The following is a 230,686-nucleotide window of genomic DNA, read 5'->3' on the forward strand; positions in this document are numbered from 1 at the left end:
CATCCGTTAACGTGATGCGCTCATTACCCAAGGCAATGGCACCGGGGCGACTGACTTGGCCCAGAACAACAACGTTTTGATTTTCCATGGTGGGTACGTGAAGCAAATCACCATCACGCAGTAACCGATTCTGTGTCATATCCCCTTGACGCATCATGGCGTAAAGCGATATCACCTCTTCGCCTCCATTGCGGCTTAGTTTTACGTTGCGCCAATCCGCATTATCACGCGCTCCACCTACTGCACTAATGGCATCAAGTATCGTCATCGGCGAAATAGTCAATGGCAGAGTACCGGGGGTTTCCACGGCGCCGCTGATATAAACTTTCTGAGAGTTAAAAGCCGCGATGCCTACCTCTACCTGAGGCTCGTTGATCACTTCGGAAAGTCGCCGTGCGATTAACTCACGCACCTCGTCAAGCGTCATACCCTCAACCCTCACGCGCCCCACGTAGGGATAGAACATCGTGCCATTGGGCCGTATCCGGTTACCGGTTTCCGCAGCGGAGCGTTCGGCGCCAGCTGGAATAGTCAATTCGGGATGGTCGTAGACAATCACGCTTAAAATATCCCCAGGCCCTACTCGATACTCATAACCTTGTACTTCTTGATTCAATGCCTGAGATGTTGCTTGCGTGGTAGGCGCTTGCGGGACATACAATGTATCTACAAACTCCGGCGTGATTGGCTGTACGTCCACTCGACCGTCCAGCGACTGGTCGAGCTCGCTGTCATCAATGTGTCCACCAGGGGCCATGGCGCAACCACTCAATGCCCCTAGAAGCATAAAAAACGTCAGATAGCGAACCAACCGCACTGGGCTTTTTCTAGTTTCTATACCTGCTATTGCTTTGAAATTAGTCATTTTTTGTTCCCTTTGTTTTGTGTCTTACCACGCTACCGCCCGGGGATAGTAAATGGCATTTCCCTGAGCCTTATTTGGAAACTCGTCTTGGCGGTTCAGTTTTCGAACCGCCATAAGAMATGAATGCCATGTACGGCAGACAAATATAAGGTTACATAAAAAAACAAAACAGATACTTTGATTTACTTAATTGATGAGGGTGAGATAGCTAACGCTATTTAGGCGTGCAGAAATGAGATTGGCGTTAGGGAAATGAGGAAACAACATCATGCCTAGCAGGTAGGTGACATTACCTTTTGTAATACTAATAAAAAATTTATATTTAAAATTAAGGAGTTGTAAAAAATAACATAAGAAGCAATCGCAAGTTACAAGCGCAGAACAATTGTAATACTCCAAAATGGGGAGAGGTCATAGTGACAGTGGAGACACAGAAAAAAGCCCCCCTTGAGGGGCACCCACTAGTCGGTCTTTGAATCAGTTCACGCCTTGTTAGGTTTCCACCGCTCCTTCAGCGCCGTCTTTAGGGGACGTGGAAGGCCAGACGCGATCCTTCGTTTAGCGGCGCGGAGAAGGCGTTTGGTGTAGCCGTGTTGTTCCTTTTTGGCGGAAGTGTTACTGGCCGCCGTATAGACTCGGTTATCTTCACAGCAATAAACGGCTTTCCCCGATATTTTGGCAATACTCGTAGCCTGGCTGGCACCACTTTCAATAAAGAAAGTGTAATCGGAGTTCTTGTAGAACAGGCCCTTATGCGTAGAGTGAACACCCTGGCGCTGACGCTCCTCCTTCGAAGGCAGATCCAGCATGACCAAGCGTTCATACTCAATGCCCTGCTGCTTAAGCCACGTCTCTGTCTGGCGACGGTATTTCTCGAGCCGGTTGGTTACCAAGCAGCCAATTCGACCTGCAGGCAGGAAAAGCAGCTCAGCGTTTTTCAAAAATGCAATGTACTGCGCTCCATCATCGTTCTGGTAAGCGGTAGGATCGACGCACAGCACACCATCGATATCGACACACGCTCGGGAAAGCATGACGGGGGTAAACAGGTTCCACTGGAAAGCCCGGGGTGATTCGAGAGTGTAAAAATGAATATCGACGTATTGCTTACCGTCCGGATCTGCATAGATCGCCAAGGTATCAATTAAGCAAGGGCAGTTGTCGGGGATAGCATCCCGTGCTTCCTGCGCAGTCTTCCCTGTTATGACACTATCATCGACTAGCAGCACTTTTTTCGCATCCCACGCAACGCCCGGCCCACTCTCAGCCTTTCTGCGCAAGCGGGTTTTCAGCGGTCGGTTGGCAATGAATTCTGGGAGCCCTACCACATCGATATGCAAGCCCAACGCAATCATGCTGGCCGGGATCATGCCGCTACGGGGGATACCCACCACCAAGTCGTAACCCTTTCCGTGAACTTTGAACAAGGACGCAGCGATGTCTTCACTTAAATCACCATAGGATTTATAATTCATTGTCTAACCTCTCCTTTTATCAGGATCGTCCAATAAATTTGTGTAGTCAGTAGCCATCTAGGAACGACTTTATAAATACTCAGCAGTGATAACCTTATGTGCGAGAACATACCGGTGTTTTCAGCCCAGGATACGTCACCTCCATATTCTTAATACGAAGCATCGTGACTAGGGTTGCACAGCCATCATAGATAATTGTATGTATCAACAAAACTGGCGATCACGACTCACTGTGCAACGGTAATGTTATTAAATGACATAATCGTGTCACTTAAATGATAGCTCAACAAACACTGCACAAATAACATTATGAGGTAGTATAAAATAAGTCCAAAAAATCGTATAAAGMAAAAAAAATAATACTAGCCACTAGCACTTAATCTTTAAAAAACTAAATAGCAAGATATATGAACTATTTTTTAAATAATAAATAAAAACTATCTTTGATATGCCCAATCGGTCATATCGCAAAAAGATATATAAGGTAAAGTAGATATAAAAAGTAAAAAAGAGACGAAGGCGATGTCTCTAGAGTTTCTTCGACCACGTGAGGGTCGCGTCTTTGAGTAACATATGAATATGTTCGAAAACTTCCATGGATTTTCGGTACGGATCGGGAATATTGCGTCCTTTGCCACTGTCTAGCCAACGACCTAGCAGTAGCGTCTTGCCCAAGGCTTGAGGTGCCTGCTGCCCAACGGCACGGCGCTGGCCCTCGGACATCACCAGTATAAGATCGGCTTCCTGTATCATTGTCGCGGTTAGTTGCCGTGCCTGGTGATTAGTAACATCCAAGCCATCGGCCTCGGCCAGTTGACGTGCAAACGATGCTACAGGTTCACCTTGTAAGGCGCCTAAGCCAGCGGAACTGATATGACGATCGGGTAGCTGCTGTTTAAGCAATGCTTCAGCGACGGGGCTACGACAGATATTACCGGTACACACCACTAAAATACGCTTGAACATGTCTTACTTATCTCCTAGGTAAGCAGAGGCGCACGTTTTCAAATGTGACACATTCAATGCTCCCACTGAATAGCAAGCAACCCAAGGGTTTCGTAGATCGCCCTTTCGGTCTTGCGTAGCTCACGCGCAGAGGGTAGCCAATAAGCTAGCGCTGAGCCCTCCGTTCGATCAGCCAAATAATGAGTAGGTGCAGCCACTGGGGCTAGGCCTGCCGCCTCGAAATGACGCATCGCGCGCGGCATATGCGACGCTGATGTCACCACCAATACTTGAGCACCTTCACCGAGTAGTGACTGCACCGCCTTGGCCTCTTCAGCCGTATCATTGGGCGACACGAGCGTCACGATACTCTCCGAGGGCACCCCCAATGCCTTGGCAGCTTCAGCGTAGCCATGAGCGATGGTCATTTCCGGATCTTTCCCTCCACCTGATACTACCAGCAGCAAGTCTGGACGCTGATGCCATAGCCGCAAGCCTTCCATCAGACGCAAGCCCGAACCTTCGCTGAACCTACCAGTGATCGACCAAGGGCGATCTGGCTGCCAACCACCCCCGAGTACTACCACTGCTTCGATGTCACTCTCTTCAGGCCATTTTTCCCAGGCGGCATATTTCGACTCTAACGGCCCCAGCAAGTTATCTGCCACTGGTGCCCAAGCTGCCAGCAATAGCAAAAGCATTGCCAACGTCATTATGCTGTCACCCAGGCGATGCCGACCCAGCTTTCGAATCGACCATCCGATTGTAAAAGTGACTGCCATCAGTGACATTGGCATCAGCAATATCGCCGTCAGGCTTTTTATTAGTGTATACATGGCGACCATCTTGCGGGACTTGCTCGGCAACGTGAACCCAAAGGAAAATCAGCCAGCTAGCATACACTGCTATACCTGCCGGATATGCAAAAAAAGAATAGCTTAAACCGAAACTCATAAAAGCGATTGGCAACAACATTCCAGCTACAGCATAAGAGCGCTGAATAGGGCTTTCAGCGCGCAAACCTGGAAAAAAAAGCCATAAGGGAATGAGATAGAGGCTCACTACTATAAGAAAACCTGGCAGCCCTCTTCTCACCCAGGCATCCAGCAGATCGTTATGTGCATGCCAGTAATTGCCTAGCTCAGGACTTAGCACGCCTTGTGCCTCTAGTCTTTGCATGGCGGGTAGATAACCCTGATGCCCGTAACCCATAAAAGGACGTTCATAAATCAGCCAGAATGCACCGCGATACATTTCTAAGCGAGCCCCGACGGAGCCATAGTCACCGCCTTCCATATAGCGATGCACCTCAGCCACCGCCTTATCCACGCGTTTTTCTACACCGCTATATGGCGTCGCATACACACCTATCATCACAGCTATTGCAGCACTCAGTGCCAGCCATCGCCAAATCGCTCGCCATCGACGCGCATATCCGCAATAAAACACCCATATCACTAGCGGCAATGCCAACCATCCGCCCCGCGTGCCAGAAAGTGCCGAGGCTAGGCCGCCTCCCATTGCGCCACTCAGCAAAAGCGCTACCCAAAAAAAACGTGTTGAACGCTTTTGCCAAGCCCAACCCAGCCCGGCCAAACATAACAGCGCCACCAACAGCGCAAGATTGCCGAAAAAGATCGAATGTAACGGCGGGTGCCCTGTGGCACGGGTTAAACCAACTACCCATTTTTGCCAGGCTGCCCATCCCCCCGTACCCAATCCACTCAACGCTAAACCAAACCACCACGCGGAAGGCCTTGGTGGTACAGAGCGGATTATTACAAAGGCCAATGCCGCAAGCCAGGCGGCACCCGCAAGCGGCATGGCTTTATTCAAACTTGAATGCCAAGCGCCAGCCGTTATTTCGACAATGCCTACGCCTAATAGCAATGCCAACAGAAGGCTATCCCCACGCCCCATTGTTTTTTTAAAAAAGCTATACTCTCGTCGTTCATCCCTGGTAATAATCGCCCATATGACGGCGCCCCCCAATCMAAGCCAATAGCCAAAGGGAGCCAATAGCGGTAACACAGTGATTGCTAAAGCCTGCATGCAGTGTTTGCCTTGTAGGTCACGGAAGTACGTATGCTTTATTGCCTCACCCGATCTCCGCTTCCTCTACCCATCACCGTTAGGAACAGGWAGCGAAAATACGTCGGCACCGCCATAGTCGCCATCATTTTCTGATCCGTTTCTGCCAGTAACTGAGGCGTAGACATATCAATATCGTTAAGTTGCGCCAGTCCGGTAATTCCCGGGCGAACATTGTATACACCACGCTCGGTACGCTCTTTGATCAACTCATCTTGCGTGTATAAGCACGGACGAGGCCCCACAAGGCTCATATCCCCCTTCAATACATTCCATAGCTGGGGTAACTCATCCAGCTTGGTACGGCGTAAGAAATGACCGAATTTGGTAATTGAGGAAGAGTCTGCAAGATGTGAAGCAACCCAAGCGGTATCAAGCTTCATGGTACGAAACTTGATCAATACAAACGGTTGGCCACGATATCCCACACGCTCTTGTAAAAATAGAGGGGAACCCGTGTCCCAGTAGCCGATTAGGGCTAATATAAACAGTAATGGCATACCTATGAGCAGGCCCGTGGCAGCAAATAGAATGTCAAAAAATCGTAATATTTTAGTCATGATGTCAAAGCCCACAGGGTTAAGTCACAAGCATTGCCATATAAAAATTAGGTCTTGGCAACGTCTAATTCCACAACAATATGCATTTTTTCGCCCAAACGAAGGAATTCAAAGAGTAGCGATATCGATGAGAAGTATATAAACAGACTGCCTATATAGCCATAACGGTTAACCTAATAACCTCAGAGAGCTTTACCATACTATTTTACTACCCTTGCTAACTAGAAATTAAGCAAAAAGTAACCAAGAGTACTTTTCACTAATATGCGTTATTTTATAAAAAACAAGGTATTATTGACAGAAGTCAGCTTTAAATACAATCGAACCATTAATACTAATTTATAAAGAAATCTAGAGTACATAGCTACTTTAGACAGTTACTTTTTAACTTATAGAATTGTCGGGGCAGAATTTCCAAGCCTGACGTTTACGGTAGAGTGTTGAAGGTGCAACTTCTAGCAACGACGCTGCGCGCTGAATATTTCCATTACATATTCTAATAGCATTTTCAATGGCCTTCTGCTCTACCTGCCACAGCGGTGTAACCGAATGAGGCCAAGCCTCGCCCTCATCTTGAGTGCATTTACTTAAATGCTTTTCTAAACTTTCCTCTAGATCCAACATTTCTAAAGTAAGCATAACACCATCGTGCATTATCACCGACCTTCTTATAACATTTTGAAGTTCTCTAACGTTTCCAGGCCACGAGTAATCAAGTAATGCTTTTTTAGCATTCGCCGAAAAATGCTGAAATTTTTTCTTCTCCTCGGACGAATAACGCTTCAACAGATTCTCTGCGATCTCGATGACATCGCGCCCTCTCTCCCGTAAAGGCAATAGCTTTACGGGCACTACATTCAAACGATAATAAAGATCTGATCGAAACAACCCCTTACTAACTTGCTCCAAAGGATTTACATTTGTTGCGCATACAATACGACAGTTTACTGTATGGGCAGTCGTCGACCCGACTGGCATAACTTGTCCCGTCTGAAGAAAACGAAGCAACTTACTTTGCATGGATAGGTCTAACTCAGAAATTTCATCGAGAAAAAGGGTTCCTCCATCCGCAGCTCTTGCATAGCCGATAGTGTCGCATGTGGCTCCGGTAAAGGTGCCTTTCAAATGACCGAAAAATTGAGATTCAAAAATATCAAACGGTATTGCCGCGCAATTAACAGCAATAAAAGGCTTGTCACACCTAGCACCCTTTTCATGCAGTACCGTAGCGCAAAGCTCTTTTCCAGTTCCACTCTCTCCAGTTAGAAAAACTGGAACATCAGATTTAGCCAAACGTTCAAGAGTCTCGTAGAGCGTGCACATCCCTGCTGAGCTTCCAGTAAAATATTGTTTATTTATGTTCTTATCATAGTGTTCAATACTCTTATTTCGGCAAATGTACTGATTCATTATTAACTCCTCTGATTCATCACCTATATAAACAAAGCCCTACCTTAGCATACACAATCAAATATAAAATGAATAAAAAAAATACGCTTTAAATGAGTCTATTTTTATAGCCAAAAAAAAACAAATCGAATACTTATTTTTAATTTTTTTAATATTAAAGTCATACTTATTATTGACTAAAGAAAGGTAGCCATTTTTACCATCTAAGCTAATATATTTTAATTTATTTTCTAATATTCTAAGGGATAAAAAAATAATACTCTGGGTGCTTAATCTACCCAACCTACAGATTTATCGCTTATAAATGCCGCATTTCAAAAAATTTATACTAAAACGAAATGCAAAATGAAAAAACAAAAAAAACACAGAAAGGAACCAAACAGATACCTTATTATAAATAAAGGTAAATTCAGCTTTTGGCATACGTCCTGCCTTGATAACACCAGGGAACAAGCCAGGGCACATTATAATGAAAATGTATAAGTACAGTTTTGCTTGCTGCTTAATAAGCATCATTAGTGGTTGCGCATCTATTGAGCCAAACGTAAATACCGTACATCCGCTTGCAGGGCCACCTGTAACATCGAACGATACGCCTTACTCGCAGTGCCTGACTGCTCTGCGTAATAGCTACGAGGCTAGCAATCTCCCCGTCATAGCAGTTGGGCAGATCAGCGATAAAACCGGTCAACGGACTTACTCCACCGTTACTGAAAGCAGCGCCTTGACTCAAGGCGTTTCAGAAATGCTGATTAGCGCCTTCTATAAGACCGGCAAGGTCAATCTAACTGAACGCTTGGACGTCAGGGTTCCTCTGGCAGAGCAACAACTATTCGAACAGAACGCACTGGCATTCGCACCAAAACCCATTGCGGTAATGCCGGCTAACTTTGTAATTTTAGGCGCTTTAACTGAGCTCAATTACAATATTTCCACTGGAGGTGCGCGCCTTTTCGTGAGCGGAATTGGAGCCGGTATTCGCACCGCCGTCATCAATGTCGGCCTGGATCTTCGCCTGGTCGATGTCAGGACATTCAGCACCTTATACGTATCGAGCCTGCAAAAGCAGGTCGTTGGCTATGAGGTGGAATCGGGCATCTATCGCTTCTTTGGCAACCAACTTATCGAGTTCGATACCGGCGCTGTGAGGAATGAACCGCTACAGCTCGGTGTTCGATCGGTCGTGGAGATGAGTGCTTTTCAGATCCTGACCGAAGGCCTGGGCCTCCCGCTCCCCGATGGCAAATCGTGTGAACCGGAAGCCGGGTATCCTGTAGTCGCTAACCATGAGGTAAGCCACAATGAAACTTAACAAACTCACCATATCTATCGGCGCAGCAAGCGCCCTGATGTTGGGCATCTCACAAGCGCAGGCTTTCGATCAGTCCCACTGGAAATGGGATCTAAACGTAAAGACTGATGTAGATCAGTACATCGATATTGATATTGATGCTCACGAGATTGACCCTGACGGTCTTACATTGGTCGAAATTGACCAAACTTTCAACGGGAGTGTGAACTCGGTCAGCACGGTAACGGATATCGATAATATGTCGAAACCCGACACTGATATCGAATTCGACTGGGAAGCTAAACTCCCTATTTTTGGCAAAGTCGAGGGAGATGCTAATTTACATATCGATAACTCGGATTGGGGGCTAGGAGAGCTAGGCGCGATTGAGAGCACCGCAACGGCGGTCGCCAATAACGGCAACCTTGTGACGGATGCAATGACTAACCTAGATGCCAGTCAGATTTGGAATGGCTCGGGAACCGTTACAGCTACATCTTACGTGGGGAACATCGACAACATGACAGTTGATAGCGCTGCAACGGCAGTCGCCAATAATCTGTCTGTGGATGTACAGCCTACCTATGGTTCAGACTCCATATTGTTGGCAAACATTGTACAAACAGGTACCGGTACAGTGTCAGCCTTCTCTACCGTAAACGATGTGGATCTAAGTGTCGCAGCTCCTAGCGGCTTCGAAGGCCCTCATATCAGCTCAGTTGCTACCGCAGTGGGCAACAACGTCAACGTTAGCGTGGGAAATCTAGGCAATTAGTAATTTTCAACATCAAGGATCCAGAGGGCTGGCTTCAGCCCTCTGGAGTAAAGGAGGCATCATGAAGCTTTACTCTTTTCGATTTGACTTAACTCTCTGCTGCTTTATGTTGGCCATGTTGTTAATGCCCACGCTCGCCATGGCCAGTGACGGCTCGCTAATCGGACCGAAACCTTATACTTTTCCGGCACGTAGCGCTCAGTCTGCCCTGATTCTCTATGAGAACAAGCGGAGCGGTAACCTAGGACAAGGCGTGGGTGCAACCACGATTTACAGCAATACGTCGATTTCAGCGAACAACTGGCAGCAGATCGAAATGACACTAGGAGACAATGCAGAAGCCGCACTAGACGTAGAGTCTAGTCAGAGCTCTGAGGGTAGCCAATCCACCACTAATTCGGATTTTCTTAATAGACGTGCAGAGACACAAGGCGAGGAAGAACTGCAAAACCAGGACTAGCTAATGAGCGAGACACGTATCAATAAATTGGTGTGATATGTCCAGCGCGGACCGTCTCATTTATGCCCCTAAACTTAATCATTAGTTCATTTTTAAAAATGAAGCAGTCAACCTATAAGGCTGACTGCTCCAGAACTAATTTAACCCACTTAGGCCATACAACAGCCTCTGAGGTCGGCAGCTATTTATCAGATGTAATACGCTAGCCTAACACTGGCGAATTGCTCCCCAGAACAGGGATCTGGCAGGCGCGCTTTATCAAGCAGCATGGCTTTCGTAACCTGCGACAACGCTTAGGCGATCAGAGCCACAGGCTCCATCCCCTTGTACTGAATCTTTTATTGCAGCCCAGCCCAGAACGCCTCTGCATAGGGGCTCAGCGGAGCGACAGGTCTGGTGAGGTGAATCTCCAGCGGGATATCCCAGCTCTGATCCAAAACACGATGCAGCCGCCCATCCGAGATCTCCTGCTCGGTAAGACTTCTGGGCAGCCAAGCGCCCCCTTTGTTCTCCAAAGCCATCGACATTAGAACCGCCGCTAAATGACTGCTAAAGCGCGGTTTCAGGTGCAATAACGCTTCTTTTCCTTGAAGCCTATGCGAAACGATACGCCCTAGCCCTGATTCTTCGGTGTAGGCAAGGTAAGGCAATGACTCAGGCGAGGCGTCGAACTGCGCTGATCCTCCAACTAAGGCAAGTAGAGTGTCGCGACCAATTTCTTTACTGACGAACTGATCAGCCGTTAAACGCGGGGGAACATCCGGGTGACGGTGGCAGAGTAAAAACTGTACTTGGCCATGCACCAACATTTGCTCGCAAGTGGCCATACTGTCGGAGTGCAACCGAACGGATTCGATGGGTGCGCCCTTTTCTGTGCTTCTGATCCAACGTGGAAAGAACGTAAACGACAGTGAATGGGTTGCCGCAAAGTGAAGTGTTTTAGCGGCCGTGCCTGCAACTTCTTGCGCCTCGGCTCTGATACGATAGAGCCTGCTAGCCGCATCTTGCGCGCTAGTCAGAATATGCTTGCCAGCTTCGGTCAACGTGGCGCCTTGGGGGGTGCGGATGAACAGATCTGCTCCAATCCAATTCTCCAATGAACGTATTCGTCGGCTGAATGCTGGCTGAGTGATGTGCCTAGCTTCTGCGGCACGGACGAAGCTGCCGTACTCGGCCAACGCTTCAAAATCTTCCAACCAAACGAGTTCCATAGGGCAATGCCGTCTCAGTATAGGGCGCGGCATTTATAGCATTGGGCGCGCCTCCTCGCCAACCTTACCATGGTCGCGTCAACCACAAGAGGAGCACGTCATGCGTATCGTAGAAATCCGAGAAAAAACTGTTTCTATTGCCTCACCTATCGCTAACGCCTACATCGATTTCTCCAAAATGACCTGCTCGGTCGTAGCTGTCATTACCGATGTCATTCGTGATGGAAAGCCTGTCATCGGCTATGGCTTCAATTCCAACGGCCGTTACGGCCAAGGCGCGTTGATGCGGGATCGTTTCCTGGATCGCATCAGCGAAGCGGATCCGGAATCGCTGATCGACCAAGAGAACGATAACCTCGATCCATTCGCCATCTGGAAGACCTTGATGACCAACGAGAAGCCGGGTGGCCATGGTGAGCGTTCGGTCGCTGTTGGCACCATTGATATGGCTGTCTGGGATGCTGTTGCCAAGATCGAAGGTAAGCCTTTATACCGCTTGCTGGCTGACCGTTATCGTGACGGCGTGGCCGATGACAAGGTCTGGGTTTATGCAGCGGGGGGTTATTACTATCCCGGTAAAGACCAATCCAGGCTCAAAGCTGAGATGCAGAGCTATCTGGATCGCGGCTATGACGTTGTAAAAATGAAGATCGGTGCCGTTCCTCTGGATGAAGACATTCGTCGCATTGAGGCCGTGCTAGAAGTCGTTGGTGACGGTCGCCGCCTGGCCGTTGATGCCAACGGTCGCTTCGATCTGAAAACAGCCATCGCTTACGCCGAGGCCATCAAGAAGTACAACCTGTTCTGGTACGAAGAGATCGGTGACCCACTCGACTATGCCTTGCAGGCCGAGATGGCGAATCACTACGAGCTACCGATGGCCACCGGTGAAAACCTGTTCTCCCACCAAGATGCCCGCAACCTGTTGCGTCACGGCGGTATGCGTCCTGATCGCGACTTCCTGCAGTTCGACTGCGCACTGTCCTACGGCCTGGTGGAATACATGCGCACTCTGGATGTAATGAAAGAACTTGGCTGGTCGTCGCGCCGCGTTGTACCGCACGGTGGTCACCAGATGTCGCTGAACATCGCTGCTGGATTGCACCTGGGCGGCAACGAGTCTTATCCGGATGTGTTCCAGCCATTCGGTGGTTTTGCTGATGGCATCAAGGTAGAGAACGGCTATGTCGCTTTACCTGATGTACCGGGCGTGGGCTTTGAAGCCAAGTCCGCACTGTACGCGGTCATGCGTGAACTCGGCGAAGGCTAAGTTATGTCTACGAATGCCCCGCCACGTGCGGGACATTCGTGCTTTTGGCATCAGCCCCTGATGCCAGCCACAATGCCCATAATAAGAATACCTGAGATGCGTCAGTGGAAACGTGCAAATCACGCTAGTACAGCCAGCTTTATGTACAAGTGCTGATCGACATAGCCATCGGCGCTGTGAACGGTACCAAGCTGCAGTCGTTTGCGGATGAAATGTCTAGCTAATCGTTATTGATCCAATGGATGGAGTAAGCTGGCTGCCTGAGGCGGCCAGCTTTGTGAAGGCGTTATTTAGCAGGTTCTCCAGGAAAAGGAATGAACTCAGCATCGTCTCCGGGGGGAAGACGAAAGCGACCATTCTCAAAATCTGCCTCTACCCAAGCCTGTTTGGCGGCCTCTAGCTTTTCTCGCGAAGAGGCAACGAAGTTCCAGGATATATAACGGGGGCCATTCAGCGTTTCACCGCCCAGTAGCATCAGCCGAGTTCCGGATTCGCCCGCTACCACCGTTATCGGGTCGCCTGGTCTGAACACCATCATGCAGCCAGCTTCAAAGGTTTCCCCTGCGATAATGACACTACCGGACATGACATAAATACCACGATCCTCATGGCCATCCGGCAAAGGAAGCTTTGCCCCTGGCTGCAGTATCGCATCTGCATAAAACATTTCAGAGAAGGTCTTTACTGGGGCCCGCTCTCCCCAGGCCGTGCCCAGGATCAAACGCACTTCCTTGCCCTCGCCTTCCAGCATCGGTAGTGACTCCTCGCTATGATGCTCAAAGCTGGCAGGCTGGTCTTCATAAGCTTCAGGGAGCGCTATCCACGTCTGTATCCCCAACACAGAGTGCTTGTTCTGACGAGTAATAGCACTGGTGCGCTCCGAATGGGTGACCCCATTACCAGCTACCATCCAATTAACCGCGCCAGGATGAATCATTTGGTTGGTGCCCAGGCTATCGCGGTGTTGGAACTCCCCTTGATATAGATACGTAACAGTGGCAAGCCCAATATGGGGATGTGGGCGAACATCAATGCCTTCGTCGTTAAGAAACTCAACGGGCCCCATCTGATCAAAAAAGATGAACGGCCCCACCATCTGCCGTTTTGGGGCAGGCAGTGCACGGCGCACCTCGAAACCACCTAAATCCCGAGCGCGTGGAACGATCAGTGTCTCTATATCATTCAAGCTACCGGCGGAGGGGCATTTTGGCTCTAAATCAGGCATCCAACTCATAGGTTTTCTCCAGAAGTGAGAGGTAGGAAAATGGAGTGCGCACCTTACAAGAGCACATCGTGCCACTCTGAGTGGCGTGCAAATTGTGCTTTTGCAAATGGGCATAACGGCATGATTTTCTTGCCCGAGGAGCGAACGTCTTCGACTGCTTTTGCGACTAACGCAACACCCACTTTTTGTCCGCGCATGGCATCAGGCACTTCAGTGCTATCAATGATGATCATCGAATCACCCGCTTTCGAATAGGTCATCTCTGCTTTAGCCCCATTGAGCTCAACTACATAGCGCCCCTTGGTATCACTGGTTTCATGCTCAATGGTAAAAGAAGCTTCAGGTGTACCAGACATTGCTTTCTCCTTATCGTATTACTCAGCAAACAACTCAGTATGTGTTTCTATAACTTAATAGTTATCAGGAGCCTTTTCTTTCAATAGCACTTAAGACCTGTACTTAAGACCTGTACTTAAAATTAGCACTAAGCTTAGTACTTAGCCCGCCGATTGCTGCGATGCAAGTTGGCTCGCCGGGTCCTTCAACAATTCTTTTGATGAACAACGCGCTGGTGCATGGCCCCAGCCGGGCCATCTTGATACTCACTGGAGATTTGGTGGCTATTGCCGGGCTCGCGGCTTGCTCACTCCTGGGAGTCGGGGCGTTGCTGGAGGCAAATCCAAATGTATTTATGGCTATCAAAGTTATCGGTGCTGTTTATCTTTTATGGCTAGGTATGCAGCAGTTTCTTATGGCACAAGCGATTCCTATGAGTAGCGGTCAGCCTACAACATTGCAAAGCATTCCCGTGCTTTGGCGACAATCGTTTATGGTTGGGCTCAGCAATCCCAAGGCGATTCTATTTTTCTCATCGCTATTGCCGCAATTTGTAAGTACCCAGCAAGACTCGCACATTTCTGCGTTGCTTCCTCTAATCCTGTTATTTGTGTTTATCAAACTGATCGTTTCGAGCGCTTACGCATTAGCCGCCCAAACAGTGGTCACGAAACTGGCGAAACCAGGTGCCGCCGTTTGGGGTAAGCGCGCGGCCGGAGGAGTGTTAATGGCTTTTGGGATCGTAATGGGCTTCACTGCTTTTTACTAAACACCCACGTGTTGGAAAAAAACCACTTCCAACACTGGAAATACCCTACGAAAGTTCAATCGCAAGTTTCCCCGAGTGCGCTGCTGGACGGGCGCTGCACAATAAAACCTTCCCCTCTGGTGGTGATATTCCTTCTGGGTAGGTCACTTCACCCGCTGTCATTGTGCAGGCGCATTCTCCACAGCTACCGCTGCGACATCCATAGGCAGGGTGAAGCCCTGCTTTTTCGGCGGTTTCTAACAGGCTTTCGCCCGGCTGCCATTGGGCAACCACGCATTGATGGGTAAAGCTAACGTCTATCGGTTGCTCGGCGACAGGCGCTGCGTATGCCTGCGTTAGCGCCGAAGGGCCGAACGCTTCCGTATGTATCTGCTCCGTCGAAAACCCAAGCTCTAGCGCCTCCTGATGGTAGCGCTGAACAAAAGCGGCGGGGCCACAAAGATACAGCTGCAACGCCGACAGCTGCTGATCAGCAACAACCTGTTTCAACGAAACCCGTCCAGCAATCCAACCATTAGGTGCAACCTCTGACCCCGTCACGTGACGCCGCAAATGCACTCCTCGTGCCTGGAGGTCGAGCAGCTCCCTGCCGAAAGGGGCCTCGGCAACATCGCGCACGCTCTGAATCAACGTCACTGGGCCACGACCTGCATCGGTTAACTCATGGGCTAGGCTTACTAAAGGCGTAATCCCGATACCACCACCCAGCAGCACCCAATGGGCACGCTTCGAGCCGCTGGCCGTCGCTGTAAACGAACCCGTTGGCTGACTGACGGCTAGCTCCGAACCCACCTTCAGCGCTTTATGTAAGTAACGCGAGCCTTCACCGTCTGCCTTGATACTGATGCGATAGCTTGCTTGGCTGCTACTGCCTGATAGCGTATAGCTACGCACAAGCGGGGTTCCATCCAAGCGCGGCACACGCAGCGTAATGAACTGCCCCGCGTTAAAGGGTGCCAGCGCTTCGCCCTGTAAATAGAAGGAACGAATCTCAGGCGTCTCCTGCACCACGTCCACCACCTGAACTCGCTGCTGAGTGGAAGGGGCAAGCATCTGCCAAGGCCCAAGAGGATCCGCTTCAACCGCTACTCCACTGGCATGGCTACGCCAGCGCATGATGCCCGGCCGCCACACGATATGTCTCGGCGTCAGGCACCAGTAACGCTCAGCACCGAGGTAATGCGCCCCCGCTGTTTCCTCATCCACAAGCCGCGCCTCGCCGGAGAGGTGCAGCATATCTCCACTGGCGAAATCAGGTATTACCAAGGCAGCGCGACCGCTAGCCAACACATTGCCCAGCGTGTTGAAGAAGCGGTTGCCCGAAAAGTCTGGCAAGATCAGGTCAGCCCCCTGACGACGAATAAAGCCTGCTCGCCCACCGCGATGGGAAGCATCCACCTGCAGGCCCTGTTCGGTATGCGCGTAGCTGCCTACGAAAGCCGTGAGTGCCCGATCAATATGCGCTAGCACCGGCTCAGGCAACTGATCAAGAATCGAGTCGCGCATGGTAAGCACGGTGCCCGGCTGAGGCAGCACCGACTTCATCGCTGACCAGTCATGAATGTACTGGGGGCAATTGCCAAAGGCATGAGTTACCTCTAAATGCCATTGGCCGTTTGAGCCTCGCAACAAGCCGTTTACCCGATTACGGCGGCGCGTGTGCAGCTCGATACCCAGCAGCCCCAGGCTGGCGCCGCTGCTAAGCAACGGAGCAAGGGGATCACCCGAGGGCGGCGCTGCGTTTAATTCGAGCCGACCTTCATCATGCGCATCAACAAACCCCGGCGCGCCCTCCAGGAGAGTCACCCAAGGCCAGCCCTCAGCATCCACCGCAGCTGCCGCCACAAACGGCAACTGAGGAAAGAAGTGCTGAAGCTGTGGTGTTAAGAAAGGCCGCATCACTTTGCTGCCAATCTCTGCCATTTGTTGCTCCGCCCCGACTAAGCGCTGTAGGGCGAGCTCGCCCGCATGCCATGGGCTATTGGTGTCGGCATCATTCACTCTCGACTCCTGACGGGAAGGTAACCCGCTCCGTGCTGAGACGTTTTTTAGGCTGGCTTAGCTATTTAGTGTGACTTAGCTAAGTAGCCCTACCTTGGTAACGCCCATTGGCACGAAGCCTTTCAGCGCTTCGATGCGCTTCAGCCAGGCGCGTATATGCGGGTAAGGTTCCAGCGATACATTGCCTTCCGGCGCGTGAGCGATGTAGCTGTAAAGAGAAACCTCAGCCAGGGTGGCTTGGTCGCCCGCCAGAAAGGGCTGCTGCGCCAAATGCGCATCAACAATTGCAAATAGCTCATGCGCATCGGCAATTAGCGGTGCAGGGTCGAAAGGGGCATTAAAGACGGTGACCAAGCGAGCCTTCATAGCAGAGTTCGCCAACGGGCCTGCCGCGACGGACAGCCAGCGCTGAACCTGGGCTTGTTTCAACGGGTCATTTGGCAGCCAGCGACCAGAACCATAGCGACGTTCGAGATAGACCAAAATGGCATTAGAATCCGACAGAATGACGCCTTGGTCATCCAACACCGGTACCTGAGCGAAGGCGTTCAGATTTAAGAAAGGCGGTGCCTTATGCTCGCCTGCAGCGAGATCGACATCGATAAAGGTGGCGGGCAAACCGAGCAGCGAAAGCATTAACTCGATGCGGTGGCAGTGGCCTGAAAGTGCGTGACGATGGACCTTAATAACTTTGGACATGATCGGCTCCTTAATTAGCATCTTCAAGAACAGGTGGGCTTCAGTGAAGGAAGCAACATCACCTATCCTGAGCCAAAACAGGAACGACAAGAATAACGATTTCAATCAATAGAAAATTGCGTGAGATGAAATAATCAATCTAACAACTGTGCCCGCAACCAGGGGGTCGCTAGCTCCAAAAAAGCCATCACGCTGGCGGGCGCCCTTAGGCCAAGAGCGTAGGTTAACGCCAGAGAATCAGCCGCTGGCCAAAGGGGTGCGAGGACGGGTTCAAGCAGGCCCTGGGCGCAAGCGCGACGCGCCTCTAATTGGTAGCAGCGCACGACGCCCGCGCCCTCAATGGCCGCCCGCAGTGCCCCGGTACTGGTGCTGATACTCAACCTAGGCTGAAAGCGAAGGGATTGGCCTTCGGCCAACCGCCAAACCGGTGCCTGCCCCGCTTCTGTGCAGTGAATTAGCGCGTGGCGAGCCAAACTTTGCAGGCTATCAGGCCGCCCTGCTTTGTTCAGATAACGGGAGCTGGCAAACAGGCCAATGCGCAGGTCACCAAGGGATCTGGCGTATACCGTTTCAGGCAGGGGCCCCTGCATTAGGCGGATGTGAGCAGGAGCCACTGCGTCTATCCGATGGGGATGCTCATCAGCGAGTAGGCAGACCTGCAACGCCGGATACGCCGCTTGCACCCTCAGCACTAACGGCAACAGTAGTGGCTCCATCAACGCCTGAGGCGCCTGCAAATGTAACGTGCCGCTGAGTTCAAGGTGCTCCTGGCGGGCGTTGGTTTCAGCGTCGGCCACGGCGTGAATCAGCGCGTCGGCATGTGCGTGTAATCGCTGGCCCGCTGGCGTCAATGAACTGCCTTTAGCTGAGCTAGTGACTAAAGCGACACCCAGGCGCTGCTCCTGCGCACGAAGCAGGCGATGAAGTTTAGCTGCCGAGAAGCTACTCGCGTCAGTTGCGGCCTGCACACTGCCGTATTTAGCAACGGCAGACAGCGCCATCAAGGCCTCAAAACGCAGCGGTGATTCTGGGGAGAGCGCCATGGTCAGGCACGATAGCCGAGTGCCGGGTCGGCTCGTAGCCGCTCGGCAAGCAAATCAACGAAGGTACGTACGCTGGCGGCGCGCCCACGGCCCGCCGTTACCCAAATATTGATGGGAATGGCCGGTGGCTCAAAACGCGTTAGCACTCGCCGCACTCTGCCTTCCACTTCGCTAGCAGCTACCTGATAGGACAACAGCCGAGTAAGTCCAGCGCCCGCCTCGACCGCCGTTAACGCCGCGTGAATGGCGCTGATGCGCAGCCGTGGCGATGGCGTCACCTCAATGCGTTTGCCCTTCTCCTCAAACCACCAATGGTTGCCGAAATGGCTGCCTTCAGCCACCACCGTGGGCAGCGCCTCCAACTCATGCGGGTGCTGCGGCTCGCCATGCTGTGCTAACCAGTCAGGGCTGGCGCAGACTACCTGCCGCACTTCGCCGACAGGCACGATTATGTGCTGGCAATCCTCGGGCACATGCCCGATACGCACCGCCACATCAATGCCCTCCTCCTGCAGGTTAACCGGCCGATCAATCAGTTCGGCGCGAACCTGCACGTCAGGGTAGTGTTCTAAGTAGTTAACGATCTGCAGCGTAACGAAGTACTCGCCGAACAGCACAGGCGCAGTCACGCTTAAAAGGCCACGTGGAGTGAGATAGCTGCCGGTAGCGGAGGCTTCGGCCTCAGAAAGTTGCGCAAGTACCTGCTGAGCATCCTCCAGATAACGACGTCCCGCCTCGGTCACACGCACCTGCCGCGTAGTGCGCTGTAATAACGCAACGCCCAAACGCGCTTCAAGTGCCGCCACCGCCCGCGTAACACGAGGAGGCGACAGCTCAAGCTGCCGCGCGGCGACCGAAAAGCTTTCCAGCTGCGCCACGGAAGCAAAAACACGCATCTCTTCGAATCTGTCCAAAGCAGCTCCACGATCAGCGGTAGAAATCACTCTCAACATTCTACACACCCACAGGGTGCCCAGGCAGTTGTTGCATTGGTCTTTTAATGTGGGCCTTACGGTTCAACCCAGTGTAGTAAAAACAAGAATGCCAGCGACGACCCAACGGTCAACACGTTGTGGTTTTAAGCGCTAGAAAATGTCTAGAGGTTTTTGACTCGGGCATGACGAAGCTTGCGGGGATACATAGCATTACTATTTTCGTAGTAATAGGACAAAGCAATAGCATATGCCAAGTTTTTGGAAAATATGCCGAGGGTGAGGGTATAGGTGAAACCTACAATAGAAATTGTCGTTTCCACTTCAACCTGACATAGCCGAAACGAAAAAACAGTAACTTACATCACGTTCTCCACCTCAAAATGACATAAACTTTCCACTTCTTAATGACATAAAGTAAAACGATCGTTCATTCTGGTTATAAAATTACGTTATTAAAATACATGGAATAATGCATGCTGTTCCACATGACCAAATATCTGTCATGGACTCAAACTGCCCCTATCAAATAGTAGTGCTAGTCCTCAGCTATTCCTGCGGCCTGTAAACGACTTCTAAGGCGCTGATTCTCCTCGATCAGGTCAGTCGCTAGAGCGGCAAGCTCGGGTACTGCCTCGAAATCCCGCTCCAACTGACACATTCGTCGAGCACGGGTTAGGTCATAACTGGTAAAACGCCAGCTCGCCACATAGGGTGAACCATCAGCCAATAGGCCACTCTCAATCCTCTCGATCACCCAATTGGTTTCTACCGAGCAAGCGCGCGCCAGCTCTTCAAGCGTTAATGTCGCCTCGTCGATTAGTTCGCCGTTAACACAATGCTGTTGCGCCATGTCTAAACTCCCTTCCGTTGGCGCGGATCAAAAGCGAGTTCTTGCGCCATAGTCTCATACAGTTCCCGTGCTTTATCTGTATTGGCCAGGGGTAGCACCACTTCAAGTTCTACATAAAGATCGCCAGGCTCCTGCCCAGGTATACCTCTGCCCTTAAGGCGCAATCGCCGACCCGTCTGTGACCCAGCTGGGATCTTAAGCTTCACTGTCCCTGAAGGGGTTGGGGTTTCGATGTTCGCTCCCAAAGCGGCTTCCCAAGGGGTGACCGGTACGGTTTGATGTACATCCCGCCCTTCGACCCGATATCTCGAATCCGGTGTGAAGTGAATTTCCAAGTAAAGGTCACCAGCCGGGCCACCTCCAACACCTGGGCTGCCCTGCCCTGTCAGACGGATATGCTGGCCCGCTTTGATGCCTTTAGGTATTAGTACGCTGAGAGTGTGTTCACGAGAAGTCACACGGTCATGCGCGTCGACCTGGGGCACTTGCAGGGTAATCTTACGAGTTGCGCCTAGGAAGGCATCCGCAAGGTCGATGATAACCTTGGCATGACGATCCTCACCGCGTATCTGATAGCCGCTCCCGGATTGCCCTGCTCGCCCACCTTGACCAAAAAGATTGGCGAAGAAGTCACTGAACTCGCCGAGGTCAGCCTTCTCAAAACCACGACCACTGAACTCGAAACCTGCATCCCAATCAGGGGGTGGATGGAAATCCTGTCCCGACTGATACTGCTGCGCCAGTTGGTCATAGGCGACGCGCTTCTCCGGGTCGTACAGCACCGCCTTGGCCTCATTGACCTCTTGCATACGCTGTTCGGCTTCAGGCTCCTTGCTGACATCAGGGTGAAACTTACGCGCCAGCTTGCGATAAGCTTTCTTGATCTCCTCGGCCGTCGCGGTCTTCGACACCCCAAGCACCTGGTAGTAATCCTTGAATTCCACTTATAAGAAGCTCCAAGAGAGGAGATTTTTTAGACATATTTTGAACATTTATACGTTTGCTATATTCGTGGATAGCATCCGGGTGGGTCTGTTCGTTATAGCACCTAGCAGCAAATTTAGCTGTCGATCACACTAAATATGAAGTGATGCACTTAGAGCTCGCAGCGTTTTCACCACTGCTTCGCTCATCACCGATTGCAAAGCCTATGCGCGGTATCGCACCGACAGCCGACTGTACACCGGTTAATCTTCTTACACTGGTTCATATTTTGTGTAAAAACACGGCATTCGGTTGAATTCTGAGAACCCTCAGGTAGCGGATTATGCATTTTCGACTCGACGGCATTGCTTGTCGAATACTGATCGTTGACTGGGAGTAAGGCATGTCGTTAAAAGGGCCACAGGGTGACTCAATGGTCGTTGAGCGGGTTGCCCTGCAATCAACAGAAGCTGACACATCAAAAAGCAGCATCACTCGGGCCGAGTCTATTCTCAACTCAATCAGTGATGCGCTTATCAGCACAGATCTTAAGGGCAATGTCGACTACCTGAACCTTACGGCAGAACTCATGACGGGGTGGAAACTGAATCAGGTTCAGGGAAAACCGATAGACACGGTAATGCCACTGATTCACAGCAATAGTTCTACGGTTTGTCAGAATCCGATCAATCTGGTTCTGCAGCACAACAAGCCGGTCAGCATGGTGCCCGGCACTATGCTAGTGCGACGTAACGGTAGCACAGTGGCGATTGACGATTCGGCAGCACCTATCAGAGACTCCAACGGTGAGATCAGCGGCGCGGTTATCGTATTTCATGATGTCACTGTGGCTCGTGACCTAGCCATTAATATGGCCCATCAGGCGCACCATGACGCCCTTACACAACTGCCTAACCGTGTATTGCTTTACGACCGCTTAGACCAAGCCATTAGCTTTGCCGAGAGACAAGGCAATTCGCTGGCCGTCATGTTCCTCGACTTAGACAACTTCAAGAACATCAACGATTCGCTTGGGCACGCTGTGGGTGACAGCCTTCTTCAATCAGTGGCGCAACGATTAACTGCGTCTGTCAGGCGCACAGACACAGTCAGTCGCATCGGTGGAGATGAGTTCGTCCTCCTGCTAACTGAATGCCACAATACCCAGAATGCTGCCATAACGGCACAGAAACTACTCACAGCAGTGGCTGCTCCGTATCAGATAGATCAGCACAATTTGCAGATGACTAGCAGCATTGGCATTAGCGTTTATCCCGCCGATGCCCTTAATGCAGAAGCCCTGATTAAGAACGCAGACACTGCGATGTACCGCGCCAAGCAAGCTGGACGTAATAACTACCATTTCTTCAGGCAGGACATGAATATTCGGGCACTTGAAAGGGAGTCTATCGAAAAAAGTCTGAGGCAGGCGCTAGAACTACAAGAATTCAAGGTGGATTATCAGCCTCTTATCAACCTGCAAACCGGAGCAATTATAGGGGCCGAAGCCTTGCTACGCTGGGAGCACCCTGAATGGGGGAAGACCCTGCCTGAGCGTTTTATGATCGTGGCTGAAGAGAGTAGTTTGATACTGCCCATTGGCCGCTGGATATTAAGGAAAGCCTGTTTGCAGGGCCGTCGCTGGCGTGACGAAGGTCTGGTGTTGAGTTCAATTGCAGTCAATATTTCAGAACGAGAGTTCTTCCACCCTGATTTTGTAGATGGCGTTGGCACTATTCTCAGCGAAACTGGCTTGGAACCAGGTTGGCTTCAGTTGGACATCACCGAGCGAGTATTGATGCAAGATGCCAATACCAGCACTGATATTCTCAACAAGCTCAAAGGACTAGGTGTGCAGCTAGCCGTGGATAATTTTGGCACGGGTTATTCTAGCCTGGGTGCTCTTTTGAAGTACCCCATTGATGTGCTGAAGATTGATAATTCGTTCATCCACACCATTAGCGCACGAAATGACGGCAGTAAAGTCGCCAGTGCTGTCATTGCAATGGCCGATAGCTTTGGCTACAAGGTAGTCGCAGAAGGGGTAGAAACCCCAGCACAGCTGGATTTTCTGCGTATCCAGAACTGTAACGAAGGGCAAGGCTATTTGTTTAGTGGCGGCATAGCGGGCGCAGACTTCACGAAGCTAGTCCGGGCAAATTCAGTCACTTGAACTGACCCCAAGAGTATTCGCCTTCAATCACATGCTGCCTGTGGCCATACTGGCCTTTTCATTCCCTCAGCTTTTTTCAAATTGCCAGCACCCTTAGCGATGCTCTTACCCAGCAATCACCTTACCTATGTGTTCGTTAGCGCACGGTGATTAGGACGCACTACAGGCACGATGTCAGTCGCCATGATTTTGTATATACCTCTGATTTAAGTGTACAGATTCCATGCGCGACAACTGACGGGGGTCAAAGGTGCCAGAAAGCCAAGCGGGTGGTAAGGCAGAAACGGACAATATCGGCACTGTTGTAACGGTTCGAGGCAGCGTCATTGATATCCGCTTTGAAGGGGCATTGCCCTCAATTCACAACCTGCTTCACGCGGGTGCAGGTGATCGGGTGGCTATCGAGGTACTGGCCCAGCGCGATGAGCATCACGTTCGAGGAATCGCCCTAACCCCAACGCAAGGCTTGGCCCGCGGAATGCCGGTAAAAGATAGCGGAGGACCGCTAAAGGTACCCATTGGCAAACCCATTTTGTCGCGCATGTTCGATGTTTTCGGCAACACGGTTGACCGCGGTGCACCGCTGGAAGGTGTGCAATGGCGCTCGGTTCACAATGAGCCGCCGCCATTAGTACGCCGTTTGACCCAATCCAAGGTATTTGAAACTGGCATCAAGGCGATCGATGTGCTCACGCCACTGGAGCGCGGTGGAAAAGCTGGCCTATTCGGTGGTGCTGGCGTCGGCAAAACGGTGTTGTTGACGGAAATGATCCATAACATGATCGGCCATCAACAGGGCGTCAGTATCTTCTGTGGGATCGGCGAGCGCTCACGTGAAGGCGAAGAGCTTCACCGTGAGATGGAAGCCGCCGGTGTGTTGCCCAACATGGTGATGATTTTCGCCCAGATGAACGAACCACCCGGTGCCCGCTTTCGAGTAGGGCATGCGGCGCTGACCATGGCGGAGTACTTCCGTGATGACGAGCATCGCGATGTACTGCTACTCATCGACAACATTTTCCGTTTTATCCAGGCGGGCTCGGAAGTGTCTGGGCTGATGGGCCAGATGCCCTCGCGCCTAGGGTACCAACCCACCATGAGTACTGAACTGGCGGCATTGGAAGAGCGGATCGCTAACACCGATAGCGGCGCTATCACCTCACTGCAGGCGGTTTACGTGCCAGCGGACGACTTTACCGATCCTGCCGCCGTACATACGTTTTCGCATCTGTCAGCGTCGATTGTCCTGTCACGCAAACGGGCGAGTGAAGGCCTTTTCCCAGCCATCGACCCGCTACAATCCAGCTCAAAAATGATCACACCCGGCATCGTTGGCGATTATCACTATGCGATAGCGCAAGCGATTCGGCGCACGCTGGCACAGTACGCTGAGTTAAAGGACATCATCGCGATGCTCGGGTTGGAGCAGTTGTCGCCGGAGGATCGCAAGGTCGTCGCTCGTGCCCGCAGGTTGGAGCGTTTTCTTACCCAACCCTTCTTCACCACGGAGCAGTTCACTAACCTAAGCGGCAAATTAGTTAGTCTGAAAGACGCCCTTGATGGCTGTGAACGTATTCTGGCCGACGAGTTCAAGGATATGCCCGAAAGCGCGCTCTACATGATCGGGGCAATCAGCGAGGCACAGGAAAAAGCCACTCTCAGCACCCAGGCAAAAGAACAACCATCTAAAGAGACCACGCATGCTGTTGATGACGCTTAAGGTGCTACTGCCCTTCGAGGTATTCATCAACGAAACCCGCGTCTCCAACATCGTGGTTGAAACCGTACAGGGATCCTTTGGCTTACTGCCACAGCGCCTGGACTGTGTGGCAGCGGTGGTACCGGGCATCCTGAGTTTTGAAGACAACACGAAAAACGAAGTTTTTGTGGCCTTGGATGCAGGGGTATTGGTTAAGACAGGTCGCGATGTCGTGATTTCAGTGCGACAAGCGCTGCGAGGGAAAGATTTGGCTCACCTTCACGAAGCGATCGAGCAGCAGTTTCTAATCCGTGATGCTCAAGAAGAGGCCATGCAAGCAGCGATGGCTAAGGTGGAAGCGGGCTTCATGCGACGGTTTGCTTCTATGAGTGAACGTTCATCATGAGTCAGGAACCGAAGCGTAAACCACTCACTTCAGCACCAGAAGCATTTTCACGACAGGTAGGCGTCAAGGCTGCCCGCAAACTCAAGGCGCGCCGAAACGGTACGCCCGGAGTCTGGTTCGGGCTGGGGATGATGGGTCTGGTCGGATGGTCGGTGGCCGTGCCCACGCTGCTGGGGGCTGCCCTAGGCCTATGGCTCGATCAACACTACCCCGGAGGCCGTTCATGGACGCTAGCGCTGCTGATGGGTGGGCTCACCATCGGCTGCCTCAATGCCTGGCATTGGGTATCGAAAGAGAACCAGTCGATACATCAGGAACAGGAGGACGATGATGTCTGAAAACATTAACTGGGTGTTAGGAGGGTTAGCACTGCTTGCTGGCTGCACGCTAGGCGCATTTTTCTTTGGCGGCCTCTGGTGGACGGTGCAGCGTGGTGCCGCATCAAAAAACCCGGCGCGGTGGTTCATCAGTAGTCTGATCCTACGCATCGGTATCGTACTGAGCGGCTTCTATCTCATTGGTGCCAGCCAACTACTCTATTTGGGCTTTTGCATGCTGGGGTTTCTGCTAGCGCGAACGGTTGTCTTGCGTATAACAAGTGGCCTCTATGCCGCCACCGTACCCGCAATGGCAAGCCCACCAGGAAACCCGCCATGCGCATGACCCCTGATACCTGGATCTTCTGGCAGTACGGTGTTTTTACGCTCAATGCCACCATTGTGTTCACCTGGGTATTGATGGCAGTGCTGACGCTAGGCGCTTTTTTAATCACTCGCCGCCTGACCACCGACCACGAACGCACAAGCTGGCAGAATCTGCTGGAGATCGTGGTGACTTCGATCATGGGTCAGATAAAAGATGTCGGCCTGAAAAATCCACATCACTACCTTGGTTTTCTTGGCACGCTATTTCTGTTCGTGGCCGCTGCGGCGCTTTCCACCATGATACCCGGCTTCGAGCCACCCACCGCATCGCTATCCACCACTGTTGCACTGGCGCTTTGTGTGCTGGTATCCGTCCCTCTGTTTGGTATTTCCAGCCAAGGGCTTTTGGGTTACCTGAAAACGTATATACAGCCAACACCGCTCATGCTGCCTTTTAACCTGATCAGTGAAGCGTCACGCACCATGGCACTGGCCGTGCGCTTATTCGGTAACATGATGAGTGGCGCTATGATCATCGCCATTCTTTTAGCCATCACGCCTTTTTTCTTTCCCATTGTGATGACGCTGTTGGGTTTGCTAACCGGCATGGTGCAAGCCTACATCTTCACCATCTTGGCAGCGGTGTACATTGCTGCAGCCACCCGCAGTAGTAAGGCGGTCAAGGCACTTCCACCGACGCCAGTAACATGAACCTCTGCCCTACCCCCAATCCACCACCACAAAGGTACACTTTATGGACGCTCTCACCTGGATCGCCGTCGCTTCCATCGTCATGGCAGGCTTGACCACGGGCTTCGGTACCATGGGGCCGGCTTTGGCCGAGGGCAGAGCGGTCGCCGTTGCGCTTACCTCATTGGCCCAGCAGCCCGATGCTTCTGCAACCATCACGCGCACGCTATTCGTCGGCTTGGCGATGATCGAATCCACCGCCATTTATTGTTTCGTGGTGTCGATGATTCTTATCTTTGCCAATCCCTTCTGGAATGCCGCACTGGCGGCGGCCAGTCAGGCAATAGGCGAATAAACCATGCTCATCGATTGGTTTACTGTCGGCGCCCAGGTGCTGAATTTCATTATTCTGGTGTGGTTGATGAAGCGCTTTCTTTACCAGCCGGTACTGAACGCCATTGCTGCGCGTGAGCAAAAGATTGCTGCCGCACTGGCGGACGCCGCCAATACCAAGGCAGAAGCGCACAAGCAAAAAAGCGACTTTAAGCAAAAAAATCTAGCGTTCGAGCAACAGCGTACAGATTTATTGCAGCAAGCCACGGATTCAGCAGCGGCGGAGGGTGAACGCCTGCGTACCGAGGCAACCCAGGCCGCCGATAAAGCGAGCGCAGCGCGCGCGAAGGCATTATCGACGGACACCCAACATCTGCATGCAGAGATCGTTCGCCAGACCCAGCAACAGGTCTTTGATATCGCACGCCGCGTGCTAAGCGACCTTGCAAACACTAGCCTGGAGCAACGAACAAGCGACGTCTTTATTCAGCGCTTACAAAACGCCGACGGCGAGACATTGGCATCACTAAGCAAGGCACTCACGGACACTTCCGAATCTAATCCCGCCCTACTGCGCAGCGCTTTCATACTCCCAGCAGCTCAGCAGATGGCCATCCAAACTGCACTGGAGAATAAGATCGGCCATTCCATTGCACTTAGGTTCGAGACCACCCCTGATCTGATAGCAGGCATTGAAATCAGTGTCCAAGGACAGAAACTGGCATGGAGTATTGCAGACTACTTGAGTGCCTTGTCCTCAATTCCGCCTACGGCGCACGCCAAGTCCGATGCGACGGAGGCTGCATGACCGCCGCAATATCCGACAAAACAAGCCTACAGCGCGCTGTCGAAAGCGCGTTCGCAGCTATCCAGCAGCGTTTGCAGACATTCGAACCGCAACTAACACTACGCGAGGTGGGCACGATCAACAGTGTCTCCACCGGCATTGCACGTGTCCATGGGCTACAGCAAGCCAGCTCCGAGGAGCTGCTGATATTTCCCGGCGGACTATTCGGTATCGCATTCAATCTCAATGAAGACAGCATTGATGTGGTACTGCTAGGTGACTACGCACACCTTCATGCGGGGCAAGAAGTTCAGCGTACCGGCCGGGTAATGGACGTGGCCGTGGGCGACGCCTTGCTGGGCAGAATGATCGACCCGCTTGGGCGACCATTGGATGGTCTGGGGCCGGTGATGACACATCAGCGGCTGCCCATCGAACGGCCCGCGACCGCCATCATGGATCGCGCCCCGGTGACAGAGCCGCTGCAGACCGGACTGAAAGTCATAGACGCGCTGATTCCAATTGGTCGCGGCCAGCGTGAACTGATCCTGGGTGACCGCCAGACGGGCAAGACGGCGATTGCCATCGACACTATTTTTAATCAGCGCGGTAAAGACGTTCTTTGTGTGTATTGCGCCATTGGTCAACGGGCGTCTGCGGTGGCGAAGGCAGTCGCTAACCTGCGCGAGAAAGAGGCGCTTTCCTACACCGTGGTCGTTGTCGCCGAAGGTAACGAGGCCCCTGGTTTGGCCTACATTGCGCCCTACGCCGCCACGAGTATCGCCGAGCACTTCATGGAACAGGGCCGCGACGTACTGATCGTTTACGACGACCTCACCCACCACGCCCGCGCCTACCGCGAATTGTCGCTGTTACTGCGTCGGCCACCGGGGCGAGAAGCCTTTCCCGGCGACATCTTCTATATCCATTCACGCATGCTCGAACGCGCCACCCGCTTAAACAAAGAGCGTGGGGGCGGTTCGTTGACCGCGCTGCCCATTATCGAAACCGAGGCACAAAATATCTCGGCCTACATTCCGACCAACCTGATTTCTATTACCGATGGGCAGATAGTGCTGTCGCCATCGCTGTTCGAACTCGGCATTTTACCGGCCATTGACGTGGGTCAGTCGGTATCGCGTGTGGGTGGCAAGGCACAGCGTGCGGCCTATCGCGCAGTGGCAGGCGACCTTAAGCTGGCCTATGCACAGTTTGAAGAACTTGAAACCTTTGCCCGTTTTGGCGCTCGCCTGGATGAAGATACGCGGCAATCCATCGAGCACGGGAAACGCATTCGCGCCTGCCTCGGCCAGGCCGAATTTTCGCCGGTATCCGTGCCCGCCCAGATCGCCATCCTGCTGGTATTGAACGCAGCCTTGTTTGACGCCGTTCCACTTAAGCACATGTCGGCAGCACAACACGCCGTGGAAGAGATGGCCAATGACCTGCCTGATGACCTTAGCAAACGTCTCACCGCAGGCGATAAGTTGACCGACACGGATCGTCTGCAGATCATCGAAGCAGCCCGTCTAGCMCTTGCAACTTTCCTGCCCCCAATTGATAACGCGCTACCACAAGCGACGACTGCTCATACTGAAATCAGTGCCCACCCATGAAAAGGCACAGCGTTAACAGTCCCTATAATAACGCCAATGAAGCGCAGCCTTAATGGCCACCACCCTCATTGCCCTACGCCGTCAGATTGATAGCGCCGGAGACCTCAAGTCCGTCGTCAGTACGATGAAGGCATCCGCCGCATCGGCCATTGGGCAGTATGAACGCTCAGTAGCAGCCTTGGCCGATTACGCACACACGGTCGAACTTGGGCTAGGTGTGTGTCTTCGCTCAGCCGAGCAGCGCGGTTTAAAGACGCAAACATTGCCACCACGAACCCATTCAAGTCGGCAGCACGTTGTAGTATTCGGCTCTGATCAAGGGCTGGTGGGACGATTCAACGAGGTGGCTGTCGACTATGCGGTGCAAGCACTGGCGAATACGGAAGCCAAGGTTTGGGCTGTTGGCGAGCGCGCGCATGCGCGTCTTGTCGATGCTGGCATTTCGCCCGAGGGCCTCTTTGCGGTTCCTGGATCGGTGGAACTGATCAGCCGATTGGTCGGCGATATTTTGCTAAACGTTCAAAGCTCAGACATCACAACGGAGGACGAAGGGCATTTTGCCACGCAAAGCACCGCGCTGACCCTCTTCTACAACCGGCCAAATGCTGCTGGCTATGCCCCAGTAAGCCAGCGCCTGCTGCCCCTGGATACTCAATGGCAGCATGGGCTCGCCAAGCAACCGTGGCCCACCCCCCAGATACCCGAAGTACTGGACATCTCTGCGCAGACACTGCGCGCCTTTATCCGCGAGCACCTCTTCGTCTCGCTGTTTCGCGCCAGCGCTGAGTCGTTAGCCAGTGAAAATGCTAGCCGACTGGCCGCTATGCAGCGCGCTGACCGCAATATCGCCGAGCTGCTGCAGTCACTGCACGCCCGCTTTCATCGCCTACGCCAAGCGGGCATCGACGAGGAGCTGTTCGACGTTATCTCCGGTTTCGACGCTTTAATGCCCAGCGACGGTACCAGCCTCAAGTCATGACGATGCTGCGTGCGTTGACGTACAGACAGGCTTAGATACTGGGAAGAGACTAAGCAGAGACTCCAGCCAACCTAAATCCCAGTCGCTGGCAGCAACCCGTACAGGTATCTGAGATGACTCAGCCACAGTCTGACGATTACCGCTCTACCAATGAACTCGCGCCCACAGACAATGAGCTAGGCCAAGCCTCGATCATCGCTGATGCTCTTCAGGCAAAGCTCAAGCGACAATGCCATCTACAGACTTCAGCGCGTGCGTTCACATGAAGAAGCCTAGCGCAGTTCACTCCGCAACATTCGCAGCAACTAGCGTCGATGACGTCACCACGCCCCACGTCCAAGCCAGTGCCGCCTCGCCTGCCAAATTGGGGCTCAGCCTGCTGGKGGCGCTTGTGGTCGGTTCGATCATCGGCAGCGGCATATTTGGGCTTCCGCAAAATATGGCCGCCGGTGCAGGTGCTGGCGCTATCCTGATCGGCTGGACCATTACCGGTATCGGTATGCTCCTGCTGGTAAGGGTTTATCAGATGCTCTCGATGCGCAAACCCGAACTGAACAATGGCGTTTATGCCTATGCCCGCGCGCTGTCAGGTGAATACGTGGGCTTCAACTCTGCCTGGGGCTACTGGGTAAGCGCCTGGATTGGCAATGTCGGTTATCTGGTGGCTGCCTTCAGTGCGCTTGGTTACTTCTTCCCTATATTTGGTGATGGCAACTCTCCGGCCGCCATCGCTGGCGCCTCCATCGTTTTGTGGGTCATACATCTATTGGTACTGCGCGGCATACAAGGTGCAGCAGTACTTAACGCGGTGATCACGTTAGCCAAGATAGTGCCTTTGCTGCTGTTCATTGCACTGGTAGCAATGGCCTTTGAGATAGACACTTTCCGTCTCGATTTCTGGGGAGACGCGGGTCTCGGTTCCGTGCTCGACCAGGTCAAGAGCACCATGCTGGTGACCGTCTGGGTGTTTATAGGCATCGAAGGTGCCAGCGTCTATTCGGCAAGAGCACGCAACCGTGAGGATGTAGGTCGCGCGACTATCATCGGCTTTCTAATTTGCCTGCTGTTGCTGATGGCGGTTTCGTTATTATCGTTGGGAGTGTTCAATCAACCGACACTGGCCGGTCTCAAAAACCCATCAATGGCGGGCGTGCTTGAAAATGCTGTTGGCACCTGGGGTGCCGTCCTGATCTACGTAGGTTTGATCGTCTCGGTGGGCGGTGGATTCCTGGCCTGGATGCTGCTCGCTGCTGAATCCCTGTTCACCCCTGCCGGTGGCGGCGTAATGCCAAAATGGCTGGGGCAGACAAATACAAAACACGTGCCTGCCAACGCCCTTTGGCTGACGAATGGCATGGTGCAGCTATTCCTGATACTGACGTTATTCTCCGAAGCTTCCTATTTGGCGCTGATCTCGCTATCTACCGCGATGATCCTGCTGCCCTACCTTTTCAGTGCCGCTTATGGCCTTTCACTGGCGTTGCGTGGTGAAGGTGTCAAGGCAGCAATCGGGCGTGCGGATGTTCCTGTTGCAGCGCTGGCCACAATGTACTGCTTGTGGCTGCTATACGCCGCCGGTTTCAAGTACTTGCTGCTGAGCGCCATGCTCTACGCGCCTGGCGTGCTGCTGTATGCCTGGGCCAAGCGCCAGCGCAAGGAACAAGTGTTTACTACTTGGGAGTGGCTAGTATTGGCGGCCTTGGTCGTACTGGCCAGCGTGGCAGCCACGCTKCTAGCCATGGGGCGACTCAGCCTGTGAACACGTACCCACTTTCACCCTCTCTCTGCTTGAACAGGAGAACGATGCGATGACGTCTCAAGGTGTACATTCTGAAGTTGGCCGTCTTCGCCGGGTACTGGTATGCCGGCCCGGCCTAGCGCAACAACGCCTGACGCCAGCTAATTGCCACGACTTATTGTTCGATGACGTTATCTGGGTTGAGCAGGCGCGCAATGACCACGACGCGTTCACCAATGCCATGGTGAGCCACGATGTCGAAGTACTGGAGTTGCATGATCTTCTGGCCACGACCATGGCCGACCCGATAGCCCGCACCTGGTTGCTAGATCGTAAATTAGGCCCAGGAACCGTTGATAGTGAGCTGGTCCAGGAGCTCCGCCCCTGGCTAGAAGAGCTGCCACCACAACGCTTGGCGGAACACCTGATCGGCGGTTTGGCACGCGCCGAACTGACGTTCGAACCAGCGGGCCTGTTGGCGAAATACGTTGCCGCAAACGATTTTCTGCTGCCGCCGCTACCCAACACGCTGTTCAGCCGTGACAGTAGTTGTTGGATCGGTAAGGGCGTGGTTCTGTGCCCAATGTACTGGCCCGCACGCCGGCAGGAAACACTGCTAACGGCAGCAGTGTATCGCTTCCATCCATTATTCGCCGGTCAGGTAACAACCTGGTGGGGTGACCCGGACGAAGAGCACGGCGGTGCGACAATGGAAGGGGGCGATGTGATGCCCCTAGGCAATGGCGTGGKGATGATAGGCATGGGTGAGCGTACGTCACCACAGGCCGTGAGCCAACTTGCCCGCAGCCTGTTTGCAAAGGGCGCGGCTACCCGCGTGCTGGCAGCACAGATACCAAAATCTCGCGGCGCCATGCATCTGGACACAGTATTTACCTTCTGCGACGTAGACTTAGTCACTAGCTTCCCAGAAATGGTCGATGAAATCCGTGTACACAGTCTCCGGCCGGGTGAAAAAGAAGGCAGTCTGGATGTACGTACTGAAACAAAGCCCTTCCTCGAAGTAGTCGCTGAGGCGCTGGGGTTGGCCAAGCTACGTTCGGTGGCTACTGGCGGGAATGCTTGGCAATCAGAGCGGGAACAGTGGGACGACGGCAACAACCTGCTGGCACTGTCGCCTGGGGTGGTGATGGGCTATGCCCGCAATACCCACACCAATACCTTGTTGCGTAAGGCAGGTGTGGAAGTTATCACAGTGCCAGGCTCCGAGCTGGGGCGTGGACGAGGCGGCAGCCACTGCATGTCCTGCCCGATTGAGCGCGACGCGCTCTGATCCTAACCCCTGATGAGACGATATCATGAGTTTTAATCTACACAATCGTAGCCTATTGGCGCTAAAGGACTTCACTCCAGATGAAATCCGTTTCCTTCTGGATCTGTCTGCCGAACTAAAGCGCTCTAAAGCGGTGGGCAATGAAGTGCCGCGCTTAAAGGGCAAAAATATCGTCCTGATCTTCGAGAAGCCATCAACCCGCACCCGCTGCGCCTTCGAAGTCGCGGTGCACGATCAGGGTGGTCACGTTACCTACCTCGATTCTGGCGCCTCGCAGCTAGGCCACAAGGAATCGCTGAAAGACACCGCACGAGTACTTGGGCGCTACTACGACGGCATCGAGTACCGCGGGTTTCACCAAAGCGTGGTTGAAGAGCTAGCGCAATATGCTGGAGTGCCTGTATGGAACGGCCTGACGGATGAAATGCATCCCACACAGATACTCGCCGATCTACTGACAATGCAGGAGTTCGGCGAGAAGCCACTGCACGAACTCAGTTTCTGCTATCTCGGAGACGCCAGTTTCAATATGGGCAGTTCGCTACTGGTCGGCGGCACCCTTATGGGCATGGACGTCCGCATCTGTTCGCCCGCAGAACTACAACCACCCGCCGAGCTGGTCGCCCAAATGCGCGAACTAGCCCGCGCCACCGGCGCACGCATCACACTGGAGACCGATCCATTGAAGGCGGTGACCGGCGCGGACTTTCTCTATACCGACGTCTGGGTCTCAATGGGTCAGGACGACGAGGTCTGGCAGAAACGCATCGACCAATTGCTGCCCTATCAGGTCAATACCGCACTGATGCAGGCAACTGGCAAACCCACCAGCCGATTCATGCACTGTCTGCCAGCCTTCCATAGCCTAGAAACTGAGGTGGGTCGCCAGGTCCATGAGAAATATGGCCTCAGCGAGATAGAAGTCACCGATGAGGTATTCGAATCAGACGCCTCGATTGTCTTCACCCAAGCCGAGAACCGTATGCACACCATCAAGGCCGTGCTGGTAGCGACCCTCGGATGAGACCTAACGGAGCCGAATCATGAGGATTGTCGTTGCGCTGGGCGGCAATGCACTCCTGCGCCGCGATCAACCACCCACGGCGGAAAACCAGTTGGAGAATATTCGTAGTGCAGCTTCTCAACTGGCGCGCGTGGCCGAAAAACACGATCTGGTGCTAACGCACGGAAATGGTCCGCAGGTCGGTCTATTGGCACTGCAGGCTGATGCCTATATAAAAGTGGATGCCTACCCGCTGGACGTATTGGGCGCCCAGACGGATGGCATGATCGGTTACCTGTTAGAGCAAGAGCTGGCTAATCGGCTACCTGCCACTCGGGAAGTGGCGACGCTGATAACCCGCGTAGAGGTCGACCCAAAGGACCCCGCCTTTAAACATCCAAGCAAGCCAATCGGCCCAGTCTACGAAAAGGTAGAATCTGAGCAAATAGCCATTGCCAAGGGCTGGAGTATGGCGCCGGATGGCAGTGCGTTTAGGCGCGTAGTTGCGTCCCCAAAACCAGTCCGGGTACTCGGAATACAAGCAATTCGCTGGTTGCTGGAACGTGGCGCTGTGGTCATAGCCGCTGGGGGCGGAGGCATACCAGTGGCACGCAACATGGGTACTAACGACCTCCAGGGCGTTGAGGCTGTGATCGATAAGGACCTATGCAGTAGCCTACTTGCACGTGAATTGCAGGCGGATCTGTTAGTCATCGCCACCGATGTATCAGCGGTTTTTCTAGATTGGGGAAAACCTACCCAGAACGCCCTCGAAAAAGTAACGCCCCAGAATTTAAGCCAATACGACTTCGCCGCGGGATCAATGGGACCAAAAGTCGAAGCAGCGCAAGCCTTTGTTCTCGCTACCGGTAAACGCGCGGTAATCGGCTCGCTAGAACAGATTGAGGGCATGCTCGAAGGAAGTGCCGGCACGCAGGTCTACTCTGCCAACGCAGGTAATGCTGATTAATGCAGTGCTCGCTTAATACTTGTTGGAATAGAGCCGCAATGCTTTAGCTATTCATTTATCTGCCTATCAGGCGCCAGAGAAACGTTCTCAATAATCATTTTTTTGGTGCTTACCTTTTTTTAAGCCTGCCATAAGTCACCTCATTTAGGATGATCCTTGTGCCAATCGACAAATATGTCTTGCACAGCCAACCATCATCGAAAAGAGGTATTACGTATGCGAACTCACATCACTAAGATTATAACGTCAGCTTTGTTACTGACGGCTAGCACGGCTGCGCTGGCCGAGACTCATTGTACTGATGCCCCCAGTGACGAATGGATCAGCCAAGCTGATATGCAGGAACGTATCAGCGAGATGGGTTACAAAATCAAAGAATTTAAGGTCACCGAGGGAAACTGCTACGAGATATACGGCTGGGACGAGCAGGAACGCCGGGTAGAGATCTATTTCAACCCCGTAGATGCCAGCATCGTGAAGCAGGAAGTCGAAGACTGATCAGGAGTTTACCATGGCCGATAATACCCGTATCCGTGTTTGGGATCCGTTGGTCAGGTTGGTACATTGGGCTTTGGTCGCTGGCGTAGGCGTTAACCTATGGGTAACCGAAGAAGGGGGCGATATACACCAATGGGTCGGTTATGCCTTGGTGGCATTAATCGTCGTACGCATCCTTTGGGGGTTTATCGGTCCCTGGAGCGCACGCTGGCGGAGCTTTTGGCCTACGGTGAGCCGACTTCAATGTGCGCTGCGCGGTCGCGACAGCAAGACAGTGCAAACCGGCATTACCCATACACCGCTGGGGGCCATCATGATGCTGGTGCTGCTTGGGCTAATCCTCGGTCTGGGACTTACTGGCTACATGATGGAAGAAACGGATCGTTTCTGGGGGGTTGGCTGGGTTGAAGAAACCCACGAACTCATGGCCAACGCGTTTCTTTTTCTAGTACCACTGCATGTATTGGGTGCTGTGGTAGGAAGCCTCAAGCAAGGCGATAATTTGATCGCTAGCATGTTGCATGGCTATCGCCGCCGCCCTACCTCTAACCCCAACGCTAAGGCTCACGATGTACAGTCTTAAAAGGTACTGTTAAGACGATACCATGATTGTGGCCACTCCTTAATTTTGCACGAGTGGCCTTTTAAGGCCTGCCTGACACAGCGCGATGGCTGCGCTATCTCTTATTTATGCCACGACGCCGAACAAGCGGCCTATGCCGAAGGTCAAGACCATCGCCAGTGCGCCCCAGAACATTACGCGCAACGAGGCTTTGAGTATCGGCGCGCCACCTACACGGGCAGCTGCCGCCCCCAGAAAGGCCAAAAACACTAGCGAGAAGAGCGCCACCAGAAGAATCAGCAAGGACGGCGGCGCCCACCAAGCGATCAGCAACGGCAACAGGGCGCCAGCCGTGAAGGTCACAGCCGATGAAAAGGCCGCCTGGAGTGGGCGAGCTTGGCTTGTCTCGGTAATGCCAATCTCATCTCTGGCGTGAGCGCCTAGCGCATCGCTTGCCATCAGCTGTTCAGCGACTTGAGTGGCCAGCGCCGGTGTTAACCCACGCGCTTCATAAATCGCTGCCAGCTCTTCCAGTTCAGCATCAAAATGCTCCATCAACGCTTGGCTTTCAAGCGCAAGATCCGCATGCTCGGTGTCAGACTGTGAGCTAACGGAGACGTATTCACCGGCGGCCATCGACATAGCCCCGGCCACTAGACCAGCAATACCCGCTAACATAATGTCGCTATGCGCGGTGCTCGCTGCCGCCACACCGAGGATCAGGCTGCTAGTCGAGACAAGGCCATCATTCGCGCCCATGACGGCTGCGCGCAGCCAACCTGAACGGTTAGATCGATGGTGTTCTGTATGTTGCATAGCTTCACCTCGTGATTAATCTCGCCTTTCTTTCCAAACTTAGCCTGATGCGTCGTCATCAGTTCTGCCTTTTCACAACAGCAGCGGCCCCGTTTGATCCAGATAGGTAGGATCAAAACCGACCAGCGTGGTCAACCCATGGTAATCATCAAAAGTCACCACACCATGGCGAAACGTCATCAGTCCTTTTTCGCGTAGTTGTCTAAGCAAACGGTTAACGTGAACCGCCGTCAGCCCTAATGCATCCGCCAAATGGTACTGCGTTAACGGGCAGTAATAGCCTTGTTTATTGCCCATCCCGACCAGTGTCAGTCGAGCGCCGAGTTCAAGTAGAAAATGCGCCATGCGCTCTATGGCACTTCGTCGACCGATATTCACCAGGTGTTCAACCACCATGGCCTCATCACGCGATGCTGCCCATAAAACCGCCGTAGCTAACCGCAGGTGTTGGGCAAAAATGTCCAATAAATCACTCACCAACACTTCAGATACTTCAATATCCGAGATGGCCTCAATACTGTGATCAGAGGTGTGAAGCAAGGCACTTCTCAGGCCTAGAAAATCGCCCGGGATTTGGAAATCGACGATCTGACGTGAGCCATCCAGCAGAATCTTATACGAGCAAACCCAGCCTGCGGCCAAAATGTAGGCTTTTTGGTCTGACTGGCCCTGATGGACGAGATCTCTTCCTGCTAACACGGCCTTACGCCGCTGGTGTAAACGCGAGATAACCGTAAGCTCGACCTCCGACAGAGCCACAAATGCCCCCAGTTTGCGAGCAAGCGGCGTCGTTTCAATCGCCGTCATAACGTTTCCCAATGGGAGAAAAAAAGCAGAAGTCCAAAGCGCTGACTGCTTTCGATTAGCTCAGCATAACGGGCTTTGTGCCAATCTGCTGCAACTCATATGTGAGACGCATTGATTTAACGCTCGCCACTTAACGGAATGGAGAAACTCAGATGTCACATCATGTATCAAAAGATAAGGAGTTCGCAGGGTTGGCCGCACTGGCTATCTGCGAATCGCTGTTGCTGGCCATCAACGATCACCAGCTATTATCGGAAAGCGAAATCATCGGTGTGCTCACGGATGCCGCCAACACCCATGAGAATGCAGTGGGCCTGGATGACGAGTCGGAGACACACGTAGGGGTGGCCGCGTTAATCAACGCCATCATCAGCGGCGGCAACTCGGTACGGCGGCTTTAAGACAACGGGTTGCTAAGCGTCAGCTCCCCCCCCCTTTGGGTCCTGGGCTGCCTTCTTCCGAGAGTCGAACATGCTGGCCCGGCTGGCCCACTTTCACMCCTTTAAGTATCCACAAATTGAGGGTGCGTGTTCGTAAGGCGACACGCCCCTGAACATCTACCTCAGGCATCTGTACGGCCCAGAGAGAGGCAAAAAACACCGACTTTTAACCGGAATAACTGATGCTGATCAGCTTGTCACATGCGTGCAAGGGCTATCCTCTTTACATCTAGCGGATGGAACAGTTTGGGTGAAATCGTTTGGAGGTAACGGCGATTGAATTCATAAAGGAGCAACGATGTTAAAACGTCCGGCAACCACGGATACCGATAGGACCGTTACCGAAAGCGACACAGCGGCCGAAGACAACGCGGTATCGACCTTTTATCAAACCATCGACCAGTCCGCCCACCGGGCAGTGGCGAAAGCAACGTCAGGGCTTGCCCCTTCGGTGCTGGCGGTAGCGTGGATCGATTGGGCAGTCCACCTGTCTGTTTCACCGGGAAAGCAGTTGCAGCTGATGTCCTCAGCGATGCGAAATGCGCAGACGCTGTGGACACAGGTACTCGCATCACCAATGCGCGGGCCTCAAATGTTGGCCTCCCAAGCATCAGGCGACGAGCCCGACACCTTGGACCGGCGATTTGCTGATCAACGCTGGCGGCAATACCCCTTTAACATTTTGTCGCAGGCGCACCGCCAATACTGGCAATGGTGGCAAGAGGCCATGACCGGGGTCCATGGTGTGGCCCCTGCGCATGAAGACCTCATGGCGTTTGTCACCGGCCTTATGATTGACACAGCCTCGCCGTCCAATTTCGCCTTTACCAATCCGCAAGTCATCGCCGCTACGGTGGAGGAGAAAGGACAAAACGTTGTACGTGGTGCCAAGCAACTGGCCGAGGATGTCTACCGCAAGACCGGCAAAGCACAGCCTGCGGGCCCGCAGCCCTTTGAAGTAGGGCGCAATCTTGCGGTTACCCCCGGCAAGGTCGTCTTTCGTAACGATTTGATAGAGTTAATTCAATACACACCCAGCACCGAGACGGTTCGCCCTGAACCGATTTTTATCGTGCCTGCCTGGATCATGAAGTACTACATTCTTGATTTGTCAAAGACGAATTCACTGGTTCAATTTTTGGTGGCCCAGGGCTTCACCGTGTTCATCGTCTCTTGGAAGAACCCCGACGCAGAAGACCGTGAACTGGGCATGGATGAGTATCGTCAGCTGGGCATTATGGAAGCCATCGATGCCGTTCAAGCGATCACCCATGCTCCCAAACTCCATGCCGTCGGGTATTGTTTAGGTGGAACGCTCCTGGCTATCGCGGCGGCAACGATGGCGCGCGACGGCGATGAGCGTTTCGCGACCGTCACTTTCCTGGCCGCTCAAATCGATTTCACCGAGGCGGGACCGTTGCGTCTGTTCATCAACGACGCCCAGGTGACCATGATTGAAGACATGATGTCCGAGACCGGCTATCTGTCATCGGATCAGATGGCCGGCGCCTTTGCCTTGTTGCGCGCTCGCGATTTGATCTGGGCCCCTGCCATTCAGCGTTATTTGCTGGGGTTGCAGGGCCACTCCTTCGACCTGATGGCGTGGAATGCGGACGCAACGCGTATGCCCTCCCGGATGCACTCAGAGTACCTACGCTGGCTGTTCCTGAACAATGACCTGGCCGAAGGTCGCTACCAGGTGGATAGCAAAGCGATTGCGGTTACCGACATTCGTGCCCCCATCTTTGCCGTTGGCACTGAAGACGATCATGTGGCGCCCTGGCGTTCCGTCTACAAACTTCACCTATTAGTGAATGCTGATGTGACCTTCGTGCTCACCAGTGGCGGGCACAATGCGGGGATTGTGTCGGAACCGGGTCATCACAACCGCCATTTCCGCATCGCCGACACCGATGCAGATGCCTCTTACCGTTCACCTGATACCTGGTGCTCAGATACCGAGACACAGGCGGGATCGTGGTGGCCTGCGTTCACTGATTGGCTTGAAAAACAGTCGGGCGATCCCATCGCGCCTCCCCCACTGGGTGCCCGCTCAGGCCGGTATGCGGCACTGTGCGATGCGCCTGGCACCTATGTGAAGCAAACATGACCGCCCTCCACAACGGCCTGGAAAACGATCGGAAAGACGAGGAGCTTCCAGCGCTTGCTCTTAAAGACAAGGTCGCGCTGGTGGTCGGTGTCGCCAACGAGCACTCCATCGCCACCGGCTGCGCGCAAGCGTTTCGCTTAGCGGGTGCCGACGTTGCGCTGACCTATGCCACTGAACAGGCAAAGCCCTTTGTGATGCCCGTGGCTGATGCCATCGGCGCGGCGTTGCTGCTGCCCATGGACGTAGACGTTGAGGGCGAAATGGAGGCGGTCTTTAGCGCCATTGCCCAGCGCTGGGGACGACTCGACATCCTGGTCCACTCCATCGCTTATTGTCCTGCCGGGGATCTGCATGGGCGCGTCACCGATTGTTCACGCGCTGGCTTTGCCCAGGCCATGGATATATCCGTCCACTCACTGATACGTATGGCGCGCCTGGCCGAGCCACTGATGGTACAGGGTGGCTCAATCCTGACCATGACCTACTACGGGGGTGAGAAGGTCATCGATCATTACAACATCATGGGGCCCGTCAAAGCGGCGCTGGAGGGCACCATGCGTTCGCTGGCCGTTGAGCTGGGCCCCAAACGAATTCGCGTCAACGCCATCTCGCCAGGGCCGCTTAACACCAGAGCAGGCTCTGGGATTGCGCACTTCGATGAGCTCATAGACGCAGCGCGGTTACGGGCGCCGGAACAAGCGCTGGTGACGATTGAGGATGTCGGCCATATGGCGGTAATGCTTTCCAGTGATAACGCACGCTGCGTGTCAGGCGATACCGCCTATGTAGATGGAGGTTTTCATGTCCGAGCTTGAGCATGTCGAGGCGACACCTACCTATATAGAGAACAAAACCTACGACGAGATTTCGATCGGGGACAGCGCACAACTGACCCGGAGGTTAAAAACGCAGGACATTGAACTCTTTGCGGTCATGTCAGGCGACGTTAACCCCGCCCACGTGGATTCTGAATACGCTAAAACCGATATGTTTCATGGGGTCATTGCCCATGGCATGTGGGGCGGTGCCTTGATCTCGGCGGTTCTGGGCACTCAGCTACCCGGCCCCGGTACCATTTTCCTGACACAGAGCCTGAACTTCCTAGCCCCGGTCGGCCTAGGCGATACGGTCAAAGTGAGAGTGGAAGTCACCGAGAAACACCCCAAAGGCCGCTTGACCCTCGCCTGCACGTGCTTCAACGAGCACAACACGCTGGTGATTAACGGCACCGCGGAAGTCATCGCACCGCGTGAAAAAGTGCGCCGCCCTCGGGTTGTGTTGCCCGAAGTACACCTGCACGTGCAAGGCGCACACTATGCCAAGCTGATCGCCGCAACGCATCACCTATCCCCCATCCGAACCGCTGTCGTTCACCCCTGCGATGAACTGTCGATCACTGGCGCGCTGGAAGCCGCTCGCCAGGGCATGATTGTGCCCATCCTGGTGGGGCCCACGGCCAAGATTCACGCAGCGGCCAAGGCTGCCGGGGAGAGCCTGGCTGGCATAGAAATCGTCGATGCGGCGCATAGTCATGCCGCCGCGGATGCCGCCGTGGCGCTTGTCCGGGCCTCGCACGTGGCCGCGCTCATGAAGGGGTCGCTGCATACTGACGAACTCATGAACGCGGTCGTGAACACCGACACGGGCCTGCGCACTGAACGACGAATGAGCCATGTCTATGTGCTGGATGCTCCGCCCTACCCCAAACCCCTTTTCATTACCGATGCGGCGATCAATATTTACCCTGATATCGCGACTAAGCGTGACATCGTGCAGAACGCTATCGATCTTGCGCATACCCTAGGCATCCCACAACCCAAGGTGGCGATATTATCTGCGGTCGAAACCGTCAACCCCCACATCACCTCAACGCTGGATGCTGCAGCGTTGTGCAAAATGGCCGATCGAGGGCAAATCACCGGCGGTTTGCTCGATGGTCCGCTGGCCTTCGACAACGCCATTTCTGCCTCGGCAGCGGCCACCAAAGGGATCGTGTCTGACGTGGCGGGTGATGCCGACATATTGGTCGCCCCTGATCTCGAAGCAGCGAACATGATGGCAAAGCAGCTGATCTATTTGGCCGGTGCTGATGCGGCGGGCATTGTGCTGGGCGCGCGCGTGCCGATTATTCTGACCAGCCGAGCAGATAGCCCGATGGCGCGACTGGCCTCATGTGCCCTGGCACAGTGCTTTATCAGCTACGGGAACAATGGCTCTAGCGGGGAGAAAACAGCGCCATGACAGACGCGATTCTGGTGGTGAACGCGGGCTCATCGAGCCTCAAGTTTGCCCTCTACCCAGAGAGTTCCAACCCTACAGCGGCCCTCTTGCGAGGCAAGATTACCGGCGTTGGCAGCCGCTGTGTGTTTTCAGCGCGTGATGGCGAAGGCCGAGCCCTACCGCCAAGCGAAGGGATGTCTGTCGACGCTGTGGCAGCGCTTGATGATCTGATCCCTACGCTGCTTGAGTGGCTAAAAAATCACCGTGGGGGTGTCAATATCCTCGCGGCCGGTCACCGCGTCGTGCATGGCGGGCGCCACCACACCGGCCCCGCCAGGGTGACTGAGGCCCTGCTTGATGAACTGACAACCCTCGAACCGCTGGCGCCGCTTCATCAAGTCCACAATGTAAAGGCGATTCGCGCCGTGGCCGCTGCTCTCCCCGGTCTGCCTCAGGTCGCCTGCTTTGACACCAGCTTTCACCGCACCCAAGACCGGCTTGCCCAGCTKTTCGCACTGCCGCGCGCACTGACCGATGCGGGGATTATTCGCTATGGCTTTCACGGCCTGTCCTACGACTACATTGCCAGCACACTGCCTCACCATCTCGGCGCCAGGGCGGATGGACGCGTTATCGTGGCTCACTTAGGCAATGGCGCCAGCATGTGTGCCATGCAGGCTCGCCGCAGCGTGGCCACTAGCATGGGCTTCACTGCGCTTGATGGGCTCATGATGGGCCAGCGCTGCGGCACCATTGACCCCGGCGTTCTCTTGCATCTGCTTGACTGTTTGGGGATGACCACTCAGGAGGTCGGGCACCTACTTTATGAAGCGTCGGGGCTGTTAGGCGTATCGGGTATCAGTAATGATATGGCGATACTGCAATCAAGCCCTGCTGTCGAAGCGCGCGAGGCCATCGAGTTGTTTTGCTATCGCGCGGCAGGCGAACTGGCCATGCTGGCAACGGCCATCAAGGGGCTCGATACCATCGTGTTCACCGCCGGTATTGGCGAGCACTCGGCACTGGTCCGTCGTCTTATCTGTCAGCAGCTCGAATGGATGGGGGTGGCGTTGGACACTGACGCCAACGAACGTGATGCCGTCCGCATCAGTTCGACGGCATCAAGCGTTGACGTGCTGGTCATTCCCACTGATGAAGAGATCGTGATGGCCGGTGCGACGCACCGGCTAACCACGGGAGTGCATGCCCCCTTCCCGTCTCATGGCGCTAGTCATCCGTCGCCTCAGATCCGCACCCAAGGCCAGCAAGCTAATCAACGATCTTGATGCTGGTTTTCTCCCACGTCACACTGACCGCCAGCCCATTGGGTGTGCGATTATTAAGCGTAAGGTGTGCGTTTTGGCGCTGAGCCAACTCCGAGACAATCGATAAACCCAATCCGCTACCGGTGGTGCCCTGGCCAGACGCGCGCCGAAAGCGCTCCGTGACTTTATCCAACAGTGCCTCGGGGAGCCCGGGGCCAGTGTCTCTCACCGTGAGTTGAGGCAACCCCTCCCAAAGCGCCAACTCTACCTCTACTTGACCGCCTTCTGGCGTATAGCGCAAGGCGTTATCCAGTAGATTACGGAAGAGAATTCCCACCTCGACTTCGTCGGCGCGAACCTCCAACCGGGTTAAGCCGGTTAGCCTCAAGTGCTGATCTCGCTCTTCAGCGAGTGGCCACAGCTCAGCTACCAGTTCAGCAATAATCGGATAGAGGTCGATAGTGGCCGGTGAGGTTGTGGCAACTTGATCCAATCGAGCCAAAATAAGCAGTTGCTCTACCACCCGCTGAAGCCGCTCAACCCCGACATAAGCCTTTTGTAATGATTGCTCGCCCCCTGCCTGCGCATTATCTAAGTGGATTCTCAGCGCTGCCAAGGGCGTGCGTAATTCATGGGCCGCATCTGCAGTGAAGCGCCGCTCACGTTCTAACGTTGCTTTCAACCGGGCGATAAAGTCGTTTAGCGATTGACGTAATCCATTAAGCTCTTGAGGAACCGAATTATCAATTTGACGCAGGTCGTGGGCGGAGCGGCCTTGTACCTGGCTGGAAAGCGCTTGGATGGGTGCAATACCCCAACGAATAATTCGACTCATCAGCCAAAGAAGGAGTGGCAGCAACAGGAGCATCGGCAACACGTTGTTCCAGGTGATGCGCTCCACCACTTCATCATGAAACGACCCTCGCAGCCCCATGCTGATCCAGGTATCGCTGGCAACATCGAACATGCTGAAAACCCGCCAACGATGGCCATCGTAGCTTTCCCAGCGAAAACCCTCCTCTAAAGGCGCGGGGAAAGGCCCTGCATCACTCCATTTGCCCCCTAATAGCCTGGGTGAGCCATCGGGATTCCAAAAACCCAGTACTAATTTAAGCTCTTCCTCGTGGTAAAGCTTGGGACCTGATACAGAGCTGCTCACGGGGACTGCGTTACCGTCGCGATATAGCTGGGCCGGATGTTCTGGTAGGCCCATGCGTGAAGCCAAGCGAGCATAGTCGTCAATGGTCGCGTTGGGATCGAGCTGGCCAGCCACAATCCGGCTGTGCAGACTGAGCTGTGTATCGAGAATTTCTTCTAACTCGTGATCGGTAATTAAGTAAGCCGCGGTAACCGCCACGCCCCCGGCGACAACCATGGTAATGGCTAGCGTGCGAAGAAGATAACGCCGTATCGATCTCATTGCGCCTGGCTATCCAGCCGGTAGCCAATCCCACGCACGTTAATAATCAGATGCTTTTCAAGCTTTTTACGCAGATGATGAATGTGAACTTCCACCGTGTTGGACTCTACCTCTTCGCCCCAGCCGTAAAGCAAATTTTCTAAACGAGGGCGAGATAGCACCCTGTCAGGGTGCCTAGCTAGCTCTAGCAATAAGGCATACTCGCGTCGGCCCAACTTTACGTCTTTGCCCCGCCAACTCACCGCATGGCGAGCCTCATCAATACTCAGTGCACCCAGCGTCAATATTTGTGAGGCACGCCCCTCTGCGCGTCGCATGACGACACGCAAACGGGCAAGTAGCTCCTGCAAATTGAAAGGCTTGAGCACATAGTCATCCGCCCCCGCATCTAAACCGCCAATACGGTCTTCCATCGCATCGCGGGCCGTCAAAATCAGAATAGGCAGAGTAGATTGCTGTCGGAGTAAATGCAGTACCTGCATACCGTCCATATCAGGCAGTCCAAGATCCAAAATAATCACGCTGAAGGTCTCGCTGCCGATAGCACTAATTGCCTCGCGGCCAAGCATAAACCAATCGACCGCGTAGCCCTCGCGCTCTAGCGCCGTCTTAATGCCATCCCCAAGCAAGGGGTCATCTTCTATGAGCAGTGCACGCATGCTGATTCCCTCAATCGACAAGCCGCTATCTTGGCTACCAAAACTTAAGCTTTTCTTAAATGCGGCAACTTACTTCCCAAAAAGCGACCTCATCTGAATTCAATCAACAAGCCTAACACTCTATTTTTGCRAAYCTCTTRCGCRGYTTAACTCTTCTTTAAGTTATTTAGGCTCAAGCTKCCTCTTTCGCCATGGGCAAAGCCAAAGCAGCGCCTTCAATGGCGGTCATTTTGAATCTGCCYTRTCGCTRCCRTGGGCAGRWCATTKTCWATTAAYTGAACAGAGCGCCAKAGTATGCACTTACTAACMCTYATTAGAACAAACTATTATTTAAAAATAATGGCCCGTTTTTTAGAAAAAAAATGAAGCGATATTTACTGGGAGGCATAAAGTATATCGTCAAAGCGCCTGAACCAGAAACCATTGACAGCCTTGTGGGCATAGAAAAAATCCTAATTATTCGCCCCAATTTTCGTCTAGGCAACGCGCTAATTAGTACCCCTGTCATCGATGCTTTTCGTGAACGTTTTCCTTGCGCGCGCATAGACTATTTAGCGACTGATAAAACATGGCCACTGTTGCAACAACGACCTGTTGATTATTTCTTTTTACTGTCTAGAAGCGCCATTCTTCGACCTTGGCAGTGTGTGACATTATTACGACGTTTACGAGCACAACGCTATGACCTGGCGGTACAAGTGAGCGGAGGATCAACGAGCGGCTTTATMGTGACCCGGTTAATAGGGGCRCGGTACAGCATGGGKTCRCGYAAAGGTCACCAGCGSTGGTACAGCATTGAGGCKGAAGGTAAGTCATCACAYGCCTAYGATGCCATCGTCAAYTTGACACGYCCGCTYGGYGTTGACTGCCGTAAYCGGCCATTGCTCCAGCCAACAGAGCAGGAACGCAATTAGGCAATGACGAAAATACAGCAGCTTGTCAGCCTTCATAGCGATCATCCATCAGATACAAATTTTATTGCCATCTTCGTTGGTGGGCATCAAAACAAACGTTGGCCGTTGGAATTTTGGTTAATGCTCATCGATGCCATGGAAGCCAGTAAAATACGCTATGTCGTATTTCTTGGACCGGAGGAGTTTAGGCTTCTAGCACCTATTGAGCGGCGTTTGATGTCATCACTTTATGGCAGCTTATGCCCACCACTTCCTATCCGCCAATTTGCCGCCGTTTTGGAACGTGCGCGGTTACTCGTGACGCCAGACTCGGGGCCTATGCACTTAGCGGCAGCACTCGATGTCGCCACCATTTCCCTAGTACGTCAGAAAAAATCACTCGCTTTCGTACCACGAGAAGCCTATGACACTATTCTGTGGCGCCCAGAAATCAGCACGGTAATAGAAGCCATACGCGCTAATCTTGATGGCCAAAACTCAACGGCTCCCGTTCAATCGGCCTCGGCAACAAACCAACTAACACAGTGGGTAACACCACCACCCAGTGCTGACCCTTTGTATTCTAGCTACTGAATTAAAGTGCATAACTGTTCGTTAAGTTTTGCACTTTATAGTGACCCTACTGTTACGTTATCGAGAGTACTGCCTTGCCTATTTCAACGACGTCAAAACCCAATGGCACGGGTGTTAAACGCATATTCCGCGCCTCTAGAAATGCAGCATCGGGTTTAAAAGCTTGCTGGATAAATGAATCTGCCTTTCGACAAGAGGTAATGCTCTGTCTCATCCTCTACCCTTTTGTATTTTTTGTTAATGTCACTTCTGTGGAAAAAGCATTGCTGTTTTCTTCACTCACACTTGTATTGATAGTGGAGCTCATTAACTCCGCCATAGAAAGCACCATTGACCGTATCGGACTAGAACATAACGAACTTAGCGGACGTGCTAAAGACATGGGGGCTGCCGCCGTCATGATGACCCTTTTTATGATGATGGGTGTGTGGCTATGCGTACTACTCTACTAAATGTTCTCAAACCCGTAGCATCCACATGGATTTTATTTCTAATCGCCATGTCAGTTTTCAGCATTTTAAATATAGATTTCACGTTAACTGACTTTATATACCGTCTTCAGGGAAATTTCTGGGCATGGAAAGATACCTTAATTACCCAAAAAATACTTCACAAAGGCGGCAAATGGCTAAGCTTGACGATGGGTTTAGCCACATTACTCCTATTGATACTAAGTACCATGGTGACGCATCTTAAAGCGTATCGCACGCCGCTTTTATATCTTTTTTCCGCAACGCTTATTTCAACGCTGCTTGTCGCAACAATTAAGCACTTGGTGAGCATGGAATGCCCTTGGGATTTAGATCGCTATGGTGGGGCACGAGACTTTATTGGCTTGCTCAACAACCGGCCTTCTTCAATACCAGCGTCCGCCTGCTTTCCCGCCGGGCATGCCAGCGCAGGCTATACGTGGATAGCCTTCTACTTCTTTTTTGCCGCCATACGGCCCAACTGGCGATGGGCAGGGCTTGCACTGGGTTTAGGGCTTGGCCTTACGTTTGGGATCACTCAACAGTTACGCGGGGCGCACTTTCTCTCTCACGACCTCTGGACCGTCATGATTTGTTGGACCGTAAGCTTTGTCCTTTCAAGATTTTTATTAACCCCCAGCGTTCATTAATCTTTTCGTACAGAGAGCCTTTCGATGCCCCCTTTACTATCATTGCCTTCAAAAATTGTTGGCACCGCTTGGCATTATCGCCCGACATTAAGCACGGAGCAGCTTGTCTTATGGGTCGTTGTCATATTCAGTGTTTTTTACAATATGCCTTTTTGGCAACAAGCCTTTGCTGGCTATGACCTTCTTGCCGTCCAGACATGGCTAACCTTTGCCAATATGTTTTTGGTGATGACCTGCCTTAACTATTTGGTCTTCATTAGCCTTGCTTTTCGAACGCTGGTAAAACCCTTATTAATCTTACTGTTTCTGATTGCCGCCTTCGTCAGTTACTTTACTAGCTATTACGGCACCTATTTTGATACTTCAATGTTAGACAACGTGCTTCAAACGGATACTAACGAAGCACAGGAACTTTTCACAGCTGGTTTACTGATTCATTTGGCCATCTTTTTTGGCTTGCCTACCGTCATGATTTGGCGCGTTAACATCACACCTTCATCCTGGAAGAAGGCAATATTGCGTCGCTTGGCTTATTGCCTTGCCAGCACTGTTATATTGCTGTTAGCGCTCTTTTTATCTTATCAAGAAGTGTCGTCACTCATGCGCAACAATAAAGAGCTTCGCTACTTGGTGACCCCAGGTAATTATATTGTTTCGATGGCGCAGGCGCTTTCCAGCCAACACGCTTCCGCGAATACGGTGCGTTCCCCAGTGGGTGAGGACGCCAGTATCAGTTCACAAGCGGGTGACAAACCCACACTGCTCGTCATCGTGGTGGGCGAAACGGTACGGGCGGCGAATTGGGGGTTAAATGGTTATGAACGCCAAACCACACCTAAACTTGCCCTGCAGCCTGACGTTATCAATTTTTCAGATGTTTCCTCATGCGGCACAAGCACTGCAGTTTCATTACCCTGCATGTTTTCATTACCAGGGCGTGCTGATTACGATAAATCTTATGCTCAGCAACATGAATCCTTGCTGGACGTATTAGCCCACGCCGGGTTAGAGGTCACCTGGCTTGATAACCAGTCAGGCTGTAAAGGTGTCTGCGACGGAGTGACAACAAAAGCGCTCTCGCCAGAGGAGTATGCGTCTTTGTGTCCAGAAGGGCGATGCTTGGATGAAGCACTGGTTCAAGCCTTGAACAAGCAAATTAGCGGTACCTCAGCTGATCAGGTGGTCGTGCTGCATCAGCTAGGCAACCATGGCCCCAGCTATTACCAACGTTACCCTGATGACTACGAACGTTTTGTTCCCTCTTGTACCACTGCGGATTTAGCCAAGTGCTCAAGTGATGCTATTACCAACAGCTACGACAATGCCATTCTGTATACCGACACTGTGTTGGATCAGGTGATTGAGATGTTAAAGCGTCAGGATGACTACGCAACTGCGATGATCTATCTCTCTGATCATGGTGAATCATTAGGCGAAAAGGGGTTTTATTTGCACGGCATTCCCTACGCCATTGCCCCAGACGAACAGACGCATGTGCCTATGGTTTGGTGGCTGTCCAGTTCATTCTCACAGCAGCAAGGGCTTAATACGGACTGCTTACGCCAAGTCGCTGATGAAACTGCCTCGCACGATAACTTATTTCACAGCGTGCTGGGTTTGCTTAACGTAGCAACGGACGTTTACCAGCAGGCAAAAGATATTAGCCAAACGTGCCGGAGTCTCACCAATTAATAAATGCTTAAGTGATCGTTAAGTATTCCATGGCAAGCTGCTATCCACTCTGCTCAACTATTCTGGTGTATGCACATGGTTTTATCGCATTTATTGGACTCCAGCCAAGTTTTTTGGAGACGGCTGCTACCCAAAAAAATGGCAACCTCGGAGGACTTGGTAGGCGGCATCAATACATCTATTCATTCTGCTGAATGGCCTACCATTAGAGCCAGCGTTGTTTTAGTCACTTTACTAACGCTTCTTCTATGGATGACGGGAATAGAAAAAATCGAGATTATCATCGCCTCACTAAGTGTAATGTCAGCTGGTATATCACAGTTGCTCAGTCGCTATTTTCTTACAATGTATTAAAAATAGTAGAAATTGAGTTAATAGAAACGCTTGACGCTTTAGGAGCTGCAGGAGTTGGAACCTTAATAGCTTTATAGCTTTATAGCTTTATATTTATTGAATTAACAAACTTAATATTTAATTTAGGAAATAGGCCTCTTATTTATGCCGCTAGGTAAAATTGAAGAATGAAAAAATGGCGGATGCATAAACCCTCTGCGAAGACTCAACAATTATTAAGTTATAATTTTTTGCGCTGCAAATTTATAGAGATTTTTGACACGAGAGTGGCAGACTTTGCGCCTATACATGACACCACACCATTTCGTAGGATTACTACAAAAATCGGTTATGTCACGACAAACCGCAAATTATGTCATTTTGGCTGGAATTTATGTCACAACAGACTGGAAACGACAAGAAATGGAGGCGGCCCCAAAAGCCACATCCCGGCACACGCAGCCACCACTACCGTTGCTCCCTTCCGGGCCTGGCGGGGTTCGCAGTTTAGCGTTGCGGGAGGACCTAAGGGGCCACCATAACGGCACACTCTGTGATTTATCCTACTGCTTACAGGCAGTAGCGAGTGTGCTGAGGTTGATGTGGTGGCTACGCCCTGATTTGAACAGGGGACCCCATCATTATGAGTGATGTGCTCTAACCAGCTGAGCTACGTAGCCTTTTCCTCATCAACGGGTGCAGATTATGCCTACCTTAATGACGAAAGGCAAGCCGGATTCCGGCTTGCCCTGCTAGTCAAAAAGCGTACCGAAATTGGCTTACTGAATAGCGGCGCGAACAGCCTCTGCTCCAGGCTCGCCATCGCGGGTTGTCMCACCTTCCAACCACTCATCCAGCACACCATCGTTGGCGTTCAAGTATTCCCGAGCGGCATCACGAGGGTCTTCACCATCATCCATGATCGCGCTCATCAATTGGTTTTCCATTTCCAGTGTAAACGTCATATTGCGTAATAACGCTCCCACATTGGGGCACTCATCCACGAAACCGGCACGGGTATTGGTATGCACCGTCGCGCCGCCTAAATCGGGGCCAAAATAGTCATCGGCATCAGAAAGATAGGCCATATCAAAGTTGGAGTTCATGGGGTGCGGCTCCCAACCTAAAAACACCATCCACTGCTCATTAGGCACCCGAGCGCGCAGTTCTGCCAACATGCCGGCTTCACTGGAATCGATCACCTGCCAATCGCCTAACCCGTAAGCATCGTCATCGATCATCTGCTCGATGAGCTCGTTGCCGTCGTTACCCGCTTCGATGCCGTGCACGCTGCTATCAAACTGATCTGCGTGCTCTGCTAAATCGTTAACCGACGTTACGCCTGCATCGTAAACATATTGAGGCACTGCCAGTGTGTACTTGGCCCCTTCCAGGTTGGCTACCAGACGTTCGACTTCACCGCGCTCGATGTAAGGATCACTAATGGAGGCCATGGAGGGCATCCAGTTACCCAGGAAGACATCGAAATCATTGTTGCGCATACCGGCGTAGGCAATCGGTACGGAAACTGTATCCACGCTCGGCTCGTAACCCAACCCCTCGAGGACTTCGCTGGCGAGCGCAGTGGTGGCGGTGATATCCGTCCAACCCACTTCGGCAAAGCGCACGCTGCTGCACTCATTGGCATAAGCCGCCGTTGGCAAACCCGCTGCCAGTAATAAAGCACCCGCGTAGCGTGAAGAAATTCTGCTCATCATCGTTGTCCCCTTAAAGCGATAAATATTGTCGACGTCTTTTTATTGATTGAACGTTCAATAAAAAAATGCCATCATGGTTAGGTAATCATGTCTACGCCCGGGTTTCAAGCATCGACCCGCGTCAGACATTCAACGAATTGGGAGAACATCTCTAGGAGAACACTGTGCCAAAGGTGGGAATGGAACCGATACGCCGCCAGCAGTTAATAAATGCGACCATGGCAGCCATTGATGAAGTCGGCCTAGCCGAAACCACCGTGATGCGCATTGCGCGTCATGCGGGCGTTTCAGCGGGCATTATCAGCCACTACTTTGGCGGTAAAGATGGCCTGCTGGAAGCGACCATGCGGCAAATCCTGACCGACCTAACCACGGCTGTTGCGGTGCGCCGCCATGCGTTAGAAGACGACTCTCCGCGCGCCCATATCGGTGCCATTATTGAAGGTAACTTTGACCGCACTCAGGTCACCGGCCCCGCCGCCAAGACCTGGTTAGCGTTCTGGGCCAGCAGCATGCACAAGCCGATGCTGCAACGGCTGCAAAACGTTAATGATCGACGCCTTTACAGCAATTTATGTCACCAGTTTCGACGTGTGATGCCTCGCTTAGAGGCCCGTAACGCCGCCCGCGGTCTGGCCGCCATGATTGATGGGCTATGGCTACGCGGCGCACTAACGCCAGAAGGCCTTGATGCTGAAGAAGCGCGCTTTCTTGCCCACACCCATCTCGATCAGCTTTTTGCTCACTATGGATGCCAACAACCCGCATCCAACACTTACAGCTAATTTTTATCTTATTTAAGGAGTCCTACATGGCCGCTCAAGATGTACAGCCACTCTATATTGATGGTCGCCAGGTAGACGCCACTTCAAGCGATACGTTTACCGTTACCAACCCTTTTGATGGCAGCCTGCTGGCCACTATCGGCCAAGCCAGTCAAGCCGATGTCGATTCAGCCGTCGCCGCAGCCCAGCGCGGCCAGCGCGAGTGGGCGGCGATGACCGGCATGGAGCGTTCACGCATCATGCTGCGCGCCGTTGCGCTATTAAGAGAGCGCAATGACGAACTTGCCGAACTGGAAACCCGCAACACCGGCAAACCGATCAGCGAAACCGCCAGTGTCGATATCGTGACCGGCGCGGATGCGTTGGAGTACTACGCAGGTTTAGCACCTGCTATTGAAGGCAGCCAGATTCCTCTGCGTGATAGCTCGTTTGTGTACACCCGCCGTGAGCCGCTGGGCGTGATCGGCGCGATTGGCGCCTGGAACTACCCCATTCAAATTGCCTGCTGGAAAGCTGCCCCCGCGCTGGCGGCAGGCAACGCGGTGGTGTTTAAGCCCAGCGAAGTGACCCCGCTTACCGTGATGAAACTGGCGGAAATATTCACAGAAGCCGGCCTGCCTAACGGCGTCTTTAACGTGGTACAGGGTGACGGCAGCGTGGGCGCCATGCTTACCGAGCATCCAGGCATCGCTAAAGTCTCGTTCACCGGCGAAGCGGGCACCGGTAAGAAAGTGATGGCCGCCGCCGCTAGCTCGACGTTAAAAGACGTCACCATGGAACTGGGCGGCAAATCGCCGCTCCTGGTCTTTGCAGATGCCGACCTTGATCGCGCTGCCGACGCCGCCATGATGGCCAACTTCTACTCCAGCGGCCAAATTTGCACCAACGGCACACGGGTGTTTGTTGAACGCAGCGTTAAAGATGCCTTTGAAGCCAAGTTGGTGGAACGCGTCAAGCGTATCAAGGCAGGCGACCCCATGGACCCAAGCGTTAACTTTGGCCCGCTGGTCAGCTTCGAGCATCAGGAGAAAGTGCTCTCCTATATTGCCCTGGGCAAAGAGCAAGGCGCTCGCCTGCTCGTGGGTGGCGACGACTGGAACAGCGGCAGCTTTGCCGATGGCGCCTGGGCTGCTCCCACGGTGTTTACCGACTGCACCGACGAAATGCGTATCGTGCGCGAAGAGATTTTCGGCCCAGTGATGTCGGTACTCGCCTTTGACGACGAGGCAGAAGTCATTCGTCGCGCCAATGACACCACCTATGGCCTGGCCGCCGGTGTCTTCAGCGAAAGCCTGAATCGCGCCCACCGCGTGATTCATCAGTTGGAAGCGGGTATCTGCTGGATCAACACCTGGGGTGAGTCACCTTCCGAAATGCCGGTAGGCGGTTACAAAGAGTCTGGCATTGGTCGTGAAAACGGTATCGAGACGCTAAACCACTATACCCAGACCAAGTCAGTACAAATCGAGATGGGGCCGTTCGAGTCAGTGTTTTAAATCAAAGCACCACTTTTTGCGCACTAACCGACCAGGGCGCTGGGGGTGGCTTGTAGCGAGGGTCTTTTCCCATGGCCGAAACCTGGTCCCTTCAGTTTCGGCATTCCCGCCATCCGTGGCGGTCAGATGGGAAAAGTAGCGCCCAGGGATGGGTTCACAGCGCCCTCGCGTAAAGCTACCGCCAGGAAGCCCCGCCCCATCTTCAGACTCGGTAATTCACTATGTCTCAACCACGCGAATTTGATTACATCATTATCGGCGCAGGCTCGGCGGGCAACGTGCTCGCTACCCGCCTCACCGAAGACAGCAGCGTCAGCGTACTACTGTTAGAAGCGGGCGGCCCTGACTACCGCTTCGATTTCCGCACCCAAATGCCCGCTGCCCTGGCATTTCCGCTACAGGGCAAGCGCTACAATTGGGCATTTGAAACCGACCCCGAGCCGCATATGGATGGTCGCCGCATGGAGTGTGGTCGCGGCAAAGGTCTGGGCGGCTCCTCACTGATTAACGGCATGTGCTATATCCGCGGCAACGCCCTGGATTACGACAACTGGGCCAAACAGCCCGGTCTTGAGGATTGGGATTACCTTAGCTGCCTGCCCTACTTCAAAAAGTGCGAAACCCGCGACATCGGTGCCAACAGCTACCACGGTGGCGACGGCCCGGTCAGCGTTACCACGCCAAAAACAGATAACAATCCGCTTTACCGCACCTTTATTGAAGCGGGAAAACAGGCGGGCTACCCGGAAACCGAAGACGTTAACGGCTACCAGCAAGAGGGCTTCGGCCCCATGGACCGCTTCGTTACGCCCAAAGGCCGCCGCGCCTCAACGGCCCGCGGCTACCTGGATACCGCAAAGCAGCGCCACAACCTCACCATCGAAACCCATGCCGTCACCGACATCATTGAGTTTGAAGGTAAGCGGGCAGTCGGCGTGCGCTATGAACAAAAGGGCGAAAAGCAGCAGGCCTACGCCCGTCGTGAAGTACTGCTGTGCGGTGGCGCTATCGCCTCCCCGCAAATTCTTCAGCGCTCCGGCATCGGCAACCCAGAACTGCTTAAAGAGCTCGATATCGAGACGGTACATGCCCTGCCCGGCGTAGGTGAAAACCTCCAGGATCACCTGGAAATGTACATTCAGTACGAGTGCAAAGAGCCTATCTCGCTCTACCCGGCGCTGAAGTGGTACAACCAGCCCAAAATTGGCGCCGAGTGGCTGTTTAGAGGGACTGGCGTGGGTGCCAGCAACCAGTTTGAATCCTGTGGTTTTATCCGCAGCCGCGATGAAGAAGAGTGGCCCAATCTGCAATACCACTTTCTACCCATCGCGATTAGCTACAACGGCAAAAGCGCGGTGCAAGCCCACGGCTTCCAGGCCCATGTTGGCTCTATGCGCTCGGAAAGCCGCGGTCGTATTCGGTTAACCTCGAAAGACCCTCACGCCGCACCCAGCATACTGTTCAACTACATGGCCAAAGAGAAAGATTGGCAAGAGTTCCGCGATGCCATTCGCCTCACCCGCGATATCATCGCCCAACCAGCGTTTGATAAATATCGTGGCCGTGAAATAGCCCCTGGCCCAGGCGTCCAGACCGATGCGGAGCTGGATGCTTTCGTCAAACAGCACGCCGAAACCGCCTACCATCCCTGCGGCAGCTGCCGAATGGGCGATGACGATATGGCAGTCACCGATGGTCAGGGCCGCGTTCATGGCATTGAGGGACTACGCGTAGTCGATGCCTCACTCTTCCCGGTGATCCCCACCGGCAACCTGAACGCGCCGACGATTATGCTAGCGGAGAAAATCGCCGACCGCATCAAGGGACACGAGCCGCTTCCCCGCGCCAGCGTTGACTACTATGTGGCAAACGGTGCACCGGCCAAACGCGCTTGAACATTTAGTCTGTTTACCACTCCAAACGCTATGGCTTGCCGCCATGGCGTTTTTTTTGGCTACGTTAAAGGAACAAGCTGCGCCAAACGTGCCTAAAAACTTGCGTGTGATAGCCCCCATCTGCCAATATTCAAACAAGTGTTCGACTCAATATCTCAACAACGATGTTACTCGCGTTTTATTAACAACAGTCGGCCTGCAACAGTGGCCAGCAAAAAGAGAGATAACCTATGCTCACCCTACTTCTGATCGTGCTCGCCATTGTCGGCTTGCTCGTGGTCATGCGTCGCGAAGCAGGCGCCCCCGCGGCGCTAGCTGTGTTTGGCGTATTAGGCCTTGTTGGCCTACTGTTTGACGCGGAAATCATTGGTGGTCTGCTGCTTCTTGGCGCTGCGGCAGTAGCCGTGGCAGGCCTGCCCGCGCTGCGTCGCAAGTGGCTTACACCGCGTTTATTCGCCACCTTTAAAAAAGTCGCTCCCAAAGTGTCCGCTACCGAGCGCACGGCTCTGGAGGCAGGCAGCGTCTCTTGGGACGGCGAGCTATTTTCAGGCAAGCCCCAGTGGGAAAAGCTGCTCGCCTTTAAAGACGATGGCCTGCGCGACGATGAGCAAGCCTTTCTGGATAATCAGTGCGCCAAAGCCGCGGGTATGTGCAACGCCTGGGATATCGCCCAAGAGCGCGCCGACCTGCCCCAGCAGCTGTGGGATTTTCTGAAGAAAGAGGGCTTCTTCGGCATGATTATTCCGAAGGAGTACGGCGGCCTTGGCTTCTCGGCCAAAGCGCAGTCAATGGTGCTGCAAAAGCTCTCTGCCAACGAAACCTTGATGGTCACCGTGGGTGTGCCTAACTCATTAGGCCCTGGCGAGCTACTGCTCAAATACGGCACCCAAGAACAGAAAGATCACTACCTGCCGCGCCTGTCCGATGGTCGTGAAATCCCCTGCTTTGGCCTCACCGGACCCCGTGCCGGTTCAGACGCTACCTCGCTGCCCGATACCGGCGTCGTCTGCAAACAGACGATCAATGGTGAAGAAGTGCTTGGCCTGCGCCTTAACTTCGAAAAGCGCTGGATCACCCTAGCACCGATTGCCACCGTCGTAGGCTTGGCCTTCCGTCTGTTTGACCCGGAAAAACTGTTGGGTGACGAAGAGGATCGTGGCATTACCCTGGCGCTAATCCCCCGCGATACTGCCGGTATGGAAATCGGCCGCCGCCATCACCCTATCGGCAGCCCGTTTATGAACGGCCCGATTATCGGTAAAGACGTATTCGTACCGCTGGACACCATTATTGGTGGCCCAGATATGATCGGCCAAGGTTGGCGCATGCTGGTGGAGTGTCTGTCTATCGGCCGCTGCATCACGCTGCCATCCGGTGCTACCGGCACCGCCCGCTACGCCCTGGGCTGGAGCGGCGGCTTCACCCGCGTTCGTCGCCAGTTCAATGTGCCGGTTGCCGAGATGGAAGGTGTGCAAGAGCCTCTCGCTCGTATGGCGGCATTGGCTTACATCTCCCAGGCCACCGTGTATCAAACCGCCAATATGATTGATCACGGAGAAAAACCCGCCGTACCCTCGGCGATCCTGAAAAGCCAGCTGACCGAGTTCCAGCGCGTGCTGCTTAGCGACGCCATGGACGTTCACGGCGGCAAGGCGGTGACCCTTGGCCCACGTAACTACCTGGGCATCGGCTACAGCGCCAACCCAGTGGCGATTACCGTGGAAGGCGCCAACATCATGACCCGCAACCTGATGATCTTTGGTCAGGGTGCTATCCGCTGCCATCCCTACGTGCTGGACGAGCTGGCGGCGAAAGACGCCAATGATATGCAGGCGTTTGATAAAGCCTTCTTCGGCCACGCGGGCTTAATCTTTGGTAACGCGGCCCGCGCCTTTACTTTGGGCTTTGGCATCGGCAAAGCCAGCGTGCCCTTCGATGGCCCCGCCGCCGTCTATGCTCAGGATATTGCCCGCCTCTCCGCTGGCTTTGGCCTGTGTGCCGACGCCGCCATGGCGAGCTTGGGCTCAGCACTTAAAAAACGCGAAATGATCTCCGCGCGGCTGGGGGACGTGCTGTCTAACCTCTACCTCACCTCCATGGTGCTCAAACAGTGGCAAGCAGGCAGCAAGGTAGAAGGCGAAGAAGCGTTGCTGCACTACAGCTGCCGTTTCTTGCTCCAGCGTGCCGAGCAGGCGTTTGTAGAGATTTTTGATAATTTACCCAACCGTGCGCTGGGCAAAACGCTCAACGCCGTAGTGATGCCCACCGGCCGCCGCTGGAACAAACCACACGACGATCTGGCTCGCGATATCGCTAAGCGTGTGTCTACTCACAGTGCCCTGCGTACCAAACTGCTGGAAAACACCTGGGATGCGGACGACGGTGAACAGCGCAACCCGCTGGCACGCTACAACGCCCTGCTGGTGGATTATGACCGCGCCGAGAAAATCTATCGCACCGTCAACAAGGCCTATGCCAAAGGCGAGCTACCGCAGACGGCGCTTCACCCTGAAGCACGCGTTGAGGCTGGCTTGGAAAAAGGCTTGATCAGTGCCGAGGATGCCGAGTTTATGCGCACCTTCGAGACCGAAGTTCTGGAAATGCTCACCGTGGACGATTTCGCCTACGATGCCTTTGCCAAGAACAAAACCACGCTGATCGATCACAACGCGAAATCTGAACCAGCGCCTAGGCGGGAACAAGAAAACGTTAAGTAATACTTATTTTTCAAGGTATTACCTGTAAAAAAAGCCGACTCCTGTGCCCAGGAGCCGGCTTTTTTKTGTTCACTTTCTACGCCTAAATGCGTAGTCAAATGCGCCAAAAACGCGTTGCAAGTTCGCAAACGATCAACTAGCCTTTCGTAAACGAAAACGATCTGCACTATTCAATAAATCTACAAAACTTTCCAACAACAATGACGCTAGCGAGATCGGCATGTCCTTACATTTGCAAAATATCGATCACATCGTTAACGGTGTGCCGCATATCAGCGGAATAGACTTGGCCCTTGAGCCAGGCTCTTTCAACGTACTGTTGGGTCGAACGCTGGCCGGGAAAACCACGTTGATGCGCTTAATGGCGGGGCTGGAGCCACCCACCCGCGGCAAAGTGATTATGGATGGCAAAGACGTAACGAACGTCTCAGTGCGTAAACGCAATGTCTCCATGGTGTACCAGCAGTTTATTAACTACCCCAGCCTTACCGTTTACGACAACATTGCCTCCCCTCTCAAACTGGCCAAGCAGCCTAAACACGAAATTGATAAGCGGGTTGGCGAAATCGCTGAAATGCTGCATATCGAGCAGCTACTTAATCGTTACCCCCAGGAGCTCTCCGGCGGCCAACAGCAGCGCACTGCCATGGGGCGGGCACTGGTCAAAGACGCCGATTTGATTCTGTTTGATGAGCCGCTGGTCAACCTGGATTACAAACTCCGCGAAGAGCTGCGCGATGAACTGCGCGAGCTGTTTAAAGCGCGTAACTGCATCGCCGTATACGCCACCACCGAGCCCAATGAAGCGCTAGCGCTGGGGGGCAACACGGCGGTACTCCATGAAGGGAAACTGCTTCAATACGGCCCTACCGAGCAGGTCTATCGCGAGCCTAATGGCCGCTTTAGCGCCGAAATGTTCTCCGAGCCACCGATCAATATTGTTCCCGGTCAGCTTACCGAAAACGAAATCACCTTCGACCAATCGCTGCATTTCCCCTGCGATGATGACCTAAAGCGCCTTAAACCCGGGGATTACGACTTTGGCGTGCGGGCGTCGCACCTTACTCTGCAACCCCAGCAGACCGATGACCTGGCGCTGGATGTGCATGTAGATGTAGCAGAAATCAGCGGTTCAGAAACCTTCCTGCATGTTCATCACGAACGCTTTCCTCTCGTTCTGCACTTAGCAGGCATTCACCAGTTTAGTGTTAATCAACCCTTGAAAGTGTACTTCCCTACCCACCAACTTTACGCCTTTGACAAGCAGGGCCATACGGTACATATTCCTGCGCGTCAGGGAGGAGCTGCCCATGGCTGAGATCACCTTAAAAGGCTTGGCGCACTCCTATGAGAAAACGCCCAAGGGCGCGGCGGATTACGCCATCCGGCAGATGGATCACGTATGGCACCAGGGTGGCGCCTATGCGCTGCTGGGCCCATCGGGCTGCGGTAAATCGACCCTGCTGAACATTATCTCTGGCCTGCTGGAGCCGTCGGAGGGTGAGGTACTTTTCGACGATCAGCGAGTGAACGAGCTGCCGCCGGAAGAGCGCAATATTGCCCAGGTGTTTCAGTTCCCGGTGATCTACGACACCATGACGGTGTTTGACAATCTCGCCTTCCCCCTGCGCAATATGAACACCCCCGAGTACCGGGTGAAACCCAAGGTGCTCGAAGTCGCCGATATTCTTGAGCTAACCCCGCTGTTAGATCGCAAAGCCAAAAACCTAACCGCCGATGAGAAGCAGAAAGTCTCCATGGGCCGTGGTTTGGTGCGCGATGACGTCACGGCCATTTTGTTTGATGAACCGCTAACCGTTATCGACCCGCAGCTTAAGTGGAAGCTTCGCCGCAAGCTCAAAGAGATTCACGAGCGCTTTAACATCACCATGATCTACGTGACCCACGATCAGTTAGAAGCCTCTACCTTCGCCGATAAAATTGCTGTGATGTATGAAGGTCAGGTGGTGCAGTTTGGCACCCCGCGAGAGCTGTTTGAGCGCCCGGCGCATACTTTTGTAGGTTACTTTATTGGCAGCCCCGGCATGAATTTTATGGCCGTCGAACACCGCGACGATCAGGTAATGTTCGGCGCACAGCCGCTACCGGTTAGCGAGCACATGAAGCACGCCGTCGCCAACGCTAGCTCAGCCAATATCAAGCTAGGTATTCGCCCCGAGTTTATTGCGATTTCCTCAAGCTCTTCAGCCAACAGCGTGCCGATTCAAGTAATTAGCGTGCAAGACCTGGGCACCTACTCCCTGCTGACCTTCAAGCTCAACGAGCAAACCTTTAAAGCCCGCCTGCCTGAAGGACACTCACCGGTGAGTGAAGCGGCGTTTGCGCACTTCGATGCTGCCCATGTAGCGCTATATATCGATGAATATCTGGTGGAGGCTGGCCATGAATAACAAAGTACCCAATAACAGAGCCTGGCTACTGGTGCTTCCCATGCTGGTGTTGGTAGCCTTCTCTGCCATCATTCCACTAATGACCGTGGTCAACTACTCGGTGCAGGACGTGCTCGGGCCGAACGCACGCTTTTTTACCGGCACTGAGTGGTTTCAAAGCATGCTCAACGACGACGCGCTGCAGGCAGCGTTTCTGCGCCAAATTTCGTTCTCGCTGATTATTCTGGCTATTCAGATTCCGCTAGGGATTGGCATCGCGCTCATTATGCCCAAACGCGGCTGGCAGGCCTCGGCGGTGTTGATCCTGATTACCCTCCCGCTACTAATCCCTTGGAACGTGGTGGGCAGTATTTGGCAAATCTTTACCCGTGGCGATATCGGCTTAATGGGCTGGGGTCTGCGCGAATTAGGCGTCGAATACAATATTACCCGCAATGCGGGCGATGCCTGGGTAACCATCATTTTAATGGACGTTTGGCACTGGACGCCGCTGGTGGCCATGCTGTGCTATAGCGGCCTGCGCTCGATTCCCGAAGCTTACTATCAGGCAGCGCGTATCGACCGGGCCTCGAAATGGGCTGTGTTCCGCTATATCCAGCTGCCTAAGCTTACCAACGTACTGGTTATCGCCGTACTGTTGCGCTTTATGCACTCCTTTATGATCTACGCCGAGCCCTTTGTATTGACGGGTGGCGGGCCAGGCAGTGCAACCACCTTCTTAAGCCAATCCTTGACCACCATGGCGGTCGGCCAACAGGACTTAGGCCCTTCTGCAGCGTTCTCGCTTATCTACTTCCTGGTGATTCTGCTGGTGAGTTGGGTGTTCTACACCACCATTATGAATATGCAGAAAGACAAACCGCCGCATGGAGGTGCTTAACATGAGCTATCAACTCGAAAACACCCAGCGCGGTGAAAAGTACAACACGATTTTTAGCAAGGTGTCACCGGCCAAGCGGCGTAACCGCACCGCCCGTGCACACTGGCGCTCGCGTCTCTTGCTTGGCCTGTATCTGGCTCTGATGATTCTGCCCATTTACTGGCTGATCAATATGTCGCTACAGACCAATAGCGAAATTCTCGGCTCGATGACGTTGTGGCCCCAGAACATTACTTTTGATAACTACATCGGCMTTTTCACCAACTCAAGCTGGTACATGGGCTACGTCAACTCGATGCTCTACGTGGCGATGAATATGCTCATCACCATCTGCGTCGCGCTACCCGCCGCCTACGCCTTTAGCCGCTACACCTTTATTGGCGACAAGCATCTATTTTTCTGGCTGTTGACCAACCTAATGGCACCGCCCGCGGTGTTCCTGCTGCCCTACTTCCAGCTCTACTACTCGGTAGGCCTGTTCGATACCCACATCGCCGTCGCGCTGGCTCACTGCCTGTTCAATATCCCGCTGGCTATCTGGATTTTGGAGGGCTTTATGAGCAGCGTGCCTAAAGAGATCGATGAAACCGCTTATATCGACGGCTATAGCTTTCCGCGCTTTTTCGTCAAGATTTTTATCCCCATGATCCGCTCAGGTATTGGCGTCACGCTGTTCTTCCTGTTCATGTTCTCCTGGGTGGAGCTGTTGCTGGCCCGCACGTTGACAGCCACTGACGCCCAGCCCATTGGCATGATCATGACGCGCACATCGACTGCTTCTGGGATTGACTGGGGCACTTTGGCCGCCGCCGGTGTACTCACCATCATTCCCGGTATTCTGGTGGTCTACTTCGTTCGTAACCATATCGCCAAGGGCTTTGCCCTGGGCCGTACCTGAGGAGATCTCACTATGTCTTGGATGGTATGGACAGTGCCCMCCGCCATATTCTTTTCATCAATTGCGGCCATGCTGGCAGGTATGACGGTGTGGGAGATTTTGTCGCCCACAATCGAGCGCAAAGGGTTTTTACCCATTGCCACCACCCGCGGAGACCGGCTGTTTATCGGCCTGCTCTCAGCGGCCTTTATCCACCTGGGTGTGATTGGCTTCACCTCACTCTCCATTTGGATAGCACTAGCAGTATCAGCCGTATGGCTGCTGGTTTTAATGCGCTGGGGATAGCCCTTGGGGAAATGCCACCAGCGTTTAATCGGTATCAAGGACGGCCAAGCCATCAAGGAAGAACACAACAAAACGAGGTCAACATGCAAAAGCGCTACAATAAATCCAAACTGACTAAGTTCAAACTGACTACCCTCGCCGCCAGCTTGCTGCTGGCATCGGGTACGCTGTCAGCGCAGGAAGAGGATACCCGCGCCATCGCTGAACGCTTGGTCGATGAGCACTTCCAAAACTCAACGCTAAGCCGCGAAGAGCAGATCGAAGAGCTGATGTGGTTTGCCAAAGCCGCTGAGCCGTTCCGCGACATGGATATTCAAACCGTCGCCGAAGGTCTCACTACCCACGTTTATGAAAGTGAAGTGTTGGCGGAAGCCTTTAGCGAGCTTACCGGTATCAATCTGACCCATAACATCATCGGTGAAGGCGATGTTGTCGATACCATGCAGAACCAGATGCAGTCGGGGAACAGTATCTACGACGGCTTCGTCAACGATACCGACTCCATCGGCACGCATATCCGTTACGGCACCACCATCAACCTGTCTGAAGCAATGGAGAACGAGTGGGCCGACTACACTCTGCCAACGCTGGATCTAGATGACTTTATTGGCCTGCAGTACGGCACTGGGCCAGACGGCAGCCTCTATCAACTGCCCACTCAACAGTTCGCTAACCTTTACTGGTTCCGCTATGACTGGTTCCAGCGCGAAGACCTGCAGGAGCAGTTCCGGGAGATTTACGGCTATGACTTAGGGGTGCCCACTAACTGGACGGCCTATCAAGACATCGCCGAGTTCTTTTCCGAACATGTGGGTGAGATAGACGGCACCAAGGTGTATGGCCACATGGATTACGGCCGCCGAGATCCGTCGCTGGGCTGGCGTTTCCACGACTCCTGGCTCTCCATGGCAGGCATGGGCAGCCCCGGCGTACCTTCCGGCAATCCGGTGGATGACTGGGGTATCCGTGTCAATGAAGATAGCCAGCCTGTTGGCGCAAGCGTAAGTCGAGGTGGTGCTACCAACTCACCGGCCTCAGTATTTGCAATGCAAAAAGCCGTCGATTGGCTGCGTGACTATGCCCCTGAAGAAGCCCAGGGCATGACCTTTGGTGAAGCGGGACCCGTGCCTGCACAAGGACATATTGCTCAGCAAATTTTCTGGTATACCGCCTTTACCGCCGACATGACTGACCCTGCGGTCGCAGTGACCGATGACGAGGGTAATCCGCTGTGGCGCATGGCACCTTCCCCCACCGGCCCTTACTGGGAAGAAGGTATGAAAGTTGGTTATCAGGACGTGGGTGCATGGACGTTCTTTGACTCAACGCCAGAAGATCGTCGCACCGCAGCGTGGCTGTTCGGCCAGTTCACCGTGTCTAAAACGGTGTCGCTGGAAAAACTCATGCACGGTCTAACGCCGATTCGTGAATCTGACATCTTTTCTGAGCAGATGACCGAGATGGCGCCGAAGCTGGGKGGCTTAGTTGAGTTTTACCGCAGCCCCAACGAGTCGAACTGGACGCCTACCGGTACCAACGTACCCGACTATCCGCGCATGGCCCCCCTGTGGTGGCAGAACCTAGCGCCTGTTATGAGCGGTGAAGTCACGCCTCAGGAAGGTCTCGATAAACTGGCGGCGGATATGGACAGCACGATGAACCGCTTGGCYCGGGCCAACGTCTTCGACAGTTATGCGCCCGTGCTCAACGAAGAGCAGGATCCGCAAGTCTGGTTGGATCAAGAAGGCTCACCCAAACCCAAGCTAGATAATGAAATGCCCCAAGGCACCACCGTTCCTTATGACGAAATGATGGAAGCCTGGATGGAAGCCGGTACGCGCCAAGAGTAACCACGCGTAACGCTTGCAGGGTGGGCAACCGCCCTGCAAGGGTTTCATTGGCGGCAGGCCATAGCACAAGAGAAAACCCCCACTGCAATAGGGCTATTTATTTGTTAATTGGATCCGCTATGAAACTGCGAAATCGAAACATCGAAAAATTACCTACCGAGACCTTTGATGCCCTGATTATCGGGGGCGGTATTAATGGCGCAGCCACCGCAGCGGCGCTGGCGGGTAAAGGAGCCAAAGTCGCGTTGATTGATCGCGGCGACTTTGCTGGCAGCACCAGCATGCACTCCTCCAACCTAGTATGGGGAGGCATTAAGTACATGGAAAGTAAGGATTTTGCGCTGGTTCGCAAACTGTGCAAAAGCCGCAACCACTTAATAAAGAGCTACCCTTCTACGGTACAGGAGATTCGCTTCCTGACCACTATTTCAAAAGGTTTCCGCCACTCACCACGCTACCTGTGGGCGGGCACCTGGCTTTACTGGCTGATGGGCAACGGCTTTACCAAATTGCCGCGCCTGCTCACGCCGAACAAGATTAAGCAGCAAGAGCCGATTATTGATGTTGAGGGCGCCGTTGGTGGCTTCGAATACTCCGACGCCTACCTCCACGACAACGACGCCCGGTTTGTTTTCAACTTTGTCCGTCATGCGCTCAACTATGGAGCAATTGCCGCCAACTATGTTGAATCACTCGGTGCCGAGCGTGACGGCGACCTATGGGTAACCAAAGCGCGCAACGTGATGGATGGCAGCACCTTCGATATCCGTGCCAAAGTGTTGATCAACGCCGCAGGCCCTTGGGTAGATCAACATAACGAGCTGACCGGCCAGAAAACCACCCATCATCACCTCTACTCCAAGGGCATTCACCTCATTGTTCCACAGCTAACCGACTCTCAGCGGGTGTTGGCATTTTTTGCCGACGATGGAAGGCTGTTCTTCGTCATTCCCATGGGTAATCGAACCTGTATCGGCACCACCGATACCCATATGGAGCACCCTGAGGTAGACGTTACCGCTGACGATATCACCTTTGTGCTGGAAAATATCAATAAGCGGCTCACTTTAGATAAACCGCTCACCCAGGACGACATTATCTCAACGCGCTGCGGCGTACGGCCGTTAGCCATCAAAGATGATCAGGGTAGCGACCGTGACTTTCTTCAGCTATCGCGCAAGCACGTGGTCGATACCAATACCGAAAGCGCCCATATCAGCATCTTTGGCGGCAAGCTCACCGACTGTTTGAACGTTGGCGATGAGATTGCCGAAGAAATGAGCCGCCTAGGCGTTTCCCTTTCAGACCCCGACTTTCAGTGGTACGGCGAACCACCCAAGCCCGTGAAACAGCAGTTTATGGATCAAGCCAAGCGTATGAACCTGGATGCCATGACCGCTTCTACCTCATCGGAGCTGCTCTCTACTCGGCTGTGGCGGCGCTACGCTGATCAAGCCATCCAGATGCTTGAGAAAATTCGTCAGGATCCCGCTCAGGGCGAAATCTTAATTGAAGGCACTGAGTATATCCGCTGTGAGATTGAGCATGCCCGCGACCACGAAATGATCACCCAGCTTGAGGATTTCCTGCGCCGCCGTGCCAAAGTCTCACTGGTGGTACCGCACGAGCAGTTACGCCACTCCACCGGCTTAAAAGAAGCGTGTCGAGTTCTCTTTGGCAACAATGCTGAAGCGCGATTTAATCAGTACTTTGAACAAAACCGCGATACGGCGCTACCGCCGACTTCAGCGTCAGCGCTTTAAGATAAAAAAGCCCCCTCACCTAAATGAGGGGGCTGACGATGACTTATTCATTAAACGCTATTATCAAACAAGCTCATCAAATAATCGTTCAGTAAGTCGTGCCCTACTCTTCATCTTCAATGCGCAGTTGAGAATCCCCTGAGAGCACTTCATCCCAGGCTTCTTCCACTGTGCAGCCTGCGCGGCTGTCCACGGTGTCGATAACCTCAACGGCATGCTGCAGTGATTCACGGTTGCCCTTCAACGCCACAACGAGTCTGGCGAGATCTTGCTTGCTGAAGGAGCTGGCGATGCTGTCGGCTTGTTGGCTCAATTCGATGCAGTTCATTAGTAATACCTCATGGTATGGTCATCCGCTGCCTAACCGCCTATCGGTTTAAATGCAGCCATCTTAATTAACGACGTATGGTGACGTTGCTACTCATGCTGGGCCGGGTAAGTGCCCAGTTCGGTAACTGCGAAACGGTCACAAGCTTTGCAAGACCTTCGCCTTTAGCGCTTGGGTAATACTGAAGCGCTATGGTTCTGTAGCAGGGATCAGTTCAGTGATTCGGGATAACGAAGCGCCCTCCTGATCCATGGCTTTACTATGGTTCACGGGAGCTATGCCCACAATGCGTCATTGGCCGCAGGGGTGGTTGTAACTCGACTACATAACCGCTTATTGGCGGTTAAGTGTGTTAAAGACTTTCATGAGGGGCGCTAAAAGCGAAGAAAGGCGGCCAATTGCTTAATTGGCCGCCGCATTATAAGAAATCGCTAGCGCAAAGCGATAGTGTGCTTAAGTAGGGGGGGCTAAGGAGTAGAGCGAACGCGCGAAACGGCGTCTAGCCAGCCTTGATAAAGCTGCTCCCGGGTGGCCTCCTCCATCGTCGGCATAAAGCTTTTCTCACAGCGCCACAGCTGCTCGATCTCTTCCAGCGTTTGATACCAACCTAAACGTAGCCCGGCTAGGTAAGCAGCGCCCAGCGCGGTGGTCTCCAAAATCGTGGGGCGATCCACCTGGACACCCAGCATATCGGCCAGAAACTGCATCACCCAGCTGTTCTTCACCATGCCACCGTCGACGCGCAAAGTGCCCGGTGGGGCCTCCATATCGTCGTTCATACAGTGCTGTAAATCGCGGGTTTGATAGCACACCGCTTGCAGGCCCGCAGCGACTATTTCAGCAATGCCGGTATCACGGGTTAAACCAAAAATGGCGCCACGTGCTTTCGGGTCCCAGTGGGGAGCACCTAAGCCGGTAAAAGCGGGCACCAAATAAACACTGTGGCCGCTACGGGTCTGCTGGGCCAAGGCTTCGGTTTCCGATGCGTCGGCAAACAGGTTCAGACCATCGCGCAACCACTGCACCGTCGCCCCAGCCACAAAAATACTACCCTCCATGGCGTAGGTCGGCTTGCCGTTTAGCCGGTAGCCAATAGTAGTCAGCAGGCGATTACGCGATAGCGACGGCGTTTCACCGGTATTCACTATCATAAAACAGCCGGTGCCATAGGTACTCTTACCCATCCCCGGCTGAAAGCACGCCTGCCCCACCAAAGCCGCCTGCTGGTCGCCTGCCACACCGGCAATGGGCAGCGCGGCGCCCAGCCAGTGCGCCTCGGTAGTGCCAAAATCATCGCTGGAGTCTTTCACTTCAGGCATAAGATTGGCGGGTATATTAAATAACTCCAGCAGCTCTTCATCCCACTCTTGGGTATGGATATTAAACAGCGCCGTGCGTGAAGCGTTGGTGGCATCGGTAACGTGCTGCTGGCCACCCGTCAGCCGCCAGATTAAAAAGCTATCCACCGTCCCAAAGGCCAATTCGCCCTGCTCAGCGCGCTCGCGAGCGCCCTCTACGTTGTCTAGCATCCAGGCGAGTTTCGTTGCCGAGAAATAGGGGTCAATTAAAAGCCCCGTTTTAGCTTGAACGACATCAGTGTGGCCTTTATCGCGCAACGACTGGCACAAATCTGAGGTGCGTCGATCCTGCCAAACGATGGCATTATAGAGTGGCTTATCGGTTTCCCGATCCCATAAAATGGTGGTTTCCCGCTGATTGGTAATGCCGATACCGGCTATTTGGTCGGCGGAAACCTCAGCGGTGCTCATTACGTCCCGGCAGGTCGCCACCACGGTTTCCCAAATATCTTCAGGGTCGTGCTCAATCCAACCGTCATGGGGAAAGTGCTGCTTAAATTCCTGCTGGGCAACGGCGGCCACCTGGCCTTGGCGGTCGAACAGAATAGCGCGGGAACTGGTAGTGCCTTGATCAATGGCGAGTATAAAAGAGGACATATCGAGTTCGCTTTGTTGTATTGTCTTTCGATTTTGTATACTTACTTTCGCTTTATTATCATCTAAGGCTACTCCAGCCATCCAAAATGCTCAAGGATGAAACGGCTACAGAGACTATAGAAGGAGTGTCTGAAAAGTCAGCGAGCGACGCTCAGGCTAGGCGATGTAAAGCGCAACATCGTGTTGATTGAGCAACCGCTGGATCGCTTCCGGTGGTTTGCGGTCAGTAAACAACGCATCCAGCTGCTCCAGATTACCTTGCCGCACGACCGGGTTACGGTGAAATTTAGAGTAGTCTGCCGCCAGATAAATGCGCCGCGAATTAGCAATAATCGCCTGTGCAACGCGTACTTCCTGGTAGTCAAACTCCAGCAGCGAGCCATCCTCGTCGATACCACTGATGCCGATAATGCCGTAGTCCACTTTGAACTGATTGATGAAGTCGATCGTTGCTTCACCGATAATGCCGCCGTCCCGGGAGCGCACCTGACCACCGGCGATAATCACAGTGAAATCCTCTTTATGCTGCAGGATGGCAGCAACATTAAGGTTGTTAGTAATAATCTCAAGGCCCTGATGCTCTAACAACGCTTGAGCAATCACTTCATTACTGGTGCCGATATTAATAAACAGTGAGGAGTGATTAGGGATGTGCTGGGCTAAACAACGGGCAATGCGCTCTTTCTCTTCCAGATGGAGCGTCTTACGCGTGCTGTAAGCGGTATTTACCGTGCTTGACTCAATGCCTACCCCGCCATGGACACGCCGGACCCGGCCTTCATCGGCCAGGGTATTCAAATCGCGACGAATGGTTTGCGGTGTAACGGCAAAATGCTCGGTGAGCTGTTCGATACTCATGTAACCGTGCTGGCGAACCAGCTCGACAATGGCATCCTGACGAAATTGTTGATTCATAAGCCCGGCCTGTTCGATTTTTATTGATATCTGAACATAATCTAGCAAAATTTTCGAAATCTAATAGCACTCTTCAAACAATTCAGCAGGTGCCAAATCGACAGACCGAGCGTTTATTTCACATCATAGCGGCCACACCAAAAGAATCATTGGCATGGCCACGATCAGTACCACAAGCGAAAGCGGCAGGCCCAGCTTCCAATAGTCGCCAAAGCGGTAACCGCCCGGCCCTAGCACCAACGTATTGGATTGGTGCCCGATAGGGGTTAAAAACGCACAGGAAGCGCTGACAGCCACCACCATCAAGAACGGGTCGAGTGAGACATCGAAGCCATTGGCTAAGCTCACCGCAATAGGCGCCATCAGCAGCGCCGCCGCCGCATTGTTGACCACGTTAGAGAGCAGCATAGAGAGTAAAAACAGCCCGACCATGGTAACGACCACCGGCCAGTCGCTGCCAAAGCTAAGCAGCGCGTTAGCAATCAAATCCGCACCACCGCTGGTTTCTAATGCTTCACCCACGGGTATCATCGCTGCTAGCAGCACGATCACAGGGCCATCAATCGCTTGATACCCTTCGCGTAACGGTAACACGCCAATCAGCAGCGAAATCAGTGCTGCAACGCTCATGGCCACTGCGGCCGGGAGTAGGTCAAACAGCATGGCCATAATCGCCAAAGCAAAAATGGCAATCGACACGGCAAGCTTGCGCGGCTGCCCCAGGTGCAACTCGCGGCTAGCCAGGGGTAAGCAGCCCAGCGAGGCCAAGCTGTCAGAGATTTCATTTTCACTGCCCTGCAATAGCAAAACGTCGCCGTTCTTAAAGCGGATATCCCGCAACCGCTGCTTCAGGCGCCCGCCATCCCGTGCAACGGCCACCAAATGCAGCCCAAACTGATGGTTTAATCGTAGCTCTCGCACGCTGCGGTTAATCATCATAGAGTCATTGCGCACCACGGCCTCGATCAACTGCAGGCCTTCGGTATCCACACGCTGTTGATCCTGTGTAGCGTCTTTCTTTTTAGCCTTATCTGCCTCTTTGTCACTGGCTGGATGCTCAGCGTCTTCCMCTTCTGAATCTGCTTCGGCCTCTTCATCCAGCTCAGCAATCGCGCTAAGCCCCACTTTGTCTTCCAGCATTTGGAGTTCATCAGGCCCTGCTTCTAATAGCAGAATATCGCCATCTTCCAAGGCGCCGTGGAAGTTATACCCCGCCCGGCGGTTGTCATCGCGCACCACCGCTAACACGGGAATAGTTTCGTCCAACTCGTCGCGCAGCTGCTGTAGCGTTAAGCCTTTAGCTTTCGACTCTTCGCCTACTTTCAATTCGACTAAATAGTTGGCGGTATCGAACATTTCATCGGTAGAGGCCTGGCCACTACGCTTGGGCGTCAACCGCCAGCCTACTAAAACAATAAACGCCAGCCCCGCCAGCGCTACCACAATGCCAACAGGCGAAAAGCTAAACATGCTAAACGCCTCATCCGTCACTTCCCGGCGATAGCTGGAAATAATGATATTGGGTGGGGTGCCAATCAAGGTGGTCAGGCCACCGAGCAAAGAGCCAAACGCTAGCGGCATCAACAGTAAAGAAGGCGAGGTATTATGTTCGCGAGCTAGCCGCATAGCCACCGGTAGCAGCAGTGCCAGGGCGCCCACGTTATTCATAATGCCCGACAGCAAAACAATGGTACCTACCAGCACCAAGAGTTGGAGCAGCAGGTTCTCCCCCACTTTAAGCACTTGGTTGGCGATGATATCGACGACCCCCGAGCGCTCAAAGCCACGGCTAAGCACCAGCACAGCAGCCACGGTAATCACCGCCGGGTGGCCAAAACCGGCGAAAGCGCTTTCGGCCGGCACAAGCCCCAGCATGACCGAACCCAGCAACGCCGCCAGCGCTACTAAGTCATAACGAAAGCGACCCCATATGAAAGCGGCAAGCGTTAGCCCAAGCACAATAAACACCAGCGTGCTCGGCGCGAGCGTTAACCAGCCAAGATCTAACGTTTCAATGCCTGAATTCTCAACCCCAGAGCCCTGTGCACCTGAGCTTTCAACACTTAAGTCCTCAGCCGACATCCTTTTCCTACTCCCTTGCCCCCGTTTGATAGGGGCAGCCTACGGTTGATGCACGCCACGCCCACAGCATGACATTTCTACTGCACATTAGACGTTTACTATACACAGGTATAGCCCCTGCATACGCTAGCCTATAAAGACATCACTTCAAGGCCAAACCGCCAAATACAAAAAAGCCCGGCGAGGCCGAGCTAATGTATAGCGGTGATATACGAGGAATAACGCGAGGCTATCTATGTCTTTACTGCTCACGCTCGACAATAATGCGGGCGTCGACAATCGCATAGGGTTGGGCATGGTCTGCGGGGTATAGAACCACCGGGTTCAAATCCAGCTCCTTGATCGCTGGATACGCTTCCACAATGTGGGCGACTCGCATCAACAGCTCAACTAACGCGTTGTTATCAATCGCCGCAGCGCCGCGAACACCCTTTAAGACCTTCTGGGCTTTAATCTGCGCCACCATGGACACAGCGTTCGAGCGCGTCATCGGCAATGCGCGAAACGCTACATCCTCAAGTACTTCAACGAAAATACCGCCCAACCCAAACATTAGTACCGGGCCAAAAATTGGGTCGCGCAGCATACCAATGATCACCTCGACGCCCTTCTCGGCCATTGGCGTGACTAACACGCCTTCTATATTGGCTTGAGCATTATAAGCGTGAGCTGCGCCCATTATGGTGTGATAGGCAGCGCGTAGTTCGGCTTCACCGCGAAGGTTGAGCATGACGCCGCCAGCATCAGATTTGTGCAAAATATCTCTGGAAACCACTTTCATGGCTAGCGGCTGCTGGCCGAACTCAGCGGCGATCTGTGTCAGCTCATCGGCGCTAACAGCGACGCGCTCGGTAGGCACTTGGATACCGTGTTCCAGCAATAGCGCCTTGGCTTCAAACTCCAGCAAGTCTCGTTGCTGGAGTTTTGCCGTATCTATCAACCGTTGCCCGAGTACCCGGGGCGCCGCGTTGGTAGCATGGGCACGTTCGCCACGTCCGTTTGGAGTGCGCTCGTTTTGAGTATGTTGGTACTGAGCTAGATAGGCGCCGCGCTCAGCTAAGGCCGCCAACACGCGCACTGCATGCTCAATAGAGGCATAGATGGGTAGACCTGCTGCGTGCAAGCGCCGCAATGCGGGTGGTTTTATCGGTGCATAAAGGCTGTAAATCACTAACGGTTTTTGGGTAGCTTGGGCGAGTTCAATCATCATTTCGGCGCCGCGCATTTCATCCGCGTGCAGCGATTCATCAAAGCGCAGGCCGTAGCCGCCAAACATGCCGACCAGGAAGAGGCTATCAACGTTGTCATCTTCCGCCACAGCCTGCATACACATTGCGAGCAGTGAAGGATGGCTATCGGAAGAGCCTGCCACGTCGACAGGGTTCGCTGTCGAAGCCTGTGGGAACAGAATTTCGCGCAGCTTAGCGCGGGTGCTCTCTGCCAGCTCCGCCAGAACCAGACCGGCTTCAGCCAAGCGGTCAGCCGCAATCGTGGCCTGCCCGCCGCCATCGGCAATCACTGCCACGCGCTTTCCCGCTGCTTTTTGCAATAATCCCAGGCCTTCTGCCACGGGTAATATTTCATCGGAGTACTGGACAACGCTCACGCCTGCCTGGCGAAGCAGATCCACGCTCATTTGGTAACTGCCCGCCAGCGCGCCGGTATGCGAGCTAGCCGCTTGTTGGCCCTGCTCGGTAGCGCCGGATTTATACACCACCACCGGTTTTACTGCCGTGACCTCCCGGGCAACGTCTAAAAACTTGCGGCCATCGCGAAAGCCCTCCACATACAGGGTGGCCACGCGGGTATTTTCGTCTTCACCTAAGTAGCGCAGATAATCGTTAAAGCCAATATCACTCTGGTTACCGGGGCCTATATAGGTGCTAAAGCCCACCTGGCCGTTGTGTTGCGCCTCAAGCGCCAGCGCAAGCAGCATATTTCCCGATTGCGACACAATGCCGATACCACCGGGTTTAACGTTATCCAGCGCCAGCAAATTAATAGCGTGATGAAGGTTAAACATACCGGAGGTATTAGGGCCAATAATACGCACGCCGTGTGCCTGGGCTTGCGCCATCATAGCCTGTTCCAGCAACACGCCCGCAGGCCCCGTCTCCGCAAAACCGCTGGCAAGCACCACCGCACCTTTAATGCCCTGTCGGCCACATTCGGCAATTAGCCCAGGCACGCTCACTGCAGGTGTACACAGCAATGCCAGCGCAGGGGTATCAGGAATCGCAGCGATGGAGGACCAGGCTTTAATGCCTAAAATCATCGTGGCTTTGGGGTTTACCGGATAGATCGCACCGCGATAACCGCCTTTTATGAGCCCCACCATGGCTTTGTAGCCGCGCTTAGTGGGATCAGCAGAGGCACCGATCACCGCGATACTTTGAGGCGCCAAGATAGCGTGCAGCGGGCTACGTGAAGGAAGGTGGCCTTCAATAGGGTTCATGATAGTTACCTACTTAATATACGAGAGCGTGAAGGAGCCCAGCTAATAGGGGCTACTGACCTTTGAAATTCGGCACTCGTCGCTCGGCAAAGGCATCTACGCCCTCTTGCCAATCCTGGGTGGTGGAACAGGTAAAGACGGCATCCAGTTCTTGCTGAAGCTGGCTTTCCAGATCGGTATGCCCACCACGATTTACCAGCGGCTTAAGCAGCGCCATGGAAACCGGCGCCTGTTGGGCTAAGCGCCCTCCCAAGGCCAGCGCTTCGGGCATTAACTGCGCCAGGGGATAGTGGCCAAGCGCAAGGCTAATGCGTTTAGCCTCTTTGCCGGCTATTTTCTCACCGGTAAACAGCAGCCGTCGGGCTTGGCTTAAGCCCACCAGTTGGGGCAGCAGCTTGGAAACCCCGCCGCCGACACAGGTGCCAATGCTGGTTTCGGGAAAGCCGATCTCGGCGTTATCTGCCATAAGGATAAAGTCACAGGCCACGGCCATTTCAGCCCCCGCCCCGAGGGCGTAGCCATTAATTGCCGCGATAACAGGTTTCTTGAGGCGAAGAATGGCGTCGCATACATCGTTGCCCAGCTGAAGATACTGCCGCCGCTGATAAAGCGTGCGGTCTGCGCCGCCATGCTCTTTCATATCCGCACCCACGCAAAACGCTCGCCCTTCGCCGGTTAACACAACGGCGCGCACCTTTGGCGACCAATCAGCAAACGCCAGCACGTCGATTAAATCGGTATACAGCGCCTCCACCACCGCGTTTAGCCGATGGGGTCGATTGAAGCGTATTTCTAAAACACGATCGTGCAGGGTAACAATCAGCGTTGGGTAACTCGGCAGTTGCGCAATCGCCGCGGTGTCAGTCGACATAAAAATTTTCAACCTAAAGCGTGGAAGGGCTATTAAACGAGAGAAATAGAAACATACGTTTCTAAAAACAACACTGAAAGGCACATACGTTTTAAATAACCATAAAGCAATGCTGAACCCGCCGTCAATACATACGTACCGAGATACGTTACTATTGGCACAATCGTACTCACGACAGTCCATTTTTAAGGAGCAAGACGTGCCCTCCTCTAAACATTTGTCACAGGATGCCGATAGCACGCAGCCAAATGCGCGCTTGGCTGATATCAATCATCAGCTTGCCGAGACCTACCCAGCGCTTAGCCCGCAGCTAAAATTGGCCGCGGGCTATGTACTGGAACACCGCATGGAGATTGCGTTTCAGTCGATCCGTAAAACCGCCAGCGCCGCGAACGTGACGCCTTCCACGCTGGTGCGTTTAGCTAAGCGGCTTGGCTTTGAGAGCTACGAGCAGTTTCGTGAGGTGTTCCAGTCTGCCGTTCAGGCCGCTCCCGTCGAATTCACCGGCCGGGCTAATAAATTGCGCGATCAGGCGAACCTGCCGGATGACCCGTTATTTTTAGAGGTAGGGGACGCCGCACTGGATAATATTGGTCGGCTGTTTACCGTCGATAATCAAGCGCGAGTACGCGAAGCCGCCCAACTGATATTGGCGGCGCGTAGTGTTGCCGTGGTGGGATTTCGCGACACCTTTGCCTGCGCTTATCACTTTGCTTACGTGGGGCAAATCGCCATGCCAGGGGTAACGCTGATTCGCGGTTTAGAGGGAGGTTTACTCACCGAGCTGGATCGTTTTAATGAGCAGGATGTGGTGGTGATCTTTGGCTTTGAGCCCTACTGTGCTGAAACGGTCAAGGCGCTTGAGATCACCCGCGCTAACGGCGTAAAGGCTATTGTGGTGACCGACACCTTACGTTCGCCTTTAGTCCCCGGCGCGCGCATCACCTTTAACGTTGCCAACGCCACGCCGCACTTTTTCCCTTCGCTGCTTGCGGCGATTACCTTATGCGAAGCAATCTTGGCCGAGTGCGTCGCGTTCGGGCCCGACAATCTGGTCGACAATGTGGCCAATTTTGAAACACGTATGCGCAAGCTGGGCGCTTATGTGAAGGTAAAATAGCAGAAGCCGCCTAAGCGGCTTCCAAATCAGCTATTTTAGCAGGGCTAATATAAGGCTACGGCAGTAAAATAGTAGACCCTGTGGTTTTACGGCTTTGCAGCGCATCTTGAGCTTTTCCGGCTTCTGCCAGCGAGTACCGATTGGCGATATCGATGTTAACTTTGCCACTTTCAAGCATGGCGAAGAACTCTTCGCACATCATCTCCAACCGCTCGCGGGTGTCGGCGTAACCGTTAAGGCTGGGGCGAGTCACGTAGAGCGCGCCCTTCTGGTTGAGAATACCGATATTAACGCCATCCACCGGGCCAGAGGCGTTGCCAAAGCTGACCATCAGCCCACGGGGTTTTAAGCAGTCCAGCGACATTTCCCAAGTGTCTTTACCCACCGAGTCATACACTACATCGCACATATCGCCGTTGGTGAGCTCGCGTACACGCTCAACCACACTCTCTTCGCTGTAGTTGATCGTCGCCCAGGCGCCGTTGGCCATGGCTAGATCCGCTTTCTCCTGGGAGCTAACGGTACCGATCAGCTTAACACCCAGCGACTTCGCCCACTGGCAGGCAATCGACCCCACCCCACCAGCCGCGGCGTGAAACAGAATGGTCTCGCCCCCTTTTAGTTCATAGGTTTGGCGCAGCAGATACTGCACGGTTAGGCCTTTCAGCATACTCGCCGCTGCGGTGTCGAAATCAACGAAATCGGGGAGTTTGACCACTTTAGCCGCAGGCAACGTATGCAGTTCGGCATAGGCGCCCAAAGGGCCTTGGGCATAGGCCACGCGGTCACCCACGTTTAGATGTGTGACACCTTCGCCAACCGCATCGACAACACCGGCGCCTTCGGTGCCTAGCCCAGACGGCATAGAGGGCGCTGGATAAAGCCCGGTGCGAAAATAGATATCGATAAAATTAAGGCCGACAGCCTTATTGGCAATACGCACTTCTCCCTGGCCGGGTTCAGCGGGAGTAACGTCGACCAGTTCAAGCACCTCAGAACCGCCGGTACTGGCAAATTGGATTCGCTTAGACATGAGTATTTCCTTATGAATTATTGAGTTTGTTCATGGTTAACATGGCAACAGGTGTCGTTATACAAGCGTGTCGCGGCGTTTAAATCAAGCTAGCACGCTAGCGTTTTTTTACCTCTATCTTTTAATGAGCAGAATTTAAGGGCTAGGTTTTAAGGATCAGGGTCTAAGGATCAGGACTTAAAGATCAAGCCACGAAGGCGATGAAATCCTGCTGTCATGCACTCATGCTAGTATTAGCGCTCTTTTATCGTCTAAGGCTTAGAGATTTGTCATGACGCATCCCGCCATTCAAGTACCCACACTCATTGCCCACCGCGGCTACTCCGCCGCCGCCCCAGAAAACACCCTAGCAGCGGTGCGCGCAGCCCACCAAGCGGGGGCCACATGGGTCGAGCTGGATGTGCAACTACTGGGTGACGGCACCCCGGTAATTTGGCACGACAGCGATGTCGCACGTTGCTCAAACGGCCGCGGCGGGCTGGCCTCCATGGATTGGACCAAGGCGCAAACCCTGGATGCAGGAAGTTGGTTTGACGACCATTTTGCGGGTGAGAAAATGCCCAGCTTGGCGCAAATGCTGGCACTGCTCAACGAGCTGGAAATGGGCGTGAATATGGAAATAAAGGTCAACAAGGGCCGCGACCCCATCGCGCTGGTTGAACGCGCGCTGCCGGAAATGCTGGACACGCTCCCCCCCGAGCGTTTGATTATTTCCTCCTTCAATGCCAGCGCCCTTACCCATTGCCGTCAGTTCGCCAGCACAGAACGGCTGGCCCTGGGCGTGCTATTCGGCAGCGTGCCGAAAAGCTGGCGTGAGCAGTGCGAGGCCATTGAGGCGTTCAGCGTGCACCCTCACTGGCCACGCTTAAAACGTGCCCAAGCCGACGCCATGCAGCGCGATGGCTATCAAATATTGTGCTATACCGCCAATGACCCCAGCGCCTTTCATAGCCGCTGGGCGTGGGGTATCGGCAGTGTCATCACCGATGAACCCGCCGCGTTTAAGCGCTTTTTAGATAGTCACTGATAAACTCAAACACTGACAGGAGTCGACCGTGAAGTACCTAGGAGCCCATGTGAGCGCTGCTGGCGGCGCAGACCAAGCCGTACACCGGGCGGTGGCAATCGGCGCAGACGCCTTTGCGCTATTCACTAAAAATCAACGCCAGTGGCAAGGCAAGCCACTCACCGATGAAGCGATCCAAGCCTTTCGCGATGCCTGCGCCGAGCATAGCTTCGCCCCCGAGCAGATTCTGCCCCATGACAGCTATCTGATTAATCTTGGCCACCCGGAGGAGGAAGGTCTACGCAAATCCCGGGATGCCTTTCTGGATGAGATGCAGCGCTGCGAGCAATTGGGGCTGACGCTGCTTAATTTTCACCCCGGCAGCCACTTAAATAAAATCAGCGAAAGCGACTGTTTAAAGCGTATTGCGGAATCCGTTAATGAAGCACTAGCGCATACCCAAGGCGTCACGGCGGTGATCGAAAATACCGCGGGGCAAGGCACTAACTTGGGCTGGCGCTTTGAACATTTGGCCGAAATCATTGCCCACGTAGACGATAAAACACGCGTTGGGGTGTGTATTGATACCTGCCACGCCTTTGCGGCGGGCTATGATTTGCGCACGACAGAGGCCACCCAAGCAACGCTCGATGAGCTAGGCAGCGTTGTGGGCTTTGAGTATCTGCGCGGCATGCATTTAAACGATGCCAAAAGCAACCTTGCCAGCCGCGTGGATCGCCACCATAGCCTGGGCAAAGGCAACATTGGCCTGCCCGCTTTTACCGCTATCATGCAGGAGCCACGGATTAACGGCATTCCGATGATCCTGGAGACTATTGAACCGGAGATCTGGACTGATGAAATCGCTTGGCTGCGCGCTCAAGCATCCAGAGCGATAGCTAAATAATGTACTCAGCGTTCAGCGGTTTTTGCACGCCCGGTAATGCTTGCCTACGCTTAAACTCCTTTACCCAAGCCCCAGCCTACGTAAGGAGTGTGCAATGAGCGATACCGATCTCGGCAGTTTAGATGCCCAGACCCTAGCTCACTTGTTTGAAAGCCGCGAGGCCTCCCCGCTAGAAGTCACCCGCGCCGCTCTTGATCGAATCGAGCGCTTCAACCCAGACGTTAACGCCTATGTGTATGTCGATGCTGAAGGTGCGGAATCGGCGGCCAAAGCCTCGGCGCGGCGCTGGGGGCAAGGCAAGCCGCTAAGCCCCATCGACGGGGTGCCGGTATCGCTTAAAGACCTGACCCAGGTGGCGGGCATGCCCTGCCGAGAAGGATCGTTAACCTCTTCTGAAGCGCTATGCGACACCGATGCGCCACCCGCGCGCATGCTGCGTGAAGCGGGCGCCATCCTGCTAGGCAAAACCAACACGCCCGAATTTGGCTGGAAAGCAGTAACGGATAACCGTGTTTTTGGCGCCACGGCCAACCCCTGGGATACGCGTTTAACCCCCGGAGGCTCTTCCGGCGGGGCCGSCGCGGCCGCGGCGCTCAATATGGGGGTGCTGCACCAGGGCGGCGACTCAGGCGGTTCTATCCGGATTCCCGCTGCATTCACCGGGGTTTTTGGCTTTAAGCCTACCTTTGGCTGGACGCCCCAATGGCCGCCAGCTAAAGAGCCCAGCCTATCGCACCTGGGGCCATTAACGCGCACCGTTCGAGATGCGGTGAGTATGTTAAACGTGATGGGCCGCTATGATTACCGGGACCCTTACGCCACCCGCGGACAGCCTGAAGACTGGGGTGTCGATTTAGATAAAGGCTTAACCGGGCTGAGGATTGGCTACTCAACTGATCTTGGCTACGCGAAGGTAGACCCGCAAATTGCCGAACGCGTGCGCGAAGCGGCCAATCGGTTGGAGGCATTAGGCGCTGAAGTGGTCGACGTGCATCCCGGCTTTTCCTCACCGCTGGATACCTTTCGCAAGCTATGGTTTACCGCCTCTTTAGAACAGTGGTCACAAATGGATGACCACCAGCGTACGCTGCTAGATTCAGGCATGATAGCCAATGCCCGTAAAGCCGAACCCTGGAAAGCCGTTGAACTGTTTCGTGCCTTGGCAGATCGCGCGGAATTAACCCAGCGCCTTGAGCACTTTAACCAAGAGTACCATCTGCTGATGACGCCCTCGGTGGCGATACAGCCGTTTGAAATAAACCAAGAAGTTCCGCCAGGCAGCGATATGCGCGACTGGGAAGAGTGGGCGCCCTTTAGCTATCCCTTTAACCTGAGCCAGCAACCCGCCGCGTCAGTGCCCTGTGGCTTTACCGACAACGGTTTACCGGTGGGCTTCCAGCTCGCGGGCGGCAAATATGATGATGTGCGCGTTTTGCGTGCCTGCCATGCCTACATGGAAGCGCACCCCCCGCGTTTTCCTAGCGTTCCCAACCCTGCCCAGTACGCTTAAATTGCAGCGCCACAGATGTGCATAAAAAAACCCAGCCGGGCATAACGCCGGGCTGGGGTTTATGCTTTCGCAGCGTAGTCTTACATCGCTGAAAGCTTCTCTTCATCCAGTACGCCTGACATGCGCACCATGGCGAGCGCTTCATCCAGGCTGCCCACTTCTTCCATCATTACCAGTTCGCTCTCTAAACTCACCGGCTGACCGGCTGTTTCAGACAGCAGTTTTTCCAGAGAAGCGACATCCATAGCGTCGTCCAATTGGTGAACATCCACTGAGGCGCTGTTGCGGCCCGGCAGGTAGATGGTGCCATTAGAGAAATCCACGGCGTAGGCAATCACTCCGGGTACGATAAAGAACAGCAAACCCACCCCATTGGCGATAGCAATCACCGGATCAATATCACCGCTTAATTGGCCTTTACGCTCAGGATGAAAAAGCGTACCACAACCACTCAGTGACACGATGGAAGCGCCAACCACGGCGCCAGTCAACCAGCGACGAACTGCTTGATGCATGAAGGTTCCCTCAAACAAAAAAGTAACGATAGTCGTCGATATAGCGCATTGCGCTTGGTTTTTTTGCCGACTATCGCGCCATAAAACTCGATAAGTTTAGCACAGCCATTTCAAAGCATAGATGATTTGGCGATAAGGACTATTTTGCCGCTTTAACCGCTAGGCCGTACAATGCCTGCATTCAACGCTTTTAAGCACTTTTTCAAGAACTAATTCTCAAGAACTTTTTTCAAGAACTAAGGAATGCTCACGCCCATGCGCGCCAGCCAATTACTGATTGCCACTCTAAAAGAAACCCCGGCTGACGCCGAAGTCATTAGCCACCAGCTAATGCTCCGCGCCGGGATGATTCGCCGTTTAACCTCGGGGCTTTACACCTGGCTGCCACTGGGCCTGCGCACGCTGCGCAAAGTGGAAGCCATTGTGCGTGAAGAGATGAACCGCGCAGGTGCTCAAGAGGTACTCATGCCCGCCGTGCAGCCCGCCGAGCTATGGCAAGAGTCTGGCCGTTGGGAGCAATACGGTCCCGAGCTGTTACGCCTCAAAGATCGCCACGATCGCGACTACTGCGTCGGCCCGACCCACGAAGAGGTCATCACCGACCTGGTACGTAAAGAGATCGCCAGCTACAAGCAGCTGCCGGTTAATTTCTACCAGATCCAAACCAAATTCCGCGACGAGATTCGTCCGCGCTTTGGGGTAATGCGCTCACGCGAGTTCATCATGAAGGACGCTTACTCCTTCCACTTGGATGAAGCCTCGCTGAAGCAGACCTATCAGGATATGTACGACGCCTACACGCGCATTTTCACGCGCCTTGGCCTCGACTTCCGTCCGGTAATCGCCGACAACGGTTCCATTGGGGGTACTGGCTCCCACGAATTCCACGTGCTCGCGGATTCCGGCGAAGACGATATCGTGTTCTCCACCTCTTCCGACTACGCGGCCAATATGGAAAAAGCCGAGGCTCTGCCAGCACCGCTTGGCAGCCAGGCAGCCCGCGCTGAGCCCAGCGAAGAGATGCACCTCGTTGACACCCCCGATGCCAAAACCATCGCAGCATTGGTTGAGCAGTTCGAGCTACCGATTGAGAAAACGATTAAAACCTTAATGGTCCACTCGGCTGAAGGCGGCTTGATTGCGCTACTGGTTCGCGGTGATCATGAGTTAAACGAGGTAAAAGCCGAAAACCTACCCCAGGTCGCCGCGCCGCTAACCATGGCCAGTGAAGAAGAGATTCGCGCTGTGGTTGGCGCTGGCCCCGGTTCACTTGGCCCGGTGGGCTTGAAAATGCCGGTGATTATCGACCGTAGCGTAGCGCTGATGAGCGACTTCGGCGCGGGTGCCAATGTGGATCACAAGCACTACTTCGGCATTAATTGGGAGCGCGATGTGGCCCTGCCCGAAGTGGCCGACCTGCGCAATGTGGTGGAAGGCGACCCTTCTCCCGATGGCCAAGGCACGCTCTCTATCAAGCGCGGGATTGAGGTTGGTCACGTCTTCCAGCTTGGCCAAAAGTACTCCCAGGCCATGAACGCCAGCGTACTGGGCGACAACGGCAAAACCAGCCACCCGTGGATGGGTTGCTACGGCATCGGTGTGACCCGTGTGGTCGCCGCCGCCATTGAACAGAACCACGATGAATCCGGCATTATCTGGCCCAACGCTATTGCGCCCTTCCAGGTGGCACTGGTGCCAATGAATGCGCACAAATCCCAGCGTGTACGCGAAGAGTCTGAACGTCTTTACCAAGCGCTCACTGCCGCAGGCTTAGACGTCTTACTGGATGACCGCGACACCCGTCCCGGCGTTAAATTTGCCGATTTGGAACTGATGGGCGTTCCTCATCGCCTTGTGATCGGCGACCGCGGCCTGGACAACGGCGAACTGGAATATAAAGGTCGCCGAGATAGCGAAGCCACCATGGTGCCTGCGGATCAAATCATCGACTTTTTGCGTGAGAAAGCTAGCTAAGGTAGTAACGCTTAGCGGGGTCTTGCTGAGCGGCGCTGGGTTTGTAGCGACAAGCCCAGTTGCTGCTCTACCCCAAACCCTGCGCCCTACCCTTGAAGCCGCTAATCAGCAGCATCAAACGCCCCAACAACGCTGGGTAGCGCGTCAGTGGCGTGAACGTATGGACACGCCACTGGCGAGTTTTATGGAGGATGCCGCGCAGCGTCAGACGCTACTAACACGCCTCTATCAAGAAGCCAGGCTGGCAGGCTTACCGCCGGATTTGGTGTTAGCGTTGATACAGGKGGAGAGCGCCTTCAAAGCGGATGCTGTCTCCTCGGCAGGCGCCGTCGGTTTGATGCAAATCATGCCTTTCTGGGTCAGCGAGCTAGGGCTGCCAATTGACGACTTGACCGACCCGCCGCGCAATCTGCGCTATGGCTGTACGATTTTGGCCCACTACCTGGCCATTGAGAATGGCGACTTTACCCGGGCACTGGCACGCTACAACGGTAGCTTGGGGCAAACCTGGTACCCGGAGCGGGTGATGCATGCCTGGCGGGATACCTGGCGCTAATCAACACAACGTTAAGCAACGCACTCTTCATCGATAAAAGCTAACTTGAGAGCTGGTGCCAGTAGCTGGAACGGTGCTTAGCAAAAACAAAAGCAAAAGTGTTAGCTTACCGTTAAGCCAAACGCATGACTTTCTTGGCTAATCCATCCACTATTAAGCCCAACACAGTGCTGGCGAACTACGAGCTAGCTTAATAAGGGGATGCCTGTCTCAATGCCAAAACAACAATGTCGCCCATGTATGGGTTTTATCAGTACATACGCAGCCCCGCTAATTGCACTGGCGATAATCCCCCTACTTGGCTCCACCGCTAACGCCGCGCAGATAACGGTTCGCAGTGCTGACGGCCAACCGCTTGAGGACGCCGTCGTTGAGGTTTACTACGACACAGCGGCAGGCAACCCTCCTCAAGAAGAGAACATCTATCAGCGCGATGCCGCCTTTCACCCCAAGGTACTCACGGTGCCTACCGGCAGCTATGTCGCCTTTCCCAATCAGGATACAACCCGTCATCACGTCTACTCTTTTTCATCCGCCAAAACCTTTGATTTAAATCTCTACCTGCAAGAAACGCCGCCGCCGGTTCAATTTGACCAACCCGGCATTGTCGTTTTGGGGTGCAATATCCACGACCATATGCAGGCTTTTATTGTTGTCAGCGACGCCCCCTATGCGGCGACAACCAATGCTGAAGGCTCGCTTGCCCTGCCTACGCTGCCATCTGGCGAGCATCGCGTGCGCGTTTGGCACCCTCAACTCGATGATAGCCAGCAACTCTGGTGGGAAGGCAACGTTAGCGATACCGACCAACTAGACGTCAGTTTGGAACTCAACGCGCTCCCTCCCCCAGCGCCAACGCTCTCGCCCCTTCAGCAGCGATTTAAAGATGCCAATTAAGCCCCTACCAACGTTCGGGAAATGGCGATCCGCCACTTAGTGAGGTTGCTATGCGCTTTAGAACGCGCCTGATGCTAGTGCTACTGACCGTGGTGATTGTCTCGCAGCTCGCCACCGGCGTGGCATTTCTTCGCGCGACCCAAAATGACGTCATTGCGAAAGGCTCCCAACGTTTAGAGGTGGGCGCCAATGTATTGGCACAACTGCTGGACGCCCGTGGTGAACAGCTAGCCAATAATGTCGCGATCCTCGCCGATGACTTCGGTTTTAAAAGCGCTGTTTCCACTCAGGATACCGAGACCCTCTACTCTGTGCTGGCCAATCACGGTGAGCGTGCCAAGGCCGATATCGTGTTGCTCAGCGGTCTCGATGGACATATTTTAGCCAGCAGCCATCACGCACAAAACAGCCCCATGCCTTTCCAGCAGCTATTCGAACGAGCTCGCCAAGAGGGCGAGGCGGTTAGTGTCGTCATAGCAGATGGGCAACCTTATGAGTTTGCCCTGCTACCCGTACGTGCGCCCAACCTGATTGGCTGGGTCGGCATGGGGTTTCTAATCAATCAGGCGGTGACGGAAGAGATTAATGCATTAACCGGGCTGGACATTAGCGTGGTTAACTTCCGCGCTAACCGTGAGATCAGCTACCTGGCAAGCACCCACGATGAGCAGTTAGCCCAGCAGTTAATCAGCGGGCGTGGGAGTGAGCTCATCGAAGGCGACTACACCCTACACAGCCAGATGACGCCGGATGCTGAGTACCTCTCCTATGCGAGCCAGCTCTATTCCGACGACGCTAATCACACCTATGCGCTGCTGCAACTCTCCCGCAACGAGCTACTCGGCGCTTACCGTTCATTACAGTGGCAGCTGCTGGGCATTATTGCCCTGATCTTACTGTTTACCGTGCTGATTGCCATGTGGAGTGCACGGAGCATGAGCAAACCGCTAATGGAGCTGGCGAAAGCGGCACAGCGCATTGGACGCGGCGAGCGTTTCACCGAGTTACCGATCGGTACTGAGCGCAGCGAAACCGGGCTACTGGCGTCGACACTACTCGCTATGCAGGAGGGCATCGCTCAGCGCGAGGCCACGCTGCATCACCAGTCCCGCCACGACTTACTCACCGACCTGCCCAACCGCATCAGCGCCCAGGAGGATATTAGCCTTTTGATCCAACGCGGCGAGCCTTTTACCCTGCTGCGTCTGGCGATTAATAACTTCCGCGATATTAACGACACCTTCGGCTACGCGCTGGGGGATCATATGCTGGTCACCCTGGCCAAGCGCTTACAGCACTTAGATGCTGATAGCACAGCCTACCGGCTTGATGGTGATGAACTGCTGCTCCTGGTGAAGCAGTCGAGAACTGACTTTGCCTGGCGGACACGCCTTTTCACCACCTTGCACCAGCCTATCGACCTTGATAAATCCCCCGTCACGCCGTCACTCTCGGCGGGTGAAACCAACTACCCCGACCACGGCGACAGCCCGCAACTGCTGCTGCGTCGGGCCGATATCGCACTGGATATGGCGCGCCGCCAGCGCCAGCCCCACCAACGTTACTTAGAGGGTCAGGATGAGCACCATTTACGCCAGCTCACCTTGATTCGTGACCTACAGGACGCGGTGAGCAACGGTGAGCTATGGATGGCCTACCAGCCTAAAGTAGACACACGCAGCGGCCATGTTAATCAGTGTGAAGCGTTGATGCGTTGGCGCCACCCGTCGCTGGGCTTTGTACCACCTGATGAATTTATTGGCTTAGCTGAGCGCTCGGGAAGCATCCGCATGCTCAGTCAGTGGATGTTGGCCAATGTCTGCGCCCAGCTGCAGGCCTGGCAGCAGCGTGGTTACCACTTATCGGTAGCCGTTAACCTCTCCGCCAGTGATGTGATGGATCGCCAATTAACGACTTATCTGGCTAACCTACTTGAACGCTACCGCCTTGCCCCCGCCCGCCTGAGTATCGAGGTCACTGAAAGCGCTGTCATGCAGGATGTAGATGCCGCCATGGCCACGTTGACGGAGCTTAACCAGTTGGGGCTGCGTATCGCCATCGATGATTACGGCACTGGCTACTCCTCTCTGGCGCAAATCAAACGCCTTCCCGTAGACGAACTCAAGATCGACAAATCCTTTGTATTGGCGATTGATTCGCAAAAAGATGACTTAACCATTGTCAGCTCGACCATCGAAATGGGCCACAGTTTAGGACTGCGTTTAGTGGCCGAAGGCGTTGAGAATCTCGCCAGCGCAGAGCTGCTGAGCAAGCTCGGCTGTGACTATTTGCAGGGCTATTGGATTGCCAAACCAATGCCCGCTGACGAGCTCCCCGCTTGGTTGGATAATTTCACCTCGCTGTCGTTGCCCCACCCGATGTCTTCCATACTAAAGATGCTCCAGAGAAAGCCATGATGTTATTTCAATCGGTGTGTTCACTGCACCGTTCAACCTTTCGGCACTTCCTTTCCGGCTGCCTGGCGCCCTGCCTAGCCCTGCGATTAGCCCCGTGCTTAGCGGTCTATTTAGCGCTTGCGGCCGCTCCATCGTTTGCCGGTAGCCGTATTGTAGGTACGGGTGGGGTAAGTGCTATTGAAGGGGCCGCAGGAGGCGGATTATCGCCTTGGGCCGTGCTATCCAGCACCGCAAGCGAGCAGGAAATAGGCGTAACGGCTGCCGCCACTCGTGCCTGGGTGGACGACTACCGGCTAACGGTGACCAGCGCCAGCGTGAATATTTATGATCGTGTTGAAGTCTCAGCGGCTCGTCAAACCCTTGACTTAGAAACCCTGGGTGGCGAGCTAGGCCAGGATATTTACGGCGCAAAGGTGCGCTTATTCGGCGATGTGCTCTACCACCCTTGGGGCATTTGGAGTGCTGGCGTACAGCATAAACGACTGGTGGATGGCACTATTCCCACCGCCCTGGGGGCCGATGAAACGCGCGGTACCGATGTATACCTTAGCGCCAGCAAGCTGCTGTTTAGTGCGGTTGCTGGACGCAATGTTCTGCTCAACGCCACCTTGCGCAACACCGACGCCAACCAGGGCGGCCTGCTCGGCTTTGGCGGTGATCAGGGTAGCCGCTCGTGGGTAGCCGAGGGCAGCGTGGGCGTCTTTATGACCCCGCAGTGGGTTGTCGGAGCCGAGTATCGCCAGAAACCCGATAACCTAAGTGTGGCTAAAGAGGACGATTGGCAAAGCCTCTACACTGCCTACTTCTTCAATAAGCACTTATCACTGACGGGCGCCTGGTTGGATTTAGGCGACATTGCCGGTCTACCTTCTCAGCACGGCGGCTATCTTTCMCTCCAGGCAGCTTTTTAAGCGGGGCGCTATGATTGATCAACGCAGCACCTATCAAAACAAAAGCTATCAAAGCAAATACACTCGTGCACGTGGTTGTTTAATAGCGCTTACGTTTGCCGCGCTCACATTGACACTCGCTGGCTGTGTTCATCAGCCAACTCAAACGACGCTCTACGAGCGCCTGGGCGGTGAAACTACGATTGATGCAGTGGTTGAGAACCTGTTATACCGAATTGCGGATGACCCTGAGGTAGTGGTGTTTTTTGCTAACACCAACATAGATCTGTTTGCCGAATCGCTAGCCAGCCAGCTGTGCGATGTCAGCGACGGCCCCTGCCATTACGATGGCCCGCCAATGGATCGAGCTCATCAACATATGGGGCTGACGGATGTGCATTTTAATCGCTTAGTGGAACATCTTGATGCCGCCATGCAGGAGGAAGACATTGCCCTTGGCGCGCGTAATGAACTACTTGGCAGACTCGCGCCCATGTACGCCGACGTTATGCGTCTTCAGTAACCTGCCAGCCGTCACGGCCCATCGTTTTTACCCGGTAGAGTGCTTTGTCAGCGGCTTCGTAGGCGTAGGAAAACGTTGCTTCATCGGCCACAAAACAGCTGCCGCCCACGCTTAACGTCACGCCTTTTTTATCCGGATGGGCGGGATGCGTAAAGTCAGCTTCACGCAGCCCTTCAATTAACTGATGACAGTAGCTCTTTAGCGTATCAATGTCTGGGCAATGGAGTAGTGCCGCGAACTCATCACCTCCCAAGCGATAGAGCTGCGCTTTATCATTCAGCGTTTTACCAATCAATGCAGCCAACTGGCGCAACAGGGTATCGCCTTGCGGGTGCCCGTAGGCATCGTTGTACTGTTTAAAAAAGTCGATATCGACCAGAATCAGCCCCAACGATTGATGCTGCTTCGCCAACACATCCTGGTGCAAAGCGCTGCGATTGCCTATCCCAGTGAGCGGGTCGCGCATGGCACGCTGCATCCACTCGAAGGTCTCCTGAGTGGCGCGATCCGTGCGCCGCAGCTGGCGCTCGTGAAGCCACCAAAATAACAACCCCATCACAAAGATTAATAAACTGGAGTAAGTCAGCACTAGGCTATGCTGGCGGGTACTTTCTGAAAAATCATTAATCGCCGCACCCCGGCGATCAAGCTGATCCATCTCAATGTGGGTTAAGCATTGAATCGGTGCGAACAACGCCATCGCCGCAGCGACACGGTCAATGTCGCGTGCCGCTAACGAAGCCACCAGCCGATCTAACTCCGTCAAACTAGGCTCGGAACAAGCATATTCACGCCGATATATGTGCATATCGGCTAAACCGTAGGCCAAGTCAATATCCATGGTGGCAGCATCCAGCGCTTCTAGCTCTGGCTGATCGCTCAAGAGCTCGGACTGGGCATTTTGTAGGTAGACCCGTGCCCGCGTAGAGAGCTGCTGGCCTGTAAGACTCCCCGTCTGGCTGAAGTACGCCTGTATTTCGGGGTAGACCCAGCGCGATTCATAAACTATCAACACCATAAGCGCCAAAAAGCTCATCAAGCTCAGCGACAACCACGTAATGTAGCGATGCTGGCGCGCTAGAGGCCGTGGTTGCATCGTTGGCTGCGCAGCTAGCTTGGGTTTGGATGTCACCACTTCGCCTCTATGCTACGAATCATCCAGATCCAGTCGTTAAACTCACGCAGGKTTTCTACGTCGCGATCACCATAGTCACGTTCCACCAGACGCACAGGGCCTCGCGTGCGGATGGTGAGCGGATCGCCATCCTCAGAGCTAACCAGGTACCAATTAGGGTCATTCCAGCCTTCTAAGGTAACCTCGTAGTCATCCCAGGCGGTAAAGTGAAGTGCTGGGGGTACTTCGCCAAACTGTTCAATCAGAAAGGTACGAAAAGCGACTCCCTGCATCTCCACTTCGCGCCCCTGATAGGGATCGTAGAGCGTAAACGTCTCGTCGGACATGGCGCGTAAATCACTAAGGGCGACCTTTTCAGTGACATCGCCGTTGATCATATTCAATGCCTGGGCAAAGACAGTCGTTGGAAGTGTTATGCCCACGACAATTAACGTACACGCCAATCGATCACGTACACGCCCCCATGGGCTGCGGTGTAAGGCAACTGCGTTCATGGCAAAGCTTCCTGGTGTGTGCATTCTTTTAAAGAACTTTACCAGAGCAAGCTTTACATTGCTCTTAAACGCACGCTACGTGTTTTCAACCCAGCCGATTTTGATATTTCAAAAAAAAGCCAGCCCATTATGGGCTGGCAACAGGAGGCTTACTACGCTAGCAAACCCCCTCCCCTGACAAGGTTTACATGAATTGGGTAAGCTACTTCTTGCGCTCATCTTTACGTAGATGATCGCGAATCACGAAGCCCACCCAGCCCACCATAAATGCGATTACTAACGCGACGGTGGATAAGCCGAAGATAATTGTGTCATCCCAATACATGGTGAATCCTCCCGCCGTGATGTATGCGTTCATACTAGTCACTCAATGGCGGGAGAATACTGACCTAGGTCAAGTTACGGCAGGCGGGGGAAGGCGGTTAAACAGGAAATTGATACCGATCAATTTTTGGGCGTGATGAGCACTAAAGCACCTTGCGGTCTTCGACTTTGCTGTGCTCGGTACCTGGCGGTAACGGGTGGCCTTTGGCTAACTCTGCACGGGTAGCTTCGCGTACGTCTAAAATGGTCACTTTATAGTTTAGCGTGCGCCCGGCCAGGGGGTGGTTGGTATCAACGGTGACCCGGTCGCCATCAACTTCGAGTACCGTGACAATTTGCGGCCCGGCTTCGCCTTCGGTTTGAAAGCGGCTGCCCGGCGCTAACTCAGCGTTCCCAAAAGAGCCGCGGCTGACTTCTTGAACCAGGTCTTCGTTGCGCACGCCATAGGCATCGGCAGGCATTAGTTGAACGCTTAACTCGGCCCCAGCCGTTTGGCCTGATAAGGCACTCTCTAGCCCTGGCACGATATTGTCGTGACCATGCAAATACTCTAGCGGCTTATTGCGCGCCTGGGAGTCATCCAATACCTGCTTGCTGCCATCGTTGAGCACGTCGCTAAGGACATAGTGCAAGGTAACGACCTGATGCGCCGTAATCGACATGGAAAACTCCTCTCCGGTAAGCTGTCGGTTTTGTGATAAAACTTTGTATTAGAACACTGTCTTAGGCTTTGTACGAAAAGTCGGCGAGCGAAGGTCAGGTAAGGCAAAAAACGGCGAAAAAGCGGAGTTTACGGGGTGTAAATGAGCATTTTGAGCCGTTTTTTAACGCAGCATGGCCGAGCGCAGGCAGTTTTCGTACAAAGCCTAGTTTACCACCTGGCCATCGCCAGCGTCTTTCCACCAGGAGTAGCGTTTCATGTTAAGCCCCACCCCCCAGCGCAGTTGGCTTGCCGCGCTGGCTGTTTATTGTCGTGCGCCCGTTATTACCATGCTGTTTTTGGGGTTTTCCGCTGGCTTACCATTTTTGCTGGTGTTTTCAACGCTCTCAGCCTGGCTGCGCAGCGATGGCGTTGAGGTCGCGGCGATTGGCTTTTTTGCCTGGATAGGCATGCTCTACTCAATCAAATTTTTCTGGGCGCCGGTGGTGGATCGGCTAGCGCTACCGATTTTGACCCGCGCCTTTGGGCAACGTCGTGGCTGGATGCTACTGGCTCAAGCGACCATTGCTGCGGGGCTAGTGGGACTCGCGGGTTTGAGCCCGGTGGGTAACCTCGGTTGGGTGGCCCTGTTTGCACTGCTGGTGGCCTTTGGCTCGGCGACCCAGGATATTGCCATTGACGCCTACCGTATTGAGTCCGCCGATGACGATGTTCAGGCGGCTATGGCCTCGACCTATATTATTGGCTATCGCGGTGGCTTACTGGCCGCCGGTGCCGGTGCGCTGTATATCGCGGCGTCGGCCTCTTGGGATGTGGCGTATCTCAGCATGGCAGCGCTTATGAGCATTGGCGTGCTTACCGTGTTAGTACGCCCGGAGCCCAAACGCGCCTCGCTCTCCATCCAGCTTATACACGAGCCAAAGGTGCGGGCGTTTATTCGCGCCAGCCGGGGCAAACCTAAAGTGCTACGCCGCCTGGGTGCCTGGAGCATTGGCGCGCTGGTCTGCCCGTTTACCGATTTCTTTAGCCGCTATGGAGTGAAAGCACTGTGGATTTTGGTGTTTATTGCAGTGTTTAGAATCAGCGATTTAGCCATGGCCTCCATGGCCAACCCGCTGTATATCGACCTGGGCTTTTCACTGGCCGAGATTGCCAGCGTCACCAATATATTTGGCATTGCCATGAGCATTACCGGCGGAATTTTAGGCGGGCTTTGCGTGGCGCGCTACGGCATTGGACCGCTGCTGATTTTCGGTGCGGGGTTGGTGATGGTCACCAATTTACTGTTTGCCTTGCTTGCCTTAGTGGGCAATCAGCTACCCATGCTGGTGGTGACGATTATTGGTGACAACCTTGCCAATGGCTTAGCCAGCGCAGTGTTTATCGCTTTTCTCTCCAGCCTCACATCACGGGCCTACACCGCGACGCAGTACGCGCTGTTCTCGTCATTAATGACGCTACCAGGGAAATTTTTAAGCGGCTTTGGCGGGCTGGTCGTTAACGCCCAGGGCTACCCAAGCTTTTTTGTTATCGCCACCCTGCTCGGCTTACCGGCTATTTTACTGGCGGTCTGGATCAGCCGAGACAAACAATTAGTGCCCACCCCCAAGCCTGCTTAAACAGGCTTGAAGGCCAGGCTTGAAGGATTAGCCGAGTGAAGGTTTAGAACTAGCGGTGTGCTTCCAGCCAGTCCAACGCCCCTGGCGTCGTGCGCCACTGATCGCGCATCAGCGTTCGGTACTGCCACGCTTCCGCCCGGGAGCCGGGGTCAACCTGGCCATCTGGGTGGGGCATGGAGGGCCGGGGGTTTTCGGCACAAATCAGCTCCAACGCATAGCGGTTATGGCCGAGCACATCGACAAGCGCGGTCTCAGCGGCTTCACGCTGCTCTAATCGATACAGCGCCAGGGTTTTGCCCATTAGTAGACCAAGCACCAGCGAGCCGTCGTCGTCATTCTCTTCCGCTAACGCCAACGCTTCTTCATTGCGGTCATCGCGCAGCAGTTGATCCAGCACCAGCTCACGCAGACCCAGGCTATCCTCTTGGTCAATCAGCAATAGCTCTTCGGCCAACTCGCGAGAGTGCTGGCGGGCGCCGCGCTCCATACCCACCACCAGCGCTAGCCCTGTGCGTAGCAACATGGCGTTGTTAGCATCGTCCCAGCACAGGCTGCCGTCGCCTTCGGCGCGGGCTTGTTCCAACCAGCGTGAGAGGCGCAGCGCCAGCGGTTCCAGCAGGCTCGGCGCCATCCACGGCAGGCTGCCAAAACGGCTGGTGAGCGCCAGCGTCAAATCTTGCACCACCTGAGGCGCGTCCAACCACTCCGGGTGTGCACACAGTGCCGACATCCACTCAATGGCGTTGCCCCAGGGATCATCGCGAAAGCCCAGCGCTACGTCTTCATCCACCAGCACCTGGAACTGCTCATGCCAGGCGGCAAATAGCGTCGCCTCGCGGGCACTGGTGTTATAAAACAATCGGCCGGTTTCAGCATCGGCGCTGATATCGATTTTGGGGGCGGTGGGCAGCGCAGCCAGCAATGCCTGCAGTGCCACCAACGGCGTGGCCAGATCCTCTTCGGCGCTGAGCAACTGATCAGCCAGCGTTGCACCAGGGTTATCCGCTAGCGCGGCCAAAAAATCCAGCTGGTCTTCGTCCAGCTCGCCCTGGCGAACCAGGCGGCGATACCAGAAGTTGGCGCGCTCTTTGGCTTCCTGCTCATGGCCTTCATGCAGCAACAGCATGGCTTCAATGTAAGCCAAGGTAGGCGAATCGGGTAGCGCCTGCTGGGCTTTTACAAAGGCGCCACGGGCACTGTCCAAATCATCGTTATCCAGATGCATCAAACAAAGCCGCTCAAGGGCCACACCGCGCAGAAACAGCGGTCCGCGCTCCATCACTTCATCAAGCAGGTCGGCGCGTTTACGACTAAAACCACGCTCTTGATAAATATCCAGCAGGATTTCAAAGGCGGGTTCGGCCTGCTCGGGCAGCCGCGACCAGTCGCTGCCATCGAACAGCGACTCGAGGATTTGCATAGCGCGCCCCGTCTGGCCACTTTCCGCGGCGATCAGCCCGGCTTCCAGCAGCGCTTGAGCCGGTGCCTGCTGGCTATCCAGCGCGGCTTTCAGGGTCGCGCCCTTCCATTCGCGCAGCGAGAGCATCCACATCATCTGATCGGGAATTTCGGTGGGAAACTCGACCTGGTAGCAGCACTGCTTAAATTTGCGCCCGGAATCGCACCAGCAGGGCTCGTTACGCCCTGGCGTGGCGAGGGGCTCGCAGGCAAAATCGAGCCGTTCCAGCGGTGTTTGCGACCACAGCAACGGCGCTAGCGCCTGGGCCATGGTCACATCACCTTCAAAGGCGTCCGCACCTTTGGCGCGCACCCAGGTCATGAAGTCCGGATAGTGTTCTTGTTGCCTGATTGCCGAGAGTGCCCCGGAGGCGAATCCCAGCAGCTGATCGACCCATACCGCCAGCATTGCCGTCTCCACTTATAAAAGACCCTATTGAAAAGCGACATAGTCTAGCATGCAGTGGGGCGCTACCGCAGCGGCAATCGGTTGATCGTTAATGGGCTCGTTCCAAGAGTGGACGCGTACGCCCATGCATATCCAGCCGCGCGCCCAAGCGCACCAGATTCCAGTAGTGGCCGTTCAGCGCGCGGGAGAGCAGCAGTGTATCTGCAGGGGGCTGCAGGCGGTCCATCGCTGCCCACACTTTAGGGGTTAATTCGCGCAATCGCCGGTGCACTCGCACATCGCTAAAGTCCTGCTCACCCGGCTCGAACAGCGGCGCAATACACTCCGCCGACTCACGATACAGTGCCAACGGCGCGCCCTGCCCCTGGCGCCCGCCCATTTTCATCAGCGCTTCGTCCATTCCCATCGCATCATGCTTTAAGGTGGCATCGAGCAGTTGCATCATGGCTTTTATACGCGCCTCAGGCACGGCAATAACCGCCCCTAAATCATAAATCACCAGCCGCCCTTGAGCATCAGCGGCAAAGTTACCGGCGTGAGGGTCGGCGTGCAGTTCGCCGTAAGTAAATAGCTCTTGGGTGATCCAGTCGGCTAACGTTTGGGCTATGCCTTGGCGCGTTGCATCATCGGCGTCTGCCAGTTCTCGCAGCGGCGTGCCGTCAACATAGCGCATTGCCAACACATAAGGCCCCGAGAGCTTCGGCAGCGCCTCAGGAATCACCAGTCGGGGATCATCTTTATAACGCTCGCGGTAGCGGGCGAGGGCATCCGCTTCAGCGTGGTAATCCAACTCCCCACGCAGGCTTTCGGCGAGCTCTTCAAACAGCGCATCCAAGCGCGCCTGGGGAACCTTAAACCAGCGGCCTAAACGCATAATGCGCCGCACTTGGATCAAATCACTCTCCAGCACATCCGCCAAGCCTGGGTACTGCACTTTAAGCACCACCGTTTCACCTTCATGGGTGGTGGCACGGTGCACCTGCCCCATGGAGGCGCTGGCAAACGGGCGCTCCTCGATTTCACTGAAGTAGTAGTCGATATCAGCGTATTGCAGCACCAGCGCTTCACGAATTTTTGGCCACGGCATCGGCTCGGCCTGACGCTGCAGGCGGGCAAGCTCCTCAGCGAGATCCGGGGGCAGCAGGTCATCCCACTGGGACATAATTTGCGCCAGCTTCATGGCCGGGCCTTTAAGCTCTGAAAGCCCCTCAAACAGCGCTTCGCCCAAGGCACGCCAATCCGCTTGGCCGCCTAAACGGGTTTTCAGCAGCGCGCCGCCGGTGCGCGCGCCCAAGCCCATTAATCGTCGTGTCCTGCCTCGCTCACGCATTGGCTATCCCCTTGAATTTCACCACACCAAATTATTTATACACAATTTATACAACTTAACAGCATTGACCACTTACCGCATCATTATCCTGCGCCGCTCCAGCTAATCTTTAGAGCGTCTGCTACCATAGCGGCCACCGATGGATACGATGAAGGCTTCGCTGCTATGCGCCTGATAATTGCCGAAAAACCCAGCCTCGCCCAAGCCATTGCCGAGGCGTTGCCGGGCACTAGCAAGCGCCAGGATGGCGCCATTAACTGTGGTGACACTACCGTCACCTGGTGCCTGGGGCACTTATTAGAGCAGGCACCGCCAGAGGCCTATGACCCCGCCGACAAACAGTGGCGGCTGGATCGGCTACCCATCGTGCCGCAACAGTGGAAACTGATGCCGCGCTCTAAAGCGCGTGGCCAGCTCGCGGTGATTCGCAAACTGATCAAGCAAGCAACGGATGTAGTGCACGCAGGCGACCCTGATCGCGAAGGCCAGTTGCTGGTGCAAGAAGTCATTGAGCATATGAAGTATCGCGGCCCGGTTCAGCGGCTGCTAATTAGCGACCTTAACAAGCCCGCGGTAAGTCGGGCGCTGGCAAAACTGCGCTCTAACGCCGAGTATCAGCCGCTGTTTCAAGCCGCCCAGGCCCGCTCCCGCGCCGACTGGCTGTATGGCATTAACTTAACCCGCGCCTGGACACTCACCGGCCGTCAAGCAGGCCATGATGGCGTGCTCTCTGTTGGCCGCGTTCAGACACCGGTACTCGGCTTAATCGTGCGCCGCGACAACGCTATCCGTGATTTTGTGCCCCATCCGTTTTATCCGCTATGGGTGGATTTGAAGGTTGCCCAAGGCCAATTGCGCGCCTGGTGGGCACCCAAAGAGCACGCACCACTGGATGACCAAGGCCGCTTAATTGACCGTACCCCCGCCGACGCTTTAGCGGCTCAGTTGCCCGGCGCAACGGGGCAGCTCACCAAGCTCGACCAGCAGGAGAAACGCCAGGCGCCGCCACTGCCCTACTCGCTCTCTGCCCTTCAGGTAGATGCCGCCCGCCGTCACGGGCTTTCCGCGCAGATGGTGCTGGATATTTGTCAGCGGCTGTACGAGCGCCACAAGCTGATCACCTACCCGCGTTCAGATTGCCGCTACTTGCCCGAAGAGCACCTTCAACTTGCCCAGCGAAATCTAAGCAGTGCGTGCCAAAATGATGAAGGGCTTCAGCAGTGGCTAAATGGAGCGGACTTCACCCTGCGCTCCAAAGCGTGGAACGATAAGCAGGKCGGCGCCCACCACGCCATCGCCCCCACCGGCAAACCTGCTGATTTTGGTCAGCTTTCCGATACTGAAGGCCATGTGTTTAGGCTGATCGTGCGCAACGTCATGGCGCAGTTCTACCGGCCCCTGCGCACCTTTGAAGTAAAAGCAGAATTTACGCTGCTAAATGAAGCCTTCCGTGCCCGTGGGCAAAGTATTCTCGACCTCGGCTGGAAGCCGCTATTTACCACCCGCGATGAAACGCCACCGCTACCACCGCTCACCCAAGGCGAGCCCTGCCAAGCGTTAGGCGCAGGCGTGGAAGAGAAAGAAACCCGCCCGCCGGAGCCCTTCACCGATGCCAGCCTGATCAAAGCGATGATGAATATCGGCCGCTACGTGGATGACCCCGCCGTTCGCCGCACCCTGCGCGACACCGACGGCCTGGGCACCGAAGCCACCCGGGCAGGCATTATCGAAACCCTGGTACAGCGCGGCTACCTGGTACGCCAGCAAAAGGCCCTACGCGCCACCAAACTCGGCTGCGCGTTAATCGCCGCCCTGCCCAGCGCGGTAAGCACACCGGAGCGCACCGCGCTATGGGAGCAGCGGCTGCGGGCGATTTCTGAACAGCAGGATGATCCTGGCGCGTTTCAGCAAGCGTTACTGGACGACTTACGTGGGCTGCTCACCCATAGCGACGCCGCCAAATTGAGGCAGAGCCTGCAAACCGCCCAGGGAGAGGCTGGKAGCCCGCCGAAACGCACGGGTAAGCCGAGAAAGAGCTATGCGAAAAGGAAAAGTACGGGAACCCGCTCGAGTAAGCCAGGCAAGCGCAGTAAAGGGTATATGAGTAGCGATTGAGGGGTATTTTTAGACTTAAAGTCAGTGAGGCACAGCGATATCGACCAGGTGAGTCGGCGGCAATAGATCAAGGCTCGCTTTCATGGTGCGCACTTCCTCTGCTGGCGGGCGGCCAAAAAAACGCTTAAATTCGCGGCTAAACTGGGAGGGGCTCTCATAGCCGACCCGGCTAGCGGCGACGGCTGCCGTTACCCCGTCACGTATCATTAGCAGCCGCGCATGGTGCAAACGGGTGGATTTAATGTACTGGATAGGCGAGGTTTGGGTCACCGCCTTGAAGTGAACGTGAAAGGCTGGCGCACTCATGCCTGCTTCATTGGCCAGGCTGGCGATTTCCAGCGGATCCGCATAGTGGGCATGAATACGGTTGAGCGCCTTAGCGATTTTGCCAAATTGGCCATAGTGGGAGAGTGCTGTTCGAACACTGCCCCCCTGCTCTCCCGTCAATACCCGGTAGCAGATCTCCCTGACGATAAAAGGGGCGAGTATATGCGCATCCGTTGGGGAGGCAAGCGCACTCAGCAGCCGTAACGTTGCATCGGCCAGCGGCGCTTCCAGCGGGCTGGAAAGCATTCCACGCGGCGCCTCTAATGGCCCTCCCGATGCTTCCAGCATCGTCACCAACTCAGCGATCACTACTGCATCCAGGCGGATCGCAATCCCTAGCATTGGCTCTTCAGGGCTGGCTTCTGTTTCCGACGTAAATGGCAGGGGCACCGATAACACCAAGTAATGCTGTGCATCGTAGATATAGACCTCATTACCCAAATAACCACGCTTTCGGCCCTGGCAGATAATGACAATACTCGGCTCGTAAAGCACCGAGGTATTTTGCAGTGGGCGGTTAGAGCGCATAAAGCGCACGCCATCCAATAACGACTGGGTATAGCCTTCGTGGGGTGCCAGTTGGTATAAGCACTCGACGATCTTACGGTAAACCTCAGCATCGCTCTTCAATGTCATGTTAACCACCTCTGTATATGCATGCCGCACCGGAATTAACTCGCCGCGCCGGGCACCTCTTAAGAGTAATATACATGCTGGGTGACTTAACGCGCCGCACGCTATTAACAATCAAATAGGATTAGGCAATGATGCAATAGGAACGCCTATACTGATGCCCGCCGTGGCAGCTTATTCTTCTCAAGGTCAACCACCGAGAGGATTATCCAATGACGGCGTTATCAACCCCATCTTCTAAAGTTGTTTTATTAACCGGTGCCAGCAGCGGTATCGGTGAAGCCACTGCCCGCTGGCTGGCAGGCCAAGGGCACCGCTTGATCATTGGTGCACGCCGCACCGACCGGCTGGAAGCATTGACCCACTCCCTGCGCGCAGAGGGTGGCACAGTGGATTTTCAGGCGCTGGATGTCACCAACCTTGAAGACATGCAGGTGTTTGCGGATTTCGCGATCAATACCCATGGCCGCATTGATGTGATCATCAACAACGCTGGCGTGATGCCACTCTCCCCTTTAGCGGCGCTCAAGGTTGATGAGTGGAACCGCATGATCGACGTTAATATTCGCGGCGTACTCAATGGCATTGCTGCCATTCTGCCGACGATGCAGGCCCAGAAGAGCGGTCAGGTGATCAATATTTCTTCCATCGGCGGCCTCACCGTTATGCCCACCGCCGCCGTTTATTGCGCCACCAAATATGCGGTTCGCGCTATTTCCGATGGCCTACGCCAGGAAACCGACAATATACGCGTGACCTGTGTCTACCCAGGTGTGGTGGAATCGGAACTGGCCCATACCATCACCGATGCTGAAACCGCAAAAGCAATCGACATTTACCGCCAGATTGCGCTCAAGCCCGAGGCGATCGCTTCAGCCATAGCCCATGCCATCAACCAGCCCGATGACGTCGACACCAGCGACATCGTGGTGCGGCCTACCGCCAGCCAATAACACCCCTTGCGTCACGCCCGAGCGGTTGCCGGGTGTGCGCCTAAGCACGAGTGACTTCACATGCAAGAAACCAAGCCTTCCATATACTGGACACGGGCACTGGTGGTCGCTGGCATTATCACTATTTTTCCAGCGGCCACCTCTGCTCAAACCACCCCGAACGAAGGAAATGCCCCCATGACAGACCACCCGTATGTTGGAATGTGGGTCACTAAAGATGGTCGCATTCGCCATCAACTTTTAGCCAACAATCGTTACGACGAGGCCCGCGGTGAGCGTGAAAGCGCTTACCAAGGACGCTATCAGGTGACGGGTAACTATATCGAATACTGGGACGACACCGGCTTTACTGCAGACGGCGAATTTATAGATGGCGTGCTGTATCACGCCGGTATGGTGCTATATCGCAAGGAGTAACTTTCAATCCAAATGGGGCACTAGCAATAAATAACCACGCCCTTACATCAAAGCCATTAAACATCGGAACTATCTTCATCATGCCCTGAGTGGGAAGCTTTTTTCTTGCTGATGGGGCGCGAAAAGAAAGGCACCACATAAAGCACCATCCAGGCCAGCAACGTACACAAAACGGCTGTCTGCTCGCGCCCCAGACCAACCGCTACCCCAATGGCGGCAGTCAGCCAAATACCGGCCGCCGTGGTGAGCCCTGAAGTCGCCTGCTCATCTTTTCGAGTAATGATAGTGCCCGCACAAAGAAAACCGATGCCTGCAATGACACCTTGAATAACACGACTCATCTCTGAATCAGAAATACCCGCTTGCTCGGGTATAAAGATGAATAAAGCAGCCCCCATGCAGACCAGCATATGGGTCCGTATACCGGCCGGCTTGCCTCGCTGCTCTCGCTCGAGCCCCAACAGGCCCCCGAGAATAGCCGCCAGCAGTAGCCGGATTACCACAATGATGAGCTCACCCACATCGTTAAAATCTGAAAACTCTGAGATTATAATCTCTTTGATTTCTTGCACCTTTTAGCTCCTATACGTCCTGTCTGATAGTCCATCATACCCACACGTTAGTGCGCTTGAGCACACAACCCACCCGGCACCGCCACTACCCACTCACGTATAGCCAGAATCGTTGGATCATGCTGACGACTTTCCGGGTAAACCAAAAAGAACGGCTTGCCTACCAATTCCGGGCCGAACGGTTGCACTAAGCGCCCCTCCTCTAATTCATCCTTAATCAACTGACGGCTCATCAGCGCTACGCCCTGCTCTCCAACGGCAGCAGAAATCGCGTGGGTCTCATCGGAAAACACCAGCCCGGCACTAACATCCAACCCAGGCACCTTTGCGTGTTTCTGCCAGAAGCTCCAATTCAGTGGCGCAGACACTTCTCCCTGAGGGCGAAAATGAATCAACGGATGCAGAGGCAACTTTGCTACATCACGCAGGCCAAGGCGCGGGCTACAGGCCGGGACAAAGGTGTTATCAAAAAGTTTCTCCGCTACCAACCCCGGCCAACGGCCATCGCCATAGCGAATGGCAATGTCTGCCGTTACCCCATCCAGCGGAACCGGCTCATGGGACGCATGAATGCGCAGATCAATATCGGGATACGAGTCGCGTAGCAGGCATACCCAGGGCAGCAACCAGCGGACCGCCACGGCTGGCGTTGTAGACAGCGTAACGGTTTGGCGGACAGGTACAGCGCTCAGTCGTTCGACGACATGGCTGATGCTATCAAAGGCTGTTTCCAACACCTGCTGCAGCTCCCGGCCCTGAGGTGTCAGCTCCAATTGACGAGGTTTACGCAAAAATAGCGAAACGCCCAGCGCCTCTTCGAGGCCTCGGACTTGGTGGCTAATGGCAGTGGCAGTCACCGACAGCTCTCGTGCGGCCTGCTTGGCGCTTTCATGGCGGGCAGCCGCTTCAAAAGCGCGAAGCGACGAAAGAGAGGGTAATCGGCGATGGTTCATGAATGAGTTTTGCTCATCTATAGCTGCAAGAAAAGATCGTTTGTTCAGGCTGAAAGGCAAAGCCTAAGCTAAGCCTGTTGTTAATCATAGATGAGTTAAACTCAGATTAGGAGACCACCATGACACACATCCTGCATATAGACGCTAGCGCCCGCCCCGGCATTGCTGGCACAGATAACCACGGTTCGCATAGCCGCCATCTGACTGATCAGTTTGTCAGCCAGTGGCAATCAGGCCGACCACAAGACACGGTTAACTATCGCGATATAGGTCAAAACCCGCCTTCTATAATTAACCACGACTGGATTGCGTCTGCTTTCACCCCCGAGTTAAGCCTAGAACCCTGGATGAAGGACGCGCTTGCAGAAAGCAATCAGCTAGTTGATGAGCTAATTGCAGCAGATATTCTGGTGATAGGAACGCCGCTATACAACTTCGGTATGCCTGCCGCCCTTAAGGCGTGGATCGACCAAGTAGTGCGCGCTGGCCGAACAGTGGATATTGATGAGAGCAACCCGACCGATCCTTACATTCCAAAACTGGATGATCGAACAAGGCATGCGATTATTCTTACAGCCAGAGGCGGCATAGGCTTTGACCCCGGTGGAGAGATGGCACATATGAATCACTTGGAGCCAAATCTGGCCACAGCGCTTGGTTTTATCGGTATTACCCGCCTTCACTACATTGCTATCGAAGGCCAGGAAGTGGGCGGCGAGGTATTGGCCAAATCGGTTGCTGACGCGATACATAAAGTCGAAACGCTTGTTGAAGAGTTGCAGGTAGCGTTGGAAAGTGCGCCATCACCTCAACCGGCCTAAATGATAGCTAATAGTCTTTTATCGTAAATACGCTGAAATATAAGGAGCGACTATCGCTACCCAAGGATGTCCGCTCCTTTATGCCCTTCTGGTACGCCTTGCACTAATAGCACATCGCCCTCTGTATTCCGGGTACGAAATGGGCGGATCGCTTTATAAGCAGCCGAGTCATACCAACCTTGCGCATGCTCCATGGAAGGAAACTCAATCACCACCATATCGCCTGCCCATGCCCCCTCAAGCGGAACGTATGGCCCACCATGCACGAGGTATTTGCCCGAGAATGGCGCGAGGGTTGCATCAATGCCTTCTAAATATTGTTTAATTTCAGGATCGAATCGGGTTTCGCGGATAAGAGCAACGGCGTAGGCAGACATAATCACCTCCCATAGATATTCGCTTAACTATTTATCGGACTGAGCCGTCAGAACACTGCCGCATGGCTACCCTCTTCAAGCTTCAGCTGTTGAATCCACTGGCAAGCTGTCGCACTAGCCTCGTTGTTTATAACGAGTCCCAAATGCGATGCGCCCTTTACTATGTCAATCTCTGCATGCGGAATACACGGTCTGACAGTAGACTCAAAGCGATCAGCAAAGAACGCCTCATCCTCAGAACCGGCAATGAGCAGCACAGGAGTTTGAATTAACCTTAGTTCTTTCTGGAAGTTAACGGGATTAAAGCCTGTCATAAGTCGGTAAGAGTATGCGAGCGTCTCCGAACCATCACGATATTCAGATGGCATATTGAACTGCAGCACGCGCGTCTGATTAAAGCGAGTAACACCGAATTTATTCAGAATAGATAACGCAATAATCTTGCCTACATTGGCATTTACCCACCCGCCTGACTTACCGCGAACGGTTGGCGCATTATGTCCAAGAAATGGAGCAAGCAGCAGATAGGCGGAAACCAAGTTTCCATATTGACCACCGGCAAAGCGTACTGCAAACCCTCCACCTGATGAATGACCACCCACAACGACACGGGCTAACTCGACATTGGCTTCAATATGGCCGATAAGATCAGCAAGGTCATCTTCAAGCTGCTCAATATAGTCGATATCGCCTCGCCGAGCGGGAAAGCTTCCGTGTCCGCGCATATCAGGCGTGTATACGGTAGCGACGCCAGCCTCAGCTAATCCATGTGCGAAATTTGCCAAGTATTTGCTGTCTGTGGCGGATCCATGCAACAGGATTAGCGCAGTGCTCGATACGCTTGGGTAATGACGATATCTCAGTACCGTTCCGTCTCGTGCCTCAAACTGGTTAAGAACTGCCAGCCTTTGCTCTGAGCGAAACTCAGATACCACTGCACCGAAATTCAGCCCGCTCGAGCTTTTTCCTGAAGACATTGTAAATATGCTCCCATGGGCGTGGGCAATACGCTGTTACACTGTCACGTTCTTTCGATGACATCGACTTTTTGCATAAGCGCCTGCGCAGATCTTTTCACTTGGCCAACACTATCTCTTGGAATTACCATAAGGGGGTATGAATCAGAATCAATATCTAGAATGATCAAATTCATTGAGTAACTGTCTAAGACAATAGCCACCAACTTAAATAAGTCCTCGGAATATTCATCACTTTCGTTAATTTTAGAAAAATCGATCGCATTAGCTTTGCAAATTTGAAGCTGTTCAAGATTCCAGACCAAATCTGCAGCGTCGAATTTCCAATCAAGTTCTACTAATGAGGCGCTACGAGTTAGTCCATCAACCAGCGCTATCCAAGGAGTAACCTCAGATGGATCTTCTATCCCGCGCTCCATGAGATCATCGCTGTATTTTTCGAAGTAGCTCTCTGGATCTGAAAGCGCCAAATTGACTTCAACCACGAGTTCATCATCTCGCGGGCATAGCTGTCTACAGATGTTTCCCCAAGTGCTTTCAAAATCCATGACCTACCTCAACGCTGTTATTTCAAATTGATTGCTTCCAACTTTCGAGCAAGAGCTCAAGCTTATTTACTAATTTTAATTTACCACTTACATCACCTGTTGACCATTCATACGGCGGCGCGGAGGTGCTTTTAAAACGCGTGACATATTCAACCTACCTTGCACTAGCAGCCAGCCGTGCACCGAGAGCTACAAACAGTGCCCCCAAGCTTCTATCCATCCACAACCCAACGCGTGGCTTTCTCTTTAGGTAAGCACCCAACTTAGCGCCCGCCAGAACCAAAGGGGGCTCTATTACGGCAGCAACTGCAATAATAAGACTGCCATGCAATAAAAGCTGTGCCTCCGCTGGGCCAGCGCCTTCCACGATAAATTGCGGCAAGAAAGCCAGGAAGAAAATTGCCACTTTTGGGTTTAGCGCTGATACCAGCATGCCCTGCCAATAAACAGAGGATAAGCTCTTGCGACTCGGTTGTTGTTCCGCTGCCACAAATTGATCGCCTCGAGACAGTAACATTTTAACGCCAAGCCAGATCAGATACGCCGCCCCGACCCATTTAACAATCGAAAACGCCAGAGCGGATGTCGCCAGAATTGCTGAAAGACCAACTGCGGCCATTGCTACATGCAGCACCGCTCCTGTCCAAATCCCAAACATAGCGGCAAACCCTTGCCGTCGCCCACTACGTAATGTTTGCCCCAATATATAGGCAATATCTGGCCCCGGCGATAAGTTCAAAAGCACGGCAGCAGAGAAAAACGTCATCCAGTGAAGCAATGTATACTCAAACATAAACACTCTCTTGTATTTTTCCGTTGCCAAGCTAAAAGAATATTAAAGCGCTAGCTTGAAAGGTTAAGCTGCCAAGAAACGCCATATTTATCATTCAACCACCCAAAGTTTTCACTAAAGCCGTAATTATCTAGAGGCATCAACACGTTCCCGCCATCACTCAATGCTTTAAATACGTCTTCTATTTCTTTCTCTGAGTCGCACTCAACGTGTAATGACATTGATGGCGTAAAGCTGAACGGGTGGTCGTAATAGCTATCCATTGCCAGGAAGAGAGTGCCGTTTATCGAGAAGCGGGCGAGCTTAACGGCCCCTTTGGGGTCATGCTCCCCAGCTTCGACACGCTCGATATCGATGATCTTCGAGTTCGCAAATAGCGAAGTGTAAAACTTGATAGCTTCTTCGGCTTTACCTGCCTGATCACCTACAAACATCAGAGATGTTTTGATAGCTTTCATTTTAGCCCCCCATTTCATTCGACCCGCTAAGCGTTACTGTAGAAAACAGACGCGACATTGACTACCTTGACTAAAAGGCATTCTTGAGCGCCTCTTTAATGAAATCCCCTTTAGCCGCCGTATAGGCTTCTCGATCTGATGCAAATTCCGCCACCCACAGGCGCTTCTTTTTCTCATACCGCTGCGCCAGTTCAGTATCCACGCGCAAGCTATTGCGAAAAGCCAACCGACGATGCCACTCCTCGCTGCCATGTACCATAAGATGCAAATGATGCGTCCTACGCCCGTCAGCCCAGCGCATTAACCAACGTCGCCCCACCAAAGAAGCGTTGTACTCCATTGATGTAGCATATTGGGCACGGCATAACGGCTCCAATAACTCATCAGCCCGGGATATTGAGTCAACGCCTGCCAGTATATCGATGATTGGCTTGGCCGAGAGACCATGAACAGCGGTACTTCCGATGTGCTCAACGGCTAGAAATTCATCTGGAAATAATCCTAGTAGCCGGTCTCGCTCCTTCTCGAATAGAGCTGGCCAAGTGGTATCGTATGCAAATAGCGCGACCTCCTCATGGATGGCTCGATTCAAAGATTCCGTTTCATCCATGGTTGAGGTTCCCCTGTAGCGAGAATTGTTGGCTATGCATCATCTGATAACAGTGGCGGCATGGGGCAATCGAGAATATCGGCCATAGCACGGAACAGCTCGGCTTCGGCAGGCAAAATACGTCCGCTGTGCTCAATACAGCGCGCCATCGCTTGCAACAGCGTAGGCTTTTGCAGAGGCTTTAAGCGCCGCAAACGCTCAACCGCCAGGCTGAGTGCACGCATATCACTTATATCGTCAGTGACCCTCAATGAGAACGGCAGCTCACTCTCAGCGGCATTGAGCGCGGCGCTTATCTCAACCGGGTCATCTTGCCCGGCGGTTGCAAGCACCGTCAGTAGCATCTGACACTCCCGCTGCAGGTCGTTTATCTTGAGGTTTGCAGGCCCACTGCCTTGCTTGCTGATGTTATTCAACACCAACTGATATAGCGTCCACTCCAACAGGCTGACCTTACCATCTGCCTCGATCAACCGTTCCATACAGAGGCGAAAGTGTTGGGCCTGCTCCATCGAGAGCGAGCGTAACGCTGGCAGCGCCAGTTCAATCAGTGGCAAGCGTAACTGTACATCCAGCCTCAACATTTCAGGGCCATAATCCATCAGCGCTCGGTAAACATCTGGCAGTGCAACTTGATGCAACGCCTTAAGCTGATGCTTACGCATTGTTTTATCCTGGCTGAGCAGTAGTGAATAGATCAGAGCACGAGCGGCATGGGGCTCATGGGCGGCGATTTTAATCCGCTCAGGCAGCGCATCTAGTGTCGCTCTAGCCTGGTTAAGATGGCGCTGGTCAGGCTGGCCCATGGTGTTAATGGCAGTTTGAGCAGAGGCACCGGTTAACACAGCAGCCATTGCCCCCGTTCCAGTTGCTGTTCCCGAGCCAAATCTGGGCTCCGCTTCAGACCGCTCACCGTTGCCTTCTGGTTCTGTTGCGTCATTCTCGGCTTGCTGGATGGGCCAAGTGACTTCAAAGCGGCCATTCCAATCAGGCATGACCCGCTTGATACGATCTTTAATCGGCGGATGGGTGGCCATCATTTGGCTAAACCCCTGCCGTACGCCTTGACCGAAGAACAGGTGGCTGAATTCCGCCGCCTGTGTCGCTTGCAGTTGAGAACCCTGGCTGTGCGAGCCGATTTTAACCAGCGCATTACCAATCCCCTTAGGGTTGCGGGTAAACTGCACCGCAGAGGCATCCGCCAGATATTCACGCTGCCGACTGACCGCCGATTTGATCAAATTGCCAAAAAAGGTACCCGCGTAGCCGATCAGCATTAGCGCCGCCCCCAGCGCTAAAACGACAGCGCCTGAGTTGTCACGTTTTCCACCGCCCACCCGTCGAAAACGCATACTGCGCAGTAGTGTACCGCCCAATAAGCCAATGATTAGAATGCCATGGAGGATGCTGATCAGGCGCATATTCAACCGCATATCACCATGCAGAATATGGCTAAACTCATGAGCTACGACGCCCTGCAGCTCATCCCGCGTCAGGTTTCGGATCGTGCCACGAGTAATCCCGATCACTGCGTCATTGGTTTGATAACCGGCGGCGAAGGCATTGATGCTCTCCTCCTCCAGCACATACACGGAGGGCACTGGCGTTCCAGAGGCAATCGCCATCTCTTCAACCACATTGAGAATACGTCGCTCATCAGCATCACGGGTATTAAGATTGATCTCGCGTCCACCAAGGGCTTCTGCCACTACCCGGCCACCACGCCTTAGCTGACTGCGTTTGAATAGACCACCCAGCACCACGACGGCCAACACTGCAATAGCAACGCCAATGACAAGTTCAATCGAGAGTGCCGACCACATTCCCTGAGCAGAAAGATTGGTTTGCGTAGCAGATTGTTCCCCCATTAGATGCAGCGCGATGGCAATTGCCAGCGTGGTAACAACAATCAAGGCGAGTACTGCCAGTACCATCAAAACAACCAGACGCCCGGTTTTACGACGAGCGTGATCCTGCGCGGTAAAAAAATCCATGTCGCGTTTTCCCTGAAATTAGAACGACACCTTCGGCGCCGCTTGAATCTGGGCGCTGTCTTCAAACTCTAACAACGAGGCATCCTGCCCATGGCCGAACATGCCAGCCACTGCTACCGGCGGGAAGCTCTGCCGATAGGTGTTGTAGTGCATCACCGCATCATTAAATGACTGCCGCGCAAAGGCCACTTTGTTTTCAGTGCTGGTTAGCTCTTCTGACAATTGCTGCATATTTTCTGAGGCTTTTAGATCCGGGTAGGCTTCCATGACCACATTGAGCCGCCCCATCGCCTGTGTCAGCGCGCCCTCTGCACCGCCCAGGTCTGCCATGGCTTTGGCACTGCCTGGGTTTGCCGCGGCCGCTTTTAGCCCAGCGGCCGCTGTATTACGAGCCTCGATGACCGACTGGAGCGTCTCCCGTTCATGGCTGAGGTAACCTTTTGCGGTCTCTACCAGATTAGGAATCAGGTCATGCCGACGCTTAAGTTGCACTTCAATTTGAGCAAAGGCGTTCTCAAACCGATTTTTCAACGACACAAGCCGGTTGTAGATACCGATGACGTAAAAGGCAATAACGGCGATGATCGCCACGATGATGATGATAGTGAGCAGCATGGTTCTTCCTTGTTAGTCGGCATTCGTCAGTAAAAGCCGGTCTTTGAAAAGCTAGCCAGTGAAAAAAATAGCACACCTGTTCAATATCAGACGTTAACACGTCACTTTGCAAGCTTAGGGAGAAAGGAAATGTCGACATAGTATTCACTAAGATCATCTTTCTCACAAAACACTGTAATCGTATCAGTATGAATGTAGCTCGATGGATCAAACCAAATATTATTGCTTTTAAACACATGCACTTCAGAGGTTGCAGGATTTTGCCATTGAGTTATTACCTGGAATGGATGCCTGCCATTCACTGAGAAGCGTGTATTTAACTCTACCCCCTGATAGTGGGTATCGATAGGCACACCATTTTGCTTTAAAGATTCGCCTTTGCGATGCCTAAACTCAGGCACGAACATAAGAATAGCGCCTGCCAGCAAGAACACGATGCCTATACCGGCAAGAATCGACTCTGCGCCCCATAGTGAAAAAAAGCTATTGATTCGAGCGCTATTTCGCTCACCTGGCTGGTATAAAACCTCCACCTGCTGTCCTGGTGAGTAGCTCGGCGGATTGCTACTTGTTGATGATGCAAAATTCACCACCTGTCCGCTCTCATTTTGAAATTGAACCAAAGGGCGATAAGTGATCGAATCAGTTGAGCGAGACTCAACCAGCTCAAGCACCGTACCTTCGGTGATAACGGCCTCTGAAAGAAAGTCTCTTGTATTAAGCAATAGAAATGCAGAAGCGACTAGCAAGGCAATACCAACCACTAACGACGTTAGCTTTACAAAGAAAAGTGTTTTCACTTCCACTCCTTGGAGAAATTCAGGTCGGCTTCGCAGCCTAGAGCTAGGACAGCCTTATATAGACTAACCGGTTTATTAGCTTTAGCTTAAGAAAAAACCACACGCACGTCAAATGGGAAACGTTCTCAGTCACAACGCTTAATAGATACATGCAAGGAGAAAAATCAGCCGATCACGGCAGGCGGCAAATATATGGTGAACTCGTTGATAGGCTCAATTAATACGCTGTACGGGGAGCTTTGCTCAGCTGCATGAACAATACCCAGGTCAGATAACAATTTAAATTGAGCGGATTTTAACGTAGCAGGCTTCACCGCCAACTCTTTATGCCAAACACGATAGCTACCTAACTTGCCGTCGCGTCGATAGTAAAAACCGGCAAGCGGATGGGTAAGATAAACCAATGCTGATTCAGTATCGGGAAACCCAGGAAAGTTAAAATTTGACTCAGATGATTGCGCAAGCTCAACGGAAGCTTCAGCCCATTTAGACGCCGTTTCCATACGATAATGGCTATACAGACCGGTTGTCTCATCGTACTTGCAATCGAAAGAGACTTTGCCTGCATGCCAAGGTAAATTCCAAAGATATCTGGGAACAACCAACGTCCATGAATCTAAAGTTGTACCCAAAAACCATACACATCGCTCCCCCGTATGCTTGTCGATGATATAGATACGGTAGTTGGTTTGCCCCATAGTAAATTTTGGGAAAGGAAATACGGCAGAGGTGAAGTCCACATCGACAAAAGGCACCACGGAGATAAGCCCCATTGCCTGGCCATCAATCTCAACAGCGTCCAACACAAACCTTCCAGGGAAAAGTCCCTCGAATCGGCTTGCCGGCACAGCATAGGTAATAATCGCAAAGTGCTTAAGACCACACAGCACATCTATACCGTTAGGCTTTGGCCGCTTAACCAGATAATCCTCAAACTTTCGCGATGCCTGCACTAAATCTTCCTTATTTAAATAGGCTGTTTTGCCACCAATCAAGATAGATTGCGGGTACCCTACCTTCATCATCGCACCCACTCAGGATAATTTACCAGTAATGCCCTGTTTCAAAGCGGCTAACGCCGGCAGCAATTCATTTACTCTTTGAGGGCGTCCAGTCACTAACGTCACGTCAGCTGCAAGCCCCCTTACCAAAAATAGAAACTACGTTTGAAAAATCCACAATTGTTTGCCAGTACGTTCCTTGCTAGCTTGAATTCAAATAAGAATAGCAAGGCATTATCAGTAAGATACCGCCAGGTGAGACCACGCCCCAGTTTTCCAGTCACCCCCTAACGCATGGTACTACTTGCCAATGCAATGTTTGGGTAAGCTTTATCAATAACAAAGGTCTTTAGAGAGATGACAATCCGTCTATTTTCCACTGCCAATGGCAGCTGCTTCCTTCGAAAAGTGACATTAAATCTGCGGCAAGAGCTTCATTAAATTTAAAAAACTTTTTACAGCGGAGATGATAATGTCAACAAAAACCCGTTCCAACGAGCATAACCCCGATAGAATACGTAGTTCCGACAACATAGAGCGCAAAAAACTGCCGATGCCGGATGTGTTCGTCATCTTGTTCGGCTTCATGATTCTGATTGTACTGGCTTCTTATATTATCCCCGCCGGTAGCTACGAGAGGGTCATCAATAATGGGCTCACCCAGGTAGATACCGATAGCTTTCGCTATATAAGCGCGGAGCCGCTGGGCTTTTTGGATCTGTTCACTGCCATTCATAAGGGGCTGGTAGGCGCATCGAGCATTATCTTTTTGATTTTGGTGGTTGGCGGTGTGCTTAAAGTTATCGAATCAACGGGCGCTATTAGCTCAGGCATACACCGCCTGATTAATCTTGCCAAGGGCAAACAGAACATCCTTATTTTGGTTTTCTGCACCACTTTTGCAGTGCTGTCCTCTGTAGGCATTGCGCCAAATTTAGCGATTGCTTTTATACCCATTGGGCTTTTGCTTGCCCGGTCGCTGAACCTGGATCCCATCGTAGGCATGGCCATGATTTTCCTGGGCGCCTATGCGGGCTTTGCTGGCGGCGTATTCGACCCCGTGGTGACCGTTACGGGGCAAACGCTTGCCGAGCTACCGCTGTTTTCAGGTTTTGTTTATCGCGGCGTTATCTTCATTACATTCCTGGCCATTACCACCGCTTATATCTGTCGCTACGCCGCCAGAGTAAAAGACAACCCCACAAATAGCTTTATGGGGCAACACACCTTTACGAGTAATGACGCAAACACTCCTCTTGAGGAGCCCGCGACGTTCACGCTTTCCCACAAGCTAGTGCTGGGCTTATTTGTCGGCTTTATTGGCTTTTTCCTCTATGGAGGCTTCAACCTGGGTTGGGGTATTACCGAACTTTCCGCCATCTTTCTTATACTCGGCGTCGTTACGGCCATGCTATGCAGAATCAACCCTAATGACTTCGTAAAGCGGCTGATGAGCGGCGCAAGCGAAGTGATGTATGGCGCACTGGTAGTGGGAGTTGCAGCGGCGGTTATCGTGCTCCTCAAGCAAGCCCAACTGATCGATACGATTGTGCATAGCGTTGCCAGCTCTTTAGATGGCCACGGCCAAATAATGGCGATGCAGTTGCTGTACCTGTTCAATTTGACGTTTAACGGAATTATCACCTCGGGTACCGGCCAAGCGGCCATTGTGATGCCAATTATGGTGCCGATTGGCGATATGCTAGAGGTGACCCGTCAGTCTACCTTTATCACCTTTAAACTGGGTGATGCGGTGACGAACATTATCACCCCCCTTTCGGGCACGCTGATGGCCTGCTTGGCCATTGCACGTATCTCCTATGTAGAGTGGTTTAAATTTGTACTACCGCTGGTAATGATCTGGGTAGTGGTTGGCGGAGTATTTGTCGCTATTGCCGTCGGCATCAATTACGGCCCATTTTAAGCCCACGGCTTGATGACAGAAACCCGCGTATTCGTGAATGATGGTTCAATCAACCATGGCACAAGTACGCGGCTTTACTGAACGGCGGCTACCAATTTCTTCTCCAGATACTCGACAAACGCTTCCAAATGGGCAGGCAAATGACGCTCTGCCATCACTTGCACCTGAAGACTACGAAGGGAGAGCTGAGACTCTTGAATCGGCTTCAGTACAAGGCCCTCTTGTTGAGTTTTACCGCTAACGGCCACGGCGCTACACAGCCCAATCATATTAGGGTGCTCGCATACCATGGTGTAGGTTGCCCCAAGGGAGTCACAAGAGAAGCTAGGAAGCACTTTTATACCCGACAAGCTACACGCCACATCAAATAAGTAGCGCATGGTCGAGCCGTTTAGCGACATGGTTAATGGGTAGTGGCTTAAATCTTTTACCTGTAGGACATCTTTGCTTGCCAGAGGATGACTCTTAGCCATCAGCGCACTGATCGCGGCATTGTGACTTGAGATCACCTTCACGCCGATATCTGGCGAGAGGCTAAAGGTTAAGGCAATATCGGCCTCGCCCTCTTTCACCAGCTCGGAGGCCCGGGTTGACTCGACCACGTGCAGATCAAATCGGGTATCAGGACATTGAATAATAAAGCTGGATATAACGCTGGGAAGGAAGTGCCAGGCCATACCATCCGGGCACGCCACGGTAATTTTGCGCATTTGCCGCGTCATTACGTCCTGCATTTCCGCAATCACACTGCTGATTTCCAGCTGATTACGCAATGCATAGGCCTGCAGCACCCTGCCCGCTTCCGTTAACTGCATCCCGCGCGGTTGTCGGTTAAACAGCTTGATAGCCAGCCGTTGTTCCAAATTGGTAATTTGGCGACTCACCGCTGAAACCGCGACGTGCAGTTCTTCCGCCGCGGCCGACAGAGAGCCCGTTTTAGCGACGCTTTGAAAGTAACGTAAATTGAGTTCCTGCATAGCGGCCTCTTTTTGCCCAACAACAACAAGTTTGAGCGAGTTACCTGCGCCACTTGTTTGCGCCTGGTTTCTTATAATTAGAAAGATTATTTGAAATATTAATGATGGTTGCAAACATAGGCAAGGACTACTCTTTTTCTAACGACTTTCTTCCTACTACCTCCAGACACCATAACTATGTCCAAATACCATAACGGTCAATAAAAAAGGCAGGCAATGGATACAACGCAGCTTTCAGGGCGTGAACTCGCTCTTCAACTGGCGAGCAACGAACTCTCCAGTGGCAACTTTTACCAGACGTTGGCAAGACGCGTCGGCCTTAGAACGGTTAGCCAAGATCCTGAACGTAGCGATACGCTACGTGACTACTTAACGGAAGAAATAGTCCCGCACCTCTCTAAATTAGGCTTCGACAGCCAAGTGATCGAAAACCCTAAATCCGATCACCCGCCTTTATTGATCAGCCAACGTATTGAAAATCGCACGCTTTCTACACTGCTGCTTTACGGCCATGGAGATGTCACCGATGGGCAAGAAGATAAATGGACTGACGGCATCGCACCCTGGGAACTGACGTTTGTTGATGGCCGCGTTTATGGGCGCGGCACAGCTGATAACAAAGGCCAACACAGCATCAACCTGGCAGCGCTGGAGGCCGTTATCAAAGCCCGCGAGGGTCAACTTGGCTATAACGTCAAGATCCTCTTTGAGATGAGCGAGGAAATAGGCTCCCCAGGGTTAGAAGAAACCTGCAAAACCTATAAAGAAGCGCTTAAGTCCGATCTTTTCTTGGCATCTGACGGCCCTCGAATCCGCCATGACATGCCCACCCTGTTTCTCGGCTCACGGGGTGTTGTTCAGCTCAAACTTGCTTTGAACACTGGCAATGGCGGCCGACATTCCGGCAACTGGGGTGGCATCATCACCAACCCCGCGGTAGTGCTGTGTAACGCGCTTAGTACGCTACTCTCCAGCGAAGGAAAAATTCTGGTCGACTTTCTTAAATCACCCGCAATTCCTGACGAAGTAGCCCAATTGGTGCGCAATCTCCCGGTGGGCGGCGGCGGCAATGACCCAGCCATCAATCCCGCCTGGGGCGAAAAACAGCTAACCGATGGCGAGCGCCTGTATGGTGCCAATACATTGGAAATTCTGGGTTTGAGCGCAGGGAGAACCGACAAGCCGGTGGGCGCCATTTCTGAAAGTGCTGAAGCCATTTTGCAGCTTCGCTTCGTCAAAGGCACCGATTGGCAAGCAGTGGAAGAGAACCTGCGCCAGCATCTTAACGCCCATGGCTTAGAGGATATTCAAATTCAGTTTATGGGTGGCTACGCCGCCACCCGGCTTGAACCCAGCCACCCTTGGGTTTCCTTTGTGGCCCAGTCTGCAGAGAACAGCTTGGGCCAGGCGGTGCATATCCTTCCCAACCTGGGCGGGACGATCCCCAACCACTGTTTTTCAGATGTACTCAACCTTCCCACGGTATGGTTGCCTCACTCCTATGCATCGTGCAATCAGCACGCCCCAGATGAACACCTGCTCGAAACGATTATCGAGCAGGGTCTGAAGCTCGCCGCCGGTATACTCTGGGACTTAGGTGAGCCTAAAGAACAGGCTTTCAAACCAACGACAACAACCACACATCGCACAGCCACCAAGGCAGAATAAAATGACGACTCCTGAAGAAAACAGCGTCGATAATGAAGCCATTCATTGGGATCAGGATATTAGCTACGGTCAGTACCTGGATCTGGAACCCTTGCTTGCTTGCCAAAATCCGGCTTCTGATGAACACGATGAATTACTCTTTATCGTTATCCATCAAGTATCGGAGCTATGGATCAAACTGTGCCTTCACGAAGCTCATGGTGCCGCAGCGCATATTCAAGAAGATAACCTGCGCCCTGCTTTCAAGATGCTAGCGCGGGTTTCCAGAATTCAAGAACAGCTTATCAAGGCCTGGGAAGTGTTGGTCACCATGACCCCCGCCGACTATGCCAGCTTCCGAGACAGCCTTGGCCAAAGCTCTGGGTTTCAGTCCTATCAATATCGGGAAATGGAATTCCTGTTGGGTAACAAGAACGCCAAGCTAATCGAAGCTCACCGATCAAAACCCAAACACTACCAAAAACTTCAGGAATCCCTCCACGCGCCCAGTCTTTACGATATCGTACTGCAGCTGCTTGCCAAACGCGGTTTCAGCATTCCGGAAAGCAAAACCCAACGCGATTGGAGTATCCCCTACACCGCCAGTAGCGAGGTGGAAGCGGTCTGGACGGAAATCTACCGCAACAGCGAACAGCACTGGGATCTATACGAGCTCGCTGAAAAACTGGTGGATGTCGAATTCAACTTTCAGCGCTGGCGATTCAGCCACATGAAAACAGTCGAACGTATCATTGGTTATAGACGCGGCACAGGGGGAACGGCTGGGGTGAATTATCTGGTCAAAGCGCTGGATCTTCAATTCTTCCCGGAACTGTGGAGTGTTCGGACGACGATATAAGCACTTGGCGCACTACTACGCACCCAGTTGAACTACCGTCATGATATTCAAAACAGCGACATACAATTTTTCGGAGCAGCCATATGCCTGTAAGCCTGGATAGTGTTCGTAAGCGTGACCGCCAAGACCCATTGGCAGACTTTAAAGGCCATTTCGCCTTGCCCGAAGGCGTGCTTTATCTTGATGGGAACTCACTAGGCGCCCAACCGAAGGCCGCCAAACAAGCGGTCGATGAGACTCTGGATCAGTGGCGCGACCAGTTGATCAAAGGCTGGAACCAGGGCTGGTTCGACGCCCCAGAACGCTTGGGCAATCTACTAGCCCCGGTGATTGGTGCGCAACGCGGTGAAGTGAGCGTCACTGACAATATCACGCTAAATATCTTCAAGCTGCTGGGGTATATCCTCGGCCAAGGCAAGGAGGGTCGCCAGGCGGTTCTTAGCGAAGGCGGCAACTTCCCGACCGATGGCTACATCGCCCAAGGCTATTGCCGGGTGAGTGGCGCAGAGCACCGCTTCCTGCCAGAAGGAGGCAACTTGGCCGAACACCTCGACGGTGTAGCCGTGGTGGTACTGAGTCAAGTTAACTACCGTACTGGCAAATTACGCGATATGGCTACCACCACGAAACTGGTGCACGACCACGGCGCAGAAGTCATCTGGGATTTGGCCCATTCCGCAGGCGCACTGCCCATTGATCTAAACGGTTGCGGCGCTCGCTACGCCGTAGGCTGTACGTACAAGTACCTTAACGGCGGCCCTGGCGCGCCAGCTTTTTTATACGTGCATAGCGATCACCAAGACAAAGGTTGGCAGCCGCTTTCCGGCTGGCACGGCCATGCAGCGCCCTTCGCTTTTGAAGCGGATTATACCCCAGCAGGGGATATTTCCCGCTTTCGCACTGGCACCCATTCGGCACTTGCCTACGCCGCTCTGGAAGCCTCACTCGCTCTATGGAGCGAGGTGGACATGCAGGCGCTGAGAGAAAAAAGTCTGACCATGAGCGACCTATTTCGAGAGTGTTTAAGCGATATTTTTACCACTCATAATATTGACGATATAACCCCATCAGCCAGTCAGCGTGGCAGCCAGGTATCACTGGTGGATAGTCAAAACGGCTACGCTATCGTTCAAGCCTTGATTGCCCGCGGTGTGATCGGCGACTACCGGGAACCCGGCCTAATGCGTTTTGGTTTTACCCCACTGTATCTCAGTTTTGAAGATGTTTGGCAGGCCGCTCAGCACTTCCGCGCGGTAATGGAAAACGGTGAGTACCAGGATCCGCAGTTTCATGTGCGTGATGCTGTTACCTAATAGAGGTATGTTATGACTGAAATACCCCTGAACCTCGCCTACTCGCCGAGCCATTTCGCTCGGGATTACGAAGCCACTTTAACGCGCCAGGCAGCTTTAGGTATCGACCTGGTGGCACGCCACCAGCCGATTACCCTGCGCTACGGTGAAGATCCGGCGGCCCGCCTCAACCTGTTCGTCCCGGAAAGTACCGCGGGCCCCTGGCCGCTGATGCTATTTATTCACGGCGGCTACTGGCAGGAGCTGGATAATACCGCGACGGACTTTCTGGCTGAACGCTACCTGGCCCGTGGTATGGCCTTCGCTTCCCTGGGTTTCGGTTTAGCACCGGAAACCTCCATTCATACCATGGTGAACCAGTGCATTGAGGGAATGGCGGCCGCATGTGACGCCCTCGCGGATAACGGTGGCGTGTGGTCGATTGTATTAGGCGGCCATAGCGCCGGTGCCCAGCTAGCCTACTGGGTAGCCGCCAGTGGTGATATACCCATTGATAAGTTGATACTGGTTAGCGGCGTTTATGACCTCACGCCATTGGTGGATACCTACGTTAACGAAGCGCTGGAGCTCACTCCACCCCAAGCGCTTGCGTTAAGTCCTATATTTGCCGATTCCAGCAAACTACCCTCATGCCAAGTGGTGATCGCCGAAAATGATCCGCCCTCTTTCCGCCAACAAGCACACGATTTTGTCGCAGCGTTAAAGACTAGCCATATCCAAGTCGAGCTCGTGGATATAGCTTACTGCGATCACTTTGATGTGTTAGATGCGTTATGAGTTTGAAGCAATTGCAGAAAACACGGTGCCCGATCAATCGCCTGCCAGTACCGCACGGTTGCGGCCTTCTAGCTTGGCACGGTAAAGCGCCTTGTCGGCGCGGCTGATCACTTCATCAATGCTCTCGGTCTGGCGGTGAAGCGCAACACCCAGGCTCAATGTAACCGCCAAGTTGCCTGCTGAGGTGGCAAAAGTCGGCTCAGCAACGGCTCGACGTACCTTTTCGGCGACGGCCATAGCGCTCTCAACGGTGGCACTTGGAATCAGTAGCAAAAACTCCTCTCCMCCCCAGCGGGCAACCCGATCACCACCGCGAAGCGTAGTGGTGAACCGAGTAGCAAGAATGGTGAGCACTTCATCACCCACTTCATGGCCATACTGGTCATTAACTGCCTTGAAGTGATCCAAGTCGGTCATCAACACAGCAAAGCACTGTTCGTCGCGTTTAGAGCGGCTCCATTCTGCCTGCAAGTCTGTTTGCATCGAGCGCCGGTTGGGCAAGCCGGTCAGCGCATCGGTCAAAGCACTATGCTCAAGTTGCTGGCTGGCAATAAAGGTACGCTGGTGTTCCTGGTAAAGCATAGTAGCAATGACGACGCCTATGCCCATCGCAGCGGGAATGAAGATCAAATGAATGAGGTTATCTGGAAACGGGCTACCTGAAAAAACAATGAAAGCGATTACTGCCATAAGCGGCAAGCCGTATATCAAAACCAGATCTCTAACACCGTAGACGGTCGCTGTAGCCACAGCAATGATGGCCAAGGTTAGCCCCTGAGTGATGTAGAGAAGGTGCCCGCCCTGCTCCGAATAGTGCAATACGAACATGGCAGCCATCATTCCCACTATTGAAAGGTTCAACATCAGCAATAGCGGATAAGCCCAAAAGCCTGGGTCTTTCTTACGATGGAGCAGCAAAAAAGTAATCGCCAGAATAGCGGCGGGCAGGCGGAGGAGAATATGTTTCCATATCAACTCCCCATTAGAGTAGCTGACCAGAGTCGCATCCAAAATGGTGAAAACGGGTAACAACACTAACACTACGCCAGACAGCAAGTAGCCAAGTCGGCGCGACCGTGAGTATTGATTAAGAAGAAAATCGGCCCACCATTCGGCGGGGATTGACGCATGCTTTCTCATCATCACCTGTTTCCGGAACTGGATAGTTTTACACCACCCACCMCCTACCGGGAAACACCGGTGAGATCAGGATCTTCTGACGTGGCTAATGGGCGATTACATATTGTAACATATTGAGTTTCAATGCTCATAATGCCCAAGTTAAGCCGATTTTCGAAATCTTATTACTTTAAACGAAGAGTCAACCAATCCTATCTCAACCGTGAAGCGCCGCCTCAATGTCCGCGATGTTGATTTTTCTCATCTGCATCATCGCGTCGAATGCGCGCTTAGCGACGGCAGGATCGGGATTGGTAACGGCCTTAATCAGCACAGCAGGCGTTATCTGCCACGATAGTCCCCATTTATCCTTGCACCAGCCACAGGCGCTTTCCTTGCCACCATTACTAACAATGGCATTCCAATAGCGATCCGTTTCGGCTTGGTCATTCGTTGAGACCTGAAAAGAGAACGACTCATTATGCGCAACCCCAGGCCCGCCGTTGAGCCCAAGGCACGGAATGCCCAACACGGTAAACTCGACGGTCAATACATCCCCCTGCTTACCCGATGGAAAGTCTCCCGGTGCGTGATGAACCGCCCTGACAAACGAATCAGGAAAGGTATCAGCGTAAAAGCGCGCTGCCTCTTCTGCACCACCATCGTACCAAAGGCAAACAGTGTTCTTTGCGGGTATTGCCATGTCACATCTCCACTAAAACCATCGCGTCATCAAGCCCAGTGAAATATTTACCGAGCTTACCAAGTCTCCTCAGAGCCCGGTGGCCCCATATCGATCTGCATATCAGGCGCTATATCCACTACGCCTTTGATCTTTTTCAGCCGTTCCGCCGTGGCATCGTCAGCCGAGCCGGTAATACAGCCGATCTCCTCCAGCACCTCCTGGATGGTTAATCCTTCAGCGCTGAGGCGCGTGGCCATTTCATTTATCGGTTGATCGCTGGAAATAGTGATCAACCATAACGCTACCGTTGGCATCTGGCATATCTCCATAGCAAGAGCACTGGGCGACCAGAAAGGAGCGCCTGCCCAGCGCGTCGTCTAACATTAGGGCGCTTGCACCAACCCTGCTCCTACGCCGGATTCAGGCAACGGCAGCTCTTGCACCGAAGCCACCAGCTGCTCCCAAAGTTTCCTGCCCCGCAGCGAGGCATCTGATTGCGCCCACAGTGCCGCGCAACCTGCCACATGTGGCGCCGCCATGCTGGTGCCACTGATCGTTTTATGGCGAGTGGGCCGAGGCCATGAGGAGAAGATATCGCGCCCAGGCGCGGCAATCTCGATCTTGCCATGATTGGAAAAGCTGGAGGGCTTCAGGTTCGGATCGAGTGATGCCACCGACATTACAGTAGGCGAGTTGGCAGGCGCCCCTGTATTGGTAGCTGAATTACCCGCTGCAGCGATAACGAGACACCCATTACGCAGTGCCGCTTCACCAGCATGGGTGTAAGCGGCCTGCACCGGGCTCTGGCTGCCAAGCGACATCGAGATCACCTCACAGCGGTTGGCGATGGCCCAGTTCAGGCCAGCGAGAACGCCCGCCCCGGTACTGCTGCCCGAGTTGGTCAGCACCTTGCCGACGAAGACCTGCGCCTCATACGCGATCCCGTAACGCTGTGTGTTTTCACCGGGCGCCTGGGGGCCACAGGCCGTGCCGATACAGTGAGTACCGTGCCCGTTGATATCCTGCACCGGCTCCCCAATGAATGAGCGGGTAACGAACTCCCTACCCTCGAAATCCGGGTGGCCAAGATCCATCCCGGTATCCAGCACGGCGACTTTTATACCCGCGCCACTCCAGCTACTTTGCGGCACCTTACAGCGTTTTAGCCCCCAAGTTGGCCGAAGGGCGTCCTCTTCAAGGTTCTCTTCGCCTTCTTCCAACTCCAGCTCAACGCCAAGATCACGAGCGATGGTGCTGGCTGCACGCAAAAAACCACGTAGATATTCAGAATTTTCAGAAAAGGCGAAATACTCTGGCTCAATAATTTCGATGGGACTATCCGCAGCGACCTTACCCAGCGCACTCATGCCATGCTGCTGCAGGGCATCGCCGCCTACCAGTGCCACTCCAAGCTCCGGAAATACCATTGCCTCAGCATCTCCGGCATCTTCCAGACTAACGGCTTGATCGGTGAAATCTCGCGCATCAGCGATGCGAAATTTCTGGGCTTTTAGCGACTTAATGCCTTCTTCTACCCGCCCCTCACGATAGCTAATCAGAAAGCGCCCGGTTTCAAGGCAACTGCCGCCCCGCTCTAAGGCCGCCAATAGCAATTTTTCGGTGCCGCATGAAACAGTGGCGAGTGACTCACCCGCTGGCGTATTGCCTTTACCTTTACCTGTCGGTTTTTTCGCCATCGTAGACATCCTTTTCATTTAGCTGTTAAGCGATATGGAATAGGTGAATCATAGACTCCATGCAAGGGAAAGCATGCCTATCTATGTAGCACCCACCATTTCAGCTTAACGCACCTGATGTGCTTCGCCAGATCGATTTCAGGCTACGATCCTTAAACATACAGGGCGCTTAAACGAAGGAGGATGGAGCATGGTCGTTATTGGTTAATCTCAGTAGGGATGCACTCGTTATCGCGGAGTGTTAGCACTTCGACACCAGAGGCTGTGACCGCTACCGTATGCTCCCACTGAGCAGACAATTTCTTGTCACTGGTCACTACCGTCCAGCCATCCCGCTTGGTTTTTATTTTGGCCCTGCCCTGATTAATCATGGGCTCGATGGTAAACACCATCCCTTCTTTCAACGCCAGGCCTCTGCCTCTCTTCCCGTAATGCAGCACTTGCGGCTCTTCATGCATTTCGCGACCAATGCCATGGCCACAATACTCACGAACGACAGAGTATCCGTGTTTTTCGGCATATTGCTGAATTGCATAGCCTACATCACCCAACGTGGCACCGGGCTTAACCGCTTGTATTCCTTGCCACATGGCCTCGTAGGTTTTATCGACCAGGCGCTTGGCATAGGGAGTCACATCGCCAATCAGATACATCTTGCTGGAGTCAGCAATAAAGCCGTCTTTCTCCAGGGTAATGTCGACATTGACGATATCGCCTGTTTTGAGTATTTGCTTGTCGGATGGAATGCCATGGCACACCACGTGGTTGACTGAGGCATTCAATACGTACTGGTAACCGTATTGCCCCTTACTGGCCGGGCGAGCCTGCAATTGATCGACGATATAACGCTCGGCCCAATCGTTAATAGCCATGGTGGATACGCCGGGCGCTATCCGATGGTCGAGATGACTGAACACCAATCCGAGTAGCCGTCCTGCTTCCCGCATCAAACGCAACTCCTCCTCGCTTTTTAACGTCAGCTCACTCACCGGCCACCTTCCTTACTTCAACGTCGGCTTGCTTCATTTGCTCACGCATGATGTCAGAGAAGGTCATGCCCGGATTGGCCTCAGCCAGCATGCCCACCTTTATCCAGTACTCTGCCTGGGCATTGATTGAGCGCACCATGACAGTGCTTGCCTTGCGAATATCCTCATGCAACTGGTCATTGATCTTAACGATACCCATCACACCACCTAATATATGAAACGAATATGAAACATATACGAATCATATATCGCGTAACGATTGGCGGCAAGGCTACCTGATTACGTTGTTACGGGGACACGTTGGCCATAGGTTCCAACGCCAATACTTCTTTGCGCAGCACAAGCTTCGGCTTCTCTAACGAATCACGCCACTGAACACACTCCTGCTGTTGCTGCGGGTCGTTATCGGGGCTTGCGCCAAAGGCATCCAGCCAGGCCTGACGGGAACACAGGTCTTGATACTCGCCGAGCAGGCGCTGGCGGTGCTTCAATTGAGATAGAAACGGCTCAGGGGTCTCTGGATTCAGATCAGCCAGGTAACGAATCCGCTTCACGCCCTTCCGCAGTTCATGGAACCCGGTGTCATGGGTATCCAGCGAGAGTGCCGCCTGGTCTTCATCGTGGCGTGCGATACGCTCATTCAGTACCGTACGGATACGCTTTGGCGTCAGTTTCGAAAGTGCCTTACCAACGTCATCGGAAGCGATAAAGTACTGCCATGCCTCCATCTCCTCAGCATAAGCCGGTGCATTTAACTGCTGACATAGCGCCTGGTGGCGCTCCCGCTGGCAAGCCTGGAGCCACTGCATCAATCCCTGGCGACTACCAGAAGTGAGCGGCGGGGGCGTCTTGGCTATATCCTCCAGAAACACATCAATATCACGCAGGTCACTGGTAGCCTGGGCACGTTGCTTGAGCCGCTTAAGCATCTTTTTCAGGCCAGGCACTCGGGTAATGGCGCGCACGGATTCACCCACTGCCCGGCTACGACGCAGATTAACCCGGTACTGGTGCAGGAACTCAGGATCAATGCCTGCGATGACACCGGCTTCCAAGGCACGGATCATCTGATACTGGTGCTCCAGCATGTCACGCATGCGGCTGGCGGTGTCGTTATTGCGTTTGGGTGGTTGGGGGGCAAGGCGCTGAAAAAGAGGATAGCTGGCCGTTTCCGGGGTCAGGCACCCTGCCAGTTTGGCTCCGTTATGCCCCACGCTTTTCCAAGAAGAGCCGGACAGCGTGAAATGCAGCACACTCCCGGTGGGCAGCGAATGCGGCGCTGTCTGGKCGAGCCAACGAGCCAGATCATGCAGCGCCGGGTTATGCCCAATCACCAGGACTCTTTCGGCTTCGTTTGGCAACGATTCGACCCAGGCCTGCAGCCCGCCACCATCGAACGTATAAAGGTCTTCATCAAAGTGAMCCTGGTTGACCAGGGTATGATCAGGCAGTTGGCCTGCGATCTTGTCGAAGGTTTCCCGCGTGCGAGCCGCTGTACTGACGTAAATCCCCCCTTCTAACGCTTGCCAGTGCTGAAGTACATGCGCCATAGCCGCTGCCTGACGTTTACCACGCTTTCGCAACGGCCGTTGGTGGTCGGTCATGTCGCCACTGGGCTGTTTAGCTTTGGCGTGCCGCATTAGGTATAGGTGCCGCATGGGTTCGCTCCCAAGCACAGTATGATACGCAAAGTTTAGTACACGCCCATCTTCTAGGAAGAGTGCTGACGAGGCTTCACCACAAACCAACTGGCCAACACCAGGCTACCGAATAGCGTGTACACCACCACAAACACCCACTCCGGCAAAGTGAAATAGAGCAGGCTATGCAGCCAGTACTGAATAAACGAGCCCGAATAAGTAGCGGCGCCCGCCTCCGCCCTCAGCGCCATTTCCCAGGTGGTTAACGGGCAAACCACCCCGAGCCAAGCCTGAACCACCACATAGCCAATGGCGCAAAGATGTACGATGCGGAAGGTTTTATTGCGAACCCACCGCCAGTTGAAGAAATAGCCTGCGTAAATGGCGACCAGGCCTAACACCACGAAGGCCACAAACAGCACGTGGAGAATTAGAAGGGTGTCGGCGAGCATTAGCAGCAGTGATGGGGGCATAGGAAAGCGCTACTTGCTGCCAACGGGTGAATCTGGTGCTTCGACGACATCGCTGCAGACGACGACTTGGTTCCTCCCAGCGCGCTTGCCAACATAAAGCATCTCATCCGCTCGTTTAATTAAAGACTCCAGATCGGCTTCCTCTGAATCGGTAGCCGCAACGCCAACGGTGACGCTGGGGCGCAGTTTGCCCATCTCTTCTGTTAACGAAAGTTCAGCCACCTTCTTTTTCAAACGCTCTGCTACCATTTGCGCATCGTGCGAGCTGGTGTCCGGCAATGCAACGACAAACTCTTCACCACCAAAACGTCCTATCACATCCGTTGGGCGCAGCGACTCGGCACAGACTTCGGCAATTTTGGTTAGCACCCAATCCCCGTGGCTATGCCCCCAGGTGTCGTTAATGTGTTTGAAGTGATCCACATCGATCATAAACAGGCTAAATGGCACCTTGTGGGATTGCGAGTGCTGCAACAGATCTTTAGCCAGTTTTATAAAATGGCCGCGATTATTCAGGCTGGTCAGCGCGTCCTGCTCAGCGACTACCCTCAGCTGTTCTTCCAGTGATTTTCGGTGCGCGATCTCTTTGTGTAATTGGTGGTTATTCTCTCGCTCTTCTTGAAGCAGTGCATATTGCTTACGTTGCAGGCATTCCAAGCGCAGCAGGGCGAAAAACCCTACAMCGCTGCCCATAATCAGCAACAGTGCGACCAGCAGCGTCGCTATCGGGCTAAGCCCCGCAAACAGTACCGCAGCCACTAAAAAGCCAATATTTAAATAGAGGCTGGCCGCTGTCACGACTGTTAGCGGATTGGGAATCAGAAGATAAAACGCCATGGTAGCCACCACCACCGCGGTGATTTGAGTGGGGAGGCTTTCGGGTCGTAGGGGGACAATCAATATAATGCCCGTGGCAAATACCCACAGCGGTAAGGCGTGCAACCAAGCACGGTAATCATTGCCACCCCAGCGCCGCACAACGAGTGCCACCAACAGGCAAATGCTCACCACCACTATTCGCATGGTAAGCAGCAGATAGAACTCCCTGGTAAGGCCCAGCAGGTAGTAATCCGCAATCGCGAACATGCCAAAGACACATGCCGCAACGCTCACAGCAAAGCTAAACTCAAGCCGCACGCTTTCCTGGATAGAGCGGCGATACATCAACTCACGGCTGGCATCGCAAAACTGCCCCGTTAACCCATGCACCTGATACTGTTGTTTCTGTAATGGCACAGCCCCACACACTCCCGACGTCACGTGGCAATTTTTCTTATTTTATCAATAACGCGATGCCACTCACCTCAACATTCAGCAGGCGTAACCGTACGATAGCTGGCCGTGGCCTTTTCCAGCCCTTGCTGTAATGCCCGAATGCGCGATTCATGGGCAGGATGCGTAGAAAGAAATTCAGGGGGCTGACCACCACCGCTAGCAGCCATGTTGCGCCACAGGGTCACGCTCTGCTGCGGGTCAAACCCCGCACGGGCCATAATTTCCAAGCCCATCAAATCGGCCTCCTCCTCATGGGTGCGGCTGAAAGGCAGGCTAATCCCCAACTGGGCACCGATACCCAAGGCCTGCATCAATTGCTGGTTGCCAAATTCCTCTTCCCCTAATAACCCCACCACCAATAACACGGCTTTAATGCCAAGCTGCTGGGTAAGCCGCTCATTGCCATGATCCGCCAACACATGCCCCACCTCGTGCCCAATCACCGCCGCTAGCTGGGCTGGCGTCTCGGCCACCCGCAGTAGCCCGCTATGCACCCCGATGCGTCCACCCGGCAGAGCAAACGCATTGGGGGAAGCATCCTCAAATACCACCACTTCCCAGCGTTCAGGGAAAGCGAGCCCTGGGTAGCTCGCCTTAGCGCCAGCCACCACTTTTTCGGCCACGCACTGCACTAATTGATTAGCCTGCGTATCGCGATTGATCGGCTGGCTATTGCGCAGCTGATTAAAGGCATCTTCCCCCATGTCAGCCATTAACGCGTTCGGTACTAACGCCAATTGGGAGCGCCCGGTGGGCGTTTCCCCGCAGCCTGCCAAAGAGGCCAGCAACATCAAAAGAAAAAGAGGTAACAGAAATCGCCGATGCATCGGATAGTATCGCCTGGATTAAGAAATGTGCAGTAGAGTGTAAGGCGCTTCGCAGGCGTGGCGCTCGTCGCGTTCATCAACGCTACCCAGCCCAAGGTGCCGGTCGTTATCGTAGGCTACAAACAGGCGGTCATGATCCAACTCAGTACTAAGCTATAACGAGCCTTCCGCACCTTATGGGGCGGTAGATACCGTCGATGACCTCCCCGTTCCAGTAGCGGGGAGGCACGCCTATATCGCTGTGCTGCAAGATGTTATGCGTTAAGGCTGTAAATCACTCAGGCGTTTGCGCTTCGTCGCGCATCACTTCGAGCGAAGTGATTTCAACGGTGAGCGCATCACGCGTTGTTTCTAACTCACTTACCCGATCACCGACCGCTGAAAGTTGGTTATTGGCCTCTTCAATCTGAGTATTTAGCGCTTCCAGGTCAGCTTCAACCTGACTGCGGGCATCTTCTGCCTCTTGACGAGCCTGTTGCGCGGTATCGCTGGCGGCTTCGGCCTCTTCAATCTCTGTGTTGAGCGCTTCAAGATCTGCTTCAGCCTCGCTGCGAGCGTCTTCTGCGTCTTGACGAGACTGTTGAGCGGCATCACGGGCGGCCTCGGCCTCTTCTTTCTCTTTTTCTACCTCGGCGTAGGTCTCATTCAGCTCTTCAAGGCTGCTCTGCCGTTTGTCGACCTGCTCATTGAGGGTCTCTACTTCTTCTTCACGGGTTTCACGCTCGCCCTGTAAAGCATTCAAATCTTCTTCAGCGTGGGCAATGTCTGATCGGGTTGAAGCTAGCTCGGCTTCAGCATCAGCTTGCTCAACCTCAAGGGCGCTCATTCTCTGCTGCAGTGTTGCTAAATCAAGCTCCGCGGCTTCAACCTCAGACATCTCCGCCTGAATCTGTTGATGCTCTCGCTCAGTTTCAGCCAGCTGCGCTTCGAGCGCTTCCATACTGTCTCCCCGCGCCCCTGCAATGGTGTGCGCCACGATGGCCCAGACCACCGCAATAACCGCGATGACCAAGAGTACCTTTACCCGATTATCACTCAGCAATGCTATCGTTGATGGTTTATTTGTCCCTGTCATTGGTGCAATCCTCTCGCTTTATTAGTAAAGCTAATTTAGTAGATAACGCATCTACTTCAGCGCTTGTTGTCTGGCCTGTTGTTAATATGGAGGAAAGTTTCTAATTGGGCTAGGAGCAGCCATTTATAAAAATGTGGCGTTAAAACACGCTCGTTTGTTTTACATGATATTTCAAGCTAGTAATCAGGCACTCACTGCCTTGGAGACTACTATTTTCAGAAAGCAAAACCCGGCCGTTTTGGCCGGGTTTAAAACACGATTGAATAATAATCTACTCCTGAAATGAGCGCCTATTCAAAACGCTTCCCACTCGACTTCTGCTACTTTGGAGCTGGGCGCCCTCCCTCTTGCAGGCCGAGCCTGTTTTATAGAAGGCACTGCCTTGGGTGCAGAATTGCCGATGGGCAGAGACCCACGGTTCTCGCCATCAGCCAATTTGAAGGTAGCCACAGCCGATTCAAGTTGGGCTGCTTGCTCTTCGAGTGAAGCTGCTGCTGTAGCAGCTTCTTGTACTAGGGCTGCGTTCTGCTGTGTCACCTCATCCATCTGCGAAACGGCTTGATTGACCTGCTCAATACCATCACTTTGCTCCGAGGAAGCAGCGGAGATTTCATCCATAATATCGGCAACACGCTTCACGGAAGCCATTATATCTTCCATTGTTCGGCCAGCCCCCTCTACAAGGTTAGAGCCCTGCTGAACCTGGCCCGCTGATGTTTCAATTAATGCTCTAATCTCCTTAGACGCATCAGCGCTACGACTTGCCAAATTGCGTACTTCAGTGGCTACTACGGCGAAGCCGCGTCCTTGCTCACCCGCACGGGCAGCCTCAACAGACGCATTAAGTGCCAGAATATTAGTCTGGAAGGCAATCGAATCGATCACACCAATGATGTCGCTAATCTTTTTAGAGCTTTCCGCTATACCATGCATTGTCGCAACTACTTCGCCTACGGCTTCACCACCACGTGCTGCCGTTGTAGACGCATCACTCGCTAGGGTGCTGCCCTGCCGCGCATTATCTGAGTTTTGCTTCACGGTGGCGGTGAGCTGTTCCATGCTGGCAGCTGTCTCTTGTAGTGAAGCGGCCTGTTGCTCTGTACGGGAGGAGAGATCGGCATTGCCTCCGGAAATTTCTCTCGCGCCAATATGGATGGAACCACTGCTATCACGCACGGATGAGACAGTTTGTGAAAGACCTGTCTGCATATATTTCATAGCCGCGAACAGTTGGCCAATTTCGTTTCGTCCCCGGTCTGCGATTTTATGCGACAAGTCACCTTGGGCAATGCGCTCAAAGTGATGGACGGCTTCCTCAATAGGACGAATGACAACTCGCATCATCCCCATTCGAACGAAAGCGACACAAAGAAAAACCAGAAGCAATGCAGCCAATCCTATATAACCAGATGTTGTCATGGTCGATTGATAATCGGCCATCAAATTTTGACCACGTGTACTGGCATAGTCATTGAAGGCTACATTCGCCTGGATATAGGCTAGGTTGAGCTGGTCACCTTCACGTTTGGCTGTACGAAAGGCACTTTCATTATTGCTCAGTAGGGCCTGATATTGTGGTTCTATACCGCGTGATACAAGTTGAGTAAAGGCGGCTTCTATCGCATCTGCAAAGGGCTTTCCTTGCTCAGACTTTGGTGCCGCTACAAATGCTTCAAAACGCTGCTGCGCCGTTTGCAGCATTTGGCCTGCTTTTTCAAGATGGGCTTCTGCCAGCGCCTGCTCCCCTTCGTTCAATGCGTCGAGATGATTAAGGAAAAACAGCTGAGTGTCAGCGATATTCACTTGCGCACGGTTAAGCGCGTTCAGTTGCTCAACGTTAATACGGTTAAGTTCATCTATCGAACTCGCTCCCAGAGTGCTGGATTGGTAGCCCAAAGCCGCGACAAGGAGGATCAAGGCTGTAAACAAGCCCAGAACAGCCGTTAAGCCTGCCTTAACGGATAGGTTTTTCAATAGGTTATGCATTGTCTACTCTTATGTAGAGAATCAATCGTTAACGAATGATTCCAGCCACGGGGAGGGTGTTACTCCATAACAAGCAAGCTAACTACTTGTTATAGGTAAGTGCTATAAATTATCGGCAGCAGTAACCCGACATTTAGCTTTCAAAAACGTTAATTTCAATATATTGATCCAGGTCAATTTATTAATTTACTTTTCAGATGGTGGCGATGGTTCCAGCTTGATATAAATCAATTGCTTAACAAACCAATAGGGCAATAAATTAGATTAGCCAGCTATCGACTATTAAGATAAAAGCTTGATATAAATAACAATAAATAAAAATATCGAAAAAAGCAGCGAATATCATTACGTCGCCTAAGTTTATCTTTGAAGCTGGCCTTAATGTGTTGAGTGACAATTAGGCATTCAGATTTAGCTGCCAATAGCCAACGTCGTGCCACTGATCGAACTTAAACCCTACCATTTCAAAATGGGCCACTTTTTTCATGCCCATTTTTTCATGCAGTGCAACGCTGGCAGGGTTGGGAAGCGTGATGCCGCCCATCACCGCATAAATCCCGCTCTCTTTGAGCTTGGTAAAGAGTGTTTCGTACAGCTTTGCACCCAAGCCCCTACCATGCGCCTGGTTGGAAAGGTAGACGCTGACTTCGACTGAAAATCGATAAGCGCTTCTCTCTTTCCATTTTGTCGCGTAGGCATAGCCCACCACAGCACCATCTTCCACTGCCACCAACCAAGGCAAACCTGCCCCCTGGACGTTTTCAATCCGGCCTTGGATGTCTGAACCCAATACTGGCTTTTCTTCAAATGAAATAGCGGTATTTTCGATGTAGTAGTTATAAATGTGCGCTATGGCTTCCGAATCACCCTTTGCGGCATCTCTGATCATGGKTTATTCCATTTATATTCTGACGGTTTACGTTCATCGAAAACGACTTTTGAATAGCTTTCGCATAGCCTATGGGCAAATTATCTGGCAATTCATTGACTGGAAACGTTTCAATATTGCTGTGCTCGTGACTCACTACAGGGTTAAACCGCCCAATTAAGCAGCAGCTATAAGTGACGATGAATACATGTTTGCTCGGAATCACCTCAAAGAGATAGGTATCAATAAGGCCGTTTGCCTCAACATCTATAGCAAGCTCTTCTTTAAACTCTCTAATCAGGCACTCGGTAGAGCTCTCTCCAATCTCAATGCGTCCACCGGGCAGCTCCCACTCATCGCGGTCATTGAGCGCCAGCACCACCTCATCAGATGGCAAGACCAAAACACCTTTTATTGATACTGGAAACATAGTGTTCTCTCCCGCTCATCCTGGTTAAGCCAAGCCACGATAAGAGCCGCCCTCTAACCATCGCACCGCGTTGCCAGAAACTCGCCATTGCCGACAGGTACAGTGCACGTGGTGAAATCGGGGTCTGCCGATACCAGCGCCATAAAATCAGCCATTTCATCTGCATGGGAAGTGGCGTTATCAACCACAAGCAGCCCGCCCTTGCATAAAACTCGCTGGATATTCGGCCACCACTGCACATAATCAGAGCGTTTTGAGTCTAAAAAGAGCAGATCGAAACAGGCATCGTCCAGGCTTTCAAGAAGCCCTCCTGCTTCCCCTCGCTGCTGAGTGATGACCTTAGAGAGGCCGGAGCGCTCAAAATTTCTCGCGGCCATCTCAAGCTTGTATTCGGAAAGCTCAACAGTGGTAACTTGCCCACCAACCCTCTGAACTGCCTGGGCCAGCCACAAGGTGGAGTACCCATTCGAGGTGCCAATTTCCAGCACTCGCTGGGCATTGGTTGCTTGAACAAGTACCGATAAAAACTCACCCGTATCACGAGTAATATTGAGCATTCGTCTTGGGCGTTCAGAAATGGCAGCATCGTTTTGTTGGCCAAATTGCTCAAGTTCCGTTAGCAGTTCTTTAAGGGTTTCACTCACAGTTGTCTCCCGCTAGGCTCAGCATTTCCATCATCAAATTTAGCGGCCTTTGCTTACGCAGGCCGCTTGGCAAGCAGCGCCCAGACACCCGCTGAAGAGAGTAACGTTCCGCCAACCAAGTTGAAGCGACGCTGGGCACGACGCGATGCCAGCATCTTACGCACCGACGTTGCGAATACGGCGTAGAGAGTGGCATTCAGCGTTGCCAACACCACAAACGTGATCGCAAGTATCCACAGTTGTTGCCCAGCATCGGCATTCGGGCTGACGAATTGCGGCAAAAAGGCGACGAAGAAGATAATGCCCTTCGGGTTGAGCGCAGTAACGAGATAGGTATTGGTGAAAAGCTTCCAGCGCGAACCCGATACCGCCGGTGTTACTGGCTGCACCGACGATATACCGGCACGCAACAGCTTGATGCCCATATAGAGAAGGTATAAACCGCCGATCCACTTGATCACGGTGAACCAAAATGCCGAGGTGGCTAACACCGCTCCCAGGCCAAGCAGTGAAAAGAGCAGCGCCGTTGAGTCACCCAATGCCACCGCAGCGACAAGCGGAATATTGGCGCGCCTACCTTGAGCAATGGAGTAGCTAACCACGGTCAAAATCGTTGGCCCGGGGATGGCGAGCAACGCCACGGACGCAAGAGCAAAGGCGAACCAGATTTCAATAGACATGGAAAGCTACCTCACAGGTTGTTAATGCTAAGTTAGCATAAGCTCAACAATGATTGGAATGCTCTGTTAGAAGCTAAGCGGCTCTAGCTATCAAGCTTGCTTTTAACTATCACCATATATCCAGCTGAACGACGATTCAGCGCCCCGATGCGAGGGAACCAGCCCAGCGTGCGCCCTGGCACACATTGCGACTTGGACAACGCCTTACCGAAACCTGGGTGGAATGGGTCGAGGAAGTGATAGAGGAAAAGTAGCTTTTGGTGAAACCAGCTTCTCGTGGAAGCTGGGGCTTTGGTGGGGGCTTGATCAGCCAATAGAGGCTACCAGCGCTTTACGGGCTCGCTTTTAAAAGTTCAGAAAACGAGGGAGGTAGGAATTCATCGATATAGCTATCATTGAATTCGACTAACCGCGCCAACGCTTCGGGGTCGGGCAGCTTCACGTGCTGGCGGTTTCGGATCACCAGCCCCTCATCACGCAGCATCGAGAAAGTCCGGCTTACGTGTACCGGGCTCATCCCCAGCGCATCGCTAATCAGCTCCTGCGTGAGCGGCATGAAGAAGCTATTATCCCTAACAGCCTTGATCCGCTTGAGTCGCAGATAAATTTCGTAGAGAAAGTGCGCCAGTTGCTCGTGGGCTGAATACTTGCCGAGGTAGATCAGCCGCTCGGAGAGTTGCGCCTGCTGACGCGTTGCTGTGGCCACGATACCGGCAGCTAGGCTTGAACGCCCAAAGAGCTCAAAAAGCTGCTGATAGGAGAAAGGACAGATCACACCTTTATTAATCATTGCCGCACTTGCCAGGCGGCGGGTGAAGCCAAAATCACGAATACCTATTATATCGCCAGGAAGGTAGAACTTGAGGATCTGCTTTGAACCATTTTTCAAGTTACGATAGGAGTATGCCCAGCCCTCCTTGACCACGCAGAACAGATCAGCATCCTCGCTCTCTTGCCAGAGCACCTCACTAGCTGACATGTATCTAGGGCTGAGTTCAAGACCCAGCAATAGCGCTTTGTCTTCCTGAGACAGCGCACCTTGAGTACTAAGGCCCCGCATCACTACTGTATCGATGAGAGACACTCTGTTACCCCTCAGGCAAATGGTTTATTAGCGTCATTCTAAAACATTTGCCGACCTCACTAACCTAACGTAGGTTATGAATTATGCTTGTTATCAAATGGTTGCATGAATCCTATAGGGATGCCCTGGTTCCCGAATGCCACACGGCAACTTCGTTTTGGCAACATTTCAGGCAGCACCATCAGGTCAGCCCTCGCGACTGGGGCAAGACCTTCGGCGACAATGCCTGACTATCCTGCCAAACTTCTCGTGTCAAAACGTCAGAATTGACGCTGCGTACCCCTTCTCAAAGCAAAGGAGTTGCAAATGAAGCACCATGGAAAACTTGGACAAGTTGGGTGCAAAAGCTTTTCCCTGCCGGTGGCTATAAGCCGAGTTTACCTTGGGGTTCATTGGCCGACCGATGTGCTTGCCAACTGGACGGCCGAGGTGAGCTGGGCAGCGCTGGATGAAGCGGCATGGGCAGGTAGAGACGGAAAATAGCAGGTCGGACACCGACGACTGCAGTCTTTGCGGCGCTTGGCGATTACGTTCTTGGGTATCCCTACGCCGAGGATCGCCTCACGGTTTTAGTCGTCTGGGTATAAGAGCCTGAAGCTATGGCAGGCCACATCTTCAGGTCCCAGATAGAAGTTCTCCCGGTCACGTATACTGGCCGTCGGCGTCGTTGGTTGGATGCTTAGGTGTTCCAGAAGCTGTCAGCGGTTTGAAACGCTCAAACTGGGCCCAAAGGGTCATTCCGCCGGTTGCCACCAAGATGGCAGCGAGCGGCAGTCCGGCGGGATTCAACACCACATGAAACGCCACAATCACCGCCATCACAGGCGCAAGCAATGCCAACCCTAGTGCAGGCGCTCGATTGCTCAGCAACAACGAAGCGCCGATCAGTTCGATAACTTTCATCAAGGGCCAGAAAAATCCAACCTCTTTGAGAGCGGCTTCAAAAGCCAGACCATCTACTGATGTCGGTGGGTGGATGAGGTGCGATCCAGTGAATATGTACCAAAACCCATCAATTGCGCCGGTCAGGAAGATGCCTCCAAGCACCAGTCTTGGGCCAGTATCAACAAATAGAGTCTTTGCGTTTGGTAACGAGAGTGCCATCGTGAATTCCTTTCAGCTGTATATTGATCTTTGACCGATACGGGGCCATTATGCTGGGAATTCCGTGTCATAAAAGCAAATAGTATTCATTTAGCATGAATGAAATTCAGATTAGAAACCTGGACCTTAACCTGCTTTTGGTCTTCCGTGTGTTGATGGATGAGGGCAGTGTCAATCGGGCCGCAGAACAACTCGGCCGGACGCCTTCGGCAGTCAGCCATGCTTTAGGTCGGTTGCGCGACCAGCTTGGTGATCCGCTTTTGGTTCGTGTTGGTGGAATTATGCAGCCCAGTCCAAGGGCTCTCGCACTTTACCAAGAGATACAGCCGATCCTCGCCCGGATTGAACGCGCCGTGCAGCCGCCAGCAGAATTTAATCCCTCGAAAAGCACACGTATTTTCAAAATAGCCGGCCCCGGCTTGGACATTGTGGCCACAGAAGTTGTCAGAAGGATGCACAGAGAAGCMCCAGAGTCCGGCCTTGCATGGCAGCCCCTGTCAAAGGAGACCATGGGTCAGATCGTAAGTGGCGAAATAGACATTGCTTTTGGGAACGCAAACTTCCCTCTCCCGGCAGGATTGAAGGCTAAGGCTCTCCCCCCATTAAAACGCTATGTCTTCGCTCGTCATGGACACCCAGCTTCAAATGACTGGACAACGGAAAGTTGGATGAGTTGGCCTCATGTCGTTGTGCGCGCTCCAGGTGCAACACATGGAACCGTAGAAGAGCGGTTCGACAGCTTAGGTCTGAAACGCCGGATTGGGTTACACGCTGCCAGTTGGTCAGGCATTGGTGCGGTCTTGAACAATACCGACATGCTGGGTAATTTTGTCGCGCTGTGTCTATTGGGAGGCGCTCAGGGTGAAGATATTCAGGTATTTGAGCCTCCCGAACCCTTGCCTGACGTGTCTTTTCGGGTGATGTGGAAATCAGAACTTGATGGTGACCCCGCCACCCGGTGGCTACGCAATATTGTTTTGGCGACATTCGATGCGCTAATCGATGAGGCTGACCGACGCCTCGCAGCATCTGACATCATCAAGCCACGCTAAAGCACCTGTTAGGCTGTCGCAAAATTTACGGGCAACGAGAGCTGGGTTGGTGATGTCAGGTAGATCGGGACGAGCGCTGAGCCTGCAGGCTCGGAGTGATTATGCGGCGATGGTGCGAGTGCTGTGATCGCGGAGGCTATCAATTTCTTGGCCGTGTCCGGCAATACCAGTTGTCTCGATCTACTGCCGCAGTAGTGGCCGTCTGGTCTCACCGATATCCGGATTGGGTCGAAATCAGCCCTCCAACCAGGTGCATCTAGAGCAATAATCTGCGCTTACCTTCACCCACTCTACGCGCAGATTTTCAAAATCTTCTTAGCGTCAACGCTTCCAGATAATGATTGCTGCCATCGCTGGAAATTAGCCTTTTATACCACCTTCATTTATAGGCAGTGAACACAATAAGCTTGGCGGCAACGCCGCTCCCAAGGATGAAGCCAAAATCGCGAATGCCACACGGCAACTTCGTTTTGGCAACATTTCAGGCAGCGCCATCAGGTCAGCCCCCGCGACTGGCGCAAGATCTTCGGCGACAATGTCTGACTATCCTGCCAAACGTCTCCTATAAAACGTCAACAAGCCCTAGAAGTAAGCGGTTTTCCGCGCTATTGATAACGCAGGCACAATAAGCCGTCATAACCGACGTTGCGTATCACTTATCAAAGCAAAGGAGTTGCCAATGAAGCACCATGGAAAACTTGGCCAAGTTGGGCGCCAAAGCTTTTCCCTACTGGCTCGGCTCGGCCGCTACGAACTAGCGATGCTGCTATGCGTCGCGGTACTTTCCGGTGGGATTTGGGGGTTCGTCGCGCTGGCCGACGAAGTTATCGAGGGGGACACCCATAGCATTGATGAGAGCCTACTGCTCGCCCTTCGCAACCCCGCAGATCTTAGCGACCCAATCGGGCCGGGCTGGGTTGAGGAAATGGGCCGGGACTTCACCGCACTGGGCGGTGTCGGCGTGCTAGTACTCATCACATTGGGCGCCCTGGGCTACCTGTTACTTGCCAGATACTATCGCGCGGCTCTCTTTGCCTCAATCGCGGTGCCCGGCGGCATACTACTCAGCACCGTGATGAAGCTAGGCTTTGACCGCCCTCGCCCAGATCTCGTGCCTCATGAAGCTATGGTCTACACCGCGAGCTTTCCCAGCGGCCACTCAATGATGTCTGCCGTGACCTACCTCACCCTGGCCGCGCTGCTCATCCGCGTACAGCCCGCGCTGAGGCTAAAGGCTTACCTTTTGATACTGGCGATATTGTTGACCCTGCTGGTGGGCATAAGCCGCGTTTACCTTGGAGTTCATTGGCCGACCGATGTGCTTGCGGGCTGGACGGCCGGGGCGAGCTGGGCAGCGCTGTGCTGGATCGTGATGCGCTGGATGCAGCGGCATGGGCAGTTAGAGCCGGAAGAGAGCAGTTCGGGCACCGAATAACGTGGCTCAAACAGCGCTGGGCAACACAGAGGGTGTTGCCCAGCCAACTGGAAGAACGCATATTTAGCTCGAAGCCGATTAAAAGAGGCTGATGACATCCAGACCAGCCAGTCACACCAGAGCAATACTTGCAAAATCAGCGCTTTTGGGGCGTTCTGGGAGGCAAATAGCCGCTTAAAAGCCAGCGTAGAATATTGCGCGGTTCAATTATCGGACAAAAAAATAACTTTAGTCAAAGCTAACAAATAAGCTTAACCCTATAGAAACAAAGAATTAGGTTGTATTGGAGCAAGGTGCGGTCTATCAGTCACCTTGCTACTTCCTGAGGATTTCATAAGGCCAGGATGAGGCCAGCTTTTACGTTTTAGCAGGGTATTAACTATATACAATGCGCGTCGACACTTTATGCGCTAACATCAGCTCTCCGAAGCTGGTTTCATACAGCTTAACGGGTCAACTAATGGATTAATAGAGGCAAATAGCATGAGCAAAGGAAAAGACAGTAAAAAAGACACTAAAAAGAAACCCCTTCTAACAGCGAAAGAAAAGAAAGCTGCTAAATCATCAAAGAAAAGCGAAACCAACGTACTAGGTAACTAAGCGAGCCTAACTCAGCACTACCGCTCACTGCTAAGACTAAATAGCAAAATACAGTAGTGTTAGGCGTTGCTTTTGATAGAACGAAACTTTGTTACCTTACATAATTTCAAACAGCCCCTTCACACTCTTGCCTTTCACTTTTAATTGACCACTACACAAAACACGCCAATAAAAACTGCAAAGGTAAGCGGACATATAAATACAGCCTGGGTATATCAGAATATTGCTCAGGGTATAATGCCAGATTTATATCGGCAGGATATCTGACGGTGTTTTTCAGCTTAGGGAGACTCAGCAGCAGTTGCACCGCTATACGCGGCAACACGCCTGCCAAGCGTCCTGTGTAAGCCTTAATCGCCACTCCGGAGTTCACCTATATAGCGAATGGTTTTACACATAAAATCTATATTTACCTTAAATAAAAAAGCGCTCAGGAAAACCGGTTGGAGAGGAAAGTAAACCGCCCAACCACGCTCTCGTAAATCAAGGGCTCGACCTCAAGCGAACAAGCAGGCATGGTGAGTATTATCATCCACCATCAGCGAACCAACAGGAGGTTACTCAAATGCCGCACTCTCTTACTCAAAACCTGTCTCAAAACCTGTCTCAAAACCTATGCAGGATGGGGCTATTATCGCTCTTGGCGTTGTCCCCCAATGCCTTCAGCCAACAACAACCGGGGGCAGCCTCCGGTAATGATGTCACTACCGAGTCGTTCCAGGACTGGGAAGTCCGTTGCCAGCGTAGTGCCGAGGGCCCGAGCCCTTGTGCGATGTCGCAATTGATCACTCAACCTGACAGCGACCAGCCCTTGATGCAGGTAATTCTCGACTACCCGCCTCAGATCGATGACCCGGTGATGAGCTTCTTCGTGCCGCTGGGGGTACGTCTGGCCCCGGGCTTGCAATTCAGTGTGGATAACGCTGAGCCAGTCCAATTCCCCTATCAGGTATGCCAGGAGCAAGGGTGCCGTGCTGACGTGCCCATTGAGTCGTCGATGTTGCAGCAACTCCGCAGTGGCAATACAGCAACCCTCAGCATGATTAGTCCACGCGGTGAACGCATGGACATAGATATTTCACTGCTCGGCTTTACTGACGCCAGTAACCGCATCGCTCGTTAACCTTCGGGGCCTTGCCCAGACAAAGCCGACTTAAAAGGGACACGTTTACTCAGCCGTTGCCAGCAGCCGCTCACACAGCGTTGGCCAGTGGAGACAGACACCCTTGCCGTCGGCCAGCACTTCCCCTTGCCGGGCGCACAACCAAAACGCCCCCGGAGTTCCGGGGGCGTGGGTGTTGCTAGGTTCTCAATTTACCGAGAGTGTCATTAGCTCTCATTGAGGACCGCTTCCGGGAAGTAGCGACGCAACATCCGGTTTTGGAAGTCGTCCACGAAGCGACTATTGATGATGATAATGAACCGCTCGAAGGGTGACTCGCTGTCGAGCTGTTCGATCCCGTCGACACTGTGGAATAGCCGGTCATCGTTCAGATGAAGGATATCACCCGGATTCAGGGTGATATCGACCAAGGGTTGCGTGCCAGCCTTGTCTGCGTAGAGGTGGTTTTCGGCGCCCGCCACGTTTTCCCGATTGATGACCAGAATGCTTAGGGCCTTGCAGCCATCGGCATGAATTCCCTGTCCCTGAAGGGGGTCGATGCTGCCTTCCCCGCGAACCCCGGTGATCTGCATCAGGATGGGTTCGTGCGCACCGATACTCCACAGCCTTGCCCAGGCGCGAACGAAGGCTTTCACATCGGGGCGTGCCATAAATTCCCGAGTCAGCGGATCATAGTACCGCAGGCGATCCGCCATGCTTTCCGCGTCGTTGAAGGCACCCCCCTGGGCCATGGGGCATTGGCCCATATCCTCGACATCACCCTGATCATTCAGGGCGAGCCATGACATCCGCTTCCATCGCTGGTTAACGTAGGGATCGCGCGGCAGGTCAGCGGTAAACCCCTGCCAGGCAGTCAGATCGATTCGCTCCCGAATATTGGTTTTCGCCCAATCCTGATGCCTCAGCGCCTCTATCACTCCCGGATTCCAATAATCGGCGAGTGAATCGGCAGGCATGGAGGTGAGGTCGAAACCGTGCTTGAGAGTATCGAGTTTCATGTTGGTATTCTCCTGTTAACTGGGCTGAATTGCCCGGTGTTGCCGGTGTAAACACTGAGGTCAACAGGTAGAAAATGAAAAGATTTGCAACGATATGTCAAAGAAATGTACTAAAAAGAGTGATTTTTTTGAAAACAGGATCAGACCGTTGATGACGTATTTGTAGGTTATCTCCTACAAATAGGTGTAGGATAATCACAACAAAGTGCCCCTCTCGTTGCCATTATGATGGTTCTTGACAGTGTTTTTTCTTTAAGTGGATCCCATGACTGCCAGCGATCCCCGACTTCACAGAGATCCGAAACGCCTGAAGGAGAACCGCAGGAAGTTTTCCGGTGCACTCGTGTTGAAGATGTCAAAGACACCTTCAACTGATGGCATCGATTCGCATGATGCCGGTAGGGAAGAAGTCGAGTTAGTACGCCGCCAGTATCTGGAGAGTGAGCAGCAATTCCGCTCCCTGCTGGAGAGTCTGCCGAAAGTGGCAGTTCAGGGTTATGATCGCGATCGGCGGGTGATTTACTGGAATGAGGGTAGCACTCGTCTCTATGGCTATACCGCTGAGGAAGCCCAAGGACAGTTACTGGAAGATCTGATCATTCCTGCCTTCATGCGTGACGGGGTGATCCAGGCGCATGATGCCTGGATCAAAGAAGGGGTCGATATACCCGCCGATGAACTCCAGCTCAAACACAAAACCGGTGAACTGGTATCGGTCTTTTCGCAGCATCTGATGCTCAATGAGCATACCGACTCCCCCCTGATGTTCTGCGTGGATGTCGATCTTTCCGACCAAAAGCGCGCCCACCGTGACCTGGAATTCGCCACCCGTTTCGACAGGCTCACCCATCTCCCTAACCGCCAGACCTTCGAAGTCGATCTGAACAGTCTGTTGGATTCCTGTCGACGCCAGGGTCATGGCCTGGCAACCATCTACCTGGACATCGATCACTTCGTCGAAATCAATGATGCCCTTGGCTATGATCAGGGCGACCGCCTGCTCATTGAGCTGACTCGGCGACTAAGAGAGTGCCAGCGGGTCACTGACCTGGTGTCCCGTGTTTCTAGCGATGAATTCGTGCTGGCCTTTCCCGGCGTCCACTTGCCCCCCGATGTCAGACGGGTCGTTCGCCATGTCCAGAATGTCTTTCGGGAACCTTTCGTCCTGGATGGTCGAGAGCGTCAGGTCACGGCCTGCCTGGGTGTGGCACTCTTTCCCGAGAATGGTGAATCGTCACGCGAATTGATCCGTAATGCCGATGTTGCCAAGAATCGTGCCAAACTGGAGGGCCGGGGTGCTGTACGTTTCTTCCAACAGAAGCTCCATGATGAGCTGGTTCGCCAACACTATCTCTCGGCGCGACTCGAGGAAGCCCTTGATAACGGTGAATTCTCCCTCCACTACCAACCCCAGGTCTCGGCGGCCAGTGGGAGAATAGAGAATCTCGAGGCCTTGATACGCTGGGAGCCTGCCGAGGGCCCGCCGATCTCGCCTGCCGAGTTTATCCCGCTGGCCGAGCGTTCCGGTGTGATCCATCGTCTGGGCGACTGGGTCATCGAAGAGGCTTGCCGCCAGCAGGTGGAATGGCGTGCCAAGGGATTTCATGAGCACCGCATCGATATCAATGTCTCGGGGCGTCAACTGGTGCGTCCCGATGCCCTCAAGAGCTTCGAGGACTCGCTGCAGCGCCACGGCTTAGGCCCGCGGGATATCGGCATCGAATTGACCGAGAATGTCCTGATAGAAGCCGACGAGACCGTCCTCGAGGATCTGCGGCGCCTCTATCATCGCGGTATTCACATTGCTATCGACGATTTCGGAACCGGTTATTCCTCCCTGAGCTATCTCAAGCACTTTCCAGTCACCGCCCTGAAGATAGATCGCTCCTTCATCCACGACGCTCCCACACAGCCGAAGGATAGGGCCATCCTGGAAGGTGCCATCTTCATTGGTCATCGGTTGGGATTGGAAGTGGTGGCCGAGGGCGTCGAGAACGCCGAACAGTTGTCATTGCTTCGCGAAATGCATTGCGACCTCATCCAGGGGTTCTTCTTCTACCGTCCAATGCCTGCCAAGGAAATCGACCGCCTGCTGGGCGGTTTCGTGCCTGGTCACGAAGGGCTGTCGAGCTGAGACTCGTCGTGATTTGGCGTCCAATGCCCGGGGTTGCCATGACCTGGAGAACTTGTTAGCGATCCTGATGCTCATTGATCGCAGGGACTGACACTGCTGGCCCTAGCTGGATTGCCGTTATCGGCCAGAAGCAGACATTCAGCACAACTGAAATAACAAGTAATACAGCCACAGCGAAACCGTTATCTGCAATTGTAAGCTAGGGCTAAATCGCAGTCGTTCACTAGGCTGCTCGCCCGCTATCGCCGATCTTGGCCTGCGCAGCCATGCTACCAAACTGAATTAATATCTATACACCAAGTGATCATAATCAACATCAATAAATCCAGATTTAACACCAAACAGGACTCCAATTTCTTTTATCGCACAGAGAACGTCTCGTTGAATCTTCTGCATGCTTCTTTCTGAGAAATCGTGCTGAAACTTAGCTGCAAAACTGAAACCTATATAAACTACCGGATCCTTATAATGAACAAGATAGTTTCGCATATCAAAAAGATCCTGGATGCCAGCTCTCCAACTTGAATCGCCATAAGGCAATCGAGAGATTTTGTACAATTTTTTTAGCTTGGCTGTTGTGCTTCCATAGCTTCTCTCATTCTCTTCTTTAGCTATTGGATGAGCATGCCAAACTAAATTTACAAATGCCTCAAATGAAATTGCCCAGCCAAGAATAGCTTCAATGCAGAGAGCAATAGTTTCATCATCTTCAAACCCTGGACCTTTAAAGGAATAAGGTTTTCCAGACTCTGGCACAGAATCAGGAACCTCAACCATCTTCTTCTTAGCTTCATCAAAACTATTGTTTGCTCTCCTTAGCATGAGCTGCTCAACATTGAGCCTGTATCCATATGTCATATATTTCTCTGCGCTTCAAAGTTTCATTAATCTGGCTTTTTTTTCGGCCAAAAGCAAGCGTTGAGCATAGCCTAATCTAAACATAGTCGATCGTTAAGCCGACACCGGCAATGCAATAGACCAATCAAACCAAAGCTCCTCGGAGCTATTAGAAAGACCGATCCAGTTTACCCGGACATCTTTCGCGGCAGAGCTCGCATTCGCCTCGGCCAGTTGGGTATTAAAAGCGGATTCCGCTAGTGCTCCTGGTGTGAGTACGCAAAGTGCTCCAAAAGTGTAATGGTTGCTCGTCCATGAAGGTGGAAACTTTACTTCATATAGAAGTTCACACGTTCTCAATGTCGATCGGTACCTAAAGTGTCCTTCTGGGCAAACAAGAAATTCGTTAAATGTCAGCTTCCCGAGTGGAACCTCAAGAGTCGGCAGCTTGAAGCCCTGCTTCGGGCTGTCATTAGTGATGGCAAGGGCCACTGAGCGAGCAGCCCCATCCACATAGAATTCGATCTGCGCTAGCGCGTCCCCAAAATTATATTGCCATATCTCCTCGCACTGCCGGTGCGGCGGACCTAGTGATGCAACCACGAACTCTTTGGAAACCCCAGGGCCTATGTGCTCGAAAAAATTCCGCGGAGTCTTCTTAGCTTTGATTCTATGGGGAACGAGTCGGCCGTAAAGATACTTGACTCCCGCTAAGAAAGCGGACCCACCCAATCGAGTTGCTAATGTTTCAAATATCACAGGCGCCAATATCCTTTGGTCTGACGATAATCGGTGGCCGATCGGCTCCAGCGACCGATGCTGCGGCCGTTACATCAGCATAGCCTGAAGCTACCCCATTCGGCCAATTGCAGTCGTTCGAGAATTGTCCTAGGCGACCCTAAATACTAAACACTCGGTCAGTAGGTGCGTGGCTCTAGCCAATCGACAGCCTCATGCTCGCTTTAAATCTGACGAAGCACGACCACTGACTACTCCCTTGATCACCCGCTCTGTCAACGGAACTGCCGCATATCCTTCTTTACATTGTGCCCCGACTTGGAATAGCCTGAAAAGGTGCCTGTCGAGGCATGAAAATGGGTGTTTGAGTCAACCGGACTCAGCGCCGGCACACCCTGTGCCCTGACCAGGCGGGAACCTGGATATGACTCATCATTGGTATGGAGTCCTTATGACACAATCCTCTCTAATTGCGGTAGCATCTGCTCGTGCGCAATCATTTCTTACCAAAATAAGCAAACGACATGAAGGCATCTGGCAGCAGATTGACGGTGTCCGCCAGCTCGCTCATGAGCATGATACCAAGTGGGACCGGCGTTGCTTCATTCCCACCAGATTTTTGAATCACGAGTTTCAAGACCCCTTCCCTGCGCGCGGTCGCTACAGCCGACCAGGCAAACTGGAACAGAGAAAGCGCTTAAATGACATCGATGTCATTGCCGGCCTAGCTTCTTGGCGCCTCACGAAAGGGATATTTGTGATGAGCGATGAGGACGTTACGGACGCCCGTGAGAACGGTATTCCTAGCGATCCTGATCCCAAAATGTTCCTTCACCTTCCACAACCATGTATCTACGTGCCTACACCGGGGTTTTCATGGCTGGGAGATCCCTTGTCCGGTTTCTTTGCCTATCTCGACGACCATCTCGATGGAGAGTTGGGACTGATTCTATTGATGGACCGTGRCGAGCCGCTTTTTCATTCGCTGACCGATATCGTCCATGTGCGGATCGAATACCAGATTCACAAGGTGCGCGAGCCCATGAACTCACGTGCCGACATCATTCGAAACTGGAAGAAGGGCGCGTCTTGGTGGGGAATGAACAACAATGATCGAAACCTCTTCCAGGCAACGGTTCTAAGGGATTATAGGAAGCGCCCACCACTTCTAAATGAGAGCCAAAAACATCCTGAGGAACTCCTCGAAATCCTGAAAAGCACCCTGGAGGAAGATATCCTTCCCATCGCGGGCTTGCTTTATCGGCTTTGTGCCATAACAGCTGAGGTACCCCCTGCAAGTAGGCCTTCTACCCCAAAGCCCAAGCGGACCCCATCTGGATTCCAGATGATTCCTCCAAAGGAAATCACCGCCTGGGATGTTGAAACTCGAACCCGCCAACTTCGCAAACGCCCCACCTCATCTAAAGCTGGTGACGAAAAGCAGGGCGGCGGCACTAGCCAATCCAAGCGCACACATGCCCGAAATGCTCACCTTCGGAAGCTCTCCAACGGGAAGCAGGTACAGATCCCATCGACCATTGTGAACGCTGCAGCAACATCTCCGGACGATAGGCCCATAACAACTGTCATTGTGCCTCCTCTCAACCATAACTGACTCTGCTCTACAAAAAATGCCAGTACTCGTCACGAGTACTGGCATTACCTAGCAGAGAGAAGCCTATCGCGCTTGGCTGAAATCGGCCAGGAGCGGACGCTTTAAGCTGTCGATGGCAACTAAGATGATGCTTTTACCACAGCTCAGGATCGATCAAACACTTCAGGGCGGGACGAAGGCCACCAAGCGATAGCCGAAAAGCCACAAAGAATTTCTCCCTTTTTACAACCGGAGCACCTCGGCCCATGAGCAAGAAACACGAAGTTTATATTTCAATTGACGTCGAGACCTCAGGCCCGATTCCTGGAGAGTACAGCATGCTCACAATTGGAGCGTGCAATGTAGATAAACCTGAGCAGGTGTTCTCATGTAAGCTGAAGCCAATATCGACCAATGCAGATCCTGAAGCACTAGCGGTGACGGGACTTTCTTTGGAGGCCCTAGAAATTGAGGGACTCAATCCAGAAATTGCGATGGCACAGTTCCAGAGCTGGGTCGGGGAAGTTGTTGGTACTGAAAACTTGCCCGTATTCGTCGGGCTCAATGCGCCATTTGACTGGTCCTTCGTAAACTATTACTTCCACCGCTATCTCCAGACAAATCCCTTTGGCTTTACCGCGCTAGACATTAAGGCACTGTACATGGGAGCAACTGGGTCAAATTGGATAAATACCCGCTCTAGCCAAATGGCCGCTCGACTCCAACCCAAATTACAACCGGACCATCAGGCACTGCATGATGCTCAATACCAGGCCGAGCTGTTTCGCATGATCAGGGAAATCATACAGCAAACGAAGAACTGATCTTTCACTCTGATTTACATGACCCGTTTTGGAGATCTCCGATAGTTCGTGCTGCCCCCTTAAACTGGAGATTCGTCTTGCCACAGGCAATCGTAGCTTCACAAAGTTGTGTCCACTCACGAGATGGTTGGCATGAGGCCAGCCATACACCCATGTTAGGCACGCCACCATGATTACCTATTATCACCATGAGATAACGAGATCTCTCTCCATGGAATGAGTCGAGATATTCCCACGTAGTCTTTTGATCCCGAGCTGAGGGCGACGGATATATCTCTGGATGTGTATGCCACAAACCAACCACATGCCTGTTGTGCGAGAATTCGATCTGTCTATTTCTATCGGAGGCTTTTATATCAGGGTTCCAGGCGCATCTACGTCGGTAATCAGCGCGGTTGGGACCAGTAGCGGTGTGGATGACAAGGCCGCTGGAGCCCGGCTCTGAACTGAATACCTCACCGCCAGCTTCTTTCTGCCATAGTCTCCTTTGGGCATGAGCATACATATGAGACAAGGCTTGCTCAGTAAACAGGACATAACGGGTATTATCGGGATAGAAGAATATCCTGATCATGGAAATTGCCTGTTCAAGATCAACCCATCGTGAACGCTAGCATCCTTTGCCCATTCTTTATGCGTAAGCCCAGGCCAGTGCTTGTCTAAAAAGCGTTGCCCACGTACCCAACTCCGTACTGATGAATCGGTAGTAACTGTTGCTGAATTGTCGATCATCTCCAGCGAGCACTCAGCCACCAATGCAACCGCATGCTCTGCAGCCGCAGCCGTATAGCTTTGGAAGCGGCTACTGCACCCAGGCTCTTGTATAATCACTTCACTTGGCCATACCACTGCTTCTAAATAAGACAATGGATCTTGTGCTCCCTTCAACCATTTCTGACCTGCAGGCAGCATGCAAGCATGAGCGGCAGCCACATAAGGTTCCATCCACCCGATCAGCAAGGGGCGTGGGTAACTTAAGCGGACTTGTTCAATCTGCACTCGTACATCAGGCTCGCCAGTGAGATCGAGCACCACGTCTACATCTACCAAAGTGTTTTTCTTTAACCACTCTGCTGTGCTCATCGCATACGGAGTCACTTCTGTAGCCGGGTAAGCCAAGTTAATCCGCCTAGCAATTGCATCCACCTTATTTTGACCTATAGAGTCAGCCCCAAGCAGGTGCCGCCCAATGTTCGCAGAAGACATGGTGTCAGCATCTACCACGGATATCCGACCAACACCTGCCTTGGCGATATGATCTACGATCGGGCTGCCGAGAGCCCCGGCCCCCAAAACCAGAACGTGCTTACTTTGACGCCCACTAATCTGAGGATGCTGATCTCGCCCGACCGTCCAATCTGGATCTAAGCGGGATGTCATCAGTGGTAGCGGTTTAGGAAGAGAAGGCCTAGCTTTCTTTCCTCGGTATACGTCTAGAACGGTTGGCGGACCACCGGGAAGCAAATAGGCAAAGGACACTTCATTATTTCTTAAAAGAACAACGCAGTATATGCCTCGCCCTTTGCGACTGCGGCAATTTTTAAGCCTCAAATACTCTGCAGGAAGAAGCCTACCCTGTAGAATGCGCTCCAGATCAGACATAGAGCTTGGCCAAGTAGACGGCGTAAATGAATGTGAAATCGGAATATCTGCCACTAGCACGCGAACACGCTGCTTCGCTGCAAGCCCCATGGACTGCACTAAACGATTGGTGATAGGCAACTGCTCATCTGCCGCAATAATGACCCTATTTGGAATCAAGAGCAGTCCGCTTCTAACTCGTGCCTTTGGTGGAGGCGAATCAACTGTCCATAAACCTCTAACGGCATCGAACTTTGAACGTGCCTTAGTTACCGCTATAGCCCAATAATTCAGTGCCTCATTTTCGAAGTCACCATCGAGTTCACCATTCAGCCAAGGCCTCAGGAACTGTTCAACATAGCCATGCAAGGTTAACTTAACCCTGTCCTCTGGKGAATATCCGAGGCCAGGGCCTGGGTCGCCTTCAATGCAAAGCACTCCAGCTCTATCGAGATGCGGTATACGCAAGACAGCATCTGGAGATAACTGAATGAATGCTTTGCCATACTCAGGAAACCCCTTGGGCAAACGCAGCTCAGCCCACTTAAATTCTCTTCCCTCTTGAAAAGGAGGTAGCCGCAATTGGTAGGCAGTGACTCCTCCCTCCCGGTGCAAAGCTGATAGCTGAAGCTCAGGGAATTGCTCGCACAAAAAGCTCGAATCCAGCGCCATTAATCCTCCATTTTTTAAGCCAAACCGCGACTTGCTGGAGTGGCTCTAGGAGCTGGAGGCTGAATTGTAGTCAAGCCGTTGCCCCCACCTGTTGGGGCAGCAATCCCAAAAACATCGCGCACACGTATGGAAATAGCCTGAGGGTCTTTCAGAGCAAGAATGGATTGGAGATCAGCAGATAGTGCGTTTGTCCAAGTCATGAATGATTTATAACGCTCGCCGTTATCATCATTCCATTTCTCAGCGAAGTTCTCTCCCTCGACTGTTGGGTTATCAACCCGGTATTTACCATCGAGTTCCAGCACGAGGTGCGGCATAAGGGTAGCGAGTTCATCCAGCAACTCTATTGGGTGTTCAAATGATCGACCTAAGTCCGCCAGACCCTCATAGCAACTGGTGAGTAATGTCACGATAATGACTGAGATTGGCTTGGTAGCCGCATCAATTATCCCACGCCTAGCGCACATATCTCGGTGGCGKTTAAACAACCGGATAGCAACCCGAAGTGTGTCTGTGATGTCTACGGTCTGATCCGGCACCGGAGAAATGCTTGCTGCAGCCCTATCATATGCATGCGCTTCCATCACATTTGACCAAAGGAGGCGGCGCTCCGACGTGTCGTTAACCCACTTGCTCATACCCTCAGAATTAGAGGTTTTCCAGCTTTCGGTGGGCATATCAACGACCGCAAGCGCGGTTTCTCCATATCGCGCTACGCTATAGCGCGGCGCCATAGAATGTAGGGTTTGCTCCGATATAGTATTCAACGGTATAGAAGGGGTAAATTCGAGATAAAATTTCCGTCCGGTGAAAGGTATCTTCCAGCAGCGCCGTTTGGGTTGAGCCTCTAGCTCTTTCAAAGCCTGACCTATTGACTCAAAAAATGACACGGGATTATCCGCCTCAATGTGAGAGATGTCGATTTTGCATACAGCATCAATGTCGAATTTTTCACTTCCATAGGGGGAGCGAATCAAAGTCTTAGTGCTCACCGAGCCTTGTGGCTTGATCGAAATAGATTCGGGGGGCCAAGAGAGGTTAGTGGCTAAATAATCTGCAACTTCATTGTATGCGTCAGTTGCAGCCGCGATTTCTTCCTTATCCACAGCGATATGCGAATTCGCTTCACTAAGCGCCTTAGCCCAAAGACCATATTCTTCCAGCCTATTTATAGCACCAGCTATGTAGCCCTCTCTGAGAGCCGCAAACGATTCAAGCGACTGCGTTAAACGAGTAGGACATTTTTGTTCAGCATGCTTTACCAATTCTGCGCTTTTAGTGATCATGGTATCAAACTCATTTGGGCTGCTTATCGCAGATTAACTATGTAGGTCTGCTGACCGTCAGTGGCCGAAACGTGATGGCCAGTAATCGACAAAGCAGGTATGAATTCGTAGTCACGMCCTGCTCGGTCATAGATGATGTATTCGGGATGGTGCCCCGCCTGCAGCATCTGCCCGAAACGGAACACTGTGCTGGCGGGACTTACGGCGATAAGGTGTACCTTCTGAACCCTCATCACATCCTGAACATGCATGATTGCTTTACGGGCAACCTCTGCGAACTGGTCAAGATCATCAGGGTGCCCGATACAATTGATTCCTGTATTCGAACTTGTAACGCGAATCCAGGGCAGATGACCATTATCTATACGAGTTTTAAGGTCGGCAGGTAGGGCCCCTTCATCCACGTGAGCCGTTAGCTCAAGAGTAATAAGAACCTCTATGGCGTGGTCCAGCGAAAGTGAATCAACGTTAAAGGTGTCTCTGGAATGAGGAGCAACCTGAGGGTTCCAAGCCCATGTCTTCCGATGCCTGTCGTACTGAAATATCTGAATGGCCTGTGCCTCCCCCATTATGCGTCCTGCTAAAACAAGCGTCGGGATGTGGTGTAAGGGAAAAACGGCCAAGTTTTCAGTAACAGACCCACTGCACGATTCAAATCCAGTAACTAATTGGCGAATATGGTGTTCATGTTCTCTTAAATACTGATGCCAAAATCCTGGCAAATGACGATCATCTCTCTGCGATTTCCGTCGAACATAGTGGACCACCCCTGGCAGCATCGCTCGTCTCGTTGCAATGATGGCTTCAATGAGCTCGGAGTCGTGGAAGTAGGTTGGTACGTTTGCTAGATTGGCATGCAAAGTGACTGCTTTCGTAGGGGGGAATGCCAAAGAATCCAAGTAGTTTCGAACCATATCCCGATGAGACTTGCGCATCTCGTAAAGGATTTCTTCGGTGTAGTGCTCAGGCGCGAACGAGTCGATCAAGCGATGGTGTTCATCGCACATCAACATGATGTTGTCTGGGTTATTTGCGAGCCGATGAGAGTCCTCTTGGTTCCCCCGAGGCCCTTCGGGGTCAGATGCAACGATATGGGCTAAATATCCAACCTGGGCGGCTTTTGTCCAGAGATGGATCTCTGACAAATCCTTGCTACAGCCTTGGAACATGCATCTCCCACCTGCGTCAGCCCACACTTTCTGTGCTGTTTGCTTGGAAATCTCTGGCCCTCTACCTCTGGCTTTGCCGAGCAGCCCATCTCGTGTGGCAATGAGCAAATCTACACAGGGCTTGCTTTTCACTTGGTCATATATCCAAGTGCTGTCGGCAACCCGCGCGTTACTCAGCGCTTCACTCGAAACCTCAAGGCTGAATAGCAGCTTCTTGCCGACTAGCTTCTTTAGACGAGCCTTGGCCTCTGATCCTGGATCAGCTGGATGGAGAACGGGGGCGGACTCTTCAAGATCAACCACCTTGCTCAGGTACCCAGCGTGGACATATGCCACACGATGCTCTTGGGCCAAACAGGCATCCAGCCAGACAGCTAGGCTCTGATCATCAAAATTGCCTGGAGCGACGGTGTTGTTCAAAAGTGAGTCAGAGGCTTGGGGCATTTCTCGCTATTCCTTGGTCGAACTATGAATTGAGCCGCTGTTTGCTAAGGATGACAATGACGATTTTAATGGAAAGCTCCATTATTTTGCTGCTAGGTATTGCCTTTCGAAGGACGTGCAAGGTAGCGCGAATGTCTGCAAAGGGTCGAAAACAGCCATCTAATAATTCTTCATGACAACATCGGGCATCATACGCCGTCACACATTGACCACTTCACCACCAAATTCACTTAGCTTCAAACTTATCAGACATTATTTACCACCGTCACTAGCCATTAGTCCCCTTTGCTCGGCTTTTTTACCTTCGCGACCCTAAACCAAACGCGGTAAGCTTGGCGGCAACGCCGCTGTAGAGTACATGCTTGATATGACTACCCACTGGATACTCGGCCCGGGTGCCATTGGCCGCCTGCTGGCCCATTCGCTTTCACCCATAGCGGCCACCACGCTACTCGGTCGCCGTGCGCTGACTGCGCGCCAGATGCTGACCACGCCGGAAGGCGAACAGCTCGTGCTGCCGTTAAACTCGTTGACGATAGATCAACTGGCATTAAAGACGCTGGTACCGCCCGCCTTTGTGCATATCACTACCAAAGCCATGGTGGCTGAGTCGGCGTTGGCTGGCATTACTGACTGCATTTCCCCTGCTACACCGCTAGTGCTGTGGCAAAACGGTTTTTTGGCGCAACCGCGTATTACCCAGGCGTGGCCGGGGCCGGTGCTGTGCGCGACAACAACCGAAGGTGCTTATCTAACCGGTGATGATGGCGTGGTGCATGCGGGGCGTGGGCATACCTTTGTGGGTGATTTGCATAACCACCACGGTGCGCTGGCGGAAGAATTAGCGCAAACATTAACCCAGGCAGGGCTTGCCGCCACAAAGGTGTGTGATATTCGCCAGCGCTTATGGCAGAAGCTGGCGGTGAACGCGGCGATTAATCCGTTGGTGGCATTAAATGGTGTGCGTAATGGTGAATTGCGCGGTGAAGCTTATGCGGGCCGTGTGTTGGCTGTGGTAAAGGAAGTCGCGGCGATTATGATAGCCGAGGGCATTGCGCCGCCTAATGATGGCAACGGTGAAGATGCATGGTTGGCGTTGGTGTGGCAGGTGGTGGAAAACACGGCAAACAATAAGGCTTCGATGTTGCAGGATGTAGAGGCTAAACGCCCCACCGAGCGCGGGGCGATCTTGGGGCCGTTGATTGAGAGTGCCCAGCGCTATGGGTTGGCGTGTGAGGTATTGCAGGGGTTGGATGATGAGTTGGCGGAGGTTGAGGCGAGCTTTTAGGCATTACCCTGGGGCAGCTTCGCTGCCCTCCCGCGGGTGCCTCGTTTCTCGCTGCGCTCGCTACTCGTTACCACGCGCTACAAGTACGCTTACCTCATTTACATTCAAGCATCACGTTACAGGAATCACCACCACTTTTTGGTAGGCGGGGCGTTCAGCGATTTGTTGGTACCAGCGTTCTAGATTGGGGCGTGGCTGCCAGGTTAAGCCGATATGCCATAAGTTGTAGATAAAGGGTGCAACGGCAATATCACCCAGGCCAAACTCATTGCCCGAGAAGAACGTTTGCTTGGCCAGCACGTTATCCATCAACTCAAACAGCTCTTCACACGCCTGCATACCCGCTTCAATGGCAGCGTTATCGCGTTTTTCGGGTGGGGTTCTGACATAGCCCATTAGGATCGTGCGGTGCCTGGGTGACAGGGTGCTGTTCGACCAATCCATCCACTTTTCTGCCTGCGCCCGTTCGGCGGGGGCTTCGATCCATAGCTTGCTTTGCCCGTACTGCGCGGCAAGGTAGCGAATAATCGTATTGGATTCCCACAGCACGCTGTTGGTGGCGTCATCTTTGAGTAGCGGCACTAGGCCGGTGGGGTTCATGGCCAGGTATTCCGGCGTATTGTTAACGCCGTGCTCCAAGCCAGCCTGGATCTGCTCGAACGGTAGTTCCAGCTCTTCTAGCACCCAGCGCACTTTCTTGACGTTGGTGGAGTTGTTGCGGCCCCAAAGCGTGATCATGGTAGTCCTTGTATATGAGCAGTTTCTTTAAGTTTGCCCGCCCTTGAGATCGGAGACAAGCTGTGGCTTTGGTGGGATAGCTGGGGCGGCTTCGCCGCCCTTTCGCGCGGGGCCGTCCATACGGGTGCCTCGTGTTGCTCGTTCCTCGCAAAACTCGTTACCACGCGCTACAAAACCCCGCTCCTCACCACTTACGATTCATACCTCACGATTCACACCTCACACCTCACACCTCACGCCTCACTCTTTATCCTGATAAAACTGCATCAGGCTTGAGAAGTCGAGTTTACCGTTGCCTTTGGCTTTATGCAGGGTGAACAGTGAGCGGGCGGCGGAGCCCATGGGGACTGCGGAGGCGCTTTGCTGGCTGACATCCATGGCAAGGCCTAAGTCTTTGATCATCAGGTCGACCTGGAAGCCACCCTGATAGTTTTTGGAGGCCGGTGCGTTTTCCATGACGCCTGGGTAGGGATTGTAAACATTGAGCGCCCAGTTACCGCCGGAGCTCTGCTTCATGATTTCCGAAAGCACCGCGGGATCCAGGCCGTTTTTGACGCCCATATTGATCGCTTCGCAGGTGCCCGCCATCAGGATAGAGAGCAGCATGTTGTTGCAGGCTTTGGCCACCTGCCCTGCGCCGTGATCTCCGGCGTGGAAGATATTTTTGCCCATGGCTTCCAGCACCGGCTTGGCCAGCCTGAACTCGACCTCGCTGCCGCCCACAATAAAGGTCAAGGTGCCCGCTTGAGCGCCGCCCACGCCACCGGAAACCGGCGCATCGATAAAGCCGATACCCAGCTTCTCGCCCTCCTCAGCAACGCCTCGGGCAGTGGCACCGTCAATGGTAGAGCAGTCGATGACCAGCGCTCCACGTTTGATCACTTCAAACAGCGGCGCATCGTCTTCAATATATAGCCCGCGTACATGCTTTCCGGCGGGCAGCATTGAAATAATAAAATCGGCGTCGGTGGCAGCTTCCTGGGCCGAGAAAGCCACTTCACAACCATTCGCCTTGGCGGTCTCTTGCGCCTCTTGAGAAAGATCAAAGGCGCGCACGTCAAAGCCCGCTTTTACTAGATTGGCAGCCATGGGGCCGCCCATATTGCCCAGGCCGATAAATGCGATGGTGTTCATTTTATTATCCTTATTAGCCGGTAATGGGAAGATTATATTAGCGTAGATCCGCCAGCGGATTTTGCGACCATGCGGAAGATAGTAGCTCGTTGATAAAGCTCTCCTCTACCGAGGCCACATCGGGATACGTCCAGTTCGGTTGCCCGTCTTTATCGACCAGCAGTGCGCGCACACCCTCGGGGAACTCGCGGTGGCGGCAGCACTGCACCGAGAGCGACATTTCGGATTGGAAAACCTCTGCCAGCGACATATGTTTAGCCCGCTTTAGCTGCTCATCAATCAATTTCACTGACACCGGGCTACCGTGGGCCAGCGTTTTCTGTGCCTTGCCAAACCACTGATTGTCGCTTTTTACCGCCGTAATGGCGGCGACAATTTGCTCCMCGCTGTCGTGATCCATCAACTCGCGAATCAGCGGCGAGTGCTGGTAAACGGGCGCTTCCAACTCGGCAAATACAGGCTGGGATGTTTGCTCAAGCTCACGCATGATGCGGTTAACCACACCGTTGGCATCGGTATTCTCCCCGGCTCCCCATTGTGCGTCGGTCAGCTGCTGCAGCATGGCATCACGGTGGTGGCTGGCGATACAGCGGTCTGCCAAGCCTAGATGTACAGCATCTGGCGCATTGATCTGGCAGCCGGTCATGGCTAGAAAGCGCCCTGCGCCGTTGGGAAGCCGGTTTAAAAACCAGCTGGCGCCTACATCCGGGTAGAGGCCGATGGTGACTTCTGGCATGGCCAAACGCGAGGTCTCGGTCACGACACGGTGGCTGCTGGCGCTTAACAGCCCCATGCCGCCGCCCATCACAATACCATTGCCCCAGCAGATCACTGGTTTGGGGTATGTATGGAGTAGAAAATCGAGTCGATACTCGGTCTCGAAAAAGCGCTCCGGAAAGCTGGGGTCGCCCTCGCCGGTAATCGTTTTATATAGATTCACCACGTCGCCACCGGCACAAAAGGCTTTTTCGCCTGCGCTATCCAGCACAACCGCCACCACCCGCTCGTCGGTGGCCCAGGCGCGCAGGCGGGGCAGCATCTCTTCACACATTTCAAGCGTTAAAGCGTTCAGCGAGCGCTCGGCATTGAGCTTAACCTCAGCAATTACGTGGCCGTCTTGGGTGGCGTGTTCGGTAAACAGTACGCTGCTCATTGGCATTCCTTATCCGTCGCTATCGTATCCACCGTAATCTTATTCATCGTCATTTACAGCTCGGTGGCACCGTCTGCCAGCACCCGGCGGGAGATGATCAGTCGCATGATTTCGTTGGTGCCTTCAAGAATCCGGTGTACCCGGGTATCGCGCACGTAGCGCTCCATCGGGTACTCCTTGATATAGCCGTTGCCGCCGTAAAGTTGAAGCGCTTCGTCGCACACCTTGAAGCCCACATCGGTAGCAAAGCGTTTAGCCATGGCACAGTAGGTCGGTGCATCGGCGTGGCCTGCGTCCAGCTTGGTAGCGGCCATGCGCACCAACTGCCGTGCAGCGACCAGCTCAGTGACCATATCGGCTAGGCGGAACTGCAGCGCCTGAAACTCGGCTAAGCGCTTACCGAACTGTTTGCGCTCCAGCATATACTCCCGCGCTTTGTTGATCGCCTGCTGGGCGGTGCCGATAGAGCAGGTAGCAATATTGATACGCCCGCCGTCGAGGCCCTTCATGGCGATTTTAAAACCGTCGCCTTCATTGCCGAGCAGATGATTGGCGGGTACCCGCACCTCTTCAAAGGTAATCATGCGGGTGGGCTGGCTGTTCCAGCCCATTTTCTCTTCCTTGCGCCCATAGCTAATGCCGTCACTCTTGGCATCAACCGCAAACGCCGAAACGCCGCTGGCGCCCTCACCGCCGGTGCGCGCCATCACCACGAGAAAATCGGTGCTTCCGGCGCCGGAAATAAACATCTTGCTGCCGGTCAATACGTAATGGTCGCCGTCGCGCTTGGCAGTGGTTTTCAGCGAGGCGGCGTCGGAGCCTGAGTTAGGCTCGGTTAAACAGTAAGAACCCAGCAGCTCGCCCGTGGCCAGTTTTGCGCCCCACTGCTCGACCGCTTCCGGAGTACCGAAATCCGCCAGCATCCAGGTGACCATATTGTGAATGGTTAGGTAGGCCGTGGTAGAGGTGCAGCCCATGGAGAGCTGTTCGAAAATGATGCTGGCGTCCAACCGCGAGAGGCCTAGCCCACCCACGCTTTCAGGTGCATAAAGAGAGCAGAAGCCCAGCTCGCCTGCTTTACGAATCACATCGACGGGAAAGAAGGAGGTTTGATCCCACTCGGCAGCGTGGGGCTCGAATTCGTTTTGGGCAAAGGCCCGCGCCATATCGGCAAAGGCCACCTGGTCTTCGTTGAGTTCAAAATTCATGGCGTATCTCCGCAGATGCGCGTGCGCACTGCTGTTGTCGTTATAATTGACGTTAACGTTAACTTATCCATTTACTCGGCTACAAGCAACCTGCCAACGCTTGCTACCTTAGGCGTAGGCCTTATAAAAGAATCAAAAAAAGGGCGCCAAACGGCSCCCAAAATCGGACAGAGAGAGTGCTATTTAATAAAAACGGTTACTTAAAGTTTTTGCGATACATCTTGTCCAGCTCACCGATTATTCCGCTACGGAAACTGAGTACACAGACCACAAAGATGATACCGAGAATAACGCTAACCCAATTCCCCAGCGGCGACTGCGCCAGGATATGCTGAAGGCTGACCACGATTCCCGCACCCATTAACGGCCCCAGCAAGGTGCCCACACCGCCCAGCAGGGTCATCAAAATCACCTCACCGGACATATGCCAGTGCGCATCGGTCAGCGAAGCCAGCTGGAAAACCACGGTTTTGGTCGAACCCGCCAAGCCCGCTAAACCTGCAGAGATCACGAACGCCACTAGCTTATAGGCATCGGCGTTGTAGCCCAGCGATACCGCGCGGGGCTCGTTTTCACGAATCGCTTTTAGTACCTGGCCAAACGGCGAGTGCACCGTGCGCTGAATCAGCGCGAAGCCGAAGATGAAAATCGCGAACACAAAGTAGTACATCGCCAGGTTGCTGCTTAGGCTGATAAACCCAAATAGTTCGCCACGGGGCACGCCGTGCAAGCCATCCTCACCGCCGGTAAACGGTGCCTGTACAAACATGAAGTACACAAGCTGGGCGATCGCTAAAGTCACCATGGCAAAATAGATGCCCTGACGCCTGATGGAGAGCACCCCAAACACCACCCCAAGCAGCGTGGCCAAAACAGTACCGGCGATAATACCCAGCTCCGGGGTTAATCCAGGGTAGCTCGCCAACAGGTAGCCGGTTACGTAACCACCAGTGGCCAAGAAAGCCGCATGGCCGAAAGACAACAGACCCGCATAGCCAAGCAACAGGTTGAACGCACAGGCAAACAGCGCAAAACAGAGCACTTTCATCAAGAACACGGGATAGGCCAAAAACGGCGCTACCAGCCCCACCACGATTAGCGCCAGATAGAACATATTGCGGCGAAACTTGGCCCGTTTCTGACGTTCCAGCACCGCGGATGGCGCCGCCATTGATTGAGATTCTGCCATGTTCATGCCTCCTTACCGAACAGCCCAACGGGGCGCAACATGAGCACGAGGATCATGACAAGAAAGATCACCGTATTAGAGGCTTCGGGGTAGTACACCTTGGTCAGCCCTTCGATGATGCCCATGGAAAGCCCGGTAATAATGGCACCTAGAATCGACCCCATTCCCCCGATGACCACCACCGCAAACACCACGATTAACAAACTCGACCCCATGGTCGGCGATACCGGATAGAGCGGCGCTGCTAACACGCCGGCAAACGCAGCAAGACCAACCCCAAACCCATAGGTGAGCGTGATCAGCAGCGGCACATTAACGCCAAAAGCCTGCATCAGCTGCGAGTTTTCAGTACCCGCGCGAAGGTAAGCACCCAACCGCGTACGCTCGATCATAAACCAGGTAAACAGGCACATCGCCAGCGCTGCCACCAGTACCCAAGCACGGTATGTCGGTAGGAACATAAAGCCCAGGTTCAAACCGCCCTGAAGGATCTCCGGTGTAGCGTAACGCGCCCCGGAAACACCGAAGAAGTTGACCAGCGTGCCCTCAAAAATGAGCGCTAAACCAAAGGTGAGCAGCAGCCCATAGAGGTGATCCAGATGGGCAATACGGCGCAGCAAAAAGCGCTCCAGCAGTACCCCAAAAGCACCAACCACTAGCGGCACTAACAGCAGCGCCAGCCAGTAATTAATGCCCAAATAGCGAAAGCCTAACAGCGCGGCGAAGGCTCCCAGCATGTATTGCGCCCCATGGGCAAAGTTGACGATCTTCAACAGGCCGAAGATGACCGCCAGGCCCAGGCTAAGCAGTGCGTAAAAGGCGCCATTCACCAGGCCCAGCGTTAGCTGGCCCATGAAGACGGCCATTGGCACGCCGAATATCATCGTCATAACGCGACTCCCCTCGCCCTCAAACAGTTGGCGGCAACTTGCCGCCAACCGGTTCTACACATCACTTGCTATGGCTATCTGGTTCAAGCTCAGCCGGGAAATTAGTTTTGCACCAATTTGCACTGGCTTTCAGATAGCGGGCGGTAGGCTTCTTCGGCGGGAATGGTGCTGAGGATTTCGTAAAGATCCCACTCACCGGTGGACTCATCCGGTGTTTTCACCTGGGCCAGGTACATGTCGTGGATCATGCGGCCATCTTCACGAATGCTGCCGTTACGGGCAAAGAAGTCCTCGATAGGCATCTCGGCCATTTGTGCACGTACGGTTTCAGGGTCGTCGGTGCCAGCGGCTTCAACGGCTTTCAGGTAGTGCATGGTGCTGGAGTAGATACCCGCTTGTACCATGGTCGGCATGCGGCCTACTTCATCGAAATAGCGCTGTGCCCATTCGCGGGACTGCTCATCCATATCCCAGTACCAGCCGGTAGTTAGCAGCAGGTTCTGAGTGGCTTCCAGGCCAAGGGCGTGAACGTCATTCAAGAAAATCAACAGGCCTGCTAGCTGCTGCCCAGATTGAGTCAAGCCAAACTGGCTGGCCGTCGTGATCGCGTTAACGGTATCGGCACCGGCGTTGGCMAAGCCAATAATTTTCGCGCCGGAGCCCTGAGCCTGAAGAATGTACGAAGAGAAGTCGTTAGTCGGGAAGGGATGACGAACGCCGCCCACAATTTCACCGCCGCTCTCTTCCACTACTTTGGTGACGTCAGCTTCAAGCGCATGACCGAAGGCGTAGTCTGCGGTCAGCATAAACCAGCTGTCGCCGCCCTGCTCTACGACAGCTTTGGCGGTACCGTTAGCGAGCGGATAGGTGTCGTACACCCAGTGGATGTGATTAGGGGTACAGTGTTCGTTGGTAATGCTAGAAGCCGCCGAGCCGGACACGATACCCAGGCCATTGTTCTCTTCCAGCACTTTGGTCACTGCAATGGACACAGAAGACGCTACTAAGCCGCCCACCATATCGACGTTATCCTGATCGATCCAACCACGCACGGTATTCGCGCCGACGTCAGCGCTGTTGCGATCATCTGCACTGGAAATAACGATGGGCGCGCCATCTACACTGCCGCCAAAATCGGCCACCGCCATCTCCATGGCGGTTAAGCCGCCGGGGCCTGCGAGGTCGCGATAAGTGCCGGACATATCGGCCAGGTAACCAATGCGGACTTCACCATCACTCATATCAGCCTGGGCGGTAGACACGGCGAGGCTTGAAGCGGCCGCAACGGCGATGCTGACGGCCAGCGTTTTTTTCATAAAGGTCATATTCGTCTCCTGGCCCGGAGGCCTTTGTTGTTGTGTTGTTTTTGAGCTGTTGTGTAGTCTTTGAGCTGTCGTGAAAGTGCGTACTGCAAATTACTGATTAATATTGTTGTTTTGTGAGCAGCGAAACTGTTGGCGGAATGAACATTTAAGTGTCTAGCCGTGTGTTATACCCCTAGCATTGAGTTGAGATGTTCCCGACGCGATGGCAGCTGCGCGGCGCTGATTTCTTCGACAATCTGACCGTGATCCATCACGAAGTGGCGATCCGCAAGCGGCGCCGCAAAGCGAAAGTTCTGCTCCACAAGCACAATGGTCATACCGCGCTCTTTCAACTGAACCAGCACTTCGGCAAGCTTCTGCACTATCACCGGGGCCAACCCCTCGGTAATTTCATCGAGCAGCAGCATGCGCGCTCCGGTGCGCAAGATACGCGCCATGGCTAACATCTGCTGTTCACCCCCGGAAAGCCGCGTCCCCTGGCTTCTACGCCGCTCATAAAGGTTCGGGAACATGGCGTAGATTTCGTCCAGGCTCATACCGCCGGAACGCACAGTGGGTGGAAGCAATAGGTTCTCGTGCACATCCAAGCTTGCAAAAATGCCGCGCTCTTCCGGGCAGTAACCCACTCCGAGACGCGGGATATGGTGCGGCTTCATATGCAGCGTTTCATTACCGTTAATCACAATAGAGCCCGTTCTGCGCCCCACCATGTTCATGATCGATTTCAACGTGGTACTTCGCCCGGCGCCGTTACGCCCCAGCAGCGTTACCAGCTCGCCACGCTTCACATCAAAATTGACGCCGTGCAGGATGTGCGACTCGCCATAAAAGGCGTGTAGATCCTGCACGCGCAACATTTCCAGGCTTTGCGTGTTTTCAACCGGCACTTCGGCCTCAGCGATATTCATACGGCAGCTCCCTCTTTTTCAGAACCATCCTCTTCCGCGGCATCGCTGCCCATATAGGCTTCGCGTACCAATGGATTCCGAGAGACAGCGTCGTAATCGCCCTCAGCCAAAACAGCGCCTCGCGCCAACACGGTGATGCGGTCACATAGGCGGCTAACCACGCTCAGGTTGTGCTCCACCATTAATACGGTGCGCCCCTGGGAGACACGCTTAATCAGCGCCACGATGCGGTCGACGTCTTCTGCGCCCATGCCTTGGGTAGGTTCATCAAGCAGCATCATGGTGGGGTCAAGCGCAAGGGTAGTGGCCAGTTCAAGTGCTCGTTTACGACCGTAGGGCATCTCTACCGTTAGCGTATCGGCATATTCCCGCAACCCCACTTCTTCCAGTAGCTCAAGCGCGCGCTCATTAAGGTGATCCAGGGATTTCTCAGATTTCCAGAAATGAAACGAGGTACCCAGTTTACGCTGCAGGGCCACTCGAACATTCTCCAACGCGGTCATGTGGGCGAATACCGCAGAAATCTGAAACGAACGCACCAACCCTAACTGAGCTATTTCGTTGGATTTTTTACTGGTGATTGAGTTGCCGCGATACAAAATATCGCCGCGGGTAGGCGGCAGAAATTTGGTCAATAAGTTAAATACGGTGGTTTTACCAGCACCATTGGGGCCAATCAGTGCGTGAATATGCCCTTCCTGTACCTGGAGGTTGACATCGTCCACGGCGGTGAAGCCGCGAAACTCTTTGGTCAGCCCTCGGGTTTCGAGGACAGGTCCCTGAAGGACATCGTTTGCACTCATAGAGTGGCAAGCCTCTTATTGTTGTTGTGCTAATTCTTTACAGGCATGGCAAAAGCGGCTGCTACTGCCTTACCTGAACGTAAGGTGTATGTGCAAACTAGCAACTGTCGCTATAGCAATACAATTACAACTTTGGTCTATCGACGACATTCTCCTGAATTAACAACTGTCTTCAAAACATAAATATCAACGACTTACCTGATTTCAACGCTTTTCAACTGCTAGCAACAATTGCTTTACGTTAACGTAAACTTGTTTTAGCCTCAGTGGCAGTGTTCCATAGGCGTCATATATTGGGAACAACGACTTTGTGAGAGAACGTCACCATGAGCAAAACTTACTCGATCAGTGAACTAGCCAACGAGTTTGATTTAACCACCCGTAGCATCCGCTTCTATGAAGATCAGGAGCTGCTCCACCCTACGCGCCGCGGGCAAACCAGGGTTTACAGCAGCAAAGACCGTGTACGTCTGAAGCTCACCATTCGCGGTAAGCGGCTGGGGTTTTCATTGGCAGAGATACGCGAACTGTTCGAACTTTGGGACGAAACCCGCAGCGGCAGCAAAAAACAGCTGCATCTAATGCTTAGCAAAATAGGCGAGCGCCGTGCGGCGCTGGATCAACAAATGAAAGACATCACCATGGTTCAGCTAGAGCTTGAAAGCGCTGAGATCCGCTGCCGCCAAGCGCTCGAAGAACTACTCGAAAAAGAGCCTCAAGAAACACAAAACGAAGAAGAGCACGCGAGTTCGGCCGATAAAGCCTCAGCCCCCTCTTCCGCCACTATGCACTGACGCGTCCGCCAGCTCGATTAGCCGACACAGCTACGCCAGCCCAGATGGCTAATTACAGATAGCAAACACAAATAATCAGCACAGGTGATTGACCATGTTTTCACACTACTCAGAACTCAATTTTGGCCTCGAAGACGAACTGAACATGTTACGCGAGCAGGTCAACGCCTTTGCTGCCAGCGAGATTGCCCCCCGTGCGGCCGAAATCGACCGCAACAACGAGTTCCCTAACGACCTGTGGAAGAAGTTTGGCGATATGGGGCTATTGGGGATTACCGTCTCTGAAGAGGATGGCGGCAGCGGCATGGGCTATCTGGCCCACTGCATCGCCATGGAAGAGATCTCCCGGGCCAGCGCATCGGTAGCGCTCTCTTACGGCGCCCACTCCAACTTGTGTGTTAACCAGATCAAGATCAACGCCTCCCCCGAGCAGAAAGCCAAGTACCTCCCCAAACTGATCAGCGGCGACCACGTGGGCGCTTTAGCCATGTCGGAACCCGGCGCAGGCTCGGATGTGGTCTCGATGCAGCTGCGTGCCAAGCAGAATGGCGATCACTACATCCTTAACGGTAATAAAATGTGGATCACCAACGGTCCGGATGCGGACGTACTGGTGGTGTACGCCAAAACAGATCCAGACGCCGGTTCCAAAGGCATCACTGCGTTTATTATCGAAAAAGGCATGCCCGGTTTCTCCACCGCCCAGAAGCTCGACAAGCTAGGCATGCGCGGTTCCAACACTTGTGAGCTGGTATTCCAGGATTGCGCCGTTCCCGCTGAAAACATTCTCGGTGGGGAAGGCAAAGGCGTACGCGTACTCATGAGCGGCTTGGATTACGAGCGCACAGTGCTTGCAGCTGGCCCGATCGGCATTATGCAGGCCGCCATGGATGTGGTGATGCCCTATATCCACGAGCGCAAGCAGTTCAACCAGTCAATCGGTGAGTTCCAGCTGGTGCAGGGCAAAGTGGCGGATATGTACACCACCCTGAACGCCTGCCGCGCCTATTTATACGCCGTAGCCGGTGCCTGTGACCGTGGCCAAACGTCCCGCAAAGACGCTGCCGGGGTGATTCTCTACTGCGCCGAAAAAGCCACTCAGGTAGCGCTGGACTCCATTCAACTGCTCGGCGGCAACGGCTATATCAACGAATACCCCACCGGGCGCCTACTGCGCGACGCCAAGCTGTATGAGATCGGCGCAGGCACCAGCGAGATTCGGCGGATGCTAATTGGTCGCGAACTCTTCACCGAAAGTAAGTAAGGGTCCTGTCATGAGCTCCATTTCCACTCAGATCAACCCGCGCAGCGATGTGTTTCAAGCCAACGAAGCCTCAATGCTCGGTGAAGTGAACAAACTGCGTGAACTGACCGCTGCCGTCGCCCAGGGTGGCGGTGCCAAAGCCCGCGAGCGTCACGAAAGCCGCGGCAAGCTGTTTGTACGCGACCGCATCGATCACTTGATTGATGAAGGTTCGCCATTTCTAGAGTTTTCCGCCCTTGCGGCGCACAACATATACGATAGCGAGATCCCTGCCGCTGGTGTGGTCACTGGTATTGGCCGTGTTTCCGGCGTGGAGTGCGTGATCGTCGCTAACGATGCCACGGTGAAAGGCGGCACCTACTTTCCGCTCACGGTGAAAAAGCATATTCGCGCCCAGGAGATTGCCCGCAAGCATCGCCTGCCGTGTATCTATTTAGTCGATTCCGGCGGTGCCTTTCTGCCCCGCCAGGATGAAGTCTTCCCCGACCGTGATCACTTCGGGCGCATTTTCTATAATCAGGCGACCATGTCCGCCGAGGGCATCCCGCAAATCGCCGTGGTGATGGGGTCGTGTACCGCAGGTGGCGCTTATGTGCCTGCAATGGCGGATGAGTCGATCATCGTCAAAGAACAGGGAACGATTTTCCTGGGTGGCCCGCCCTTGGTAAAAGCCGCCACCGGTGAAAGCATTAGCGCTGAAGATCTGGGCGGTGCAGATGTTCACGCCAAGGTCAGCGGTGTCGCCGACCACTACGCGGAAAACGACGCCCATGCGCTACAGTTGGCTCGCGCCTGTGTGTCGCGGCTGAACTGGCAAAAGCGTGGCAAGCTCGCCATGCAGGCACCCAAGCCACCCAAGCTTGACCCTGCTGAGCTGTACGGCATTGTCGGTACCGACCTGAAAAAGCCCTACGACGTGCGGGAAGTGATTGGCCGCATCGTCGATGACTCCGACTTTGACGAGTTCAAGCGCTACTACGGTGAAACCCTGGTCACCGGCTTTGCCCATATTCACGGCTACCCAGTGGGTATTGTGGCCAATAACGGCGTGCTGTTTTCCGAAAGTGCGGTGAAAGGCGCGCACTTTATCGAGCTTTGCGCCCAGCGCAAGATCCCGCTGATCTTCCTGCAGAACATTACCGGCTTTATGGTCGGCTCCAAATACGAGCACGAAGGCATCGCCAAGCACGGCGCCAAACTTGTGACTGCCGTAGCCTGCGCCAAGGTGCCCAAATACACCGTTCTGATTGGCGGCAGCTTCGGCGCCGGTAACTACGGTATGTGTGGCCGCGCTTACGACCCCAACCTGCTGTTTATGTGGCCCAACGCGCGCATTTCAGTGATGGGCGGCGAGCAGGCGGCGGGCGTGCTGGCCCAGGTTAAGCGCGAGCAACATGAGCGCGAAGGCCGCGAGTGGAGTAAAGCGGACGAAGAAGCCTTTAAGCAGCCCACCCGCGACCAGTACGAGCATCAGGGCCACCCCTACTACGCCAGCGCCCGCTTATGGGACGACGGCGTGATTGATCCGCTGCAAACCCGCGATGTGTTAGGGCTTTCTTTAGCTGCCGCGATGAACGCAGAAATCGAAGAGACACGCTTCGGCGTGTTCCGGATGTAAGGGGGTCTTACCATGGCTTACTCAACACTGAATATAGAAGAGGGTGTGGCGCGCCTGACCTTAAACCGCCCCGAAGTGCATAACGCTTTTGATGACAGCCTGATTGCTGAGCTAAACGCGCACCTTGACCAGTTGCATTCGTTGGCCGAATCAGGCGACGTGCGCGCGGTAGTGCTGGGTTCAGAAGGCAAAAGCTTCTCCGCGGGTGCCGATCTGAACTGGATGAAGCGCATGGTCGATTACGACCTGGAAGATAACCTCGCCGATTCCCGCAAGCTCGCCGCGCTAATGCATGGCCTGGATACGCTGCCCTGCCCTACCCTCTGCCGTGTGCAAGGCGCAGCCTTTGGCGGCGCGGTGGGCTTGGCTGCTTGCTGCGATGTGGTGATCGCCTCGGGCAAAGCCAAATTCTGCCTTTCGGAAGTCAAAATTGGCCTATCGCCCGCAGTCATCAGCCCTTACGTGCAGCGGGCTCTGGGCGAGCGACAGATGCGCCGCTATGCGTTAACCGCAGAAGTCATGGACGCCGAAATAGCGCTCGCGCTGGGTTTAGTCCATCTGGTGGTGGAGCACGATAAGCTAGACGACGAAGTGGACGCCCTGCTGGCAACCCTGTTAGCCGGCTCGCCCCAAGCCCAGCGCGCCACCAAAGCGCTGATGGCCTCGGTCGCTCAAGCGCCTGACAGTGACGCCACCCGCGAACATACCTGTCAGGTGATCGCCAAACTGCGGGTAAGCCAAGAGGGCCAAGAGGGCTTATCCAGTTTCTTTGAAAAGCGCCGCCCCGCCTGGGCCGATTCTAATAACACACCCCACGCTTCGGAGCGTCGCTCATGAGTCATTCACCCCCAATTGATAAAAACGAAAGAGCCGAAAAAGCCGCTCGCACGACGCCTTTTGACACGCTTCTGGTCGCCAACCGCGGTGAAATCGCCTGCCGCGTGATGCGCACTGCCCGCCGTATGGGCCTGAAAACCGTCGCGGTTTACTCTGACGCCGATGCCAGCGCACGCCACGTGCGTGAGGCCGACGAGGCCGTTCGTCTGGGGCCTGCCGCCGCGCGGGAAAGCTATCTCAATATTGATGCGGTGATCGAAGCTGCCAAGCGCACCGGCACCGGCGCTATTCACCCCGGCTACGGCTTTCTTTCCGAAAACGGTACCTTCGTCAAAGCCCTTGAAGAAGCGGGCATTACCTTCGTCGGCCCGCCCGCCTCAGCAATTGCTGCCATGGGCGATAAATCCGCTGCTAAAGCGCGTATGGCCAATGCGGGCGTGCCGCTGGTGCCGGGCTATCACGGCGACGATCAGGACGACGCCCTGCTGCGCAGCGAAGCCGACAAAATCGGCTACCCGGTGATGCTCAAAGCCAGCGCCGGCGGCGGTGGTAAAGGGATGCGCGTGGTTGAGTCTGGTAATAGTTTTCAGGCCGCATTGGATGGCTGCCGCCGTGAATCCAAAGCTGCTTTTAGTGATGACCGGATGCTGATCGAGAAGTATCTGGTGCAGCCCCGCCATGTGGAAGTGCAGGTATTTTGCGACCGCCATGGCAACGGCGTTTACCTGTTCGAGCGGGACTGCAGCGTTCAGCGCCGTCATCAAAAGGTGATCGAAGAAGCCCCCGCCCCCGGCATGACCGCGGAGCTACGTAGCGCCATGGGCGATGCTGCCGTACGCGCCGCCCAGGAGATCGGCTACGTAGGCGCAGGCACCGTCGAGTTTCTTTTAGACATTGATGGTTCGTTCTACTTTATGGAGATGAACACTCGCCTCCAGGTCGAACACCCCGTCACTGAGATGATCACCGGCCAGGATTTGGTCGAGTGGCAGCTGCGCGTCGCCATGGGCGAGCCGCTGCCTTGCACCCAGAACGAACTAACGATTACCGGCCATAGCTTTGAAGCGCGTATCTACGCCGAAGACCCGGACCAGGATTTCCTGCCCGCTACCGGCCTGCTCACTCGCTTTGCACTGGATTTAGAAGGCGCTGGTCTAAGCGGCGACCAGGTACGTTTGGATAGCGGTGTAGAGAGCGGCGATGCGGTGTCGATGCACTACGACCCCATGCTCGCCAAGCTAATCGTTCACGGCGCCGATCGTGATGCCGCGCTGGCTACCCTTAATCGTGCGCTGGCAGCTTTAGATGTCCAAGGAGTCGTGACTAACCGCGCCTTCCTAATGCGCCTGGCAACGCATCCGGGCTTTAAGAACGTGGAGCTGGATACCCGCTTTATCGAGCGCAACGAAGCGACGCTGTTTGCAGCCCGTACTTACAGCATGGAGGCCTACGCGAGTGCCGCGCTGATTGGCCTGAATCAACTTACCCAGGAGTGCGAAAGCGACTCGCCCTGGGATCGCCACGACGGCTTCCGCCTCAACGCCCCGCACACCATTCGCATTGCCCTGTGTGACCCGGCAAGTGCACAAGCGCCGGATAGCGATGAAGCGGTAGTGATCGTCGAAGGTAAACGCAGCCCTGGCGAGTCGCTGTGGAATCTCACTATTGGTGATGAAACCCTTACCGCGAGTTTGCAGCCGCTCACCGGCGATGCGGTAGCAGTTACCTTGAATGGCCACCGCCGTCGCCTGCAGGCCCGCCGCGACGGTCATGTGGTGGTCATGGCCGACCCCAGCGGTGAAACCCGCCTGTTCTGGCGGCGCATCGATGCCATTGATCACGGTCACCACGAGGCAGAATCCACGCTAACCGCACCCATGAACGGCACGGTCGTTGCATTGCTGGTAGAGCCCGGCGTTAATGTTGAAAAAGGCATGCCGCTAATGGTGATGGAAGCCATGAAAATGGAGCACACCATGACCGCTCCGACGGACGGCAGCGTGGAAACCTTCCACTTCCAAGCCGGTGACACCGTGAGCCAAGGCGCCGTGCTGCTCGACTTTGCGGCCAACGAATAAGGAGCTCTCCATGACACTGCGCCAATCTACCTTACCTCAGCAAGTTCGCCTGTTTGAAATGGCCCCCCGGGACGGCCTACAAAACGAGCCAGGGGGGATTGTACCCACGGCGACCAAAATTGCCCTGATCGAGCGGCTTGCCAAGGCGGGTATGACGCATATTGAAGCCGCCAGCTTTGTGTCACCCAAATGGGTGCCGCAAATGGGTGACGCCATCGAAGTGATGGCTGGTATTAAGCGCCAACCCGGCGTGGTTTACTCAGCGCTCACGCCTAACCTGAAAGGGCTTGAAAACGCCTTATCCGTTGGCGTTGAAGAGGTCGCAGTATTTGGTGCTGCATCTGAAGCTTTCTCGCAAAAGAACATCAACTGCTCAATTGCCGAATCGCTGGCACGCTTTGAACCGGTGCTCAAGCGCGCAGGCGATGCGGGCGTACGTGTACGCGGCTACGTCTCCTGCGTATTGGGCTGCCCTTATGAGGGCGAAATCGCGCCTGGCAAAGTAGCCGAAGTCACCAAGGCACTTTATGAGATGGGCTGCTACGAAGTGTCGCTAGGGGACACCATTGGCGTCGGTACACCGCTGGCTGCCAAGCGCATGATTGAAGCCGTTCAGCAGCAGGTGCCCATTGAGTTCCTGGCGGCCCACTTTCACGATACCTACGGCATGGCGCTGGCCAATCTGTACGCGGTAATGGAAGAAGGCGTCAGCGTTATTGACGCTGCCACGGCAGGCCTCGGCGGCTGCCCCTACGCCAAGGGCGCCTCCGGCAATGTGGCCACCGAAGACGTGCTCTACATGCTTGAAGGGCTGGGGATTGAAACGGGTATCGACCTGCAGGCAGTGATCGATACCGGCTTTTGGATCACCGGCGAGCTAGGCCGCAAGCCCAGTTCCAAAGTCGCCCTGGCAAAAGGCCCTAGCCGTTGAAATGAGAAGTGAATAATAAAAATTAAAAGCAGCTAACTATCCTCTGCCTTCCCGTTCGGACAAAAAAAATCTCGGAGAGATACACCATGGCATCATCTACCCTTACCCAACCCAGCTACTCCAGCAGCATGGCAGACAAGCCGCTTCTAGGTATGACGATTGGCGATAAATTTGATCAAATCGCGACACAGCATGCTGATAACGACGCCCTGATTGTGCTGCACCAGAATATTCACTGGAGCTATCGCCAGCTTCACGAAGAGGTTAACCGCTGTGCCCGCGCGCTGCTCTCCATTGGCGTTAATAAGGGTGACCGCGTTGCCATGTGGGCGCCTAACTGCAGCGAGTGGACGTTAACCCAGTTTGCCACCGCCAAAATTGGCGCCATCCTGGTCAACATTAATCCCTCTTACCGTACCCATGAGCTGGAATACGCACTGAACCAGTCTGGCGCGCGCTTTCTGGTCACTGCCAACAGCTTTAAAAGCTCTGACTACAGCGCCATGCTGTATGAGCTGGCACCCGAATTAAAAGCCAGTAACGATGGCGAGCTGAAGTCACAAAAGCTGCCCGACCTTGAGTGCATTATTAATTTAAGCAGCGAAAAGCTCAGCGGCATGTGGCGCTGGTCTGACCTGATGAAAGAAGCCAACAAAGTTAGCCAAACTGACGTTGACGACCTGCAGGCGACGCTGCAGTTTGATGATGCGATCAATATCCAGTACACCTCGGGCACCACGGGCTTTCCTAAAGGCGCAACGCTTTCCCACCACAATATTCTCAATAACGGTTTTTTTGTGGCGGAAAGCATGGGCTTTACCAGCGAAGACCGTTTGGTGATTCCGGTACCGCTCTATCACTGCTTTGGCATGGTAATGGGCAACTTAGGCTGTGTTACCCACGGCGCCACTATGATCTATCCGGATGAGGGCTTCGATCCCGGCAAAGTACTTAAAGCGGTTCACGAGCAGAAAGCCACCGCGCTCTACGGCGTGCCCACCATGTTTATCGCCGAGCTTGAACACGAGGGTTTTGCTAGCACTGACTTCTCCACACTGCGCACCGGGATTATGGCGGGCTCGATCTGCCCTGCGGAAATCATGAAGCAGGTGATCAACAAGATGAATATGAAGGGCGTGCAGATCGCCTACGGCATGACGGAAACCAGCCCGGTCTCCACTCAAACGGGTGCCAACGACAGTATTGAGAAACGCGTTTCCACCGTGGGCCGCACCCAGCCTCACTTAGAGAACAAAATTGTCGACCCTGGCAACGGAGGCATTCTGCCTCGGGGCGAAATCGGCGAGCTGTGTACCCGCGGCTATAGCGTAATGCTGAAGTACTGGAACAACGATAAAGCCACCGCAGAGGCCATCGACGAAGCGGGCTGGATGCATACCGGCGACCTCGCCACCATGGATGAAGAGGGTTACATCCAGATCGTAGGCCGCATCAAAGATATGGTCATTCGCGGCGGCGAAAACGTTTATCCCAAAGAGATTGAGGAATTCCTCTACGCTCACCCGGCCATCTCAGAAGTACAGGTCACCGGCGTGCCGGATAAGAAGTATGGCGAAGAGCTGATTGCCTGGGTAAAACTCAACAACACCGCGGATGAGGTGACCGGCGAAGCGCTGCGCGAGTACTGCAAAGGCAAGATCACCCACTTCAAAATTCCGCGCTACTTTAAGTTCGTTGACGAGTTCCCGATGACCGTCACCGGCAAGATTCAGAAATTTAAAATGCGTGAAATTTCCATTCAAGAGCTGGGCTTGGATCAAGAATCGTAAGCGATGACCCCTTCCAACCCTTTAGCCGATCACTATCAGCGTGCCCTGCGCGCTGATGAGGTATTGGCACAGATTGACGCCCACTACCCCGCTGGCCCCACGCTGCATCAACTGGCCCCTTTGGATCAGCTGCATATTGGTGGCGTGGCGGCCTCTACTCGGCTGCTTGCACGCCTCAACCCTGACACCCACAGCAAGGTACTGGATATCGGCGCAGGACTGGGCGGATTAATGCGCCAGGGTGCTTCGCTGGGTTTTAAGATGACTGGGCTGGATATTACGCATGGCTTCAGTGCACTGAACAAAGCGCTGAGTTTACGGGTTAACCAGGCTGACTCGTTACCACTCATCTGGGTAACCGGTAACGCGAGCGCCCTGCCATTTGCCAATAGCAGCTTTGATGCCGTGCTCTTTCAGCACAGCCTACTCAATATGCCCGATGCCACCAAGGTAATCGCAGAAAGCCAGCGTGTTCTGCGCCCTGGCGGGCAGCTAGTGATGCATGAAGTCATCAGCGGCCCCAACGTGGCACAGCTTCGCTATCCAGTGCCTTGGGCGGCCTCTTCTGAGCACTCCCATCTAATGACCATTGCGGAGCTGACTCAATTGCTGGAAACAGGCGGTTTTCGACTTGAACACACGGAAGACTGGAGCAAAATAGCCTTGGAGTGGCGCCAGCGACAGCGGCAAAAAGAGCAGACGCCACGCCAAGCGGTGCTATCTCCACAGTGGGTATTTGGCGAGCGCTTTATCACAATGGGTAAAAATTTAGTCGATAACTTAGCAGAGGGCGCAATTAAAGTGGTGGAAATCCAAGCCAGTTGCTAGTCTGAATGGGATAGCTTTTTCTCCCGGCCCGTATTCTCACACCCCATGGGTATACGACAATATATGGGTATAAAACAATAGGTGTACGAAAAATGCCAACCAAACGCTTGGCAAGCACCCTGCTCTGCTGCTCCGTTCCTTGGTTTAGCAGCTACGCCGACGATACCCCGCCGGTCATGGCTTATACCGCTCCCAATAGCGAACTCATGCAGCTGGATAACGGCGTTATCTTAGAAGGCAGTGACCTTCAAAGCCTTGATAACTATACCAGCGGTTTTCGAGTAACCGCAGGCTACAGCCCCTGGCGCCTCCCCCAAATCGATATTGGCGCTGAAATCGCCTACCGGGAAAGCGAAGAAATCGCCACATCCTCCAGCATTAATCCGCTGATTATGGATACACTGAGTTTAGGCGGTGCCATTGTTGCCGGTGTTCGCATGGGCGCCTTCAGCGTCTATGCGAAGTCCGGCATCACTGAGTGGCGTGGTGAAAGCGACCTGGAAGGCGCCGATGAAAGCGGCACCGCGATGCTGCAAGGTTTCGGCGCCACCATGACCATCAACCGACTCGTTAGCCGCCTAGAGTACGAACGCATCGACGCCCCATCCCTCAGTCATCTCAATATGTTAAGCGCTTCCTTACATCTGCCGTTTTAAACTGCATCGCGACTTTGGTCTGGCGGTGTCCAGATAGGAACATCCTGCCGTTGCGGCTCGGGCCAATCCTGCTGCATAGCGGTATTGAGCGCTTCTTCGAGTTTCATGAACAGCTCACTATAGCGAGGGCCGAAAGCACTCCCTCCCTCAATATCCTTCCATGTTGCAAACAATTCATCCTCATGGGCATCTTCGTTCTGTACAAACGCCCAAGTCATCTGCTTGGCACGCATGGGATGCACGCCCATGGCAGTCAGTGCGTGCCCGCCCAGTTCCAGCGCTGAGTGGTAGGTTTCACTGATAACGTCGTCGGCCCCTGCGTCACGTAGCTGATAGCCGTGTCCCCGGTCGAATGCACGGGCCAGCACCCACACTTGGGGGTAGGCATGCTTCACATGCTTAACCATTTGTACGGCACGATCACGATCGTCTAACGCGATAACCAGTAACCTAGCGTGCTCAATCCCTGCGGTCTCTAGCAAGTCGGAGCGGCTGGCATCGCCAAAGTAGCTTTTGATGTTAATTTTGCGCAGGTTCTCGATCTGCTCAATCTCCAGATCCAGCGCCACGATGGGAATATTATTGGCGCGCAGCAAGCGGCAGATAATTTGTCCAAACCGGCCTACTCCCGCAACGATAACCGGTGCCTGCTCCTCAATAGCATCGGCTTCGCGATCATCGTTTTTAGCGATAAGGTACCGCGGTAGCACCAGCCGGTCGTAGGCAATAAATAGCAACGGCGTTAAGAACATTGATAGCGCCACCACCAGTGAGAGAATCTGAGAGATATCAGTAGGAATCACGTTGTTTTGAACACTGTAGGTTAGCAGCACAAAGCCGAATTCMCCGGCTTGGGCAAGGCTTAAAGTAAACAGCCAGCCGTTGCTACCATGCACTCGAAATAGCAGCGCCAAGCCCAGCAGAATCACACCTTTAACAACGATAACCGCCACGCCTAGCGACAGCACCGTGCCCCACTCCGCTGCTAACACTGAGAAGTTGATGCCCGCCCCTACGGTAATAAAAAACAGCCCCAGTAGTAGTCCTTTGAAGGGCTCAATATTGGCTTCCAGCTCGTGCTTAAATTCACTGTTGGCGAGCACCACCCCCGCCAGGAAGGCCCCCAGGGCGGGGGATAAATTGACCACACTCATCAGTGCGGCGATGCCAATCACCAGCATCAGCGCAGTAGCGGTAAATACTTCACGCAGGCCAGAGCCAATCACATAGCGAAACAACAGCGGCATCAAATAGTAGCCAGCGGCAATAACGCTTGCGATAGCTGCCACGACCACTAAAGCGTGCGCCCAGCCGGGCAAGTGGGCTACCAGGCTTAAGCTGGCATGGCCATCATCGCCGCCCGCGCCCATTAATTCCGGCAGCGCCAGCAGCGGAATCAACGCCAGCATTGGGATCACCGCAATATCCTGGAATAGCAGTACCGAGAAAGCGCTGCGCCCGCCTTCTGTTTTGGCGAGCCCCTTCTCATTGAGTGTTTGCAATACAATGGCCGTGGAGGAGAGCGCAAAAATCAGCCCCACCGCCAGAGCGGTTTGCCACACAAGCCCCAGCCACCAAGCAATGGCAGTGCCAGCAGCGGCCGTTAGCACTACCTGAAGCCCACCCAGACCGATCAGCCTAACGCGCATCGCCCAAAGGCCCTTGGGGTCAAGCTCCATGCCCACCAAAAACAGCATCATCACCACGCCAAACTCGGCAAAGTGCTGAATGGTGGTGGTCTCCTGCCCCACTAGCCCAAAAATGGGGCCAATCACCACCCCAGCAACCAAATAACCCAGCACTGACCCCAGGCCAAAGCGCTTGGCCAGCGGTACCGCAATCACCGCGGCGACAAGGTAAATAAAAGCTTGAATAAAGTATCCGGTCATCGAATTCCCTTAACGTAAATCAACACGCATTGCTTGACTTTTCTGGCCAACAATATACCGTACTAGTACGCTAGTACACGCTTATTAACCGGCCTTGACCATGCTCACAAACGAACACTACCAGGCTGAGCTCATTCGTCACCTGCTCGCCATCGACTCGCCGGACGCAATGGATGAGGCGCTGGCCAGCCTGCTGACTCCTGCAGAGTACCAAGAAATCAGTAAACGCCTACAGATTTTTAAACTGCTGCAGGAAGGCGTGCCTCACCGCAAAATAGCCGAAACCCTGGGCGTGGGCATCGCTACGGTTTCGCGGGGTTCCCGCGCGCTGACCACGTTACCCTCTTCAAGCCCTTCTTCACGGAATGATGCATCATGACCACTGCCAATACACAGGCCTCATCAGGCCCGCAGCCTTTTACGCTGCCACGCAAACCTCACTATGTGACCTTGGCGGCGGACTGCGACTTCTTTGCCCTGTTTCAGAAAATCGAGCGCCGGTTTGATACCTGCTACATGCTGGAGTCATTGGGCGAAGATAGCCATATGGCGCGCCACTCGATCATTGGCTTTGATCCCGAGTACACGCTTTACGCCAACGGCAACACGCTGACGATCGAAGACCGCAAAGGCAACGCCAAACACTACCCCAGCGATAACCCCTATGAGCTGCTGCGCAGTCTGATCCCGCAGAATATTATTTCCCGCAAGTATGCCGGTGGGTTAAGCGGTTACCTTGGTTACGACGCCATGCAGTACTTCGAGCCCTCGCTTACGTTAAAAGCCAGCGATGATTTCGACACCTTCCGCTTTGGGCTCTACAAAGATGGTCTTATCCTCGACAAGATGACCGGGGAAGTCACCTACTTCTACTACGATAATAGCCGCTACGACTTTCTGCAGACACTGATCAATGCAAACGATGAGCCAGCAGGCCCGCTGCAAATCACCGCTCTGGGCGACACCATGAGTCAGGCAGAGCACGCCGAGGCGGTGGCCAAGGTGAAGCAGGATATTATCGACGGTAAGGTGTTCCAGTGTGAAGTCGGCTTTAAAAAGCGTTTTAGTATCAAAGGCGATACCTTGGCGCTGTACGACCAGCTACGCACCATTAACCCCTCGCCGCAGATGTACTACGTCAAATTTGGTGAACAGAAGCTGATTGGCGCCAGCCCCGAGCTTCTATTCCGGCTGCGCCAAGGGGAAATGGAAACCTTCCCCCTGGCGGGCACCACGCTGCGTGGCCAAACGCCCCAGGAGGATACCCAGCTCGCCCGGGCGCTGCTCAACGACCCCAAAGAGATCGCCGAGCACAATATGATTGTGGATCTACACCGCAATGATATTGGTCGTGTGGCGCAATTTGGCACCGTCAAAGTGCGCAGCCTGATGGATATCAAACGCTTCAGCCACGTTCAGCATATTTCCAGCGAGATCGTCGGCATTATCGCCGAAGGTGAAGATATGTTTACCGCGCTGGCCAGCAACTTTCCCGCGGGCACTCTCACCGGCGCCCCCAAAATCGAGGCGATGAAAATTATCGATGACCTGGAAACTGACGGTCGGGGCCCCTACGGCGGCGCAGTGGGCCAGTTCTCGTTTAACGGCGACTGCACCTTTGCGATTCCCATTCGCACCGTGTTTGTGAATGGTGAACGTGCCTACGTGCAAACCTGCGGTGGCAATGTGTTTGATAGCAACGCTGCCGATGAGTACGAGGAGATCCGCCGCAAGTTTGCCGGTACACGCAAAGCCCTTACCCCCTTTATGGAGACGGACATGGAGAGCCAAGCATGAAGGTACTGATCATCGATAATTACGACTCCTTCACCTATAACCTCTACCAGTTTATTGGAGAGATTCTAACCACGGAGAAGAATCGCGGCGGGCTGGCCAATTTCGAGATACTCGTTAAGCGCAATAATCAAATCGATTTCCACGCCATCGAAGCCATGGCACCGGATCGCATTATTATCTCCCCCGGCCCCGGCTCGCCGGATGACCCGCGCTACTTTGGTGTGTGTGCAGAAGTGATCGAAAAACTGGGCAAAACCACGCCGCTGCTGGGAGTATGCCTGGGCATGCAGGGCATCGTGCACGTGTTTGGCGGCAAGGTAGTCAAAGCGCCGCTGCCGATGCATGGCAAGATCAGCCCGATCAACCACAATAACGCATCGGTGTTTAACGGCGTGCCTGACCAGCTTGAAGTGATGCGCTACCACTCGCTAATTKCCGATGCGATCACTCTACCCGAGTGCCTGGAAGTAACCGCCACCGTAGGCGCACTTGCAGCCGATAGCTTTGAGCAGCGCAGCCGCTGGCAGGCACTGGGCGAATTCGAACTAATGGGCGTTAAACATCGGGAGTACCCGATTCATGGCATCCAGTTTCACCCGGAATCGTTTGCCACCGAGGGCGGTAAAGAGCTAATCGCTAATTTTCTTTTCGCGCCCAGCAACCACGCCAGAGCGTAGGTACCCAGCATAGGGTGGCTAAATGAGACTCAATGAAACCATTAGCCACCCTACACAGACCAGATTTACGACAACTGTCAGCCAGAACGTAACTTGAAAAGCGGTTTTCTGGGTTTTATGTCTCAGTTGCTGTTGGGCCAGTAGCGCACCCGGCCAGCCCCCCACTACCCCAAGCAGATGTAGCGATTTCTCACTCACCCGACGGCGGTTATTAATAGCCGCCTTTTTGTCGATAGCGTAAGTGATATAAGCGATAACGCTAATCACAGAGTAAAAAGCGACGATTGGAATCACAGTGGAAACTCTTGAATGGTTAGCAGCTACTTGCGTCGCTGAGAAGGTTTGCCGCCCACCGCTGGCTTGCCGCGGCCTTTACCCACGGGCTTACCTTTAGCACCAGGCTTGCTTTTAACACCGGGCTTGCCGGGGGCTTTACCTTTGGGGTGCGGTTTACCGGCACTGCCCTTCGGGCCGGTACTGACTTTTCCGCTGGCAGCTTTTTTACCTTTGGGAAGCGGTTTAGCTCCGGCGGCCTTGGCACCAGTCGCCTTCGAGCCGGCTTTGGCCGGGCGCCCTTTCGCAGCGGGCGGCTTTGCCTTTCCTGCGCCTGAGCTGTAGTTGGGTCTTTCAGGCTTAGCTTTACTTTTCTTCTCGGGTGCCGCCTCTGAGCGTTCGGTCAACGCGATAATGGTATCGATCTCTTTGGCAGTGAGATCGCGCCAGTCGCCCAAGGCCAAGCCTTTGAGGGGCACATTCATAATGCGCGTGCGAATAAGCTGGGTAACTTCATAGCCGAAGTATTCGCACATACGGCGAATTTGCCGATTGAGCCCCTGCACCAGGGTAATGGTGAACACAAAGGTGGACTCTTTTTGCACCTTGCAGCGCTTGGTCACCTTGCCAAGAATCGGCACGCCGCTCTGCATGCCCTCTATAAACTCGTCGGTGATCGGCTTGTTCACCGTCACCTGGTACTCTTTTTCGTGGTTGTTATTGGCGCGCAGAATCTTATTAACCAGATCGCCGTTATTGGTTAAAAAAATCAGTCCCTGGGAGTCTTTATCGAGCCGCCCAATGGGGAAAATACGCACGCCATGCTTCACAAACTCAACGATATTGTCCTTTTCGCTGGATTCAGTGGTACTGACAATGCCCACCGGTTTGTTCAGCGCGATCAGTACCAGATCCTCCTCTTCTTGAGGCTCAATCTCCTGGCCGTTTACTTTAACCAAGTCACCTGCCAACACTTGATCACCGGTGGTCGCGCGGCGACCGTTTATCCACACGTTGCCCTGCTCCACAAAGCGGYCGGCCTCGCGGCGCGAGCACATGCCACTTTCGCTAATGTACTTATTGATCCGGGTAGATTTTCGCAACGACATATAACGCCATAGGGCTAAAAGGGAATAAATATACGCTTAAAAAGAGGAGCCGGGCTGCTTTAGAAAGTCCAGCTCCTCGTCGCTAGAGGCCCGCCCCAGCAATGCATTGCGGTGCGGATAACGCCCGTAACGATCAATAATCGCCTTGTGGCGTACTTCAAAATCGAGATTATTCTCTAGTCCCGGCTGGTCAAACAGCTGCATCGCCAGCTCATGAATGACCACAGACTCGCTATGCATATAGGGCATATACAAAAACGCCCGCTGCACTCTGGAAAGCGGAGCATCGGCTCCAACGGCCACTGCCTCTTGGGCCAGCGCCAGCGCTAAGGTATCGGTGGCAAAGGCGCGGGCGTCGTCGCGGTAGATATTGCGCGAGAACTGATCCAACACAATGATCTCCGCGAGCCGCCCTTCGGCTGTTTGCCGCCAAGCGTAGCACTCGCACTGTGCGGCCTGGACATGCAGCGCGCCAAACCTCTGCGAGATTGTACGATCCAACTCAGCGTCTTTTTTAAACCACTGAGCAGCCGTCAACTCCTCAAACCAAAAGTCGAGTACCGCTTGAGCATCTGAGGACATTGGCGCCTCTCTGTAGTAGTAGAACGTTGTAGTAGAACGTTACGGTTAAAAATCACGGTAAAAATCGTATCAAAACAGCCTAGCCGGTGTTGCGCAGCCCTGCCGCTATGCCCGCCATAGTGACCATCAACGCCCGAGAAAGGTCGGCGCTAATCGCCCCATCGGCATCGCGATTACGCTGCAGCAGCTCCGCCTGCAAACCGTGCAGCGGATCAATGTAGGGATTGCGAACATCGATTGCCTGGCGAATCAGCGGGGTGTTCTCCAGCAGCTTCTCCTGCTGAAGAATATCCAGCACTGCTTCTTCCAACGACGCGAACCGCTGGCGTAACTGTTTACCCAACGCCTTCAACGAGGGCTCGTCGACTAAGCGGTGCTCGTAGTAGGCAGCAATGGCCACATCGGCTTTGGCCAGCAGCATCTCAAGCATGTCCAGGTAGGTGCCGAAGAAGGGCCACTCGTTGCGCATCTCCTGCAGCACATCACGGCCACCGGGCTGTTCCAAGCGCCGCGAGAAGGCTTCGCCGCTGCCCAGCCACGCGGGTAGCATCAGGCGAATCTGCGTCCAGGCGAAAATCCATGGAATGGCGCGCAGGGTTTCCACCCCGCCATCCTGACGCCGCTTGGTGGGGCGGGAGCCTAGTGGCAACCTGCCCAGAGCGCCCTCCGGGGTGACCGCCCGGAAATAAGGCACAAAGTCCGGGTCTTCCCGCACTACGCCTACGTAAGCCGCGTGCGCTACCTTGGCGAGCTGATCCATCTCCTCGCGCCAGTGAGGTTCTGGTGTGCGTGGAGGCAATAGCGTGGCCTCCAGTACTGCACAGGCGTAGATCTCCATGGAACGCAGGGCAATATCCGGCTGGCCAAACTTGAAACGAATCATCTCGCCCTGCTCAGTAACCCTGAGGCTGCCGTTTACCGAACCAGGGGGCTGGGAGAGAATAGCCGCGTGGGCCGGGCCGCCACCGCGGCCGACGGTGCCGCCGCGGCCGTGGAACAGGGTTAAATCGACGCCGTGTCGATTACACACATTCACCAGCGMCTCCTGTGCACGGTACTGCGCCCAGGCAGCGGCCAGCTGGCCGGCATCTTTTGCCGAGTCGGAGTAGCCAATCATGACCTCCTGACGGTCATCGATCAGCGAGCGATAGCCAGGAATTGAGAGCAGTTTATCGACAACGTCGCCTGCGTGATCCAGGTCGTTAAGGGTTTCAAATAGCGGCGCAATAGGTAGCGTTACCTGTCCCCCAACCTCTTTCATGAGCAGCGCGACGGTGAGCACGTCTGAGGGCTCAGCGGCCATGGAGATAATGTACGTCCCCAGCGCTTCAGAATGCTCCTGGGCGATGACTTTGAAGGTGTCCAGCACCTCCCGGGACTCGGCGGAGCACTCCCAGCGGCGTGGAATCAGCGGGCGACGCGAGGAAAGCTCGGCGAGCAGAAACTCTTGGCGCTGAGCCTCGTCCCATTCGCGGTAGTGGCCAAGGCCCAGCGTGCTGGTCAGCTCTTCTATCACCTGGGCATGGCGGCTGGCTTCTTGGCGTAGGTCGAGCTTGGTCAGCGTGACGCCAAACACGGCTACCCGGCGCAGGGTGTCCAGCAGTGCGCCATTGGCGATGGTGTCGAGACCTACATCGCACAGCGAGCGGTAGCAGGCGAGCAGTGGCGAATAGAGCTGATCGCGGGTTTCGATAATCGGCCCGCCGTCGTAGTTGCGCCCTTCCAGTTCGGCCTTGGCCCAATCCCGGGTCGACTCCATCTTCGCAAGCAACCGCTTCAGCMCTTCGCGGTAAGGCTCAGCGACATCGCCCGCTTCGGCTTTAAGTGCACTATTAGCCTTCCACATGGAGAGCTCGGTTTTGAGCTGCTCAAGATCGCGCAGATAGAGGTCGGCGGCCATCCAGCGGCCTAACAGCAGAACTTCGCGGGTTACTCGGGCGGTCACGTTGGGGTTACCGTCGCGGTCACCGCCCATCCAGGAGGCGTAGCGTATCGGTGCGGCGTCCAGGGGCAAGCGCTCGCCGGCGGTATCCAGCAGCAGGTTATCCAGATCGCGGTGGAAGTCAGGCACCGCCTGCCACAGCGAGTTTTCGATCACTGCAAAGCCCCATTTGGCTTCGTCTACCGGGGTGGGCCGCTCGTGGCGGATCTCGTCAGTGTGCCATGCCTGACTAATCAGCTCTTCCAGACGCCCTTGGGCACGGGTGCCACGCTCGGGATAATCTTCAGAGCTCTCGATGGCGGTTAAACACTCATCAATGGCGTCATATTTTTGGATCAAGGTGCGGCGAATAACTTCGGTGGGGTGCGCGGTGAGCACCAACTCTACGCGCATATTGGCGAGGGCCTCGACCAGATTACGCGGTGAGTTGCCCGCCTGCTGGGCGCGCTCAAGCAGCTCCCCCAGCACCGGCTGAGAGCCGGGTTTGTAGTCCTCTACCCGGCGAAAGCGCGCCCGATAGTGCTGTTCGGCAATATTGGCGAGGTTTAAAAACTGGTTAAAGGCTCGGGTGACCGGCAGCAGGTCGCTCTCCGGGAGCTCACGCAGATACTCGATCAACTCGCGCTGTTGCAGCGAGTCGCCCTGGCGCCCGCGCTTGGCGTGGGCGCGGATGGTTTCAATTTTATCGACAAATGCTTGGCCCAAATCATCGGCAATGGTGCGCCCCAGGCTGTCGCCTAGAATACGCACGTTATCGCGCAGAGATTCGTGTAGGTCGTGACTCATTGGCATGGCCTCCTTGCAGGGGTCGCATCATTATTAAATCAGGGATGGGTAGGTTGTTTTTCTTCTGCTTTCGCCGCCTGCCAGTGGGCTTCCATCTCGTCTAGAGAAGCCTCCGTTAATGGCCGCTGGGCAGCGCTCAGCTCGCGCTCAACAAAACGAAAACGGCGCTCGAACTTGGCATTGGTAGCGCGCAGGCACTGCTCCGGGTCGGCACTCAGCGTGCGGGCAAGGTTGGTGACCGCAAACAGCAAATCGCCGACTTCTTCCTGGGCGTGCTGCTGGTCGCCAGCGGCAAGCGCTTCTTCGACCTCGGCCAACTCTTCACGAATTTTGTCAATGACACCGCGGGCATCGGGCCAGTCAAAGCCTACCCGCGCGGCGCGTTTAGACAGCTTGGCAGCGCGGCTTAGCGCAGGTAGCGTGCGCGGTACATCGTCGAGCACAGAGGGCGCCTCAATGGCCCTTTCAGCACGCTCCTCGGCTTTCAACGACTCCCAGCGGCTGTTGACCTGCTGGGTTTGCACTTCCTCGGCGCTCACTCCCGGCGGGCGGCGTGAGGCCAGGGTGCCCTCCGGAAATACGTGGGGATGGCGACGCAACATCTTGGCGGTCAGGGTATCGACGATATCAGCAAAGTCGAAGCGCTGCTCCTCCGCCCCGAACTGGGCGTAGTAAACCACTTGAAAAAGCAGATCGCCTAGCTCTCCGGGTAGCTCGTCAAAAGCGCGTCGCTCAATGGCGTCGGCGACCTCGTAGGCCTCTTCCAGGGTGTGGGGCACAATGCTGTCCCAATTCTGCTGGAGATCCCAAGGGCAGCCCTGCTCCTGGTTACGCAGCACCTGCATGAGCGTCAGCAGGTCGTCGATACCATGGCGCATTATGCTCCTCCCTTGCGAACTTGTTGATCCGGGTCGGCGTTGCGCAAACGGCGCACTTCGGTAACGTTGGGCAACTGCTGAATACGCGAGAACAGCCTCCCCAGGGACTCCAGACCGTCGACTTCCAGCGTGATACGCAGCCGGGCAATACCCTCATCAGTATCGGTTAGCGTGTTCACCGCCAGCACGTTAACTTTTTCATTACCCAGCAAACCAGTGACATCACGCAATAGGCCGGAGCGATCCCAGGCCTGAATCTCGATGGTCACCGGGTAGCGGGTTTGAGCACGTTCGCCCCACTCTACTTCGATAATGCGTTGGGGCTCATCCAGGCGCAATTGCAGAATATTGCTGCAATCTTGACGGTGAACAGTAACGCCGCGCCCCTGGGTAATAAACCCGATAATCGGTTCGCCAGGCACCGGACGGCAGCAGTTGGCCATACTGGTTTTCAGGTTGCCGACACCCAGCACGGTAATATCGCTTTTGGTGGCTTTGCTGGATTGGCGTTTTGGCTTGGCGAGCAGGCGGTCGAGCTGCTCTTGGTCGTCAGTTTCACCAAACAGCTGCTGAGCCTGGTGCAACACCTGGCCGATACGCAGGTCACCGGCGCCGATGGCGGCGTACATGTCCTCGGCATTTTGGTAGTTGACGGCCTTGGCCAGCTTGGGCAGATCGAGACCCTCGACATCCAGGCGGCGCATTTCACGGTCAAACAGCACGCGCCCCTCGTCCAGGTTTTGATCCCGCGCCTGATGTTTAAACCACGCCTGGATTTTGGCCCGAGCCCGGGAAGTGCGCACATAGCCCAGGCTGGGGTTTAACCAGTCGCGGCTTGGCCCMCCCTTGGTGGCGGTAAGAATTTCTATCTGCTGGCCGGTCTTTAACTTGTAGGTGAGCGGCACAATGCGCCCATTAATCTTGGCGCCTCGGCAGCGGTGACCAATTTCGGTATGCACCCGGTAGGCGAAATCGATCGGTGTGGCAATCCGCGGCAGATCAATCACGTGGCCGTCGGGGGTAAATACGTAGATACGATCAGGCGCTACATCGCTGGAGAGCCCTTCGCGCAAATCGCCAAAGCCGCCCACTTCGTCCTGCCACTCCAACACTTGGCGCAACCAAGCAATTTTCTCTTCGTAGCTACGGCTTTTGGCGTTGGTATCGTGGCCTTTGTAACGCCAGTGGGCGCACACGCCCAGCTCCGCTTCGTCGTGCATAGCGAAGGTACGAATCTGGATTTCGAGCACCTTATTTTCCGGCCCCATTACGGCGGTATGCAGCGACTGATAGCCGTTCTTTTTGGGGTTGGCGATATAGTCGTCAAACTCGTTGGGCACGTGGTGCCAGCGCGAGTGGATAATCCCCAGCACGGTGTAGCAGTCGGCTACTTCCGGCACCAGAATGCGCACCGCGCGTACGTCGTGTACCTGTGAGAAGTCGATCCGCTTACGCTTCATTTTGCGCCAGATCGAGTAGATATGTTTGGCCCGACCATCCACGTCATAGCGGTGGATGTGCTGGGCTTCCATCAAAGCTTTGATGGTTTCGACGACATCGTGGATGTAGCGGTCGCGGTCAAGACGCTTCTCCGCCAGCAGCTTGGCTATCGCTTTGTACTCGTCTTCGTGCAAATACCGAAACGATAGATCTTCCAGCTCCCACTTAAGCTGACCGATGCCCAGGCGGTGAGCCAGCGGTGCGTAAATATCGGCGACTTCCCTGGCCACTTGTAAACTTTTTTCCCGGGGAGCGTCTTTTACCTGGCGCAGGGCACAGGTGCGCTCGGCAATTTTGATCAGCGCCACGCGCACATCGCCGACCATATTGACCAGCATCTTGCGTAGGTTTTCCTGCTGGTTGTGCTGGCCCATACCGTGATCAGGCGCCAGCGGATAGCTGATAGCGGCCATTTGCAGCACGCCATCAATCAGGCTGGCCACTTCTTCGCCAAAGCGCTTTGACACCGACTCAAGGCTCAACAACCCTTCCCGCACGCCACGGTAGAGAACGGCGGCCTCTAGCGTCGCTTGATCGAGCTTTAATTCGCCAAGGATATCGGCCATTTCCAGGCCCATGCGAAAGCTAGAACCTGGCGACAGCCATACACGATGAGTACGCGGCGCCTCAAGCTCTAACTGCTCAGCGAGCTCACAGGCCTCGACTAAACGCTCAGGCTCAGGTAGGCGCACATCCTCCTGCAGGCGCGTTAACCACTGCTGTATGTCCACCTTTCCGCTTGCGGTTAGCGGCTGGTCTTCACGCACTTTCACCATGACAATCACTTATCCTTTCAGGAAGACGGTCTCTACACGGCCGTCACCGTGGCTTGATGCGATGGGGCAACACTAGCCCCCCAACTTTTAACATCAGCTTTTAACATCAGTTTCAAACAGCATCAGCGTTTCCATATGCGCAGTGTGAAGGAACATATCCGCCACTGCTACTTGCTTGACCCGGTAACCTGCATGCACAAGATGTGCCGCATCCCGGGCAAGCGTCGCTGGATCACAGGAAATATAGACCACCCTGGGCACAGGGTGCTGCGCCAACGCCTGACAAATGACTTCAGCGCCACTACGCGGCGGGTCGAGGACCAGCGCATCACTATCGCCGTGATCGTTTAACAGCTCCTTAACGCTGACAGTGCTGTTTAAATCGGCCTGCTGGCCGCTGACCATTAGCTGGTTACGCTTGGCATTAATGGCAATGCGCGCCACCATGGCGGGGTTMCCCTCCACCGCATGCACCTCAGCTCCCGCGGCCGCGATGGGCAGGCTGAAATTACCGATACCGGCAAACAGGTCGAGTAGCTTTTGTCCTGACTTAGGCGCTAACCACTGGATGACCTGAGCGACCATTTGCTGATTAACCTGGGCGTTGACCTGTAAAAAGTCCCCCGGCGCAAAACTTAAACTCAGCGGTGGCTGGCCGTTAACGGTTAACGACTCTTCTAGCGTCGGCGGTGCGCCATGCCAGTGCAGTGTGGGCGATTCACGCCCCAACCAAGTGCCCAGCGCTACTGCCTGCTGCTGTGCAAAGGCTTGCCAGCGTTCGGCGTCTTTACCATGCTCCTTTAACTGACGCACCAACACCACCTGTGTTGCAGGCGTTGCCAGCAGCTCTATATGGCCTACCTGGCGCGGGGCCTCCAGGGTTTCCAGCAACTCGCGCAGGGGCGCTAGCAACTGCTGCAGGGGATTCACCAATACCGGGCAGCGTTCGATATCCACCAGGCGGTGGCTGTGGGCAGCGCGAAAGCCAAGCCGCGTATTACCCTGGCTATCGACTTTGACACCCAACCGCGCTCGGCGACGGTAGCCTTGATCATCCCCCTGAATCGAGGCGATCTGATCCAGCGTGATGCCTTGACGCGCAAAGAGGTCGCGCACTACTTCGCGCTTATGGGCACGCTGGGCATCGATATTTAAATGCTGCAAATCGCAACCACCGCAGTGGCCAAAATGCGGGCACGGCGGTGTAACGCGCTGCTCCGACGTCGTTAGCAATGACTTGATATGCGCTTCATCAAAGCGCTTGCGAGTGAGGTGAACGGCTACTTCCACCTGTTCACCGGGCAGCGCCTGATCAACAAACACGGTTTTACCGTTGGCAGCGTGGGCAACGCCACGGCCATCGTGGGCCAAGCGCTCAATCACCAGGGGCGATGTATCATCCGTCGCGGTATGCCGCGTTTTGCCGCCTGGCGTGCCCGCTAGACCAGAATGACCTGACGCAGGCCTGGGTGGCCGCCGTTTTCCCAACATGGCCATGGTTATACTCCTGGGGCAAAAAGGCCAGTGGAGAGATAGCGGTCACCACGGTCACAGACAATAAACACAATCACTGCATTTTCGGTTTGCTCAGCGATGCGCAGCGCGCCCGCGAGGCTGCCACCCGACGACACTCCGGCCAGAATACCCTCTTCGCGGGCCAGACGTCGCATGTGCTCTTCGGCTTCCTGTTGGCCAATATCCAGGGTGACATCCACTCGCGGCGCCTCAAAAATAGCCGGCAGGTAAGCTTGTGGCCAGCGGCGGATGCCGGGAATACTCGCGCCATCGGCAGGCTGCAAGCCGACAATTTGAATGGCTGGATTTTGCTCTTTCAAATAGCGCGACACACCCATAATGGTACCCGTGGTACCCATGGAGCTAACAAAGTGAGTCACCTCGCCGCCCGTCTGTTGCCATACCTCCGGGCCGGTGGTGCGGTAGTGCGCCAGGGGGTTATCCGGGTTGGCGAACTGATTGAGCGGCTTCCCCTCGCCTCTGGCAATCATGCCATCCGCGATATCCCGAGCCTCCTCCATGCCCCCGGATTTGCTGGCAGAAATTAATTTAGCCCCAAAAGCTGCCATCGCCTGCTTACGCTCATCTGAGGCGTTTTCCGGCATTATCAGCACCATCTGGTAGCCTTTAATCGCCGCCGCCATGGCAAGCGCAATCCCGGTATTGCCCGAAGTCGCCTCAATCAGCGTATCGCCAGGGGTAATATCGCCCCGCGCTTCTGCTTCATTAATCATGGAGAGCGCGGGGCGGTCTTTGACCGACCCGGCAGGATTATTGCCTTCGAGCTTGGCCAACAGTGTATTGTTACGTCCAGCGCTAATGCGCTTCAGGCGTACCAGGGGCGTGTTACCAACCACATCTTCTAACGTGGGATAGCTCTTGAGATAGCCCTTGAGATCATTCATGAATGTTCCTTATCGTCACCGTTATGCTGCATTATATCGGTGCTGCCTTGGACTGGACAGGCAACCTTATTGAATCAACGAGCTTCTTTTCATGTCATTGAATACCCGTCTTCTATTTGCCTTACTCGGTTTTCCACTCCTGGTGTACGCCCTGATGGCGGTAATGCTGGTCATATTGAGTGATACGCAAGCGCGCGCGGCCCACCAAGAGCGTTTAGTCAGCGTCGGCGAGTTGCTGGCCCCAAGCCTTGCTGATGCGGTCGAAACGGCTGATACCCAGCGCTTGGAGACCTTGGCCCGCCAACTGCTCAATATGCAAGGGCTGCGTACGGTTGCGCTCTTTAATCAACAAGGCAATCGTCTTTTATTAATGGGTCAATCCAACCCACCACCGCTAACCGCCCCCGCTGATCAGCAATTGATTAAGGAGCAAGAGGCTTGGCGACTGCGTTTGCCACTAAGCACTCCCCAGACCAATGCCAGCCAAGCAGACAATAGCAGCGTTGGCTGGCTAGATATCGAAATGGACACCCGGGCGTTAACCCTAGGACGCTATAAACTGATCGCTAGTCTAAGCTTAGGCGGCATGCTACTTGGCCTGCTGCTGTTTTTAGTTGCGTTTGCCATCAGCCGCTATACCACCCGCCCTATAGAGGAAGCCAACCAGGCCCTTTATCGTCTATCCCGCGGTGACTATCGGCTACGCCTGGCGCCCTCTAATACAACAGAGTTTCACCACTTAAGTAGCTATATCAACGCCCTGGCCGAGCACTTTCAGCAGGCCCAGCGGGATATGCAAACGCAAATCGAGCAGGCCACCAGCGAGCTGCAAGAGTCAATGGAAACCATTGAGGAGCAGAATATCAAGCTCGATTTGGCTCACCGCAGTTCTCTGCGAGCTAACGCCGTGAAGTCTGAATTTTTAGCCAATATGAGCCATGAGATTCGCACGCCGCTAAACGGCATTATCGGCTTCTGCCGTTTGCTCGGGCGCTCGKCGCTGGATACACGACAGCAGGAGTGGCTGCAGCATGTGCACCGCGCTTGCGACAATCTGCTGATACTGGTTAACGATGTACTCGACTTCTCCAAGCTTGAAGCCAACCGCCTCACTCTGGAAGAGACGGATATCGATATCGTCGCCCTGGTCGACGAAGTGGTGGGGCTGCACGCCCCAGAAGCCCAGCGCAAGCAGCTGCACTTGGTGGCCATGGTGTATGACGACGTACCCACACCGCTGACCGGCGACCCGCTGCGCATTCATCAGGTGTTGAATAACTTAATTGGCAATGCGCTCAAGTTCACTCATGAAGGCGACGTGATTGTGCGCGTCATGCTGGACAACCTGGAAGGCCAGCATGTGGTGCTCAATCTCAGTGTCAGTGACACGGGGATTGGCCTAAGCGAGGCCCATCAGGAAGCACTGTTTAGCGCCTTTTCTCAAGCAGAGCCCAGCCATTCGCGGCAATTTGGCGGCAGCGGCCTTGGCCTTACTATCTGCCGACAATTGATTGAGCGCATGGGCGGAGAGATTGGCGTCGAAAGCGAGCTGGGCAAAGGCACGACGTTCTCCTTTACACTGCCCATGCTGGCGCACAAAGCCATCGAACGGCCAGCGGAAATCAGCCTTGCCAATCCGGCTATTCGTTTATATGAGACTCACGCACCGACCCGACACGTACTCGAGCATTTACTGCAGCGCTGGGAAGCACAGCCGATCGCCTTTGATGCCTCTGAACCAGCGCAATTACTCATATTAGGGTTGGAGCACGGCGACTTTAACCCCGAATGGCACGCCCATTGGCAAACGGTGATTGATCAAACGCCCTGCCCCACACTCATTTTAGCCAATGGCAACAGCTTTGATCTGCCACCGCTGCACTTAACCCATGGCGGCGAGACTCTCTACAAACCTTTTTCCCGCGCTCAGTTGGTGGCCTCCCTCAAGCAGCTACTATTATCTGCGTTTACACCTACTAACATCGACCAGGAACAACTAGCGCTTCCAGCCGCGACTCCACCACTCAAGCTACTGATTGTCGACGATAATGCGCCGAACCGGGAGCTGCTCAAAAGCATGCTTGAAACCCCAGCTCTGCATGTCACCACGCTAGAAAGCGGCCATCAGGCGCTTGAGTACGCCCGCACCCATAATGTTGACATGGTGTTAATGGACATTCGTATGCCGCGGATGGATGGCGTCCAGACCACCCAAGCGCTGCGCCGAATCAGTAGCACCTGGGCCCGCTGCCCGATTATTGCCGTCACCGCCCACGTGCTCAGCAGCGAACGCCAGCAATGGCTCGCGGAAGGCCTTGATGACGTGCTGATAAAACCGATTGATGAGGAGCAGCTCGAACAGTTGCTAAAGCGCTTTTTGGGGGTTACCCATCGGCTAACCGCCAGCAACCCTGCACCGACCGACTCTCAGCGCGATAGCAAAACCCCCACCAAGCCACGCTTCAGCCACACGGCACCCGCTAAGCTACCTGTCGTTGATCTTGAGATTGGGGCGCGCCTAGCAGGGGGGAAAGAGGACTTGGCGCGAGAGCAGCTCAAACGCCTGATCGACAGTTTGGATGAAAGCGAACAGCATATGCGCACCGCTTTTAGCCAACAACACTTACCCACACTGCTCGACTGGGTACATGGACTCAATGGTGCCAGCCGTTACTGCGGCGCGCCGGAGTTAGCTTTGCTGGTCGAGGCCTTGGAAACCCGCCTTCGTACCAGCGGTTTAGACCATGTTGAGGGGCTATTGGACGAGCTATACCAAGCAATGGCGCGGCTACGTGCGCACCGACCACAGCTACTTAGACATTAAATTACCGGACATTAAATTACCGGCCATTAAATCATTTGGGCGTTAAGTAAATCGAGCACCCAGCAATCCTTAACGTTAATCTTGAAATTATCGCTCAAGCACCACAAAAGCCACCGCGTACTCAGCTTCATCGCTCAAGGTCACATGGCTGTTGATCACACCGGCGGCTTGCAACAGCCGTTCGGCTTCGCCGCTGAGCAGGAAATAGGGCTTACCCAAGGCATCGTTCAGCACCTGAATATCACTCCACTGCAATCCCTGGCGCAGGCCTAGACCCAGGGCTTTTACAAAGGCCTCCTTGGCAGCAAAGCGTTTGGCCAGAAACGCCGCGGGTTGGGATTTCTGCAGCCAAAGCGTCTGCTCATCGGGGCCTAAAATACGCTGGGCAAAGCGTGGGCCGTGCCGCTGCATGGCCCGCGTAAAACGCTCAACGCGGGCAATATCAGAACCGATTCCCACGATCATCGCCTAAACAACCTCTCAGTAGAAAACTGCTGATTAATGCCCGCAGCAGCCATTATGAATATGCTCAGCGTGGTCTGCATGATCATGATCGTGGGCATCTAAGGCCGCCATTAACCCTGCCTCTTGGCCAGCGACGATCAAGCGCTTCATCTCCTGCACAGCCTCTTTCAGGCCAACAAACAACGCACGGGCGATAATGGCATGGCCAATATTGAGTTCGTTAACGCCCGGCAGTGCCGCAATCGCTTCCACGTTGTGATAGTGCAAACCGTGGCCAGCGTTAACCACCAAGCCTAGTGAGATAGCGTGAGTCGCAGCGGTGGTTAAGCGATGATACTCCGCATTGGCGGCATCGCTGCCGGAACGCGCTTCGGCGTAAGCCCCGGTGTGCAGTTCAATCGTCGGCGCCCCGGCGCGCTGAGCAGCGTCAATCTGCTCAATATCAGGGTCGATAAACAAGGATACATCGCAACCCGCCGCGCTCAACCGCTGACAGGCGCTGGCAATGGCGTCAAAACCGCCAACGACATCCAGACCGCCTTCGGTGGTTAGCTCTTCGCGTTTTTCCGGCACTAAACAGACATGTGCGGGGCGAACGTCTTCAGCCAGGGCCAGCATTTCTTCAGTGACGGCCATTTCCAGATTCATGCGCGTGTTCAGCACTTCGGCCAGAATGCGCACATCGCGGGGCTGGATATGCCGCCGGTCTTCACGCAAATGCACCGTAATGCCATCGGCGCCCGCCTCTTCAGCGACTAAGGCCGCCTGTACGGGATCGGGATAGCGAGTATCTCGGGCTTGGCGAAGTGTCGCGATGTGATCAATATTGACGCCTAACAGTATCCGAGGGGGGTGCATAGAGCCTCCAGCGCAGCGATAAAATAAGAGTTTGTGAACACAAAATTTAAAACAAATCAGGACCGATGACGACGCCGCGCTAAATCAAGCATCAGTTCCCGTGAACGTAAAACGGTAGTCCCCAGATGGGGCGCAAGCGCCGCGCGCATTACCGCTTTGAGCGCATTGGCAAGCCCTTCATGCTGCCAGTCACCCTGTTCAATGTAACGTAGCGTTCTGCCATCGAGCCCACGCTCAGCAGGCATAAATGCCCGGCTGTCGGTGTCAAAACGGTAGCGGAGTTGAGGGTCCAAAACGCTACCCTCTGGCGTCGTGAACTGTGGCGTGGCCTCAAGCGCCTCTAGCAGCGCCCACTCATAGCGGCGAAGCGCCAGCGCTCGCTCGGCAGGGGCTGGCAACGCCTCAAGTAGCGCCGTATAAAACGCAAACAGTTCGGGTGCAGGCAGCTCTAACGGCAGCAGCCGGGTGGCGATCTCATTGGCGTAGAGCCCGCATAGCAGGCCTTCCCCAGCCAGCAGCGCCGTCTGGCCGCGGGACTCCATTAACGTGAGCCGCTTTAAGTCGCGGCTGCCCTGCCAGGTCACAAACAGCGGTGTAAACGGCTGCAGGCGCTGGCGTGATTTTGRGCCAGGCCGTTGCCCGCCATGGGCCACAGCACGCACCCTACCGTGATCAAGCGTTAATAGATCCACCAGCGCACTGGTTTCACGGTAGGGCCGACGGTGAAGCAAAAAGGCCGGCTCTGGCGACATCGTTACCTTCAATCGAGGTCGTAACCCAAGCTTTTCAAGGCGCGCTCGTCATCCGACCAACCGCGTTTTACTTTCACCCATAAATTGAGCATCACCTTGGTACCCAGGGCGCGCTCCATATCCAGGCGCGCCTCGCGACCTATGCTTTTGAGGCGGTCACCGTTTTCACCGATCAAAATGACCTTTTGCCCCTGGCGCTCGACCAGGATCAAGGCGCTGATATGAGTCACCCGTTCAGTCTCGCGAAACTCTTCAATTTCGACGGTCATCTGGTAAGGGAGCTCATCGCCCAACTGGCGCATGACCTTTTCACGCACCAGCTCCGCGGCCATAAAGCGCAGGCTTTTATCGGTAATTTGGTCTTCGGGGAAGAAGTGGACGCTTTCGGGCAGGTGTTTGGCCACCTCCTCTTCCAGGGTATCTACCTGGGTGCCGTGCTTCGCTGAAATCGGTACGATAGCGGCAAAATCGCGGCGTGCACCAACCTCTGCCAGCCATGGCAGCAAATCGCCTTTTTCGCCCAGGCGGTCGACTTTATTAACCGCCAGAATCACCGGCGCTTTAACATGCTCCAAGCGCTTTAACACCGCCTGGTCTTCTTCCGTCCAGCGGGTGCGGTCGATAATAAATACCACACAATCGACATCGCGCAGCGCCTGGGTGGCCGCCTGGTTCATAAAGCGGTTAATGGCTTTATTGCGGTCCTTGGACATGATGTGCATGCCCGGCGTATCCACATAGATAAACTGTGTTTCATCAACCGTTTTAATACCCATGACCTGGTGGCGCGTGGTTTGTGGGCGCCGTGAGGTAATCGATATTTTCTGCCCCAGAATACGGTTCATGAGGGTCGATTTGCCCACGTTGGGTCGGCCAACGATGGCAACGAATCCGCAGGTTTGGCTCATGATTTATCTCCAGGGCTTTTTTCGAGGTAGGACAGCGCTTCTTCTGCCGCTTGCTGCTCAGCATGGCGGCGGCTAGGGCCTTTACCGGTGGTATGCTCAGCCAACAGGTCAATGTAGCACTCCACGGTAAAGGTCTGGGCATGCGCCTCACCCTTTACGCAGACAACTTCATACCGCGGTAACGCCGCTTGGCGTGACTGCAAAAACTCCTGCAACCGCGTTTTAGGATCTTTTTGCGTATCTTGCAGTGAGATATTACCCAGCCGCTCGAAGTACCAATCCAACACACGCTCGCGCACCACATCCATCCCGGCATCCAGATAAATGGCGCCAATGATGGCTTCTACCGCATCCGCTAGAATTGATTCGCGCCGGTGCCCGCCGCTTTTCATCTCACCAGAGCCTAGCCGCAAGCATTCACCGAACTCCATTTCCCGGGCTAATTCTGCCAGGGTTTGCCCCTTCACCAACCGCGCACGCAGGCGCGAAAGCTGCCCTTCACGGGCTTGGGGGAACCGCTGAAATAGCGCTTCAGCGATCACAAAGTTGACGATGGAGTCACCCAGAAACTCCAGGCGCTCATTGTTACGACCACCGAAGCTACGGTGGGTCAAGGCCAATTCCAATAGCGTATCATCGCCAAAGGTATGGCCGATTCGTCGGCAAAAAGCGTTCAAGGAATTACTCACAGCTCTCCTACGTCATTGACGTTAACTAAAGTGACATAACTAACTAAATTCAGTCTAAGCAGCGCTTTCATTCAATCCGCCGCACGCTGGTAAAGCTTGGCAACCCACCATCCCAATGCATCCATACCGCAAACGCACGCCCCACAATATTCTCTTCCGGCACGAAACCCCAGTAGCGGCTGTCGTTGGAGTGATCACGATTGTCACCCATCATGAAATAGTGCCCTTCAGGGACTTCCACTTCACGCATTTGCGGCCCAGGGTCGCGGGGGTTGTTATAAATAAAGTGCTCGGCTTCGCCCAGCTGCTCTTCTAACAGTAGCTGCTGTGGCGAGCCATCGGGCCCCTCTTCGATCAACTCCTTGGCCACCGGCTCACCGTTAACGTAAAGCTGCTTGCCTTCGTAGCGAATACGGTCTCCGGGCATACCCACTACCCGCTTGATGAAATTGACCGAGGGCTCTTCTGGGAAACGGAACACCATCACATCACCCCGCTCAGGGTCATCGACTTCGATAAAGCGGGTGTTAATCACCGGCAGGCGTAGGCCGTAGGCAAACTTGTTGACCAGAATAAAGTCACCCACTTCAAGCGTCGGCCGCATTGAACCCGAAGGAATCTGAAAGGGTTCAATGATAAAGCTACGCACCACCAGCACCACCAGTAGCACCGGGAAAAACGAGCGCGCATAGTCGACCGGCCAAGGCTCTTTAAGCAGCTTTTCGCTGGTAACTGGGTCCAGACCTTCCGGGGTCTTGGCCTCCGCTGTGGCGAAGCGTTGGCGGCGTTTGGGCTTTAATAGCCACACGTCCAACAGGTAAATAACGCCCGAAAGCGCAACGGCAAGTACCAGCAGTAATGAAAAATCCATGAGTGGCGTTCTTTCCTAGTCGTTAACCTTGAGCACAGCAAGGAAGGCATCCTGGGGAATTTCCACGCGCCCCACTTGTTTCATGCGTTTCTTACCCGCTTTCTGTTTCTCGAGCAGTTTTTTCTTACGGCTGACATCACCGCCGTAACACTTAGCCGTCACGTTTTTGCGCAGCGCTTTCACGGTGGATCGTGCCACCACTTGGCCACCAATCGCCGCCTGAATCGCCACGTCAAACATCTGCCGTGGAATCAGCTCTTTCATTTTTTCGACCAGGAGACGACCACGCTGGTGGGCATGATCGCGGTGAATAATCACCGCTAACGCGTCGACTTTGTCGCCATTAATCAGCACGTCGAGACGCACCAATTTGGCCTCTTCAAAGCGCTCGAAGTTGTACTCAAGCGAAGCGTAGCCCTTGGAGATCGATTTCAAGCGGTCAAAGAAGTCCATGACCACTTCCGACATGGGCAACTCGTACGCTAGCTGAATTTGGTTGCCCAGGAACTGCATATCCAGTTGCGTACCCCGGCGCTGCTCACACTCGGTGATCACGTTCCCCACATACTCCTGGGGAACCAGAATACTGGCGCGCACCACCGGCTCACGCATTTCATCTACGTCGGCCATGTCGGGTAGCTTTGAGGGGKTGGAGACATAGGTAATATCGCCATTTTTCATCGCCAGCTCATAGACAACCGTCGGCGCGGTGGTAAGCAGATCAATATCATACTCACGCTCCAAACGTTCCTGGACGATCTCCATATGCAGCGTGCCCAGAAAGCCCACCCGGAAGCCAAAGCCAAGGGCATCGGAGTTTTCCGGCTCGTAGGCAAGCGAGGCATCGTTAAGTGCCAGCTTCTCAAGCGCATCGCGGAAGTCTTCGTAATCATCCGCACTGACCGGGAACATGCCGGCATACACCTGCGGTTTTACTTTTTGGAAACCAGGCAGACGCGCGACATCTGGCGTTTTGGTGTGGGTAATGGTATCGCCCACCGGTGCGCCGTGAATCTCTTTGATACCGGCGACAATAAAGCCGACTTCACCTGCACGCAGAATACCGGTCTGCTTACGCTGCGGGGTAAAAATCCCCACCTCAGTGGTGCCCCAATCGCGGCCCGTCGATTTAATACGGATCTTATCGCCTTTGCGCAGCGTGCCATCAAACAGACGAACCAGCGAAACTACACCAAGGTAGTTATCAAACCAGGAATCGATAATTAGTGCTTGCAGCGGCGCTTCCGGGTCGCCCTTGGGCGGCGGAATATCGCGCACCAAGCGCTCTAGCAAGGCATCAATGCCCAAGCCACTTTTGGCCGAGACCTGGCAGGCGTCGGTGGCATCCAGGCCGATAATCTCTTCAATCTCCTGGGAAACCTTGTCGCAATCCGCCTGAGGCAAATCGATTTTATTGAGTACCGGCAGAACTTCTAGTCCCTGTTCGATAGCGGTATAACAGTTGGCCACCGACTGTGCCTCTACCCCTTGTGCGGCATCGACAACCAACAACGCCCCTTCACAGGCGTATAGCGAACGCGAGACTTCATAAGAGAAGTCAACATGCCCTGGCGTATCGATAAAGTTCAGCTGGTAAACCTGACCGTCTGCAGCGGTGTAATCCAGCGTAACCGACTGCGCTTTGATGGTAATACCACGTTCGCGCTCGATGTCCATAGAATCGAGCACTTGCTCTTTAAGCTCACGCTCGGTTAACCCTTCGCAAGTCTGAATCAAGCGGTCAGAGAGCGTCGATTTACCGTGGTCGATGTGGGCGATAATAGAGAAATTGCGTATGTGCTTAAGCTTTCCGTTGGGAACGTCTTGGGACATCGAGTCTGTTCTGCCTTAGTGGTACGCAAGCGACCGCATTAGCAGGCCGCTTCGAGAGTTCAAAGCTCGAAAACAGCTGCCGTTTAAAAATAAGGGCCATTTCCGACAAAAAGATATCCGCTATTGTAGCGATATGCGCAGGCTAGGAACAGCGGTCCGGCGAGAACCGCCGAACCAGGAGTGAAAATAGGCGGGTTATTCCAGACGCAGCGCTACGAAAAGTGAACGCCCATCACGGAACAGACGTACTGGTATAGCGCGATCAGTGGGCAACGCCTCGACAATCTCTACCAGTTCATCGGACGAGGAAACGCTGCGATGATCGATGCTCACCAACACATCTCCTGAGCGAATACCTGCGTCAGCGGCCACGCTGCCGGACTCTACCTGGCGGACGACTACGCCGCCGGGAATATTCAGCTGCTCGCGCGTTGCGTCATCAATTTCAGCGACCATCACGCCAAGCCGGGCTTGATTATTGCTGCTGGCCTGCCCTGGCTGTTGCTCGGCATCTGGCCAGCTACCCAACTCGACTGACTCGGTCAGCTCTTCGCCGTCACGCATTAAGGTGAGTTCCACCTCGGTGCCTGGTGCGCCTTTACCGATTAGGCGCGGCAGTGAGCTTGAACGCTCAACCTCTTCGCCATTGACCTCAAGAATCACGTCGCCGGCCTGCAGCCCACCTTGGGCCGCGGGGCCTTCGGGATCAAGGTCAGCAATCAAAGCGCCAATCGCACTCTCCATCCCAAAAGATTCGGCCAGATCCTCAGACACAGGCTGAATCATGACGCCTAACCAACCACGATCCACCCGTCCGCCTTCACGCAGCTGTTCGGCCACATCCATAGCCACATTGATAGGGATAGCAAACGACACGCCCATAAAGCCGCCGCTACGGGTAAAGATTTGCGAGTTAATACCGACCACTTCCCCGTCTAAGTTAAACAGCGGGCCACCGGAGTTGCCGGGGTTGATCGCCACATCGGTTTGAATAAAAGGTACATACGCATCCCGCGGCAAGGTGCGATTAATCGCACTAACGATGCCCGCAGTAACCGAGTGATCAAATCCGAAGGGGGAACCGATAGCCGCCACCCACTCGCCGACTTTGAGCTCGTCCGAGTCGCCTAGATTGAGCGTAGGCAAGTCATCTGCGTCAATTTTAAGCAATGCCACATCGGTTTGCGGATCGCTGCCGACCACTTCCGCACTCAATTCGCGACGATCATTGAGGCGCACCAGTATCTCATCGGCATCTTGCACCACGTGAGCGTTTGTCATCACGTAGCCATCTTCGCTGATAACGAACCCCGAACCTAACGATTGACGCTCTTCCGTCCGCCCTTGCCCGTTGCCAGGTGGTGCTGGAAAGCTGTCACCAAAGCTCTCTCCAAAAAAATGGCGGAAAATTTCCGGAATTTCCTGCCCACCGAAACTAGGCGCGCTACTGCGCTGAATCGTTCGGCTGGTCGAGATATTCACCMCCCCTGGGGCGGCGTCTTCAACTAACTCGGTGAAATCAGGTAAACCTTGTGCGCTGGCGGCTTGGCCAAACGTTAGCAAGGCCACCACACAGATCCAGAGCGTGGAAGGGAGAATCAAGCGCTTCATGCAAGAGCTCCTACTTAATGTAATAGTAATCGAAGGCAGATCAACAACTCACAGCGAGATGCTGGAGAACCAAATTGACGAACTAATTGACCAAGCGTGGGCGAAAGCGTTCCCCACGCTCACGCATTAGACATTTAATACTCAACGCTCCGCCCGCCAAGGCAATAAAAAAGACCAGCGGCGCCAGCCAGATTGCGGTACTGACGAACGAGACCAGGCCGGATAGCAACAGGGCTAACAATAACGGCAGCCCATAAACACAAAAAGCCAGCAGCGTGACAGAGGCACGCGGCAGGCTGATAGTGACTTGGCTGCCTAACGGATAGCTTTGCTCAGCGCTGTGCACGTTGGGGGGAAGCGTGACGGCAATGCGCTGGCTGCGCTGGCGCGCCAGCAACCCAATGCCGCACCCTCGCCCTTGAGCACACTGCTCACAGCCCTGTTGGGCGGAAATTTCTACGATAAGTCCTCTCGGTGCACAACCGAAAGGGAAATAGTCAACAGTCGTGCCCATGCGAAGCAGAGGGGTACTCAGCTGAGAAGCACAGTGTACGGAAGTCATCAGCTATCTTCTCGCCATGAAACAATAACCAACACTACTGTTCAGCCTCATCGTCACTCTCATGAACTTCACCTTCAAGGAGGTCGAAGGTAATTGAGCGTACAATTCGCTGCAATGTTGCTACCGGCAGCTCACCAATGGCTATCAGTTGCCAGCGCCCTTCAGCGGTAATAGTGTGCTCAATAGCAACGGCCGACACGCCCAACTGCTGCACCCCTTCTTGCAAGGCGGTCGTTTCTTCAGAGGCGAGAGGCTCTACAAAAATACTCACCGTGGCTAAACCATCGCTGTAGACACGCTGATGGCCCTTATCACCAGCCAAGGAAACCGGCTGCGCAACAAAGCCATCGGGCAACCAAGTGGCATGCCAAGGAGTATTGGGAATAACGTTGGGCGTACTCGCTCTAACACTACCGGTATACTTTTGGGGTGATTGGAGCTGGGTAATTTGGAAGGTTTCAATGATCTGGCCTTGCTGATCACTGAGCACATGCTTAAGCAGCAGGCTGGTATCCCGGTCTAACCACCACTCATGAGAAAAACGCCATTGATCGACAGGCTTAAAAACCAGTTTGACGGCGTCTCGACCAGCTACCCGGGCGTCATCCTCTAGCTCAATAGCGTAATATTTCTCAAGATGAGCCGCCCACCTTGCAGGCGAAGGTAATTCACCGTTGCTATGCTCTTCGGTCCAGGCCAACCGACCCACTGGCGAGCGGCGCTCAATGCTGACAGAGGGGCCGTCTAAATACTGAACCACCTGTTGACGAATGCCGTCTTGAATACGGTGTGAAAGCGCCAGCGTGCGCACATCAACGGCATCGATAGCCACCGCTCTGGCCTGAAAGGCATAACAGTGGCTGGCCCACAAACCACGCTCCAGCCACTGCGTTGGGCTGCTGGGCTGCGCTTCGGGTTCCAATGCACACTCGTAGCCCGCATGGTTGCCAGAAGGCGTGCTGGTTGCTGAGGGACTATTGGCCGATGAAGCACTATCGGCGTTTTCCGCATGCGTTTGAAAAGGGAGCGTACCGATGACGACTGCCAGCACCCATGCGCGCTTAGCTCGCTGGGGAACCATCATGTTGCGCACTCCCTACTCACCTAACATGCACCATCAAAATAGAGCGACATTCGGTTTAGCGCTGGCCTAAAGGCTCAGTAACTGCCGATGAACGCATCAGCGGCATCCAACTGTCGCCACTGCCGTAGGCGGCACTCTGAGTGTGCTGCTCTAAATAAGACTGCAGTAAGCCAATCTGCTCGATATCAATATTAGTACCTTGGGAAGCGGTTACTCCCTGAGGCGTCTGAGCCGAGAAGCCACTTTCGCTAATATTCATTAGACCACTTTGACCTGATTGGCCGCTAAGCCGAAACGGCGTTGGCTCAAACATGGGCATGTCAGCACGCGTAGCCATTGCCGACTGAGACGCCAGACTAACGGGCTGCACTTGGGTAGCTCCGTTGGAACCAGACGCTGTCGTCGCAATGTCACTACTGCCCTGGCGAACGGATGAGTCATTGCCAAAGAACTGAACGCCAGTGATCACCATCAATGATACTGCAGCCGCAACCCCGGCACCTCGGGCAAACGATATACCTCCCGCACGGTGAGCCACAGGCTCAGCGTCTTGCATCATTGGCGCAGTCTCGTCGCGCAAACGGGCCATAATACCCGCCGAAAGGTCAACGCTTACATCTACGCCTTGCTCGCGCTGCATCATACTGCGGGCAAGGTGATAACGGCGCCAAGTATCTGCGGCATCGTCATCATTAGGCAGTGCCTTCAACACTCGGCGAAGCTCAAGCTCATCACTTTCGCCATCCATTAACACCGAAAGTGATTCCCGTGTGTTTTGACTCATACTTCACACCCTCACACTGTTTAAAAGAAGTACTGGGGTGATGGGCCATCATTCTGCGCACCACCACTCCGACGACTTCCAAGGCCAAGACTCCGCCACACACTAATAAATTACCAACCCCCATTAGTCTGCAACGCTAAGCTCATGACGCTTTGCACATTGATATATCATTTATCGATACATCGAACGTACTCATCAAGATAGTCAGGCTTTATGACGCCTTACATGCCAGACAGTTCACAAAAAAAGATAAAACCTTTATTTCGGCGTCCTATGGCGACCATGCTGCCTACCCTCTACTGACCACTACTCATCGCGACTGTTCCGCGCGGTGGATACTAATGGCCGGATATGTTCATCAACCGCCTCGCGAGCGCGGAAAATCCGCGAACGCACGGTGCCCACCGGGCATTGCATGACCTGCGCTATATCTTCGTAAGCAAGGCCATCCAGCTCACGCAGAGTAATCGCCGTGCGTAGATCATCCGGCAGGTTTTCAATTGCTTGATAAACCGCAGCTTCTAGCTGGTCTCTGGCAATCGCCGCTTCCGGCGACTCTGAATCGGCCAGCCTTCCGCTTTGGTCGATAATTTCAGCATCGACGATATCCAGATCACTTCCCGGCGGGCGCCTTCCCCGTGAGACCAGATAGTTTTTCGCCGTGTTAATCGCGATGCGGTACATCCAGGTATAGAACGCACTCTCTGAGCGAAACTTGCCCAAGGCGCGATATGCCTTAATAAATGCCTCCTGGGCCACATCCTGAACTTCAGAGTGATCATGAACGTAACGACCAATCAGGCCGATAATTTTATGCTGGTACTTTTTTACCAGCAGATCGAAAGCGCGCGTATCACCTTTTTGGGCACGTTCAACAAGCTGTTGGTCTGTTTCCCGAGTGCCCATTCACACGCTCCTCCAGCTCGTACGGCGTGCGCCGAGCCCCATTCCTATTAGCCCTGACAAATGGGCGTTCACAGCAAGCAGCATAGCGTCCCTTGGGCATTGATTAATAATAGAGTTAGTAAAAGAGCGAATACATCGCCCGAGTATGTTGCTGCATTTTATAACGATATGCGGCCAGTGTTGCGCGTTCTTTGCAGCGTATCAAGCGCTTAGCCCCTTTCGCAAAACCCTGCGGCTGACACTTTTAATGCCGCTATAGTTCCACAGCAATTGATTTTTACCTGCTCGACAAGCGATAGTAGGTGCCACTTTTATCGCCCCTCACTTTTTTTCAGCCATCGCGCAAGCACAGGTAGCAAGATGTCAGAACAGCAGGTTAATAACCTTAACGTCCTCGCTCAAGACGTTCTCACCACCCCAGAAGCGCTCAAAAATGCCGTGCCGTTAACCGATGCGGCAGAGCGCAGCGTAATTGAAGGTCGTCAAACCATTCAGAATATCCTGGATGGCAACGACCCGCGACTCTTAGTCGTCGTCGGCCCGTGCTCAATCCACGATGTGGAAGCCGCGCTTGATTACGCCCGCCGCCTGCGCGCGCTGGCTGATCAAGTCAGCGACAGCCTGTATATCGTGATGCGCGTCTATTTTGAAAAGCCGCGCACAACAGTGGGCTGGAAAGGTCTGATCAACGACCCGCACCTCAACGACTCTTTTGAGATCGATGAGGGCCTGCATATCGCCCGCAAACTGCTGGTCGATCTGGCCGAAATGGGCTTACCGCTAGCCACCGAAGCACTCGACCCCATCTCGCCCCAGTACCTACAAGACTGCATCAGTTGGTCAGCAATTGGCGCCCGCACCACTGAGTCGCAGACTCACCGGGAAATGGCGTCTGGCCTCTCCTGCCCGGTCGGCTTTAAAAACGGCACCGACGGCAGCCTGGATGTGGCGATCAATGCACTCCAGTCCGTGGCCAGCCCACACAACTTCCTGGGCATTAACCAGGCAGGCCAGGTGGCGATCATTCGCACCCGCGGCAATGCCTACGGCCACGTCGTCCTGCGCGGCGGCAACGGCAAGCCCAACTACGATAGTGTAAGCGTTGCCCTTTCTGAGAAAGAGCTTGAGAAGGCCAAGCTATCGCCCAACATTATGATCGACTGCTCCCACGCCAACTCTAATAAAGACGCGGCGCTACAGCCGCTGGTACTTGAAAACGTCACCAACCAGATTTTGGAAGGCAACACTTCCATTATCGGCTTGATGGTTGAATCCAACATTGGCTGGGGCAATCAGAAACTAACCGCAGACCTCAGCCAACTGCAGTATGGTGTGTCGATTACCGATGCCTGCATCGACTGGGACACCACGGTGGAAACCTTCAATCGCATGAACGAGAAGCTGGCCGCCACCCTGGCTAAGCGCATTGCCAAATAACACTGCGTTCAACACCTGCAAAACCCCGCTACGGCGGGGTTTTTCATTACCGGCTAATTTCGCGCCGAAACGGCGGCAACGCATCCAACAGTGCTTGCCCGTAGCGGCGGGTAATCACCCGTTTATCCAATATTGTGATCGTCCCGCGATCACTCTCTTTGCGAATCAAACGCCCGCAAGCCTGTACCAGTTTGATAGACGCATCGGGCACGCTAATGCGCATAAACGCATTGCCGCCCTGGCTCTCTATCCACTCGGCTAGTGTCGCGCCCACGGGGTCGTCGGGCACTGCAAAGGGCAGTCGCGTAATCACCACATGGGTCAGGTAATCACCAGGTAGATCGATTCCTTCGGCGAAGCTCGCCAAACCAAAGATAATACTACCAGCCCCTTTATCCACCGCCGCCCGATGGCGCTCAATAAGCTCACGCTTAGGCAGCGCATCCTGGGCAAGCACGCGTTCCTTCACACTTGCGGGCAGCGCTTTATCCACCGCCCGCAGTTGAGCTCGGGAAGAGAACAGCACCAGTGCCGCCTCGGTGTCGGCGAGTTGCGACACAAACGTGACGATGGCGCGTTCGTGTGCGTCCCTATCACTGGGGTCGGTGGCCTCTTTGGGCACGCGCAACACCGCATTGGCGTAATCAAAGGGGCTAGGCAACGCCTGGTAGCGGTAGCGATTGGCCAACCCTGCCCGTTCCTGAAGACGCTCGAAGCGTCCCAGGGCGGTCAAGGKCGCCGAGGTGACGACGGCGCCATGGCAGCGCCCCCATAAGTGCTTGGCCAGAGTATGCGCCGCCGACACCGGGCTGGCTGAAAACTCAACCTCCGGCTCGCCGGCTACGCGGCTTAGCGTGACCCAGCGGGCGCTAGGCGCTTCATTAGCTACGTCCTGCTCGCTAAACGCCTGCCACAGTGCATGCGCCTCTAACGCTCGCCCGTGTAGCAGTGCCACCAACGGCAGCCAGGTTTCCGCCTGCTCACGGTCAAGGCCGGTCTGCTTATCGGGATCAAGGCTTTCACGCAGAATATCGCTGATGCTTTCCAGACAGCGCGCTAGCGAAGCAAACATCACCAATAGCTGCTGCGCCTGCTCACGCAAAGCATCGGGCACTTGGCCCTTCTCAAAGCGCGATTGATGGGTAGCCTCTTCATCAGCCAAACCGTTGGGCCGCCCCGCCAGCTGATGCCCCATGCTAAATACATCACCCAGAGCGGGCTCCAGGTTATGGATCAGCTCTGGCAAGCTTACCAACAGGCGAGACACCGTTGGCTGAATGGCCAACGCTTGGTGAAGGTCGGTCAAACTGCTTCTCAGCGTTTTCAGCCAGCGCAAACAGCCGTGCACCGCAAAGCGGTGGGCAAAGTGAGAAAGCGCCTTCTCCGGCAGGTGGTGACCTTCGTCAAACACGAAAATGCAGTCTGCTGGGTCAGGCAGAATCGCGCCGCCACCCAAGGCCAAATCAGCCAGCACAAGATCGTGGTTGGCGACGATTACATCGGCATTTTCAAGCTCCCGGCGGGAACGAAAAAACGCGCAGGCGCCAAAGTGCCCGCAGCGTCGTCCCGTGCACTGGCGGTGATCCACCGTCAGCCTGCGCCAGTGGGCATCCTCAATCGCCTCGGGCCAGTTGTCGCGATCCCCTTCCCACTCACCCTGCCCATAGGCTTGCGCCATATCACTGGCAATGACATTGAAGTCGCTACTTTGGGTTTGCAGAGACTGCTCAAACAGTGACAGCGTCGGGTTGGGTTCACTCCCCTCCAGCGCCTGATCTAACCGCGCGACACACACATAACGCCCCCGCCCTTTGGCTAACGCGTAGCGAAAGGCAAGGCCACTATGGCTGGCCAGCGAAGGTAGATCCTGGTTGAGCACCTGCTCTTGAAGCGCAACCGTCGCGGTCGAGATGATTAGCCGCTTGCCGCGCGCTTTCGCGATCGGCAAGGCGGCGATCAGATAAGCCAGCGTTTTGCCAGTACCGGTGCCTGCTTCAAGCACACAGACATGGGTATCGCTGGTTCGCTTACCCTCGCCGTCGCTCTCTATATTACCCAGCGTCCGGGCGATTTCGGCGATCATCATGCGCTGTCCGTAGCGTGGGGTCAGCTCAAGGGTGTCCACCACGCGACGGTAAGCGTCTTGAATCTCGCTTTTGAGGGCTGTATCGAGCATGCGACTTAGAGCATACCTTCCGGCGGATGCACGCAGGGCAGCTTGTCGTTGATATAGCGTTCGATTTCCGGCAGCGAGAAGGCATCCTCTTCACCGACGAAGCTGATCGACACACCCTTGGCGCCAGCACGGCCGGTACGACCAATACGGTGCACGTAGTCTTCCGGGTCTTCGGGCAGGGTGTAATTGATCACGTGGCTAACGTCTTCAATATGGATCCCACGGCCAGCCACGTCGGTGGCGACCAATACCTGAATTTCGCCTTCGCGGAAGCTTTCCAGGGTTTTGATGCGCTGATTCTGGGGCACATCACCCGACAGCATCGCAGCACTGACACCGGCTTTTTTAAGCAGGTCATCCAGCTTACGCACCAAATCACGGCGGTTGCCAAACACCATGACACGCTCAAAGCTCTCCTGCTGAAGCAGATTCACCAGTAAGCGCTGCTTGTCGTCATCGGACACCAAGTACACCCGCTGATCGATATCCGCCTGGTTCTCAACGGTCACTTCGATCTCGACGTGGGCTGGGTCTAACGTCCACTGACTGGCAAGATTCAAGATGTCTTCGGTAAAGGTGGCCGAGAAGAGGAAGGTCTGACGCTCCTCTTTTTTCGGCGTGTAGCGAATAATCCGCTTCACGTCGGGAATAAAGCCCATCGACAACATCCGGTCAGCTTCATCCAGCACCAATACTTCAACTTCATTGAGGTCGATATCGCGCTTCTGGTGGAAATCCAACAACCGCCCTGGCGTTGCCACCAGAATATCGATCTTGCTGCCCAGGCTTTCACGCTGCTTCTGGTAGTCCATGCCGCCGACCACACTCGCCACGTTGAGCTGTGTGAACCGTGCTAACGCTTTGGCATCTTTTTCGATCTGCAGTGCCAGCTCGCGGGTAGGCGCAATAATCAACGCCCGCGGCGCGCCCGGCTTTTGCCCATTGGGCGTTGGCTCTTCCAGGAAGTAGGCCATCACCGAGATCAAAAAGGCCGCGGTTTTACCGGTTCCGGTTTGCGCTTTGCCGACAATGTCGCCACCTAGCAGCGTTTGGCGCAGGGCCTCAGCTTGAATAGGCGTGCAGTATTCAAACCCTTGGGCATGAATCGCGCGCATTAAGGGCAGCGGCAGATCAAAGTCATGAAAGCGCCACTTGCCGGCCACGGCAGGCACCTGAAACTGACGAAGATCCCAGTTCGACTGGCGACGACGCGGTTTACGACGGCGGCGTTTTGGCTTGCGATTCTGGGCCGGGGCTGTGGTCTGTTCCGACTCGCTCATAGGCTGTCTATCTGTCCATTGCTGTGGAAGTTGGCATCATGAAGCGCGCATTGTACCAGGGCTTGGCGATAAGAGCGCGTCCTGCTGTCGAAGGAGTCCCAAGGCCTGTTAGAATAGCCGTTAAATCGACGTAAGGAGCGCGACATGACGCGTAAGAAAAAAACTCGTTCACTGGCCGACAAGGTGACTATTCGTACCGGTCGACGCAAGGATTACAAAAAATGGCGCCACGACAACCCTGATCAAGTCGCCCCTTCGCGCCGTTTTGTGGCTAAAAAGCAGCAACAGCGCAAACTGCAGGCAGTGCGAAAACTCGCCCGTCAGCAGAGTGGTCAAGATATCGCTATTCACCCTGACAAAACGGATAGCGGTGCTAACAAGCCTCAGGGGGACGACTCGTAATGCGCTTGGTTTCGTTCAATATTAACGGTATTCGTGCCCGTCTTCACCAGTTACAGGCATTGATCGACACCCAGCAGCCTGACGTAATTGGCCTGCAGGAAACCAAAGTACAAGACAGCGAGTTTCCTATCGCAGACGTGGAAGCCATGGGCTACCACGTCTTTTATTACGGCCAAAAAGGCCACTATGGCGTTGCCCTAATGTGCCGTCAGGCGCCCCAAGAGGTGCTCTACGGTTTCCCCGACGATGAGGAAGACGCCCAGCGCCGCATGATTGGCGTCCGCCTGCTGGCCGAAGATGGCGAACCGGTGACGGTGTGGAACGGCTACTTCCCGCAGGGCGAAAACGTCACTCACCCGACCAAATTTCCCCATAAAGAGCACTTTTATGGTCAGCTAGCGCGGCTGCTTAACGAACAGCACCGCCCTGACGAGCGGCTGGCGATCATGGGCGATTTTAATATTTCACCGCAAGACCAGGATATCGGCATTGGTGATGCCAACCGTAAGCGCTGGCTGCGCGAAGGCAAAACCAGCTTTCAGCCCATTGAGCGCGAGTGGCTGGAAGGCATTAAAGCCTGGGGACTATCCGACAGCTATCGTCTCTGCCATCCACACAGCGATGACCGCTTCAGTTGGTTCGACTACCGCTCAAAAGGGTTTAACCAGGAGCCCAAGCGCGGCCTACGTATCGACTATATTCTAGTTACCAAGCCGCTAGCCGAGCAGACCACCAACGCGGGCATCGACTACGACCTGCGCGGCATGGAGCGGCCTTCCGATCATGCGCCTACTTGGAGTGACTTCGCTCTTACGCTTAAGACATAGCACTTGAGACATAGCACTTGAGACATAGCACCTGAGACATAGCACTTCCTACATTAGCCTTACCTACTTGAAACTGGCCAGCCACTGCTCCGCCTCCTCGTCACCTAACGACGAGGCGCGGGCAAACGCCTGCTTTGCCTGGTTATTTTCACCCCAGGCATAAGCGAGCTGGCCATAGCTTCGCCAGTCAGCGGCTGTTTGGGTATGCAACGCTAACGTCTGCCAAGCACTCAAAGCCTTCTCAATGTCTTTAGCCTGTCGCCAGGCGCTGGCCAGCATGCGTAGATTGGACTCATCGCGAACAATATCGCCCTCATTCAACGCCAGTTCTAGGTGTTCAGCCGCGCGGGCGGGCGTACCTGCCGCCAGATGGAGTTGAATCAACAGCCAAAAATCTTCCTGCTCGGTTAATTTACCTAATTGCCATGCTGTCTCCCACAGGCCAGCGGCTACACCCGACTGACCAGCCTGCTGGGCAAGCCCCGCGGCTTGACGCCATTCGGCGGCTTCACTCTGCGTATTTAAACCGTCAAGCAACCACCCTAGGGCCCGACCACCTTGCCCAGCGTTGCGATAGATGACAAGCGCCAGCGCCTGTTGCGCTTCGCTTAGCCCTTCATTAATGGCAGGCTCTTGCTCAAGCGCCTGATCAAGCCACTGCGCGGCTTCGTCCCAGCGCTCCTGCTGCGCCAGCAGCCGGGTTAACTGCCAGGTGGCATCACTATCCTGATGGCTGGATAACCACTCACTGAGCAGATCAATGGCATGATCACGCTGGCCCGCAGCACGTCGCAGGGAGGCCTCCTCACGTAGCCAGCGAGCCGCCTGGGCGTCATCAACACCATTTAAACCACGGGCAATCGCCAACCGATCTGCTGCCGCTGCGTGCTGATCCTGGCGCGCCAAGGCGCCTGCCGCCAGCTGTTGATAGAGCGCGCTGGCCCATTGATCCGATTGGTTCCCCGGCGCCAGGCGCTCGGCCTGTGCGGTCGCCCGCTCTACAACGCTGGATAACGCTCCATCTTGTAGCTGGGCCTGGAGCGTATTGAGATCGTCAATCACACCGCCTTGTAGCGCAGGGCTGGCCAGCGCCGAGAAGGACCACGTGGTTAGTATTAAACACATGCTGAGCAATAAAACCGATAAATGACGCTGCATACCGCTACCTCAACTGAAACTCGATCCGCTGGGTGGCATTGCGTAACCGATCACTGGGTTCAAATTGCCACTTAGCAATCGCGTCACGCGCGGCATCATCAAACACCCGGCTTGGCTGCGCATTGGTGACGCGAATGGAGGAACTATCAACACTGCCATCGCGCTGAATCGTAAAGGCCACTTCTACATAACCCTCCATACCCCGCCGCTGTGCACGTGGCGGATAGCTTGGGTTGACCCGGCTGGTCGGCGTCGCTTGGCCAACGCTGACCGGCTCGTTAGAAGGAGCAGGCTCAGCTTCCGGCGCGGCTTCGCGCTCGGCGGGCTCACTCTCTACTGCGTCTGAAGCAGGCGCTGGCTCAGCGGGCACTTCTTGTGGCGGCGGTTCCGGCGCAGGCTCGGGAGTAGGCTCTGGCCGAGGCTCCGGCGTCACTTCCGTCAGTTCGGGGAGCTGACTATCCATTTCAACCGGCTCAACGGGCTCATCCGGCAGCTCTACTTCCGGCAAGCTAATCGTGCTCTCAGTGACTGGCGGTGGCTTGGGGGCTGGCATGGGCGGCGGCGCCTGCTGGGGTGCCGCTTCTACAGGCTGCGGCGTGGGCGCCTCCTGCTCAGGGGCAACTTCCGGCGCTTCAACCATCTTCATCGCCATACTCATGGTCAGCTCTTCGGGCTCCCGCTCAGGGGGGGCAACCAGCTGCGCCAGCAGCCAGAATAAGCCCACCGCCAGCACAACGCCCCCCAACAACGACAGAAGGTGGCGCATCATGACCCACTCCGACTCGCCGCCACCGCCACTTGGTCAACCCCCGCCTCACGTAGGCGATCCATCACTTCGATCAGCAAGCCCGKGGTCGATTCGCGATCCGCCTGGATAACCACTGAGCCATCTTCACTCAGCATATCGGCCACCTGCTGCCCAACCCGGTGAACATCTACCGGGCTACCATCCACCCACACAGCGCCCTCGGAGGAAACCGCGACAAGCACCTGAGCATCAGGGCGCGGCGTGGCGGCACTGGATTCAGGTCGCTCAATTTCGACACCACTCTCTTTGACGAAGCTGGTGGTGACGATAAAGAAAATCAGCATGATAAAAACCACGTCGAGCATGGGCGTCAGGTTCACCTCATTACTCTCAGCGGTCGCATCTATGGAACGGCGTCTACGCATCACTTTCCTCCAGTGCCCGCGCCAAGCGATCATGCAGCCGCTGGTCTTCGCGACGAATGACGTGCTCTAAACGACTAATAAATAACAGTCCTACCACGGCAATGGCCATGCCGGTTAAGGTCGGCAGCGTCGCCCGGGCGACGCCGTCTGCCATGGCACGGGCTTGATGGGTCTCGCTCAGCGAAAGGCTATCAAACACGCTAATCATGCCCGTTACCGTGCCTAACAACCCCAGCAAAGGGCACAACGCGACCAACAGCTTTAACCATGGCAAGGGTTTGCGCAGCCTAGCGACCAATGCTTCTGCCCAAACCTGGCGCAGCGTACGCGCACTCCAACTGGTGTGATCGCTGCGCGCCGCCCAGCGACGTAGCAATTGTCGCCGCGCTATACGCCAGGTAATCCGGTAGTACCACCATCGCTCCATGGCCATGGCAAACACCAATACGGCCACGACGGCCAAAACCACCAGTACCGCACCACCCGCCTCCACTAAGCGCTCAACGGGTTCGAGCCAGAGAGGAAGTGTGGACATGTTAGTTCACCACAGGTGTGTGTGATTCCAGGTGATCCGCCAATGTGGCGCTCGCCTGCCCTTCAATCACGTGGGTTAAGTAGCGGCTGCGGCCTGCCAGCGCTGTTTGCACGAACAGCAACGGCACAGCGGTAATTAGACCCAACACGGTGGTAACCAGCGCCTGGCTAATACCGCCCGCCATTAGCTGCGGGTCGCCGGTGCCAAACACGGTAATAGCCTGAAAGGTAACGATCATGCCGGTCACTGTCCCCAGCAGACCGAGCAGAGGAGCAATAGCTGCAAGCAGTTTCACCATCGGCTGACTGCGCTCTAGCTTGGGTAGCTCGGCCAATACTGCTTCGTCCAGCCGCGCTTCTAGCGCTTCAGGGGTTTGATGCTTGTCCATGCCTTCAAAGCGTAGCAGTACCCGCCCCAGCGGGTTATTGGCCTGCAGTTGATCAAGGGAGTGACGCTGACGTTTAACACGCAGACTGACCAGCACCAGATAGAGGTATTGGCCAAGCCCAATTATCATCCCCAAAACACCCAGTGCCACGACCACGTAGCCGACATAGCCGCCCTGCTGGAAGCGCTCCCATAGGCTGGGCTGCTGGGCCAAAGCTTCCAGTACGCTGCCCTGGGTAGGATCCAACGCCATCACGTTACTTTCGCCTTGGTAGTAATTCGCCAGTAAACCGCCAATGGCATCGGGCGTACGCGGCAACACGACGAGATTGCCATCGCTTTCACCACGTTCTAAAAGCTCGCTCGCGGTAAAGGCAGCGAAATTGCCCAGCCTCACCAACTCGCGGGTGGTCACTTCACCGCTAGCATCAGCGACCGGCATTGAAAGCCGCTCGGCGCGCCCGGTGCGCGCGGTTAACGCCGCTAAATGATCCACTACATCTTCCAACTGGTGGCGTTCCAGCACTTCGACTTCATCCAAGCGCGGCGGCAGTGACCCCACCTCTAAGGTGAGCAGGCTCTCTTCACCCAGCGAATTACGAATCTCGGAGCTATGCCGGGCAAGATTTGCGAGCAGACCTGAAAGCGCCTCGCCCTGCTCCGCTTGGCGCTCGCTTAGCTCGCTGGCTTGATCTGTTTGCTCTGCCTGCTGAGCCGCTAACGTATCATGCTGCTGCTGGGCCTCTTCATGCTCGGCGCGCGCCTCTTCCAGTGCGGACTCTAATGCTTGCTGATCATCAAGAAAGCGCATTAACCGCTGCTGGTCTCGCGCTTGCGCCGCCTCACGGGCTTCCCGCAGCGAAGTCGCGCTCTCGGTTTGCGCCATTGATACGCCACTGACCGCTACCAGCCCCAATACAACGCAGGCATAGCCAAGTTGGCGAAGCGTTAGCCGACGCATGGATAGGCGACTAGCGGGTTGGCGGTTAAGTGTTAGGCTGAAACGACTCATGGCTGCTCTCCCTGCAGGTCATTGGCACTGATCGAGAACGGCAAGGTGAGTAGATCCGGAGCGCGCTGATCTTCCGCCATGCGCAACCCACTGCGCACTTCACGCAGGTATTCATCTTCCAGCGGCTCCCATGCGCCACTTTCAGCATTCCACACACCGCCTTCACGGCCGTCAGGGGTTAGGTAATAAAAGCCGATACGCCCAATGCGCAAGAAATCCACTTCGCGTTCGCGGCTATCCTGACTTAGACGCCCCCGCCAGCTGTCCATCTCCTCACCATAATCAAGCTCAACTCGCCACGCTTCGAGCAGTCCGTTGATACGTTCAATGGTATTTTGACCCTGCTCGTCGGGCTGACGCTCAACCCGTGCCAACCGCTCTTCGCGCAGAAATGGCAGGTCACGTTCGATCCACTGGCTAAGCTGCACCGACATATTTTGTTCAATGACAGGCAGCGCGGCACGGGTCTCTTCCAACGTATCCAGCGCAGTCGCCAGCCGCTGCTGGCGCTCAGCCTCTTCCGCCAAGCGTCCTGTCAGCGAAGCATTATCAGCCTCTAACTGGCGGGTTTCACGCTCTAAACGACGTAGCTCTTCCAACTGTTCGCGGGTTTGCTCATCGGCAGCGTCTATCTGCTCTTGAAGCGCTGCCTGGGTTTGCTGGGCTTCGACACTTTCGGCCGCTTGAGCCACTGCTTGTTCACTTGCCAACAGCGTGCCACTGGCCAGCACTCCCGCTAGCCACCATCCACGCAAGGCAAAGAAAGGCCTGTTCAGCACGTCGACTCTCCGTCACTGAGTAGCGGGCGGCGGACACCGCCCAACTAGAAACTAATTGGGTATCAGAACGATTTGCGTTTATCTTTTACGGGCCATAGCCTACCACTAATAGAAGAAATGACAATATTTATCATTAACAATCAATCGATTTTGCTTACCTTGCTCGCACAAAAAAGGCGCCCATCGGCGCCCTTTATCACAATATTCAACTTCAATGCTTCACTACTACGTACTCTTTTGTCAGCGGCGCCAGCGGTAGCTGCCAAGCCTCTTCACGGGTGACCCATCTTGCTTCGGCGATTTCAGCCGCCGCTTCGACAGGCTCATCAATAACCAGGCTAAACAGGTGCGCTTCAAGCGCCATGCCCGGCTCATTGGCGGCGGGAGCGCTGTGCACGCCTAGCGGAATCAGTTGATCTTCATTAACCTGCAAGCCCAACTCCTCCTTCAGCTCACGGCACAGCGCCCTTAGAGCGGTTTCCCCCGCATCGATCTTGCCGCCGGGCTGCATAAAGAAAGACGTATTGTGCTTACGCACTAATAGCAAACGCCCATCGGGGTCGCTCACTACGGCAGCGGCGATCTTCAATAGGTTAGCTTCGCTAGCTGACATACATCCTCCTCTATGACCATGACTTCATGCCCATAACTTCCGGTGATATTAAAACGCCCAGTCGTCGTCTTCGGTGGCGACGGCTTTGCCGATGACGTAGGAGGAACCGGAGCCGGAGAAGAAGTCGTGGTTCTCATCGGCGTTGGGTGACAGCGCCGCCATGATGGTCGGATCCACATCGGTGACGCTGCTGGGGAACAGCGGCTCGAAGCCTAGGTTCATCAGCGCTTTGTTGGCGTTGTAGTGAAGGAATTTTTTCACGTCTTCACTCAGGCCTACCTCGTCATACAGCGACTCGGTATAACGCACTTCGTTGTCGTACAGTTCCAACAGCAGCTCGTAGGCATAATCTTTCACTTCCTGCTGACGCGCGGGTGTCGCTTCCGCCATTGCCTGCTGGAATTTGTAGCCAATGTAGTAGCCGTGTACCGCTTCATCGCGAATGATGAGACGGATCAGGTCAGCGGTGTTGGTCAACTTGGCATGGCTTGACCAGTACATCGGCAGGTAGAAGCCAGAATAGAACAGAAACGACTCAAGGAAAACGCTGGCAACTTTGCGCATCAGCGGGTCATCCGAGCGGTAGCGCTCCAGAATCAGCTGGGATTTTGCCTGCAGCGTGGGATTCTCTTCGCTCCAGCGAAAGGCATCATCCACATCGCGGGTGGTGCAGAGTGTCGAGAAAATCGAGCTGTAGGAGCGCGCGTGCACCGACTCCATAAAGGCGATGTTGGTATAAACCGCCTCTTCGTGAGGCGTGCGGGCATCTTCCATTAATACCGGTGCACCGACGCTGCTCTGAATGGTATCGAGCAGTGTGAGACCCGTAAACACGCGAATCGTCAGCTGTTTTTCTTTTTCTGTCAGCGTGTTCCATGACTGAATATCGTTAGACAGCGGCACCTTTTCGGGCAACCAAAAATTACTCGTTAAGCGGTTCCACACTTCCAGGTCTTTATCATCCTGGAGTCGGTTCCAGTTAATCGCGTCAACCCGCGATAAACGTTGCATGGTGTTCATATCACTCTCTCAAAGCCCGGCCATCACAGCCGGGCTAGCAAAGCTTGGTTATATAAGCAGGGTTATAAAAACTAACGCTCAAAAAAACCTAACGCGTCGGCGCGATTACAGCGTGCACGACACACAGCCTTCCACCTCGGTGCCTTCTAGCGCACTTTGACGCAAGCGGATGTAGTAAAGCGTTTTGATACCCTTTCGCCAGGCGTAAATTTGCGCCTTATTGATATCCCGGGTGCTTGCGGTGTCCGGGAAGAACAGCGTCAGCGATAGGCCTTGATCGACGTGCTGCGAAGCTTCCGCATAGGTGTCGATGATCTTTTCCGGGCCAATTTCGTAGGCGTCCTGGAAATAGTCAAAATTGGCTTCATCCAGGAAAGGCGCGGGATAGTAAACACGCCCTAATTTGCCCTCTTTACGAATCTCGATTCTCGCCGCCACCGGATGAATACTGGAGGTGGAGTTGTTGATATAGGAGATCGAGCCCGTCGGCGGCACCGCCTGCAGGTTACGATTGTATAAACCGTGGGCCATGACCGAGGTTTTAAGCTCCTGCCAATCGTCTTGAGTCGGCAGCGCGATACCGCTGCGCTCGAACAGCCCACGTACTTTTTCGGTACGCGGCAACCACGCCTGATCGGTGTACTTATCAAAGAAGCTACCCGAGGCGTAGGTAGAATCGGCAAAACCTGCGAAGGTGTCTTTATGCTCAATGGCCAATCGGTTCGACGCGCGGATTGCATGGAAGGCCACGCAATAGAAATAGAGATTGGTAAAATCCAAGCCCTCATCAGAACCGTAGTAGATATGTTCACGCGCCAAATAGCCGTGCAGGTTCATCTGGCCCAAGCCGATCGCCCGGGACTTCGCATTGCCTTCGGCAATCGACGGAACGCTGCGCAGATTGCTCATTTCCGAAACGGCGGTAAGGCCGCGAATGGCGATATCCACGCTGGTGCCGAGATCGCCTGAGTCCATGACTTTGGCTATGTTCATGGAGCCCAGGTTGCAGGAGATATCCTGGCCAATATGGCGGTAACCCAAGTCGTCGTCATACTCCGTAGGCGTATTCACCTGAAGTATTTCAGAGCACAGGTTACTCATGTTAATGCGGCCAGCAATTGGATTGGCGCGGTTAACCGTATCTTCGAACATCAGGTAGGGGTAGCCCGACTCAAACTGCAGCTCGGCCAGCACCTGGAAAAATGCCCGCGCATTAATCTTGTGCTTACGGATACGCGCATCGGCGACCATTTCATGGTACTTCTCGGTAACGCTGATATCGCCAAAGGGGACGCCGTAAACGCGCTCGACATCGTAGGGCGAGAACAGGTACATATCGTCGTTACGCTTGGCGAGCTCAAAGGTAATATCCGGAATCGTCACGCCCAGCGAAAGCGTTTTGATACGAATTTTCTCATCAGCGTTTTCACGCTTGGTATCCAAAAAGCGCAGGATATCCGGATGGTGAGCGTTGAGATACACCGCCCCGGCACCCTGACGCGCCCCCAGCTGGTTAGCATAGGAGAACGCATCTTCCAGCAATTTCATAATCGGGATGATGCCCGACGATTGGTTTTCGATGCGCTTGATGGGGGCACCCGACTCACGAATATTGCTGAGCAGGAACGCCACGCCGCCGCCACGCTTGGAGAGCTGCAGGGCGGAGTTAATCGCCCGGCCAATCGACTCCATATTGTCTTCAATACGCAGCAGAAAGCACGACACCAGCTCACCGCGCTGCTGCTTACCACAGTTCAAAAAGGTCGGCGTCGCAGGCTGGAAACGGCCGCTAATAATTTCATCCACCAGCGACTTCGCCAGCGTTTCGTCACCCCGCGCCAGGGTCAGCGCGACCATGCAGACGCGGTCTTCGTAACGCTCTAAGTAGCGCTTGCCGTCAAACGTCTTCAGCGTATAGCTGGTGTAGTACTTAAAAGCGCCCAAAAAACTGGGGAAGCGAAACTTATACGCATAGGCCTGCTCGAACAGCGCCTTGATAAAGGCGAAGCTGTACTGGGCTAGCATTTCTGCTTCGTAGTACTGCTCTTCTACTAAGTAATCGAGCTTTTCCTCTAACGAGTGGAAAAACACTGTGTTCTGGTTAACGTGTTGCAAAAAGTACTGCCGCGCCGCTTCACGATCTTTATCCAGCTGCAGCTCGCCATTGGCCCCGTACAGGTTGAGCATGGCATTGAGGGCGTGGTAATCCAGCGTGCGCGCTTCAGAAGTAGCCGCAGGCCGTTTTGCCTCAACATTTTTAGGGGCTAAATCTTTAGAGGCTGTGTCTTTAGAGGCTAGGCTTGTCGTTTCCAAAACTCTTCTACTCCTTTGCGGACGTTGGCCACGTCGTCGTCGGTGCCAAACAGTTCGAATCGATACAGCAGCGGCACGTTGCACTTTTTGGCGATAATGCGACCAGCAAGGCCATAGGCTTCGCCAAAATTAGTATTGCCCGCTGCAATGACCCCCCGCAGGAGGCCCCGATTATGCGTGTCGTTGAGAAAGTGGATTACCTGTTTGGGCACCGCACCCTGCTCACTTCCCCCACCATAAGTAGGGGTAATTAAAATATACGGCTGGGTGACACGTGGAACAGGCTCGTCTCGATTCAGCGGCAGTCGCTTTGCGGCAAAACCAAGCTTTTCTACAAAACGATGGGTATTGCCTGATTTAGTAGAGAAGTACACCAAACTGCCGGCCGCAGGCGCGGATGTGCAACTTGCCAGCATTTAGATGACTTAAGCCAGCGCTTGAATACGGTCTGGACGGAAACCCGACCAGTGATCTTCGCCGACTACCACGACGGGAAGCTGGCGATAGCCCAGCGCTTCAACTTCTTCTTGGGCACCAGATTCAGCGGTAATATCGATGACGGTGTACTCAAGCCCCTGCTTGTCTAGCGCGCGGTAAGTCGCGGTACACTGAACACAAGCTGGCTTGCTATAAATTTGGATTTCCATGGCTATTTTCCTTTTCATAGCGGCATTTTTCGGGTAGAGCACATCTAGTGCCCGCCCCCTCTAGAAGATACAACGCATACTATATATAGACCAATAGAAAATCAATTCAAGCATATGTGGTATTTTTCATCCACAGGATATTGACAACTAATGCCCCACGTTATCCCAGGCAATAAAAAAACCGCCCACTAAAAGTGGACGGTTTTTTCACAACGCCGCAAAGCGGCGCAGCTAGCGGATCATAGCAATATTAGCTAATCGCCGCCTGGTAACGACGCTCAACGTCTTCCCAGTTAACAACGTTAAAGAACGCTGCAATATAGTCAGGACGCTTATTTTGATACTTCAGGTAGTAGGCATGTTCCCAAACATCCAGACCCAGCAACGGCGTGTTGCCGTGCATCAACGGGCTGTCTTGGTTCAGGGTATTTTCTACTACCAATTTCTTTTCAGGGGTAATGGATAGCCATGCCCAACCACTGCCGAAACGGCCAACGGCTGCTTTTTTGAACTCTTCTTTAAAAGCTTCCAAACCGCCCAGCTCAGAATCGATGGCTTTTGCAACATCGCCCTGGGGGTTACCACCGCCGTTAGGCGACATCATTTGCCAAAACATGGAGTGGTTGGCATGACCGCCACCGTTATTGATAACGGCTTGACGCTTGGCTTCTGGAACGCGATCTAGATTGGCGACCAGCTCTTCAACGGGTACATCTTCAAGACCCGTGCCTTCCAGCGTGGCGTTCAGGTTGTTGATGTAGGTTTGATGGTGACGAGAGTGGTGAATTTCCATCGTCATCGCATCGATGTTTGGTTCGAGAGCGTCATATGCGTACGGCAATTCGGGTAATGTATGTGCCATATCATCATCTCCTTGAGTGGCTTTCGTTGCTTTCACTTAACTATGTGCGGTCAGCCCGCAGCTTTTTCAACCACCGGGGTGGATTTTCTTACCTTTTGCCCCAGTACTTTAGTCAACTATTGGCAGTTTACCTAATAGACCCGGCACAAAAAAGCCGACTTCTGGCGAAGTCGGCTTTTAAGACTTAGCTGTTCAACCGCTTACAGCTTGCTCTCGAGCTCCGGCAGGATCTCAAACAGATCCCCCACCAGGCCGTAGTCCGCGACCTGAAAAATCGGCGCTTCGTCGTCTTTGTTGATCGCGACGATCACCTTGGAATCCTTCATGCCCGCCAGGTGCTGGATGGCACCGGAGATACCCACGGCAATGTAGAGATCCGGAGCAACGATCTTGCCAGTCTGGCCGACCTGCATATCGTTGGGCACAAAGCCTGCATCCACCGCGGCGCGGGAGGCGCCAATGGCCGCGCCTAGTTTGTCGGCAATGCCGTCAAGCAGCTTGAAGTTTTCGCCGTTGCCCATGCCGCGACCACCGGAGATCACCACCTTGGCGCCGCCCAGCTCGGGGCGATCCGATGCCGCCAGCTCTTCTTTAACAAAGCTGGATTGGCTGTTTTCTACCACAGTGTTGACCACTTCGATGGTGGCACTGCCGTTTGTGCCCACAGCATCAAAGCCGGTCGTGCGGATGGTGATGACTTTTAGCGCGTCGTCACTTTTGACCGTGGCAATGGCATTACCGGCATAGATCGGGCGCAGGAAGGTGTCGGCACTTTCTACACCAAGTACATCCGACAGTTGGCTGACGTCCTTTAGCGCCGCCAGGCGCGGCAGCACGTTTTTGCCAGTGGTGGAGGCGCTGGCAAGTACGTGGGTGTAATCACCTGCCAGTTCGACCAGTAGAGTACCCATGGGCTCGGCCAGCTGGTGGGCGTAAACGGCGTTATCGGCGACGCGCACTTTACTCACGCCGTCGAGCTTGGCGGCAGACTCGGCCGCGGCTTGCACGCCTTCACCGGCAACGAGAACGTCGATATCGCCGCCGATTTGTTGGGCGGCCGCAATCACGTGAGCCGTCGCACCGGCCAGTTGGCCTTCATGCAGATCGGCAAGTACCAAAATGCTCATAAAATCAGCTCCTTCAAAAGCGCTTATCTCAACGTACGGGGGTAAACAACCGACTTCAGAGAACTTTGGCTTCGTTTTTCAGTTTGTCGATCAGCTCGTCTACCGAGGCGACTTTAACGCCACCCTTGCGCTCCGCTGGCGATTCGACTTTTAGCAGGCTCACCTTGGAGGCAACCTCGACGCCGTAGTCGGCGGGGGTTTTCACATCCAGCGGCTTTTTCTTGGCCTTCATGATATCGGGGAGCTTGGCGTAGCGCGGCTCGTTGAGGCGCAGGTCGGTGGTCACAATCGCCGGCAGCGTCAGGGCAATGGTTTGCAGACCGCCGTCGATTTCACGGGTCACATGCACCTTGTCACCGTCCACCGCCACTTCTGACGCAAAGGTGCCCTGGGGCAGGCCGGTCAACGCGGCAAGCATCTGGCCGGTCTGGTTGTTGTCGGTGTCGATGGCCTGTTTGCCGAGAATCACTAAGCCCGGCTGCTCTTCCTCGACCACTTTAGCCAGTAGCTTGGCAACGGCCAGGGATTCGGCGCGCTCGTCGGTTTCGATATGAATAGCACGGTCGGCGCCCAGCGCCAGTGCCGTACGCAGCTGCTCTTGGGCGGCTTTGGGGCCAACGGTGACAGCAACCACTTCGGTGGCCACACCCTTCTCTTTCAGGCGTACCGCTTCTTCCACGGCAATTTCGCAGAACGGGTTCATGGCCATTTTGACGTTGGTAAGGTCGACGTCCGAGTGATCCGCTTTAACGCGGATTTTGACGTTGTAGTCGATGACGCGTTTAACCGCGACGAGTACTTTCATAGGTTCCTCGCTTGGCTTGTCGTAAAGCCGTTACCCTGAGACGGCACCCGCCCGGCGGATACCCCTTAATTTAAGACGTGTCGTGAAGACTGACTGGCCACTTCCTAACAGCGACCCACCTGCCTTAACACAGCTACTGCCAACAGCAATGGTGGCGCGTTTAAATTCAATGGATTAAATTCAATCAAGCGTTTGATAGGTGCGCAATTGAGAAACCCTACCAATTTGCCATAGCCTGCTGCAAAACGACAACACCTAATGCCTAAACAACCACTACGGCCTTAGTCGTAGCACTGAACGCTGATTAGCGAAGCATACAGCCAATAAATGCCTCTTTCACCATCGTAGGCGTGACCTGACACAGGTATTATGCCTATCATGGCATATAACCAGAAGCAAACGACCGTTTTAAATTAAGGCCGATTTTTTATAAGCTAGTTCTCATTCGCTAGTGTGTATAAATAATGGCACTTAAAGAGAATAAGGAGAAACCGGGTGGAAACTGTTGAACGCGATGTAATGGACTTTGATGTCGTCATTGTCGGTGCGGGCCCATCCGGGCTTTCCGCCGCATGCCGCCTAATGCAGCAAGCCAACGAAGCTGAGCAAGAGCTTACCGTCTGCGTAGTTGAAAAAGGCTCGGAAGTGGGCGCGCATATATTGTCAGGGGCGGTATTTGAACCCCGCGCCCTGGCAGAGCTATTCCCTGACTGGGAAGAGCGCGGCGCACCGCTCAATACGCCGGCGATTCGCGACGATGTTTTTTTGCTCAAAGACGCCGAAAAAGCGCAGAAAGTGCCCAACGCCTTAGTGCCTAAAAGCATGCACAACACCGGCGGCGACCTTACCCGCTATGTGATCAGTGCTGGCAATCTGTGCCGCTGGTTGGCCGAACAGGCCGAAGCCCTCGGCGTTGAGATCTTTCCAGGCTTTGCCGCCCAGGACGTTATCATTGAAGATGACGCCGTGCGCGGCATTTTGATTGGCGATATGGGCGTCGCCGCAGATGGCACCCCCAAAGATGGCCATATGCCGGGTATGGAGCTTCGCGCCAAGTACACGCTGTTTGCTGAAGGTGCGCGCGGGCATTTGGGCAAACGCCTAATTAAAGACTTCTCCCTGGATGCAGGCCGCGACCCGCAACACTACGGGATCGGTCTCAAGGAGCTGTGGGATGTACCTGCTGAACAACACGAACCAGGGCTTGTACTCCACGGCTCAGGCTGGCCACTGGACAAAAACACTCACGGCGGTTGGTTTCTCTATCACGCGGAAAACCAGCAGGTCGTCGTTGGTCTAATTATGGACTTGGGCTACCAGAACCCATGGCTCTCGCCCTTCGACGAGTTCCAGCGCATGAAGCATCATCCAGTCCTTAGCCAGTACCTGGAGGGTGGCAAGCGCGTGGCTTACGGCGCCCGGGCGATTACCAAAGGGGGCTTTAACAGCCTGCCTAAAATGACCTTCCCAGGGGGGCTATTGATTGGTTGCGATGCAGGCACCCTCAACTTCTCCAAGATCAAGGGTCTGCACACCGCCATGAAGTCAGGCTTGGTCGCGGCAGAGAGCGTATTTGAGGCGATCAAAGCTGGCGATGAGGGTGCGCAGGAGCTAACGAGTTTTACCCAGAAATGGGAAGCGAGTTGGGCATATCAGGAGCTTAAAGAGAGCGCCAGCTTCGGCCCCGCGATCCATAAATATGGCACTGTGGGCGGTGGAGCATATAACTTTGCCCACCAGTTGCTGGGCAACAAGCTGCCTAACGTCCACGACACCACTACCGACCACGGCGCCCTTAAGCCTGCGGCCGAGTTTGAAAAGATTAACTATCCCAAACCGGACGGCAAGCTCTCCTTCGACAAGCCGACCTCGGTATTTCTGTCGAACACCAACCATGAAGAGGATCAGCCGTGCCACCTGCACCTTGATGATCCTGACCTGCCGATCCGCGAAAACCTGCCCGAATACGCCGAACCGGCACAGCGCTACTGCCCGGCCGGTGTTTACGAAGTGGTGGAAGATAGTGCAGGACAGCCACGCTTTCAGATCAATTTCCAGAACTGCGTGCACTGCAAAACCTGTGATATTAAAGACCCGGCGCAGAATATTACCTGGGTAGCCCCCGAGGGCGGCGGCGGACCCAACTACCCCAATATGTAGCACCCCAGTATGTCGTAGAGACGACTGATACTTAAGGCGTCGGCGCTCGCCGACGCCATTTAAGATGATGAAACCAGCTTGAGAGTTTGGTACTTAACTCAGCGCTATGCTACAGAAGTGCACATTGTTTTTACCCGCTTGCTTGGCTTGATACATCGCCACATCCGCATTTTTCATTAAGCTTTGTTCATCGAGTCCATCAGCGGGGAACAGCGACACCCCGATGCTTACCGATATATGACACTCTTGACCCGCTAAGATAAATGGCTGCCTCATGGAGGATAGTAATTCGTTAGCAATCGGTACAATTTGCTCGGTTCGACTTACTTTGCGTAATAGAATAATAAACTCGTCACCCCCCAGTCGGGCTACCACATCACTTTCGCGTACCGCTCCAGTCAGCCGCTTAGCCGCTTCTTGCAGTAGATAATCGCCCACAGCATGCCCCAAAGAATCATTGATTAATTTAAACCGATCAAGATCCAAGAAAAGTAGTGCGAAAGATTCGCCATGGCGACCACAAAGGACAACTTCCTGGCTCACTAGATGACTCAAAAAAGCGCGATTAGGCAAATCGGTTAGCGTGTCATGAAAAGCCAAGTGCTCCACTTGCTGAGCATGCAATACACGCTCGTCCATTACCCGCTGCCGCTCCCGCTGAAGCTGCCAGCTCAGGCGGCCGAGTATCACCAGAATCATGAGCAACAGAGCACTTGTCCACGCGGCTCGCTGCCAATACTTTTGCACTAGCAGTTGAGCCTCTGCCAACTGCTCCTGGGCCGAAAGCCCTACGACGATTGATAGTGGAAAATCATAGAGTTTGCGCACCAGTGTGTAGCGTTCCACACCTTGCCAGTGGGTCAGAAAGGGGACACTAACAGCATCCAGCGTACTACTTTGCCAAGCCGCTAACTCCATCAACTCGCCTGAATTAATAGACTCCCCGGTACGCCTGACGCGGACGATGCCATCCTCGCCGACTAGCGCCAGCATACCCTGCTGGCCCAAAGAACGAGCTTCATAGCTGCTCACAAAATAATTGGCATCAATAGCAATAACGACCCAGCCCGAGCCTATCTCTTGCGTTGGCGCTTGCCCCGGCAGTAGTGGCCGGGTAAAGGTAAGCTGCTTCTCTTGTTCAGTCTGTGCTTCACCCACAGCTAAGTAATCACCCTCTTGCGTGGCTTGCAAAGGAGGCCTCAAGCGCAGCCCAAGCAGCTCTGAATCAGTCGACTCAACCACCATACCCTGGGCATCAACAAGACTGATGGTAAATAGCAACGCAGGTGGCAATAAGCGCTGTTCATTTAATGCATTGAGCACGTTCGCGTGGCCGGTGTTGTTGGCGGTGAAACGGACTAATTTCAATGCCGTGTCAATTTCCCTGAGAGCTCTTACAACGCGTGCTTCATAGGTGTCGGTAATTTCCCCAACGGAGAGCTCTGCCTGACGCTCAATGGCCACACGCTCTTTATTAACTAAAAAATAAGTACTCCCCCAGACAACCAACAGCATCATAAAAGCTACTATGCTGAATAGCACCAGTGGCTCTACAAGATGATGAGGCCATCGCTTAATAAAGGCTTTGGTTGAGCTGAACCGGTGAGGACTTCTCTGCTCATTGAGACTACTCAATTGTCAACACTCTTAAACGCTCATCAAGAAAAGCAGGGTCTATATAACCCAGTGCTTTTGTATCACTGACCAGCCGCTCTACCACAGCACGACTATTAGCGAGCGCTTGGGGCGGCTGCCCCCGTCCGGTAAATATCTGCCTGGCCCAGTGCGCCTTGATCTGCGCGGGGGTTTGCCCCGTGAAGTGAGTGTAAAACTCGCTTCTCGCCGCCGTACCTTCAGACTGATCCAAAGGTACCACCATCATCCCATCGGCTATTTGCGTACGGCGTCCTAAATAAATATCCCTTAGATCACTGCTTGTGAGGCGAGAAAAAGGCGCGTCCGCTGATACAACCACCAACACCTCAGCTAAAGCGGGGTTATAAATCAGGCTCAGCATTGCCCCCAATAAGAGGCTGATTCCAGGCGCAATAAGACGTTTAACCATTGTCACTCTCCTTAAAACACAAAGTCGAGCGCAAGGCTGAACAAGTTAATACGTTCACCTGGGGTAAACTCGGACTGTTGATTAATCAGCCCCCCGGATGACCCTGAACGCATATCGATATGATCATACTGGGCTGTAAGTGCCATGCCCGGCCTGAAATCCCAGCGAGCCCCAACCGTAATACTGTCTTGCTGCATTCTGCTGGATAGAGTCTCATTTAACACACCATTAAGAAGCTGCGCGCCTTCTGCATAGGGCGATGGGTAGAGGGCAGCATTCAAGCCCGGTTCTGAGGTGCTACTGGTGATTTTTGCCCGCGCCACACCCACATAAGGCGTCCAGTCGGCGATACGATAGCCGAAAGTCATGTAGGCTCCTTCACTTTTGCCTAACAGAGACGACGACGAAAAGTGCGCCCACTCTCCCATCACAAACCATGAACCGGGGTCATAACTCGCCCCTAAACTCAGCAGGCGCGCACGCTTACCATCAACTTCGTAACGGCTAGCAAGCTCTTCGCCAGGCAGACCAAAGAGACGGTAAATATCGAAGAATTGTGTGAGCTCATCAGCGCTTACTTTCAGTTCGCCGTAGCTGGCAAACAGGGTGGTACTCCCCCAATGCGTGCGATGAGACACACCCCATGAATCGCTGGCGTCGATACTTCCAGTTTGATAATCAGCGCTGCCACCCCCAAAATTCATCTGCAGCTCATTGGTGGCACTTCCGCGGTGGTATCGATAGCGCACATCAACACCATCGAAATTAGCCACAGGGATTAAACGGTAAACTTCTTGTGGTGGTCTAACCCACGGGGTGGCGTAATTAACCTTGCGGTGCTCAGAGGCCATAAAAGAGCTCTGCACCATACGCCCAACGCGCAGACTAAGATCAGGGGTAACATCGTATTGGACATTCGCCCATTCAATATCAGGTGCGAATGAGCCGTCGTGTCGCTTCTCGCTGACCACCTGCACAACAGAGGAGAGCTGAGGCGTCATTCGTAGCGTTGCTTGAAGCCCTAAGCGGCTATCAACTTCAGCGCTCCAGTCATTACTATACCCCGCACCTTCTGAGGCAAAGGGGTCAGCAACGAAGTCAGCGTCACGCTCATCAGAGTGAACGACCCCTAGCGTGCCAAAACCATTAAATTCCAAGTTCGGCATACCGCTATCGGCCAGCAAGGCGCCGCTTTGGGTGACAATCAAAATGGCGCAGAGCCAAGTGGCTTKCCTTACCATGCCCGTTCCCTATTTCATCAGTTATTATGCGATGAGCTGCTGAGTATTAGCTCGGTAGGCTTGTGGGTATTAAATCGGCAGGGCCATGCTAAGTCAAACCGCCCTAAAGCTTAATTTGACGGCAAGTGTGAAAGAGTGTGTCTTGGCGTTGAATCAACTACTTACCCAACAAGCGTTGAGCCATTTTTCAACACTTCAATGGGTGCCCGACGGGCAATCAGCCGCCGTCTTCCCGCCTGATCAAAGCGCACATCAATCACCGGGTCGCTGGCACTTCCCTCTACCGCCGCTACTTCGCCCTCGCCAAACACCGCATGAAGCAGCCGCTGGCCAGGATAAAAGTGCGTCTCTCCGGAAGAGCCCGCGCCTGAATAACCGGCTTTGGTCTCTTCAACCTGCGCCGGGGCAAGCACAATGTCGTCGCGCCCAAGACGCGCCAGATAGCGCTCTACCAGCGCCACCGAGGTCACCTGTAGCGAAGCAGCAGTTGAGCTTTCAGCAACCAGGCAGGCAGCGACGCGCATGCTATCTTGCCAGGCGCTTTCGGCGATAAAACGGCTAGGACGGTGCACGCCGCCGTCATGCAGCACCAGCAGTTGCTCTTGGGCGCGGGTGATCGCTACATAGAAAAGCCGTCGCTCCTCCTCCAAACGCTCATCGCTGAGCGGGTTATCGCGGCTATAGTGGGGGAAATCTTCCTCATTGACCCCGGCCACCGCTACCAGTGGCCATTCAAGCCCCTTGGCACCGTGCACAGTACTGATCAGCACGCCGCCCGCCTGGTTCTCTACTGGGCGTTCCAATAGCTCGATAAAAGCGTCGGGGTCTTGCACGCTTTGTGCTTGTTCAATCAGCACGTCGAGTAAGCGAACATCCTCTTCGCCTTTATCCCGTCGCGCCGCCGCGCGCTTCAGCGTCTTTTCAGCATCGATACTTTCCACCACGTGACGTAATAGCTTGGCGGGTGGCCAGGCACTTAATTGCGGCAGTTCGCAAAGCAGTACCCAACGTTTTTTCAGCGTACGGCGCTGAATCGGCTTTAGCTCCGTCAACATGGGATCGTGCCGTTCGGGCCMCTGCTGAGTAGCAGCCAACTGATAGGCTAGCCGCTGCAGCCGCTCACGGGCAACGAAGGGCGTCGGCTGGGAAAGCAGCAGTAGCAACTGCTGGGGGTCGCGTAGCAGGTCAGGCCGACGCGACAGCTTTAAATAGCCCGCCAAGGCCTGCACCAGCGGCAAACGAAACACAAAGCGATCCTCGCGCTGCAGCCGAAACGGAATGCCTGCCTGGAGCAGCGCCAGTTGAAATGGCACCGAGAGTGCCCAGCTACGCACCAGCAGGCTGGCCTCGTTAAACGCTCGCCCCTGGGCCTGCCAATCCATTAATGCATCGAGTAGCAGGCGGCTGCCCTGCCCCACCGCAACGCGAGTTTCGGGGTTATTGGCCGCGGCTAAACACAGCTGGTTAGGGCGCCGCTGGTTAGCGGCAATGGCATGATTAGCGGCGAGCGCTAAGGCGTGACCGTGGCGAAAGGTTGTCGATAGCGGATAGTCGGTAGCACTGCCGAAGGTGGCCGTAAAATTTTCCAGCATGGTGTCGGGTTTGGCGCCGCGCCACTCATAAATACACTGGTTAGCGTCGCCCACCGCCATTACCTCGGCCGTGCGGCCCACCAGCACGGATAAAAGCCGTTGCTGCGCGGCGTTAATGTCCTGATACTCGTCAATAATGACATGATCGAGAAACCCTTCCACGCGACCACGCAGGTCAATATCTCCCTCTAAAGCCAACAGCGGGCGGTAGAGCAGATCGGCATAGGTCATCACCCCTTCGGTTGCTAGCAGCCGCTCGCCCTCGGCAAAGGCCGCCGGAAAATAGTCCGTGTCGGGGTCTAAATTGAGCCGCTCATAGAGCGCTTCCGGGGTGATCATTTCCGCCTTCACTAAGCCGCAAAAGTGGGCCAGGGTTTCAAGACGATCCCCTTCCAGTGCAGCATCGCGGCGTTCAACTGCGTCACGCAGCACATTGAGACTCGCTTGGCGAAGCAGCCTTTCCAGCTGCCAATCAGCGGACAGTAGCTGGCGTGGCGCCAGCGCACCCCATCGACATAAGCTTTGGGTTAAACGGTGGCCCAGGGAGTGAAAAGTGCGCACATCCGGCAGCGCCTGCCCAGCGGGTGCCATTGAGGCTAACCGGCGTTGAAAATCATCCTTGGCGGAGCGGTTGAACATCAGCACCAGGATACGCTTTGGCGGCACACCGCTAGCCAATAGATGCAGTACCCGGGCAGCCATAGTGGTCGTTTTACCGGCCCCAGCCACTGCCGCCACCCGCGCGTGCCCAGCTTGGTGATTAACCACAGCCTGCTGTTCAGCGGTTAACTTCACGGCGCCTCGCCCAATGAATCGTCGTCGAGTTGCCCCAGCGCAAACCAGTGCCCGGCGCTCATCAGCCCAATTTCGCTAGTGCCATTGCCTAAATCACGGGTTTCGGCGGCCTCTACCAGTTGGTAATAGACATTACGGTGCAAGCGCGCAGCCAGTCCAAAACGTACCGGCAGTTGCGGCACCGCCTCTCCTTGCGGCGTTAACGTAACGGAGAGCGGATGTTCGGCATCTAAGCGAATAACGTCGTCAAACTGGGTGGTAAACCACCAGGCATTATCACGAAAGTCGGCTTCTACCGCGACCAGCGGCAGGTCTTCAACCTGAACACGCCAGCGCTCCACCGGCGTGACCAGGCAGTAACCCTGGTCATCAAAGCGCAGCAGCGTGGCCAACAAGCGCGCCACCTTGGGGCGGGCAAACGGCTGACCTTCGTGCCACCAGCTACCGTCAGCGCGAATGCTTATATTCATATCGCCAGAGAGCGCCGGCTGCCACTCATCAAGCGGCGGAATAGCGCCAGCGCGCTCTTGCTCTCCACTACCTTGCTGCAGCAATCGGTCAATATTCATCTCGCCCACCTCGCTTAAGCGTATTCGCTATAAAAGCCCAGCGTTTGCCAGTGCCTGTTTAACGTGTTCTGGGGCATCCGGCGCGGCGGCACGAAAGAGCTGGTAAAAGTTGGCGGTGGTTTGCATGGCAACTTCATCGACACTGATCCCCCGTTGCTTGGCGATGCACTCTGCCACTTGCGCCACCCAGGCTGGCTCATTGGGCTTGCCGCGATATGGAACGGGCGCTAGATAAGGGCTATCGGTCTCAATCAGCAGGCGGTCCAGCGGCAGCTGACGAGCAAGTTCACGCAGCGCAGCAGCGTTGCGAAAAGTAATAATACCCGACAGCGAAATATAAAACCCCAGCCTCACCGCCTCACGGGCCATCGCCAAGTCTTCTGTAAAACAGTGTAATACACCGCCCACGCGGGAGTCGCTATATTCACGCAGCAGCGCCAGGGTTTCTTGTTTGGCTTCGCGGGTATGAATAATCACCGGCAACTCCAGCTCTTGCGCCGCGATCAAATGCCGCTTGAAGCGCTCATGCTGAATCTCTACAGGTACGCTGTCACTGTAGTGATAATCCAGGCCGGTTTCGCCAATCGCTACGGCGCCATACTGTCCAGCGGCCTCTTTAATATCCGCAACACTGGGTTCGCGCTCAACGCTATATAAAGGGTGTAACCCAGCGGAAATTGCCACATCGTGATGGGCACGGGCAATGGCCGCCAGCTGCGGCATATCCTCTAACGTCACCGCCACAGCAAGAAATTGGCTGACGTGGGCAGCACGAGCAGCGGCCAGGGTAGCGGCGATATCGCCCTCATGGGTCTGGTCGGATAAACGGTCTAAGTGGCAGTGTGAATCAACAAACATGCAGGTCTCGACAACAGGTGGGCTATAAGCGTTTTAACCGTCTGATTTAGAGCGTAAACGACGGGGCTGCTTTATCTAATTGACCGGCAAGCAGCGTCTCAATGCGGTCACGCACCGGGTAATCTTGCTGGCTGAAGTGCAGGCCA

The 230,686-nt window shown here is 54.1% G+C and carries 212 protein-coding genes, 1 tRNA gene and 1 other RNA gene (2 of these 214 running past the window's edge); 86 read left to right on the forward strand and 128 right to left on the reverse strand.

Annotation, left to right across the window (positions count from 1 at the left end):
* The 7 genes from HALO_RS13290 to HALO_RS13320 form a co-directional block, all read right to left on the reverse strand.
* Nucleotides 1-865: the 5' portion of a polysaccharide export protein gene (locus tag HALO_RS13290; protein WP_197671935.1), read on the reverse strand. Its footprint begins 290 nt before the window's first position; 865 of the gene's 1,155 nt are visible here — the first part of the coding sequence; its start codon is at nt 863-865; its stop codon lies off the left edge, out of view.
* Nucleotides 866-1,347: 482 nt separating this feature from the next.
* Nucleotides 1,348-2,340 carry a phosphoribosyltransferase gene (locus HALO_RS13295; RefSeq protein WP_050713520.1) on the reverse strand — a complete coding sequence of 331 codons (993 nt, stop codon included), beginning with the start codon at nt 2,338-2,340 and terminating at the stop codon, nt 1,348-1,350.
* Nucleotides 2,341-2,868: 528 nt separating this feature from the next.
* Nucleotides 2,869-3,306: a low molecular weight protein-tyrosine-phosphatase gene (locus HALO_RS13300; protein ID WP_035578927.1), complete on the reverse strand. Its 438-nt coding sequence runs from the start codon at nt 3,304-3,306 to the stop codon at nt 2,869-2,871.
* 53 nt (nt 3,307-3,359) lie between these two features.
* Nucleotides 3,360-3,998: an ElyC/SanA/YdcF family protein gene (locus tag HALO_RS13305; RefSeq protein ID WP_231896713.1), complete on the reverse strand. Its 639-nt coding sequence runs from the start codon at nt 3,996-3,998 to the stop codon at nt 3,360-3,362.
* 7 nt (nt 3,999-4,005) lie between these two features.
* Nucleotides 4,006-5,181, reverse strand: coding sequence for an O-antigen ligase family protein (locus HALO_RS13310; protein ID WP_157693174.1), 1,176 nt, complete (start codon nt 5,179-5,181; stop codon nt 4,006-4,008).
* 194 nt (nt 5,182-5,375) lie between these two features.
* Nucleotides 5,376-5,936, reverse strand: coding sequence for a sugar transferase (locus HALO_RS13315; RefSeq protein ID WP_197671936.1), 561 nt, complete (start codon nt 5,934-5,936; stop codon nt 5,376-5,378).
* Between the two features lie 384 nt (nt 5,937-6,320).
* Nucleotides 6,321-7,346, reverse strand: coding sequence for a sigma-54 interaction domain-containing protein (locus HALO_RS13320; protein WP_050713521.1), 1,026 nt, complete (start codon nt 7,344-7,346; stop codon nt 6,321-6,323).
* 469 nt (nt 7,347-7,815) lie between these two features.
* Here HALO_RS13320 and HALO_RS13325 point away from each other — a divergent pair, with 469 nt between their 5' ends.
* The 3 genes from HALO_RS13325 to HALO_RS13335 all read left to right on the forward strand — a co-directional run bounded on the left by HALO_RS13325 (nt 7,816) and on the right by HALO_RS13335 (nt 9,872).
* Nucleotides 7,816-8,658, forward strand: a complete 843-nt coding sequence (locus tag HALO_RS13325; protein ID WP_050713522.1) for a CsgG/HfaB family protein — start codon at nt 7,816-7,818, stop codon at nt 8,656-8,658.
* Nucleotides 8,648-9,412 carry a hypothetical protein gene (locus HALO_RS13330; RefSeq protein WP_035578923.1) on the forward strand — a complete coding sequence of 255 codons (765 nt, stop codon included), beginning with the start codon at nt 8,648-8,650 and terminating at the stop codon, nt 9,410-9,412. Before HALO_RS13325 ends, HALO_RS13330 begins: the two co-directional genes overlap by 11 nt.
* Before the next feature lie 61 nt (nt 9,413-9,473).
* Nucleotides 9,474-9,872 carry a hypothetical protein gene (locus HALO_RS13335; protein WP_035578921.1) on the forward strand — a complete coding sequence of 133 codons (399 nt, stop codon included), beginning with the start codon at nt 9,474-9,476 and terminating at the stop codon, nt 9,870-9,872.
* Between the two features lie 338 nt (nt 9,873-10,210).
* Here the strand turns inward: HALO_RS13335 and HALO_RS13340 are convergent, their stop codons facing one another.
* A complete protein-coding gene (locus tag HALO_RS13340) occupies nt 10,211-11,083 on the reverse strand; it encodes a LysR family transcriptional regulator (RefSeq protein WP_035578919.1) in 873 nt (290 codons plus the stop codon).
* A 100-nt stretch (nt 11,084-11,183) separates the two neighbouring features.
* Between HALO_RS13340 and HALO_RS13345 the strand changes: the two genes are divergently transcribed.
* Nucleotides 11,184-12,353 carry a mandelate racemase/muconate lactonizing enzyme family protein gene (locus HALO_RS13345; RefSeq protein ID WP_035578917.1) on the forward strand — a complete coding sequence of 390 codons (1,170 nt, stop codon included), beginning with the start codon at nt 11,184-11,186 and terminating at the stop codon, nt 12,351-12,353.
* 286 nt (nt 12,354-12,639) lie between these two features.
* Here the strand turns inward: HALO_RS13345 and HALO_RS13350 are convergent, their stop codons facing one another.
* Nucleotides 12,640-13,587: a pirin family protein gene (locus HALO_RS13350; protein WP_035578915.1), complete on the reverse strand. Its 948-nt coding sequence runs from the start codon at nt 13,585-13,587 to the stop codon at nt 12,640-12,642.
* A gap of 44 nt (nt 13,588-13,631) precedes the next feature.
* A complete protein-coding gene (locus HALO_RS13355) occupies nt 13,632-13,934 on the reverse strand; it encodes a GNAT family N-acetyltransferase (RefSeq protein WP_035578913.1) in 303 nt (100 codons plus the stop codon).
* Between the two features lie 161 nt (nt 13,935-14,095).
* Here HALO_RS13355 and HALO_RS13360 point away from each other — a divergent pair, with 161 nt between their 5' ends.
* Entirely contained in the window at nt 14,096-14,683 is a 588-nt protein-coding gene (locus HALO_RS13360) for a LysE family translocator (RefSeq protein WP_050713523.1), read from the forward strand.
* Between the two features lie 45 nt (nt 14,684-14,728).
* Here the strand turns inward: HALO_RS13360 and HALO_RS13365 are convergent, their stop codons facing one another.
* From HALO_RS13365 to HALO_RS13390, 6 genes are all read right to left on the reverse strand, one after another.
* Nucleotides 14,729-16,684, reverse strand: coding sequence for a 2Fe-2S iron-sulfur cluster-binding protein (locus HALO_RS13365; RefSeq protein WP_050713524.1), 1,956 nt, complete (start codon nt 16,682-16,684; stop codon nt 14,729-14,731).
* A 75-nt stretch (nt 16,685-16,759) separates the two neighbouring features.
* Nucleotides 16,760-17,383, reverse strand: a complete 624-nt coding sequence (locus HALO_RS13370; protein ID WP_035578908.1) for a glutathione S-transferase family protein — start codon at nt 17,381-17,383, stop codon at nt 16,760-16,762.
* Between the two features lie 134 nt (nt 17,384-17,517).
* Entirely contained in the window at nt 17,518-18,426 is a 909-nt protein-coding gene (locus tag HALO_RS13375; protein ID WP_035578906.1) for a LysR family transcriptional regulator, read from the reverse strand.
* A 2-nt stretch (nt 18,427-18,428) separates the two neighbouring features.
* Nucleotides 18,429-19,340, reverse strand: a complete 912-nt coding sequence (locus HALO_RS13380) for a LysR substrate-binding domain-containing protein (protein WP_035583319.1) — start codon at nt 19,338-19,340, stop codon at nt 18,429-18,431.
* 556 nt (nt 19,341-19,896) lie between these two features.
* Nucleotides 19,897-20,211, reverse strand: a complete 315-nt coding sequence (locus HALO_RS13385) for a chaperone modulator CbpM (RefSeq protein WP_035578904.1) — start codon at nt 20,209-20,211, stop codon at nt 19,897-19,899.
* A 2-nt stretch (nt 20,212-20,213) separates the two neighbouring features.
* Complete coding sequence (locus HALO_RS13390) at nt 20,214-21,155, reverse strand: DnaJ C-terminal domain-containing protein (protein WP_035578902.1); 942 nt, start codon at nt 21,153-21,155, stop codon at nt 20,214-20,216.
* 383 nt (nt 21,156-21,538) lie between these two features.
* On the opposite strand from HALO_RS13390, the gene HALO_RS13395 reads away from it, so the two are divergent.
* The 16 genes from HALO_RS13395 (at nt 21,539) to HALO_RS13470 (ending at nt 36,545) form a co-directional block, all read left to right on the forward strand.
* On the forward strand, nt 21,539-23,308 hold the full coding sequence (locus HALO_RS13395; RefSeq protein ID WP_050713525.1) for a sensor domain-containing protein: 1,770 nt from the start codon (nt 21,539-21,541) through the stop codon (nt 23,306-23,308).
* Between the two features lie 250 nt (nt 23,309-23,558).
* Complete coding sequence (gene atpD, locus HALO_RS13400) at nt 23,559-25,028, forward strand: F0F1 ATP synthase subunit beta (RefSeq protein ID WP_050713526.1); 1,470 nt, start codon at nt 23,559-23,561, stop codon at nt 25,026-25,028.
* Nucleotides 25,009-25,413: a F0F1 ATP synthase subunit epsilon gene (locus HALO_RS13405; RefSeq protein WP_081899061.1), complete on the forward strand. Its 405-nt coding sequence runs from the start codon at nt 25,009-25,011 to the stop codon at nt 25,411-25,413. The genes atpD and HALO_RS13405 overlap by 20 nt, the downstream gene beginning before the upstream one ends.
* A complete protein-coding gene (locus HALO_RS13410) occupies nt 25,410-25,751 on the forward strand; it encodes an AtpZ/AtpI family protein (RefSeq protein WP_035578900.1) in 342 nt (113 codons plus the stop codon). Before HALO_RS13405 ends, HALO_RS13410 begins: the two co-directional genes overlap by 4 nt.
* Nucleotides 25,744-26,076: an ATP synthase subunit I gene (locus HALO_RS13415; RefSeq protein ID WP_081899060.1), complete on the forward strand. Its 333-nt coding sequence runs from the start codon at nt 25,744-25,746 to the stop codon at nt 26,074-26,076. The genes HALO_RS13410 and HALO_RS13415 overlap by 8 nt, the downstream gene beginning before the upstream one ends.
* Entirely contained in the window at nt 26,067-26,768 is a 702-nt protein-coding gene (locus tag HALO_RS13420; RefSeq protein WP_035578898.1) for a F0F1 ATP synthase subunit A, read from the forward strand. The genes HALO_RS13415 and HALO_RS13420 overlap by 10 nt, the downstream gene beginning before the upstream one ends.
* Nucleotides 26,769-26,811: 43 nt before the next feature.
* A complete protein-coding gene (locus HALO_RS13425; RefSeq protein WP_035578896.1) occupies nt 26,812-27,102 on the forward strand; it encodes a F0F1 ATP synthase subunit C in 291 nt (96 codons plus the stop codon).
* 3 nt (nt 27,103-27,105) lie between these two features.
* Nucleotides 27,106-27,888, forward strand: a complete 783-nt coding sequence (locus HALO_RS13430; RefSeq protein WP_050713527.1) for a F0F1 ATP synthase subunit delta — start codon at nt 27,106-27,108, stop codon at nt 27,886-27,888.
* Entirely contained in the window at nt 27,885-29,483 is a 1,599-nt protein-coding gene (locus HALO_RS13435; protein WP_050713528.1) for an alternate F1F0 ATPase, F1 subunit alpha, read from the forward strand. The genes HALO_RS13430 and HALO_RS13435 overlap by 4 nt, the downstream gene beginning before the upstream one ends.
* Before the next feature lie 52 nt (nt 29,484-29,535).
* Nucleotides 29,536-30,462, forward strand: a complete 927-nt coding sequence (locus tag HALO_RS13440) for a F0F1 ATP synthase subunit gamma (protein WP_035578894.1) — start codon at nt 29,536-29,538, stop codon at nt 30,460-30,462.
* 262 nt (nt 30,463-30,724) lie between these two features.
* The gene (gene arcD, locus HALO_RS13445; RefSeq protein WP_092490842.1) at nt 30,725-32,221 is read left to right on the forward strand and encodes an arginine-ornithine antiporter; all 1,497 of its coding nucleotides are present in this window, start codon (nt 30,725-30,727) and stop codon (nt 32,219-32,221) included.
* A 49-nt stretch (nt 32,222-32,270) separates the two neighbouring features.
* Nucleotides 32,271-33,491, forward strand: coding sequence for an arginine deiminase (locus HALO_RS13450; protein WP_050713529.1), 1,221 nt, complete (start codon nt 32,271-32,273; stop codon nt 33,489-33,491).
* Nucleotides 33,492-33,516: 25 nt separating this feature from the next.
* The gene (argF, locus tag HALO_RS13455; RefSeq protein WP_035578890.1) at nt 33,517-34,515 is read left to right on the forward strand and encodes an ornithine carbamoyltransferase; all 999 of its coding nucleotides are present in this window, start codon (nt 33,517-33,519) and stop codon (nt 34,513-34,515) included.
* 19 nt (nt 34,516-34,534) lie between these two features.
* The gene (arcC, locus tag HALO_RS13460; RefSeq protein ID WP_035578888.1) at nt 34,535-35,464 is read left to right on the forward strand and encodes a carbamate kinase; all 930 of its coding nucleotides are present in this window, start codon (nt 34,535-34,537) and stop codon (nt 35,462-35,464) included.
* Between the two features lie 216 nt (nt 35,465-35,680).
* Nucleotides 35,681-35,962: a PepSY domain-containing protein gene (locus HALO_RS13465; protein WP_035578886.1), complete on the forward strand. Its 282-nt coding sequence runs from the start codon at nt 35,681-35,683 to the stop codon at nt 35,960-35,962.
* A gap of 13 nt (nt 35,963-35,975) precedes the next feature.
* Nucleotides 35,976-36,545 (forward strand): cytochrome b/b6 domain-containing protein, encoded by a 570-nt coding sequence (locus tag HALO_RS13470; RefSeq protein ID WP_035578885.1) that lies wholly within the window; start codon nt 35,976-35,978, stop codon nt 36,543-36,545.
* 105 nt (nt 36,546-36,650) lie between these two features.
* Here HALO_RS13470 and HALO_RS13475 read toward each other — a convergent pair whose 3' ends face one another.
* A complete protein-coding gene (locus HALO_RS13475; RefSeq protein ID WP_035578882.1) occupies nt 36,651-37,340 on the reverse strand; it encodes a VIT1/CCC1 transporter family protein in 690 nt (229 codons plus the stop codon).
* Between the two features lie 72 nt (nt 37,341-37,412).
* Nucleotides 37,413-38,147 (reverse strand): Crp/Fnr family transcriptional regulator, encoded by a 735-nt coding sequence (locus tag HALO_RS13480; protein WP_035578880.1) that lies wholly within the window; start codon nt 38,145-38,147, stop codon nt 37,413-37,415.
* Nucleotides 38,148-38,299: 152 nt separating this feature from the next.
* On the opposite strand from HALO_RS13480, the gene HALO_RS13485 reads away from it, so the two are divergent.
* The 5 genes from HALO_RS13485 (at nt 38,300) to HALO_RS13505 (ending at nt 44,203) form a co-directional block, all read left to right on the forward strand.
* Entirely contained in the window at nt 38,300-38,548 is a 249-nt protein-coding gene (locus HALO_RS13485; protein ID WP_035578878.1) for a hypothetical protein, read from the forward strand.
* 337 nt (nt 38,549-38,885) lie between these two features.
* Nucleotides 38,886-40,697, forward strand: a complete 1,812-nt coding sequence (locus tag HALO_RS13490; protein WP_035578875.1) for a PHA/PHB synthase family protein — start codon at nt 38,886-38,888, stop codon at nt 40,695-40,697.
* Nucleotides 40,694-41,512, forward strand: coding sequence for an enoyl-ACP reductase FabI (gene fabI / locus HALO_RS13495; RefSeq protein WP_081899058.1), 819 nt, complete (start codon nt 40,694-40,696; stop codon nt 41,510-41,512). The genes HALO_RS13490 and fabI overlap by 4 nt, the downstream gene beginning before the upstream one ends.
* Entirely contained in the window at nt 41,499-42,938 is a 1,440-nt protein-coding gene (locus HALO_RS13500; protein WP_050713530.1) for a bifunctional enoyl-CoA hydratase/phosphate acetyltransferase, read from the forward strand. The genes fabI and HALO_RS13500 overlap by 14 nt, the downstream gene beginning before the upstream one ends.
* Nucleotides 42,935-44,203 carry an acetate/propionate family kinase gene (locus tag HALO_RS13505; RefSeq protein WP_081899057.1) on the forward strand — a complete coding sequence of 423 codons (1,269 nt, stop codon included), beginning with the start codon at nt 42,935-42,937 and terminating at the stop codon, nt 44,201-44,203. The genes HALO_RS13500 and HALO_RS13505 overlap by 4 nt, the downstream gene beginning before the upstream one ends.
* Here HALO_RS13505 and HALO_RS13510 read toward each other — a convergent pair.
* Nucleotides 44,187-45,602: an ATP-binding protein gene (locus HALO_RS13510; protein WP_035578873.1), complete on the reverse strand. Its 1,416-nt coding sequence runs from the start codon at nt 45,600-45,602 to the stop codon at nt 44,187-44,189. The genes HALO_RS13505 and HALO_RS13510 overlap by 17 nt on opposite strands.
* Nucleotides 45,599-46,261, reverse strand: a complete 663-nt coding sequence (locus HALO_RS13515; protein WP_035578869.1) for a response regulator — start codon at nt 46,259-46,261, stop codon at nt 45,599-45,601. The genes HALO_RS13510 and HALO_RS13515 overlap by 4 nt, the downstream gene beginning before the upstream one ends.
* Nucleotides 46,262-47,178: 917 nt before the next feature.
* Here HALO_RS13515 and HALO_RS23535 point away from each other — a divergent pair.
* The 4 genes from HALO_RS23535 (at nt 47,179) to HALO_RS13535 (ending at nt 50,560) form a co-directional block, all read left to right on the forward strand.
* Entirely contained in the window at nt 47,179-47,748 is a 570-nt protein-coding gene (locus HALO_RS23535; RefSeq protein WP_231896715.1) for a glycosyltransferase family 9 protein, read from the forward strand.
* Nucleotides 47,749-47,822: 74 nt separating this feature from the next.
* Nucleotides 47,823-48,200, forward strand: coding sequence for a diacylglycerol kinase (locus HALO_RS13525; protein WP_231896716.1), 378 nt, complete (start codon nt 47,823-47,825; stop codon nt 48,198-48,200).
* Nucleotides 48,182-48,868, forward strand: a complete 687-nt coding sequence (locus HALO_RS13530) for a phosphatase PAP2 family protein (protein WP_035578864.1) — start codon at nt 48,182-48,184, stop codon at nt 48,866-48,868. Before HALO_RS13525 ends, HALO_RS13530 begins: the two co-directional genes overlap by 19 nt.
* 24 nt (nt 48,869-48,892) lie before the next feature.
* Nucleotides 48,893-50,560, forward strand: coding sequence for a phosphoethanolamine transferase (locus HALO_RS13535; RefSeq protein WP_035578862.1), 1,668 nt, complete (start codon nt 48,893-48,895; stop codon nt 50,558-50,560).
* A 766-nt stretch (nt 50,561-51,326) separates the two neighbouring features.
* Here HALO_RS13535 and ffs read toward each other — a convergent pair.
* From ffs to HALO_RS13550, 3 genes are all read right to left on the reverse strand, one after another.
* Nucleotides 51,327-51,423, reverse strand: an RNA gene (ffs, locus tag HALO_RS13540) — signal recognition particle sRNA small type.
* A gap of 73 nt (nt 51,424-51,496) precedes the next feature.
* Nucleotides 51,497-51,573: transfer RNA gene (locus HALO_RS13545), tRNA-Met, on the reverse strand.
* 99 nt (nt 51,574-51,672) lie between these two features.
* A complete protein-coding gene (locus HALO_RS13550; protein ID WP_092490843.1) occupies nt 51,673-52,611 on the reverse strand; it encodes a choline ABC transporter substrate-binding protein in 939 nt (312 codons plus the stop codon).
* A 164-nt stretch (nt 52,612-52,775) separates the two neighbouring features.
* Here HALO_RS13550 and betI point away from each other — a divergent pair, with 164 nt between their 5' ends.
* The 11 genes from betI to HALO_RS13605 all read left to right on the forward strand — a co-directional run bounded on the left by betI (nt 52,776) and on the right by HALO_RS13605 (nt 67,591).
* Entirely contained in the window at nt 52,776-53,396 is a 621-nt protein-coding gene (gene betI / locus HALO_RS13555; protein ID WP_186436934.1) for a transcriptional regulator BetI, read from the forward strand.
* Nucleotides 53,397-53,422: 26 nt separating this feature from the next.
* The gene (betB, locus tag HALO_RS13560) at nt 53,423-54,892 is read left to right on the forward strand and encodes a betaine-aldehyde dehydrogenase (RefSeq protein ID WP_035578857.1); all 1,470 of its coding nucleotides are present in this window, start codon (nt 53,423-53,425) and stop codon (nt 54,890-54,892) included.
* 221 nt (nt 54,893-55,113) lie between these two features.
* The gene (gene betA, locus HALO_RS13565) at nt 55,114-56,787 is read left to right on the forward strand and encodes a choline dehydrogenase (RefSeq protein ID WP_035578854.1); all 1,674 of its coding nucleotides are present in this window, start codon (nt 55,114-55,116) and stop codon (nt 56,785-56,787) included.
* Between the two features lie 230 nt (nt 56,788-57,017).
* Nucleotides 57,018-59,504 carry an acyl-CoA dehydrogenase gene (locus HALO_RS13570; RefSeq protein WP_035578851.1) on the forward strand — a complete coding sequence of 829 codons (2,487 nt, stop codon included), beginning with the start codon at nt 57,018-57,020 and terminating at the stop codon, nt 59,502-59,504.
* 220 nt (nt 59,505-59,724) lie between these two features.
* The gene (locus HALO_RS13575) at nt 59,725-60,822 is read left to right on the forward strand and encodes an ABC transporter ATP-binding protein (RefSeq protein ID WP_035578850.1); all 1,098 of its coding nucleotides are present in this window, start codon (nt 59,725-59,727) and stop codon (nt 60,820-60,822) included.
* Nucleotides 60,815-61,915 (forward strand): ABC transporter ATP-binding protein, encoded by a 1,101-nt coding sequence (locus tag HALO_RS13580; RefSeq protein ID WP_035578847.1) that lies wholly within the window; start codon nt 60,815-60,817, stop codon nt 61,913-61,915. Before HALO_RS13575 ends, HALO_RS13580 begins: the two co-directional genes overlap by 8 nt.
* Entirely contained in the window at nt 61,908-62,795 is an 888-nt protein-coding gene (locus HALO_RS13585) for a carbohydrate ABC transporter permease (protein WP_035578844.1), read from the forward strand. Before HALO_RS13580 ends, HALO_RS13585 begins: the two co-directional genes overlap by 8 nt.
* Nucleotide 62,796: 1 nt before the next feature.
* The gene (locus tag HALO_RS13590; protein ID WP_050713531.1) at nt 62,797-63,693 is read left to right on the forward strand and encodes a carbohydrate ABC transporter permease; all 897 of its coding nucleotides are present in this window, start codon (nt 62,797-62,799) and stop codon (nt 63,691-63,693) included.
* Between the two features lie 12 nt (nt 63,694-63,705).
* A complete protein-coding gene (locus tag HALO_RS13595) occupies nt 63,706-63,978 on the forward strand; it encodes a DUF2160 domain-containing protein (RefSeq protein WP_050713532.1) in 273 nt (90 codons plus the stop codon).
* Between the two features lie 83 nt (nt 63,979-64,061).
* The gene (locus HALO_RS13600) at nt 64,062-65,828 is read left to right on the forward strand and encodes an ABC transporter substrate-binding protein (RefSeq protein WP_035578835.1); all 1,767 of its coding nucleotides are present in this window, start codon (nt 64,062-64,064) and stop codon (nt 65,826-65,828) included.
* A 119-nt stretch (nt 65,829-65,947) separates the two neighbouring features.
* Nucleotides 65,948-67,591 (forward strand): glycerol-3-phosphate dehydrogenase/oxidase, encoded by a 1,644-nt coding sequence (locus HALO_RS13605; protein ID WP_035578832.1) that lies wholly within the window; start codon nt 65,948-65,950, stop codon nt 67,589-67,591.
* Nucleotides 67,592-67,694: 103 nt separating this feature from the next.
* Here HALO_RS13605 and HALO_RS13610 read toward each other — a convergent pair whose 3' ends face one another.
* The 6 genes from HALO_RS13610 to HALO_RS13635 all read right to left on the reverse strand — a co-directional run bounded on the left by HALO_RS13610 (nt 67,695) and on the right by HALO_RS13635 (nt 76,197).
* Nucleotides 67,695-67,919 carry a hypothetical protein gene (locus tag HALO_RS13610; protein WP_035578829.1) on the reverse strand — a complete coding sequence of 75 codons (225 nt, stop codon included), beginning with the start codon at nt 67,917-67,919 and terminating at the stop codon, nt 67,695-67,697.
* A 467-nt stretch (nt 67,920-68,386) separates the two neighbouring features.
* The gene (glpK, locus tag HALO_RS13615) at nt 68,387-69,874 is read right to left on the reverse strand and encodes a glycerol kinase GlpK (RefSeq protein ID WP_035578826.1); all 1,488 of its coding nucleotides are present in this window, start codon (nt 69,872-69,874) and stop codon (nt 68,387-68,389) included.
* 156 nt (nt 69,875-70,030) lie between these two features.
* Complete coding sequence (locus tag HALO_RS13620; protein WP_035578823.1) at nt 70,031-70,789, reverse strand: DeoR/GlpR family transcriptional regulator; 759 nt, start codon at nt 70,787-70,789, stop codon at nt 70,031-70,033.
* Nucleotides 70,790-70,912: 123 nt separating this feature from the next.
* Nucleotides 70,913-72,871, reverse strand: a complete 1,959-nt coding sequence (locus HALO_RS13625) for an SLC13 family permease (RefSeq protein WP_050713533.1) — start codon at nt 72,869-72,871, stop codon at nt 70,913-70,915.
* A gap of 241 nt (nt 72,872-73,112) precedes the next feature.
* Nucleotides 73,113-75,326, reverse strand: coding sequence for an acetate--CoA ligase family protein (locus HALO_RS13630; RefSeq protein WP_035578817.1), 2,214 nt, complete (start codon nt 75,324-75,326; stop codon nt 73,113-73,115).
* Nucleotides 75,327-75,378: 52 nt separating this feature from the next.
* Entirely contained in the window at nt 75,379-76,197 is an 819-nt protein-coding gene (locus tag HALO_RS13635) for an enoyl-CoA hydratase/isomerase family protein (RefSeq protein WP_050713534.1), read from the reverse strand.
* Nucleotides 76,198-76,396: 199 nt separating this feature from the next.
* Here HALO_RS13635 and HALO_RS13640 point away from each other — a divergent pair, with 199 nt between their 5' ends.
* Complete coding sequence (locus HALO_RS13640; RefSeq protein WP_050713535.1) at nt 76,397-77,317, forward strand: MurR/RpiR family transcriptional regulator; 921 nt, start codon at nt 76,397-76,399, stop codon at nt 77,315-77,317.
* Between the two features lie 55 nt (nt 77,318-77,372).
* Here the strand turns inward: HALO_RS13640 and HALO_RS13645 are convergent, their stop codons facing one another.
* Entirely contained in the window at nt 77,373-78,350 is a 978-nt protein-coding gene (locus HALO_RS13645; protein ID WP_035578814.1) for an NADPH:quinone reductase, read from the reverse strand.
* Between the two features lie 271 nt (nt 78,351-78,621).
* On the opposite strand from HALO_RS13645, the gene HALO_RS13650 reads away from it, so the two are divergent.
* From HALO_RS13650 to HALO_RS13660, 3 genes are all read left to right on the forward strand, one after another.
* Nucleotides 78,622-79,377 (forward strand): glycerophosphodiester phosphodiesterase family protein, encoded by a 756-nt coding sequence (locus tag HALO_RS13650; RefSeq protein ID WP_035578812.1) that lies wholly within the window; start codon nt 78,622-78,624, stop codon nt 79,375-79,377.
* Between the two features lie 28 nt (nt 79,378-79,405).
* A complete protein-coding gene (gene nfo / locus HALO_RS13655) occupies nt 79,406-80,263 on the forward strand; it encodes a deoxyribonuclease IV (RefSeq protein ID WP_050713536.1) in 858 nt (285 codons plus the stop codon).
* A 94-nt stretch (nt 80,264-80,357) separates the two neighbouring features.
* A complete protein-coding gene (locus tag HALO_RS13660) occupies nt 80,358-81,773 on the forward strand; it encodes an amidase (RefSeq protein WP_050713537.1) in 1,416 nt (471 codons plus the stop codon).
* A gap of 80 nt (nt 81,774-81,853) precedes the next feature.
* Here the strand turns inward: HALO_RS13660 and HALO_RS13665 are convergent, their stop codons facing one another.
* Nucleotides 81,854-82,288, reverse strand: a complete 435-nt coding sequence (locus HALO_RS13665) for a hypothetical protein (protein WP_035578804.1) — start codon at nt 82,286-82,288, stop codon at nt 81,854-81,856.
* A gap of 255 nt (nt 82,289-82,543) precedes the next feature.
* On the opposite strand from HALO_RS13665, the gene HALO_RS13670 reads away from it, so the two are divergent.
* From HALO_RS13670 to HALO_RS13695, 6 genes are all read left to right on the forward strand, one after another.
* Nucleotides 82,544-84,262 (forward strand): proline--tRNA ligase, encoded by a 1,719-nt coding sequence (locus HALO_RS13670; protein WP_035578803.1) that lies wholly within the window; start codon nt 82,544-82,546, stop codon nt 84,260-84,262.
* Nucleotides 84,246-84,818 (forward strand): transglycosylase SLT domain-containing protein, encoded by a 573-nt coding sequence (locus tag HALO_RS13675; RefSeq protein WP_092490844.1) that lies wholly within the window; start codon nt 84,246-84,248, stop codon nt 84,816-84,818. Before HALO_RS13670 ends, HALO_RS13675 begins: the two co-directional genes overlap by 17 nt.
* Before the next feature lie 213 nt (nt 84,819-85,031).
* Entirely contained in the window at nt 85,032-85,715 is a 684-nt protein-coding gene (locus tag HALO_RS13680) for a Cupredoxin (protein WP_050713539.1), read from the forward strand.
* A 50-nt stretch (nt 85,716-85,765) separates the two neighbouring features.
* Complete coding sequence (locus tag HALO_RS13685) at nt 85,766-88,132, forward strand: bifunctional diguanylate cyclase/phosphodiesterase (protein ID WP_035578800.1); 2,367 nt, start codon at nt 85,766-85,768, stop codon at nt 88,130-88,132.
* Complete coding sequence (locus HALO_RS13690) at nt 88,129-89,043, forward strand: DUF3034 family protein (protein WP_231896717.1); 915 nt, start codon at nt 88,129-88,131, stop codon at nt 89,041-89,043. Before HALO_RS13685 ends, HALO_RS13690 begins: the two co-directional genes overlap by 4 nt.
* A 10-nt stretch (nt 89,044-89,053) precedes the next feature.
* Nucleotides 89,054-89,545 carry a group I truncated hemoglobin gene (locus HALO_RS13695; protein ID WP_081899054.1) on the forward strand — a complete coding sequence of 164 codons (492 nt, stop codon included), beginning with the start codon at nt 89,054-89,056 and terminating at the stop codon, nt 89,543-89,545.
* On the opposite strand, the gene HALO_RS13700 is transcribed toward HALO_RS13695, so the two are convergent.
* The 4 genes from HALO_RS13700 to HALO_RS13710 all read right to left on the reverse strand — a co-directional run bounded on the left by HALO_RS13700 (nt 89,529) and on the right by HALO_RS13710 (nt 92,160).
* Entirely contained in the window at nt 89,529-90,641 is a 1,113-nt protein-coding gene (locus HALO_RS13700) for a GGDEF domain-containing protein (RefSeq protein WP_050714184.1), read from the reverse strand. The genes HALO_RS13695 and HALO_RS13700 overlap by 17 nt on opposite strands.
* A gap of 32 nt (nt 90,642-90,673) precedes the next feature.
* Nucleotides 90,674-91,174 carry a hypothetical protein gene (locus HALO_RS13705; RefSeq protein ID WP_050713540.1) on the reverse strand — a complete coding sequence of 167 codons (501 nt, stop codon included), beginning with the start codon at nt 91,172-91,174 and terminating at the stop codon, nt 90,674-90,676.
* Nucleotides 91,175-91,376: 202 nt separating this feature from the next.
* Complete coding sequence (gene ccoM, locus HALO_RS23120; protein ID WP_157693175.1) at nt 91,377-91,532, reverse strand: cytochrome c oxidase subunit CcoM; 156 nt, start codon at nt 91,530-91,532, stop codon at nt 91,377-91,379.
* Nucleotides 91,533-91,641: 109 nt separating this feature from the next.
* Nucleotides 91,642-92,160 (reverse strand): FKBP-type peptidyl-prolyl cis-trans isomerase, encoded by a 519-nt coding sequence (locus HALO_RS13710; protein WP_035578798.1) that lies wholly within the window; start codon nt 92,158-92,160, stop codon nt 91,642-91,644.
* Between the two features lie 256 nt (nt 92,161-92,416).
* On the opposite strand from HALO_RS13710, the gene HALO_RS13715 reads away from it, so the two are divergent.
* Nucleotides 92,417-93,778, forward strand: a complete 1,362-nt coding sequence (locus HALO_RS13715) for an AmpG family muropeptide MFS transporter (protein WP_035578794.1) — start codon at nt 92,417-92,419, stop codon at nt 93,776-93,778.
* 49 nt (nt 93,779-93,827) lie between these two features.
* Here the strand turns inward: HALO_RS13715 and HALO_RS13720 are convergent, their stop codons facing one another.
* Both HALO_RS13720 and HALO_RS13725 read right to left on the reverse strand, forming a co-directional pair.
* Nucleotides 93,828-95,645 carry an SEC-C metal-binding domain-containing protein gene (locus HALO_RS13720; protein ID WP_035578792.1) on the reverse strand — a complete coding sequence of 606 codons (1,818 nt, stop codon included), beginning with the start codon at nt 95,643-95,645 and terminating at the stop codon, nt 93,828-93,830.
* An 88-nt stretch (nt 95,646-95,733) separates the two neighbouring features.
* Nucleotides 95,734-96,975: an ABC1 kinase family protein gene (locus HALO_RS13725; protein WP_035578789.1), complete on the reverse strand. Its 1,242-nt coding sequence runs from the start codon at nt 96,973-96,975 to the stop codon at nt 95,734-95,736.
* Nucleotides 96,976-97,140: 165 nt separating this feature from the next.
* Between HALO_RS13725 and HALO_RS13730 the strand changes: the two genes are divergently transcribed.
* Entirely contained in the window at nt 97,141-99,090 is a 1,950-nt protein-coding gene (locus HALO_RS13730; RefSeq protein ID WP_050713541.1) for a DNA topoisomerase III, read from the forward strand.
* Between the two features lie 21 nt (nt 99,091-99,111).
* Here HALO_RS13730 and HALO_RS13735 read toward each other — a convergent pair whose 3' ends face one another.
* Entirely contained in the window at nt 99,112-100,053 is a 942-nt protein-coding gene (locus HALO_RS13735) for an AraC family transcriptional regulator (protein WP_035578783.1), read from the reverse strand.
* A gap of 209 nt (nt 100,054-100,262) precedes the next feature.
* On the opposite strand from HALO_RS13735, the gene HALO_RS13740 reads away from it, so the two are divergent.
* Both HALO_RS13740 and HALO_RS13745 read left to right on the forward strand, forming a co-directional pair.
* The gene (locus HALO_RS13740; protein WP_035578780.1) at nt 100,263-101,003 is read left to right on the forward strand and encodes an SDR family oxidoreductase; all 741 of its coding nucleotides are present in this window, start codon (nt 100,263-100,265) and stop codon (nt 101,001-101,003) included.
* A gap of 60 nt (nt 101,004-101,063) precedes the next feature.
* Nucleotides 101,064-101,420, forward strand: coding sequence for an Atu4866 domain-containing protein (locus HALO_RS13745; protein ID WP_161786294.1), 357 nt, complete (start codon nt 101,064-101,066; stop codon nt 101,418-101,420).
* 56 nt (nt 101,421-101,476) lie between these two features.
* On the opposite strand, the gene HALO_RS13750 is transcribed toward HALO_RS13745, so the two are convergent.
* Together HALO_RS13750 and HALO_RS13755 are read right to left on the reverse strand one after the other, a co-directional pair.
* Nucleotides 101,477-101,992, reverse strand: a complete 516-nt coding sequence (locus HALO_RS13750; protein WP_035578778.1) for an MgtC/SapB family protein — start codon at nt 101,990-101,992, stop codon at nt 101,477-101,479.
* Nucleotides 101,993-102,039: 47 nt separating this feature from the next.
* Nucleotides 102,040-102,945, reverse strand: a complete 906-nt coding sequence (locus HALO_RS13755) for a LysR substrate-binding domain-containing protein (protein WP_035578775.1) — start codon at nt 102,943-102,945, stop codon at nt 102,040-102,042.
* A 119-nt stretch (nt 102,946-103,064) separates the two neighbouring features.
* Between HALO_RS13755 and HALO_RS13760 the strand changes: the two genes are divergently transcribed.
* The gene (locus HALO_RS13760) at nt 103,065-103,766 is read left to right on the forward strand and encodes an FMN-dependent NADH-azoreductase (protein WP_035578773.1); all 702 of its coding nucleotides are present in this window, start codon (nt 103,065-103,067) and stop codon (nt 103,764-103,766) included.
* A gap of 56 nt (nt 103,767-103,822) precedes the next feature.
* Here HALO_RS13760 and HALO_RS13765 read toward each other — a convergent pair whose 3' ends face one another.
* The 10 genes from HALO_RS13765 to HALO_RS13810 all read right to left on the reverse strand — a co-directional run bounded on the left by HALO_RS13765 (nt 103,823) and on the right by HALO_RS13810 (nt 111,960).
* Nucleotides 103,823-104,143, reverse strand: coding sequence for a DUF1330 domain-containing protein (locus HALO_RS13765; protein WP_035578771.1), 321 nt, complete (start codon nt 104,141-104,143; stop codon nt 103,823-103,825).
* Between the two features lie 47 nt (nt 104,144-104,190).
* Nucleotides 104,191-105,120: an alpha/beta hydrolase gene (locus tag HALO_RS13770; RefSeq protein WP_050713542.1), complete on the reverse strand. Its 930-nt coding sequence runs from the start codon at nt 105,118-105,120 to the stop codon at nt 104,191-104,193.
* A gap of 44 nt (nt 105,121-105,164) precedes the next feature.
* Entirely contained in the window at nt 105,165-105,668 is a 504-nt protein-coding gene (locus HALO_RS13775) for a DUF6630 family protein (RefSeq protein ID WP_035578770.1), read from the reverse strand.
* 154 nt (nt 105,669-105,822) lie between these two features.
* Entirely contained in the window at nt 105,823-106,461 is a 639-nt protein-coding gene (locus tag HALO_RS13780; protein ID WP_035578767.1) for a LysE family translocator, read from the reverse strand.
* 50 nt (nt 106,462-106,511) lie between these two features.
* On the reverse strand, nt 106,512-106,919 hold the full coding sequence (locus HALO_RS13785; protein ID WP_035578765.1) for a VOC family protein: 408 nt from the start codon (nt 106,917-106,919) through the stop codon (nt 106,512-106,514).
* Nucleotides 106,920-106,989: 70 nt separating this feature from the next.
* Entirely contained in the window at nt 106,990-107,529 is a 540-nt protein-coding gene (locus tag HALO_RS13790) for a GrpB family protein (RefSeq protein WP_035578762.1), read from the reverse strand.
* Between the two features lie 32 nt (nt 107,530-107,561).
* The gene (locus HALO_RS13795; RefSeq protein WP_035578759.1) at nt 107,562-109,523 is read right to left on the reverse strand and encodes a M48 family metallopeptidase; all 1,962 of its coding nucleotides are present in this window, start codon (nt 109,521-109,523) and stop codon (nt 107,562-107,564) included.
* A gap of 18 nt (nt 109,524-109,541) precedes the next feature.
* On the reverse strand, nt 109,542-110,138 hold the full coding sequence (locus HALO_RS13800; RefSeq protein ID WP_172821676.1) for a LemA family protein: 597 nt from the start codon (nt 110,136-110,138) through the stop codon (nt 109,542-109,544).
* Nucleotides 110,139-110,239: 101 nt separating this feature from the next.
* Nucleotides 110,240-110,938 carry a DUF3592 domain-containing protein gene (locus HALO_RS13805; RefSeq protein WP_035578756.1) on the reverse strand — a complete coding sequence of 233 codons (699 nt, stop codon included), beginning with the start codon at nt 110,936-110,938 and terminating at the stop codon, nt 110,240-110,242.
* A gap of 164 nt (nt 110,939-111,102) precedes the next feature.
* Nucleotides 111,103-111,960 carry a DUF2071 domain-containing protein gene (locus tag HALO_RS13810; RefSeq protein WP_197671938.1) on the reverse strand — a complete coding sequence of 286 codons (858 nt, stop codon included), beginning with the start codon at nt 111,958-111,960 and terminating at the stop codon, nt 111,103-111,105.
* 451 nt (nt 111,961-112,411) lie between these two features.
* Here HALO_RS13810 and HALO_RS13815 point away from each other — a divergent pair, with 451 nt between their 5' ends.
* Complete coding sequence (locus HALO_RS13815) at nt 112,412-113,863, forward strand: YfcC family protein (RefSeq protein WP_081899053.1); 1,452 nt, start codon at nt 112,412-112,414, stop codon at nt 113,861-113,863.
* A gap of 74 nt (nt 113,864-113,937) precedes the next feature.
* Here HALO_RS13815 and HALO_RS13820 read toward each other — a convergent pair whose 3' ends face one another.
* The gene (locus HALO_RS13820) at nt 113,938-114,840 is read right to left on the reverse strand and encodes a LysR family transcriptional regulator (protein WP_035578754.1); all 903 of its coding nucleotides are present in this window, start codon (nt 114,838-114,840) and stop codon (nt 113,938-113,940) included.
* Between the two features lie 216 nt (nt 114,841-115,056).
* On the opposite strand from HALO_RS13820, the gene HALO_RS13825 reads away from it, so the two are divergent.
* From HALO_RS13825 to HALO_RS13840, 4 genes are all read left to right on the forward strand, one after another.
* The gene (locus tag HALO_RS13825; RefSeq protein WP_050713543.1) at nt 115,057-116,508 is read left to right on the forward strand and encodes a M20 family metallopeptidase; all 1,452 of its coding nucleotides are present in this window, start codon (nt 115,057-115,059) and stop codon (nt 116,506-116,508) included.
* A 1-nt stretch (nt 116,509) separates the two neighbouring features.
* A complete protein-coding gene (kynA, locus tag HALO_RS13830; RefSeq protein WP_035578752.1) occupies nt 116,510-117,346 on the forward strand; it encodes a tryptophan 2,3-dioxygenase in 837 nt (278 codons plus the stop codon).
* Between the two features lie 83 nt (nt 117,347-117,429).
* Nucleotides 117,430-118,659, forward strand: a complete 1,230-nt coding sequence (kynU, locus tag HALO_RS13835; RefSeq protein WP_035578749.1) for a kynureninase — start codon at nt 117,430-117,432, stop codon at nt 118,657-118,659.
* A gap of 12 nt (nt 118,660-118,671) precedes the next feature.
* Nucleotides 118,672-119,436: an alpha/beta hydrolase gene (locus HALO_RS13840; RefSeq protein WP_035578747.1), complete on the forward strand. Its 765-nt coding sequence runs from the start codon at nt 118,672-118,674 to the stop codon at nt 119,434-119,436.
* A gap of 33 nt (nt 119,437-119,469) precedes the next feature.
* Here the strand turns inward: HALO_RS13840 and HALO_RS13845 are convergent, their stop codons facing one another.
* From HALO_RS13845 to HALO_RS13920, 16 genes are all read right to left on the reverse strand, one after another.
* A complete protein-coding gene (locus HALO_RS13845) occupies nt 119,470-120,579 on the reverse strand; it encodes a GGDEF domain-containing protein (protein ID WP_050713544.1) in 1,110 nt (369 codons plus the stop codon).
* Nucleotides 120,580-120,772: 193 nt separating this feature from the next.
* Nucleotides 120,773-121,258: a VOC family protein gene (locus HALO_RS13850; RefSeq protein WP_035578740.1), complete on the reverse strand. Its 486-nt coding sequence runs from the start codon at nt 121,256-121,258 to the stop codon at nt 120,773-120,775.
* 56 nt (nt 121,259-121,314) lie between these two features.
* The gene (locus HALO_RS13855) at nt 121,315-121,554 is read right to left on the reverse strand and encodes a hypothetical protein (protein WP_035578737.1); all 240 of its coding nucleotides are present in this window, start codon (nt 121,552-121,554) and stop codon (nt 121,315-121,317) included.
* A 69-nt stretch (nt 121,555-121,623) separates the two neighbouring features.
* Nucleotides 121,624-122,937, reverse strand: coding sequence for a S8 family serine peptidase (locus HALO_RS13860; protein WP_035578734.1), 1,314 nt, complete (start codon nt 122,935-122,937; stop codon nt 121,624-121,626).
* Nucleotides 122,938-123,134: 197 nt separating this feature from the next.
* A complete protein-coding gene (map, locus tag HALO_RS13865; RefSeq protein ID WP_035578731.1) occupies nt 123,135-123,926 on the reverse strand; it encodes a type I methionyl aminopeptidase in 792 nt (263 codons plus the stop codon).
* Nucleotides 123,919-124,125 carry a ParD-like family protein gene (locus tag HALO_RS13870; RefSeq protein ID WP_035578729.1) on the reverse strand — a complete coding sequence of 69 codons (207 nt, stop codon included), beginning with the start codon at nt 124,123-124,125 and terminating at the stop codon, nt 123,919-123,921. The genes map and HALO_RS13870 overlap by 8 nt, the downstream gene beginning before the upstream one ends.
* A gap of 88 nt (nt 124,126-124,213) precedes the next feature.
* Nucleotides 124,214-125,584, reverse strand: coding sequence for a CHAD domain-containing protein (locus HALO_RS13875; RefSeq protein WP_050713545.1), 1,371 nt, complete (start codon nt 125,582-125,584; stop codon nt 124,214-124,216).
* A 53-nt stretch (nt 125,585-125,637) separates the two neighbouring features.
* Nucleotides 125,638-126,039, reverse strand: coding sequence for a DUF2784 domain-containing protein (locus HALO_RS13880; protein WP_035578726.1), 402 nt, complete (start codon nt 126,037-126,039; stop codon nt 125,638-125,640).
* A 9-nt stretch (nt 126,040-126,048) separates the two neighbouring features.
* The gene (locus HALO_RS13885) at nt 126,049-127,275 is read right to left on the reverse strand and encodes a GGDEF domain-containing protein (protein WP_050713546.1); all 1,227 of its coding nucleotides are present in this window, start codon (nt 127,273-127,275) and stop codon (nt 126,049-126,051) included.
* Between the two features lie 68 nt (nt 127,276-127,343).
* Nucleotides 127,344-128,141, reverse strand: a complete 798-nt coding sequence (locus HALO_RS13890) for a M48 family metallopeptidase (protein ID WP_035578720.1) — start codon at nt 128,139-128,141, stop codon at nt 127,344-127,346.
* 274 nt (nt 128,142-128,415) lie between these two features.
* Complete coding sequence (locus tag HALO_RS13895; RefSeq protein ID WP_035578718.1) at nt 128,416-129,216, reverse strand: hypothetical protein; 801 nt, start codon at nt 129,214-129,216, stop codon at nt 128,416-128,418.
* Nucleotides 129,217-129,510: 294 nt separating this feature from the next.
* Nucleotides 129,511-131,202, reverse strand: coding sequence for a methyl-accepting chemotaxis protein (locus tag HALO_RS13900; protein ID WP_035578715.1), 1,692 nt, complete (start codon nt 131,200-131,202; stop codon nt 129,511-129,513).
* Nucleotides 131,203-131,599: 397 nt separating this feature from the next.
* A complete protein-coding gene (locus HALO_RS13905; RefSeq protein ID WP_035578712.1) occupies nt 131,600-132,091 on the reverse strand; it encodes an arsinothricin resistance N-acetyltransferase ArsN1 family B in 492 nt (163 codons plus the stop codon).
* Nucleotides 132,066-132,500: an NUDIX hydrolase gene (locus HALO_RS13910; protein WP_092490845.1), complete on the reverse strand. Its 435-nt coding sequence runs from the start codon at nt 132,498-132,500 to the stop codon at nt 132,066-132,068. The genes HALO_RS13905 and HALO_RS13910 overlap by 26 nt, the downstream gene beginning before the upstream one ends.
* A 53-nt stretch (nt 132,501-132,553) precedes the next feature.
* Nucleotides 132,554-133,144, reverse strand: a complete 591-nt coding sequence (locus tag HALO_RS13915; protein WP_035578710.1) for an O-methyltransferase — start codon at nt 133,142-133,144, stop codon at nt 132,554-132,556.
* Nucleotides 133,145-133,197: 53 nt separating this feature from the next.
* Nucleotides 133,198-133,824, reverse strand: a complete 627-nt coding sequence (locus HALO_RS13920; RefSeq protein WP_035578708.1) for a LysE family translocator — start codon at nt 133,822-133,824, stop codon at nt 133,198-133,200.
* Between the two features lie 134 nt (nt 133,825-133,958).
* On the opposite strand from HALO_RS13920, the gene HALO_RS23625 reads away from it, so the two are divergent.
* Nucleotides 133,959-134,078 carry a hypothetical protein gene (locus HALO_RS23625; protein WP_268746295.1) on the forward strand — a complete coding sequence of 40 codons (120 nt, stop codon included), beginning with the start codon at nt 133,959-133,961 and terminating at the stop codon, nt 134,076-134,078.
* 77 nt (nt 134,079-134,155) lie between these two features.
* On the opposite strand, the gene HALO_RS13925 is transcribed toward HALO_RS23625, so the two are convergent.
* The gene (locus HALO_RS13925) at nt 134,156-134,908 is read right to left on the reverse strand and encodes a Crp/Fnr family transcriptional regulator (RefSeq protein WP_035578705.1); all 753 of its coding nucleotides are present in this window, start codon (nt 134,906-134,908) and stop codon (nt 134,156-134,158) included.
* 642 nt (nt 134,909-135,550) lie between these two features.
* Nucleotides 135,551-136,012 carry a hypothetical protein gene (locus tag HALO_RS13935; RefSeq protein WP_050713548.1) on the reverse strand — a complete coding sequence of 154 codons (462 nt, stop codon included), beginning with the start codon at nt 136,010-136,012 and terminating at the stop codon, nt 135,551-135,553.
* A 95-nt stretch (nt 136,013-136,107) separates the two neighbouring features.
* Here HALO_RS13935 and HALO_RS13940 point away from each other — a divergent pair, with 95 nt between their 5' ends.
* The 3 genes from HALO_RS13940 (at nt 136,108) to HALO_RS13950 (ending at nt 140,222) form a co-directional block, all read left to right on the forward strand.
* Nucleotides 136,108-137,064, forward strand: a complete 957-nt coding sequence (locus HALO_RS13940) for a LysR family transcriptional regulator (protein ID WP_050713549.1) — start codon at nt 136,108-136,110, stop codon at nt 137,062-137,064.
* Between the two features lie 679 nt (nt 137,065-137,743).
* Complete coding sequence (locus HALO_RS13945; protein ID WP_035578702.1) at nt 137,744-138,499, forward strand: phosphatase PAP2 family protein; 756 nt, start codon at nt 137,744-137,746, stop codon at nt 138,497-138,499.
* Between the two features lie 1,165 nt (nt 138,500-139,664).
* Nucleotides 139,665-140,222, forward strand: a complete 558-nt coding sequence (locus HALO_RS13950; protein ID WP_050713550.1) for an invasion associated locus B family protein — start codon at nt 139,665-139,667, stop codon at nt 140,220-140,222.
* Between the two features lie 206 nt (nt 140,223-140,428).
* Here HALO_RS13950 and HALO_RS13955 read toward each other — a convergent pair whose 3' ends face one another.
* Complete coding sequence (locus HALO_RS13955) at nt 140,429-141,220, reverse strand: 2OG-Fe dioxygenase family protein (RefSeq protein ID WP_035578698.1); 792 nt, start codon at nt 141,218-141,220, stop codon at nt 140,429-140,431.
* A 352-nt stretch (nt 141,221-141,572) separates the two neighbouring features.
* Between HALO_RS13955 and HALO_RS13960 the strand changes: the two genes are divergently transcribed.
* A complete protein-coding gene (locus HALO_RS13960; protein WP_081899051.1) occupies nt 141,573-143,354 on the forward strand; it encodes a putative bifunctional diguanylate cyclase/phosphodiesterase in 1,782 nt (593 codons plus the stop codon).
* Nucleotides 143,355-143,636: 282 nt separating this feature from the next.
* On the opposite strand, the gene HALO_RS13965 is transcribed toward HALO_RS13960, so the two are convergent.
* On the reverse strand, nt 143,637-144,212 hold the full coding sequence (locus tag HALO_RS13965) for a hypothetical protein (RefSeq protein ID WP_035578696.1): 576 nt from the start codon (nt 144,210-144,212) through the stop codon (nt 143,637-143,639).
* Nucleotides 144,213-145,380: 1,168 nt separating this feature from the next.
* Between HALO_RS13965 and HALO_RS13975 the strand changes: the two genes are divergently transcribed.
* Both HALO_RS13975 and HALO_RS13980 read left to right on the forward strand, forming a co-directional pair.
* Nucleotides 145,381-146,544 carry a hypothetical protein gene (locus tag HALO_RS13975; protein ID WP_050713551.1) on the forward strand — a complete coding sequence of 388 codons (1,164 nt, stop codon included), beginning with the start codon at nt 145,381-145,383 and terminating at the stop codon, nt 146,542-146,544.
* 245 nt (nt 146,545-146,789) lie between these two features.
* Entirely contained in the window at nt 146,790-147,347 is a 558-nt protein-coding gene (locus tag HALO_RS13980; protein ID WP_035578688.1) for a 3'-5' exonuclease, read from the forward strand.
* Between the two features lie 4 nt (nt 147,348-147,351).
* On the opposite strand, the gene HALO_RS23755 is transcribed toward HALO_RS13980, so the two are convergent.
* From HALO_RS23755 to HALO_RS14000, 4 genes are read right to left on the reverse strand one after another with little or no spacing between them, the layout of a single operon-like run.
* Nucleotides 147,352-147,921: a Mov34/MPN/PAD-1 family protein gene (locus HALO_RS23755; protein ID WP_081899050.1), complete on the reverse strand. Its 570-nt coding sequence runs from the start codon at nt 147,919-147,921 to the stop codon at nt 147,352-147,354.
* Complete coding sequence (locus HALO_RS23355) at nt 147,918-149,600, reverse strand: ThiF family adenylyltransferase (RefSeq protein ID WP_197671939.1); 1,683 nt, start codon at nt 149,598-149,600, stop codon at nt 147,918-147,920. The genes HALO_RS23755 and HALO_RS23355 overlap by 4 nt, the downstream gene beginning before the upstream one ends.
* A gap of 14 nt (nt 149,601-149,614) precedes the next feature.
* A complete protein-coding gene (locus HALO_RS13995; protein WP_050713552.1) occupies nt 149,615-150,886 on the reverse strand; it encodes a nucleotidyltransferase domain-containing protein in 1,272 nt (423 codons plus the stop codon).
* A 23-nt stretch (nt 150,887-150,909) separates the two neighbouring features.
* Nucleotides 150,910-152,499 (reverse strand): SAVED domain-containing protein, encoded by a 1,590-nt coding sequence (locus HALO_RS14000; RefSeq protein WP_035578681.1) that lies wholly within the window; start codon nt 152,497-152,499, stop codon nt 150,910-150,912.
* A gap of 367 nt (nt 152,500-152,866) precedes the next feature.
* Here HALO_RS14000 and HALO_RS14005 point away from each other — a divergent pair, with 367 nt between their 5' ends.
* Nucleotides 152,867-153,787, forward strand: coding sequence for a ketopantoate reductase family protein (locus HALO_RS14005; RefSeq protein ID WP_035583258.1), 921 nt, complete (start codon nt 152,867-152,869; stop codon nt 153,785-153,787).
* A gap of 111 nt (nt 153,788-153,898) precedes the next feature.
* Here HALO_RS14005 and HALO_RS14010 read toward each other — a convergent pair whose 3' ends face one another.
* The 9 genes from HALO_RS14010 to HALO_RS14050 all read right to left on the reverse strand — a co-directional run bounded on the left by HALO_RS14010 (nt 153,899) and on the right by HALO_RS14050 (nt 163,135).
* Nucleotides 153,899-154,525 (reverse strand): glutathione S-transferase family protein, encoded by a 627-nt coding sequence (locus HALO_RS14010; protein WP_035578677.1) that lies wholly within the window; start codon nt 154,523-154,525, stop codon nt 153,899-153,901.
* Nucleotides 154,526-154,765: 240 nt separating this feature from the next.
* On the reverse strand, nt 154,766-155,659 hold the full coding sequence (gene mmsB / locus HALO_RS14015; protein ID WP_009286467.1) for a 3-hydroxyisobutyrate dehydrogenase: 894 nt from the start codon (nt 155,657-155,659) through the stop codon (nt 154,766-154,768).
* A gap of 37 nt (nt 155,660-155,696) precedes the next feature.
* Complete coding sequence (locus tag HALO_RS14020; protein ID WP_050713553.1) at nt 155,697-156,812, reverse strand: enoyl-CoA hydratase/isomerase family protein; 1,116 nt, start codon at nt 156,810-156,812, stop codon at nt 155,697-155,699.
* A 53-nt stretch (nt 156,813-156,865) separates the two neighbouring features.
* Entirely contained in the window at nt 156,866-158,020 is a 1,155-nt protein-coding gene (locus HALO_RS14025) for an acyl-CoA dehydrogenase family protein (RefSeq protein WP_035578672.1), read from the reverse strand.
* 196 nt (nt 158,021-158,216) lie between these two features.
* Entirely contained in the window at nt 158,217-159,209 is a 993-nt protein-coding gene (locus tag HALO_RS14030; protein ID WP_035578664.1) for a branched-chain amino acid ABC transporter permease, read from the reverse strand.
* Nucleotides 159,210-159,211: 2 nt separating this feature from the next.
* On the reverse strand, nt 159,212-160,099 hold the full coding sequence (locus HALO_RS14035) for a branched-chain amino acid ABC transporter permease (protein WP_035578663.1): 888 nt from the start codon (nt 160,097-160,099) through the stop codon (nt 159,212-159,214).
* A gap of 101 nt (nt 160,100-160,200) precedes the next feature.
* Nucleotides 160,201-161,424 (reverse strand): ABC transporter substrate-binding protein, encoded by a 1,224-nt coding sequence (locus HALO_RS14040; protein WP_050713554.1) that lies wholly within the window; start codon nt 161,422-161,424, stop codon nt 160,201-160,203.
* A 164-nt stretch (nt 161,425-161,588) separates the two neighbouring features.
* A complete protein-coding gene (locus HALO_RS14045) occupies nt 161,589-162,332 on the reverse strand; it encodes an ABC transporter ATP-binding protein (protein ID WP_035578660.1) in 744 nt (247 codons plus the stop codon).
* Complete coding sequence (locus HALO_RS14050; protein ID WP_022523811.1) at nt 162,329-163,135, reverse strand: ABC transporter ATP-binding protein; 807 nt, start codon at nt 163,133-163,135, stop codon at nt 162,329-162,331. The genes HALO_RS14045 and HALO_RS14050 overlap by 4 nt, the downstream gene beginning before the upstream one ends.
* Before the next feature lie 326 nt (nt 163,136-163,461).
* On the opposite strand from HALO_RS14050, the gene HALO_RS14055 reads away from it, so the two are divergent.
* From HALO_RS14055 to HALO_RS14095, 9 genes are all read left to right on the forward strand, one after another.
* Nucleotides 163,462-163,929: a MerR family transcriptional regulator gene (locus tag HALO_RS14055; protein ID WP_022523812.1), complete on the forward strand. Its 468-nt coding sequence runs from the start codon at nt 163,462-163,464 to the stop codon at nt 163,927-163,929.
* 94 nt (nt 163,930-164,023) lie between these two features.
* Nucleotides 164,024-165,193, forward strand: a complete 1,170-nt coding sequence (locus tag HALO_RS14060) for an isovaleryl-CoA dehydrogenase (RefSeq protein ID WP_027959155.1) — start codon at nt 164,024-164,026, stop codon at nt 165,191-165,193.
* Between the two features lie 10 nt (nt 165,194-165,203).
* The gene (locus HALO_RS14065; protein ID WP_035578659.1) at nt 165,204-166,811 is read left to right on the forward strand and encodes a carboxyl transferase domain-containing protein; all 1,608 of its coding nucleotides are present in this window, start codon (nt 165,204-165,206) and stop codon (nt 166,809-166,811) included.
* 12 nt (nt 166,812-166,823) lie between these two features.
* Complete coding sequence (locus HALO_RS14070) at nt 166,824-167,648, forward strand: enoyl-CoA hydratase/isomerase family protein (protein WP_035578656.1); 825 nt, start codon at nt 166,824-166,826, stop codon at nt 167,646-167,648.
* Nucleotides 167,645-169,726, forward strand: coding sequence for an acetyl/propionyl/methylcrotonyl-CoA carboxylase subunit alpha (locus tag HALO_RS14075; RefSeq protein ID WP_050713555.1), 2,082 nt, complete (start codon nt 167,645-167,647; stop codon nt 169,724-169,726). The genes HALO_RS14070 and HALO_RS14075 overlap by 4 nt, the downstream gene beginning before the upstream one ends.
* A 10-nt stretch (nt 169,727-169,736) precedes the next feature.
* Nucleotides 169,737-170,657 (forward strand): hydroxymethylglutaryl-CoA lyase, encoded by a 921-nt coding sequence (locus HALO_RS14080; RefSeq protein ID WP_035578654.1) that lies wholly within the window; start codon nt 169,737-169,739, stop codon nt 170,655-170,657.
* 86 nt (nt 170,658-170,743) lie between these two features.
* Nucleotides 170,744-172,447, forward strand: coding sequence for an AMP-binding protein (locus tag HALO_RS14085; protein ID WP_035578652.1), 1,704 nt, complete (start codon nt 170,744-170,746; stop codon nt 172,445-172,447).
* 3 nt (nt 172,448-172,450) lie between these two features.
* A complete protein-coding gene (locus HALO_RS14090) occupies nt 172,451-173,275 on the forward strand; it encodes a class I SAM-dependent methyltransferase (protein ID WP_035578651.1) in 825 nt (274 codons plus the stop codon).
* A gap of 92 nt (nt 173,276-173,367) precedes the next feature.
* On the forward strand, nt 173,368-173,931 hold the full coding sequence (locus HALO_RS14095) for a hypothetical protein (RefSeq protein ID WP_035578650.1): 564 nt from the start codon (nt 173,368-173,370) through the stop codon (nt 173,929-173,931).
* On the opposite strand, the gene HALO_RS14100 is transcribed toward HALO_RS14095, so the two are convergent.
* A complete protein-coding gene (locus HALO_RS14100) occupies nt 173,928-175,820 on the reverse strand; it encodes a monovalent cation:proton antiporter-2 (CPA2) family protein (protein ID WP_035578649.1) in 1,893 nt (630 codons plus the stop codon). The two genes, HALO_RS14095 and HALO_RS14100, sit on opposite strands and share 4 nt — an antisense overlap.
* 100 nt (nt 175,821-175,920) lie before the next feature.
* Here HALO_RS14100 and HALO_RS14105 point away from each other — a divergent pair, with 100 nt between their 5' ends.
* Genes HALO_RS14105 through HALO_RS14115 form a run of 3 tightly spaced genes read left to right on the forward strand, consistent with a single transcriptional unit; the run spans nt 175,921 to nt 178,294 of the window.
* Nucleotides 175,921-176,199 (forward strand): Trp family transcriptional regulator, encoded by a 279-nt coding sequence (locus HALO_RS14105; RefSeq protein ID WP_035578647.1) that lies wholly within the window; start codon nt 175,921-175,923, stop codon nt 176,197-176,199.
* Nucleotides 176,196-177,617, forward strand: a complete 1,422-nt coding sequence (locus HALO_RS14110; protein WP_035578645.1) for an anthranilate synthase component I family protein — start codon at nt 176,196-176,198, stop codon at nt 177,615-177,617. The genes HALO_RS14105 and HALO_RS14110 overlap by 4 nt, the downstream gene beginning before the upstream one ends.
* Complete coding sequence (locus HALO_RS14115) at nt 177,614-178,294, forward strand: anthranilate synthase component II (protein WP_050713556.1); 681 nt, start codon at nt 177,614-177,616, stop codon at nt 178,292-178,294. Before HALO_RS14110 ends, HALO_RS14115 begins: the two co-directional genes overlap by 4 nt.
* Before the next feature lie 18 nt (nt 178,295-178,312).
* On the opposite strand, the gene HALO_RS14120 is transcribed toward HALO_RS14115, so the two are convergent.
* The 8 genes from HALO_RS14120 to cysM all read right to left on the reverse strand — a co-directional run bounded on the left by HALO_RS14120 (nt 178,313) and on the right by cysM (nt 188,560).
* Nucleotides 178,313-178,588: a DUF1294 domain-containing protein gene (locus HALO_RS14120; RefSeq protein ID WP_035578641.1), complete on the reverse strand. Its 276-nt coding sequence runs from the start codon at nt 178,586-178,588 to the stop codon at nt 178,313-178,315.
* A gap of 26 nt (nt 178,589-178,614) precedes the next feature.
* The gene (gene rluF, locus HALO_RS14125; protein ID WP_050713557.1) at nt 178,615-179,676 is read right to left on the reverse strand and encodes a 23S rRNA pseudouridine(2604) synthase RluF; all 1,062 of its coding nucleotides are present in this window, start codon (nt 179,674-179,676) and stop codon (nt 178,615-178,617) included.
* Between the two features lie 36 nt (nt 179,677-179,712).
* Nucleotides 179,713-180,258 (reverse strand): DUF924 family protein, encoded by a 546-nt coding sequence (locus HALO_RS14130; RefSeq protein ID WP_035578637.1) that lies wholly within the window; start codon nt 180,256-180,258, stop codon nt 179,713-179,715.
* Nucleotides 180,259-180,337: 79 nt separating this feature from the next.
* Nucleotides 180,338-182,986 carry a phosphoenolpyruvate carboxylase gene (gene ppc / locus HALO_RS14135; RefSeq protein ID WP_050713558.1) on the reverse strand — a complete coding sequence of 883 codons (2,649 nt, stop codon included), beginning with the start codon at nt 182,984-182,986 and terminating at the stop codon, nt 180,338-180,340.
* Between the two features lie 38 nt (nt 182,987-183,024).
* Nucleotides 183,025-183,864: a nucleoside triphosphate pyrophosphohydrolase gene (mazG, locus tag HALO_RS14140; protein ID WP_035578635.1), complete on the reverse strand. Its 840-nt coding sequence runs from the start codon at nt 183,862-183,864 to the stop codon at nt 183,025-183,027.
* Complete coding sequence (relA, locus tag HALO_RS14145; protein WP_035578633.1) at nt 183,864-186,140, reverse strand: GTP diphosphokinase; 2,277 nt, start codon at nt 186,138-186,140, stop codon at nt 183,864-183,866. Before relA ends, mazG begins: the two co-directional genes overlap by 1 nt.
* 93 nt (nt 186,141-186,233) lie before the next feature.
* The gene (gene rlmD / locus HALO_RS14150; RefSeq protein WP_035578632.1) at nt 186,234-187,637 is read right to left on the reverse strand and encodes a 23S rRNA (uracil(1939)-C(5))-methyltransferase RlmD; all 1,404 of its coding nucleotides are present in this window, start codon (nt 187,635-187,637) and stop codon (nt 186,234-186,236) included.
* A gap of 2 nt (nt 187,638-187,639) precedes the next feature.
* Nucleotides 187,640-188,560 (reverse strand): cysteine synthase CysM, encoded by a 921-nt coding sequence (gene cysM / locus HALO_RS14155; protein ID WP_035578630.1) that lies wholly within the window; start codon nt 188,558-188,560, stop codon nt 187,640-187,642.
* Nucleotides 188,561-188,651: 91 nt separating this feature from the next.
* Between cysM and HALO_RS14160 the strand changes: the two genes are divergently transcribed.
* Nucleotides 188,652-191,384: an ATP-binding protein gene (locus HALO_RS14160; protein WP_050713559.1), complete on the forward strand. Its 2,733-nt coding sequence runs from the start codon at nt 188,652-188,654 to the stop codon at nt 191,382-191,384.
* An 87-nt stretch (nt 191,385-191,471) separates the two neighbouring features.
* Here the strand turns inward: HALO_RS14160 and acpS are convergent, their stop codons facing one another.
* The 12 genes from acpS to rpoE all read right to left on the reverse strand — a co-directional run bounded on the left by acpS (nt 191,472) and on the right by rpoE (nt 202,707).
* Nucleotides 191,472-191,849: a holo-ACP synthase gene (gene acpS / locus HALO_RS14165; protein ID WP_035578627.1), complete on the reverse strand. Its 378-nt coding sequence runs from the start codon at nt 191,847-191,849 to the stop codon at nt 191,472-191,474.
* Between the two features lie 33 nt (nt 191,850-191,882).
* A complete protein-coding gene (gene pdxJ / locus HALO_RS14170) occupies nt 191,883-192,707 on the reverse strand; it encodes a pyridoxine 5'-phosphate synthase (RefSeq protein ID WP_035578625.1) in 825 nt (274 codons plus the stop codon).
* A gap of 56 nt (nt 192,708-192,763) precedes the next feature.
* Nucleotides 192,764-193,459 (reverse strand): DNA repair protein RecO, encoded by a 696-nt coding sequence (gene recO, locus HALO_RS14175; protein ID WP_050713560.1) that lies wholly within the window; start codon nt 193,457-193,459, stop codon nt 192,764-192,766.
* Between the two features lie 8 nt (nt 193,460-193,467).
* Complete coding sequence (era, locus tag HALO_RS14180; RefSeq protein WP_035578621.1) at nt 193,468-194,367, reverse strand: GTPase Era; 900 nt, start codon at nt 194,365-194,367, stop codon at nt 193,468-193,470.
* Nucleotides 194,364-195,056: a ribonuclease III gene (gene rnc, locus HALO_RS14185; RefSeq protein ID WP_035578619.1), complete on the reverse strand. Its 693-nt coding sequence runs from the start codon at nt 195,054-195,056 to the stop codon at nt 194,364-194,366. The genes era and rnc overlap by 4 nt, the downstream gene beginning before the upstream one ends.
* A gap of 67 nt (nt 195,057-195,123) precedes the next feature.
* A complete protein-coding gene (gene lepB / locus HALO_RS14190; RefSeq protein ID WP_035578617.1) occupies nt 195,124-195,927 on the reverse strand; it encodes a signal peptidase I in 804 nt (267 codons plus the stop codon).
* Between the two features lie 15 nt (nt 195,928-195,942).
* Nucleotides 195,943-197,760 (reverse strand): translation elongation factor 4, encoded by a 1,818-nt coding sequence (gene lepA, locus HALO_RS14195; protein WP_050713561.1) that lies wholly within the window; start codon nt 197,758-197,760, stop codon nt 195,943-195,945.
* 195 nt (nt 197,761-197,955) lie between these two features.
* Entirely contained in the window at nt 197,956-199,371 is a 1,416-nt protein-coding gene (locus HALO_RS14200; RefSeq protein WP_050713562.1) for a DegQ family serine endoprotease, read from the reverse strand.
* Nucleotides 199,372-199,453: 82 nt separating this feature from the next.
* Entirely contained in the window at nt 199,454-199,933 is a 480-nt protein-coding gene (locus tag HALO_RS14205; protein WP_231896718.1) for a SoxR reducing system RseC family protein, read from the reverse strand.
* Nucleotides 199,934-199,967: 34 nt separating this feature from the next.
* Nucleotides 199,968-201,017 (reverse strand): MucB/RseB C-terminal domain-containing protein, encoded by a 1,050-nt coding sequence (locus tag HALO_RS14210; RefSeq protein WP_035578609.1) that lies wholly within the window; start codon nt 201,015-201,017, stop codon nt 199,968-199,970.
* 55 nt (nt 201,018-201,072) lie between these two features.
* A complete protein-coding gene (locus HALO_RS14215; RefSeq protein WP_035578607.1) occupies nt 201,073-201,801 on the reverse strand; it encodes a sigma-E factor negative regulatory protein in 729 nt (242 codons plus the stop codon).
* A 306-nt stretch (nt 201,802-202,107) separates the two neighbouring features.
* Entirely contained in the window at nt 202,108-202,707 is a 600-nt protein-coding gene (gene rpoE, locus HALO_RS14220) for an RNA polymerase sigma factor RpoE (RefSeq protein WP_035578604.1), read from the reverse strand.
* Between the two features lie 360 nt (nt 202,708-203,067).
* Here rpoE and HALO_RS14225 point away from each other — a divergent pair, with 360 nt between their 5' ends.
* Nucleotides 203,068-204,144 (forward strand): 3-deoxy-7-phosphoheptulonate synthase, encoded by a 1,077-nt coding sequence (locus HALO_RS14225; protein WP_035578602.1) that lies wholly within the window; start codon nt 203,068-203,070, stop codon nt 204,142-204,144.
* Nucleotides 204,145-204,190: 46 nt separating this feature from the next.
* On the opposite strand, the gene dinG is transcribed toward HALO_RS14225, so the two are convergent.
* A complete protein-coding gene (dinG, locus tag HALO_RS14230) occupies nt 204,191-206,320 on the reverse strand; it encodes an ATP-dependent DNA helicase DinG (RefSeq protein WP_050713563.1) in 2,130 nt (709 codons plus the stop codon).
* A gap of 5 nt (nt 206,321-206,325) precedes the next feature.
* The gene (gene rhlB, locus HALO_RS14235) at nt 206,326-207,600 is read right to left on the reverse strand and encodes an ATP-dependent RNA helicase RhlB (RefSeq protein ID WP_035578598.1); all 1,275 of its coding nucleotides are present in this window, start codon (nt 207,598-207,600) and stop codon (nt 206,326-206,328) included.
* Nucleotides 207,601-207,744: 144 nt separating this feature from the next.
* Here rhlB and HALO_RS14240 point away from each other — a divergent pair, with 144 nt between their 5' ends.
* Both HALO_RS14240 and xthA read left to right on the forward strand, forming a co-directional pair.
* A complete protein-coding gene (locus HALO_RS14240) occupies nt 207,745-208,002 on the forward strand; it encodes a hypothetical protein (RefSeq protein WP_035578596.1) in 258 nt (85 codons plus the stop codon).
* Nucleotides 208,002-208,829, forward strand: a complete 828-nt coding sequence (xthA, locus tag HALO_RS14245) for an exodeoxyribonuclease III (RefSeq protein ID WP_035578594.1) — start codon at nt 208,002-208,004, stop codon at nt 208,827-208,829. Before HALO_RS14240 ends, xthA begins: the two co-directional genes overlap by 1 nt.
* Nucleotides 208,830-208,892: 63 nt before the next feature.
* Here the strand turns inward: xthA and HALO_RS14250 are convergent, their stop codons facing one another.
* From HALO_RS14250 to HALO_RS14315, 14 genes are all read right to left on the reverse strand, one after another.
* Nucleotides 208,893-209,987, reverse strand: coding sequence for a hypothetical protein (locus HALO_RS14250; RefSeq protein WP_035578592.1), 1,095 nt, complete (start codon nt 209,985-209,987; stop codon nt 208,893-208,895).
* Between the two features lie 4 nt (nt 209,988-209,991).
* Nucleotides 209,992-210,756: an energy transducer TonB gene (locus HALO_RS14255; RefSeq protein WP_035578590.1), complete on the reverse strand. Its 765-nt coding sequence runs from the start codon at nt 210,754-210,756 to the stop codon at nt 209,992-209,994.
* A complete protein-coding gene (locus HALO_RS14260; protein WP_050713564.1) occupies nt 210,753-211,160 on the reverse strand; it encodes an ExbD/TolR family protein in 408 nt (135 codons plus the stop codon). Before HALO_RS14260 ends, HALO_RS14255 begins: the two co-directional genes overlap by 4 nt.
* The gene (locus tag HALO_RS14265; protein ID WP_035578586.1) at nt 211,153-211,695 is read right to left on the reverse strand and encodes a MotA/TolQ/ExbB proton channel family protein; all 543 of its coding nucleotides are present in this window, start codon (nt 211,693-211,695) and stop codon (nt 211,153-211,155) included. Before HALO_RS14265 ends, HALO_RS14260 begins: the two co-directional genes overlap by 8 nt.
* A 1-nt stretch (nt 211,696) precedes the next feature.
* A complete protein-coding gene (locus HALO_RS14270) occupies nt 211,697-213,043 on the reverse strand; it encodes a MotA/TolQ/ExbB proton channel family protein (protein ID WP_035583255.1) in 1,347 nt (448 codons plus the stop codon).
* Between the two features lie 47 nt (nt 213,044-213,090).
* On the reverse strand, nt 213,091-213,873 hold the full coding sequence (locus HALO_RS14275; RefSeq protein WP_035578584.1) for a DUF3450 domain-containing protein: 783 nt from the start codon (nt 213,871-213,873) through the stop codon (nt 213,091-213,093).
* A 211-nt stretch (nt 213,874-214,084) separates the two neighbouring features.
* The gene (locus tag HALO_RS14280; protein WP_035578582.1) at nt 214,085-214,486 is read right to left on the reverse strand and encodes an NUDIX hydrolase; all 402 of its coding nucleotides are present in this window, start codon (nt 214,484-214,486) and stop codon (nt 214,085-214,087) included.
* A gap of 48 nt (nt 214,487-214,534) precedes the next feature.
* The gene (nrdF, locus tag HALO_RS14285) at nt 214,535-215,506 is read right to left on the reverse strand and encodes a class 1b ribonucleoside-diphosphate reductase subunit beta (protein WP_007114779.1); all 972 of its coding nucleotides are present in this window, start codon (nt 215,504-215,506) and stop codon (nt 214,535-214,537) included.
* Nucleotides 215,507-215,611: 105 nt separating this feature from the next.
* Nucleotides 215,612-217,819 (reverse strand): class 1b ribonucleoside-diphosphate reductase subunit alpha, encoded by a 2,208-nt coding sequence (nrdE, locus tag HALO_RS14290; protein ID WP_081899049.1) that lies wholly within the window; start codon nt 217,817-217,819, stop codon nt 215,612-215,614.
* Nucleotides 217,801-218,235 carry a class Ib ribonucleoside-diphosphate reductase assembly flavoprotein NrdI gene (nrdI, locus tag HALO_RS14295; RefSeq protein ID WP_035578580.1) on the reverse strand — a complete coding sequence of 145 codons (435 nt, stop codon included), beginning with the start codon at nt 218,233-218,235 and terminating at the stop codon, nt 217,801-217,803. Before nrdI ends, nrdE begins: the two co-directional genes overlap by 19 nt.
* 9 nt (nt 218,236-218,244) lie before the next feature.
* Nucleotides 218,245-218,466 carry a glutaredoxin-like protein NrdH gene (gene nrdH, locus HALO_RS14300; RefSeq protein ID WP_035578578.1) on the reverse strand — a complete coding sequence of 74 codons (222 nt, stop codon included), beginning with the start codon at nt 218,464-218,466 and terminating at the stop codon, nt 218,245-218,247.
* A 250-nt stretch (nt 218,467-218,716) separates the two neighbouring features.
* Nucleotides 218,717-219,328, reverse strand: a complete 612-nt coding sequence (locus HALO_RS14305; RefSeq protein WP_035578576.1) for a superoxide dismutase — start codon at nt 219,326-219,328, stop codon at nt 218,717-218,719.
* A 200-nt stretch (nt 219,329-219,528) separates the two neighbouring features.
* Nucleotides 219,529-220,455 (reverse strand): electron transfer flavoprotein subunit alpha/FixB family protein, encoded by a 927-nt coding sequence (locus HALO_RS14310; RefSeq protein ID WP_035578574.1) that lies wholly within the window; start codon nt 220,453-220,455, stop codon nt 219,529-219,531.
* Between the two features lie 55 nt (nt 220,456-220,510).
* On the reverse strand, nt 220,511-221,260 hold the full coding sequence (locus HALO_RS14315) for an electron transfer flavoprotein subunit beta/FixA family protein (RefSeq protein WP_035578572.1): 750 nt from the start codon (nt 221,258-221,260) through the stop codon (nt 220,511-220,513).
* A 495-nt stretch (nt 221,261-221,755) separates the two neighbouring features.
* On the opposite strand from HALO_RS14315, the gene HALO_RS14320 reads away from it, so the two are divergent.
* Nucleotides 221,756-223,420, forward strand: coding sequence for an electron transfer flavoprotein-ubiquinone oxidoreductase (locus HALO_RS14320; RefSeq protein WP_035578570.1), 1,665 nt, complete (start codon nt 221,756-221,758; stop codon nt 223,418-223,420).
* A gap of 93 nt (nt 223,421-223,513) precedes the next feature.
* On the opposite strand, the gene HALO_RS14325 is transcribed toward HALO_RS14320, so the two are convergent.
* The 7 genes from HALO_RS14325 to HALO_RS14355 form a co-directional block, all read right to left on the reverse strand.
* Nucleotides 223,514-224,938 carry a GGDEF domain-containing protein gene (locus tag HALO_RS14325; protein WP_231896719.1) on the reverse strand — a complete coding sequence of 475 codons (1,425 nt, stop codon included), beginning with the start codon at nt 224,936-224,938 and terminating at the stop codon, nt 223,514-223,516.
* A 109-nt stretch (nt 224,939-225,047) separates the two neighbouring features.
* On the reverse strand, nt 225,048-225,485 hold the full coding sequence (locus tag HALO_RS14330) for a phosphate ABC transporter substrate-binding protein (protein ID WP_035578568.1): 438 nt from the start codon (nt 225,483-225,485) through the stop codon (nt 225,048-225,050).
* Nucleotides 225,486-225,496: 11 nt separating this feature from the next.
* A complete protein-coding gene (locus tag HALO_RS14335) occupies nt 225,497-226,726 on the reverse strand; it encodes a hypothetical protein (RefSeq protein WP_050713565.1) in 1,230 nt (409 codons plus the stop codon).
* Between the two features lie 161 nt (nt 226,727-226,887).
* Nucleotides 226,888-229,113, reverse strand: a complete 2,226-nt coding sequence (locus HALO_RS14340) for an ATP-dependent helicase (protein WP_050713566.1) — start codon at nt 229,111-229,113, stop codon at nt 226,888-226,890.
* Nucleotides 229,110-229,682: a DUF1285 domain-containing protein gene (locus HALO_RS14345; RefSeq protein WP_035578557.1), complete on the reverse strand. Its 573-nt coding sequence runs from the start codon at nt 229,680-229,682 to the stop codon at nt 229,110-229,112. The genes HALO_RS14340 and HALO_RS14345 overlap by 4 nt, the downstream gene beginning before the upstream one ends.
* Nucleotides 229,683-229,709: 27 nt before the next feature.
* Complete coding sequence (locus HALO_RS14350) at nt 229,710-230,540, reverse strand: TatD family hydrolase (RefSeq protein ID WP_035578554.1); 831 nt, start codon at nt 230,538-230,540, stop codon at nt 229,710-229,712.
* Nucleotides 230,541-230,586: 46 nt separating this feature from the next.
* Nucleotides 230,587-230,686: the end of a PilZ domain-containing protein gene (locus tag HALO_RS14355; RefSeq protein ID WP_050713567.1), read on the reverse strand. Its footprint extends 236 nt past the window's final position; 100 of the gene's 336 nt are visible here — the last part of the coding sequence; its start codon lies beyond the right edge, outside the window — the gene reads right to left on this strand; it ends in the stop codon at nt 230,587-230,589.

Source organism: Halomonas sp. R57-5 (assembly GCF_900070345.1).
Lineage (GTDB): Bacteria > Pseudomonadota > Gammaproteobacteria > Pseudomonadales > Halomonadaceae > Vreelandella > Vreelandella ventosae_B.

Coding starts and splice junctions, on each gene's coding strand:
- HALO_RS14030 (WP_035578664.1), bottom strand. CDS start 159,209: ATGGCAGAATCTCAATCAATGGCGGCGCCATCCGCGGTGCTGGAACGT.
- HALO_RS14025 (WP_035578672.1), bottom strand. CDS start 158,020: ATGAATTTTGAACTCAACGAAGACCAGGTGGCCTTTGCCGATATGGCG.
- HALO_RS13580 (WP_035578847.1), top strand. CDS start 60,815: ATGGCTGAGATCACCTTAAAAGGCTTGGCGCACTCCTATGAGAAAACG.
- HALO_RS13420 (WP_035578898.1), top strand. CDS start 26,067: ATGCGCATGACCCCTGATACCTGGATCTTCTGGCAGTACGGTGTTTTT.
- HALO_RS13935 (WP_050713548.1), bottom strand. CDS start 136,012: ATGGCACTCTCGTTACCAAACGCAAAGACTCTATTTGTTGATACTGGC.
- HALO_RS14215 (WP_035578607.1), bottom strand. CDS start 201,801: ATGAGTCAAAACACACGGGAATCACTTTCGGTGTTAATGGATGGCGAA.
- HALO_RS13465 (WP_035578886.1), top strand. CDS start 35,681: ATGCGAACTCACATCACTAAGATTATAACGTCAGCTTTGTTACTGACG.
- HALO_RS14205 (WP_231896718.1), bottom strand. CDS start 199,933: ATGACTTCCGTACACTGTGCTTCTCAGCTGAGTACCCCTCTGCTTCGC.
- HALO_RS13500 (WP_050713530.1), top strand. CDS start 41,499: ATGTCCGAGCTTGAGCATGTCGAGGCGACACCTACCTATATAGAGAAC.
- HALO_RS13665 (WP_035578804.1), bottom strand. CDS start 82,288: ATGCATCAAGCAGTTCGTCGCTGGTTGACTGGCGCCGTGGTTGGCGCT.
- HALO_RS13720 (WP_035578792.1), bottom strand. CDS start 95,645: ATGCTGGCGGTATGGGTCGATCAGCTGCTGGGATTCGCCTCCGGGGCA.
- HALO_RS13480 (WP_035578880.1), bottom strand. CDS start 38,147: ATGACGGCGATTGAAACGACGCCGCTTGCTCGCAAACTGGGGGCATTT.
- HALO_RS13860 (WP_035578734.1), bottom strand. CDS start 122,937: ATGGCGAAAAAACCGACAGGTAAAGGTAAAGGCAATACGCCAGCGGGT.
- HALO_RS13740 (WP_035578780.1), top strand. CDS start 100,263: ATGACGGCGTTATCAACCCCATCTTCTAAAGTTGTTTTATTAACCGGT.
- HALO_RS14080 (WP_035578654.1), top strand. CDS start 169,737: ATGACACTGCGCCAATCTACCTTACCTCAGCAAGTTCGCCTGTTTGAA.
- HALO_RS14055 (WP_022523812.1), top strand. CDS start 163,462: ATGAGCAAAACTTACTCGATCAGTGAACTAGCCAACGAGTTTGATTTA.
- HALO_RS14315 (WP_035578572.1), bottom strand. CDS start 221,260: ATGAAAGTACTCGTCGCGGTTAAACGCGTCATCGACTACAACGTCAAA.
- mazG (WP_035578635.1), bottom strand. CDS start 183,864: ATGCGCCATGGTATCGACGACCTGCTGACGCTCATGCAGGTGCTGCGT.
- HALO_RS14330 (WP_035578568.1), bottom strand. CDS start 225,485: ATGGTTAAACGTCTTATTGCGCCTGGAATCAGCCTCTTATTGGGGGCA.
- HALO_RS13670 (WP_035578803.1), top strand. CDS start 82,544: ATGCGCGCCAGCCAATTACTGATTGCCACTCTAAAAGAAACCCCGGCT.
- HALO_RS14240 (WP_035578596.1), top strand. CDS start 207,745: ATGACGCGTAAGAAAAAAACTCGTTCACTGGCCGACAAGGTGACTATT.
- HALO_RS13375 (WP_035578906.1), bottom strand. CDS start 18,426: ATGGCGCTCTCCCCAGAATCACCGCTGCGTTTTGAGGCCTTGATGGCG.
- HALO_RS13355 (WP_035578913.1), bottom strand. CDS start 13,934: ATGTCTGGTACACCTGAAGCTTCTTTTACCATTGAGCATGAAACCAGT.
- HALO_RS13530 (WP_035578864.1), top strand. CDS start 48,182: ATGCGTACTACTCTACTAAATGTTCTCAAACCCGTAGCATCCACATGG.
- HALO_RS13755 (WP_035578775.1), bottom strand. CDS start 102,945: ATGAACCATCGCCGATTACCCTCTCTTTCGTCGCTTCGCGCTTTTGAA.
- HALO_RS14255 (WP_035578590.1), bottom strand. CDS start 210,756: ATGATGCGCCACCTTCTGTCGTTGTTGGGGGGCGTTGTGCTGGCGGTG.
- HALO_RS13570 (WP_035578851.1), top strand. CDS start 57,018: ATGCTCACCCTACTTCTGATCGTGCTCGCCATTGTCGGCTTGCTCGTG.
- HALO_RS14270 (WP_035583255.1), bottom strand. CDS start 213,043: ATGCGTCGGCTAACGCTTCGCCAACTTGGCTATGCCTGCGTTGTATTG.
- HALO_RS14225 (WP_035578602.1), top strand. CDS start 203,068: ATGTCAGAACAGCAGGTTAATAACCTTAACGTCCTCGCTCAAGACGTT.
- HALO_RS13960 (WP_081899051.1), top strand. CDS start 141,573: ATGTCAAAGACACCTTCAACTGATGGCATCGATTCGCATGATGCCGGT.
- mmsB (WP_009286467.1), bottom strand. CDS start 155,659: ATGAACACCATCGCATTTATCGGCCTGGGCAATATGGGCGGCCCCATG.
- HALO_RS13895 (WP_035578718.1), bottom strand. CDS start 129,216: ATGACAGGGACAAATAAACCATCAACGATAGCATTGCTGAGTGATAAT.
- HALO_RS13775 (WP_035578770.1), bottom strand. CDS start 105,668: ATGGATTTTGAAAGCACTTGGGGAAACATCTGTAGACAGCTATGCCCG.
- HALO_RS13340 (WP_035578919.1), bottom strand. CDS start 11,083: ATGGAACTCGTTTGGTTGGAAGATTTTGAAGCGTTGGCCGAGTACGGC.
- HALO_RS13645 (WP_035578814.1), bottom strand. CDS start 78,350: ATGTCTAAGCGAATCCAATTTGCCAGTACCGGCGGTTCTGAGGTGCTT.
- HALO_RS13685 (WP_035578800.1), top strand. CDS start 85,766: ATGCGCTTTAGAACGCGCCTGATGCTAGTGCTACTGACCGTGGTGATT.
- HALO_RS13850 (WP_035578740.1), bottom strand. CDS start 121,258: ATGGCAATACCCGCAAAGAACACTGTTTGCCTTTGGTACGATGGTGGT.
- HALO_RS13795 (WP_035578759.1), bottom strand. CDS start 109,523: ATGGATTTTTTTACCGCGCAGGATCACGCTCGTCGTAAAACCGGGCGT.
- HALO_RS14050 (WP_022523811.1), bottom strand. CDS start 163,135: ATGAGTGCAAACGATGTCCTTCAGGGACCTGTCCTCGAAACCCGAGGG.
- HALO_RS13485 (WP_035578878.1), top strand. CDS start 38,300: ATGTCACATCATGTATCAAAAGATAAGGAGTTCGCAGGGTTGGCCGCA.
- HALO_RS13395 (WP_050713525.1), top strand. CDS start 21,539: ATGTCGTTAAAAGGGCCACAGGGTGACTCAATGGTCGTTGAGCGGGTT.
- HALO_RS13825 (WP_050713543.1), top strand. CDS start 115,057: ATGGATACAACGCAGCTTTCAGGGCGTGAACTCGCTCTTCAACTGGCG.
- kynU (WP_035578749.1), top strand. CDS start 117,430: ATGCCTGTAAGCCTGGATAGTGTTCGTAAGCGTGACCGCCAAGACCCA.
- HALO_RS14045 (WP_035578660.1), bottom strand. CDS start 162,332: ATGAATATCGCTGAGGCCGAAGTGCCGGTTGAAAACACGCAAAGCCTG.
- HALO_RS14060 (WP_027959155.1), top strand. CDS start 164,024: ATGTTTTCACACTACTCAGAACTCAATTTTGGCCTCGAAGACGAACTG.
- HALO_RS14350 (WP_035578554.1), bottom strand. CDS start 230,540: ATGTTTGTTGATTCACACTGCCACTTAGACCGTTTATCCGACCAGACC.
- HALO_RS13725 (WP_035578789.1), bottom strand. CDS start 96,975: ATGCGTGAGCGAGGCAGGACACGACGATTAATGGGCTTGGGCGCGCGC.
- HALO_RS13635 (WP_050713534.1), bottom strand. CDS start 76,197: ATGTCGACTGACACCGCGGCGATTGCGCAACTGCCGAGTTACCCAACG.
- HALO_RS13780 (WP_035578767.1), bottom strand. CDS start 106,461: ATGTTTGAGTATACATTGCTTCACTGGATGACGTTTTTCTCTGCTGCC.
- pdxJ (WP_035578625.1), bottom strand. CDS start 192,707: ATGCACCCCCCTCGGATACTGTTAGGCGTCAATATTGATCACATCGCG.
- HALO_RS14110 (WP_035578645.1), top strand. CDS start 176,196: ATGACCACTGCCAATACACAGGCCTCATCAGGCCCGCAGCCTTTTACG.
- HALO_RS13585 (WP_035578844.1), top strand. CDS start 61,908: ATGAATAACAAAGTACCCAATAACAGAGCCTGGCTACTGGTGCTTCCC.
- HALO_RS14210 (WP_035578609.1), bottom strand. CDS start 201,017: ATGATGGTTCCCCAGCGAGCTAAGCGCGCATGGGTGCTGGCAGTCGTC.
- HALO_RS13320 (WP_050713521.1), bottom strand. CDS start 7,346: ATGAATCAGTACATTTGCCGAAATAAGAGTATTGAACACTATGATAAG.
- HALO_RS13620 (WP_035578823.1), bottom strand. CDS start 70,789: ATGAATCAACAATTTCGTCAGGATGCCATTGTCGAGCTGGTTCGCCAG.
- HALO_RS13630 (WP_035578817.1), bottom strand. CDS start 75,326: ATGAACCCTATTGAAGGCCACCTTCCTTCACGTAGCCCGCTGCACGCT.
- HALO_RS13920 (WP_035578708.1), bottom strand. CDS start 133,824: ATGTCTATTGAAATCTGGTTCGCCTTTGCTCTTGCGTCCGTGGCGTTG.
- HALO_RS14090 (WP_035578651.1), top strand. CDS start 172,451: ATGACCCCTTCCAACCCTTTAGCCGATCACTATCAGCGTGCCCTGCGC.
- HALO_RS13980 (WP_035578688.1), top strand. CDS start 146,790: ATGAGCAAGAAACACGAAGTTTATATTTCAATTGACGTCGAGACCTCA.
- fabI (WP_081899058.1), top strand. CDS start 40,694: ATGACCGCCCTCCACAACGGCCTGGAAAACGATCGGAAAGACGAGGAG.
- kynA (WP_035578752.1), top strand. CDS start 116,510: ATGACGACTCCTGAAGAAAACAGCGTCGATAATGAAGCCATTCATTGG.
- HALO_RS13410 (WP_035578900.1), top strand. CDS start 25,410: ATGAGTCAGGAACCGAAGCGTAAACCACTCACTTCAGCACCAGAAGCA.
- HALO_RS13900 (WP_035578715.1), bottom strand. CDS start 131,202: ATGCATAACCTATTGAAAAACCTATCCGTTAAGGCAGGCTTAACGGCT.
- HALO_RS13610 (WP_035578829.1), bottom strand. CDS start 67,919: ATGAACTGCATCGAATTGAGCCAACAAGCCGACAGCATCGCCAGCTCC.
- HALO_RS13325 (WP_050713522.1), top strand. CDS start 7,816: ATGAAAATGTATAAGTACAGTTTTGCTTGCTGCTTAATAAGCATCATT.
- HALO_RS13945 (WP_035578702.1), top strand. CDS start 137,744: ATGAAGCACCATGGAAAACTTGGCCAAGTTGGGCGCCAAAGCTTTTCC.
- HALO_RS13535 (WP_035578862.1), top strand. CDS start 48,893: ATGCCCCCTTTACTATCATTGCCTTCAAAAATTGTTGGCACCGCTTGG.
- HALO_RS13405 (WP_081899061.1), top strand. CDS start 25,009: ATGCTGTTGATGACGCTTAAGGTGCTACTGCCCTTCGAGGTATTCATC.
- betB (WP_035578857.1), top strand. CDS start 53,423: ATGGCCGCTCAAGATGTACAGCCACTCTATATTGATGGTCGCCAGGTA.
- HALO_RS13385 (WP_035578904.1), bottom strand. CDS start 20,211: ATGGCGCAACAGCATTGTGTTAACGGCGAACTAATCGACGAGGCGACA.
- HALO_RS13965 (WP_035578696.1), bottom strand. CDS start 144,212: ATGACATATGGATACAGGCTCAATGTTGAGCAGCTCATGCTAAGGAGA.
- HALO_RS14130 (WP_035578637.1), bottom strand. CDS start 180,258: ATGTCCTCAGATGCTCAAGCGGTACTCGACTTTTGGTTTGAGGAGTTG.
- HALO_RS13700 (WP_050714184.1), bottom strand. CDS start 90,641: ATGCAACCACGGCCTCTAGCGCGCCAGCATCGCTACATTACGTGGTTG.
- lepB (WP_035578617.1), bottom strand. CDS start 195,927: ATGGATTTTTCATTACTGCTGGTACTTGCCGTTGCGCTTTCGGGCGTT.
- betA (WP_035578854.1), top strand. CDS start 55,114: ATGTCTCAACCACGCGAATTTGATTACATCATTATCGGCGCAGGCTCG.
- HALO_RS13800 (WP_172821676.1), bottom strand. CDS start 110,138: ATGCTGCTCACTATCATCATCATCGTGGCGATCATCGCCGTTATTGCC.
- ccoM (WP_157693175.1), bottom strand. CDS start 91,532: ATGAACGCATACATCACGGCGGGAGGATTCACCATGTATTGGGATGAC.
- HALO_RS13650 (WP_035578812.1), top strand. CDS start 78,622: ATGACGCATCCCGCCATTCAAGTACCCACACTCATTGCCCACCGCGGC.
- HALO_RS13715 (WP_035578794.1), top strand. CDS start 92,417: ATGTTAAGCCCCACCCCCCAGCGCAGTTGGCTTGCCGCGCTGGCTGTT.
- HALO_RS13855 (WP_035578737.1), bottom strand. CDS start 121,554: ATGCCAACGGTAGCGTTATGGTTGATCACTATTTCCAGCGATCAACCG.
- HALO_RS14325 (WP_231896719.1), bottom strand. CDS start 224,938: ATGATGCTGTTGGTTGTCTGGGGGAGTACTTATTTTTTAGTTAATAAA.
- HALO_RS13810 (WP_197671938.1), bottom strand. CDS start 111,960: ATGAAGGTAGGGTACCCGCAATCTATCTTGATTGGTGGCAAAACAGCC.
- HALO_RS23755 (WP_081899050.1), bottom strand. CDS start 147,921: ATGATCAGGATATTCTTCTATCCCGATAATACCCGTTATGTCCTGTTT.
- HALO_RS14345 (WP_035578557.1), bottom strand. CDS start 229,682: ATGAATATTGACCGATTGCTGCAGCAAGGTAGTGGAGAGCAAGAGCGC.
- xthA (WP_035578594.1), top strand. CDS start 208,002: ATGCGCTTGGTTTCGTTCAATATTAACGGTATTCGTGCCCGTCTTCAC.
- rhlB (WP_035578598.1), bottom strand. CDS start 207,600: ATGAGCGAGTCGGAACAGACCACAGCCCCGGCCCAGAATCGCAAGCCA.
- HALO_RS14105 (WP_035578647.1), top strand. CDS start 175,921: ATGCTCACAAACGAACACTACCAGGCTGAGCTCATTCGTCACCTGCTC.
- HALO_RS13430 (WP_050713527.1), top strand. CDS start 27,106: ATGCTCATCGATTGGTTTACTGTCGGCGCCCAGGTGCTGAATTTCATT.
- HALO_RS14010 (WP_035578677.1), bottom strand. CDS start 154,525: ATGATCACGCTTTGGGGCCGCAACAACTCCACCAACGTCAAGAAAGTG.
- HALO_RS14035 (WP_035578663.1), bottom strand. CDS start 160,099: ATGACGATGATATTCGGCGTGCCAATGGCCGTCTTCATGGGCCAGCTA.
- nrdF (WP_007114779.1), bottom strand. CDS start 215,506: ATGAACACCATGCAACGTTTATCGCGGGTTGACGCGATTAACTGGAAC.
- argF (WP_035578890.1), top strand. CDS start 33,517: ATGAGTTTTAATCTACACAATCGTAGCCTATTGGCGCTAAAGGACTTC.
- HALO_RS13790 (WP_035578762.1), bottom strand. CDS start 107,529: ATGGATGAAACGGAATCTTTGAATCGAGCCATCCATGAGGAGGTCGCG.
- HALO_RS14065 (WP_035578659.1), top strand. CDS start 165,204: ATGAGCTCCATTTCCACTCAGATCAACCCGCGCAGCGATGTGTTTCAA.
- cysM (WP_035578630.1), bottom strand. CDS start 188,560: ATGAATGATCTCAAGGGCTATCTCAAGAGCTATCCCACGTTAGAAGAT.
- HALO_RS13870 (WP_035578729.1), bottom strand. CDS start 124,125: ATGGGTATCGTTAAGATCAATGACCAGTTGCATGAGGATATTCGCAAG.
- HALO_RS13575 (WP_035578850.1), top strand. CDS start 59,725: ATGTCCTTACATTTGCAAAATATCGATCACATCGTTAACGGTGTGCCG.
- HALO_RS13510 (WP_035578873.1), bottom strand. CDS start 45,602: ATGAGATCGATACGGCGTTATCTTCTTCGCACGCTAGCCATTACCATG.
- HALO_RS13470 (WP_035578885.1), top strand. CDS start 35,976: ATGGCCGATAATACCCGTATCCGTGTTTGGGATCCGTTGGTCAGGTTG.
- HALO_RS14070 (WP_035578656.1), top strand. CDS start 166,824: ATGGCTTACTCAACACTGAATATAGAAGAGGGTGTGGCGCGCCTGACC.
- HALO_RS13415 (WP_081899060.1), top strand. CDS start 25,744: ATGTCTGAAAACATTAACTGGGTGTTAGGAGGGTTAGCACTGCTTGCT.
- glpK (WP_035578826.1), bottom strand. CDS start 69,874: ATGTCCTCTTTTATACTCGCCATTGATCAAGGCACTACCAGTTCCCGC.
- HALO_RS13360 (WP_050713523.1), top strand. CDS start 14,096: ATGCAAGTTGGCTCGCCGGGTCCTTCAACAATTCTTTTGATGAACAAC.
- HALO_RS13490 (WP_035578875.1), top strand. CDS start 38,886: ATGTTAAAACGTCCGGCAACCACGGATACCGATAGGACCGTTACCGAA.
- HALO_RS13735 (WP_035578783.1), bottom strand. CDS start 100,053: ATGACATTGAAGAGCGATGCTGAGGTTTACCGTAAGATCGTCGAGTGC.
- HALO_RS13840 (WP_035578747.1), top strand. CDS start 118,672: ATGACTGAAATACCCCTGAACCTCGCCTACTCGCCGAGCCATTTCGCT.
- HALO_RS13680 (WP_050713539.1), top strand. CDS start 85,032: ATGCCAAAACAACAATGTCGCCCATGTATGGGTTTTATCAGTACATAC.
- HALO_RS13955 (WP_035578698.1), bottom strand. CDS start 141,220: ATGAAACTCGATACTCTCAAGCACGGTTTCGACCTCACCTCCATGCCT.
- nrdH (WP_035578578.1), bottom strand. CDS start 218,466: ATGGAAATCCAAATTTATAGCAAGCCAGCTTGTGTTCAGTGTACCGCG.
- HALO_RS13605 (WP_035578832.1), top strand. CDS start 65,948: ATGAAACTGCGAAATCGAAACATCGAAAAATTACCTACCGAGACCTTT.
- HALO_RS14005 (WP_035583258.1), top strand. CDS start 152,867: ATGACTACCCACTGGATACTCGGCCCGGGTGCCATTGGCCGCCTGCTG.
- HALO_RS14265 (WP_035578586.1), bottom strand. CDS start 211,695: ATGTCCACACTTCCTCTCTGGCTCGAACCCGTTGAGCGCTTAGTGGAG.
- HALO_RS13760 (WP_035578773.1), top strand. CDS start 103,065: ATGACACACATCCTGCATATAGACGCTAGCGCCCGCCCCGGCATTGCT.
- HALO_RS13345 (WP_035578917.1), top strand. CDS start 11,184: ATGCGTATCGTAGAAATCCGAGAAAAAACTGTTTCTATTGCCTCACCT.
- HALO_RS14075 (WP_050713555.1), top strand. CDS start 167,645: ATGAGTCATTCACCCCCAATTGATAAAAACGAAAGAGCCGAAAAAGCC.
- acpS (WP_035578627.1), bottom strand. CDS start 191,849: ATGATCGTGGGAATCGGTTCTGATATTGCCCGCGTTGAGCGTTTTACG.
- HALO_RS13815 (WP_081899053.1), top strand. CDS start 112,412: ATGTCAACAAAAACCCGTTCCAACGAGCATAACCCCGATAGAATACGT.
- HALO_RS13515 (WP_035578869.1), bottom strand. CDS start 46,261: ATGCGTGCACTGCTCATAGAAGATGACCCCTTGCTTGGGGATGGCATT.
- HALO_RS23535 (WP_231896715.1), top strand. CDS start 47,179: ATGACGAAAATACAGCAGCTTGTCAGCCTTCATAGCGATCATCCATCA.
- HALO_RS13350 (WP_035578915.1), bottom strand. CDS start 13,587: ATGAGTTGGATGCCTGATTTAGAGCCAAAATGCCCCTCCGCCGGTAGC.
- HALO_RS14305 (WP_035578576.1), bottom strand. CDS start 219,328: ATGGCACATACATTACCCGAATTGCCGTACGCATATGACGCTCTCGAA.
- HALO_RS13330 (WP_035578923.1), top strand. CDS start 8,648: ATGAAACTTAACAAACTCACCATATCTATCGGCGCAGCAAGCGCCCTG.
- HALO_RS13905 (WP_035578712.1), bottom strand. CDS start 132,091: ATGATCAGAGATGCCGCAAAGGGTGATTCGGAAGCCATAGCGCACATT.
- HALO_RS14085 (WP_035578652.1), top strand. CDS start 170,744: ATGGCATCATCTACCCTTACCCAACCCAGCTACTCCAGCAGCATGGCA.
- HALO_RS13305 (WP_231896713.1), bottom strand. CDS start 3,998: ATGACGTTGGCAATGCTTTTGCTATTGCTGGCAGCTTGGGCACCAGTG.
- HALO_RS14310 (WP_035578574.1), bottom strand. CDS start 220,455: ATGAGCATTTTGGTACTTGCCGATCTGCATGAAGGCCAACTGGCCGGT.
- HALO_RS13370 (WP_035578908.1), bottom strand. CDS start 17,383: ATGTCCAAAGTTATTAAGGTCCATCGTCACGCACTTTCAGGCCACTGC.
- HALO_RS13880 (WP_035578726.1), bottom strand. CDS start 126,039: ATGCCCCCATCACTGCTGCTAATGCTCGCCGACACCCTTCTAATTCTC.
- HALO_RS13770 (WP_050713542.1), bottom strand. CDS start 105,120: ATGTCTTCAGGAAAAAGCTCGAGCGGGCTGAATTTCGGTGCAGTGGTA.
- HALO_RS13820 (WP_035578754.1), bottom strand. CDS start 114,840: ATGCAGGAACTCAATTTACGTTACTTTCAAAGCGTCGCTAAAACGGGC.
- HALO_RS13425 (WP_035578896.1), top strand. CDS start 26,812: ATGGACGCTCTCACCTGGATCGCCGTCGCTTCCATCGTCATGGCAGGC.
- HALO_RS14095 (WP_035578650.1), top strand. CDS start 173,368: ATGCCAACCAAACGCTTGGCAAGCACCCTGCTCTGCTGCTCCGTTCCT.
- HALO_RS13695 (WP_081899054.1), top strand. CDS start 89,054: ATGATTGATCAACGCAGCACCTATCAAAACAAAAGCTATCAAAGCAAA.
- HALO_RS13300 (WP_035578927.1), bottom strand. CDS start 3,306: ATGTTCAAGCGTATTTTAGTGGTGTGTACCGGTAATATCTGTCGTAGC.
- rpoE (WP_035578604.1), bottom strand. CDS start 202,707: ATGGGCACTCGGGAAACAGACCAACAGCTTGTTGAACGTGCCCAAAAA.
- HALO_RS13950 (WP_050713550.1), top strand. CDS start 139,665: ATGCCGCACTCTCTTACTCAAAACCTGTCTCAAAACCTGTCTCAAAAC.
- HALO_RS13295 (WP_050713520.1), bottom strand. CDS start 2,340: ATGAATTATAAATCCTATGGTGATTTAAGTGAAGACATCGCTGCGTCC.
- HALO_RS13335 (WP_035578921.1), top strand. CDS start 9,474: ATGAAGCTTTACTCTTTTCGATTTGACTTAACTCTCTGCTGCTTTATG.
- HALO_RS13440 (WP_035578894.1), top strand. CDS start 29,536: ATGGCCACCACCCTCATTGCCCTACGCCGTCAGATTGATAGCGCCGGA.
- HALO_RS13890 (WP_035578720.1), bottom strand. CDS start 128,141: ATGCATCGGCGATTTCTGTTACCTCTTTTTCTTTTGATGTTGCTGGCC.
- HALO_RS13785 (WP_035578765.1), bottom strand. CDS start 106,919: ATGAAAGCTATCAAAACATCTCTGATGTTTGTAGGTGATCAGGCAGGT.
- HALO_RS14250 (WP_035578592.1), bottom strand. CDS start 209,987: ATGCAGCGTCATTTATCGGTTTTATTGCTCAGCATGTGTTTAATACTA.
- HALO_RS13765 (WP_035578771.1), bottom strand. CDS start 104,143: ATGTCTGCCTACGCCGTTGCTCTTATCCGCGAAACCCGATTCGATCCT.
- HALO_RS14280 (WP_035578582.1), bottom strand. CDS start 214,486: ATGTCAGCTAGCGAAGCTAACCTATTGAAGATCGCCGCTGCCGTAGTG.
- arcC (WP_035578888.1), top strand. CDS start 34,535: ATGAGGATTGTCGTTGCGCTGGGCGGCAATGCACTCCTGCGCCGCGAT.
- HALO_RS13475 (WP_035578882.1), bottom strand. CDS start 37,340: ATGCAACATACAGAACACCATCGATCTAACCGTTCAGGTTGGCTGCGC.
- era (WP_035578621.1), bottom strand. CDS start 194,367: ATGAGCCAAACCTGCGGATTCGTTGCCATCGTTGGCCGACCCAACGTG.
- nrdI (WP_035578580.1), bottom strand. CDS start 218,235: ATGCTGGCAAGTTGCACATCCGCGCCTGCGGCCGGCAGTTTGGTGTAC.
- HALO_RS13710 (WP_035578798.1), bottom strand. CDS start 92,160: ATGTCGATTACGGCGCATCAGGTCGTTACCTTGCACTATGTCCTTAGC.
- HALO_RS13745 (WP_161786294.1), top strand. CDS start 101,064: ATGCAAGAAACCAAGCCTTCCATATACTGGACACGGGCACTGGTGGTC.